The organism is Hyphomicrobium sp. CS1GBMeth3, assembly GCF_900117455.1.
In the GTDB taxonomy this organism is placed as follows: domain Bacteria; phylum Pseudomonadota; class Alphaproteobacteria; order Rhizobiales; family Hyphomicrobiaceae; genus Hyphomicrobium_C.
Genome location: NZ_FPHO01000003.1, coordinates 2034718 through 2257902, shown reverse-complemented (window position 1 = coordinate 2257902; position 223185 = coordinate 2034718). Strand labels below are relative to the sequence as shown.

Annotated in this window: 212 protein-coding genes, 2 tRNA genes and 3 other RNA genes (2 of these 217 cut by a window edge); 112 read left to right on the top strand and 105 right to left on the bottom strand. The window is 64.2% G+C overall.

Features of this window, described 5'->3' with window-relative positions:
* On the top strand, positions 1–49 hold the end of the coding sequence (locus tag CS1GBM3_RS18010; protein ID WP_072396983.1) for a hypothetical protein. Its footprint begins 296 nt before the window's first position; the window shows 49 of its 345 coding nt (coding positions 297–345); its start codon lies off the left edge, out of view; the stop codon is at positions 47–49.
* Between the two features lie 27 nt (positions 50–76).
* Here the strand turns inward: CS1GBM3_RS18010 and CS1GBM3_RS18005 are convergent, their stop codons facing one another.
* Entirely contained in the window at positions 77–751 is a 675-nt protein-coding gene (locus CS1GBM3_RS18005; protein WP_072396982.1) for an SspB family protein, read from the bottom strand.
* Positions 752–801: 50 nt separating this feature from the next.
* Positions 802–1173, bottom strand: a transfer-messenger RNA (tmRNA) gene (gene ssrA / locus CS1GBM3_RS18000).
* Positions 1174–1276: 103 nt separating this feature from the next.
* On the opposite strand from ssrA, the gene CS1GBM3_RS17995 reads away from it, so the two are divergent.
* Entirely contained in the window at positions 1277–2044 is a 768-nt protein-coding gene (locus tag CS1GBM3_RS17995; protein WP_072396981.1) for a CPBP family intramembrane glutamic endopeptidase, read from the top strand.
* 75 nt (positions 2045–2119) lie between these two features.
* Positions 2120–2914, top strand: coding sequence for a thymidylate synthase (locus CS1GBM3_RS17990; RefSeq protein WP_072396980.1), 795 nt, complete (start codon positions 2120–2122; stop codon positions 2912–2914).
* Between the two features lie 56 nt (positions 2915–2970).
* Here the strand turns inward: CS1GBM3_RS17990 and CS1GBM3_RS19635 are convergent, their stop codons facing one another.
* The gene (locus CS1GBM3_RS19635) at positions 2971–3426 is read right to left on the bottom strand and encodes a hypothetical protein (RefSeq protein WP_139247964.1); all 456 of its coding nucleotides are present in this window, start codon (positions 3424–3426) and stop codon (positions 2971–2973) included.
* 38 nt (positions 3427–3464) lie between these two features.
* On the opposite strand from CS1GBM3_RS19635, the gene CS1GBM3_RS17980 reads away from it, so the two are divergent.
* The 8 genes from CS1GBM3_RS17980 to CS1GBM3_RS17945 all read left to right on the top strand — a co-directional run bounded on the left by CS1GBM3_RS17980 (position 3465) and on the right by CS1GBM3_RS17945 (position 11843).
* Positions 3465–3971 (top strand): dihydrofolate reductase, encoded by a 507-nt coding sequence (locus CS1GBM3_RS17980; RefSeq protein WP_072396978.1) that lies wholly within the window; start codon positions 3465–3467, stop codon positions 3969–3971.
* Positions 3972–4175: 204 nt separating this feature from the next.
* Positions 4176–5303, top strand: coding sequence for an FtsH protease activity modulator HflK (hflK, locus tag CS1GBM3_RS17975; RefSeq protein ID WP_072396976.1), 1128 nt, complete (start codon positions 4176–4178; stop codon positions 5301–5303).
* A 2-nt stretch (positions 5304–5305) separates the two neighbouring features.
* Positions 5306–6193 (top strand): protease modulator HflC, encoded by an 888-nt coding sequence (gene hflC, locus CS1GBM3_RS17970; RefSeq protein WP_072396975.1) that lies wholly within the window; start codon positions 5306–5308, stop codon positions 6191–6193.
* Positions 6190–6375 carry a DUF2065 domain-containing protein gene (locus CS1GBM3_RS17965; RefSeq protein ID WP_072396974.1) on the top strand — a complete coding sequence of 62 codons (186 nt, stop codon included), beginning with the start codon at positions 6190–6192 and terminating at the stop codon, positions 6373–6375. Before hflC ends, CS1GBM3_RS17965 begins: the two co-directional genes overlap by 4 nt.
* Before the next feature lie 212 nt (positions 6376–6587).
* On the top strand, positions 6588–8075 hold the full coding sequence (locus tag CS1GBM3_RS17960) for a Do family serine endopeptidase (protein WP_072396973.1): 1488 nt from the start codon (positions 6588–6590) through the stop codon (positions 8073–8075).
* Between the two features lie 78 nt (positions 8076–8153).
* A complete protein-coding gene (locus tag CS1GBM3_RS17955) occupies positions 8154–8867 on the top strand; it encodes a phosphatidylserine decarboxylase (protein WP_072396972.1) in 714 nt (237 codons plus the stop codon).
* Between the two features lie 131 nt (positions 8868–8998).
* Positions 8999–9931 (top strand): CDP-alcohol phosphatidyltransferase family protein, encoded by a 933-nt coding sequence (locus CS1GBM3_RS17950; protein ID WP_072396971.1) that lies wholly within the window; start codon positions 8999–9001, stop codon positions 9929–9931.
* Between the two features lie 136 nt (positions 9932–10067).
* Positions 10068–11843 (top strand): hypothetical protein, encoded by a 1776-nt coding sequence (locus CS1GBM3_RS17945; protein WP_072396970.1) that lies wholly within the window; start codon positions 10068–10070, stop codon positions 11841–11843.
* A gap of 14 nt (positions 11844–11857) precedes the next feature.
* On the opposite strand, the gene CS1GBM3_RS17940 is transcribed toward CS1GBM3_RS17945, so the two are convergent.
* Both CS1GBM3_RS17940 and CS1GBM3_RS17935 read right to left on the bottom strand, forming a co-directional pair.
* Entirely contained in the window at positions 11858–14068 is a 2211-nt protein-coding gene (locus tag CS1GBM3_RS17940; RefSeq protein WP_072396969.1) for an ATP-binding protein, read from the bottom strand.
* Between the two features lie 14 nt (positions 14069–14082).
* The gene (locus CS1GBM3_RS17935) at positions 14083–14967 is read right to left on the bottom strand and encodes a sensor histidine kinase (protein ID WP_072396968.1); all 885 of its coding nucleotides are present in this window, start codon (positions 14965–14967) and stop codon (positions 14083–14085) included.
* Positions 14968–15163: 196 nt separating this feature from the next.
* Between CS1GBM3_RS17935 and CS1GBM3_RS17930 the strand changes: the two genes are divergently transcribed.
* On the top strand, positions 15164–16213 hold the full coding sequence (locus tag CS1GBM3_RS17930) for a type 2 periplasmic-binding domain-containing protein (RefSeq protein ID WP_072396967.1): 1050 nt from the start codon (positions 15164–15166) through the stop codon (positions 16211–16213).
* A 54-nt stretch (positions 16214–16267) separates the two neighbouring features.
* Here the strand turns inward: CS1GBM3_RS17930 and mscL are convergent, their stop codons facing one another.
* Positions 16268–16666 (bottom strand): large-conductance mechanosensitive channel protein MscL, encoded by a 399-nt coding sequence (mscL, locus tag CS1GBM3_RS17925; protein ID WP_348533612.1) that lies wholly within the window; start codon positions 16664–16666, stop codon positions 16268–16270.
* Positions 16667–16857: 191 nt separating this feature from the next.
* Here mscL and CS1GBM3_RS17920 point away from each other — a divergent pair, with 191 nt between their 5' ends.
* From CS1GBM3_RS17920 to CS1GBM3_RS17880, 9 genes are all read left to right on the top strand, one after another.
* Positions 16858–17118 (top strand): DUF4212 domain-containing protein, encoded by a 261-nt coding sequence (locus tag CS1GBM3_RS17920; RefSeq protein ID WP_072396964.1) that lies wholly within the window; start codon positions 16858–16860, stop codon positions 17116–17118.
* A gap of 58 nt (positions 17119–17176) precedes the next feature.
* A complete protein-coding gene (locus tag CS1GBM3_RS17915; protein ID WP_072396962.1) occupies positions 17177–19003 on the top strand; it encodes a solute symporter family protein in 1827 nt (608 codons plus the stop codon).
* A 54-nt stretch (positions 19004–19057) separates the two neighbouring features.
* On the top strand, positions 19058–20038 hold the full coding sequence (gene pip / locus CS1GBM3_RS17910; protein ID WP_072396961.1) for a prolyl aminopeptidase: 981 nt from the start codon (positions 19058–19060) through the stop codon (positions 20036–20038).
* Between the two features lie 128 nt (positions 20039–20166).
* A complete protein-coding gene (locus CS1GBM3_RS17905) occupies positions 20167–20802 on the top strand; it encodes a response regulator transcription factor (protein WP_072397654.1) in 636 nt (211 codons plus the stop codon).
* A 354-nt stretch (positions 20803–21156) separates the two neighbouring features.
* The gene (locus tag CS1GBM3_RS17900; RefSeq protein WP_072396960.1) at positions 21157–22362 is read left to right on the top strand and encodes an aminotransferase class V-fold PLP-dependent enzyme; all 1206 of its coding nucleotides are present in this window, start codon (positions 21157–21159) and stop codon (positions 22360–22362) included.
* A 135-nt stretch (positions 22363–22497) separates the two neighbouring features.
* A complete protein-coding gene (locus tag CS1GBM3_RS17895; RefSeq protein WP_072396959.1) occupies positions 22498–23454 on the top strand; it encodes an HpcH/HpaI aldolase/citrate lyase family protein in 957 nt (318 codons plus the stop codon).
* 41 nt (positions 23455–23495) lie between these two features.
* Positions 23496–24665 carry a malate--CoA ligase subunit beta gene (locus CS1GBM3_RS17890; RefSeq protein ID WP_072396958.1) on the top strand — a complete coding sequence of 390 codons (1170 nt, stop codon included), beginning with the start codon at positions 23496–23498 and terminating at the stop codon, positions 24663–24665.
* A gap of 11 nt (positions 24666–24676) precedes the next feature.
* On the top strand, positions 24677–25573 hold the full coding sequence (sucD, locus tag CS1GBM3_RS17885; protein WP_072396957.1) for a succinate--CoA ligase subunit alpha: 897 nt from the start codon (positions 24677–24679) through the stop codon (positions 25571–25573).
* 186 nt (positions 25574–25759) lie between these two features.
* The gene (locus CS1GBM3_RS17880) at positions 25760–28612 is read left to right on the top strand and encodes a phosphoenolpyruvate carboxylase (protein ID WP_139247963.1); all 2853 of its coding nucleotides are present in this window, start codon (positions 25760–25762) and stop codon (positions 28610–28612) included.
* Between the two features lie 88 nt (positions 28613–28700).
* On the opposite strand, the gene CS1GBM3_RS17875 is transcribed toward CS1GBM3_RS17880, so the two are convergent.
* Both CS1GBM3_RS17875 and CS1GBM3_RS17870 read right to left on the bottom strand, forming a co-directional pair.
* Positions 28701–30026 (bottom strand): TRAP transporter large permease, encoded by a 1326-nt coding sequence (locus tag CS1GBM3_RS17875; RefSeq protein ID WP_072396955.1) that lies wholly within the window; start codon positions 30024–30026, stop codon positions 28701–28703.
* Entirely contained in the window at positions 30023–30664 is a 642-nt protein-coding gene (locus CS1GBM3_RS17870) for a TRAP transporter small permease (protein ID WP_072396954.1), read from the bottom strand. The genes CS1GBM3_RS17875 and CS1GBM3_RS17870 overlap by 4 nt, the downstream gene beginning before the upstream one ends.
* Before the next feature lie 197 nt (positions 30665–30861).
* Here CS1GBM3_RS17870 and CS1GBM3_RS17865 point away from each other — a divergent pair, with 197 nt between their 5' ends.
* Positions 30862–31218 (top strand): DUF1428 domain-containing protein, encoded by a 357-nt coding sequence (locus CS1GBM3_RS17865; RefSeq protein ID WP_072396953.1) that lies wholly within the window; start codon positions 30862–30864, stop codon positions 31216–31218.
* A gap of 38 nt (positions 31219–31256) precedes the next feature.
* Here CS1GBM3_RS17865 and CS1GBM3_RS17860 read toward each other — a convergent pair whose 3' ends face one another.
* The 4 genes from CS1GBM3_RS17860 to CS1GBM3_RS17845 all read right to left on the bottom strand — a co-directional run bounded on the left by CS1GBM3_RS17860 (position 31257) and on the right by CS1GBM3_RS17845 (position 33949).
* Positions 31257–31574 (bottom strand): 2TM domain-containing protein, encoded by a 318-nt coding sequence (locus CS1GBM3_RS17860; RefSeq protein ID WP_072396952.1) that lies wholly within the window; start codon positions 31572–31574, stop codon positions 31257–31259.
* A 97-nt stretch (positions 31575–31671) separates the two neighbouring features.
* The gene (locus CS1GBM3_RS17855) at positions 31672–32679 is read right to left on the bottom strand and encodes a hypothetical protein (protein ID WP_072396951.1); all 1008 of its coding nucleotides are present in this window, start codon (positions 32677–32679) and stop codon (positions 31672–31674) included.
* 109 nt (positions 32680–32788) lie between these two features.
* Positions 32789–32998 (bottom strand): PspC domain-containing protein, encoded by a 210-nt coding sequence (locus CS1GBM3_RS17850; RefSeq protein ID WP_072396950.1) that lies wholly within the window; start codon positions 32996–32998, stop codon positions 32789–32791.
* A 135-nt stretch (positions 32999–33133) separates the two neighbouring features.
* The gene (locus tag CS1GBM3_RS17845; RefSeq protein WP_072396949.1) at positions 33134–33949 is read right to left on the bottom strand and encodes an extensin-like domain-containing protein; all 816 of its coding nucleotides are present in this window, start codon (positions 33947–33949) and stop codon (positions 33134–33136) included.
* 574 nt (positions 33950–34523) lie between these two features.
* On the opposite strand from CS1GBM3_RS17845, the gene rplU reads away from it, so the two are divergent.
* The 5 genes from rplU (at position 34524) to CS1GBM3_RS17820 (ending at position 39021) form a co-directional block, all read left to right on the top strand.
* Entirely contained in the window at positions 34524–34835 is a 312-nt protein-coding gene (rplU, locus tag CS1GBM3_RS17840) for a 50S ribosomal protein L21 (RefSeq protein ID WP_072396948.1), read from the top strand.
* Between the two features lie 49 nt (positions 34836–34884).
* Complete coding sequence (rpmA, locus tag CS1GBM3_RS17835; RefSeq protein WP_072396947.1) at positions 34885–35157, top strand: 50S ribosomal protein L27; 273 nt, start codon at positions 34885–34887, stop codon at positions 35155–35157.
* A gap of 103 nt (positions 35158–35260) precedes the next feature.
* The gene (locus CS1GBM3_RS17830; protein WP_072397652.1) at positions 35261–35794 is read left to right on the top strand and encodes a GNAT family N-acetyltransferase; all 534 of its coding nucleotides are present in this window, start codon (positions 35261–35263) and stop codon (positions 35792–35794) included.
* Positions 35791–36831 (top strand): GTPase ObgE, encoded by a 1041-nt coding sequence (obgE, locus tag CS1GBM3_RS17825; protein WP_072396946.1) that lies wholly within the window; start codon positions 35791–35793, stop codon positions 36829–36831. The genes CS1GBM3_RS17830 and obgE overlap by 4 nt, the downstream gene beginning before the upstream one ends.
* A 354-nt stretch (positions 36832–37185) precedes the next feature.
* Positions 37186–39021 (top strand): L,D-transpeptidase family protein, encoded by a 1836-nt coding sequence (locus CS1GBM3_RS17820; protein WP_072396945.1) that lies wholly within the window; start codon positions 37186–37188, stop codon positions 39019–39021.
* A 99-nt stretch (positions 39022–39120) separates the two neighbouring features.
* On the opposite strand, the gene CS1GBM3_RS17815 is transcribed toward CS1GBM3_RS17820, so the two are convergent.
* From CS1GBM3_RS17815 to dnaE, 4 genes are all read right to left on the bottom strand, one after another.
* On the bottom strand, positions 39121–39531 hold the full coding sequence (locus CS1GBM3_RS17815) for a hypothetical protein (RefSeq protein ID WP_072396944.1): 411 nt from the start codon (positions 39529–39531) through the stop codon (positions 39121–39123).
* 242 nt (positions 39532–39773) lie between these two features.
* Entirely contained in the window at positions 39774–40430 is a 657-nt protein-coding gene (locus CS1GBM3_RS17810) for a rhomboid family intramembrane serine protease (RefSeq protein WP_072396943.1), read from the bottom strand.
* 145 nt (positions 40431–40575) lie between these two features.
* The gene (locus CS1GBM3_RS17805) at positions 40576–41331 is read right to left on the bottom strand and encodes an alpha/beta fold hydrolase (RefSeq protein WP_072396942.1); all 756 of its coding nucleotides are present in this window, start codon (positions 41329–41331) and stop codon (positions 40576–40578) included.
* Positions 41332–41370: 39 nt separating this feature from the next.
* Positions 41371–44913, bottom strand: a complete 3543-nt coding sequence (gene dnaE, locus CS1GBM3_RS17800) for a DNA polymerase III subunit alpha (RefSeq protein ID WP_072396941.1) — start codon at positions 44911–44913, stop codon at positions 41371–41373.
* A 356-nt stretch (positions 44914–45269) separates the two neighbouring features.
* Here dnaE and ubiB point away from each other — a divergent pair, with 356 nt between their 5' ends.
* Both ubiB and CS1GBM3_RS17790 read left to right on the top strand, forming a co-directional pair.
* On the top strand, positions 45270–46871 hold the full coding sequence (gene ubiB, locus CS1GBM3_RS17795) for a 2-polyprenylphenol 6-hydroxylase (protein ID WP_072396939.1): 1602 nt from the start codon (positions 45270–45272) through the stop codon (positions 46869–46871).
* Positions 46872–46940: 69 nt separating this feature from the next.
* On the top strand, positions 46941–47753 hold the full coding sequence (locus tag CS1GBM3_RS17790) for an ORF6N domain-containing protein (RefSeq protein ID WP_072396937.1): 813 nt from the start codon (positions 46941–46943) through the stop codon (positions 47751–47753).
* A gap of 57 nt (positions 47754–47810) precedes the next feature.
* On the opposite strand, the gene CS1GBM3_RS17785 is transcribed toward CS1GBM3_RS17790, so the two are convergent.
* The 4 genes from CS1GBM3_RS17785 to proS all read right to left on the bottom strand — a co-directional run bounded on the left by CS1GBM3_RS17785 (position 47811) and on the right by proS (position 52037).
* A complete protein-coding gene (locus CS1GBM3_RS17785) occupies positions 47811–48482 on the bottom strand; it encodes a DUF2147 domain-containing protein (RefSeq protein WP_072396935.1) in 672 nt (223 codons plus the stop codon).
* Positions 48483–48670: 188 nt separating this feature from the next.
* On the bottom strand, positions 48671–49375 hold the full coding sequence (locus CS1GBM3_RS17780) for an ABC transporter ATP-binding protein (protein WP_072396933.1): 705 nt from the start codon (positions 49373–49375) through the stop codon (positions 48671–48673).
* 20 nt (positions 49376–49395) lie between these two features.
* Complete coding sequence (locus CS1GBM3_RS17775; RefSeq protein ID WP_072396931.1) at positions 49396–50664, bottom strand: lipoprotein-releasing ABC transporter permease subunit; 1269 nt, start codon at positions 50662–50664, stop codon at positions 49396–49398.
* Positions 50665–50690: 26 nt separating this feature from the next.
* Positions 50691–52037, bottom strand: coding sequence for a proline--tRNA ligase (gene proS / locus CS1GBM3_RS17770; protein ID WP_072396929.1), 1347 nt, complete (start codon positions 52035–52037; stop codon positions 50691–50693).
* A 755-nt stretch (positions 52038–52792) separates the two neighbouring features.
* Between proS and CS1GBM3_RS17765 the strand changes: the two genes are divergently transcribed.
* The 7 genes from CS1GBM3_RS17765 to CS1GBM3_RS17735 all read left to right on the top strand — a co-directional run bounded on the left by CS1GBM3_RS17765 (position 52793) and on the right by CS1GBM3_RS17735 (position 61914).
* Positions 52793–53809, top strand: coding sequence for a formylglycine-generating enzyme family protein (locus CS1GBM3_RS17765; RefSeq protein WP_171946521.1), 1017 nt, complete (start codon positions 52793–52795; stop codon positions 53807–53809).
* Between the two features lie 17 nt (positions 53810–53826).
* Positions 53827–55254, top strand: coding sequence for an ATP-binding protein (locus CS1GBM3_RS17760; protein ID WP_083567733.1), 1428 nt, complete (start codon positions 53827–53829; stop codon positions 55252–55254).
* Entirely contained in the window at positions 55251–55868 is a 618-nt protein-coding gene (locus CS1GBM3_RS17755; RefSeq protein WP_072396926.1) for a response regulator transcription factor, read from the top strand. Before CS1GBM3_RS17760 ends, CS1GBM3_RS17755 begins: the two co-directional genes overlap by 4 nt.
* Positions 55869–56328: 460 nt before the next feature.
* Positions 56329–58218: a PQQ-dependent dehydrogenase, methanol/ethanol family gene (locus tag CS1GBM3_RS17750; RefSeq protein ID WP_072396924.1), complete on the top strand. Its 1890-nt coding sequence runs from the start codon at positions 56329–56331 to the stop codon at positions 58216–58218.
* A 177-nt stretch (positions 58219–58395) separates the two neighbouring features.
* The gene (locus tag CS1GBM3_RS17745; protein ID WP_072396922.1) at positions 58396–60216 is read left to right on the top strand and encodes a quinoprotein dehydrogenase-associated putative ABC transporter substrate-binding protein; all 1821 of its coding nucleotides are present in this window, start codon (positions 58396–58398) and stop codon (positions 60214–60216) included.
* Between the two features lie 32 nt (positions 60217–60248).
* The gene (locus tag CS1GBM3_RS17740) at positions 60249–61214 is read left to right on the top strand and encodes a PQQ-dependent catabolism-associated beta-propeller protein (RefSeq protein ID WP_072396920.1); all 966 of its coding nucleotides are present in this window, start codon (positions 60249–60251) and stop codon (positions 61212–61214) included.
* Between the two features lie 82 nt (positions 61215–61296).
* Positions 61297–61914: a response regulator gene (locus CS1GBM3_RS17735; RefSeq protein ID WP_072396919.1), complete on the top strand. Its 618-nt coding sequence runs from the start codon at positions 61297–61299 to the stop codon at positions 61912–61914.
* Between the two features lie 11 nt (positions 61915–61925).
* Here CS1GBM3_RS17735 and CS1GBM3_RS17730 read toward each other — a convergent pair whose 3' ends face one another.
* From CS1GBM3_RS17730 to CS1GBM3_RS17695, 8 genes are all read right to left on the bottom strand, one after another.
* Entirely contained in the window at positions 61926–63305 is a 1380-nt protein-coding gene (locus CS1GBM3_RS17730; RefSeq protein ID WP_244534688.1) for a glucose-6-phosphate isomerase, read from the bottom strand.
* Positions 63306–63408: 103 nt separating this feature from the next.
* The gene (locus CS1GBM3_RS17725) at positions 63409–64776 is read right to left on the bottom strand and encodes a M16 family metallopeptidase (RefSeq protein ID WP_244534687.1); all 1368 of its coding nucleotides are present in this window, start codon (positions 64774–64776) and stop codon (positions 63409–63411) included.
* Between the two features lie 72 nt (positions 64777–64848).
* Positions 64849–66243, bottom strand: coding sequence for a M16 family metallopeptidase (locus CS1GBM3_RS17720; RefSeq protein ID WP_072396918.1), 1395 nt, complete (start codon positions 66241–66243; stop codon positions 64849–64851).
* Positions 66244–66462: 219 nt separating this feature from the next.
* Entirely contained in the window at positions 66463–66939 is a 477-nt protein-coding gene (locus tag CS1GBM3_RS17715; protein ID WP_244534686.1) for a hypothetical protein, read from the bottom strand.
* Between the two features lie 50 nt (positions 66940–66989).
* Positions 66990–67520, bottom strand: coding sequence for a signal peptidase II (lspA, locus tag CS1GBM3_RS17710; protein WP_072396916.1), 531 nt, complete (start codon positions 67518–67520; stop codon positions 66990–66992).
* The gene (gene ileS, locus CS1GBM3_RS17705) at positions 67517–70546 is read right to left on the bottom strand and encodes an isoleucine--tRNA ligase (RefSeq protein ID WP_072396915.1); all 3030 of its coding nucleotides are present in this window, start codon (positions 70544–70546) and stop codon (positions 67517–67519) included. The genes lspA and ileS overlap by 4 nt, the downstream gene beginning before the upstream one ends.
* Positions 70547–70710: 164 nt before the next feature.
* A complete protein-coding gene (locus CS1GBM3_RS17700; protein ID WP_072396914.1) occupies positions 70711–71316 on the bottom strand; it encodes a glutathione S-transferase family protein in 606 nt (201 codons plus the stop codon).
* 32 nt (positions 71317–71348) lie between these two features.
* Positions 71349–72089 (bottom strand): 16S rRNA (uracil(1498)-N(3))-methyltransferase, encoded by a 741-nt coding sequence (locus CS1GBM3_RS17695; protein ID WP_072396913.1) that lies wholly within the window; start codon positions 72087–72089, stop codon positions 71349–71351.
* A gap of 198 nt (positions 72090–72287) precedes the next feature.
* Between CS1GBM3_RS17695 and CS1GBM3_RS17690 the strand changes: the two genes are divergently transcribed.
* Positions 72288–73940: an ankyrin repeat domain-containing protein gene (locus tag CS1GBM3_RS17690; protein ID WP_072396912.1), complete on the top strand. Its 1653-nt coding sequence runs from the start codon at positions 72288–72290 to the stop codon at positions 73938–73940.
* 66 nt (positions 73941–74006) lie between these two features.
* Entirely contained in the window at positions 74007–74993 is a 987-nt protein-coding gene (ubiA, locus tag CS1GBM3_RS17685) for a 4-hydroxybenzoate octaprenyltransferase (RefSeq protein WP_072396911.1), read from the top strand.
* 40 nt (positions 74994–75033) lie between these two features.
* On the opposite strand, the gene CS1GBM3_RS17680 is transcribed toward ubiA, so the two are convergent.
* Complete coding sequence (locus CS1GBM3_RS17680; protein WP_072396909.1) at positions 75034–75885, bottom strand: DUF1013 domain-containing protein; 852 nt, start codon at positions 75883–75885, stop codon at positions 75034–75036.
* Positions 75886–76082: 197 nt separating this feature from the next.
* On the opposite strand from CS1GBM3_RS17680, the gene CS1GBM3_RS17675 reads away from it, so the two are divergent.
* Both CS1GBM3_RS17675 and CS1GBM3_RS17670 read left to right on the top strand, forming a co-directional pair.
* Entirely contained in the window at positions 76083–76514 is a 432-nt protein-coding gene (locus CS1GBM3_RS17675) for a MaoC family dehydratase (protein WP_072396907.1), read from the top strand.
* Positions 76515–76553: 39 nt separating this feature from the next.
* Positions 76554–77501, top strand: a complete 948-nt coding sequence (locus CS1GBM3_RS17670) for a bifunctional riboflavin kinase/FAD synthetase (protein ID WP_072396906.1) — start codon at positions 76554–76556, stop codon at positions 77499–77501.
* 14 nt (positions 77502–77515) lie between these two features.
* On the opposite strand, the gene CS1GBM3_RS17665 is transcribed toward CS1GBM3_RS17670, so the two are convergent.
* The gene (locus tag CS1GBM3_RS17665; protein WP_072396904.1) at positions 77516–77842 is read right to left on the bottom strand and encodes a hypothetical protein; all 327 of its coding nucleotides are present in this window, start codon (positions 77840–77842) and stop codon (positions 77516–77518) included.
* A 156-nt stretch (positions 77843–77998) separates the two neighbouring features.
* Here CS1GBM3_RS17665 and CS1GBM3_RS17660 point away from each other — a divergent pair, with 156 nt between their 5' ends.
* Positions 77999–78346, top strand: coding sequence for a hypothetical protein (locus CS1GBM3_RS17660; protein WP_139247962.1), 348 nt, complete (start codon positions 77999–78001; stop codon positions 78344–78346).
* A gap of 135 nt (positions 78347–78481) precedes the next feature.
* A complete protein-coding gene (locus tag CS1GBM3_RS17655; protein ID WP_072396900.1) occupies positions 78482–79864 on the top strand; it encodes a glutamate--cysteine ligase in 1383 nt (460 codons plus the stop codon).
* A gap of 470 nt (positions 79865–80334) precedes the next feature.
* Here CS1GBM3_RS17655 and CS1GBM3_RS17650 read toward each other — a convergent pair whose 3' ends face one another.
* The 10 genes from CS1GBM3_RS17650 to ffs all read right to left on the bottom strand — a co-directional run bounded on the left by CS1GBM3_RS17650 (position 80335) and on the right by ffs (position 88996).
* Entirely contained in the window at positions 80335–81483 is a 1149-nt protein-coding gene (locus CS1GBM3_RS17650) for a carboxynorspermidine decarboxylase (protein ID WP_072396898.1), read from the bottom strand.
* A gap of 76 nt (positions 81484–81559) precedes the next feature.
* The gene (locus tag CS1GBM3_RS17645) at positions 81560–82015 is read right to left on the bottom strand and encodes a hypothetical protein (protein WP_244534685.1); all 456 of its coding nucleotides are present in this window, start codon (positions 82013–82015) and stop codon (positions 81560–81562) included.
* Between the two features lie 70 nt (positions 82016–82085).
* Entirely contained in the window at positions 82086–82520 is a 435-nt protein-coding gene (locus CS1GBM3_RS17640) for a hypothetical protein (RefSeq protein WP_072396896.1), read from the bottom strand.
* 167 nt (positions 82521–82687) lie between these two features.
* Positions 82688–84031, bottom strand: coding sequence for a lipase family protein (locus CS1GBM3_RS17635; RefSeq protein WP_072396895.1), 1344 nt, complete (start codon positions 84029–84031; stop codon positions 82688–82690).
* A gap of 123 nt (positions 84032–84154) precedes the next feature.
* On the bottom strand, positions 84155–85369 hold the full coding sequence (locus CS1GBM3_RS17630; protein ID WP_072396893.1) for a saccharopine dehydrogenase family protein: 1215 nt from the start codon (positions 85367–85369) through the stop codon (positions 84155–84157).
* A 262-nt stretch (positions 85370–85631) separates the two neighbouring features.
* Complete coding sequence (locus tag CS1GBM3_RS17625; RefSeq protein ID WP_072396891.1) at positions 85632–85952, bottom strand: YbaB/EbfC family nucleoid-associated protein; 321 nt, start codon at positions 85950–85952, stop codon at positions 85632–85634.
* Positions 85953–86016: 64 nt separating this feature from the next.
* Positions 86017–86382, bottom strand: coding sequence for a DUF1810 domain-containing protein (locus CS1GBM3_RS17620; RefSeq protein ID WP_072396889.1), 366 nt, complete (start codon positions 86380–86382; stop codon positions 86017–86019).
* Positions 86383–86499: 117 nt separating this feature from the next.
* On the bottom strand, positions 86500–86745 hold the full coding sequence (locus CS1GBM3_RS17615) for a hypothetical protein (RefSeq protein WP_072396887.1): 246 nt from the start codon (positions 86743–86745) through the stop codon (positions 86500–86502).
* Positions 86746–86892: 147 nt separating this feature from the next.
* Positions 86893–88731: a DNA polymerase III subunit gamma/tau gene (locus tag CS1GBM3_RS17610; protein WP_072396886.1), complete on the bottom strand. Its 1839-nt coding sequence runs from the start codon at positions 88729–88731 to the stop codon at positions 86893–86895.
* Positions 88732–88900: 169 nt separating this feature from the next.
* Positions 88901–88996: signal recognition particle sRNA small type (ffs, locus tag CS1GBM3_RS17605), an RNA gene on the bottom strand.
* A 126-nt stretch (positions 88997–89122) separates the two neighbouring features.
* On the opposite strand from ffs, the gene CS1GBM3_RS17600 reads away from it, so the two are divergent.
* The 15 genes from CS1GBM3_RS17600 (at position 89123) to CS1GBM3_RS17525 (ending at position 105210) form a co-directional block, all read left to right on the top strand.
* Positions 89123–89467, top strand: coding sequence for a hypothetical protein (locus CS1GBM3_RS17600; protein ID WP_072396884.1), 345 nt, complete (start codon positions 89123–89125; stop codon positions 89465–89467).
* Positions 89468–89739: 272 nt separating this feature from the next.
* Positions 89740–90438, top strand: a complete 699-nt coding sequence (gene nuoE / locus CS1GBM3_RS17595) for an NADH-quinone oxidoreductase subunit NuoE (protein ID WP_072396882.1) — start codon at positions 89740–89742, stop codon at positions 90436–90438.
* Between the two features lie 12 nt (positions 90439–90450).
* A complete protein-coding gene (gene nuoF, locus CS1GBM3_RS17590; RefSeq protein ID WP_072397642.1) occupies positions 90451–91734 on the top strand; it encodes an NADH-quinone oxidoreductase subunit NuoF in 1284 nt (427 codons plus the stop codon).
* 9 nt (positions 91735–91743) lie between these two features.
* A complete protein-coding gene (gene nuoG, locus CS1GBM3_RS17585) occupies positions 91744–93858 on the top strand; it encodes an NADH-quinone oxidoreductase subunit NuoG (protein WP_072396880.1) in 2115 nt (704 codons plus the stop codon).
* Positions 93859–93873: 15 nt separating this feature from the next.
* Complete coding sequence (gene nuoH, locus CS1GBM3_RS17580) at positions 93874–94941, top strand: NADH-quinone oxidoreductase subunit NuoH (protein WP_072396878.1); 1068 nt, start codon at positions 93874–93876, stop codon at positions 94939–94941.
* Between the two features lie 9 nt (positions 94942–94950).
* Positions 94951–95439 (top strand): NADH-quinone oxidoreductase subunit NuoI, encoded by a 489-nt coding sequence (nuoI, locus tag CS1GBM3_RS17575; protein WP_072396876.1) that lies wholly within the window; start codon positions 94951–94953, stop codon positions 95437–95439.
* A 131-nt stretch (positions 95440–95570) separates the two neighbouring features.
* Positions 95571–96221 (top strand): NADH-quinone oxidoreductase subunit J, encoded by a 651-nt coding sequence (locus CS1GBM3_RS17570; protein ID WP_072396874.1) that lies wholly within the window; start codon positions 95571–95573, stop codon positions 96219–96221.
* Positions 96222–96236: 15 nt separating this feature from the next.
* Positions 96237–96545 carry an NADH-quinone oxidoreductase subunit NuoK gene (gene nuoK, locus CS1GBM3_RS17565; protein WP_072396872.1) on the top strand — a complete coding sequence of 103 codons (309 nt, stop codon included), beginning with the start codon at positions 96237–96239 and terminating at the stop codon, positions 96543–96545.
* 151 nt (positions 96546–96696) lie between these two features.
* Positions 96697–98646, top strand: coding sequence for an NADH-quinone oxidoreductase subunit L (gene nuoL / locus CS1GBM3_RS17560; RefSeq protein WP_072397640.1), 1950 nt, complete (start codon positions 96697–96699; stop codon positions 98644–98646).
* Positions 98647–98648: 2 nt separating this feature from the next.
* Entirely contained in the window at positions 98649–100136 is a 1488-nt protein-coding gene (locus CS1GBM3_RS17555) for an NADH-quinone oxidoreductase subunit M (protein ID WP_139248016.1), read from the top strand.
* 12 nt (positions 100137–100148) lie between these two features.
* On the top strand, positions 100149–101594 hold the full coding sequence (gene nuoN, locus CS1GBM3_RS17550; RefSeq protein ID WP_072396869.1) for an NADH-quinone oxidoreductase subunit NuoN: 1446 nt from the start codon (positions 100149–100151) through the stop codon (positions 101592–101594).
* A gap of 387 nt (positions 101595–101981) precedes the next feature.
* Positions 101982–102713, top strand: coding sequence for a biotin--[acetyl-CoA-carboxylase] ligase (locus tag CS1GBM3_RS17540; RefSeq protein WP_072396867.1), 732 nt, complete (start codon positions 101982–101984; stop codon positions 102711–102713).
* 41 nt (positions 102714–102754) lie between these two features.
* A complete protein-coding gene (locus CS1GBM3_RS17535) occupies positions 102755–104467 on the top strand; it encodes a ribonuclease J (RefSeq protein ID WP_072396866.1) in 1713 nt (570 codons plus the stop codon).
* 40 nt (positions 104468–104507) lie between these two features.
* Positions 104508–104912 carry a methylmalonyl-CoA epimerase gene (gene mce / locus CS1GBM3_RS17530; protein WP_072396865.1) on the top strand — a complete coding sequence of 135 codons (405 nt, stop codon included), beginning with the start codon at positions 104508–104510 and terminating at the stop codon, positions 104910–104912.
* Positions 104913–104931: 19 nt separating this feature from the next.
* Positions 104932–105210 (top strand): DUF1467 family protein, encoded by a 279-nt coding sequence (locus CS1GBM3_RS17525; protein WP_072396864.1) that lies wholly within the window; start codon positions 104932–104934, stop codon positions 105208–105210.
* 14 nt (positions 105211–105224) lie between these two features.
* Here the strand turns inward: CS1GBM3_RS17525 and CS1GBM3_RS17520 are convergent, their stop codons facing one another.
* The 3 genes from CS1GBM3_RS17520 to CS1GBM3_RS17510 form a co-directional block, all read right to left on the bottom strand.
* Positions 105225–106367: a serine hydrolase domain-containing protein gene (locus CS1GBM3_RS17520; protein WP_072396863.1), complete on the bottom strand. Its 1143-nt coding sequence runs from the start codon at positions 106365–106367 to the stop codon at positions 105225–105227.
* Positions 106368–106618: 251 nt separating this feature from the next.
* Positions 106619–106960 (bottom strand): hypothetical protein, encoded by a 342-nt coding sequence (locus CS1GBM3_RS17515; RefSeq protein ID WP_072396862.1) that lies wholly within the window; start codon positions 106958–106960, stop codon positions 106619–106621.
* 83 nt (positions 106961–107043) lie between these two features.
* Complete coding sequence (locus tag CS1GBM3_RS17510) at positions 107044–107229, bottom strand: hypothetical protein (RefSeq protein ID WP_072396861.1); 186 nt, start codon at positions 107227–107229, stop codon at positions 107044–107046.
* Positions 107230–107352: 123 nt separating this feature from the next.
* On the opposite strand from CS1GBM3_RS17510, the gene CS1GBM3_RS17505 reads away from it, so the two are divergent.
* The 3 genes from CS1GBM3_RS17505 to CS1GBM3_RS17495 all read left to right on the top strand — a co-directional run bounded on the left by CS1GBM3_RS17505 (position 107353) and on the right by CS1GBM3_RS17495 (position 109260).
* Positions 107353–107583 carry a hypothetical protein gene (locus CS1GBM3_RS17505; protein WP_072396859.1) on the top strand — a complete coding sequence of 77 codons (231 nt, stop codon included), beginning with the start codon at positions 107353–107355 and terminating at the stop codon, positions 107581–107583.
* Positions 107584–107705: 122 nt separating this feature from the next.
* Positions 107706–108071, top strand: a complete 366-nt coding sequence (locus CS1GBM3_RS17500) for a PRC-barrel domain-containing protein (protein WP_072396857.1) — start codon at positions 107706–107708, stop codon at positions 108069–108071.
* 139 nt (positions 108072–108210) lie between these two features.
* A complete protein-coding gene (locus CS1GBM3_RS17495; protein WP_072396855.1) occupies positions 108211–109260 on the top strand; it encodes an AI-2E family transporter in 1050 nt (349 codons plus the stop codon).
* Positions 109261–109265: 5 nt separating this feature from the next.
* On the opposite strand, the gene CS1GBM3_RS17490 is transcribed toward CS1GBM3_RS17495, so the two are convergent.
* The gene (locus tag CS1GBM3_RS17490) at positions 109266–109778 is read right to left on the bottom strand and encodes an inorganic diphosphatase (RefSeq protein ID WP_072396853.1); all 513 of its coding nucleotides are present in this window, start codon (positions 109776–109778) and stop codon (positions 109266–109268) included.
* A 91-nt stretch (positions 109779–109869) separates the two neighbouring features.
* On the opposite strand from CS1GBM3_RS17490, the gene CS1GBM3_RS17485 reads away from it, so the two are divergent.
* Positions 109870–110082: a hypothetical protein gene (locus CS1GBM3_RS17485; RefSeq protein WP_072396851.1), complete on the top strand. Its 213-nt coding sequence runs from the start codon at positions 109870–109872 to the stop codon at positions 110080–110082.
* A 14-nt stretch (positions 110083–110096) separates the two neighbouring features.
* On the opposite strand, the gene CS1GBM3_RS17480 is transcribed toward CS1GBM3_RS17485, so the two are convergent.
* From CS1GBM3_RS17480 to CS1GBM3_RS17470, 3 genes are all read right to left on the bottom strand, one after another.
* Complete coding sequence (locus CS1GBM3_RS17480) at positions 110097–112013, bottom strand: acyltransferase family protein (RefSeq protein ID WP_072396849.1); 1917 nt, start codon at positions 112011–112013, stop codon at positions 110097–110099.
* A gap of 254 nt (positions 112014–112267) precedes the next feature.
* Positions 112268–112648 (bottom strand): hypothetical protein, encoded by a 381-nt coding sequence (locus tag CS1GBM3_RS17475; protein ID WP_139247960.1) that lies wholly within the window; start codon positions 112646–112648, stop codon positions 112268–112270.
* Between the two features lie 53 nt (positions 112649–112701).
* The gene (locus CS1GBM3_RS17470) at positions 112702–114276 is read right to left on the bottom strand and encodes a GMC oxidoreductase (protein WP_072396845.1); all 1575 of its coding nucleotides are present in this window, start codon (positions 114274–114276) and stop codon (positions 112702–112704) included.
* 105 nt (positions 114277–114381) lie between these two features.
* On the opposite strand from CS1GBM3_RS17470, the gene CS1GBM3_RS17465 reads away from it, so the two are divergent.
* The gene (locus CS1GBM3_RS17465) at positions 114382–114825 is read left to right on the top strand and encodes a YbhB/YbcL family Raf kinase inhibitor-like protein (RefSeq protein WP_072396843.1); all 444 of its coding nucleotides are present in this window, start codon (positions 114382–114384) and stop codon (positions 114823–114825) included.
* Positions 114826–114950: 125 nt separating this feature from the next.
* Here the strand turns inward: CS1GBM3_RS17465 and CS1GBM3_RS17460 are convergent, their stop codons facing one another.
* Together CS1GBM3_RS17460 and CS1GBM3_RS17455 are read right to left on the bottom strand one after the other, a co-directional pair.
* A complete protein-coding gene (locus CS1GBM3_RS17460; protein ID WP_072396841.1) occupies positions 114951–115856 on the bottom strand; it encodes a metalloregulator ArsR/SmtB family transcription factor in 906 nt (301 codons plus the stop codon).
* 19 nt (positions 115857–115875) lie between these two features.
* Complete coding sequence (locus CS1GBM3_RS17455) at positions 115876–116391, bottom strand: arsenate reductase ArsC (protein ID WP_072396839.1); 516 nt, start codon at positions 116389–116391, stop codon at positions 115876–115878.
* A 171-nt stretch (positions 116392–116562) separates the two neighbouring features.
* On the opposite strand from CS1GBM3_RS17455, the gene CS1GBM3_RS17450 reads away from it, so the two are divergent.
* The 5 genes from CS1GBM3_RS17450 to nhaA all read left to right on the top strand — a co-directional run bounded on the left by CS1GBM3_RS17450 (position 116563) and on the right by nhaA (position 120960).
* Complete coding sequence (locus CS1GBM3_RS17450) at positions 116563–116916, top strand: ArsR/SmtB family transcription factor (RefSeq protein WP_072396837.1); 354 nt, start codon at positions 116563–116565, stop codon at positions 116914–116916.
* A gap of 35 nt (positions 116917–116951) precedes the next feature.
* Positions 116952–118016, top strand: coding sequence for an ACR3 family arsenite efflux transporter (arsB, locus tag CS1GBM3_RS17445; protein ID WP_072397638.1), 1065 nt, complete (start codon positions 116952–116954; stop codon positions 118014–118016).
* Positions 118013–118429 (top strand): arsenate reductase (glutaredoxin), encoded by a 417-nt coding sequence (arsC, locus tag CS1GBM3_RS17440; protein WP_072396835.1) that lies wholly within the window; start codon positions 118013–118015, stop codon positions 118427–118429. Before arsB ends, arsC begins: the two co-directional genes overlap by 4 nt.
* Positions 118430–118433: 4 nt before the next feature.
* Positions 118434–119168: an arsenical resistance protein ArsH gene (gene arsH / locus CS1GBM3_RS17435; RefSeq protein ID WP_072396833.1), complete on the top strand. Its 735-nt coding sequence runs from the start codon at positions 118434–118436 to the stop codon at positions 119166–119168.
* Positions 119169–119595: 427 nt separating this feature from the next.
* Positions 119596–120960 (top strand): Na+/H+ antiporter NhaA, encoded by a 1365-nt coding sequence (gene nhaA / locus CS1GBM3_RS17430; RefSeq protein ID WP_072396831.1) that lies wholly within the window; start codon positions 119596–119598, stop codon positions 120958–120960.
* A 127-nt stretch (positions 120961–121087) separates the two neighbouring features.
* Here nhaA and CS1GBM3_RS20275 read toward each other — a convergent pair whose 3' ends face one another.
* The 4 genes from CS1GBM3_RS20275 to CS1GBM3_RS17415 form a co-directional block, all read right to left on the bottom strand.
* Positions 121088–121210, bottom strand: a complete 123-nt coding sequence (locus CS1GBM3_RS20275; RefSeq protein ID WP_280173506.1) for a site-specific integrase — start codon at positions 121208–121210, stop codon at positions 121088–121090.
* 24 nt (positions 121211–121234) lie between these two features.
* Positions 121235–121657: a hypothetical protein gene (locus tag CS1GBM3_RS17425; protein ID WP_072396829.1), complete on the bottom strand. Its 423-nt coding sequence runs from the start codon at positions 121655–121657 to the stop codon at positions 121235–121237.
* A gap of 88 nt (positions 121658–121745) precedes the next feature.
* Positions 121746–122204: a cysteine rich repeat-containing protein gene (locus tag CS1GBM3_RS17420; RefSeq protein WP_072396827.1), complete on the bottom strand. Its 459-nt coding sequence runs from the start codon at positions 122202–122204 to the stop codon at positions 121746–121748.
* A 394-nt stretch (positions 122205–122598) separates the two neighbouring features.
* On the bottom strand, positions 122599–122940 hold the full coding sequence (locus tag CS1GBM3_RS17415) for a hypothetical protein (protein WP_083567723.1): 342 nt from the start codon (positions 122938–122940) through the stop codon (positions 122599–122601).
* Positions 122941–123110: 170 nt separating this feature from the next.
* Here CS1GBM3_RS17415 and CS1GBM3_RS17410 point away from each other — a divergent pair, with 170 nt between their 5' ends.
* The 5 genes from CS1GBM3_RS17410 (at position 123111) to CS1GBM3_RS17390 (ending at position 127591) form a co-directional block, all read left to right on the top strand.
* Complete coding sequence (locus CS1GBM3_RS17410) at positions 123111–123833, top strand: response regulator (RefSeq protein ID WP_072396825.1); 723 nt, start codon at positions 123111–123113, stop codon at positions 123831–123833.
* Positions 123830–125227, top strand: a complete 1398-nt coding sequence (locus CS1GBM3_RS17405) for a sensor histidine kinase (RefSeq protein ID WP_072396823.1) — start codon at positions 123830–123832, stop codon at positions 125225–125227. Before CS1GBM3_RS17410 ends, CS1GBM3_RS17405 begins: the two co-directional genes overlap by 4 nt.
* 515 nt (positions 125228–125742) lie before the next feature.
* Entirely contained in the window at positions 125743–126216 is a 474-nt protein-coding gene (locus tag CS1GBM3_RS17400) for an aminoacyl-tRNA deacylase (RefSeq protein ID WP_072396821.1), read from the top strand.
* A 59-nt stretch (positions 126217–126275) separates the two neighbouring features.
* Positions 126276–127160, top strand: coding sequence for a cytidylate kinase family protein (locus CS1GBM3_RS17395; RefSeq protein ID WP_072396819.1), 885 nt, complete (start codon positions 126276–126278; stop codon positions 127158–127160).
* Entirely contained in the window at positions 127157–127591 is a 435-nt protein-coding gene (locus CS1GBM3_RS17390; RefSeq protein WP_072396817.1) for a CBS domain-containing protein, read from the top strand. The genes CS1GBM3_RS17395 and CS1GBM3_RS17390 overlap by 4 nt, the downstream gene beginning before the upstream one ends.
* A gap of 495 nt (positions 127592–128086) precedes the next feature.
* Here the strand turns inward: CS1GBM3_RS17390 and CS1GBM3_RS17385 are convergent.
* The 5 genes from CS1GBM3_RS17385 to CS1GBM3_RS17365 form a co-directional block, all read right to left on the bottom strand.
* Positions 128087–128161, bottom strand: a tRNA-Gly gene (locus tag CS1GBM3_RS17385).
* 171 nt (positions 128162–128332) lie between these two features.
* Positions 128333–130447 (bottom strand): TonB-dependent receptor domain-containing protein, encoded by a 2115-nt coding sequence (locus CS1GBM3_RS17380; RefSeq protein WP_083567721.1) that lies wholly within the window; start codon positions 130445–130447, stop codon positions 128333–128335.
* Between the two features lie 218 nt (positions 130448–130665).
* Positions 130666–131532, bottom strand: coding sequence for a MurR/RpiR family transcriptional regulator (locus tag CS1GBM3_RS17375; protein ID WP_072396815.1), 867 nt, complete (start codon positions 131530–131532; stop codon positions 130666–130668).
* A 170-nt stretch (positions 131533–131702) separates the two neighbouring features.
* Positions 131703–133430: an ABC transporter ATP-binding protein gene (locus tag CS1GBM3_RS17370; RefSeq protein WP_072397632.1), complete on the bottom strand. Its 1728-nt coding sequence runs from the start codon at positions 133428–133430 to the stop codon at positions 131703–131705.
* Positions 133431–133469: 39 nt separating this feature from the next.
* Positions 133470–133775: a DUF2218 domain-containing protein gene (locus CS1GBM3_RS17365; RefSeq protein WP_072396813.1), complete on the bottom strand. Its 306-nt coding sequence runs from the start codon at positions 133773–133775 to the stop codon at positions 133470–133472.
* 275 nt (positions 133776–134050) lie between these two features.
* Here CS1GBM3_RS17365 and CS1GBM3_RS17360 point away from each other — a divergent pair, with 275 nt between their 5' ends.
* The 7 genes from CS1GBM3_RS17360 (at position 134051) to aguB (ending at position 140391) form a co-directional block, all read left to right on the top strand.
* The gene (locus tag CS1GBM3_RS17360; RefSeq protein ID WP_072397630.1) at positions 134051–134974 is read left to right on the top strand and encodes a siderophore ABC transporter substrate-binding protein; all 924 of its coding nucleotides are present in this window, start codon (positions 134051–134053) and stop codon (positions 134972–134974) included.
* A 24-nt stretch (positions 134975–134998) separates the two neighbouring features.
* Positions 134999–135961, top strand: a complete 963-nt coding sequence (locus CS1GBM3_RS17355) for an ABC transporter permease (RefSeq protein WP_072396812.1) — start codon at positions 134999–135001, stop codon at positions 135959–135961.
* On the top strand, positions 135945–136919 hold the full coding sequence (locus tag CS1GBM3_RS17350; RefSeq protein WP_139247959.1) for an iron chelate uptake ABC transporter family permease subunit: 975 nt from the start codon (positions 135945–135947) through the stop codon (positions 136917–136919). Before CS1GBM3_RS17355 ends, CS1GBM3_RS17350 begins: the two co-directional genes overlap by 17 nt.
* Entirely contained in the window at positions 136916–137674 is a 759-nt protein-coding gene (locus CS1GBM3_RS17345) for an iron ABC transporter ATP-binding protein (RefSeq protein ID WP_072396811.1), read from the top strand. Before CS1GBM3_RS17350 ends, CS1GBM3_RS17345 begins: the two co-directional genes overlap by 4 nt.
* Before the next feature lie 196 nt (positions 137675–137870).
* Complete coding sequence (locus CS1GBM3_RS17340; protein ID WP_072396810.1) at positions 137871–138281, top strand: hypothetical protein; 411 nt, start codon at positions 137871–137873, stop codon at positions 138279–138281.
* 206 nt (positions 138282–138487) lie between these two features.
* Positions 138488–139519 (top strand): agmatine deiminase family protein, encoded by a 1032-nt coding sequence (locus CS1GBM3_RS17335; protein ID WP_072396809.1) that lies wholly within the window; start codon positions 138488–138490, stop codon positions 139517–139519.
* The gene (aguB, locus tag CS1GBM3_RS17330; RefSeq protein ID WP_072396808.1) at positions 139516–140391 is read left to right on the top strand and encodes an N-carbamoylputrescine amidase; all 876 of its coding nucleotides are present in this window, start codon (positions 139516–139518) and stop codon (positions 140389–140391) included. The genes CS1GBM3_RS17335 and aguB overlap by 4 nt, the downstream gene beginning before the upstream one ends.
* A gap of 142 nt (positions 140392–140533) precedes the next feature.
* Here the strand turns inward: aguB and CS1GBM3_RS17325 are convergent, their stop codons facing one another.
* Complete coding sequence (locus CS1GBM3_RS17325) at positions 140534–141247, bottom strand: hypothetical protein (RefSeq protein ID WP_139247958.1); 714 nt, start codon at positions 141245–141247, stop codon at positions 140534–140536.
* A 552-nt stretch (positions 141248–141799) separates the two neighbouring features.
* Between CS1GBM3_RS17325 and CS1GBM3_RS17320 the strand changes: the two genes are divergently transcribed.
* The 3 genes from CS1GBM3_RS17320 to CS1GBM3_RS17310 all read left to right on the top strand — a co-directional run bounded on the left by CS1GBM3_RS17320 (position 141800) and on the right by CS1GBM3_RS17310 (position 144967).
* Positions 141800–142303, top strand: coding sequence for a hypothetical protein (locus CS1GBM3_RS17320; RefSeq protein ID WP_072396806.1), 504 nt, complete (start codon positions 141800–141802; stop codon positions 142301–142303).
* A 160-nt stretch (positions 142304–142463) separates the two neighbouring features.
* Positions 142464–143627 carry a glutamate 5-kinase gene (gene proB, locus CS1GBM3_RS17315; RefSeq protein WP_072396805.1) on the top strand — a complete coding sequence of 388 codons (1164 nt, stop codon included), beginning with the start codon at positions 142464–142466 and terminating at the stop codon, positions 143625–143627.
* 56 nt (positions 143628–143683) lie between these two features.
* Positions 143684–144967: a glutamate-5-semialdehyde dehydrogenase gene (locus tag CS1GBM3_RS17310; RefSeq protein ID WP_072396803.1), complete on the top strand. Its 1284-nt coding sequence runs from the start codon at positions 143684–143686 to the stop codon at positions 144965–144967.
* A gap of 10 nt (positions 144968–144977) precedes the next feature.
* Here CS1GBM3_RS17310 and CS1GBM3_RS17305 read toward each other — a convergent pair whose 3' ends face one another.
* Together CS1GBM3_RS17305 and CS1GBM3_RS17300 are read right to left on the bottom strand one after the other, a co-directional pair.
* Positions 144978–145937 (bottom strand): Lnb N-terminal periplasmic domain-containing protein, encoded by a 960-nt coding sequence (locus tag CS1GBM3_RS17305; RefSeq protein ID WP_244534715.1) that lies wholly within the window; start codon positions 145935–145937, stop codon positions 144978–144980.
* Between the two features lie 289 nt (positions 145938–146226).
* Positions 146227–146640: a response regulator gene (locus CS1GBM3_RS17300; RefSeq protein ID WP_072396801.1), complete on the bottom strand. Its 414-nt coding sequence runs from the start codon at positions 146638–146640 to the stop codon at positions 146227–146229.
* A 188-nt stretch (positions 146641–146828) separates the two neighbouring features.
* Between CS1GBM3_RS17300 and CS1GBM3_RS17295 the strand changes: the two genes are divergently transcribed.
* From CS1GBM3_RS17295 to CS1GBM3_RS17255, 9 genes are all read left to right on the top strand, one after another.
* Entirely contained in the window at positions 146829–147296 is a 468-nt protein-coding gene (locus CS1GBM3_RS17295; RefSeq protein ID WP_083567719.1) for a GtrA family protein, read from the top strand.
* A gap of 33 nt (positions 147297–147329) precedes the next feature.
* A complete protein-coding gene (locus tag CS1GBM3_RS17290) occupies positions 147330–147989 on the top strand; it encodes a nicotinate-nucleotide adenylyltransferase (RefSeq protein WP_072396800.1) in 660 nt (219 codons plus the stop codon).
* A 224-nt stretch (positions 147990–148213) separates the two neighbouring features.
* The gene (gene rsfS / locus CS1GBM3_RS17285) at positions 148214–148624 is read left to right on the top strand and encodes a ribosome silencing factor (protein ID WP_072396799.1); all 411 of its coding nucleotides are present in this window, start codon (positions 148214–148216) and stop codon (positions 148622–148624) included.
* 126 nt (positions 148625–148750) lie between these two features.
* Positions 148751–149233: a 23S rRNA (pseudouridine(1915)-N(3))-methyltransferase RlmH gene (gene rlmH / locus CS1GBM3_RS17280; protein ID WP_072396798.1), complete on the top strand. Its 483-nt coding sequence runs from the start codon at positions 148751–148753 to the stop codon at positions 149231–149233.
* Positions 149234–149380: 147 nt separating this feature from the next.
* A complete protein-coding gene (locus tag CS1GBM3_RS17275) occupies positions 149381–150847 on the top strand; it encodes a TMEM143 family protein (RefSeq protein ID WP_083567717.1) in 1467 nt (488 codons plus the stop codon).
* Between the two features lie 88 nt (positions 150848–150935).
* The gene (locus CS1GBM3_RS17270; RefSeq protein WP_072396797.1) at positions 150936–151832 is read left to right on the top strand and encodes a 50S ribosomal protein L11 methyltransferase; all 897 of its coding nucleotides are present in this window, start codon (positions 150936–150938) and stop codon (positions 151830–151832) included.
* A 16-nt stretch (positions 151833–151848) separates the two neighbouring features.
* Positions 151849–153660: an aminopeptidase P family protein gene (locus CS1GBM3_RS17265; protein ID WP_072396796.1), complete on the top strand. Its 1812-nt coding sequence runs from the start codon at positions 151849–151851 to the stop codon at positions 153658–153660.
* A 262-nt stretch (positions 153661–153922) separates the two neighbouring features.
* On the top strand, positions 153923–155140 hold the full coding sequence (locus tag CS1GBM3_RS19990) for a VOC family protein (RefSeq protein ID WP_210186221.1): 1218 nt from the start codon (positions 153923–153925) through the stop codon (positions 155138–155140).
* Positions 155141–155361: 221 nt separating this feature from the next.
* On the top strand, positions 155362–155808 hold the full coding sequence (locus tag CS1GBM3_RS17255) for a hypothetical protein (RefSeq protein ID WP_072396794.1): 447 nt from the start codon (positions 155362–155364) through the stop codon (positions 155806–155808).
* A 10-nt stretch (positions 155809–155818) separates the two neighbouring features.
* Here CS1GBM3_RS17255 and ligA read toward each other — a convergent pair whose 3' ends face one another.
* The 20 genes from ligA to CS1GBM3_RS17155 all read right to left on the bottom strand — a co-directional run bounded on the left by ligA (position 155819) and on the right by CS1GBM3_RS17155 (position 179710).
* Positions 155819–157945, bottom strand: coding sequence for an NAD-dependent DNA ligase LigA (gene ligA, locus CS1GBM3_RS17250; RefSeq protein WP_072396793.1), 2127 nt, complete (start codon positions 157943–157945; stop codon positions 155819–155821).
* Between the two features lie 98 nt (positions 157946–158043).
* The gene (locus CS1GBM3_RS17245) at positions 158044–158901 is read right to left on the bottom strand and encodes an outer membrane protein assembly factor BamD (RefSeq protein WP_072397624.1); all 858 of its coding nucleotides are present in this window, start codon (positions 158899–158901) and stop codon (positions 158044–158046) included.
* Positions 158902–159173: 272 nt separating this feature from the next.
* Positions 159174–160121 (bottom strand): UDP-3-O-acyl-N-acetylglucosamine deacetylase, encoded by a 948-nt coding sequence (gene lpxC / locus CS1GBM3_RS17240; protein ID WP_072396790.1) that lies wholly within the window; start codon positions 160119–160121, stop codon positions 159174–159176.
* Positions 160122–160375: 254 nt separating this feature from the next.
* Positions 160376–162151, bottom strand: a complete 1776-nt coding sequence (gene ftsZ / locus CS1GBM3_RS17235; protein ID WP_072396788.1) for a cell division protein FtsZ — start codon at positions 162149–162151, stop codon at positions 160376–160378.
* A gap of 88 nt (positions 162152–162239) precedes the next feature.
* On the bottom strand, positions 162240–163502 hold the full coding sequence (gene ftsA, locus CS1GBM3_RS17230) for a cell division protein FtsA (RefSeq protein ID WP_072396786.1): 1263 nt from the start codon (positions 163500–163502) through the stop codon (positions 162240–162242).
* A gap of 14 nt (positions 163503–163516) precedes the next feature.
* Positions 163517–164416 carry a cell division protein FtsQ/DivIB gene (locus CS1GBM3_RS17225; RefSeq protein WP_083567715.1) on the bottom strand — a complete coding sequence of 300 codons (900 nt, stop codon included), beginning with the start codon at positions 164414–164416 and terminating at the stop codon, positions 163517–163519.
* A complete protein-coding gene (locus CS1GBM3_RS17220; RefSeq protein WP_072396782.1) occupies positions 164383–165345 on the bottom strand; it encodes a D-alanine--D-alanine ligase in 963 nt (320 codons plus the stop codon). Before CS1GBM3_RS17220 ends, CS1GBM3_RS17225 begins: the two co-directional genes overlap by 34 nt.
* Positions 165346–165427: 82 nt before the next feature.
* A complete protein-coding gene (gene murB / locus CS1GBM3_RS17215; protein WP_072396780.1) occupies positions 165428–166393 on the bottom strand; it encodes a UDP-N-acetylmuramate dehydrogenase in 966 nt (321 codons plus the stop codon).
* A gap of 10 nt (positions 166394–166403) precedes the next feature.
* Positions 166404–167849: a UDP-N-acetylmuramate--L-alanine ligase gene (gene murC / locus CS1GBM3_RS17210; protein ID WP_072396779.1), complete on the bottom strand. Its 1446-nt coding sequence runs from the start codon at positions 167847–167849 to the stop codon at positions 166404–166406.
* A gap of 75 nt (positions 167850–167924) precedes the next feature.
* Positions 167925–169040 (bottom strand): undecaprenyldiphospho-muramoylpentapeptide beta-N-acetylglucosaminyltransferase, encoded by a 1116-nt coding sequence (murG, locus tag CS1GBM3_RS17205; RefSeq protein WP_072396777.1) that lies wholly within the window; start codon positions 169038–169040, stop codon positions 167925–167927.
* Entirely contained in the window at positions 169037–170215 is a 1179-nt protein-coding gene (locus CS1GBM3_RS17200) for an FtsW/RodA/SpoVE family cell cycle protein (RefSeq protein WP_072396775.1), read from the bottom strand. Before CS1GBM3_RS17200 ends, murG begins: the two co-directional genes overlap by 4 nt.
* A complete protein-coding gene (gene murD / locus CS1GBM3_RS17195) occupies positions 170212–171606 on the bottom strand; it encodes a UDP-N-acetylmuramoyl-L-alanine--D-glutamate ligase (protein WP_072396774.1) in 1395 nt (464 codons plus the stop codon). Before murD ends, CS1GBM3_RS17200 begins: the two co-directional genes overlap by 4 nt.
* Positions 171607–171626: 20 nt before the next feature.
* Positions 171627–172709, bottom strand: coding sequence for a phospho-N-acetylmuramoyl-pentapeptide-transferase (mraY, locus tag CS1GBM3_RS17190; protein ID WP_072396773.1), 1083 nt, complete (start codon positions 172707–172709; stop codon positions 171627–171629).
* 59 nt (positions 172710–172768) lie between these two features.
* Positions 172769–174166 carry a UDP-N-acetylmuramoylalanyl-D-glutamyl-2,6-diaminopimelate--D-alanyl-D-alanine ligase gene (locus tag CS1GBM3_RS17185; RefSeq protein ID WP_072396772.1) on the bottom strand — a complete coding sequence of 466 codons (1398 nt, stop codon included), beginning with the start codon at positions 174164–174166 and terminating at the stop codon, positions 172769–172771.
* A gap of 49 nt (positions 174167–174215) precedes the next feature.
* Positions 174216–175670: a UDP-N-acetylmuramoyl-L-alanyl-D-glutamate--2,6-diaminopimelate ligase gene (locus tag CS1GBM3_RS17180; protein ID WP_072396771.1), complete on the bottom strand. Its 1455-nt coding sequence runs from the start codon at positions 175668–175670 to the stop codon at positions 174216–174218.
* 56 nt (positions 175671–175726) lie between these two features.
* The gene (locus CS1GBM3_RS17175) at positions 175727–176839 is read right to left on the bottom strand and encodes a DUF1513 domain-containing protein (RefSeq protein ID WP_072396770.1); all 1113 of its coding nucleotides are present in this window, start codon (positions 176837–176839) and stop codon (positions 175727–175729) included.
* On the bottom strand, positions 176829–177947 hold the full coding sequence (locus CS1GBM3_RS17170) for an imelysin family protein (protein ID WP_072396769.1): 1119 nt from the start codon (positions 177945–177947) through the stop codon (positions 176829–176831). Before CS1GBM3_RS17170 ends, CS1GBM3_RS17175 begins: the two co-directional genes overlap by 11 nt.
* Before the next feature lie 104 nt (positions 177948–178051).
* Positions 178052–178363: a (2Fe-2S)-binding protein gene (locus CS1GBM3_RS17165; RefSeq protein WP_072396768.1), complete on the bottom strand. Its 312-nt coding sequence runs from the start codon at positions 178361–178363 to the stop codon at positions 178052–178054.
* Positions 178364–178383: 20 nt separating this feature from the next.
* The gene (locus CS1GBM3_RS17160; RefSeq protein WP_072396766.1) at positions 178384–178908 is read right to left on the bottom strand and encodes a hypothetical protein; all 525 of its coding nucleotides are present in this window, start codon (positions 178906–178908) and stop codon (positions 178384–178386) included.
* 292 nt (positions 178909–179200) lie between these two features.
* On the bottom strand, positions 179201–179710 hold the full coding sequence (locus CS1GBM3_RS17155; RefSeq protein WP_072396764.1) for an RrF2 family transcriptional regulator: 510 nt from the start codon (positions 179708–179710) through the stop codon (positions 179201–179203).
* Between the two features lie 268 nt (positions 179711–179978).
* Here CS1GBM3_RS17155 and CS1GBM3_RS17150 point away from each other — a divergent pair, with 268 nt between their 5' ends.
* Both CS1GBM3_RS17150 and CS1GBM3_RS17145 read left to right on the top strand, forming a co-directional pair.
* On the top strand, positions 179979–181268 hold the full coding sequence (locus CS1GBM3_RS17150; RefSeq protein ID WP_244534683.1) for an imelysin family protein: 1290 nt from the start codon (positions 179979–179981) through the stop codon (positions 181266–181268).
* 119 nt (positions 181269–181387) lie between these two features.
* Positions 181388–182875 (top strand): di-heme oxidoreductase family protein, encoded by a 1488-nt coding sequence (locus tag CS1GBM3_RS17145; protein WP_072396762.1) that lies wholly within the window; start codon positions 181388–181390, stop codon positions 182873–182875.
* Here CS1GBM3_RS17145 and CS1GBM3_RS17140 read toward each other — a convergent pair.
* Positions 182867–184111 carry an FAD-dependent monooxygenase gene (locus CS1GBM3_RS17140; RefSeq protein WP_072396761.1) on the bottom strand — a complete coding sequence of 415 codons (1245 nt, stop codon included), beginning with the start codon at positions 184109–184111 and terminating at the stop codon, positions 182867–182869. The genes CS1GBM3_RS17145 and CS1GBM3_RS17140 overlap by 9 nt on opposite strands.
* Positions 184112–184129: 18 nt before the next feature.
* On the bottom strand, positions 184130–184381 hold the full coding sequence (locus CS1GBM3_RS17135) for a zinc-finger domain-containing protein (protein ID WP_072396760.1): 252 nt from the start codon (positions 184379–184381) through the stop codon (positions 184130–184132).
* Between the two features lie 170 nt (positions 184382–184551).
* Between CS1GBM3_RS17135 and CS1GBM3_RS17130 the strand changes: the two genes are divergently transcribed.
* Positions 184552–185346: an alpha/beta fold hydrolase gene (locus CS1GBM3_RS17130; protein ID WP_072396759.1), complete on the top strand. Its 795-nt coding sequence runs from the start codon at positions 184552–184554 to the stop codon at positions 185344–185346.
* A 449-nt stretch (positions 185347–185795) separates the two neighbouring features.
* The gene (locus CS1GBM3_RS17125) at positions 185796–186461 is read left to right on the top strand and encodes an extensin-like domain-containing protein (RefSeq protein WP_072396757.1); all 666 of its coding nucleotides are present in this window, start codon (positions 185796–185798) and stop codon (positions 186459–186461) included.
* 31 nt (positions 186462–186492) lie between these two features.
* Here the strand turns inward: CS1GBM3_RS17125 and CS1GBM3_RS17120 are convergent, their stop codons facing one another.
* The 9 genes from CS1GBM3_RS17120 to CS1GBM3_RS17080 form a co-directional block, all read right to left on the bottom strand.
* Positions 186493–188166: a sensor histidine kinase gene (locus CS1GBM3_RS17120; RefSeq protein WP_171946520.1), complete on the bottom strand. Its 1674-nt coding sequence runs from the start codon at positions 188164–188166 to the stop codon at positions 186493–186495.
* A 165-nt stretch (positions 188167–188331) separates the two neighbouring features.
* Positions 188332–189261, bottom strand: a complete 930-nt coding sequence (locus CS1GBM3_RS17115; protein ID WP_072396755.1) for a CysB family HTH-type transcriptional regulator — start codon at positions 189259–189261, stop codon at positions 188332–188334.
* Between the two features lie 244 nt (positions 189262–189505).
* A complete protein-coding gene (locus tag CS1GBM3_RS17110) occupies positions 189506–190579 on the bottom strand; it encodes a sulfate/molybdate ABC transporter ATP-binding protein (RefSeq protein ID WP_072396754.1) in 1074 nt (357 codons plus the stop codon).
* Complete coding sequence (gene cysW, locus CS1GBM3_RS17105; protein ID WP_072396753.1) at positions 190576–191475, bottom strand: sulfate ABC transporter permease subunit CysW; 900 nt, start codon at positions 191473–191475, stop codon at positions 190576–190578. Before cysW ends, CS1GBM3_RS17110 begins: the two co-directional genes overlap by 4 nt.
* Positions 191475–192311 (bottom strand): sulfate ABC transporter permease subunit CysT, encoded by an 837-nt coding sequence (gene cysT / locus CS1GBM3_RS17100; RefSeq protein WP_072396752.1) that lies wholly within the window; start codon positions 192309–192311, stop codon positions 191475–191477. The genes cysW and cysT overlap by 1 nt, the downstream gene beginning before the upstream one ends.
* A gap of 221 nt (positions 192312–192532) precedes the next feature.
* The gene (locus CS1GBM3_RS17095; protein ID WP_244534682.1) at positions 192533–193177 is read right to left on the bottom strand and encodes a helix-turn-helix domain-containing protein; all 645 of its coding nucleotides are present in this window, start codon (positions 193175–193177) and stop codon (positions 192533–192535) included.
* 154 nt (positions 193178–193331) lie between these two features.
* Positions 193332–194699 carry a porin gene (locus tag CS1GBM3_RS17090; RefSeq protein ID WP_072396750.1) on the bottom strand — a complete coding sequence of 456 codons (1368 nt, stop codon included), beginning with the start codon at positions 194697–194699 and terminating at the stop codon, positions 193332–193334.
* Positions 194700–194826: 127 nt separating this feature from the next.
* Positions 194827–195582 carry an RBBP9/YdeN family alpha/beta hydrolase gene (locus CS1GBM3_RS17085; RefSeq protein WP_244534681.1) on the bottom strand — a complete coding sequence of 252 codons (756 nt, stop codon included), beginning with the start codon at positions 195580–195582 and terminating at the stop codon, positions 194827–194829.
* Between the two features lie 263 nt (positions 195583–195845).
* A complete protein-coding gene (locus CS1GBM3_RS17080; RefSeq protein WP_072396749.1) occupies positions 195846–196868 on the bottom strand; it encodes a sulfate ABC transporter substrate-binding protein in 1023 nt (340 codons plus the stop codon).
* A 662-nt stretch (positions 196869–197530) separates the two neighbouring features.
* Between CS1GBM3_RS17080 and CS1GBM3_RS17075 the strand changes: the two genes are divergently transcribed.
* Together CS1GBM3_RS17075 and CS1GBM3_RS17070 are read left to right on the top strand one after the other, a co-directional pair.
* A complete protein-coding gene (locus CS1GBM3_RS17075) occupies positions 197531–197734 on the top strand; it encodes a hypothetical protein (protein WP_072396748.1) in 204 nt (67 codons plus the stop codon).
* Between the two features lie 170 nt (positions 197735–197904).
* A complete protein-coding gene (locus tag CS1GBM3_RS17070) occupies positions 197905–198903 on the top strand; it encodes a sulfate ABC transporter substrate-binding protein (protein WP_072396747.1) in 999 nt (332 codons plus the stop codon).
* Positions 198904–199089: 186 nt separating this feature from the next.
* On the opposite strand, the gene CS1GBM3_RS17065 is transcribed toward CS1GBM3_RS17070, so the two are convergent.
* The 3 genes from CS1GBM3_RS17065 to CS1GBM3_RS17055 all read right to left on the bottom strand — a co-directional run bounded on the left by CS1GBM3_RS17065 (position 199090) and on the right by CS1GBM3_RS17055 (position 201087).
* Complete coding sequence (locus CS1GBM3_RS17065) at positions 199090–199875, bottom strand: molybdopterin-dependent oxidoreductase (protein WP_072396746.1); 786 nt, start codon at positions 199873–199875, stop codon at positions 199090–199092.
* Positions 199872–200738 (bottom strand): cytochrome b/b6 domain-containing protein, encoded by an 867-nt coding sequence (locus tag CS1GBM3_RS17060; RefSeq protein ID WP_072396745.1) that lies wholly within the window; start codon positions 200736–200738, stop codon positions 199872–199874. Before CS1GBM3_RS17060 ends, CS1GBM3_RS17065 begins: the two co-directional genes overlap by 4 nt.
* A 70-nt stretch (positions 200739–200808) precedes the next feature.
* Positions 200809–201087: a pentapeptide MXKDX repeat protein gene (locus tag CS1GBM3_RS17055; RefSeq protein ID WP_072396744.1), complete on the bottom strand. Its 279-nt coding sequence runs from the start codon at positions 201085–201087 to the stop codon at positions 200809–200811.
* 165 nt (positions 201088–201252) lie between these two features.
* Here CS1GBM3_RS17055 and CS1GBM3_RS17050 point away from each other — a divergent pair, with 165 nt between their 5' ends.
* Together CS1GBM3_RS17050 and CS1GBM3_RS17045 are read left to right on the top strand one after the other, a co-directional pair.
* Positions 201253–201798, top strand: coding sequence for a sigma-70 family RNA polymerase sigma factor (locus CS1GBM3_RS17050; protein ID WP_072396743.1), 546 nt, complete (start codon positions 201253–201255; stop codon positions 201796–201798).
* Positions 201795–202433: an NrsF family protein gene (locus CS1GBM3_RS17045; RefSeq protein WP_072396742.1), complete on the top strand. Its 639-nt coding sequence runs from the start codon at positions 201795–201797 to the stop codon at positions 202431–202433. Before CS1GBM3_RS17050 ends, CS1GBM3_RS17045 begins: the two co-directional genes overlap by 4 nt.
* A 173-nt stretch (positions 202434–202606) precedes the next feature.
* Here CS1GBM3_RS17045 and CS1GBM3_RS17040 read toward each other — a convergent pair.
* The 3 genes from CS1GBM3_RS17040 to CS1GBM3_RS17030 all read right to left on the bottom strand — a co-directional run bounded on the left by CS1GBM3_RS17040 (position 202607) and on the right by CS1GBM3_RS17030 (position 204111).
* Positions 202607–202693 (bottom strand) — tRNA-Leu (locus CS1GBM3_RS17040).
* Between the two features lie 63 nt (positions 202694–202756).
* Positions 202757–203512 (bottom strand): ceramidase domain-containing protein, encoded by a 756-nt coding sequence (locus CS1GBM3_RS17035; protein ID WP_072396741.1) that lies wholly within the window; start codon positions 203510–203512, stop codon positions 202757–202759.
* Between the two features lie 47 nt (positions 203513–203559).
* Positions 203560–204111 carry a thioredoxin family protein gene (locus tag CS1GBM3_RS17030; protein ID WP_072396740.1) on the bottom strand — a complete coding sequence of 184 codons (552 nt, stop codon included), beginning with the start codon at positions 204109–204111 and terminating at the stop codon, positions 203560–203562.
* Between the two features lie 260 nt (positions 204112–204371).
* Here CS1GBM3_RS17030 and CS1GBM3_RS17025 point away from each other — a divergent pair, with 260 nt between their 5' ends.
* Positions 204372–206561, top strand: coding sequence for a putative bifunctional diguanylate cyclase/phosphodiesterase (locus CS1GBM3_RS17025; RefSeq protein ID WP_072397618.1), 2190 nt, complete (start codon positions 204372–204374; stop codon positions 206559–206561).
* Positions 206562–206606: 45 nt separating this feature from the next.
* Here the strand turns inward: CS1GBM3_RS17025 and CS1GBM3_RS17020 are convergent, their stop codons facing one another.
* A complete protein-coding gene (locus CS1GBM3_RS17020; protein ID WP_072396739.1) occupies positions 206607–207431 on the bottom strand; it encodes an alpha/beta fold hydrolase in 825 nt (274 codons plus the stop codon).
* Positions 207432–207623: 192 nt separating this feature from the next.
* On the opposite strand from CS1GBM3_RS17020, the gene CS1GBM3_RS17015 reads away from it, so the two are divergent.
* The 3 genes from CS1GBM3_RS17015 (at position 207624) to CS1GBM3_RS17005 (ending at position 209635) form a co-directional block, all read left to right on the top strand.
* Positions 207624–208085 carry a MarR family winged helix-turn-helix transcriptional regulator gene (locus CS1GBM3_RS17015; protein ID WP_072396737.1) on the top strand — a complete coding sequence of 154 codons (462 nt, stop codon included), beginning with the start codon at positions 207624–207626 and terminating at the stop codon, positions 208083–208085.
* A 128-nt stretch (positions 208086–208213) separates the two neighbouring features.
* The gene (locus CS1GBM3_RS17010) at positions 208214–208678 is read left to right on the top strand and encodes a DUF2852 domain-containing protein (protein WP_072396735.1); all 465 of its coding nucleotides are present in this window, start codon (positions 208214–208216) and stop codon (positions 208676–208678) included.
* Between the two features lie 162 nt (positions 208679–208840).
* Positions 208841–209635, top strand: a complete 795-nt coding sequence (locus CS1GBM3_RS17005; RefSeq protein WP_072396733.1) for an ATP-binding protein — start codon at positions 208841–208843, stop codon at positions 209633–209635.
* Here the strand turns inward: CS1GBM3_RS17005 and CS1GBM3_RS17000 are convergent.
* The gene (locus tag CS1GBM3_RS17000; protein WP_083567709.1) at positions 209632–210468 is read right to left on the bottom strand and encodes a pentapeptide repeat-containing protein; all 837 of its coding nucleotides are present in this window, start codon (positions 210466–210468) and stop codon (positions 209632–209634) included. The genes CS1GBM3_RS17005 and CS1GBM3_RS17000 overlap by 4 nt on opposite strands.
* Positions 210469–210707: 239 nt before the next feature.
* Between CS1GBM3_RS17000 and CS1GBM3_RS16995 the strand changes: the two genes are divergently transcribed.
* Positions 210708–211283 carry an SAM-dependent methyltransferase gene (locus CS1GBM3_RS16995; RefSeq protein WP_072396732.1) on the top strand — a complete coding sequence of 192 codons (576 nt, stop codon included), beginning with the start codon at positions 210708–210710 and terminating at the stop codon, positions 211281–211283.
* Between the two features lie 21 nt (positions 211284–211304).
* On the opposite strand, the gene CS1GBM3_RS16990 is transcribed toward CS1GBM3_RS16995, so the two are convergent.
* The 3 genes from CS1GBM3_RS16990 to CS1GBM3_RS16980 all read right to left on the bottom strand — a co-directional run bounded on the left by CS1GBM3_RS16990 (position 211305) and on the right by CS1GBM3_RS16980 (position 216193).
* Positions 211305–212018 (bottom strand): protein-L-isoaspartate(D-aspartate) O-methyltransferase, encoded by a 714-nt coding sequence (locus CS1GBM3_RS16990; protein WP_139247957.1) that lies wholly within the window; start codon positions 212016–212018, stop codon positions 211305–211307.
* A 90-nt stretch (positions 212019–212108) separates the two neighbouring features.
* Positions 212109–212417 (bottom strand): hypothetical protein, encoded by a 309-nt coding sequence (locus CS1GBM3_RS16985; protein ID WP_072396730.1) that lies wholly within the window; start codon positions 212415–212417, stop codon positions 212109–212111.
* 128 nt (positions 212418–212545) lie between these two features.
* Positions 212546–216193 carry a hydantoinase B/oxoprolinase family protein gene (locus tag CS1GBM3_RS16980; RefSeq protein ID WP_072396728.1) on the bottom strand — a complete coding sequence of 1216 codons (3648 nt, stop codon included), beginning with the start codon at positions 216191–216193 and terminating at the stop codon, positions 212546–212548.
* A 113-nt stretch (positions 216194–216306) separates the two neighbouring features.
* Between CS1GBM3_RS16980 and CS1GBM3_RS16975 the strand changes: the two genes are divergently transcribed.
* The 6 genes from CS1GBM3_RS16975 (at position 216307) to CS1GBM3_RS16950 (ending at position 220652) form a co-directional block, all read left to right on the top strand.
* Positions 216307–217038, top strand: coding sequence for a molecular chaperone DjiA (locus CS1GBM3_RS16975; protein ID WP_072396726.1), 732 nt, complete (start codon positions 216307–216309; stop codon positions 217036–217038).
* Positions 217035–217820, top strand: coding sequence for an N-acetylmuramoyl-L-alanine amidase (locus tag CS1GBM3_RS16970; RefSeq protein WP_083567704.1), 786 nt, complete (start codon positions 217035–217037; stop codon positions 217818–217820). The genes CS1GBM3_RS16975 and CS1GBM3_RS16970 overlap by 4 nt, the downstream gene beginning before the upstream one ends.
* 187 nt (positions 217821–218007) lie before the next feature.
* Positions 218008–219372: a glycerate kinase gene (locus CS1GBM3_RS16965; protein WP_072396722.1), complete on the top strand. Its 1365-nt coding sequence runs from the start codon at positions 218008–218010 to the stop codon at positions 219370–219372.
* Between the two features lie 60 nt (positions 219373–219432).
* An RNA gene (gene rnpB / locus CS1GBM3_RS16960) (RNase P RNA component class A) lies at positions 219433–219814 on the top strand.
* A gap of 156 nt (positions 219815–219970) precedes the next feature.
* Positions 219971–220231, top strand: coding sequence for a hypothetical protein (locus CS1GBM3_RS16955; RefSeq protein ID WP_072396720.1), 261 nt, complete (start codon positions 219971–219973; stop codon positions 220229–220231).
* 139 nt (positions 220232–220370) lie between these two features.
* The gene (locus tag CS1GBM3_RS16950) at positions 220371–220652 is read left to right on the top strand and encodes a hypothetical protein (RefSeq protein ID WP_072396718.1); all 282 of its coding nucleotides are present in this window, start codon (positions 220371–220373) and stop codon (positions 220650–220652) included.
* A gap of 131 nt (positions 220653–220783) precedes the next feature.
* Here CS1GBM3_RS16950 and CS1GBM3_RS16945 read toward each other — a convergent pair whose 3' ends face one another.
* On the bottom strand, positions 220784–221194 hold the full coding sequence (locus tag CS1GBM3_RS16945) for a dihydrofolate reductase (RefSeq protein WP_072396717.1): 411 nt from the start codon (positions 221192–221194) through the stop codon (positions 220784–220786).
* A 107-nt stretch (positions 221195–221301) separates the two neighbouring features.
* The gene (locus CS1GBM3_RS16940) at positions 221302–222183 is read right to left on the bottom strand and encodes an alpha/beta fold hydrolase (RefSeq protein WP_171946519.1); all 882 of its coding nucleotides are present in this window, start codon (positions 222181–222183) and stop codon (positions 221302–221304) included.
* 453 nt (positions 222184–222636) lie between these two features.
* On the opposite strand from CS1GBM3_RS16940, the gene CS1GBM3_RS16935 reads away from it, so the two are divergent.
* On the top strand, positions 222637–223128 hold the full coding sequence (locus CS1GBM3_RS16935) for a division/cell wall cluster transcriptional repressor MraZ (RefSeq protein ID WP_072396713.1): 492 nt from the start codon (positions 222637–222639) through the stop codon (positions 223126–223128).
* Positions 223125–223185, top strand: partial view of a 16S rRNA (cytosine(1402)-N(4))-methyltransferase RsmH gene (gene rsmH, locus CS1GBM3_RS16930; RefSeq protein WP_072396711.1) — the 5' portion only. 932 nt of this gene lie beyond the right edge of the window; 61 of the gene's 993 nt are visible here — the first part of the coding sequence; its start codon is at positions 223125–223127; the stop codon falls past the right edge of the window. Before CS1GBM3_RS16935 ends, rsmH begins: the two co-directional genes overlap by 4 nt.

Genomic DNA, 223185 nt, shown 5'->3' with positions numbered 1-223185 from the left:
CCGGCGGTGGGTGCGCAAGCGCTTTGAGCATCCGCTCGGACGACGCTAAAGTTCGCCCGCTCTGGAAGCGGAGCGCTTATTTCTTGCGAAATTTATCGAGGCTGACGATCTCGGCGCCGCCGGTGCGGCCCGCGGCGTCGGCCTCATCTGTACCAGCCGCCTCATCGTCCGATGCCGCCGCCGACCGCTTTGTTGCGTTGGCCGCGAGCGGCGTCACCGGCGGTGTCTCATCCGCCGTTGCCGGCTCTTCGGACGCTGCGCCAGTGGACACGGGCTTGCCATCCTGAGACGGCGCTTTGCGCGGGCGAGATGTCTTGCGGGTTCTGGTCGCGCCGCGTGACGCAAGGCCGTCGAGGCCAGCCGAGCCCTGCGCCGCAGCGTCCGATCCGGCGTTCGGATCCTCGAACTGAAGCCCGAAGCGCACCGACGGATCGAAGAAAACCTTGATGGCATCGAATGGGACGACAAGACGCTCGGGGATGCCGTCGAACGTCAGCTTCACCTCGAAGCGCTCCTCCGTGACCGCCAAGTCCCAGAAGCGGTGCTGGAGCACGATCGTCATCTCGTTCGGATACTTCTCCTTCAGGCGCCGCGACAGCGATACGCCCGGCGCTTCGGTATCGAACGAGATGTAGAAATGATGATCACCGACTAGGCCCGATTTCGCCGTGCGGGCGAGAACCTTGCGAACGACCCCGCGCATCGCTTCCTGCGCCAGTCCCTCGTAGTCGATCGTCGACTCAACCGTCATGCCGTTTGTCGCTTCGTCCCCGATCGCGCCTTTCCCCGGCGACGCTAATGAGTGGGAGGCTTCTGTTGCCCGGTGCCTCCCGGACCGCGCCTTACTCGGCTAGGAGCAAGGACTTTCGTCTTCAGGCTTATCGCGCCGCATTACGCAGCGAGAGCAGCCTCAGCATAGTTGTCATTGGCAACTATTCTGAATGACCCGATGACGGCGGTATCATGCCGGGCAAAAGCTAAACCCTTTACACCCTCGTCGATCCTAGTTCGCCCCCATCAGCAGCTCACCCTCGGAACTTTACGATGGGCTGGTGGTGGAGGCGCCGGGTACTGCCCCCGGGTCCGAACGGCTTATTACGGTCGCGTTTATCGCCATAGCCGGACGAATCCAGCACCTGGAATATATGACGGGAGCCTCTGAAATAAAAGTGCCTGGGCTCAGAGCCTTTCTGCAGGCAAAGTGACGCTGTCTCTCAGCCTCGGAGCACCCGCTTCAGGTGTGCTTATCCTCCATCATCAAGGGCCCGCATAGTCAATGCCTGCCGTAGCCGACGACCGCCCACGCGCGGCTTATCGTGCCGAAACGCCTTGGGGACCGAGCGCTGCGATTGCCGTCGCCGTGCTGGCGAGCTTGGCGCCGATGGCCGTGGCGCTGCTCGCCATTCTTGCCGAGGATGCGAGCCTCGTGACCGGCGACGCGCGAACCACGCCGGGCGGCATTCCGTCGCTTGCCTCGCCATTCATGCTGGCGCAGATGATCGCGGGGCAGTTTCTCTCCCTCGCCATCGTGTGGGTTGCAGCCGGATGGAAGGGCGCGCGCATCCCGACGCTTCGCCTCGCCCCGCCTCAGACCGGCTGGCTCACGGCCGTGGGGTACGGCGCGCTCCTGATCGTTCTCATCGGGCCGATCGAAATCCTGCTCTATCGTCTTGCGGAAGTTCCCTTGTTCTCGGACGGACGCTGGATTCTCGACGGCCTCAAATCGCCTTACTGGTGGGCCGTGATCCTGGCGGCCGTCGTGCTGGCGCCGCTGTGGGAGGAGATCACGTTCCGTGGTTTCCTGCTGTCGGCGCTCGCCAAGAGCCGGCTCGGGTACTGGCCTGCCGCCATTCTCTCGTCGGGGTTGTGGACTGTTCTGCACGTGGGCTACTCGGGGCCGGGCCTCGCCAGCGTATTTCTGGCGGGCGTGGGCATGAGTTGGATCATGTGGCGCACCGGTTCGATGCGCGCCGTCGTGGTGGCGCACGCCGTTATCAACGCCTTCGCGCTGACGGTTATCTTCCTGTTCGCGCCCACTAATTAGAGCGGTGTTTCACGCTTCGGACTGATAGGGTGGTCGGAACGTGAAACAGACCCGGAATCGGCTTACATCAGGGCCATGCAGCAATATCTCGACCTCCTCCGCCGCGTGCGCACCGACGGCGTCGCCAAGTCCGACCGAACGGGCACGGGCACGCTGTCGGTCTTCGGCCACCAGATGCGGTTCGACCTCGCCGACGGCTTCCCGCTGGTGACGACGAAGAAGCTGCATGTGCGCTCGATCATCCACGAGCTGATCTGGTTTCTCGCGGGCGATACCAACATCGGTTATCTCAAGGCCAACGGCGTGCGCATCTGGGACGAGTGGGCGCGCGAGGACGGCAGCCTCGGACCTGTCTACGGCAAGCAGTGGCGGAGTTGGGCGGCGCCGGACGGGCGGACGATCGATCAGATCAGCGAGGTCGTCGAGACGCTCAAGACCAATCCGGACAGCCGGCGCATCATCGTCTCGGCCTGGAACCCCGCGGACATTCCGGACATGGCGCTGGCCCCCTGCCACTGCCTGTTCCAGTTCTACGTCGCAGACGGGCGGCTTTCGTGCCAGCTCTACCAACGGTCGGCGGACGTGTTCCTCGGCGTTCCGTTCAACATCGCGAGCTATGCGCTGCTTACGATGATGATGGCGCAGGTTACTGGGCTCAAGCCAGGCGAGTTCGTGCACACCTTCGGCGATGCGCACCTTTACACCAATCACCTGGAGCAGGCGGACCTGCAGCTCTCGCGCACGCCACGGGCGCTGCCGACGATGACCATCAATCCGGATGTCCGCTCGATCTTCGCCTTCCGCTACGAGGACTTCGCTCTCGAGGGCTACGATCCGCATCCTCACATTGCGGCGCCGGTCGCTGTCTGAGCAGCAACGGCTCAGCAACTGCCTCTGGACAACCCCCAAAACCGTACGCCTGCTGACTAGACAATATCCGTCTTCGTCTCTACGGGTACTTTCTGTTGCTCACATTTCAGCAGATCGCGCAGTACCCGGGGGGAGTTCATGCGTGTCTTATCGTTTGCGGCTGCCGCATGCGCAGCTTTCTGCATTTCGGCCTGCGCAACGTTAACGAAAGGAACCACCCAGCAGGTCGTGATCAACACTCCTGGAGCTCCCGGCGCGCAGTGCACTCTGACATCCGGCGCGATCGGGACGAAGGTTGTCACGACTCCTGCTGCTATCGTTTTGGACAAGAGCCAGGACTCGATCGCGGTGACCTGTCGCAAGGAATGCTTCCAAGATGGCGTCGGCATCATCGCCTCGAATACCGAGGCGATGTCGGCGGGAAATATTGTTTTCGGCGGCGTAGTTGGGTTAGGGGTAGACGCGGCGAGTGGCGCGATGAACAGGTATAACGCCGACAACCAGATCGCCATGGTGCCTATCCAGGGATGCAGAGCCTGAGGTCGTCTCTTTGAGAATTTCACTTATCGTTGCCGTGGCCGGGAACGGCGTCATCGGCAAAAACGGCCAGCTGCCTTGGAAGCTTTCGGCCGACCTCAAGACGTTCCGGCGGCTCACCATGGGCAAGCCGCTGATCATGGGCCGCAAGACGTTTCAGTCGCTCAAGGGGCCGCTCGACGGGCGCGACAATATCGTGCTGACGACGGATCCCTTCTTCGAAGCGGATGGCGTCAGCGTCGTCCACAGCTTCGCCGATGCGCAGACGCTCGCCCGCACGCTGGCGCTGACGAGCGGCGCCGACGAGATCATGGTGATCGGCGGGGCGGACGTGTTCCGCGTCGCGCTCCCGCATGCCACCCGCCTCTACTGGACGGCCGTGGACGCCAAGCCCGAAGGCGACGTGTATTTCCCTGACGTGGATCTTTCGGACTGGCAGGAGGTCGAGCGTCAACCGCTGGCGGCGAGCGAAAAGGATGACGTTACGGCCACCTTAAGGGTGCTCGACCGTAAGGATTGAGAGTTGCAGGACGAATTACCTCTCGGGACGCCTTGATTCAGGGCCTTTGCCAACCAATTATCCGGCAATCGGTTTGCGTCCATCGGGGTCCTCCCCTATAAGCAAAGCGCAATTTCCATCCGGGACTTACGCGCGCCAGGGCCCAATCCTGGCACTCTCTCAGCGGCTCCCGACAATCACTTAAATTCAAGAGGCTCAGAACATATGCCTTGGAGTAATCAGAGCGGCGGCGGTGGAAACGGCGGCGGCTGGAAGGGTGGTGGAGGCGGTGGCGGTCCGTGGGGCCAGGGCCCGGGCAACCAGCCCCCCGATCTCGAGGAGATGCTGAAGCGCAGCCAGGACCGCATGAAACAGGTCATGCATGGCGGCGGTATTCCGGGGCCCCTGGCGCTGCTCGCGGCCGTCGTGGCAGCAGCTGTCGTCGGCTGGTATGCGTTCCTGTTCCGCGTCGATCCCGACGAACTCGGCGTCGTGCTCCGCTTCGGTGAGTTCGTGCGCCAGGAGCCGCCGGGCTTGCACTTCCGCTATCCGTATCCGATCGAGGAAGTGCTGCGCCCCAAAGTCACGCGCCAGAACATTATCGAGGTCGGCATGCGCTCGGCCGCCTTCGAGCGCGGCTTCGGCACTGGCGGCGTGCAGGACGTCAAGGAAGAGAGCCTGATGCTGACCGGCGACGAGAACATCGTCGACATCGACTTCGTCGTCTATTGGCGCATCAAGAACGCCGAAGAGTATCTGTTCAATATCCAGAACCCTGACAACACGGTGAAGGAAGTCGCCGAAAGCGCCATGCGTGAAGTCGTAGGGCAATCGAACATTCAGCCGATCCTGACCGAGGCCCGCCAGAAGACGGAAGCCGACGTGCAGGCGCTGATCCAGCAGACGCTCGACGGCTACAAAGCCGGTATTCAGGTCGACCAGGTGACGCTGCAGAAGGTCGACCCGCCGACGGAGGTTATCGACGCCTTCCGCGACGTGCAGGCGGCGCGCGCCGACAAGGAGCGTCTGCAGAACGAGGCCTTCGCCTACGCCAACAAAGTGGTGCCGGAGGCGCGCGGCGAGGCCGAGCGCATCCTACAGGGCGCCGAGGGCTTCAAGCAGGGGACGGTCGCGGAAGCACAAGGCCAGACGGCCCGCTTCCTCAAAGTCTATGACGAATACAGGAAAGCACCTGACGTGACGCGCAAGCGCATCTTCCTCGAGACCATGGAGCGTGTCTTTGGAGGCACCGACAAGGTAATCATCGACAGCAAGAGCGGACAGGGCGTGGTGCCCTACCTGCCCCTGGATCAGCTCCAGCAGCGCCGGACCACTGGCGAGGGAGTAAACTGAAGATGCGTGCCTTCCTCGCTTTCATCGTCGTTCTTCTCGGCGCCGCCGCGGTCGCCGTCTATGCCTCGGCGTTCATCGTGCACCAGAACGAGCAGGCGCTCGTGCTCGAGTTCGGTAAGCCGAAGCGCGTCGTGCAGCAGCCCGGCCTGCACTGGAAGCTGCCGCTCGTCGAGACTGTCGACATCTTCGACAAGCGCATTCTGGATCTCGATACGCAGGCGCAGGAGGTCACGGCCTCCGACCAGAAGCGTCTCATCGTCGATGCCTTTGCGCGCTACAAGATCGTCGACCCGCTGAAGTTCTATCAGACGCTGCGCCATGAGGGCGCAGTGCGCTCGCGCCTCGGCCCGATCGTCGAGTCGGCGCTCAGGCGCGCGCTCGGCGCATCCACGTTCCAAGACGTGGTGAAGGACAAGCGCGAGGCGCTGATGAAGCGTATTGCCACGAACGTCAACGAGGAGGGCAACGACTTCGGCCTCGAGGTCGTCGACGTGCGCATCAAGCGCGCCGACCTTCCGGACCAGAACCAGAAGAGCGTGTTCGAGCGCATGCGCGCCGAACGCCAGCGTGAGGCCGCAGAGTTCCGCGCTCAGGGCGTGGGCGAAGCTAATCGCATTACCGCGACCGCCGACCGCGAGGTCACGATCATCAAGGCGGAAGCGACGCGGAAGGGCGAGGAGTTGCGCGGTGAAGGCGAAGCCGAGCGCAACCGGATCTTCGCCGAGGCGTTCAACCGCGATGCCGGCTTCTTCGAGTTCTATCGCTCCATGCAGGCGTACGAGCAGGGCCTGAAGCCCGGCGACACGCGTCTCGTGATCTCGCCGGACTCAGACTTCTTCAAGTATTTCAGCGACCCCACGGGAACCGGAACCGCCGCGCCTAGACAATGAGCGATCTTTTCGTCGCCTTAGGACTGGTGCTCGTCATCGAAGGGCTGCTGTGGGCTCTGTCCCCGGCGCTCGGGCGCCGTCTCCTGGCGACGGCAGCGGCGACGCCCGACGACAGTCTGCGCAAAGCGGGCTGGGTGGCAGTCGCCGTCGGCGCGCTCGTGGTCTGGCTGGTGCGCGGGTGACAGACGGTTGGCGATCATTGGGCGGTGCGCGTCCCTTCGAACCGCCACGCGCCGGCCACGTTGACAGCCTACGGGCGATCTCACACTTTGGACGCGACTGGCGGGACTGCGCCCAGCTTTTGGCATGCAAACCACGGCCTCCCCGCGGAGGCCGGGGTTTGCGTGCCAGATCGACAGCATCCGACACGCGCATGGTCGGGAAGGAGCATCAGATGATCACGACACTCGGGCACCGCGCAACGGCCGGCACAGGCCGAGCGCTGGCTGCCGCTCTCGCAGCTCTCGTTCTTTCCGGACCAGGCATGGCAGACCGGGCCGCGGCGCAGGAGAACGGTCCGAAGTCGGTGGCGCCAATAGCCGAGAAGCTCATCGATGCCGTTGTCAACATCTCGACCAGCCAGATCGCCAAGGGCCCCGAAGGCGTACCGCTGCCGCAGGTTCCGAAGGGCTCGCCATTCGAGGATTTCTTCGAGGACTTCTTCAACAAGCGGGGCGGGCGCGTGCCGCCGGCGGACCGCAAGGTGTCCTCTCTCGGCTCCGGTTTCGTAATCGACGGCGTCGAGGGCCTTGTCGTCACCAACAACCACGTCATCGACGGCGCGGACGAGATTGTCGTCAACTTCCACGACGGCTCGAAGCTCAAGGTCGACAAAGTGCTCGGCCGTGACACCAAGACCGACCTCGCGTTGCTCAAGGTGACGCCGAAGAAGCCGCTCGTGTCGGTGGGCTTCGGCTCCTCCTCCAACCTCAAAGTGGGCGACTGGGTGATGGCCATCGGCAACCCGTTCGGTCTTGGAGGCTCGCTCACGGTCGGAATCATCTCGGCCAAGCAGCGCGACATCAACGCCGGGCCCTACGACGACTTCCTGCAGACGGACGCTGCGATCAACAAGGGCAACTCCGGCGGCCCGCTGTTCAACATGGAGGGCCAGGTCGTCGGCGTGAACACGGCGATCATCTCGCCGACCGGCGGCTCCATCGGCATCGGATTTGCCGTGCCCGCCGATACGGTCACGACGGTCATTGCGCAGCTTAAGGAGTTCGGTCAGGTCAAACGCGGCTGGCTCGGCGTCAAGATCCAGTCGATCAGCGAGGATATCGGCGAAAGCCTCGGCGTGCCGGAGAACACGGGCGCGCTCGTGGCCGGCGTGACGCCGGATTCGCCGGCGGCCAAAGGCGGCGTCGAGCCGGGCGACGTCATCCTCAAGTTCGACGGCAAGGCCGTCACGACCATGCGCGGGCTGCCGAAGCTCGTGGCACAGGCGCAGATCGGCAAACCGGTCGACGTCGAGGTGCTGAGGCAGGGGCAGAAGAAGATGCTTTCCATTACCGTCGGCATGCTGGAGGACGAGGAAGGTAAGCCTGAGCCGGCGCAGTCCGGCAAGGAGGAGCCATCGCAGCCGTCGACCACGCTGCTCGGCCTCGTGCTGGCACCGCTCACCGACGACTTGCGCGGTCGCTATGGGTTCGACGCCAAGGTGACCGGGGTGGTCGTCAACGAGATCGATCCTTCGAGCCCGGCCGCGTCCCGGAACATTCGTCCGGGAGATGTCATCACGGAGGCGCAGCAAGTGCCGGTGACGGACATCAAGGACATCGAGGCGGCGATCGAGAAGGTGAAGCGGGCCGGCGGCAAGAGCGTGCTGCTTCTGGTCGAGGATGCCAAAGGCGACACGCGGTTCGTGGCCATCCCGCTCTGAGAGGTCGCAGCGCGCAAAGCGTGCTATGATTGCCGCCGACCGAACTGCCCGCGCAAGGCATGCGCATAGGAGGACTGTTTGTCCGATCGTCATTCCCTGCTCGACACCATCGCCGACAGCCTGGCGCCCGTGCATCGCGACGGGCACAAGTTCGTTGCCATCGGCCTCGTCGTTACGTTGCTCCTGTTCCTGCTCTGGGCACCGCTCGGCTGGATCGCGGCGCTGATCACGGCGTGGATCATCTACTTCTTCCGCGATCCCGACCGGGTGACGCCGCTGCGCGAGGGGCTCATCCTGGCTCCGGCGGACGGCAAGATCTCGCTCATCGAGAAAGTGCGGCCGCCGGCGGAGCTCGGGCTCGGCGACGAGGAGCGCACGCGCATCTCGATCTTCCTGTCGGTATTCGATGTGCATATCCAGCGGGCGCCGTTGGCCGGACGAATCATCCGCTCGCTTTATATCCCCGGCGCTTTCCTCAACGCGGCGCTCGACAAGGCGTCGGAGGAGAACGAGCGGCGCTCGATCGTCATCGAGACGCCGACCGGAGTCAAAGTCGGAGTGGTACAGATCGCGGGCCTTGTCGCGCGGCGCATCGTGACGCTTGCGGCGGAGGGCGACAGCCTCGGCGTGGGCGAGCGGTTCGGCTTGATCCGCTTCGGCTCGCGCGTCGATACCTATCTGCCGGTCGGTGCTTTTCCGGCGGTCGCCGTCGGCCAGCGCGCCATCGGCGGCGAGACCGTGCTGTCGGACCTAAGGTCGACGGAACCGGAGCGCGAGGCGCGGCGGCATTAGTTTGGGCCAATGATTCACGCTTGGGACGATAGGGTCCGAAGCGATCATGGGCACTGATATTGACGGCCAATGATTCACGCTTCGGACGATAGGGTCCGAAGCGATCATGGCCGGGAACACGGAGGGCTCTCATGGACCCTGTCGTACCGGAACTCGAAGAGCACACGCGGCGACGCAGGCGGCGGCGCATGTTCAGCCACGCGCGCATCCCGGTGCGCATGATGGTGCCAAACTTCTTTACGCTTCTAGGCCTTTGCGCGGGATTGACCTCGATCCGCATGTCGATCGAAGGGCGCTACGATTTTGCGCTGGCTGCGATCGTGTTCGCGGCGCTGCTCGACGGCATCGACGGGCGAATCGCGCGGCTGCTCAAGGCCTCTTCACGCTTCGGCGCGGAGCTCGACAGCCTTGCAGACTTCGTCAATTTCGGCGTCGCGCCCGCGATCATGATCTTCACCTGGGGGCTGGGGGAGCACCGCAGCCTGGGCTGGATCGCGGTGATGCTGTTCGCGCTCGCCTCCGCACTGCGCCTCGCGCGCTTCAACACCCTGATCGACGATGAGCGGCCGCGATGGCAGTCGGACTTCTTCATGGGTGTGCCGACGCCGGCGGCGGCGATCATCGTGCTCTTGCCGATCTATCTGGCCAACCTCGGGCTCGATCTGCGCGCCTCACCGATCCTGCTCAATCTCGTGCTGGCTTACGTGATGGTGATCGGTCTAACGATGGTCTCCATGCTGCCGACGTACTCCGGCAAGCTGCTCGGCGAGCGCATCGGGCGCGATTGGGTTCTGCCGCTGTTCATCCTCTCCATGCTGGCGGTGGCGTGTCTCCTGACCTATCCCTATCCGACGCTGGCCATCGGCTCGATCGCCTACCTCGCGGCTCTGCCGTGGACCTGGCGGCGGTTCCGGGAGCTCGAGCGGCTGCACGGCGCCGCCGGTGCTCCCGCAGCGGCCGCGCCCGAGCCTGCGCCGGAGAGCGAGGCCACGCCGGACGACGCAGAGCGGACACCTGCCGGCCCTCGCCTGGTCGAGATCCGCCCCAACGACCAGAACCGATAAGATTTCCACGCTGAGCGTGGCGTAGCTGCTACGCTTCGACGCTCGCGCGCGGCTCATCTGAGCCCGTGGCAGGACAGCCTCTTCCTTTTCCCTTACATTTCCGGCCGCCGGGAGCATCGACTGGGGGTATCGCGTCATGGCCGAAGCCGCATCGAAGCCGTCCAAAGCATGGCGGCGCCGTCTCGACTATTTGCTGGGGCGCAACATGCTGATCGGCGTTGCCTCGCTGATGTTGCTGTTCATCTCCGGCTACGCCACCTGGCACGGCATGCGCGACTTCATCATCGGCGTGTCGGAGACGCCGACCGATCCCGGGTCCATGTCGATCCCCAACGACGTGCTCGTCGTTACAGTCGTCTTCGCGCTGACCTTCCTGATGTGGCTCTGCCTGCGCGAGACGTTCGGCGCAGGCCGCGACTTCGGCGACCGCGTCATCACCTTCATCCTCTATGCCTTCCTCGCGCTCTGGTCGATCGGCTTCGGCTACGGCTTCTGGTGGAGCCTGATCTCTGGTCAGGAAGCGACGCGCACGGGCCTCTCGGGGCTGCAGGAGGACGCACGCGACGCGAGCGCGGTGGTGGCGGCGCGGCTCGATGCGGTGCGCTCGCAGCTCGATAACGTCGTCTCGTGGTCCGAGAGCCAGATGGCACGCGAGGAGACGAGCGGCGGTAGCTGCGGTACGCCTTCAGGCGCGGGACGCGGCCCGCTCTACAATGCGCGGCGCGGCGTGCGGGACTCTGTTGCGACGCTGCGCGACGGCATGGTGCGGAGCTGGCTCGAGCCGGTGCAGGCGGAGGTCGAACAGCTTCGCCAAAGCGCACGGTCACTCGCAGGCTCGAGCGTCGAGGAGCGGCAGCGCAATTTCGAGACGATGGCCTCGCAGATCCGCGGCTCGGCGCGCAACATCGCAGCGCGCTCGAACGAGCTTGGAAAGTCGACCGCGGCGGAGATGCGTGCGCTCGCCGAGTCGGTCTCGGTGCCGCCGGGGCAGGCCGGGTTCTCGTGCTACGATCCGACGCTGGCGCAACGCCTTAATCAGGCGGCCGACCAAGCCGACCAACCGGCCGAGGTGACGCTGCGCGACGCGGCCTTCAGCGAAGGACCGGCGGGCGTCGCCAATGCGGTCAAGAACCTGTGGCGCAACATCGGCGCCTACGGCGGCGGGCTGATTTCCTACGTGTTCAGCGGCGGCGCAGAGCCCGCAGCACACACGGAGGCGGGCGATCCGATCACGGGCCGCGATCTGATCGCTCTGCTCGCTTCAATCGGCATCGATTTCGGGCTGCTCGTGCTCGCCATTCTCAACCCTCCGGCGCGGCGTCCCGAGATGGCCGGCGACAAGAAACGGCAAATTCAGGATGCGATTGCGACGGCCATTGCACGCGCACCGGACACCGACATCGAGTGGGTGCGCCGCCACTTCATTTACCACCGCACGCGCTCCTATCTCGTCATCCCGAACCTCTACAGTTGCGACACCGAGAAGGAGGGTGCGAAGGCGCTGGCCATGAACCAGCTCGCTGGCGTGCTCGACGATCTCGATCTCGTCGAGTGGCCGAAGCCGGGCTGGTTGAAGCTGACCAAGAGCGAGTTGCAGAGGCTCAAGGACGAAGAGGCGCTGCCGAGCGATACCGACCTGACAAAGATCCGGCAGGCTTGGCTGGAGGAGCACGGCAAGACCAGCGGGCCGGATGCCGAAACCCGCGACGCCGCCGTGCGCGATGCAGCGCCGTTGCGCAACCACGGTCTGTTCTCGAAGGCCGAGCGGGCACTGACCATCGCCGGGTGGAGCGAAGGAGCGCGTCGCGACATCGAGGTCTATCGTCTGGCCAACACCGAAGGACTGACGCCGATCCTCGACGTGCTCAACGGATGGAGCGACAGCGGCAAGCCGCGCACTGACGACGCCTAAGGTGAGCGTCCGGGTCAGCGCCTGACGGACGGCCTCAGCAATCGCTCGCGTAAGGCGAGGCGCGAATTAGACGACTCGGCAGCTTGCTGCGGCGGAGGTGGCTGTTCGCCCTCCGGTGCCGGCGGAGGAGCCGGGCGTGCCTCTGCGGCTGGCGCCGCGCGCGGGATCGGAGGCGGCGCGGCGGGATACGCCTCGGCAGAAGCAGCGTTGCGCGGTATCGGTGGTTGCATCGCGGGACGATGCAGTGGCGGCGGCGCGGGGCGCTGCGTGACAACAGGCTGCGGCTCATCGACCGGCTCAGGCGGCAGCGCGTTCCGCGACAGCGGCTGGGGCGTGCGGCGGCTCACGAACTCGCCCACCTCGCGCTCGATCGCGGCGCGGTCGATCGGTGCGCGCTCGAATGCGGGGGGTTCCGGCAGGGGTGGCACTTGCTCGGCCGTGGGCTTAGGCGCGGCGCGCTCGTCGATCTCCGGTTGCTCCGCGCGACGCGGCGTGCCCGCAGACGATGGCAGGTTGACGGCTTCGGCGAGCAACTGGGCCTGCGTTGCGGCATCGATCTGGCCGCAGACGCCGGCCGCGCGCCAGCGCTCCACCACGGACTCGAGGAAGCTCTCGTCGCCGAGCGACTCCTGCCAGCGCTCGGAGAATACTGCTGTCGTCGAACGCGGCAAGGCGTCGGCCGGCAGCTCGTCGAAACGGATGCGAACCGGGATCGGCACGCCGTCACCGAAGGCAATGGCCTCGCGGGCGCCAAGCGCCGGCAAGAACTCGACGAGGCCAGAGCCAGTGTCGGAGACGGCGGAGGCGACGATGGCCTGGTCACGGTCGTTCGACATGCGCAGCGCGAACACGGTGTTGCACTGGGAGAGGATCGTGGGATCGATCTCCGCGGGGCGTTGCGTGACGATGCAGAGCGAGGCACCGTATTTACGCCCTTCCTTTGCGATGCGCGCGATCGCACGCTTGCAGGGCTCGAAGCCCGTCTGCGGGTTCAGCGGCACGTAGCGGTGCGCTTCCTCGCACACAACAGTGATCGGGATCTTGCCCTCGCCCCACAGCGCGAAATCGAAGGCCATGCGGCAGAGCACGGAGACGACGACGTTGACGACCTCAGGCGGCAGGCCCGTCAGCTCGAGGATGGTGATCGGCTTGCCGTTGACGGGCACGCGGAAGATGCGCGACAGCACCTGCGTCATGCCGTCGTAAACTGTGACGGAACCGAACATGAAGGCGTAGCGGCTGTCCTGCGCAAACGTCTCGATGCGGGTTTTCAGCGCACGGTAGGGTGCGAGGTCCTTGCGGTTCTCGAGCCTGCCCATGCGCTCGTCGATCAGGCTCGTGAGGTCCGAGATGCGGTAAGGGACGGGCGTGTCGACCGTGAACTTACTGGCGTCGAGGCCGGGCTTGCGCAGCTTCTGCTGATCCTGGGCGGCGCGGCCGACGCTGTAGCGCGCCTTGGCCAGCGGGATCAGCTCCTGCAGGATCTCGATCTCCGCCTTGCGCTCGGGATCGCCGACCAGGACCTCGACCGCTTCCTCGAAGTTCAACAGCCAGAGCGGGAGCTGCAGGGTGCGCGGCGAGATCACCTCGGCGCGGGCGCCGAAGGCGGTCGCGTATTCATTGTGGGGATCGAGCAGCACGATATGCGCGTTGGGCGTCCGCTCGAGGATGGCGCGGAAGATCAGCGCCGTGGTGCAGGACTTGCCGGTGCCCGTGGTGCCGAGGATGGCGAAATGCTTGCCGAGCAACTCGTCGACCCGGATCATGGCCGGGATCGAAGACTCCTGGTGAATGGAGCCGATGCGTACCGTGTCCTGCTCGTTGCCCGTGTAAGTAAGCTGCAGCTCGTACTTGGTGGCGAAACGGACGCGGTCGCCGAGCGCGGGGTAGACGCTCGTGCCGCGATGGAAGCGGATCGGCTTGCCGTCGGGGCTCTTGCTCAGCTCTCCGACGAGACCGAGTTCGGCGATACGGATCTCCTGCTCGTTGCCGTGCGCGGGCAGCGGGACGCTCAAAGCAGAAACGGTGGCGAGCACCGTGGCATTGCCGGTGTCGATGGCGAGCAGCGTGCCCATCTCGGGACGGTCCGCCTTGTTGCGCGGATCGTTCTCGTGCGTGACGTCGAGCAACAGGATGGCCTTCGACCCAGTGACGGATGCGATGCGCCCGATCGAGCGCGGCAGGACATGGTATTGCGGCTCTTTCGGTGAAACGCCGGGCTGCATTTTCAAATCCAGTGTTAAAGTGGGACGCCTGTTCCGAACACCGCATCCCTCGCCTCGATGGGCGAGATCTGGTGCGCGGGCGGCAGTTTGACGGTAACGTCGGTTCCTTTGCCTTTGACGCTCGTGATCAAGAGCTCGCCGCCGTGCAACTCGACGAGCGACTTGGCGATGGTGAGCCCGAGCCCTGCGCCCTCTCGCCATCGCGAGCGGGCACGGTCGACCTGGCCGAACGGCGCCAGCGCGACGGCGATCTCCTCCTCAGTCATGCCGACGCCATTGTCGCGCACGGACACCATCACGCCGCCGTTGCCCTGCTCGAGCACCTCGACGATGACGGTGCCGCCCTTGGGCGTGAACTTCACGGCGTTGGAGATCAGGTTGTTGAAGATCTGGCTCAGCTTGGTGTCGTCGCCGCGCACGAGGGGCAGCGAGAAGGCGATGCGCGGAGACAGCTCGACCCCGGCTTCCGCCGCCGCTGGCGCGGCAGCCTCGAGGCAGTCGCGCAGCACGACGGCGATATCGACCTCGTAGGCGTCGATGGCGTAGGTGCCGCTCTGGATTTTCGAGATGTCGAGGATGTCGTTGACGACGGCCAGCAGGTGCTCGGCGGAGTCGTTGATCAGGCTCGCGTACTGGACGATCTCCTCGTCCGAGAGGCGGCGGCCGGCGTGCTCGCGCAGAAGCTTCGAGAAACCAAGAATGGTGTTGAGCGGCGTGCGCAGCTCATGGCTCATGTTGGCGATGAATTCGGATTTCACCCGGTTGGCGAGGTCCGCCTCGACGCGAGCCTGGCGCTCGGCCAAGCGCGTGCGCTGGCGCAGGACGGCATCTCCGATCAACGCGGAGTACTCCTGCAACAACTGGTTGGCCTTACCCTTGCTCTGTCCGCCTTTGCGCATGCCGATGGAACGCTGAAACTCACACTTCGCCCCCCGACCCTAGAGCCCATTGGATAAGACGTGGTTAATCTGCAACTTGCGCCTAATTGGGCACGGCGGGGCCCGGATTTGCTCAGGGGGCCGTTGTTTTCAGCACGGGGTTGGGCTTTGATGCGGCCTCGCTGGGGTGGGACATGAGGCGTGGGGAGAGCGCTCGATGGATCGTCGCGATTTCCTGATTACGGGCGGTGCGGCCGCAGTGGCGGCGGCGACGCCGGCGGCAGCCCAGGCTGCCGAGGCTCCGCCGCCCCGCATAAGACCCGACGCCGAGCGGCTGACGCTCGCCATGGCCTGGGCCGACGCGCCGAACGGGCCTGCCGACCGTGCGCACCGCCTTGCCCGCCGCTTCGAGGCGATGACGAACGGCCGCTACAGGATCGAGTTCGCGACGGCCGAACATGGGCCTGAAAGCGGCGCGGACCTCCTTCACGGGCCGGTGCACGATTTCGTGCCTCAGCATCCCGCCTTCAGCTATTTCGGGGGTCTGCCAGGGTCGGCTGCCCTCGTGGGGCAGGACCTCGCCCACTGGATCGCCATCGGCGGCGGCCAGATGCTGTGGGACGATCTGGCCGCAAGCCATGGGTGGAAGCCGCTACTCGCCGGCCATTCCGGAGACGTCCCGCCCCTCTGGTCGCGCGAGCCGATCATGGGCCTCGGGGATCTGGCTGGCCGGCGCCTTTCGGCGCCTGGGCTTGGCGCCGATGTCGCGCGCGGGCTTGGTGCAGAGGTCCATCCGGCGCTCGCGCCGCATGCGGCTGCCGCGGCGCTCCGTGACGGGTCCGTGGATGCCGTCGAGGCTGGCGACCTTACGAATAGCCTCGCTGCAGGCTTTGCGGACGCTGCCCGATATGCAACCGGGCAGGGCCTCAACAGCCGCGGCACGGCCTATGCCTTGAGCGTGCGGGCCTCGATCTGGGATCGTCTTCCCGACGCGGATAAGGCCATCCTGGCCGCCGCCGCCGCCGAGGAATATCAGCTCACCCTGGCCGCGGCGCGTGCGCACGCCGGCTTGGCCCGGCAAGTGCTGGAGGCACGCGGCGTTGTCTTTGCGCCTTGGCCGGCGGACATCGCAGAGGCGCTGGAGCGCGTGGCGGAGGCCACGATCGCGCACGTGGCCGCCCGGGACGCCACCGCCGCGCGGATCAACCAGAGCTACATGGCGTTCCGTGGCCTGATCTCCGGAAGTCTAGCATCGGCAGCCGTTTAGCGTGCCAGCACGGAAGCAATCCCGATTTGATCGCTTCCGCCCGCTGACCAATCGTTAGACCGCACCCGAGGGCTTGTCCTTCACTAGCGCGTCGCGGATCTCGCGCAGATAAACTTCGCTCGGCGAGGGTGCGGACGCCTCGGCAGGCTTCGGCTTGTGCAGCTTGTTGATGAGGCGGATCAGCAGGAAAATGGCGAGCGCGGTGATGAAGAACTTGAAAACTGCGTTGAGAAAGAGGCCGTATTTGATCTCCACTCCGTCGTCGGTGGGCGTCGGCAGCGTGATGGCCAGATCGCTGAAGTCGATGCCTGCGAGGATGTAGCCGATCGGCGGCATGATAATGTTCTCGACGAGGGTCGCGACAATCGGCGAGAACGCGGCGCCGATGATCACGCCCACGGCGAGGTCAATCACATTGCCCCGCATTGCAAATTCCTTGAATTCGGACACTATCGACATCGCAGGCCCCTTTCTTCGTTCCGACTCGCTCCGAGCCGTGAACGGAATGCTAGGGGACCCCTGGTCCGGTCGTAAACCGGCAATTGGCCGGCCGCGCAGGGCTCCGCCTCACTGGGACCACAACTGGACCGCACCACAACTCGACCGCACCTCTGGGCGGCCCAATCGGGGAGACAGACACCTTCATGATCGAACGGCGCGAGCGAAAGCCCTATTGGCGGCATACCAAGTGGCAGATGCTGGCAAGCCTGGTGCCGCTGCTCGCCGTCATCATCATCCTGCCGCTCTATGCGGATCAGCTCAACTCGAGCAGATTCATGGGTTTCCCGCTGGGCTACTTCCTGTGCCTGCACGGACTAGTGCTGATCTCCGTGATCACGGTGGCGAGCTTCGTCAATCGGCAGGATGCCATCGATCACTGGCATGGCGCGCATGAGGATGCTTGAGGGATCGGATGTCCGGCTATGCGCCGGACGTGGCGCGGGCGGCACGGAGAGCTGAGCCATGTCGTTCTCGCACCGAACGGGCTACGTCAATCCGCGGCTCGGCACCTATTTCGGAATCTTCATGAGCGCGTTTGCAGCGCTCGCGATGATGACGCTGATCTTCGAGGGGCTCGGCGTCAGCGACGATACGCTGCGGCTCACCATGTTCGCGGGCCCCATCGGGCTCTACGCTGCCATCGGCATTGCTTCATTCACCAACGAGCCGCTCGACTATTTCGCCTCCGGGCGGCGCGTGCCGGCGTTCTACACCGGTCTCGTGCTGGCGCAGACCGCCATCGGCGCAACCGGACTCGTGGCGCTCACGGGCGCCTTCTTCCTGATCGGCTTCGATGCACTTTGCATCGTGATCGGCGGGCTTGCGGGCTTCGTCGTGATGGCGGTGCTGCTGGCGCCTTTCTTCCGCAAGTTCGGGGCTTTCACTGTGCCGAGCTATCTCGGCAAGCGTTTTGACAGCCGCGCGCTGCGGCTCACGGCGGCGGGCATTCTCGCGGTGCCAATGCTGCTCGTCCTGGCTGCCGAGCTTCGCATTGGCGCCCACGCCATCGCGTGGTTCTATCCGATTTCGCAGTCGCTCGCGGTCATGATGCTGGTTGCGGTGGTCGTGCTCACGCTGGCAGCCGGCGGCATGCGCTCGCTCGCGTGGTCGTCGTCGGCGCAGAGCATCGCGGCGCTGCTGGCGCTGCTCGTGCCGGTCGCGATCGTGGCCGTGATCGTCACCAACCTGCCGCTGCCGCAGCTCTCGGCCGGGCCGGTTCTGCGCACCGTCGGACGTGCCGAGGCGGCGCAGGGCCTGCCCATCATCCTGCCGCCGATGCTCGCGTTCGACATGCCGGGTGAAGGGCTGTCGCCGATCGCCAAACGCTATTCCGACGCGTTCGGCAGCGTCGGGCCGCTGGCGTTCATCATCGTGACGCTCTCTCTGCTTGCGGGCGTCGCGAGCGCGCCTTGGCTGCTGCCGCGCGTCGCCGGCACGCCCGGCGTCTACGAAGCGCGCAAGTCGCTCGGCTGGGCAACGCTGCTGTTCGGCATCGCCATGCTGACCATCGGATCGGTCGCGATCTTCATGCGCGACTACCTGACCGACATCGTGACGGTCGCGGGAACAGTGCGCTTTCCGCAGTGGTTCGAGACGCTGCAGACGCAGGGCATCCTAGCGGTGAACGCGGACGGCGGGCGACCGACACTCTCGAGCTTCAGCGTCAGCCGCGACGACGTTCTACTCAGCCTGCCGGTGGTGGCGGAGATGCCGGCGGCGGTCGTCTATCTCGCGGCCGGCGGCGTCGTGGCCGCCGCGCTGGCGACAGCGGGCGCAGTGGCCATCGCGCTCGGCAACATCCTTTCCGAAGACATCGTCAACGGCCTGACGTGGCTGCCGACAAAATCCACGTCCCGCTTGATCGTCGCACGCCTCGCGCTCGGCGCCGCGGCGGCGCTGGCCGGTTTTCTCGCCATTGTGGCTCCCACCGATCCGCTCGAGCTGCTTCTGTGGGCCATTGCGCTCACCGGCGCCTCGACGTTCCCGGTCCTCGTGCTGTCGATCTGGTGGAAGCGGCTCAACGAGTTCGGCGCCACTGCCGGAATCCTGACCGGCTTCTGCGTCACCGTGCTCGCCATCATCGCGGGTGAAGCGGGGCTCACGGGAACCGACGGCGCATTGGCCGCGGCGATCGGGTTGCCGGCCGGCGCCGTGGCGGCGATCGCGGTCGCGCTGGCCACGCCTGCCCCGCCGCGCAACCTTCTCGAGCTCGTGCGCGATATCCGCGTACCCGGCGGCGAAATTCTCTACGATCGCGAAATGCGCCAGCTGCGGAGGCGCAAGATCTAACAGCCTGCCGCTGCACGCCAAGCCCGCGCGAACGCGAAACCCTTCTGGAAGCCCATGTCGTCACGAGATCGTCTCACTGCCTATCCAGCGCGCGAACCTTACAACGAGGGCTTCCTCGATACGGGCGACGGGCATTCCCTCTATTACGCGGAGTGCGGCAATCCGGCGGGTGCACCAGCGCTCGTCGTGCACGGCGGGCCAGGCGGCGGCTGCAACCCCGCCATGCGGCGCTTCCACGATCCCCGCCACTACCGCATCGTGCTTTTCGACCAGCGCGGGTGCGGCCGCTCTCTGCCCAATGCCGCGATCGAGAACAACACGACCTGGCACCTCGTCGCGGATATGGAGCGACTGCGCCATCACCTCGGCATCGAAAGCTGGCAGCTGTTCGGCGGGTCGTGGGGCTCGACGCTCTCGCTGGCCTACGCGGTGACGCACCCGGAGCGGGTCAGCTCGATGGTGCTGCGCGGCATATTCCTCCTACGCCGGAGCGAACTCGCCTGGTTCTACCAGGGCGGGGCGAGCGCACTCTTTCCGGAAGCATGGGAGGCATTCGAGCGCGTGATCCCGCCAGAGGAGCGCGGCGACATGATCGGCGCCTACTACAAGCGCCTCATCGATCCCGATCCTAAGGTGCATATGCCAGCCGCCGAGGCCTGGAGCGTGTGGGAGGGCACAACGCTGTCGCTGATCGAGGATCCGGTGCGCGTGCGCTCGTTCGCCAATCCGGGCTATGCGCTGGCGTTCGCGCGCATCGAAAGCCACTATTTCGTCAACCATGGCTTCTTCAACGCCGACGGGGCGCTGCTGCGCGAAGCACACCGCCTGGCCGATATTCCCGGCGTCATCGTGCATGGGCGCTATGACGTCGTGACGCCGGTGCGCAATGCCTGGGACCTCAAGAAGGTGTGGCCATCCGCCGAGTTGCGCATCGTCCCCGACGCAGGGCATGCCATGACAGAGCCTGGCATCATCCACGAGCTGGTGCGCGCTTCGTCGTATTTTCGCGATCAGGGAACGGCGCGGGCCAGCTAGCTCCTGTTCGCCATCTCATGCGATCGGACTGGCTTGGCAGGCTTCCGGGACGCATAACGTTGCTATCGGAGCGGTGGCTGCCCGCCCCGAGCCGTCGCCGTTTTTCGTTGGACATACATATCGGTTTTATGACGAGAGAGACCCACCGCACGATTGCAATTGCCGACAAGAACCCCGTGGTACGCACGGGGCTCGTCGACATCATCGCGCGCGACGGACGCTTCCTCGTCACCGCCGCCGTCCCGACCGGTGCGGCGTTCCTGGAACTGATCGAAGCGAATGCGGTCGATATCGCAGTCATCGGCTGGGCAATGCCGGACATGACGGGTGGCGATATTCTTGCCGAGCTCAAGAAGCGGCGAAGCCAAGTGCGCACCATCGTCTACACGGGCGAGCCCGGTGTCGACGTCGTGCGGCGCAGCATCAAGGCCGGCGCCTGGGGTTTCATGTCGAAGAGCGACGAGCCGGAGGTGCTGCTCGAGACGATCTCCTCCGTGTCGCACGGGCGCGTGTCGTTTCCCTATGTGGACATCGAGGCGGCGAGCAAGGATCCGCTCGATGTCCTCACCGTGCGCGAGCGGGAGCTTCTGGCGGCGCTGGCCGCAGGCTGGTCGAACCTGCAAATTGCAGCGCGCATCGGCATATCCCGCAACACGGTCAAATATCACCTCAAGAACCTCTATGATAAGCTCCAGGTGAACAATCGGGCCATGGCCGTGGCGCTGTTCATGAGCCAACATCAGGCCCAGCGGGATCAGCGCTGACCCGCACCATTTTCTCTCGAATTTGCCGCAGGGTGGGTAGGGCGAAACTACCCAACTGGGCAATTCCCACCGCAAGCGCCAGCGCCCATAAGGCTACCCAGGAGATTTCTGCCGTTGCCCTTCGGGGTGTTGTGCACGGTTAAGGGCCCTGTTTAGGTGTTGGCCGCCGATTGGCGTTCAATTCCGCATCCCATGATCGTGTCCGGGGGGACCTTCAAAGGTGACAGGCAAGTTTCAGGCTCTCGTGGACGAGCGCCTTTTGCGAGCAGTCACGGCAGTTTCGGCTGACGCTGCGTGGTCGAGACGCTAAGGTCGAGGCAAGAAACTCAAAATGTTGCACTGGAGGAGACGCACATGACCAATATGGTGAAGCCGCACCTGTTTATCCCCGGCCCGACCAATATTCCCGAGGCCGTTCGCATGGCCATGAATCTCCCCATGGAGGACATGCGCAGTCCTGAGTTTCCGAAGTTCACGCTGCCGATCTTCGAGGACCTGAAGAAGGTCTTCAAGATGAAGGACGGGCGCGTGTTCATCTTCCCGTCTTCGGGCACGGGGGCCTGGGAATCGGCGATCACCAACACGCTCGCCGTCGGCGATAAGGTTCTGATGAGCCGCTTCGGTCAGTTCTCGCTGCTCTGGGTCGACATGGCCGAGCGTCTCGGCCTCAAGGTCGAGCTTTGCGACGAGGAGTGGGGCACGGGCGTGCCGCTTGAGAAGTACGCCGACATCCTCGCCAAGGACACGAACCACGAGATTAAGGCCGTGTTCGCCACGCACAACGAGACGGCGACTGGCGTTTCCTCCGACATTGCAGGCGTGCGCAAGGCTCTCGATGCCGCCAAGCATCCGGCGCTCTTGTTCGTCGACGGCGTGTCGTCGGTCGGCTCGCTCGACATGCGCATGGGTGAGTGGGGTGTTGACGCTTGCGTGTCCGGCTCGCAGAAGGGCTTCATGCTGCCGACCGGCCTTGGCATCCTCGCCGTCAGCCAGAAGGCTCTCGACGCCAACAAGAGCCTCAACGGCCGCATGAACCGTTGTTTCTTCTCCTGGGAAGATATGATCAAGACCAACGATCTTGGTTTCTTCCCCTATACGCCCGCGACCCAGCTCATCCGCGGCCTGCGCGCTTCGCTCGACCTCATCTTCGCCGAGGGTCTCGACAACGTCATCGCCCGCCACACGCGCCTCGCCTCGGGCGTGCGCGCTGCCGTCGATGCCTGGGGCCTCAAGCTCTGCGCGAAGGAGCCGAAGTGGCATTCCGACACGGTGTCGGCGATCCTCGTGCCTGAGGGCTTCGATGCCAACGACGTCCTGAAGACGGCCTACTATCGCTACAACACCTCGCTCGGCACCGGCCTCAACAAGGTCGCCGGCAAGGTGTTCCGCATCGGCCATCTCGGCGCACTCGACGAGGGCATGATCGGCGGCGTTCTGTTCAACGTCGAGATGGCGCTCAAGGATGTCGGCGTGCCGATCAAGTTCGGCTCGGGCACGGGCGCGGCTGCCGAGTATTTCAGCAAGACGGCGACGAAGCCTGCGCTGTCGAAGGCTGCTTAACTTTCAGGGCGGTGTCTCAAACAGGCGCCGCCCTATCTCATTTCCCTAGGATTCGCTCGGGTGCCCGCGGCCGACCGGTTACGGACAAAGCCCGAAATGTCTCAAGAAACGCATTAGAGCTGAGGAAACGTACCGATGAGCTTCACCCTCTATCCGACCCGGAAGCAGCGTCTGCAGCGCTCGTATCTCGCCGTTCCGGGCTCGAATCCGACAATGATCGACCGCGCTCACAAGAGCGCCGCCGACTACGTGTTCCTCGACTGCGAGGACGCGGTTGCGCCGCCGGAGAAGGAGCAAGCCCGTAAGAACATCATCCAGGCGCTGAACGATCTTGACTGGAAGGGCGCCGGCAAGAGCGTATCGGTCCGCATCAACGGCCTCGACACGCACTACATGTACCGCGACGTCGTCGACATCGTGGAGCAGGCTGGCGCAAAGCTCGACACGATCCTGATCCCGAAGGTCGGCGTGCCTGCCGACGTCTACGCCGTCGAGACCATCGTCAGCCAGATCGAGGTCGCCAAGAACCTGCCGCACCAGATCGGCACGGAAGCTCTCATCGAGACGCCGCTCGGCATGGCGAACGTCGAGGCCATCGCCTCCGCCAACAGCCGCCTCGAGTCGATGCACTTCGGCGTTGCCGACTACTCGGCCTTTAACAAGGCGCGCACGGTTGTCATCGGCGGCCTCAACCCCGACTATCCGGGCGACCAGTGGCACTTCCCGCTGTCGCGCATGACGGTTGCCTGCCGCGCCTTCGGCTTGCGTCCGATCGACGGTCCGTTCGGCGGCATCGACGATCCGGAGGGCTACAAGGCCGCTGCTCGCCGTGGCGCTGCGCTCGGCATGGAGGGCAAGTGGGCCATCCATCCGTCGCAGATCGAGCTTGCCAACGAGATCTACTCCCCGACGGCGAAGGAAGTGGAGCGCGCCGAGCGCATTCTCGTTGCGCTCAAGGAAGCCGAAGCCCAGGGCAAGGGTGCTGCCTCGCTCGATGGAAAGATGATCGACGCGGCTTCCGAGAAGATGGCGAAGAACCTCATTGCCACGGCGGCTGCCATCAAGGCCGCTGAGGCTGCACGGGCCAAATAAGAAGAAAGACGAGGAAACAGCGTTCCCCCAAGGAGGTCCACATGGACATTCACGAGTACCAGGCCAAGGAGCTTCTCGCGAAGTTCGGCGTGCCCGTCCCACGTGGCGGGCTCGCCTACAGCCCCGAGCAGGCGGTCTACCGTGCGCACGAGCTCGGCGGCCAGAAGTGGGTGGTCAAGGCGCAGGTCCATTCGGGCGCGCGCGGCAAGGCGGGCGGCATCAAGGTGTGCAGCTCGGAGAATGAGGTCGAAACCGCATCGGAAGGCTTGCTCGGCAAGAAGCTCGTCACCATCCAGACGGGCCCTGCCGGTAAGCTCGTGTCGCGCCTGTATGTCGAGGAAGCGACCGACATCGACAAGGAGATCTACCTCTCCTTCGTCATGGATCGCGCGGCCGAGCGCATCGTTGTCGTGTCGTCGGCTGCCGGCGGCATGGACATCGAGGAGATCTCGCACAGCCAGCCCGATACCATCATCAAGGTCGAGGTCGACCCCGCCGTCGGCATGCAGGCGTTCCAAGCACGCGAGGTCGCGTTCGGGCTCGGCGTCGATCCGGACCTGATCGGCAAGCTCGAGCGCGTGATCCTCGGCTCCTACCGCGCCTTCCGCGACCTCGATGCGGCGATGCTCGAGATCAATCCGCTCGTCATCACCAAGCAGAAGACCATCCTGGCGCTCGACGCCAAGATGAGCTTCGACGAGAACGCGCTGTTCCGCCGCCCGCAGATCGCGGAGCTCCGCGACAAGAGCCAGGAAGACCCGCGTGAGACCTACGCCAACGACCGCGGCCTCTCCTACGTGGGCCTCGATGGCGACATCGGCTGCATCGTGAACGGCGCGGGCCTCGCCATGGCCACGCTCGACATGATCAAGCTCGCCGGCGGCGAACCTGCGAACTTCCTCGACATCGGCGGCGGCGCAAGCCCCGAGCGCGTGACGAAGTCGTTCAAAGCGGTGCTGCGCGACAAGAACGTCAAGGCGATCCTCGTCAACGTGTTCGCCGGCATCAACCGCTGTGACTGGGTGGCGAAGGGTGTCGTCGACGCCATCAAAGAGCTCGAGATCAAGGTTCCGATTATCGTGCGCCTTGCCGGCACCAACGTCGAGGAAGGCCGTAAGATCATCGACCAGAGCGGCCTCACAATGATCAGCGCCGAAACGCTGGCGGATGCGGCCAACAAGGCCGTAGCGGCAGCCAAAAAAGCCGCGTAAGGAGGAAACCAATGGCCATTTTCATCAATGAGAACACGCCGATCCTCGTACAGGGCTTCACGGGCCGCATCGGCACGTTCCACGCGCAGGAGATGATCGACTACGGTACCAATGTGGTCGGCGGCGTGACCCCCGGCAAGGGCGGCACCACGCATCTCGGCCGCCCGGTGTTCAACACCATGAAGGGCGCCGTGGACGAAACCAAAGCCGAGGCTTCCATCGTGTTCGTGCCGCCGCCGTTCGCGGCGGACGCGATCATGGAGGCCGCGGATGCGGGCATCAAATACTGCGTCTGCATCACCGACGGCATCCCCACGCAGGACATGATCCGCGTCAAGCGCTACATGCGGCGCTACAAGAAAGAGAACCGCATGATCCTGACCGGGCCGAACTGCGCCGGCACGATCTCGCCCGGCAAGGCCATGCTCGGTATCATGCCCGGGCACATCTACTCGCCGGGCCGCGTCGGCATCGTCGGCCGTTCCGGCACGCTGGGCTACGAGGCTGCCTCGCAGCTCAAGGCGCTCGGCATCGGCGTATCAACCTCGGTCGGCATCGGCGGTGACCCGATCAACGGTTCGTCGTTCAAGGATGTGCTCGAGCACTTCGCCGAGGATCCGGAGACCGACGCCGTGATGATGATCGGCGAGATCGGCGGACCGCAGGAGGCGGAAGCCGGTCATTACATCCGCGACCACTTCAAGAAGCCGGTCGTCGCCTACATCGCGGGCCTCTCGGCGCCCAAGGGGCGGCGCATGGGGCATGCCGGTGCCATCGTGTCGGCGTTCGGCGAGTCGGCCTCTGAGAAGGTCGACATCCTCAAGGACTGCGGTGTCGCGATCGCGCCCACGCCGTCCGAGATGGGTGCCACCGTTCAGAAGGTCCTCGCCGCCCGCAAGGCGGCCTAGAGGCCCTTCCCTCTTACGCGCGGCCGGGGCCGAAAGGCCCCATCGCAGCGCAAAGGTTCGGACCGGCTCTGCGCCCGATGGCAGGGGCGGTCCGACGACCCGGCGGCCTCGCGGCCGCCGGGCCCCTTTTGGGACAGGGGCTTTTCTGCGATGAGCCCGTGACGAGAGGCCATTGAGGAGACAAGAATGTCGAAGAAGTCGGCGCCCGTCAGCAAACGGCTAGACGAGACCGAGCTCCGCGCCGAGCTCAGGGCCCTTCGTGCGCAGATCCCTGATCAACCGACGCTGAACCCGATTGCTCATGTTGCGTTCAATCTGTCGCGCCGCCTTGAATCCGGCGAGATCACCTTCGAGGACGTGAAGGAGCTGGCGACGCAGCTCATGGACAGCGCGTGTGTGCATCGCGCGCTGCTGCTCAAGGAGCAGATCGGCGTCGAGAGCGAGGAAGCGACGCGGCAGGAGTTCTCGGAGTTCATTGCGCGGCAGATCGCCGGAATTAACCCCGATGATTTTGAGGCCTTCAAGGCGCGGTTCTCTCGCGCGCGCAACGGCATCGTTTTCACCGCGCATCCGACGTTCGGGCTCTCGGAAGCCCTTTCGGACCGCATGGCCGAGATTGCGATTGCCGGCACCGCCAAAGGGCGGAGCATCGGCCTTCCGCACCGCCCCGATCCAGACCTGACGCTCGACTACGAGCACCGGCGCGTGCAGAGCGCCATCCACAATCTGCGAGATGCGTATTCGGACCTGCTCGCCGATTTCTTCGCCGCCGCGCACTCAACGTTCGGCGACCGCGTCTTCAAGGCGGATCCACAATTGACCACGTTCGCCTCGTGGGTCGGCTACGATCTCGATGGGCGTACGGACATCAAGTGGACGTTCTCGTTCCTGGTGCGCCTCAAAGAGAAGCAGGCGGCGCTCGCCGACATCCGAGAGCGGTTCCTGGCGATCAAGGACGGGCTCGGAGAGGACTCCGAGATGGTGCGCCTGGTGCGTCAGGTCACGGGCAAGCTGGACCTCGCGATTGCCGCCGCGGACTCGCACATCGAGGCGTTACAGAAGGTGGGCAAGGACGGCTTCACGCTGGCGCATGCGGCGAACATCATCACGCGGGCCGACGGACACAATCTGACCAGTGCGGAGCCCATTCTGTCGCTGCTCGATCAGGTGCTCGAGGCAACCGACAGCAAGACGTCGAAGATCGCGGTCGCGTCCCTCGCCGGTCTTCTGCGCGCCACGGGATTGGGCACGAGCCATATCCACGTGCGCGTCAACGCCGTGCAGATCAACAACGCCTTCCGCGCCTTCGTGCACGAGAGTTGGACGCGCGACCTTACCGAGCGTCAGGCGCTGTCGCGCATCGTCGAAATGATCCATTCGGTGAAGCCCGAGACGGTCAATTTCGAGACGCTCGACCTCGAGAATGCGACGGCCATCCGCCAGTTCGCGCTCGCCGCGCAGATCGTCAAGCATATCGATAGCGAGGCGCCGATCCGTTACCTGATCGCCGAGTGCGAGAGCCCGGCGACGATGCTGATCGCGCTCTACTTCGCCAAGCTGTTCGGCGTCTCCGAGGTCGTCGACATTTCGCCGTTGTTCGAGACGCCGGAAGCGCTCGAGACGGGACCGCGCCTCATCGAGCGGCTCTTGGCAGAGAAGGCTTATCGCGAGTACGTGACGAAGCGCGGCCGTATCGCCGTGCAGACGGGCTATTCGGACGCCGGGCGTTTCATCGGCCAGATCGCGGCAGGGCTCGCGCACGAGCGCCTGCATCACGGGCTGGCTGAGGTCGTACGCAAGGCGAAGCTCAAGAACGTTGAGACGCTGATCTTCTCGACGCACGGCGAGAGCATGGGACGCGGTGCGCATCCGGGTCCTTTGCGTCGGCGGCTACGCTACGTATTTCCCGGTGAATCTCGCTGGCGCTTCTTCCGCGCGGGGCTGCCGGTCAAGCACGAGACGAGCTTCCAGGGTGGCGACGGGTACCTGTTCTTCGCGAACCGTGCGTTCTCGCAACGCGCGCTCGCGACGATCATCATGAGCGGCAAGGACCCCGGCGAGGGCGAGGATCCATTCTACACGGATCACAACCTCGTGCTCGACTTCCAGCTCAGGCTGCGCGAATACCAGCAGCATCTCTTCGCGCACCCTGGTTATCGGGCGCTGCTCGGCGCATTCGGCACCAATCTTCTGTTCAAGACCGGCTCGCGGCCGGCCAAGCGACAGGGCGATCACTACTCGGATCGTGGCGACCCCGCGCGCATGCGCGCTATCCCGAACAACGCCATTTTGCAACAGTTCGGCTACGTGGCCAACGTCGTTGCAGGGCTCGGCGCGGCCGTCGGCAGCGAACGCGAGCGCTTCATCGAGATGGCCAAGCAGTCGCAACGACTGAGGCCGCTGATCGAGATGATCGCGCGAGCAAAGCAACTTTCGAGCCTCAACGCCGTTGGGGCCAACGCCATCATCTTCGATGCCGGGTTCTGGGCACAGCGCGCGTCGTGGGGACGCGAGCCGCATCTCGACGGCGCGTTCAAGTTCCTCGCCGAGCATCTGCTCGACGACGACCGGGCCGGAAAGATCATCGGGCTTGCGCATTTCCTGCGCCTCGATGCCATCGAGTTGCACGGCATTCTGGAAGAGATCGGTGTCGAGGGCGGCAAGATTCCGGACGACCACCGGCTGGAGCTCGACCTCCTGCAGGCGATCCGCACGGCGCTCATCATGCGCATCTTCATCCTCACGGCGCAGCTTCCGCGCTTCACGCCGACCAACGAGGTGACGCATGCAGAGATCATCGGACGCGCGCTCGGGCTCGAGATCCCCGATGTGATCAAGGTCGTACGGCAGGCCTTCCCGCGCCGCGTCGACGATCCGCACGACGACGACTCCTTCCAGGAGGAGGCGAGCTATCTGCCCAAGGGGATCGACGATTACGGCCGCATCGAGACCGAGATCCTCGATCCGATGGAGCAGGCTTACGAGCTCGTGCGCGAGATCGGAACCGGCATCTCGCACCATTGGGGGGCGTTCGGCTGAGGCTCGGTCGGAGCTAGCCCTACGAAACCAGGCGCCCGGCTTCCCGAGTCGGGCGCTTTTCATATCAGGGCGCCCTGACCTGCGTCTTTCACATCATGCCGAGCCAGCGTGGCAGGCCAAGCGAGAGACCCGGCCAGTAGGTCACGACCATCAAGAAGCCGAGCATGGTGAGCAGCCACGGCATCACGGCGACCGCGAGGCTCGTGAGGCCCATCCGCGAGACCCCACTTGCGACGTATAGGTTCAGGCCGACCGGAGGCGTGATCATGCCGACCTCCATGTTCACGACCATGATGATGCCGAAGTGAACCGGGTCGATGCCGAGCTTGACTGCGACGGGGAACAGGATCGGCGCCAGGATCAGCGTCACCGAGGCGGGCTCCATCACGCTGCCCGCCACCAGGAGCACGACGTTGACGACGATGAGGAACGTGATCGGTCCAAAGCCTTGAGCGATGAGCCAATCGGCCATGGCTTGCGGAATCTGCTCGTGCGTTAGCAGGAACGTGAATAGCACGGCGTTGGTGATGATGTAGAGCAGCATGGCGCTCATGCTGGCTGCAGAGAGCAGCACGCGCGGCACGTCCGTCAACTTCAGATCCTTGTAGATGAAGACAGCGACGATAAAGGCGTAGACGGCGCTGACTGCTGCTGCTTCCGTCGGCGTGAAGACGCCGCCGTAGATGCCGCCCATGACGATCACGATCAGCGCCAAACCCCAGAAGCAATCGAAAAAGGCCGCGAAGGCCTCGCTCCATGGCTGGCGCTCGTTTTTGGGATAGTTGCGGCGACGTGCGACCCACACCGTGGTCAGTGCAAGCAGCGCCCCCAGAATGATGCCCGGCACGACACCGGCCATGAAGAGGTCACCGACGGACGCAGAATGAACGCGCTCCCCGGCCGGGCCTTCTGCCATCATTCCGGCCGTCGCGACCGAATAGAGGACCATGACGATCGACGGCGGGATCAGGATGCCGAGGACGCCGCCAGAAGCAACAACGCCCGCTGAGAAGCTCTTCGGATAGCCCTGCGCGACCATGGCCGGAATCATGATCGAGCCGATGGCGACGACGGTGGCTGGCGAGGAGCCTGAAACCGCCGCAAAGATCGCGCACGCGACCGCTGCCGCGAGCGCGAGCCCACCAGGCCAGTGACCGCTCATGGCGGTGGCGAGGCGGATCATGCGCTTGGCGACGCCGCCGTGCGTGAGGAATGTGCCGGCAAGAACGAAGAACGGCACGCACATCAGCTCGAAGCTTTCGATGCCGGTGAAGAGTTTCAGGGCAACAGCATCGAGCGGCACGTCCGTCAGAACGAATAGTACGAACAGGACCGTGAGCCCCAGCGCGATCGAGACCGGCATGCCGACGAGCAGCAGGGCCACCAGAACGAGGAAGATAAAAAGGGCGGTCATCGCTCGCCTCCCGCCGGAGGCGGCGTTTCGATGCCCTCAACCGCGCCTGGGTCGTGATGGGGACGCTCGCCGGTCTGCCAGAAGTGCCAGGCAACCTCAAGGAATCGGAAGCACATCAGATAGGAGCCGAGCGGGACCGCGAGGTACACGATCCACATCGGCACCTCGAGCACTGCGGACGTTTGACCGGTCGAGGCGATGTGCCAAACGAGGTGGGCGCCGAGCGTACCGACAATGACGGTGAACAGAGCTCCTGCGAGGAGCCCGGCGACGATCATGGCTCGCTTCCATTCGCCGGTTAGCCGCTCGACCAAGATGTCGACGCCGACGTGAATGCCGGTGCGCACGCCGTAGGCGGCGCCGAACTTCGCCATCCAGACGATCATGAAGATGCACAGCTCCTGCGCCCAGGTGAGCCGCACGTAGGCGATGGCGAAGAACAGGCTGCGGGTGAAGCTGGTCAGCCAGGGGATATCTTCGGCGCGTGACCAACGATAGACGGATGCGACACCCGACAGGCCGTAACGCTGCACGATGGCAACGAAAATCACCAACGTCGCTGCGGCGAGCAGCGTCGCGATGATGATTTCCTCGAGCGAATCCAGAATGCGCGCGGCCTTCGAGCGCGATGCCTCCATCGGTCCTTCCCCGCCGCCGCAGGCTCCAAGGCCTGGCGCTTCATGGTTCTTTTCTTGGCTATCGCACGGAGCGCGCTCGCCGTCACGTATCTCTGCGCACTGCGGATGCCCTTAGGTAGTCAATCTTGTTTGCTGACCCTGTCGGATATCGCTGCTTACGTTCGTCCTCTGCGAGAAACGCGAAAGGAGCAAATCCAATGGCCTATGTGGACGGTTTCCTGCTGGTGGTGCCCACCGATAAAATCGACGAGTACAAGAAGATCGCGAAGAAGGCCGGCAAGATCTGGCTGGAGTACGGCGCGCTAGAGTACCGCGAATGCGTGGGCGAACATCTCGACATGCCGTTCGGGCGTCCTTTCCCGAAGCTTCTGAAGCTCAAGCCCGACGAAACGGCCGTGTTCTCGTGGATCGTCTACAAATCACGCGCGCATCGTGATCAGGTCAACGCCAAGGTGATGCAGGACAAGCGGCTTGCCGGCATGGATCCGAAGACCATGCCGTTCGACATGAAAAAGATGTCGATGGGCGGGTTTGACGTGCTGGTGTCGCTATAAGGGGGCTTGCCGCAATGGCACGCGGTGGGCCGCACGCGCTACTGCCCACTCGTGGGGTCGGATGCTCCCGGCGATCCCGCGGCAGAGGCCCCTGTCCTGCGCTCCAGCTCCGCGCGCCGGCGCTCGCGCGCTTCGTGCTCACGCCGGGGCCGAAGCACGAATATCGTGTAGGCGTGAAATGCGACGCCGATACCCCAACCAAGCACGACCCACTGAATCCAGAACGCGCCGCCGCTGATCAGATTCACGACGGCGAGCGCGGCGATCACGGACAGGAAGACGATGAAATGCGTGTAGAAGCCGTTGATGGCCTTGTCGCGCTCGCTCTCCATGAGATGCTCGAAGAGATCGTCCATGGCCAAGCCTCCAGTTCGTTCTGTGCGGGCGGCGATCCTACACCGGCTGGTGTGCGGAACGTGCTTCCTACGGAACAGTCACATCCCGCGAGCTGTGTCAGGCGGCGAGGTCGAGCGGCTCTGTCGCCGGACGCATCGCCTCGAAGCCTTGTGCCACGAGACGACCCTCCGCCGCATCTGAGATCATGGCGAGGCGCGTCGTCGGATTCAACACCGGCGGTGCGAGCCACGAAAAATCGGTTACGAGATCAGGAATGATGCGGTGCATCATGGCGGCGCGCTCAGCGCTCTGCTTGCCGCGTGACCGCCCGCGCCAGCCGGGCGCCTCCCAGTGGTTGGCGGCAACGGTGGGCCCCGTGTGCACGCGCGCTTCCGTCTCCGTACGCTCGATCACGACCGTCTCGCTCGCCCTGACGCCGGCCAGCGAAAAGATGGCAGGTGTCGATATCGGCTCGCGCGTCAGCCGCTCGCGGGCTTCGGCAAAGTCGGCTGCGCTTTCGAAGACCGAGCGCAGCAGGTGGGCGGGTGTCGGGTGCGGCATGGTCCAAACGCGGCGGCGGCTCACGGCCCAGTCGAGCACGTAGAACCCCACGGCCTTGCGCATCGGTGCCTGGTTGAGGGCGGCGGAGAAGCGCCCGGGGGCCATGGCGGTCAGCACGCCTGTGTAGCCCGGCCAAGTCAGCGTGACGAAGCGGCCGCGCGGGCTCGGGACGCGGGCGGCGATGATGTGACGGCCGAGCCCGGGCGTGCGCCAGTCGAGCACGCGCACGAGGCGGGCGCTCTTGCGGCCAGGGCCCGGCGCGACGCGGCAGGTGCAGGCCCATTCGTAATTCACGGATAGAAAATAAGCGCCGGGGCGTTTCAGCCGCGCGGCGATTGCGTCGATCTCACCGAGATGGGCGTTCTTCCATTTGGCCAGCCAACGGCGCGAGACCTTGTCGAGCTGGCGCAGCGCCGCCGACGGCAGTGGACCGGTTGCGAGATCGAGCAGATCGTGAGCACGCGCCTCGTGTGCCACGAGCGTTTCCATGGCGAACGATGGACCCGTGTCGAGCACCGGAATCGGCTCAAGCCTGTCGGCAGGGGCAAGCGCGGCAGACGTCATGGGCGCGACGGCCTCCCGCCGTCTCGAGACGCGTGTTGTGACAAAGGTAAAGGAAGGTGAGTTCACCTCTGCGTCAAGCCGAGGAATTACCAAGGGATCTGGGCAGCGCTCAGTCGCGCGGCATGATGATCCACAAGAGGAGGTAGGTCAGAATGCCCGGGAAGCCAATCGAGACGATTGTGGCGACGACATAGAGGAACCGCACAAGCGTCGGGTCCCAGCCGAGCCACCGCGCGATGCCTCCGCAAACACCGGCGATAATCGCGCCTTGGCTCACCCGGCGCAGTCCTGGGGAGGTGTAGAGAGTAGGATCCGACATCGTTCTCAAATCTCAGCGTCAGACGACAGCTGACAGCTGACGTTGAGCATAATTCGCCCGCGCGACGATCTGTTCCGCGACGAAGGCTATGGGATCGTTTGCGCGGCGTTTTCAGGAGAGATCCCGAGCGTGCGCTCAGCGGCAATAGCCGCGACCGCGGCGCGGGATCAGATCGAGGTGGAAGTGATCCCGGTGCGGATCGTTGGCTTCGGGGCCAAGCACGGTGCCGAACTCGTCGCACGCGCCACCATGGATGGCGCGCAGGAATAGGGCCTCCTTGGTGGGCTTGGCCGACTTGGCATCCGGCGCGGGATCGGCCTTTTTCGACGCCGTGTCTCCTGTACCCGCCTTTTCCTCGGACACCGCGAGGGACGCCTGCGTCACCAGACGATCCTGTTTGCCGCCGCGCATCGCATCTTTCTTGCTCGTGGCCGCCTTGCTCTCGGCGACGGCCTCATTGGCAGAGGCCGCTTTGCTTTTGGCCTTCTCCTTGGCTTCCGCCTTGGCGCGCGCTTCCGCCTGAGCCTTGATATCGCGCGCCGTCAGCCCCCAGCCCCGCAACACGCGGATGGTGCGGCCGTTGGCCAGCGAGAAGGCACCGATGTCGATGGCATTGGCGAGCGCGTGCTGGCTCAGGCGCCCGTTCGGGCGGTGATAGATATTGCGGCAAACGTAGCCGGACGCGCCGAGGATGCCTGTGACGTCGGATTTGAACCTGGCACGGGCCTCAGGCTGAAGCGTGGACTTCGTCCAACCTGCCAGCGCCGCAACCATGCGGCAATTGACCTGCACGGGCGGGCTGAACTTCACACGCGTCGCACCGGAGCCGACGCTCTTGAGCCGCACGGGTGCGGGCAGACCGCATTGGCCCTTCTTGACGGGCTCGAGATAGTCGAACTCGGCGGGCACGCCGGCAAGCAAGTGCATGCACTGCTCGCGCGCGAGCGTCACTTCTTGCTCCGGCCATACGTCGGGCGGTGGCTCGGCAATTGCCGGTGCGGCCGGCGATTGGTGGGCCGGGACCGCAGGGGCCTGGGCGGACGGCGTGGTGGGCGCAGGGGCTTTTTGGGTGGCTGCGGCGGGTTTATCCGGTTCGGGTTGTAGAGGACGCGGAGGAGCTGGGAGCGCAAAGGCCAGCAGTAAGCCCGTCAGCACCACGTGCGACAGGCCAGACGACAATGCTGGTATCGGTTCCTCTCTCCGCCCCATGGCCATCCATCTGCCATCGCTGAAAAAGCTGCCTCCCCCGCTACCTGTAAACTATACATGCTCAGCGGCTAAGGATCCCTTAGAGAGAACGAAAAAGTCTTAGGTATGTCTCGGCCCCCCAACAGATTGACTTTCAAAGGGATCTCGATCATAAGGGCGCCAGCGCAGGGGGCTTTTCGGCTCTCGGTGCAAAGAGCGCTGCCCGAGGCTCCGGTTGCATTTCCAAGCAACTTATTGAAAAGCGTGCATTAATTTGCACCGCCACAGGGCGCGGACCAGAACCCAGAGCGCGAACTCGCGCGGAAAGAGGCCATTCATGTACGCAGTCATCAAGACGGGCGGCAAGCAATATCGCGTCGCCAAGGACGACGTCCTGACTGTCGAGAAGCTCGACGGGGACGCCGGAGCCAAGATCGAATTCACCGAGGTTCTGCTCGTCGGCGCGGGCGACGACGTCAAGGTCGGCAAGTCGCTGCCGGACGGCGCCAAGGTTACCGCCGAGCTCGTCGAGCAGACGCGCGGCCCCAAGGTCATCGCCTTCAAGAAGCGCCGCCGCAAGAACTCGCGTCGTAAGCGCGGGCATCGTCAGGATCTGACGACCATCCGCATCACGGGCATCTCGGCCTAAGGACCACACGAGCGCGCAAGCCGCTGCTCGATCAGAAGGACCCCACGTCATGGCACAAAAGAAAGCCGGCGGCTCAACCAAGAACGGCCGCGACTCACATTCGAAGCGCCTCGGCATCAAGAAGTTCGGTGGCGAGCGCGTGATCCCGGGCAACATCCTCTGCCGCCAGCGCGGCACGCAGTGGCATCCGGGCTCGGGCGTCGGCATCGGCACCGATCACACCATCTTCGCTGTCACCGAGGGCACGGTCTCGTTCGAGACCAAGCGCAACGGACGCATCTACATTTCCGTGCTGCCCGAAAAGGCCGTCGCCGCAGAGTAGCGCCGGGCCTCTACCAACCGCCGAGGGGGAGATGGGCGCCATCTCCCCCTTTTTGCTTTTCTCCAACCCTCATATGCTCGGTCTCCCAAACGTCCGGACCTCCATGCAAAAGCCGATCAAGACCCGACGGCTCGTGCTGCGCGCACTCAAGGACAGCGACGTGCCGCAACTGACGCGGCTCGCCGGCGATTGGGACGTGGCACGCATGACGGCGCGGATCCCCTACCCCTATTCGGAGGCGATGGCGCGCGAGTGGCTGGCGTCGCTGGCACCCGGCGAGTTCGTGCGCGCGGTGACGTTCGGAGGAACGCTCGTCGGCGCCGTGGGCTATGTGCCAAACGATGACGGATCGGCCGAGATCGGCTACTGGATCGGGCGGCCATGGTGGGGACGCGGCTTTGCCAGCGAGGCGGCGCGGGCGCTCGTGCGCTACTGTTTCACCACCGCCGGGTTCAAGCGGCTCACCTGCTGCCATTTCGAGGACAACCTCGCCTCCGCGCGCGTGGTCCGGAAGCTCGGCTTTCGGGCAAAGGGCGTGGTGGAGACTTGGTCCGACGCGCGCCAGGGCGAATATCCGGCCCGCACCTATGAGCGCGCGCGTCCGCTCAGGGCGGTTTTGTGGAGGATCACGGCATGAAGTTCCTCGACCTCGCCAAGATCTACATCAAGGCCGGTGACGGCGGCGATGGCTGCATCGGTTTCCGGCGCGAGAAGTTCATCGAGTTCGGCGGACCGGACGGCGGCGACGGCGGACGCGGCGGCGACGTCGTGATCGAATGCGTGGCCAATCTCAACACGCTGATCGACTACCGCTACCAGCAGCACTTCAAGGCGCAGCGCGGCATCAACGGCATGGGCCGCAACCGGGCTGGCGCCAACGGCAATGACTGCATCGTCAAGGTGCCTCCGGGCACGGTCGTGCTGGCGGAGGACCAGGAGACGGTGCTCGTCGAGATGACCGAGCCCGGGCAGCGCTTCGTCGTGGCGCATGGCGGCAATGGCGGCTTCGGCAACGCACATTTCAAGAGCGCGACCAATCAGGCGCCGCGGCACGCCAATCCCGGGCTGCCGGGCGAGGAAATGACGATCTGGCTCAGGCTCAAGCTGATCGCGGACGCTGGGCTCGTGGGTCTGCCGAACGCCGGCAAATCCACGTTTCTCGCTGCCGTCTCGGCAGCAAAACCCAAGATCGCCGATTACCCCTTCACGACGCTTCACCCCAACCTCGGCGTGGTCCGCGCCGGCGAAAGCGACTTCGTGTTGGCTGACATCCCCGGCCTGATCGAGGGCGCCCACGAAGGCGCCGGACTTGGCACGCGCTTCCTCGGCCACGTGGAGCGGACTCAGGTGCTGCTGCACCTCGTCGACGCGACCCAGGAGGACGTGGCTGAGGCGTACCGGACGGTCCGGCGCGAGCTCAAGGCCTATGGCGGCGAACTCACCAAGAAAAAAGAGATCGTGGCGCTCTCGAAATGCGACGCTGTCGACGAGGAGACGCTGGCCGAGCGCCTCGCCGCGTTGCAGAAGGCGGCGCGCAAAAAACCGCTCGCACTGTCGGCCGTCTCGGGCCTTGGCGTGAAGGACGCGCTCTTTGCACTCTCGCGCGAGATAAGGCGTGCCAAGGCCGACGAGAGCGCGGCCAACGAAGCAGACATCACGCCCTGGCGTCCCTAAGCTCGCCTCCGCTCGTCACGTTTGCAGTTACGGGGCTTCCCATAGGCAGCCCCCCGGGTTGCAGCGGCCTTAAGGCGTTCCCATTCTGATGATAAGTTCGCCATCCTGCGGTGGAACTACGCGACCGAAGTTCCAGTTGGATCTACGAGTCGACGAAGCACGCAAAATTCGGAACAAGCGGAGATAATTCGATAACTCCTGCCAGGTAACCTGTTGAAGTCGAACCCGTCATGATCCACAAATTGCACCGTTGGAAAGGGCACGAACATGGCCCCAAGACGGTCATTCAAAGAGAAGCTTAGGGGGTTTACGGTGCTTTTTACCTCGTCCCAATACGCCCGGGCGAAAGCAAACATGTTGCGTCTCAGTGGCGCTGCGTTGGCCATTGCCCTGCTCAGCCCGGTGGTTGCACCGGAGCCCGCGGAAGCGCAGTCCGAGCGCAGAAGCAAGCAGCAGGTCTCACGTCCCGCGCAGCCAATCTCGGCAGAAGCCCCCCTGCTCTCGCTGGTCTCACTCAACCAGCAGCGCATGTTCGTGTACGATGCCAACGGCTTCGTCGTGCAGACGCGTGTCTCCTCCGGCCGCACGGGCCACGAGACGCCCAAGGGCATCTACAGCATTCTCGAGAAGAAGGTCGACCACACGTCGAACATCTACCTCGACGCCAAGATGCCCCATATGCAGCGCCTGACGATGACCGGCATCGCGCTGCACGGCGGCGTTATCCCAGGCTACGCGGCCTCGGGGGGCTGCGTGCGGTTGCCGTTCGATTTCGCGCGCCGTTTCTTCAGCATGACCGACCTCGGCCAGCGCGTTGTCATTGCGCCTGACGTTCACGCCCCGGTTCAGTTGGAGCACAGCCTGCTGTTCGCGGCCTTGCCGTCGGCGGCGGCATCGGCGCCGGAGCGGCGGGCTGAGAGTACGGGCGACAAGGCGAGGCGGATCGGCTCGGATGTGGCTGAAACGCTGCTTGGCGTGACGTCCGCGCATGCAGCAACGGAACCGCAGGCCGGCGCCGTTCGCACGCAAGAGAGCGCCGCCGAGGCGCGCCGAGCCGAGCGCACTAGGCTCGCCGACGCCGTCGCTGCGGCGGAGGATCGGGTGAGCAAGGGTGGCGAAAAGCAGAAGGCTGCTCAGGCGACGCTTTCCGAGGCCCGGACGGCCGCCCAATCGACCGCCACCGCTTCGTCCCGCGCAGCGCGCGCTGCATCCAAGGCGGAGGCGACGCTCAAGACCGCGGAACGCACGCTGAAGCGTGCCAGCTCGCGCATTCCCAAGGATACGTCGAAGATGCGCTCCGACAGGCTCGACGCGCTGCGCCAGCAGGAAGCGGCCGAGCGCGAACGGGTCGCCAAGGCAGCAGAAGAGGTGCGGGTCACGGGCGAAGCGGCAAAGTCTGCGGCGGATGCTGCCGAGGCCGCCAAGCAGGCCGTTGCCGAGGCGCAGGAGGCTGTGAAGGCTGCCCGGGACGAGATCAAGGACGCTGGCGTTGCCGAGAAGGACACCAAGAAGGCGCTCGCGGCTTTCGATCGGCAAGAACAGAACCGTGCACTTCCCGTGTCCGTGTTCGTCAGCTCCGCAACCGGTACCGTGTCCGTGCGGCAGGGCAACGAGGAAGTTCTGACGGTCGAGGCGACGATCGAGAACCCCGACGTCCCGCTCGAAACCTTCATGTTCACGGCCGTCAAGTGGAAGGATGAAAGCGCCCAGACAGAGCTGGTATGGCACGCGACAGAAGTGACCGATGACGAAAACGCGATGTTTGCGTCCGTCAGCGACGAGGGAAGCTCACGGCGCAACAGGCAGGCTCAATCTGCCCCGCTTCCGCCGGAGACCGACGCGGACAAGGCGGCGCGTACGCTCGACCGCATCAAGATCCCGCGGGAGGTTTCTGACCGCATCGCAGAAGTCGTGAAGCCGGGCTCGGTGCTGATCGTCTCGAGCTATGACGTGTCGCGCAGCGAGATGAAGTATCCGGGCACGGACTTCATCGTGCAGATGCCGGAGGTCGTGGCCAAGATCACCAAGCCGACGCCCCGGCCTTCCCCCCGGGAGGAATACTACGCGGATGAGGGCGGCTTCTTTTTCTTCAACGGTCCCAGCTATTCGAACTCGTACTACCGGGATAGGGATCGTGATCGTGACCGCCGGAAGCGGCGTACAGGCGGCTCCAAGTCGTTCTTCTGGTAAGAAGCCCGAACTGCAGAAATCAAAAGACCCCGCGGCTCAGAGGCCGCGGGGTCTTTGCTTTGAAACCGTTGATCCGTCCGGGCGCTGAACGCGTGGTGCCTAGATGTCCTGATCGCGGTGCGTGATTTGGAGCGAGCCGAGAACCGTACCGCTCCAGCGCTCCACCTTTTCGGGCAGAAACGTGAAGCTCTGCAGCTTGTAGACCAAGCCCTGCTCCATGACCGTCACTTCTTTGCCTGGAACAGCCATGGCCGGCAGGTAGGGCGCGCAAGATGCCTTGGCGATCCGCTTGTTGACGGCGTTGGCGGCCATGACCTCGGTCTCGCCGCGCGCTTTGAAGTTCAGAAATGCGATCTGATCGGCCTTGGCGTCGCAGAAATAGCCTCGGACCCGCTCGGCTGCCTTGTCGCTGCCGGCGGAAGCGCCATGCGCCAGGATCGCCGCGCCGAGCGCAGCCAGAACCACAGTCTTCTTCAGGGAAAAAGCACCGGAGACGAAGCCATCAGGCATTTTTGACCTCCAAGGGTTCGAGACGGATCACGGCGCGCCGGCCGTATGCCCTTCCTCGACGTATCCGTCCCTTTTGCAGGTCGTTTCTTATTTTTCCCGATATGCTAAGTGAAACTTTGCAACGTCACAAGTGATATGTTTGCATACGCACCACTGGAATGCCCTCACTTTGAGGGCTGCTCTTGCTGCAATGCAGCATACTATGCTGCTCCGCGGTATGCTATGCGACGCGGACGCTGACGTCACGCGATACGGTCAGGCCGGCGGAGACCGCCGAACAGAACCCCCAACACCAAGCCCGCCACGAAGCCCCCAACGTGGGCCATATAGGCGACGCCGCCCGTGTCGGTCTGGGCGGTACTCGCGATGGAGCCGACGCCGCTCACAACCTGCAAGACGACCCAGAACCCGAGAACAATGATGGCTGGCATGGCCACCACCTGCCGGCCGAGCAGGACATCAACACGAGCTTTCGGAAACATCAGGAGATAGGCGCCGAGGACGCCTGCTATGGCGCCCGATGCGCCGACGTTGGGAATGCTCGACTCCGGGTTGACGGTGTACTGAGCGAATGTCGCCGCCAAGCCAGCGGCGAGATAGAAGAGGAGATAGCGAACCGGACCGAAACGATCCTCGACATTGTCTCCAAAGATCCAGAGGTAGAGCATATTGCCACCGAGATGCAGCCAACCGCCGTGCATGAACATGGCGGAAAGGATGGTCACGGAATCGGCGGCAGGATCGTCCGAGAAACGAGCAGGGATGAATGCCCATTCGGTGATGAGAGCGGTGCCGCGCTGCAGCTCGAGCAGGAAGACCGCGACGTTGATGGCGATCAGCGCGTAAGTCACGACCGGCGTGGATCGCCGCGCGCTGTTGTCATCTCCGATCGGGAACATGGATGCTCCTCGATATCGATTCGCCGCTGACACCCTTCGCAGGGTACCTGCTTGTCAGTGCATCATGATTCAGCCGCGCGTTTAAGTGCGCACGTGCACGTGCGCTGCAATTTTGCCGCGTGCTTGATGCGAATGGGGTACAGGCCTAAGCGCGCAACGCGCGCGCGACGTCAAGCTCGGCCGGCTCGCAGAAGCCGCGGCGAATGGCTTCGCTCATCGTTCCGAAGTGGCCGGAGTCGACGTACGTGATCTCGGCTGCCGGGAGCTCGCGGCGCACGGCTGCGATGAGACCTTCGCGGCGGGCTTCCGGGATCAGCTCGTCCTTGAGGCCGATTACAAAGCGGCTGTCCGGGGCGAGATTGCTCAGGTTCTCGACCGTGTGAAGGCCATGCATGACCTGTGTGAAATCCGAGAGCCGATAGCCCTTCGACTGCGCGAGTTCTTTGACTTGCCGCGAGGCGGGGCTAGCCCACAATGTCAGATCTCCGCGATCTGCGGACACGATGGAGCAGAGGCGCGCGCCGATGCGGTTGGCGAGAACGGTCGCAACAGCGTTGCCGATGCTCAGTCCGACGACCAGCAGTCGCGCCGGATCGATGCTTTTGCGGGCGATGATGCGCTCCGCGTCGTTCACGACCGCATGCACGGCCTCGACGCAAAGCTCCGGCTCGGAGCTAACGATGGCGCGCGGCATCTCATAACAAGCAAGAAAGCTCGGCGGCACGATGCGCGAGGCTTGCGCCAGCCGATACGGCATGCGCCACGGCAAAAAACACATCAACGTTGCGTTCGGATCGCCATCGACACGGAGAAAGGCCGTTGACGTGTCGTCACCGACGGAACGCGGACGAAAGAGATCTTGACCCAACGAATAGAGCATGGCCCTCAGAACGCTGTACATAAGCCAATTGTTCCGGGAGCAACCTAGCGCTCAAATTCGTCAGCTTTCGATCACCTCCAACACGCCGGGCACAGTTGTGATGCGGCCAATTGTCTTCGCGGAGAGATCGTAGCGGCCCTTCGGTGCGATCGGCACGGGCTGCTCGTAATCCGCGAGCTGCAGCTCGATCATGGCTTCGCCCTTTCCCGGACGCAGCAGAGACTTCAATTGCTCGAGACCAGCGGGATTACGGCTTAGTGCGTCGCCATCGACGAGAATGCGTACGGAGCGCGGGATCTGCTCCACAGCCTCGTCGAGCGATTTCACGTTCTGAACGCGCATTTTCAACGCATCGCCATCGCGCTCAGCTTCAACGTCGAGCAGCACGGCAGTTCCGGACTCCAGAAGTTGGCGGGAAGCGGCCAGCGTATCGGAGAAGATCACCGCCTCGAACTGGCCGCTCGTGTCGGAGAACATCGCAAACGCGAATTTGTTGCCTTTTTGCGAGCGGCGTTCACGTGCGGAAATGACTATCCCTGCGAGACGTCCCGCTGAGACACCGCGCGCGCTTGCGGCCTCGAAATCCACGTATCGATAGACGTTCAGCTTCGCGAGCGCCTTCTCGTACTGATCGAGCGGGTGGCCAGAGAGGAAGAAGCCGATCGCGTCGAACTCCTTTTGCAGTTTTTCCATCGGCGTCCAGGATTCGGCGGGCTTGAGCTTCAGGACGACGGAGGCGGTGTTGGATTCCATGCCACCCAGAAGGCTGATCTGGCCGGTGTGCTCCTCGTCGGCCTTCTTGCCCGCCTCCGCCATCATCGCGTCCGCGTTTCCATAGACGAGCGCGCGATTTCTCTCGAGCGCATCGAACGCGCCGCCGGCTGCCAGCGTTTCCAGAGCGCGCTTGTTGACGGCCTTGGTGTTGATGCGGGACGCGAAATCCGCGAGTGACGCGAATGCGCCCTTGGCGTTGCGGCTTTCAACGATGGTCTCGACAGCAGAGGCGCCGATGTTCTTCAAGGCGGCGAGCGCATACCGAATGGCACCCGGCTTGTCGCCGCTCTTCGGCGGCTCGGCAAGGAACTCGACCTCCGAGGCATTGACGCATGGCGGCAGCACGCGGATGCCGCTCTTCTTGGCTTCCGCTGCGAACATCGCGAGCTTGTCGGTGTTGCCGGCGTCGAGCGTCATGGAGGCGGCCAGAAACTCCTCGCGGAAGTTCGCCTTCATGTACGCCGTGTGATAGCTGACCAGCGCGTAAGCGGCTGCGTGGGACTTGTTGAAGCCGTAGCCCGCGAACTTGTCGACCAGCTCGAAGATGTAGATGGCGTCGTCCTTCTTGACGCTGTTCTTCAGCGCACCTTCGACAAAGCGTGCCTGCTGACGCGCCATCTCGTCCTTGTCCTTCTTGCCCATGGCGCGGCGCAGAAGGTCTGCGTCGCCGAGCGAGTAGCCGGCCATGACCTGCGCGATCTGCATCACCTGCTCCTGGTAGATGATGACGCCGTAGGTCTCCTTCAGAATGCCTTCCAGCATCGGATGCAGGTAGTCGACCGGCTCCTCGCCGTGCTTGCGGTTGATGTAAGTCGGGATGTTGTCCATCGGGCCGGGGCGATAGAGCGCCACCATGGCGATGATGTCTTCGAACCGGTCAGGCTTCAGCCGCTTCAAGCTTTCGCGCATGCCCGTGCTTTCGAGCTGGAACACGCCCGCCGTGTCGGCTTTCGCGAGGAGTTCGTAGGATTTTCGGTCGTCGAGCGGCAGACCCAGGAGATCGACGTCGATGCCGCGCCCGCGCTTCACGAGTTCGACGGCCTTGGTCAGAACCGTCAACGTCTTGAGACCGAGGAAGTCGAACTTCACGAGGCCCGCCGCCTCGACCATCTTCCAGTTGAACTGGGTGACGGGCATGTTCGACTTCGGATCGCGATAGAGCGGAACCAGCTCGTCGAGCGGGCGATCGCCGATCACCATGCCTGCTGCGTGGGTCGACGCGTGGCGATAGAGACCCTCGAGCTTCTGCGCCATCTCGAGCAGGCGCGCGACCAGCGGATCGGCGTCACGCTCCTCCTGCAGCTTCGGCTCGCCGTCGATGGCCTCCTGCAGCGTCACCGGATTTGCCGGGTTGTTCGGCACGAGCTTGCAGAGGCGATCGACCTGACCATAGGGCATCTGGAGCACGCGGCCGACGTCGCGCAGGACGGCGCGTGCCTGCAGCTTGCCGTGCGTGATGATCTGCGCCACGCGGTCTTCGCCGTACTTCTGCTGCACGTAGCGGATCGTTCGATCGCGCCGTTCCTGGCAGAAGTCGATGTCGAAGTCCGGCATCGAGATACGTTCGGGGTTGAGGAAGCGCTCGAACAGGAGGCCGAAGCGCAACGGATCGAGGTCGGTGATCGTGAGCGACCAGGCAACCAGCGAGCCCGCGCCGGAGCCGCGGCCCGGGCCGACCGGCACACCGTTTGACTTCGACCATTTGATGAAGTCGGCCACGATCAGGAAGTATCCCGGGAACTTCATGCGGGCGATGATGTCGAGCTCGTAGGCGAGCCGCTTGTCGTAGTCCTCGCGCGTGAAGCCCGGCGCCAGCTCGTTCACGGCGAGGCGCGCGCGTAACCCCTCCTCGGCCTGGCGATCGAGCTCGGCGGCCTCGGCGGCCAGCATCTCCTCGTCGCTCATACCGTCGGTCGCGGGCACGAAGCGCGGCAGGATAGGCTTGCGCTTCAGCGGGCGGTAGGCGCAGCGCTGTGCGATCTCAATCGTGCTTTCGAGCGCTTCGGGGAGATCGGCGAACAGCGTCGCCATTTCCTCGGCGCTTTTGAAATAGTGCTCGCGCGTGACGCGGCGGCGATTGTCCTCGGTCACCATGCGGCCGTCGGCGATGCAAATCAGCGCGTCGTGGGCCTCGTAATCGTCAGGCGTCGCGAAGTAGACCTCGTTGGTCGCCACCAAGGGGATGCCGAACTCGTAAGCGAGCGCGATCAGCTGCGGCTCGATCTCCTCCTCGGATTTGAGGCCGTGGCGCTGCAGCTCGACGTAGAGGCTGCCGTTGAAGATGCGGTGCAGGCGCGTGAGCCGCTCGCGGGCGAGATCGGCCTGGCCCTCCGACAGCGCGCTGCCGATGGGCCCGAGCGGGCCGCCGGTCAGAACGATCAACCCGTCGCGGTGTGCTTCGAGTGCTTCGAGCTTGATGTGCGTCGGATCGGCGGGATCGGGCAGCAGGAAGGCCTGGCTTCCGAGCTTGATCAGATTGGCGTAGCCCTTCTCGTTCGATGCAAGGAGCGCAAGCGGACCGGCAGGGCGCACGGGCGGCTCGTTCTGTCCGGCGCGCATCAGGGCGGCAGGGCCGCTCGCCGGCGCGCCGTCGCCAAAGTCGGTATCGTAGGTGCCGCCGACGATGGGCTGGATGCCGGCGCCCGCGAGCTTGTCCGAGAACTCGAGCGCGCCGAAGAGATTGTTGGTGTCCGTCAGGCCGATGGCCGGCATGCCGTTAGCTTCGGCGAGCTTGGCGATCTTGCCGATTGGCAGCGCCCCCTCGAGCAGGGAGTAGGCGCTATGGGTCTTGAGGTGGACGTATTTCGGAAGCGTCTGCTGCGCTGTCATTCGTGTCCCTACTGATCGTCAAAACCCCTCACCCGGAAGCCATCGGCCATGCGGAGCATGGCTTCGCCATGACCGATGACTTCCGACCTCTCCCTCAGGGAGAGGTGACGTACGTCGGCGCCCTTCATACCTTTCCCCGTCTGGGAGAGGTCGGCCGCGTAGGCGGCCGGGTGAGGGGTCACCGACGGTGAATAAAATTCACGCTTGGTCAGTTTTTGTAACCCGATTCGAAGGAGCCCTTGGGGGATGGCTCGGGCAGAGTTGTATGCTCCCCACGATCCACAGTCGATAGATGGCAACTCTGTCTGACGACGCGGCTTGCCAGGGACGGCCCGGGCCGGTACCGCTCTCGGGCAATGGCCAATGCAATCACCAACATCTGGCGGCTTTCGCGTGCGGGCATCGTGCTCGCGCAGCACGGGGTGCGCTTCGTGCCGAAAGGCCAGCCGGTGCCGCTGGCGCTCAAGCTCGCCAGGCTCGCGACGCTGCCGATCACGCTCATCGCGGCGCCGTTCAATGCCGGCAAGCCGAAGACGCGGCGGATATCGTCAGCTCTGGCGGCGCTCGGACCGTCCTATATCAAGCTCGGGCAGTTCCTGGCGACGCGCGCCGACGTGATCGGGCCGGAGCTGGCGAGCGACCTCAGCCACCTGCAGGACCGCATGCCGCCGTTCAGCATGGCGGAGGCGCGGCGGGCTGTCGAGGAGGCGCTCGGCGGCACGCTCGAAGACCATTTCGTCGAGTTCGGGCCGCCGGTGGCGGCGGCCTCCATCGCGCAGGTGCACAAGGCAATGACCGTTGGCCGCGACGGGCAGCGCCGTGAGGTGGCGGTCAAGATCCTGCGGCCCGGCGTCGAGAAGCGCTTCAAGCGCGACCTCGACAGCTATTTCTTCGCCGCGCAGCTCATCGAACGCGTGCACGCGCCGTCGCGGCGCTTGAAGCCGGTGGCCGTGGTCGAGAACCTCGCGCGCACGACCGAGCTCGAGATGGATCTCAGGCTCGAGGGCGCGGCGATCTCGGAGATGGCCGAGAACATCGGCAGCGCGGACACCACATTCCGCGTGCCTGTCGTCGACTGGACGCGCACCGCCAAGCGCGTGCTGACCACGGACTGGATCGACGGCATTCCGATCTCGGATCACGAGCGGCTACGCGCGCAGGGGTACGACCTCAAGGCGCTCGGGCTCGTCGTCCTCCGGAGCTTTCTCACGCACGCCATGCGTGACGGCTTCTTCCATGCCGACATGCACCAGGGCAACCTGTTCGTCGACCGGCAGGGGCGCGTCACCGCTGTCGACTTCGGTATCATGGGGCGGCTGGGGCACAAGGAGCGACGCTTCCTGGCCGAGATCCTGCACGGCCTGATCACGCGTGATTACAAACGCGCGGCGGAGGTGCACTTCTGGGCCGGATACGTGCCGCCTCATCATCCCGTCGAAGTGTTCGCGCAGGCGCTGCGCGCCATCGGCGAGCCGATCCATGGGCGGACGGCGGACGAGATCTCGATGGCCGATCTCCTCGGCCAGCTCTTCGCCTACACGGAAGTCTTCGACATGCAAACGCGGCCCGAGCTGATCCTGCTGCAGAAGAGCATGGTCATCGTCGAGGGCGTGGCGCGCGGCCTCGATCCGTCGCTCAACATGTGGACGGCGGCCGAGCCCGTCGCGAAAGAGTGGGTCGAAGCCAATTATGGCGCGCGGGGCGCGGTGAAGAAGGCGGGCGAGGGCGCGTCGACGCTGGCGCGCGTACTGGCGGACGTGCCGGATATGCTCGCGGAAGCCGAGCGGGCATTTGTGGGCCTTTCGCAGATGGCGCGCGAGGGGATCAGGCTGGATCCAGAAACCGTCGAGCGCCTTTCGAGCGCGTCGAGCCGGCGCGAGAGATTGACACGCATCGCAACCTGGATCGGCGCCCTGAGCCTCGCGGCGCTGGCTGCGAAGTATGTGGGCCTCATCTGAATCCTGGATTTTCCGACGCGTGTATTCCAATCTTGAGGTCGCAGTTTGCGACCTCAAGAACGGCACCCAATGGCGAAGAAGCCCCTCCCCCCTGCTAAGTCATCTCCCTCCAGCTCCGGAAAGCTTGAGATCTATGAGTTCCGGGGGCAACAGGTTGTGCTCGATCACGAAGTCGCCAAGCTTTTCGGTGTCGCGACCAAGCGATTGAACGAGCAAGTCGCGAGGAACCAGGACAAGTTTCTCGATGATTTTGCGTTCCGCCTGACGAGCGAGGAATTCGACGACCTGAAATCACGATCGGTGGCCGCAAGCGATCAGTGGGGCGGCACGCGCTATCCGCCGCGCGTTTTCACGGAACATGGGGTCGTTATGGTGGCTACCGTGCTCAAGTCGCCGCGAGCAATCCAGGCGACGCGCTTCGTCGTGAAAACATTCGTCGAAGCCAGGCACCAGCGTCTCCTGAGCAAGCGGTCCAAGGCGGGCGCAGCCCAGCGTCCACCACCGCTCGGCCTCCGCAGCGACCTGATGAGCAAGATTAACTCCGCCCTCGGCCACGTCCTCGATGCGATCGTTGGCTCGCGCAGCGCAGTCAGCGCCAGGGGCGAGGCAAAGGCAATCGCGGCCGAGGGGCTCAAATCGATCAAGGACTATCTGAAGACGGCCAGCATTCAGAACGAAAAGACCCTCGTCGAAATCCGGAAGATCGTGGCTGAGGCGGAGAGCATCGAAGTTGCTACGGCGGGCAAGCGCGCCGAGAACCGGCACAGGGAGCTTGCTCTGCTCGCAAAAAAACTGCGCCTGGTCTTGCAAGCGCAGCACCATACCGAGACGGGCAGCGTCGAGGGCCTGCTGCAAGTCCTCAAGGATCTCGAGAAGCCATGAAAAAAGGCGGCAAGCCGGGAGGCTGCCGCCTTGTCCGCGTATCGTGGCGGTTTCCGCCTACTCCTCGCCCTTGCAATCGAAGTCGAGCTTCACCCACGGCGTATCGACTTTGCACTTGCCGTCCTTGCGGGTGAAGACGTCGCCGGCAATGCCCTCGATATCGACGCTCTTCTTGCCATTCTCGGCAACGTTGGTCTCGCTGTCCTTCGGCGTGTCCTGAGCGGCTTTCGGTTCGCTGGGCTCAGCGCCTGCACCAGGAGCCGGTGTCGGGCTGTCCGGCGCAGAGCCAGGCGTGGTCGCGGCTTCCTGCGTCGAGCAGCGTGTGAGATCGTCCGGTGCCTTGGTCCAGATCATGGTCTTGGACAGGAAGCTGATGCCGGCATAGCCCTTGACCTTCAAGGTGCCGTCTTCGAGCGGCGTCACCTCGACGTTGTACTTCTTTTTCTTCTCGGGGCTGTAGATCCAGGCGTTGTCGCCGCCCCAGACGCCGCCACCGGACGAAGCCAGGTCGCCGATGATCTGGCGGCCGCAGCCACTGGCATCGCTCGTATCCTTGACCCAGACGACGTGGCCGCAGAGCTTGCCGTCGCAGTCCTTGATCTCGATGGCGCCGCGGCCAGTGTCGTTCACCCACACGCCGGTCGGATCGCCGGCGGCAAATGCCGGTCCCGACGCCAGAAGCGCAGCTGCCAGTGCGGCGCTACGAAGACCTTGTCTCTCGAACGGCATCGCTGCCTCCTTTCGCTGTCGCGTTTCGTCTATACGGTTGCTGAAACGCGTTCTTGTCATGTTCAAGGCGCGTATCAATGACAAATCCGATCCAGCCGGACCTCTGCGCCATTGTTCTCATACGCCGTGCGCGCGCTGTTCCCCGGGAAACATGGTTCACCGGGACATAGGGTGTTGGGGCGGGATTTTTACACCGCCTGCGGCGAAATTTCGACCAACTGGCCGCTATCGAGCACAACCACGCGGTCCATTCGCCGCGCCAACTCGAGGTTGTGGGTTGCGATCAGGGCTGCGACGCCCTCGCTGCGGAACAGACCGATCAGCTCCTGAAACACCAGCTCCGACGTTCTCGGGTCGAGGTTTCCGGTCGGCTCGTCGGCAAGAATGAGACGCGGGCGGTTTGCGAGCGCGCGGCAGATTGCGGTGCGCTGCTGCTCGCCGCCCGACAACTCCGCAGGGCGATGCTCGACCCGGTCCGCGAGCCCGAGCGAGCTCAGGAGCTTGCGCGCACGATCCTCGCCCTCGCTGCGCGAGCGGCCGAGGATCATCTGCGGAATGGCAACGTTCTCCAGCGCCGAGAACTCCGGCAGGAGCTGATGGAACTGGTAGATGAAGCCCATCTCTGCGCGGCGGACGCGCGTGCGTTCCTGATCGTCCAGCGCCGTGCAGTCACGTCCGGCGATGATGACGTGGCCGGCATCGGGTGTCTCGAGCAGCCCCGCGATGTGCAGCAGCGTCGACTTGCCGGCGCCCGAGGGGCCGACGAGTGCCACGCACTGGCCCGCCCAGACGTCGACGGCGGCACCCGCGAGCACGTGGATTTCGCGCGCGCCCTGGCGGAACACGCGCTCTAGCCCCACGAGGCTCAAAACGGGAATATGCTGGACATCCATATCTTGCACCGGCTCTGCCCTCACTCGTAGCGCAGGGCTTCGACGGGATCGAGGCGGGAGGCGCGCCAAGACGGATAAAGCGTCGCCAATATCGAGAGCACCAGCGCCATGACCACGATCGAGCCGGTCTCCACCGGGTTTATGTCAGCGGGGAGCCGGGTCAGGTAATAGACGTTCGGATCGAATACCGTGGTGCCCGCCATCCAGGCGACGAACTGGCGGATCTCCTCGATGTAGGCGCAGAACACGACGCCGATGATCAGGCCGGCCAAGGTGCCGAGCACGCCGATGGATGCGCCGGTTATGAGGAAGATGCGCATCACCGAGCCTTTCGAGGCTCCCATGGTGCGCAGGACGGCGATATCGCGCCCCTTGTCCTTCACGAGCATCATGAGGCCGGAGATGATGTTCAGGGCCGCGACCAGCACGATCAGCGACAGGATGATGAACATCACGTTGCGCTCGACCTCGAGTACGGTGAAGAAGGTCTCGTTTCGTTGTCGCCAATCGGTGACGTTTATGGTCGGTCCGGTCTCGCCGCGTATTCGCGCCGAGACCGCCTCCACAGCCTCTGGGTTGGCTATGATGACCTCCAGGATGTCGACCTCGCCGTTCTTCGAGAAGTAGCGCTGCGCCTCCGCGAGCGGCATGAAGATCATCGTCTTGTCGTACTCGGCCATGCCAAGCTCGAAGATGGTCGTCACCGGATAAGTTTTTGATCGCGGCGCAGTGCCGAACGGCGTCGTGGCGCCGCGCGGGGAGATGATCGTCAGCGAGTCGCCGACGTTGATGCGCAGCATGTTGGCGAGCCGCATGCCGATGGCGAGGCCGCCGGCTTCGTCGAAGCCGTCGAGCGTGCCGTAGCGGATATTGTTAGCCACCAGCGGCAAGGCCTTGAGGTCGGCCTCGCGGATACCACGCACGGCCGCCCCCAGCGCCTGCACGGCGGAGGAGACCATGACCTGGCCCTCGATCAGCGGGATGGCGCGGACGACGCCTTCGGCGCGCAAGGCGGCCGCGACCATGTTGTCGTAATCCTCGAACGGCTCGCCGATCTTGTAGATGACGACATGCCCGTTGAGGCCGAGGATCTTTGAGAACAGCTCCTTGCGGAAGCCGTTCATCACGGCCATGACAATGATCAGCGTCGCGACACCAAGCATGATGCCGAGAAACGAGACGGCGGCGATGACGGAGACGAAACCCTCCTTGCGCCGCGCTCGGAGGTAGCGCGAGGCCAGGAGCCATTCAAACGGCGCGAACGGCTTGGTATCAGTGCCTGCTGCCATCGGCCTCCCCTCCACTTTCCGAGTACTCAGGCCAGCACGCGCTGATCGACGACCTGATAAATTATGCGCTCAATCCCCGCTTCCGTCGGCAGCGTTTCGCGCGCGCCCGTCTTGCGGTCCTTGGTCTCGATTTCGCCTGCCTTGACGCCCTTGGGGCCGACGATGATCTGGTAGGGTATGCCGATCAGATCCATGGTCGCAAACTTGGCGCCTGCGCGATCATCAGTGTCGTCGTATAGCACCTCGATGCCGGCGCCCTCGAGACGCGTCTTGATATCGAGGGCCGCCTTGTCGGTCGCCGCATCGCCAGTCTTGAGATTTACCACCGCGACCTCGAACGGCGCCACCGGCACCGGCCAAACGATGCCGGCGTCGTCATGGCTCGCCTCGATGATGGCGCCGACGAGCCGCGATACGCCTATACCGTAAGACCCCATCTCGAGCGTGACCTGCTGACCGTCCGGGCCCTGGACCCGGCATCCCATAGGCTCCGAATATTTGGTGCCGAAGTAGAAAATGTGGCCGACCTCTATGCCGCGCGCGGAAACGCGCTTGTCCTCCGGCACCTCGCTCTCGAAGCGCGCCGGGTCGTGCTTCTCTTCGGTCGCGGCGTAGAGCGACGTCCAGGTGTCGAAGATCGGGGTCAGATCGCCCCAGAAATCGGTATGCGGGCTCGGAATCTCTCCTTCGATCAGGTCCTTGTGGCAGAAGACCTGGCTCTCGCCGGTCTCGGCCAGGATGATGAATTCGTGTGAGAGATCGCCGCCAATGGGGCCGGTATCGGCGCGCATGGGCACGGAGCGCAGTCCGAGGCGCGCGAAGGTGCGCAGGTAAGCGACGAACATGCGCCGGTAGGCGGCGCGGGCGTCGTCCTTCGTGAGGTCGAAGGAATAGGCGTCCTTCATCAGGAACTCGCGTCCGCGCATGACGCCGAAGCGGGGGCGGATCTCGTCGCGGAACTTCCACTGGATGTTGTAGAGGTTCTTCGGCAGCTCCTTGTAGCTCTTGATGCTGTCGCGGACGATGGTGGTGATGACCTCCTCGGCGGTCGGCCCGTACAGCACGTCGCGTTCGTGGCGATCCTGGATGCGCAGCATCTCCTTGCCGTAGGCCTCGTAGCGGCCGCTTTCGCGCCAGAGGTCGGCGGACTGGATGGTCGGCATCAGGAGCTCGACGGCACCGGCCCGGTTCTGCTCATCGCGGACAATGCCCTCGATCTTCTTCAAGACCCTCAAACCGAGCGGCAGCCAAGAGTAGATGCCCGCCGCTGACTGGCGGATCATGCCGGCGCGCAGCATCAGCTGGTGCGAGACGATCTCGGCTTCCTTGGGCGTCTCGCGCAGGACCGGCAGAAAAAAGCGGGAAAGATGCATTTGGCGATATTCTTATGTTGCAGCGCCGAAATATTCATGGGCAGACGGACGCCCCTCTCGCCCGCGGCTCGGGGAATGCGCCGCAGGCGTGAATAGCCAGGATTGCAGGCCAGAGCAATCAAGCATCGCGGTTGGCGCACTGCGAAACGATCCGTCGTCGAAACGTCATAGTGCCGACCCGAGAGCCGGCGGTTGCATCGGTATTGGGCACCTGCGTTTTTTTCTCTCAGGCCCCGTGACATAGCGCCGCCGTTCGGCTATGGTGCGCTCGTTCACGTGACAGGGACGAAGCCAATGACATCCAAGTGGCTCGGGGCCCAGGTCTAGGGAGAAAATGGCCGTAGAACCGGGGCTCTGTTCCGGAATCTTCGAGCCGCAATAGAGCAGACGGCGCGACAAGCGTCGCCATCACGAGCCAAGTGGAAAGAGCAAGGCACCTCTGCCTTGCTCTTTGCATTTTCAGGATACCGATGATTGCGCGTGCCTCTGTCGTGATCAACTTCGCGCCATCGCGCTTCTGACGATCGAAGCGCTCCGGCGACGCAAGCTCCATACCCGCACCTTCACGCATCCTTCAAAGCGAGATCGCACGCGCATTAACGCGCGCAGCGACTTCCGCTTGCGCTCTGCGACATTTTGGACCATTAGGACAATGTAACCTTGTTACATTGAAACTTTCCATGATGCGCAGACACAAACTCACCCCTCTTTTCTGGGCACTTAGCCTTTCCCTCGCGGTCCCCCCGGCGACCGAGGTGTCTGCAAATCCGAGCGCGGCGGACGCCGCGACGGATGGCCCGCAGCTGCAGGCGCTCCTCGATCGCGATCCGCTTGCCAAGGACGCCGTGGCCGAGCGTGCGGCCAGGTTGGGGTTGGCTCTCGTGACGCTGCGCGTCGGTGGGGACGTTGACTCTCGCATCACCGGCGGCGGGAAGCCTTTTGCAGATTGCGCCCCGGCAGATGGATGTCCGCTGTTGGTCGTAGTGCCGGCGTCGCCCACGGGATTTGCCATCGGATCACCCGAGACCGAAGCCGACCGCGGCGGCGATGAGATACTGACCGAGGTTACCCTGCGCCCGTTCGCGATCGGAACGCGGCCGGTGACGGTCGCCGAGTACAAAGCGTGTGTCGCGACAGGCGGATGCAAGCCGCCCGAGTGGCTCGAACCCGACGGTCGCCACCACATCGAGACCGGATCCAGCCGCTATTATCGCAACCTGGGCGATGCGGTGACCGGCGCCGATCAGCCGATCGTCGGCGTGAGCCATGTCGATGCCACCGCATATGCGCGCTGGCTCGCAGAAAAAACCGGGCACGGCTATCGCCTGCCCTCGGAAGCCGAATGGGAGTTCGCCGCGCGCGCCGGCAGCAAAACCGCCTTCTGGTGGGGCGACACGCTGCCGGACGACGGCGTCGTACGTGCGGCCTGCACGGGATGCGGCAGCCAATGGGACAACAAGTCTCCGGCGCCGGCCGGCGCGTTTCCCGCCAATCGCTGGGGTCTTCACAACGTGCACGGCAACGTGTGGGAGTGGGTCGCGGACTTCTATTGCGAAGACTATGCATCGGGCCCGAAAGACGGCTCGCCACGCTTCGCGGACGATTGCCCTGCCGTCGGCGATCGCCCGCCGGCGCGCGGTGTGCGGAGCCTGCGCGGGGGCTCGTCGTTCTTCCCGCCGAAAGCCATGCGGTCAGCCATGCGCGTGCGCAACGTTCCGGATTTCCGCAACTTTAGCGTCGGATTCCGCGTTGCCCGCGATCTCGGGCTTTGAGCCGGATCGGGATCACCATGCCTCTCGTGCGCACCCTCACTGACTTCGCCAACCCATTCGGACCGAGAAAATCCGAATCCTTGAGCGCGACCATCATCCGCAACATAGCCATCGTACTGCTGCTCAGCCTGCTGCTGAGCGCGCTTCTCACGTACTGGCAGGCGGCAACGAAGGTCGAGACAGAGGTCGGGGCGGCGCTGTCGCTCGCGGAAAAGACCGTCCGCAAGGTGGTGCAGGAGGTGGCGCACGACGACGATCCGCGCCTCGCGCTCGTGCGCCTCGTGCGCGTGTTCGATGGCAACCGCCACGTCAGGGCGTCACTGGTGGAGCCGGAACCGATCGGGGCGCGCATCTCGAGCTTTTCGGCACCGGGCGAGGATCTGCCCGAGTGGTTCTATAATCTCATCGCGCGTCCGCCGACGGTGATCCGCATCCCGCTGCCGGAGGGCATCAAATCCTACGGCCTGATCGAGCTCGAAGCCGAACAGCGCGGAGAGGTCGGCGAGGTGTGGGACGACTTCGTGCGCAGCATGGTGACGCTCGCCATCTTCTTCGCGCTGGTCTCGACGCTGATTTACATCACCGTGCGCCGGGCCCTCGCGCCGCTGCCGACGCTCTCGGCGGCCTTCGAGCGTCTCGGCGGCGGCGACTACTCGGTGCGCGTCACGGAAAGCGGACCGACAGAGCTTGCCAAGCTTTGCACCGGCTTCAACGAGATGGCCGGGCGCCTCGGGCAACTGGAGCGGCGCAACCGCGAGCTCAACGAGCAACTCGCGACCGTGCAGGAAGAAGAGCGCGCAGACCTCGCGCGCGACCTGCACGATGAGGTGAGCCCGTTCCTGTTCGCCGTCGATGTGGACGCGACGAGCATCCGCCAAATGGCGGACGGCACGGCTCTGGAGCCGGCCGTGGTCGCGACGCGCGCCGACGCGATCCGCGAAGCCGTGGCGCACATGAAAAAGCACGTGAAGTCGATCCTCGGGCGCTTGCGTCCCGCCGTGCACCTCGAGCTCGGGCTTGCCAACGCCATCGAGACGCTGGTCGCATCCTGGCAGCTGCGCAATCCCGACGTCAGCTTCGACGTGGATGTCACGGATCGCAGTTGCGGCCAGAAGCTCGACGCCGTGATCCACGGCATCGTGCGGGAAGCGATCAGCAACGCCTTCAAGCATGGAAACCCAACCGAGATCGACGTCGCGGTGACGCGTGACGAGGACGACGACGTGCGCGTCGTCGTGCGCGACGACGGCGGCGGCCTCGAGCCTGCGAGCCTGTCCAGCGGCTTCGGCCTCGTCGCCATGCGCGAGCGCGTGACGGCGCTCGGCGGGACGGTTGATATTACCAATCGGGATGATAAGGCAGGAGTGTCTGTGGACGTGCGGCTGCCGATACGGGAAAGTTATGCGGCATTCGACGGATCCGCCGATGCGGGGGACAGCGCATGAAGGTTCTTGTCATCGACGATCACGCCGTCGTTCGCCAGGGCGTCCAGCGTCTCCTGTCGACGCTGCCGAACGCCACCTTGCTCGAAGCGGCCACCGCACACGAGGCGCTGGCGCTGGCGCGCAAGGAAACCCCCGACGTCGTCATCCTGGATATCAACCTCGAGGGGGCGAGCGGGCTCGAGCTTCTGAGACGCCTGCGCATCGAGAGTCCCTCGATCCGGATCTTGATGTTCAGCATGCATTCCGAGCCGATCTACGCCAACCGGGCGCTCAAGGCCGGCGCTTACGGCTATGTCTGCAAGAGTGCGGGCAGCGAGGAGCTGCTGACAGCCGTGCAGCGCGTCGCCGAAGGGCAGCGCTACCTCGACAGCAGCATGGCGGGCGAGCTCGTCATGAGCAGCGTGCGTTCCGAGGATCCCCTGCGCAAGCTCACCAACCGCGAGATAGAGATCCTGCGCATGCTCGGCGAAGGCAAAAGCCTGCAGGGGATCGCGGAGGCCATCGGCATCGCCTACAAGACAGTTGCGAACTCCTGCGGGCGCATCAAGGAAAAGCTGGATTTGCCACGCACGTCGGATCTCATCCGCTTTTCCATAGAAAACCGCCGCAATTAGTTTTGGGCTGTTTTCTCCGCATTCGCATTTTCTCATCAAGCCTTGAAATCCCAGGTATTATTCCCGTCAATCCGGGAGGGGATCACGACTGCGTGATCGGGAATGTTGGCAATCCACATCGGGAGGTAATCCCATAGTGGAAGTCATTCGTGTTGCCTAAGGTCCCGCTGCTTGCAGGATGGCTGGGGCGCCGTGAAAGCCGCTCTCCTCCTTGGGTTCTCCCGGCGCCCAGCTCTCTCTGAAAAGCGTCCATCGCTCCATACTGATGGAGGTCAGCACAGCCTAGTTGACAGTTTGAATGCGCAAAAACGATCGCGGCTTTTTCAGCTGCTGATGCGGTTTTGCGCAGCGAGAGATCTCGTTTTTGGGCAAGCCCGACAAATGAGATGACGTGGGTTTCAAAAAGGCGCCGTGTGGAGAGTCGCCCTCGAAACCCGCACAAGCCAGGAGAGGAAACGCGATGAAACAGAGGTTAGCCTTTGTAGCGGGCGGCGTAATGGCCGCCCTGATCGGCATGAGCGGGCCCGTGCTCGCCAATGCCGAGATCGAGAAAAACGCCAAAAACGAAAATCTGTGGCCCGCGCCGGGCCGCGACAACAAGTTGACGCGCCATTCGACGCTCAAGGACATCAATACCGAGAACGTCTCGAAGCTGGGCTTCGTCTGGTCGCAGTCGACCGGTGCGCTGCGCGGCCACGAGGGTCAGCCGGTTGTCGTCGAGCATGACGGCAAGCCGATGATGTACTTCTCATCGGGCTGCCCCAACATGGCCCAGTGCAACATCCTGCAAGCCCTGGATCTCTCGGATCCCGACAACCCGGTGCAGGTTTGGAACTACGTCAAGAAAACCGACCGTGACGAGTCGGCCGTGCCGCGCGCCTGCTGCGACACCGTTCACCGCGGCGTCAACTACGCTGCCGGCAAGGTGATCTACCATACGCTCGACGGCTTCGTGATCGCTCTCGACGCTACCACTGGCGCCGAGAAGTGGGTCGTCAAGCACGCCTATCCGGAGCATGGCGAGACCATCACCGGTCCGACGCTGGTTGCCGAGAACCTCGTCATTGCCGGCTTCGGCGGCGACGAGTTCGCAGCTCGCGGACGCCTCACTGCGTACGACATCGAAACCGGCAAGGAAGTGTGGAAGTGCCACTCGACCGGTTCCGACAAGGACGTCTGCCTAACGCCCGATACCAACAAAGCGAACCCGCACTACGGCACGGCGGGCACCGACATCGGTATCACCTCGTACCCGGACACCAACGGCGGCGAGTGGAAGATCGGCGGCGGCGCCTATTGGGCCTGGGGCAGCTATGACCCCGAACTCAAGCTCGTCTATTGGTCAACCGGTAACCCCGGTCACTGGAGCCCCAGCTATCGTTGCGGCGACAAGACTCACGACGAGTGCAACACCGGCAAGTGGGATAATAAGTGGTCGATGACCATCTTCGCCCGCAAAGTGGACACTGGCGAGACGGTCTGGGCTTACCAGATGACGCCCTTCGACCAGTGGGACTATGATGGCGTGAACGAGAACATCCTCGTCGACAACCTCGACGTCGATGGCAAGAAGCACAAAGCGCTCGTCCACTTCGACCGCAACGGCTTCGCCTACGTTCTCGATCGCGTCGACGGCACGCTTCTGCGCGCCAACAAGTTCGTGACCGTCGACTGGGCCGAGAAGGTCGATCTCAAGACCGGCCGTCCGATCAAGGTTTACGAGCACTCGCCCTTCGAGGTCGGCCGTAACGTCGCTGCTTGCCCCTCCGCCATGGGTGGCAAGGACCAGCAGCCCTGCTCGGTCGATCCCAAGGAGCCGAACAAGTTCTACTGCCCCACCAACAACTGGTGCATGGAAGACGAGCCTCAGGAGCGCACCCACACGCAGCAGGGCACGGTTTACGTGTTCGCCAACGTGTACATGTATCCCGAGAAGCCTGGCATCTCCGGCAAGATCAAGAAGTTCGACGTCGTGACAGGCAAGGCCGATTGGGAGATCCCCGATCCCTACCCGAACTGGTCGGGCACCATGGTCACCGACGGCGGCCTGATGTTCTACGGCTCGAAGAGCGGACACTTCCGCGCCGTCGACCGCAACACGGGCAAGGTGCTGTGGCAGAAGAAGCTGGGCTCCGGCATCATCGGCAACCCGATCACCTACAAGATCAAGGGCAAACAATATGTCTCGATCTTCTCGGGTCTGGGTGGCTGGATCGGCATCCCCGTCACCGCTGGTCTCGACATGAACGATAAGTTCGGCGCGATCGGTGCCACCGCGATGGCGAAGGCCACCGGGCTCGACAAGATCCCGCAGGGCGGCGAGCTCTACACCTTCGCACTCGGGGAGTGATCGTAACGTGACTGGTGGACGCCCGGTGTCTTGCGACACCGGGCGTCTTGCTGTCGTACGAGCCTGGATTTGCGCGCGAAACTGTGATCGCCCCGTGATCGTCCCGAGGGACGTCACGGACTTGCGGGGACGACGCGCCGCATATAAAAGCAACATTATAACGTAAATAGGTGAAGCGTGAGGAAGCTGTCGCACACCCTGCTGTTCGCTTTGCTCGTCACGGCGCCTTCCGAAGGCCTCGTCGCAGCGGACAACCTGCGCTCCTATACGAAGAACAAGACCTTCGACGAGCTGACCGCAACAGAGCACACGAAAGCGCGCCAGGATGCGCGCAACATGAAGCTCAACAGCCCTCTACGCGTCTGCGCCGATCCCGGCAACATGCCGCTCTCGTCCAACACGCAAGAAGGCTATCAGAACAAGATCGCGAAGATCCTCGCCGAGGATCTCGGCACGCACGCAAGCTTCTTCTGGCGCCCCTATCACGAGCGCGGGTTGACGCGCGAGACATTCCAGAACGACGAGTGCGATATCCTGATGGACATGCCGGTCGCATTGCAGGACCTGCTGACGACGGATCCGCTTTACAGCACGACCTACGTTTTCGCCTATCGCGCGGACAAGAACCCCAAGATCGAGAGCCTCGACGATCCCGTTCTCAAGGATCTTCGCATCGGCGTCTTCCAGCATTCCGGACTGCGCGAAGCGCTCGAGCGGCGCGGCCACAAGAACCTCGACCTCCACATCATCGCCTACGACACGGACCTACAGCCGAAGCATCAGCCCTGGCAGCAGGTGCAGAAGGTCATCGACGGCGATCTCGACGTAGCCGGCGTCTGGGGTCCGTTCGCCGGCTGGCTCAAGACGCAACGCAACGAACCGATCGTGATCCAACCCGTGAACCTCTGGGAGAACGAGGTTCCGATGGAATTCGAGCTGGCGATCGGCATGCAGCGCAACCAGGTGATGCTGAAATACATGCTCGACTGGTCGCTGACCCGCACCAGGGACAAGATCGCCGCGGTGCTGAAAGAGTACGGCGTGCCGCTGGTCAAATGCTCAAAATGCGCGGTGGATGGCGAGCTGCCGGCGCACGGCTCCTACTACGACCGCATCCGCAAGGTCTCGCAGGATCGGTTCCTGAAAGAGGCCCCGCGCATCCTACCGACCGACAAAGCGGCGCCCGACCAGATCGTCACCGAGGATCGCCTCAACCAGTGGCTTTCGGACGGTGCCAACGTCAACCAGGAGCTTGCCAACGCCGTGCTTGCCAAGGATGCCGAGCGCGTCCGCTTCCTCATTTCGAAGGGCGCGGACGTCAACACGCGCGACAGCGTCGGCTTTTCGCCGCTCGATACGGCGGCGCGCAATCGCGTCGCGAGCCTCGTCGAGATCCTGATCGACGCTGGCGCGGACCCTGATGCGGCCGACGCCGACGGGTTCTTCCCGCTGCTGCACGCCATCAATCGCAACCACGTTCCGACCGTCGAGGCGCTGGCGAAGAAGGGCGCGGATCTCAACAAGAAGAACAAGCAAGGAATCACGCCGCTGTCGTGGGCCATCGGCGACGGAAAGTTCTTTGCCGCGAAGGCCCTGATCGATGCCGGCGCAGACGTCAACGCGCGGTCCGGCTACGAGGACGTGACGCCGCTCATGGTGGTCGCCACGCAGATCGCCGCGAAAACGCGTTCGGGCAACCTCGCGCAGGGCCCGCAGCCGCTCGACCTTGCGCGCGCGCTGATCGACAAAGGTGCGGATGTCAACGCGCTTTCGAAAGACGGCGTCAACGCGTTGATGATCGCGGCCGGCCATAACAACGCGGCCATCATCGGACTGCTCGTTGGCGCGGGCGCCGATCCACATGCCAAATCCAAGCAGGGCAAGACAGCGCTCGAGATCGCCGACAGCGCCGGCTTCGACGCCGCGGTCGGCGCCTTGCGGTTCATGTCTAAGCCGGCCGGCAGCGCGAAGAAGTCAGACGTTCCAGCACAAAACTGAGCGCAGACGATCCTGAGAAACGAAGGACCGCAATGCCGATCAAAGCCATCGCCACTGCCGCCGCTCTGCTACTCGCGGCTCCGCTCCCCGCGCACGCACTCTTGATCTTCGTCACCAACGAGAAGGACAATACGGTTACGGTGCTCGACGATAGCCTCAAGGTCGTAAAGACGATCGAAACCGGCTTGCGCCCGCGCGGCATCCGCATCACGCCGGATTTCAAGGAGGTTCTCGTCTGCATCGGCGACGACAACCGCCTGGATGTCATCGACACAGAGACGCTTGAGATCTCGCGCACGCTCGACTCGGGGCCGGACCCGGAGCTGCTCGACGTCTCGCCCGACGGCAAGCGGATTTACATCGCCAACGAGGACGAGGGCTATGTCACGGTCATGGAGGCGGCCGACGGCCGCGTGCTGGCAGAGATCATGATCGGCGTCGAGCCGGAAGGGATGGCAGTGGCGCCCGACAACAAGATTACCGTCGCCACGTCCGAGCAGACGAGCATGGCGCACATCATCGACAACGAGACGCTGGAGGTGCTTCAGAACATTCTTGTCGATACGCGCCCGCGCGAGGCGCAATTCACCAATGACGGGCGCTTCGTCTGGGTGTCGGCGGAGATCGGCGGCACGGTGTCAGTGATCGACGCCAAGACCTACAAGCAGGTGCACAAGTTCGGATTCGAGATTCCGGGCGTCAATCCGGAGCTGATCCAGCCTGTCGGCATCGAGATGTCGACGGACGGAAAGCTCGCTTTCGTGGCGCTGTCGCACGCCAACCGCGTGGCTGTGGTGGACACTGAAACCTACGAAATCAAGACCTATATCCTGGTCGGGCAGCGCCCCTGGCATATGGCCGTGCATCCCGACGGATCGCAGCTTTTCGTGGCCAACGGCCTCACCAACGACATGACCGTGGTGGACGTCGCGACCCTGAAGGCGCTTCGCTCAGTCCCGGTCGGGCGGCTGCCCTGGGGCGTCGCGATCAAACCTTAACGACACGCGGCGAAACCGCGTTTGAAACTACATGAGGCCCGCAATGCATGTTAGCCTCGGGGCACGCGAGGAGGCTCGTAGCATGAAGATCCTAGTCGTCGATGATCATGCCGTGGTGCGGGAAGGTATTCGCCGCCTGCTCTCGACGATTTCCGGCGCGGAGATCCATGAGGCAGCGACCGCCCAGGACGCGATGGCGCTGTCGCGCTCCGTCAGCCCCGACGTTGTCGTGCTCGACATCAACCTCGATGGCTCGAGCGGGCTCGAGCTGCTGCGCCGGCTCAAAGCTGAGAATGTGGGGGCGCGCATCGTGATGTTCACCATGCACTCGGAGCCGAGCTATGCCATGCGTGCGCTCAAGGCCGGTGCCGCGGGCTATGTCAGCAAGAGCGCGGAAGCGGGCGAGCTAGTTACTGCGGTCAAGAAGATCGCATCCGGCGATCGCTATCTCGACCGCTCGATGGCGAGCGAGCTGGTGTTCAGCCAAGCCTTCACCGAAGATCCGCTGCACAAGCTCTCGAACCGCGAGGTGGAGATCCTGCGCCTGCTCGGCGAGGGCAAGAGCCTTGCCGAGATCGCGGCCACGTTCGGCATTGCCTACAAGACGGTCGCGAACTCCTGCAGCCGCCTCAAGGAGAAGCTCGGTGTCGAGCGCACGGCTGACCTCATTCGGCTGTCGGTCGAGCGGCGGATCCGCTAGCGGCGCGCAGATCAGCGCGCGAGGCGCTCGCGCGTCAGCGTCTTGGCAAGCTCGACGGCCGGCTGATCAAAAGGATCGAGTTCGAGAAGACGTCCCGCCAGGATCGTCTCGATCATGAAGTGCATCAGCAGCGCGCCCATCGAGCGCTCGTCCAGCACCTCGACATCGAACGTGCGTACGGGACGGCCGGCCTGGATCAGCGCCTCGGCGATAGCGTGCGCCTGGGCGTCCACCACGTCGCCGATGGTCTTACCGCCGAGGAACGCCTGTCCGGCGAGTTCGGCCCACCCAGCGTCGAGCAGCGGGCCTTGACCGGCGCTTGCGACGCGTACGACGGTGACCGCGATCTCACGCGGGCCATCCATGAAAAGCTGAAGCTGGCTGTGCTGGTCGACAGGGCCGAGCGCTGGAACCGGCGTTGTCCCCTCGCCGCCCTTGCCGAGGCTCTCGGCCCAGAGCTGCACGTACCAGTCCGAAAAACGGCCGAGACGGTCGTTGTAGGGCATCATCACCAGCGTGCGGATACCGCGCTCCTTCGAGAGGCCGACGGCGGTGGCGGCGCCGATGGCAGGCGCGAAGGCGGCTGGGAAGGAGGCGTTGACGAGCGCGTCGATGACCTCTCGGGCGCCAGCGCGGATCTTGCGCGCATCGAGCCCGCGCGCGATCGCCGGGAGGAGGCCGACGTTCGTCAGGCAGGAGAAGCGCCCGCCGATGCCGGTGTGGTGCTCCAGCATGGGCACGCCAAGGCTCGCGAGCAGTGCCCGCAGACCGTTTTTCTTGCCGCCCGGCTTATTATCCGGCTCGGTGATGCCGAGGAACAGCTGCGGGATGCGATCCTCAAGGCCAGCGTCCTTGATAACCGCGAGGGTCGCGAGAAGCTGTGCCAGCGTCTCGGTCGTGCCACCCGACTTCGACGTCACGATGAAGCGCGTCTTTTCGAGATCAAGACGGGCAAGGCCGGCGGCGAGCGTCAGCGGGTCCAGATTGTCGTAGAAGCGCGTGCGCGGCCTCGTGCGGCGGCGCTCGGAGCAGCAGGACACGCCCGGCAGATTCCAACCGCCAAGCTGGGCCAGAGTCTGCCCGCCCAGCCCCGAGCCGCCCGTGCCGAAGAAGACGATGGCCTCGGCGCCCTCGGCAAGCCTGTCGAAGGCGGCCTCGGCGGCGTCGAGATCGGCCGTCTCGTCGGCGACCTTGAGCAGCGGCAACCGGCCGGAGGCGTGGTCCGCCTTGAGGTCGTGCAGCGCGGGCGCGAGCTTCTCAAGCCAGCGGCCGAGCTCTGCCTCCGTCAGCCCGTGCTCGCCGATGGCCCCCGAAAGGGATCCTGCGATGGACTGTCTGTAAGGGGCGGAGGAGACGGAGGTGGCAGCGTTGGGCATTGTCATGGCTGTCATGGCATCCCGCATAACCGTTTGGAAGGACATGGGTTCCGCGCAGGGCGTAACCGTTTTCCGGTGTCATGCCAAGTGCGGCCGCCGTCGCAACGGCCCCCAAAGGTCAGCCCTTGGTGTCGGCCGGTGCGGTCGCGGGCTGGCCGACGACGGTGATGATCAGGCCGTCGGTGTCGAGCAGGCGCTTGGCGACGCGCTTGGCATCCTCAATTGTCAGCGCCTCGATCATCTTGTTGCGGTTTTCGATGTACTCGGGGCCGAAGTCGTCCTCGAGCAGGCCAAGCAGCTGGCTTGCGATCTTGGCGTTGGTATCGAAGCGCAGCGGGTAGGAGCCGATCAGGTATTTCTTAGCGTTCTCCCACTCGTCCGCGGTGGGACCTTCGTCGGCAACGTGCTTCAGCTCCTTGCGGATAACCTCGAGCGACTGGTGGATGGCATCGGCACGGGTGGCGACGCCGCCCGACATAATGGAGGCGTGCCGGAAGGGTTGCAGGTAGCTGTAGACCGAGTAGGCGAGGCCGCGCTTCTCGCGCACCTCCTCCATCAAACGCGAGGCGAAGCCACCGCCGCCGATCAGCTGGTTCAGCACGAACGCGGCCATGAAGTCCGGATCCTTGCGCGGCATGGCGGGAAGCCCGAACACCGCGACCGACTGCGGCACCTTCATCTCGACCCACTTCTCGGTGCCCTTGGCCAGCGTGGCGGCGGGCACGGACGTGAGCTCAGCCGTCTTGGGCAGATCGCCGAACACTTCGTCGAGCAGCTTGCCGAGGTCCTCGGCGGTGATGTCGCCAACCGCCACGACCCTAAGGTTATTCTGTGCGAACGTGCGCTTGCGGAACGCCTCGAGATCGTCGCGCGTGACGGCCTTGACGGTTTCAGCGGTGCCTTGCGCCGGGCGCCCATACGGATGGCCCGCAAACGCCACCGCATACCATTCCTTGGCGGCGACGCGCTCGGGGTCGCGATCGGAATAGACGAGATTGGCGAGAAGCTGGCCGCGGATGCGCTCCACGGCATCGGGGTCGAAACGCGGCTTCGTCAGCGCGAGCTTGAGCAGCTTGACGGACTCGGCGCGGTTCTCGGTCAGCGTCTGGAAGTTGCCGTAGAATGCGTCCTTGCCATCCTCGTAGCGCATCCGCATGGCGAGCGTTTCCATCTGCTCCTGGAAATCGCTCGAAGTGATGTCGCCTGCGCCCTCGTCGAGCATCGCGGACAGGAAATTGGCGACGCCATCCTTGCCCTCGGGATCCTGCGCGCTGCCGCCCTCGAACGAGAAACGAAGCGCGAGAAGCGGGTTCTCATGGGCTTCGACAAGCCACGCCTTGATGCCGCCGGGGCTGGTGATTTCCTGGATCTTCATAGCGTGAGCGGGCCTGGCAAAAGAAAGACTGAGGGCGAGTACAAGAATGGAAAGCGCGATCGCGAAGTCGATACGGGCGAAGCGCACGAGCGGGCGACGGAGCATATCCATTGAACGGTCCTTAGAGGGCATCCGGCAAGGTGTGAAGCTGTTCCCGATCGAAAAGCGGCGGACGCGTCGGTGCTACGACCGGCTCTTGGACGCCGGCCGCTCGGCGCGCGCCGGCTCGGGAGACGGAGTCAGGTAGCCGGTCACGGAGCGCTTGAGGTCCAAATAAGTGCCAGCGACGCGCTTGATGTCGTCGACGGTCACCTTGGCCAGCTCATCGGGCCAGCCTTCGATCTGCGCCACCGTGCGCCCGAGCGCCATGCCCCAGCCATAGCGGCGGGCAAGCGAGGCCTGGTCATCGTTCTCGTAGACGTAGTCGGCGACGTAGCTCGAGCGGGCGCGCTTCAACTCGGCTTCCGTGACGCCCTTGTCGCGCACTTCCGCCAGAACCTCATCGATCACCGCCTCGATCTTCGGCAACAGCTCAGCGCCATCGGCAGAGACGGCGTAGAGGCTGATCGAGCCGCTATCGAGGCCCGAGCCGGAATAGCGGCCGCCGGCGGAGGAGGCGATCTTCTCGTCGACGACGAGACGCTTGTAGAGGCGGCTGGTGGCGCCGTCGCCCACGATCTTCATCATGAGATCCATCGCCTCTGCCTCTCCGGGCTTCGCCGTGACGTAGCTCGGCACGAGATAGTCGCGATGGAAGGACGCGTTGCCGGCGCGCGGATCCGAATATTCGACGCGGCGCGCAGCGCGCGGCGGCGGCGCGTCGGGACGCTTGCGCGCCTTCTCGACGGCGGGGTTCGCCGGGATCTGGCCATAGGTCTTCTCGGCAAGCGCCCGCACCTCGTCTGCCGTCACGTCGCCAGCGACGACGAGGATGGCGTTGTTCGGCGCGTAGAAGTGCTTGTAGAAGCCCAGCGCGTCCTCGCGCGAGAGCTGGGCCATCTCATGCTCCCAGCCGATGACCGGGATGCCATAGGGGTGCGAGTAGTACAGCGTCGCGCTCATCTGCTCGTCGAGGATGGCGGCCGGGTTATTCTCGATGCGGCTGCGACGCTCCTCGAGAATCACGTCGCGCTCGGTCAGCACCTCTTTCTCGGTGAGGCGCAGGTTGACCATGCGGTCCGCCTCCATCTCCATGACGGTCGGAAGACGCTCCTTGGCGATACGCTGGAAGTAGCTCGTGATGTCGTGGCCGGTGAAGGCGTTGTCATTGCCGCCGAGGCGGGCCACGATCTTCGAGAACTCGCCGAGCGGGATCTTGTCCGTCGACTTGAACATCAGGTGCTCGAGGAAGTGAGCGATGCCGGAGACGCCCTTCGGCTCGTCGGCGGCGCCGACCTTGTACCAGATCATGTGCGTCACCACCGGTGCGCGGTGATCGGGGATCACGACGACCTGAAGCCCATTGGCGAGGGTGAACTCGCTGGTGCGGGGTTTGGCATGGGCTTCAGCGGGGGCGATGGCGAGCATGATGGTGGCGATCCAAATGAAAAGGCGCAAAACGCCCTGTGATTGCATCATCGTGATCCTCGGTTGCGAGAGATCGCTAGGCAGCGGCGGCAGCCCGGCGCCGACCGGACGAGCAGAGAAAATAGCTGCACGAGATCTCGGCATTCGGTCCGTTTTTGTCAAATGACAAGGCGTTCATGTCGGGTTGAACAGCGCCCACAAGCGCCGGAGTAACCCGCTGTAATCATGATGTATTTTGCAGCACCGCGGACACGAAGCGGGCAGGACGGATCACTCGTCCTCTTCCTCGTCGGAATTCCACTTCTGGATGGCGGTGAGCACCGAGCCACGGCACGGCCCCAGCGGGCCTGTCGCGCTATCGGCATCGTTGTCACCACGGGCTTTCGCCTGCTCGTAGTTGACCTTGCAGTACTCGGCCTGCTGGCGCTCAAGCTCGGCGCGGGACGTCTTGGCCACGACGTCAGGATCGGCGAGCGCGGCAACCTCAGCCGCCTGCCCTTCCGGTGGCAGGCCCGGCTCTGGGATCCGATCCGGGCTCGGCGGCATGACGAGGGGCGCGCGGGCTGCCATCTTGGGCTCGGCAGATTTGGACTTGCCGCTGTTGAGGCCGACGACGTCGAAGATCTTACCGTTGAGCTCGAGGTCGTCTGCCGCGCAGCCCGAGAGCACCAGCGCGCACAGCATCGCTGCGGCAGGCGCCAAGCGCATACCGAACCGTCTGCCGGTCGATGTCGTCTTAACCGTCAACTCGCCCGCCCCCTTTTTGCCGATAGAGTCCCGAGCCTTATGAGCCTGAACTACATCGGGTTTGCGGCGTCATTGCGACTCCCCGTGAACGAGTCATACAGGAGGGCCGCCACGCCAGCAACAATGGCCACATCGGCGATGTTGAAGACGTACCAGTAGAAGCCGAAGGCGTGGAACGAGAAAAAGTCCGCCACCCCCCCGATCAGGACACGATCGAGGCCGTTTCCGAGCGCGCCGCCGATGATCAGGCCGAGCGCCCAGGCCATCAGGCGGCCGGTTCCGGCCGCCGCCAGCCACGCCCAAAGGGCGACCGACACGACCACCGAGAACAGAGCGAGAACCAGCTGCCAGCTATAGCTCGATTGATCGAGCAGCGAATAGCTGATGCCGGTGTTCTTCACGAACACCAGATCGAGGAACGGCGTGATGGTGACGCGGCCCTTCTCCGCAATCCGGTACACAAGCAGCATCCACCACTTGTGCGCCTGATCGATCACGAAGACGGCGGCGGCGACTTTCAGCGCCAGCTGCGAGTATGGCCCCCAAAGCCAGCGGGAGAGACGGCTTCCTTCTGCGCTCATGCACCAGCCCGCTCTTCGAGCTCGCGCACGGCGGCGGCGTCACGGGCCGAGAGATCGGGATAGCCGGGGTCGGAGCCGACATCCTGGGTGATGCGCCACGAGCGCGCGCACTTGCGGCCCTCGGCGCGCTGCACGACGACGCCGACGCCCGGTACATCGGGTAGCGTGAAGGCGTTCTCCGGCGGCAGCTTGTGGGTCAGCGTGGCGGCGCTCGTGATGGCGATCTCGGCCAGGTCGACATCCTGTACCGCCTCGTGCAGGGCGGCGTCGGTGACGAAGATCTCGGGCGCGGCCTCTAGGCTTGAACCGATACGCTTGGCCGCGCGCTCGATCTCGAGGGCGCCGGTCACGACGCGGCGCACGGCGCGCACGCGCTCCCACTTCTCGGCCAGCGCATCGTCGCGCCAAGCCTCGGGCACGGCCGGGAACGTCTCGAGATGCACGCTCCGCTCGGAGCCGTAGCGATGCGTCCAGGCCTCCTCGGCCGTGAAGGCCAGGATCGGGGCCAGCCACGTTGTGACGCAGCCGAAGATCTGGTCGATGACCGTCAGCGCGGCGCGGCGCTTCAGGCTCGAATAGGGCTCGCAGTAGAGCGCGTCCTTGCGGATGTCGAAATAGAACGCCGAGAGGTCGGTATTCATGAACGGCGACAAGGCCGCGACGACGCCGCGATAGTCGTAAGCGGCGTAAGCGGCGCGAACCTCCGCGTCGAGCTCGGCCAGCCTGTGCAGCATCTGGCGCTCGAGCTCTGGCAGCTCCGCGCGCGGCACCTCAAGCTCCGGTTTGTAGTAATGCAACGCGCCGAGCATCCAGCGTAGCGTGTTCCTGAGCTTGCGGTAGGCTTCGGCAGCCGACTGCACGATCGCCGGGCCGAAGCGGATGTCGTTCGTCGTGTCGGCGGAAGCAACCCACAGGCGCAGAATATCGGCGCCAGCCGTTTTCATCACGTCCTGCGGCGACAGCGCGTTGCCCTTCGACTTCGACATCTTCTCATCCCCCTTCTCGTCGAGGATGAAGCCGTGCGTGAGCACAACGTCGAAGGGCGCGCGGCCGCGCGTGCCGCAGCTCTCGAGCAGCGAGGAATGGAACCAGCCGCGGTGCTGGTCCGAGCCTTCGAGGTACATCACGCGGTCCGGTCCCCCGTCGCGCACGCGCTTGATGCCGGCGAGGCCAGGAAACTCAGCCGGATCTTCGAGCGTGAAGGCGTGGGTCGATCCGGAATCGAACCAGACGTCGAGCACGTCGCGCACCTGCTCCCACATCTCGGGATCGTATTTCGGCGCGAGGAAGCGCTCGGCCGCGCCGGCCGCGAACCAGGCGTCGGCGCCTTCCTTGGCGAAAGCTTCGGCGATGGCGGCGTTGACCTCTTCGTCGCGCAGGATCTCGCCTTCCTTGAAGGCGTCATGATCGCGCTTGGCGACGAACACCGTAATCGGCACGCCCCAGGCGCGCTGGCGCGAGACGACCCAGTCGGGACGATTGGCGATCATGCCGGTGATGCGGTTCTCGCCGGCCTCGGGCACCCATTCCGTCGCCTTGATCTCGGAGAGTGCGATCTCGCGCAGCGTGCGGTTGTTGCCGCTCGCGAAGCCCTTATCCATGGCGATGAACCACTGGGGCGTGTTGCGGAAGATGATGGGCTTCTTCGAGCGCCACGAGTGCGGATACTGATGCTTGAGCCGCCCGCGCGCGATGATATTGCCGGCCTCCTGAAGTGCCTTGATAACGGCGTCGTTGGCGTTGCCCTTGTCACCGTTCTCTTTCAGAACGCGCTTGTCGCTGAAGCCGGGGGCCTCTTTCGTGAACACGCCGTCGGCGTCGACGGTGAACGGGATCGTGGTGTCGATGCCGCGGTCGCGCAGCGCCTTCTGGTTGGCGATCCAGATGTTGTAGTCGTCGGCGCCATGGCTCGGCGCCGTGTGCACGAAGCCGGTGCCGGTGTCGTCGGTGACGTGATCGCCGTCGAGCAGCGGGACGTCGAAATCGTAGCCGAGCGCGGCGAGGGGATGGGTGCACAAATAGTTTCGTAGATCATTGGCTGAAACAGATTCCCGGCGTTCGAATGCCTCGACCTTGGCTGCCTTCATCACGTCGGCCGCGAGCTTATCGGCGAGGATGTATTTATCGCCGACTTTTGCCCAATTGCCTTCGGGTGTGGCCGTGACTTCATACAGCCCATAGTCGATCTTTGATGAGAAGCTGATGGCTCGGTTGCCTGGGAGCGTCCAGGGCGTGGTCGTCCAGATCACGACGCTCGCGCCAGCGAGCCCCAGCGTTTCGCTGCCTCGCTTGGTGGCGGTATCGCGCCTGTCGACCGGAAACTTCACCCAGACCATGTCAGACTGGTAGTCCTGGTACTCGACCTCGGCTTCGGCGAGCGCCGTCTTCTCGACCACGCTCCACATCACCGGCTTCGAGCCGCGATAGAGAAGCCCGTTGGCGGCGAACTTCATCAGCTCGCGCGCGATGGTCGCTTCCGCCGCGTAGCTCATCGTCAGGTACGGATGATCCCAGTCGCCGACGACGCCCAGGCGCTTGAACTCCTCGCGCTGCACGTCGACCCACTTCTCGGCGAACTTGCGGCATTCGTCGCGGAAGGCGTTGATGGCCTCGGGGTCCGAGAAGTTCGGCTTCTCGCGGCCCTTGGCGCGGTACTGCTCCTCGATCTTCCACTCGATCGGCAGGCCGTGGCAGTCCCAGCCCGGCACGTAGTTGGAATCGAATCCCAACATCTGCTGGCTCTTGACCACCAGATCCTTCAGGATCTTGTTCAGTGCGTGGCCGATGTGGATGTGGCCGTTTGCGTAAGGCGGGCCATCGTGCAGCACGAATTTCGGCCGCCCGCGGGACGCCTCGCGCAACTCGCGGTAGAGATCGCGCTCCTGCCACTTCTCAAGGATCTTCGGCTCGAGCTGCGGAAGGCCGGCGCGCATCGGAAAGTCCGTCTGCGGCAAAAAAAGCGTCTGGCTCCAGTCTCGCGCCGCCTCCTTGTCTGCCGTTTCCACGCCACTCGTGCCCTTCGTCATCGTCGGCCTGTCTTTCCGTCTTCGGTCCTGGCTTGATTTGCAGGCGTTCTAGACGGTTTCGGCGGTCGATTGAAGCCTTACGGGCTCGAGCCGTTCCTGTTTTGGTGGAATCGCGGAATGGCTCTAGCTTCTACTTGGCCGTGCTTCCTATCAGAAAACCAGTGTCAGCCGGCCAAGGTCGCCGCGTCCGCCGCCTTGGCGGCCTTATGGGCCGGCCGGGCTTGGATTCGCTCCCAATACGCCACGTATTCCGGCCGTTCGGGAAGCACATTGAAGCCCAGCATGTAGCCGATGCCGGAGCCGATCAGGACGTCGGCCGCCGAGAAGCTGTCGCCTAGCAGCCAGGGGCCGGGAATCAGGGCGGCGGAAAGCGTATCCAGGACGTCCGCGGGCTTGCCCCAGCCGGCCATCGAGGGCGGCGTATCGCGCTTGAGCGAGATGTCGACCATGGCGGGCTCGAAGCAGCTTCCATAGAAGAACATCCACTTCAGGTAGCGGGCGCGATCGGGCGCATCGATTGCGGGGGCGAGTCCCCCTTTCGAATACTTGTCGGCGAGGTAGGTCAGGATGGCCGGCGCTTCGGTCACGATGACGTCGTCGTCGCGCAGCACCGGGATCTTGCCCATGGGATTCAGGGACAGAAAGTCCGGCTTCTTTTGATCGCCTGCCTTGAGGTCGATCGGCTCGATCTCGAACGGCTCGCCAAGCTCGTGCAGCATGTAGTGCACGATCATCGAGCGCGAGTGCGGGTTGTGATACAGCGTCAGCACGCGCAGGCCTCCCTGTCTTTTGTCCTTGCACTCTAGCGCCAGTCGCCAAGCACGGCGTTGACAATAGCAAGCGCGGCGACCGCGGCCGTGTCCGCGCGCATGATACGCGGGCCGAGCGAGATTGCCGTTGCCTGCGGCAGTGCGCGGATCATGGCGCGCTCGTCGGGTGAAAATCCGCCCTCGGGGCCGATCAATACGGCCAGAGGCCCGGGCGAAAGCGCGGTGAGCGCGCTGACCGGGTTCGCCTGCTCCGCGCCTTCGTCGCAGAAGATCAGGGTGCGGGACGCATCCCATCGCTCTATCAGGTGCGGTAGCTTGATCGGCTCCGCTACGTCCGGCAGACGCAAAATGCCGCACTGCTCGGCGGCCTCGATGGCGTTGGCGCGCATGCGCTCGAGGTTCACGCGCTCGGCAACCGTGTGGCGCGTGATGACTGGCACGAGGCGCGAGGCGCCCATCTCAGTCGCCTTCTGCACCATGTAGTCGAGGCGGGCGCGCTTCAGCGGCGCGAAGATGTAGTGCAGGTCGGGGCCGCCGGACTGCGGCCGTACGAGCGCGACGGCTTCGAGCGCGGCGCCGCGCTTGCCAGCCTCCTCGAGGCGCGCGCGCCATTCGCCGTCGCGGCCGTTGAAGATCAGGATCTCGTCTCCGCTCCCAAGCCGCAGCACGCCGCGCAGATAGCTCGCCTGCTCGGGCGTGCAGACGATGCGTGCACCCGCCGCAAGGGGATGATCGACGAACAGCCGTTGTGCGGTGAAATCGTGGATGGCCATGGCGTCTCAATATCCGAACCCGTGACGCGATCCAACATGCGTTGACCGGCGGGTGGCAGTTGCCTAGCATCCGGACCGCGGTGCAAGCCGCACCCGGACCCGCGGGAAGGGCTGAGCCCACTTGCATTTGCACGCTGTCCTTTAACCTTTGTGCAGCCGGATTTGCGGGTCATCGGCGCTTCATGCACGGAGGTTTCCATGACCCGCCTTCCCGAGCGGCCGAATCTCGACCAATTGAAAAAGCAGGCGAAGGATCTGCTCGCCGCCTACAGGCGCGGCGAGCCAGAAGCATTTGCCCGCTTCCGCAACAGCCTTCCCGCGGCATCGGCAAAAGACGACGCGGCAATGGCGGCGGCGCTTGGCTTGCGCCTTCACGATGCTCAGTCGTGCGTGGCGCGCGAATATGGGTTCGCCTCGTGGGCGGATCTCGCGAGCTTCGTGCTTGCGCGCCAAGCGCACGCGCGCGATCCGGCGACCGCGATCCTCAATCTCCTGCGACTCATCTATGCCGGCGATATTGCAGGCGGGACGAACCGCGCCCGGCCGGAAGTTGCGGTGCGTATTCTTAACGAGCGGCCGGATCTCATCGGCGGCGACCCGTATCTGGCGTGCGCCGTGGGCGATGACGCGGTGGTTGAACGGGTGACCCGACGCGATCCGGATTGGGTCAACCGGCCGGGCGGTCCGCTTGCGCTGCCGCCGCTTGTGGCGGTGGCGCATTCAAGCCTGCTGCGGCTCCCTGCTTATCGTGGGCGTTTGCACGCTACCGCGACGTTTCTGCTTGATGCGGGCGCCGATCCGAACCAAAGCGTGCCGAACCGCTGGGCGGCATCGCCGCATGAAGCCAACCCAGAACAACCGCTCTCGGCTTTGTATGGCGCAGCCGGGCAGAACCACGATCCCGACCTGACGCGTCTGTTGCTCGATCGTGGCGCGAACCCGGACGACGGGGAGTCTCTCTACCATTCGCTCGATAATCCGGCCTGCACGCGCTTGCTTCTGGAGGCCGGTGCGCGCATCGCCGGAACGAACGCGCTCTATCGCTCGCTCGATCTTTCTGACGTCGAGCCTCTCAAGCTGTTGCTGGCGTACGGAGGCGATGCGAACGAGCCGGCTCCCGGCTCACCAACCTCCGATTGGGGCACGCCGCTGTTGTGGGCCATCCGACGGCGACGATCGGCCGAGCACATCGCGGCATTGCTCGCCTACGGCGCAAATCCCTCAGCCAAGACACCGCGCGGTGAAAGCGCCTATGTGCTCGCATTGCAATTCGGGCTTCCGGATGTCGCCGATCTATTGCGGCAGGCCGGCGCTCACGGGGCCGAGCTTTCTTCCGAGACCGAATTTGTGGCGGCGTGTGCGCGCGGCAACGAAGCAGCGGCTCGCCGCCTCCTGTCCGCGCGGCCGGATATGATCGCCGCCTTGTCAGACGACCATATCCGGCTTCTGCCGGAGCTGGCGGCTCAAGGTAGCAACGATGCCGTGCGTGTCATGGTGCGCTTGGGTTGGCCGATCTCGGCGCGTGGCGGGGACTGGGACGCGTCGGCATTGAATCATGCCGTGTTCCGAGGTGACGCCGAGCTTGCCCGCTTCCTGCTGGAGTACGGCGCGAGCTGGACCGAGCCGCACGGATTCGGCGACAACGTGTGCGGCACACTGTCCTGGGCCTCCTGTAATGAGCCAGTGAACGGTGGTGATTGGCTCGCATGCGCCGAAGTCCTGCGTGCACATGGCCTTCCTTCCGCGCGCCGCGACCCCGGCGGCTCGGACGCCGTGATGATCGATGGCGTGTGCCGGCGCTTTTCCAAAGAGGTTAGCGAGTTCCTTCTTGAGGACACGGCAGGCGTGTGAGTTGCTGGATGGGGCCGTGGCGGTTAACGTCGGCCGCAAAACGAAGACGCAAGGATCAGAGCGGACATGACGGCACACGCGGCCAATCCGGAGGAAGGCCCGTCCGGCGGGAGCGGCGCGAAGGCGGTCTCGGACGCGGAGGCCGGCAACTGGGTGGACCGCTACGCCCCCGAGGCCTGGCGGCCCTATCTGCGGCTCGCGCGGCTGGATCGTCCGATCGGCACTTGGCTGTTGCTCTTTCCGTGCTGGTGGGCGGTGACGCTCGCTGAGGTGTCGAACGGCCGGCCCTATCCAGACATCACGATGCTGGCGCTGTTCGCAGTCGGCGCGATTGTCATGCGCGGCGCCGGCTGCGCCTATAACGACTACGTGGACCGCGAGTATGATGCGCGCGTCGCACGGACCGCGAGCCGGCCGATCCCGTCCGGGCAGGTCTCGCCGGAAGCGGCGCTCGTGTTCGTGGTGGCGCTACTCGGCATCGGCTTCCTGGTGCTGATCTGGTTCAACCTGTTCACCATCGTGCTCGGCGCGGCGTCGCTGGTTCTGGTTGCCATCTACCCGTTCATGAAGCGGCTGACGTACTGGCCGCAGGCCGTGCTGGGGCTGGCGTTCAACTGGGGCGCGTTGATGGGCTGGGCCGCCGTCAAGGGCTCGCTCGATGCGCCGGCCATCCTGCTCTACGCGGGGTCGGTGCTGTGGACGATCGGCTACGACACGATCTATGCGCACCAGGACGCCGAGGACGACCTGATGCTCGGCCTCAAGTCGACGGCGCTGACCTTCGGCGAGGATACGCCGTTCTGGGTCGGCGGCTTCTACGTCGGCGCGCTCTTGCTCTGGATCGCGGCCGGCTTCCTGGCCGGCACGCACCTCGTGTTCTTCTTCGGCGTGGCGCTCGTCGGGTTGCAGATGGCGTGGCAGGTCTCGACGCTCGATACGTCAGATCCCCAGAACTGCCTGCGCCGGTTCCGCGCCAATCGCGACGTGGGCGCCGCGATCTTCCTGGCGCTTCTGGCCGATACGCTGATCTCGTGGTGGGCGGGGCTCAGCTGACCGGCGCCGCCGCACCACAAGACTGCGCGATAAGGGAGCGTCAGGTGTCGCTGCGCTCGCGGTCCTTATCCTCGGCCTCGCCCTTCTCAGCATCGCCTTCAGATTCAGGTTCAGCTTCGCCATCATCGTCGTCCTCGGCCGCGGGGTCGGACTTCAGCTCCTTCAGCTTGGCCAGCATGCGCGCTTCTTCCTCGGCCGGTGTCTCCTCGTGATGCTCTTCGGCACCGCGCGGCTGCACGATCTCGGCCGTCGGGCGGAAGCCCTCCTCGGACGAAGCGGCCGGAGCGGTTGTCTCCTCCGTCGGCAGCAGCGTGCCGGCCTTGATCGCTTCCTTCTCGGCCTCCTTGCGCTCGCGCTCGAGACGGCGGGCGGCCTTCTTCACCTCGTTGTCGAGGTCGGTCTGCGAGCACAGTCCCAGCGTCACCGGATCCTGCGGCACGAGGTTCGGCGAGTTCCAGTGCGTGCGGTCCTTGATCTGGGCGATGGTCGGCTTCGTCGTGCCGACGAGGCGCATGATCTGGCTGGTCTTCAGCTCCGGATGGTTGCGCAAGAGCCAGAGCACCGCGTTTGGGCGGTCGTGGCGGCGCGAGACCGGCGTGTAGCGGGGGCCGCGCTTGGTGACGCTCGGCTCCGGAATCACGACCTTCGGCTCGGCAAGCTTGAGCTTGCGCGAGGAATCCTTCTCGGCCGCTTCGATCTCCTCGCGCGTGAGCTGGTTCGAGGTGACGGGGTCGAGGCCTTTGATGCCTTGGGCCACGTCGCCGTCGGCGATGCCTTTGACCTCCAGCACATGGAGGCCGCAGAACTCGGCGATCTGCTCGAAGGACAGCGAGGTGTTCTCGACCAGCCAGACGGCGGTGGCCTTCGGCATCAGGGGTTTACGATCGCTCATAATGTTCTTCTCCGGGCTCCCGCGGGGGTCTCCGCGAAAGCCATTAGGGGATTTGGTAATTTGGGGATCATTGCCTTATAGCGCCATCCCAGGCCGTGCTGCAACACTTCAGTGCCCGCTTCTCGCGCGAGTTGCACATCGGCGAGGCGGTCGTTAGGGTCCGTCCCCGCAATCGAGGCCACCGGCGGGACGCAGACATGACCACCAATAAAATCACGTACTTCGAGGATCTGGCGGTGGGCCAGGAGGCCTCGCTCTCGAACACCGTGACCGAGGACGTCATCAACGCTTTCGCCGAGGTGTCCGGAGATCGCAATCCCGTGCATCTCGACGAGGCCTACGCGGCGTCAACCATGTTCAAGGGGCGGATCGCCCACGGCATGCTGTCTGCCGCCTACATCTCCGCCGTATTCGGCATGAAGCTGCCCGGGCCGGGCGCCATCTATCTCTCGCAGACGCTGTCCTTCAAAGCACCGGTCAAGATCGGCGACACGGTGGTGACTACCGTTAAGCTCGTGGAGCTTCTACCCGAGAAGAAGCGGGCCCGCTTCGAGACCGTGTGCACCGTGAACGACAAACCGGTGCTCACGGGTGAGGCGCTGCTGATGGTTCCGGCACGCCCGGCCTAATCTCCGCCGAACGGCTGCGTGCCTCAACGAGAAGGCGTCATGCGCGTCATCCACGGCTCCGACGAGATTCCGCTTGAGGCGCGCGGCGCCGTGCTGGCGCTCGGCAATTTCGACGGCGTGCATCGCGGGCATCAGGTGCTCATCCGCCAGGCGATCGACGCGGCGCGCCGTGATGGCCGGCCAGCGGGTGTGCTTCTGTTCGAGCCGCATCCGCGCGAGTTTTTCAATCCGGATGCACCGCACTTTCGGCTCACGCCGCTCGAAGAGAAGCTTGCCGTTCTGGAGGAACTGGGCGTCGATCTCGCGATCGTGCTGCCGTTCAACGCGGAGCTTGCGGCGCTCGACGCGGAGCGTTTCATCGGCGACGTTCTCGTCAATGCACTTGGAGTGAAGCACGTTTTCGTGGGGTACCACTTCTTCTTCGGCCGCAACCGTTCGGGCTCGACAGAGACGCTACGCGCGGCCGGCGCAGCGCACGGCTTCGACGTGACGGTCGTGGAGCCCGTATCTGAGCGCGGCGAGCCGTTCTCGTCGACTGCCGTCCGGCTTGCTTTGGCGGAAGGCGACGTGAAGCACGCCGCGGAGTTGCTCGGGCGGCACTGGCGCATCAGCGGTCCGGTGGTGGGCGGAGCGAAGCGCGGCACCGGACTTGGCTTTCCAACGGCCAACGTCGCGATGCCCAAGGGCACCGCGCTCGGGCATGGCATCTTCGCAGTCCGCGTCACGCTCGACGGGCGCCAGCTCGACGGGGCGGCCTATCTCGGCACGCGGCCAACCTTCGACAACGGCATGCCGGTGCTCGAGGTTTTCCTGTTCGATTTCGACGAAGCGATCTACGGGCGGACGATCGAGGTGAGCTTCATCGACAAGGTGCGCGACGATCGTAAATTCTCGGACGCGGATGAGCTCGTGCGCCAGATGCAGATCGACTGCGAGGCCGCGCGCAGGATCCTGGCGCAAGACGCGGCAGCCGGCAGCAAAGCTTAACGTTCACCTCAAGATCAGAACGTTGTGATGCTCGGGGGGCCGCGCTCGCCGGGCTTACGGCCGGCCGGGCCGAGCTTCATCACCTGGCGCGTGCCATCCGGGAGCGCCAGCGTCACGTACTCGCATTTCTTGTCGAGCGCGAGGATGGCACGCAGGATGCGCTGGCCAGCCTCCTTGCCCTGGTCGATCATCTCGGCGTCCATCGGACCCGCGTGGTAGGTGCACGCCGCGGTTCCACCGGGCAGCTTCCTGTTCGGCACCTCGTTTCCGTCGAGTGTCAGCGAGGCGGCGACGATTGCCGCGACGATGATCCCGCCCGCGAGCAGAGCCTCATGCTTCATGGCGCGACCTCCATCCCGAACGCCGCGGCAGCCCATATCTGGTGGCACAGGCGCGGGAAGTGATTCGTTTACGGTCGAATTTTATCATCGTGGGCTGGTGCGGGGCCTGCCGGCCGCATCGGCGGATGGTTGCAGATGCTTAAGCAGATCAGACCCATGATACTTGTGACCGCGCTGCTGGCTGGCTCGGCAGGGCCGCTAGCCGCCGAAGAGCGCGGGCGCGATCGCCCCGGCGACATGGGCCGGCACGGGCGCCCGCAGATCTCCATCGAGCCCTATATCGACCTGTCGCGGCCAGAGCGACCCAACCTCGACGCACCGGACACGGTCATGGCCGAGCTCGGCCAATGCGCGCGGGCCGGCGTGCGCTCGTTCGTAGACTGCCTGCGGCCGAACCACGGCCCAGTCATGATCCGCCGCCTCGAGGCCTGCGTACAGTCCGAGACCATTCCGGACGATCCGAGGCGGGTGGAAGCCTGCCTGCCCCCGGCACGCCTGCGCTGAGGACCGCGGCTTCGGGCCACGCCCCATCCGGGCGCCCGAAAAGAAGGCATCGTCCGGCAACCCCTTGTTTCGCCCCCCGCCTGTCGCCATAACTCCAGCCCATTCGCGCCCCGGATCCGCCAGAGGCCCTAGAGAATGTCTACCCGCCAGGATGGGGCTCAGAGCCCGCTCGCGCGCAGCCAGGACGACCTCGTCGCCTGGATCGCAGCGGGCGAGAAGCCGAAGGAAGATTGGCGGATCGGCACCGAGCACGAGAAGTTCGTGTTCTACACCGAGACGCTGAAGCCGGTGCCCTATGGGGGCGGGCGCGGCATCCGAGCCCTCATGGAACAGCTGGTGGCCCGCTACGACTGGGAGCCGATTTTCGAGGGCGAAAACATCATCGCGCTCAAGCGGCCCAACGGACAGCCGGGCGGCACCATCAGCCTCGAGCCCGGCGGGCAGTTCGAGCTCTCCGGCGCGCCGCTCAAGACGCTGCACGAGACAGCCGAGGAGACCGACGAGCACCTGAAGCAGGTGCTGAGCGTCGGCGAGGGCCTTGGCATCGGCTTCCTCGGCGTCGGCTTCTCGCCGAAGTGGACGCTCGATGAAACTCCGCACATGCCGAAGGAGCGCTACGCGGTCATGACGCGCTACATGCCGACAGTCGGCACGCGCGGCCTCGACATGATGTATCGCACGGCAACAATCCAGGTGAACCTCGACTTCGCGAACGAAGCCGACATGGTGAAGAAGCTGCGCGTCAGCCTGGCGCTGCAGCCCATCGCAACGGCGCTGTTCGCCTCGTCGCCGTTCACTGAGGGGCGCCTCAACGGCTTCAAATCGCTCAGAAGCGAAGTGTGGCGCGACACGGATCCGCGCCGCACGGGTATGCTGCCGTTCGTGTTCGAGAACGGCATGGGATACGAGCGCTACGTCGACTATGCGCTCAATGTGCCGATGTACTTCGTCTACCGCGACGGGCGTTATATCGACGTTGCGGGTGCCTCGTTCCGCGACTTCATGGCTGGCCGACTTGCGGCGCTGCCCAGCGAGTACCCGACGCTCGACGACTGGTCCGACCACCTGACCACCCTGTTTCCCGAGGTGCGGCTCAAGCGCTTCCTAGAGATGCGCGGCGCGGACGGCGGGCGGTGGCCGCGCATTTGCGCGCTGTCGGCTTTCTGGGTCGGACTGCTCTACGATGAGACGGCGCTCGACGCGGCGTGGGATCTCGTCAAATCGTGGACCGTGGCCGAGCGCGACGAGCTCCGAGCGGCCGTTCCGCGCGCCGCGCTTGCCGCACCCTTCCGCGACACCACGGTGCGGGACATCGCGCTTTTGGCGCTGCGGATCTCGCAGCTCGGCCTTCGCAACCGGCGCCAGATCAACCCCAACAGCCAGGACGAGACGATCTATTTGGCGCTCATCGAGCAGCTGGCGCGTGCCGGGCGCACGGTCGCCGACGATCTCATCGAGCGCTTCGAGGGCCGCTGGCGCGGGCGCATCGACCACATCTTCGAGGAATGCGCTTTCTAAACCCCGTTCGGTTGCTGCTACCCATAAGGGACTACGTGCAGCTTCTGTGCATCCCGCACAAAATATCTGCACTCGAACAATCATCCACAGATTCGGGAGCGCGTGTTCGCGCTACGGGGCGTCGGAAACCTCAATTCTGGTCCGCGCTTGACGGCCGGTTCAGGTGACGTTCATCGTGCGCTCTGTAAACAGTGCAGCGCATCGTCGTTCAGGTAGGGATCCAGACAGAGGAGGTCGATTTCGTGAGCCGTGTCGCGCGATACGCTGCCGCCGCCCTGTGTCTCGGCGCACTCTCGGCAGCTCTGCCGACGCTCGCGGTTGCGGACAATTGCGCGCAGCGTTGCTACTCACAGGAGAACTCCTGCCGCCGCGCGACCAAGGATAGCCCCCGTTGCGGCGCCGAGCTCACCCGCTGTCTGCAGTCCTGTCGCGCGAAGCGTTAGTGCCGCTTGCTTCCTACGGGATTCCTCCTAACCAAGACGGCGGCGGAACTCGTCGTAGCCGAAGGTGCGTACGACCTCGTAACGGCCGTCCTCGTGCAGCATCGCGATGTCGGGCAGCGGCGTTCCGTTGAAGGTCGTGTTCTTCACGAACGAATACTGCATCATGTCGCCGAAGACGACGCGAGAACCCGGGACCAGCGGCTCGGCGAACGAGTACTCACCGATGATGTCGCCGGTCATGCAGGTCTTGCCGCCGAGGATGTAGGAATGCGGCAACACACCTGGCTTCTCGGCGTCGAGCACCGGCGGCGTGTACGGGACCTCCAGCACGTCCGGCATGTGCGTCGAAGCGGACGCGTCGAGGATCGCGATCTCCTTCTCGTTGCGATGAATGCCGATGACCGTCGACACGAGGTAGCCGGTGTCGACGACGAGGCCGGCGCCCGGCTCGAGGTAGACCTCAAGATCGAATTCGGAGCGGAACGCGCGCAGCGTCGCGATCAGCTTGTCGACGTCGTAGCCGGGCTTGTTCATGAAATGCCCACCACCGAAGTTCACGGCCTTCACCCGTTTTAGATAAGGCGCGAAGTTGCGCGCGACGTGCTCGATGAGCCCGACCGTTCCATCGGCCAGCGACTCGCACAGCGCGTGTACGTGAAAGATGTCGATGTCGTCCCACGGCAGCCGATCGATTTCCGCGACAGTCGTGCCGAAGCGCGAGTTCGGCGCGCACGGATCGTACAGCGCACCGCCAAGGGTGGCGTTGGAGTAGCCCGGATTGATACGAGCACCGATCTCGATGCCGGCGCGGCCCGAGCCCTGCACCACGTCGCGCACGTGCACGGCCTGCTCGGGCGAGTTGGCATAGATGTGATCGGCGATCTCCGTCAGGCGCGCGACCTCGCCCGGCGCGTAGGCCGGCGCGTAGACGTGCACCTCCCGGCCGAACTCTTCGCGCCCCATGCGCGCCTCGTACTCGCCCGACGCGGTGGTGCCGTCGAGCACATCCTGCATCAGCGGGAAGGCCGCCGGCATTGCCCACGCCTTAGTGGCGAGCAGCACCTTCACACCCGCCTCGCGCTTGACGCGAGTGGCGGTGGCAAGGTTCCGCTTCAATGCCGCTACGTCGAGGACGTAGGCAGGCGTGCGGATGTCGTCAGGAAGCTTCGAAGTCATGCGCGCGCAATCCCGGATATGAAGACGTGAGCGCGCTATATGGCATCGCCGGATGACAAGTTCCAGACCGCCTCTTTTAGCGGTGCCCGGACCAGCGGTAGAAGAAGGTGAAGAAGAACAGTGCCACCCAGATCGCGGCGAACGCGATGCAGCCGAGCGCGGCGGAGGCCTCGTAGAGCGAGAACCCGTGCAGATACTCCGGCCGCTCGCCGCCGAAGCTCACGATCTCGGTGCTGGGGGTCGCGAGCTTGCTCCAGGCCCGCTCCGTACCCAGCATCAGGCCATGGAGTCCGCCCGTCATAACGCCCATGAAGGCCAAGCCAAACGAAAGCAGGAGGAGGGCCAACACGCGCAGCCCTAACGGGGCGTCTTTTAGAAAGAGCCACAGGCCGACAATGTAGGCCGAGATCATGCCGAAACTCACCGAGACAACGGACACGATCAGCGCGGTCAGCTCGTTGCGGATGGAAAGAATCTCGGCTTCGGTCATTGATCCCCCGACCTCGCGATAAAATAGCCCGGCGTTCAGCATACGCCGGGCTTGTGACGGGAAGAACGGCGACTTCGAGCAGCGGCCCCAACCGACCGGCGTGGGCCCGGCGTCAGTGGCTGGACGCCGGCGGATCGGTATAGAAGTCGAGATCGTCCTGGATGTTCTGGGCGGCGATGCGCCAGTTTCCGGGCGCGTGGGTCGTGCCGTTGGTGTGACCATTGGAATGGCCGTTGGTGTGACCATTGCCGTTGCCGTTCGAGTGCCCGTTGATCGCCTTCGGATGCACGTCACTCTCGATGGCGGTCAGCGGCTCGCTGGCGGCCACCGGAATTGCGCACAGGCGGCCGGCGAGCGACTGCAGCTCGCCCAGGATGGCGGCGCGGCGCACCTCATGGTGCTGGGTCACCTGCCGAATCTCGGCGAGCAGCTTCTCGTCTACGTGGCTGAGCGCGGCGTCGAGCGCGCGGATGAGCGCCTGCTCCTCCTGCGTCGCCTCGGCGAGGCGGCGATGCATTTCCGCGAGCTTTTGAGATAGATGAGCCATCTGGTTCCCCCGTGAAGTCGAATCACATTCGTTAACGCTCCGTGAATTTTGTGATTCAATTGAGGACGGGCAACGCCGCAATTGTCTCAGCGCGCAAAGATCGGGGCGCGAAATTATTCCGCCTCTGGATAACTTTTCTTCGGCTCGGCGCGAGAAAAAGCGGGGTTTCAGCTTCGCGTTGCCCGCCAAATGCCAGCCAAATGCTCGGCAACCGCCGTGACCACGCCGTCGTCGCGCATGTAGGCATTGTGGTAGAGCGCGTCGGACAAGCGCTTCCACATCGCATCGGGGTTGGCGATGCCACCTTCAGGGCCGTCGTTGGCGATGACACTGTTGTAGAGGCTCTGGGCAGCGACGAAGAGCGCCGCGTCATCTATGCCGCCGAGGTCGATGGCCTCGATGCGCTCCTCGCGCGCCTCAACCAGATAGGGCGGCAACCGCGTGATCCCCGTCAGCTTGAAGGCGCCATCGCCGCCGAACGCCGCGCCGATGACGCCGCCGTGGATGGCGGATGTCAGAAGCTTTGCGTAAGCCCAGGCGCCGCCTGCACGCGCCGCGAGCCAGATGGCGAAGAACACGATGCCGTAAACGAGCGGCACGATCAGCAGGAACGTGAGATCGGCGCCGAGCGCCAAGCCGTAAGTCCCCGCCCTCAGCTTCTCGATGACGGGCGCCATGAAGTAGCTGCCGGTCCAGACGAAGAACGCGATCGTGGCGACCACGCCCGCGAGTGACGCGAAGGCTGTGAGCGAGCGCATGGCGGCGCTGGTGGTCACATACTCCGGCGAGATCGCGGCGGCCGTCTCGAGAAGCTGCATGGCCTCGTCGCGCGGGCTGTGCACGACGAGCCACTGGGACGGCTTCAAGGCGCGGGCAAAGAGCTGGGTCGCGAGATGGCGCCTGGCCAGCTTGCGCACGCCGGCCACGAGGCTCCAAGCGCCGAGCGCGAACAGGCCGCCGAACAGCACCACGGATTCGATCTTCTTGTTCGAGTCCGACGGTAAGATCTCGATCAAGTACCAGAGCATGATCGGCGGGATGACCAGGCCGAGCACGGTCTGGAACAGCGCGATCAGCGCCGGCACGGTTTTCAAGCGCCGTTTAAAGAATGGGGTACCGAAGCTGACGATGCCGCCGCGGTGGGCGGAACGGCCAGCGCGCGTCAGCCCTTCCACCGTGACGTTGCCGCCGTGGCTGTGAGCGATGACGGCGTGCGGGCGGCCGGCGCGGTTGAGCTCGCGCAGCAGGCGCGCGAGGCCCTCCGAGCCTTTCAGGCGGTCATAGTCGGAATTCTTGCCGGACCAGTGCAGCGGCACGATCTCGGCGTTCGGTATGCCGCGCTCCGACAGGCGATGGATGAGATGCTGAGTGAAGTTGGAGCCGCGCTGCCACCAGCGCTCGCCGTCGTCGGCGGGGTCGGCGTCGTTGGTGCCGTGGACGGTAACGATCACGAGCTCAGCAGGTGTCTCGGCGTTCCGGCGCGCAAGGTCGGTCTCGGCTCTCTCCTGCATGCGAAGTCCCCCCCTGCGGCAGACACACTGCCGTGATCGCATCTCAGCGGGAAAGATCAGCAAAAGGGAACAAAAAAATGGGCGGCCGGAGCCGCCCATCGGAGATGTGAGCAAAATTGTCTGTCAGGTTTTGACGGCAAAGAGGTCGGCCTGCTCGGCGGGCGTGATCTCCTTGACGTGCCAGGGCAAGCCTTGCTTCGCGAGCTCGTCGAGGAACGGCTTCGAGGGGAACTGCTCGACGTTGAGCACACCTTTGCCGGTCCAGGCGCCTTTGAACATCTGTATCGCGCCGACAACCGGCGGCACGCCCGTGGTGTAGCTCACGGCCTGCGCGCCCGTCTCCTTGAAGCTCTCGGCGTGGTCGCAGACGTTGTAGATCAGCATCGTTTTGCGCTTGCCATCCTTGGTGCCGTCGACGATGACGCCGATCGACGTCTTGCCGGTGTAGTTCTCACCGAGCGACGACGGCGGCGGCAGCAGCTCCTTCAAGAACTCCATCGGGATCACCGGCGTGCCCTTGTACATGACCGGATCGATGCGGGTCATGCCGACACTCTGCAGCACGTCGAGGTGCTTGATGTAGTTCTCGGAGAACGTCATCCAGAAGCGGATCTGCTTCAGGCCCTTGATGTTGCGGACGAGGCTCTCCTCCTCCTCGTGATAGATGAGGTAGCTCTTGCGCGGGCCGACTTCCGGATAGTCGATCATGGTCGCGATCGACAGCGGATCGATGTCGATCCACTCGCCGTTCTTCCAGTACTTGCCGCGCTGCGTCACCTCGCGGAGGTTGATCTCCGGATTGAAGTTGGTGGCAAACGACTTGCCGTGGCTGCCGTCGTTGCAGTCGATGATGTCGATGGTGTCGATGGTGTCGAACAGATGCTCCTGCGCGTAGGCGCAGAAGATGTTCGAGACGCCCGGATCGAAGCCGCAGCCGAGCACGGCCAGGACGCCCTTGGCGGCGTACTTGTCATGGTATGGCCACTGCCACTCGTAGGTGAACTTGGCCTCGTCGCGCGGCTCGTAGTTGGCCGTGTCCATGTAGTGGACGCCCGTCTTAAGGCACGCGTCCATGATCGGCAGATCCTGGTACGGGAGCGCCATGTTGATGACGAGGTCGGGCTTGACCCTCTCGATCAACGCCACCGTCTCGTCGACGTTGTCGGCATCCACCTGCGAGATCTCGATCGGCGTTACGCAGCGCGCAGCGACCTTCTCGCAGCTTTCGAGGCGCCGCGACGCGAGGTGCACCTTCTTGAAAACATCGCGGTTCTTGGCGGCTTTCTGCGCCGTCACCGAACCTGCCGCACCTGCCCCGATGATGAGAACGCTGTCCAAGGCAAAGCTCCCTTAACGATGATTGGCGCGTCAGATGGTTCGACCGGACGCGATCACGGTCTGGGTTTTCATTGCGACCGATGATTCACGTTTCGGACTGATCGGGTCCAAAACGATCATAGCCGGAGGTTCGCTCTTGTGCGCTGTGCCGCACTTCGAGCAAGCGTGCGCAAATAGGGCACAAGCCCCCCGGAATCAACAGGTGTTCGGGGTTTCGGAGCCTTGCAAAGCAAGTTTTTTTGCGGGCCGAAGCGGCGCTTCGTCAAAAAAGCTTCATGCCGGGCGGCAACGGCAAGCCGCCCGTCACCTCGGCCATCTTCTCCTGCAGGCTTGCCTCGACTTTGGCCTTAGCGTCGGCGTTGGCGGCGACGATCAGATCCTCGACGATCTCGGCGTCCTCCGGTTTCAGGAGCGACGGGTCGATCTTGACGCCCTTCATGTCGCCCTTGCCGGTGAGCGTGACGGAGACAAGCCCGCCACCTGCGGAGCCCGTGACCTCGAGCGCGGCCAGCTCTTCCTGCAGGCGCTGCATGCGCTGCTGCATGTCCTTGACCTTGTTCATCATGCCCATGAGGTCTTTCATCGGTCCTCCTGCCGTTCGCGTTTCACGCCCGAAAGTAGAGCATTTTGATCCGGACTGCACCGCATCATCGCCGCACCGGTCCCGGATCGAAGCCAGCCGCGCGGAAGAGCTGCATCGAGGAGCGGAACTTCATCGCGTCGAGATCTCCGAAGATATCCTCCAAGGGCACGTCTCTTTGCGACTGCACCAGCCCGGTGCATTCGGCGAGGCGCGGGCCGAGCACGGGATGGGCGAGATAGGCGCGCGCCTCATCGAGCGAAGCGATCCCATAGCGCAGCGACATGGCGCTGCGACCGAGGCCCTTGGCCTGCGGGAAGATGAACCAGATCCAGTGGCTCGCCTTGCGGCCGGCGCGGAGCTCCTTCAGCACCGTCTCGTAGACGGGCGCCTGGGCATCGACGAAGCGCTGAAGATCGAAGGGGTCGTCCATGGCGATCGCTCGCTCTTTCTCCGACTGCTGCCGAATCGGATGACGAGATCGCCCATAAAAAAGGCCGGGGCACGGCCCCGGCCAAGCGCGTCCTAATGTGGGAGAAGGCGCGCGCGTCTACTTCTTCTTGTCGGTGATCTTGAAGTCGGTATCGACGGTGACGTCGTATTTGCCGTCGGCGCAATCGGCGCCCGCGATCGTATAGAAGCCACTGCCGGAATGGATCTCGCCCAGCTTGCACCCGTCCGCCGCGAGCGATTTGGTGATGCCGTTGACGGTGGCTTGCGAGAACTTGCCTTCAGAAGCGGCGAAGGCAGAGCCTGCCGCGAACACGAGGGCGGCGGTAAGTGTCAAACAACGCATGCGTTTTCTCCCTGTGAGCGACCCTGGCCGGCGCGACTCGGCTGGATCTAAAAAACGCTATAACATTGCTTTCATTGCCCCGGGAGATGCTGCAAGCCTCAGCGCCGAAAATCGGGAGGAGTTCCCGAGGGGGAGAGATTATGGGGATCAGCCGGTGGCGGAATCGTCGTCGCGCTCGCGCGGCTTCAGCGGCACGGGCGTGACCTCGGCATCCGGGAAGGCTTCGAGCACCGCCGCGACGGCCGGATGTCGCTTCAAAGCGGCGATCTCCTGGGCGGCGCGCTCGCGGCGCACTTCGCCGATAGGGCGCTCACCCGGCGTTTTGGAGAGCGCCACGATCCAGCGGCGCCCGGTCCATTTGTTGAGCTTCTCGCGCAAATCGTTGGCGAGATCCGGAGCGGCGCCCGGCAGCAAAAATAGGTCGATGGCGCCGGCCGCACCGTCGTAGCGCACGAGGCTCACCTGCTCCTCAAGCGCGATTTTGAGCTTCGCATCGCGCCGGTCGCCCACCAGCGCCACGACCTCGGCGAAGGTCGTCAGGGGGCGCAACGAGACGCCGGCGGCGGCTGCGGGGCGTACGTCGTCCTCGTCCGCGGCCTCGTCGTCCGAAGGGTCGGCCGTGAAGTCGAAATCAGCGGGGTTCTCGGATTGGAAACGCGCAGGCGCTTCATTGTCGGAGGCTGTCGCTTCGGCCGTTACGTCCGCGCCGGTGCGTTCCGGCGCTCTTTGTGCCGGTACCCCGTCGCGCCGCGTGGCCGGGGCGCCGCCGAGCATGCGAATGACCTCGTCCGGCGGCGGCAAATCGGCGGTGTGAGCGATGCGGATCAGCACCATCTCGGCGGCGGCGAGCGGATTTGGCGCCTTGCCGGCTTCCTCGAGGCCCTTCAGCAGCATCTGCCAGAGGCGAGCCAGCAACGGCATCGACAGGCGATCGCCCAGCGCGCTTGCGCGGCGTTTCTCGTCGAGCGCCAGGCCCTCGCCGGCGGCATCCGGGCCAACGGCTTTGACGCGCGCTGTGACGTGCACGGCCTCGGCCAGATCGGCAAGGATCTGCGTCGCATCGGCTCCATCGTGGTGCAGGGCATCCAGCGCGGCGAGCGCCTTGGCGATCTCGCCCGTCACCAGCAGCTCCAACAGGTCGAAGATGCGGCCGCGATCCGCGAGGCCCAGCAGGGCGCGCACGGACGCTGCCGTGACCGTGCCGCCGCCCGCTCCGCCGAATGACGTCGAGATCGCCTGGTCGAGAATGGAGAGCGCGTCGCGCACCGAACCCTCGGCGGCGCGTGCGATCAGCACCAGCGCATCGTCGTCGGCGGAAGCTCCTTCGTTCGCGACGATCGACTTCAGGTGCTCGGCCAAGCGCGGAACGTCGACGCGGCGCAGATCGAAGCGCTGGCAGCGCGACAGCACCGTCACCGGCACCTTGCGGACCTCGGTGGTCGCAAAGATGAACTTCACGTGGCCCGGCGGCTCCTCAAGCGTCTTCAGGAGCGCGTTGAACGCGCCCTTCGACAGCATGTGGACCTCGTCGATGATGAATACCTTGGTGCGCGCCGACAGCGGGCGGTAGCGGGCGCTCTCGATGATCTCGCGGATATTGTCAACGCCGGTATTCGAGGCGGCGTCCATCTCGATCACGTCAGGATGGCGGCTCTCCATGATCTCGATGCAATGGCGCCCCGGCGCCGGCATGTCGATCGTGGGCTGATTGATGGTGTCGGTCTCGTAGTTCAAGGCGCGGGCCAGGATGCGCGCGGTCGTCGTCTTGCCGACGCCGCGCACGCCGGTGAGCATGAAGCCGTGTGCGATGCGCCCCGACGCGAACGCGTTGCGCAGCGTCTGCACCATGGTTTCCTGACCGATCAGGTCGTCGAACGTCTGCGGACGATACTTGCGCGCCAGCACGACATAGGGCTTGGCCGGCGCATCGCCCGCACCACCGCCCGCCGTTACCGACACATCGCTCTCTGATTTCTTCTTGGCCATCCGCCCCGCCCGAACTGCTCAACGATGGGTGGCACCACTTCGGCCCGGAGGCCGGGAGCGCCTTGGCCGAGCCGAGCGTTCGGATGCGACCCGGCGGTCATGGCGAAGCCATGCCCCGGCATGGACCGCGCCGCCCCCGCGGAGCCCGCTGCGCGGGCGTGAGCGAGAATAAAGAGGCTGACGAACGACCCGTGCACCTGTCGTTAGGGCTGCTTCCTTCCGGACCTGACCCGGTTGGCGACGTACTCGTCCGCCGCCAGCCTCCGGGGCGAATATGGCGCCTCGCCGAGGGTGAAGCAAGGCTTGTGCGGACGCACCCTGCCGCGCCTCCACAGATGCTGGTGAAGGCGCAGAATTGCTGGCACAATCCCTTCACCTAGGGAGAGCCACCATGATCGACAACCTGTTCCTGCTTGCGGTCGCGGCCTTGGGCTGGGGCCTCTCGCTCGCCACCTACCGGATGTTCGCGCTACGCCAGTCCTGGCCCATGGGGGCGCTGCAGATCGATTTTCCCGTTCTACCCGCGCTGATCGGAGCGATTTCCGCCTTCGTCGCCATCCTCTTTGCCGCGATACGCGGCGCGGAAGCCGGCGGCGGCGTCATTTTGCTGTTCGGCATCCTGCTCGCGATCTTCTGGACCGGCTTCTTGCGCGTCGGATCGCAGGTCTCGCTGTTCCTTGCGCCGATCGCCACCGTGCTTCTGATCCTGGGCTGGCTTGCACAGCCTGGTGCGTGAGCGCACACGCCCGTTCGCATCATTCAAGCCTGACGCGTGGAATCGACTTTTCTGCGCACGCTCGTCGTTGCGCGTTCGCGAATTGACGTTCGTTCACGTGTGATGATGCTTGGCACCTTGTATACTTGCTTTCGCGCTGCAATAGACGTAGTTGAACGACATGACTCAAGCGGGGGAGTACATGGAGAGGTCGCGGACGATCAGGGCTTAGCGGCCCGGATCTTCTGCGTGCTGCTCCGAACCCCGCGGGTGTTCCGCTTTGGGGAGCCAGTATGGCCGTCCGCCGCCTCAGTCCCGACCAGCCGCGCGACTTCGCCTTCACGCCCGAGAACCTTGCTTGGGCGCGAGAGACAATCGCCAAATATCCGCAAGGCAAAGAGGCTTCCGCCATCATCCCGTTGCTCTGGCGCGCGCAAGAGCAATCGGGCGGATGGCTGCCGGAGCCGGCGCTCCGCTACGTGGCAGACATGCTCGGCGTCGCCTATATACGGGCGTACGAGGTGGCGACGTTCTACACGATGTTCCAGCTCTCGCCGGTCGGCAAAACAGCTCACGTGCAGGTGTGCGGCACGACGCCGTGCATGCTGCGGGGCGCGGAAGGTCTGATCGACGTCTGCAAGCGGCGCATCGCCGAGCACCCGCACGAGTTGTCCGAGGACGGAGCCTTCTCGTGGGAAGAGGTCGAATGCCTCGGCTGTTGTGCCAATGCGCCGGTGGTCCAGATCTGGAAGGATACCTATGAGGATCTGACGCCCGAAGCGCTCGACAAGATCCTGGCCGCCTTCGAGCGCGGCAACACTCCGAAGTCCGGTTCGCAGATCGGCCGCAAGACCTCGGCGCCGGAGGGCCCGCCGACGGCCCTGACCGATCCCACGCTCTACGATGGATCGACGATCGGCGCCTGGCGGGCGCGCTTTCCCGAACTTGCCGAGGGCGGTGGTACGCCTCACGACGAGAAACCCAAAGGGTGAGCCTTTATTATGCTGCTCGAGGACAAGGACCGCATCTTCCGTAACATCTACGGGTTCCACGACTCGGGGCTCAAGGGTGCAATGGCGCGCGGCGCCTGGGACGGTACCAAGTTCTTCATCGAAAAGGGGCACGACTGGATCATCTCCGAGGTGAAGACCTCGGGTCTTCGCGGGCGTGGCGGCGCGGGATTCCCAACGGGGCTCAAGTGGAGCTTCATGCCGAAGGCGGATGCGCGCCCCTCGTACCTCGTGATCAACGCGGACGAGAGCGAGCCGGGGTCCTGTAAGGACCGCGAGATCATGCGCAACGATCCGCATCTGTTGATCGAGGGCGCGCTGCTCGCCTCTTTCGCGATGCGCGCGCATACGAGCTACATCTACATCCGCGGCGAGTTCATCCGCGAGCGGGAGCGGCTGCAGCGCGCGATCGATGAAGCCTATGACGCCAAGCTCATCGGCAAGAACAACGTCCACGACTGGGATTTCGACCTCTATATCGCGCACGGCGCGGGCGCCTATATCTGCGGCGAGGAGACGGCGCTGCTCGAGAGCCTTGAGGGGCGCAAGGGCCAGCCGCGGCTCAAGCCGCCGTTTCCGGCCAATGTCGGCCTCTACGGTGCGCCGACGACGATCAACAACGTCGAGAGCATCGCCGTGGTGCCGGACATCCTGCGCCGCGGCGGGCATTGGTTCGCGGCGCTCGGGCTGCCGAACAACACGGGCACTAAGCTGTTCCAGATCTCGGGCCACGTAAACCGGCCCTGCGTCGTCGAGGAGGAGATGGGCATTCCGCTGCGCCAGCTCATCGATGAGCATTGCGGCGGCGTGCGCGGCGGCTGGGACAACCTGCTCGCGGTCATTCCGGGAGGATCATCGATGCCGCTGATCCCGGCGCATCTCTGCCAAGACCTGGCGATGGATTTCGACAGCCTGACGAAACTCAAGTCGGGTCTCGGCACGGCAGCGGTCATCGTACTCGACAAGTCGGCGGACGTGGTCAAGGCGATCACGCGCATTGCCTATTTCTACAAGCACGAGAGCTGCGGACAGTGCACGCCCTGCCGCGAGGGCACGGGCTGGATGTGGCGCGTGCTCGAGCGCATGTCGCGCGGCGAAGCGGAAAAGAGCGAGATCGACAAGCTGTTCGATGTCTCGAAGCAGATCGAGGGTCACACGATCTGTGCGCTCGGCGACGCGGCTGCGTGGCCTGTGCAGGGGCTGATCCGTCATTTCCGTCCGGAGATCGAGGCGCGCATCGACGCCTATCACGCGGCGCACAGACAGGCGGCGGAGTAAGCTCGAACCATGCCGAAACAGCTCATCATCGACGGCCAACTGATCGAGGTCGAGGACGGAATCACGCTTCTTCAGGCGTGCGAGCAAGCCGGCGCCGAGATCCCGCGCTTCTGCTATCATGAGCGCCTGTCGATCGCCGGCAACTGCCGCATGTGTCTCGTCGAGGTGCAGGGCAGCCCGAAGCCGATCGCGTCGTGCGCCATGGGCGTCAACGACCTGCCGCCGAACAAGGACAACTCGCCCAAGGTCATCTCCACGCAGAGCGCCACCGTGAAGAAGGCGCGCGAAGGCGTGATGGAGTTCCTGCTGATCAACCATCCGCTCGATTGTCCCATCTGCGACCAGGGCGGCGAGTGCGATCTGCAGGACCAGGCCATCGCTTACGGCTCGGGCGGCTCGCGCTTCGTCGAGAACAAGCGCGCCGTCGAGGAGAAGTATCTCGGACCGCTGATCAAGACCTCCATGAACAGGTGCATCCATTGCACCCGCTGCGTACGCTTCATGACGGAAGTCGCGGGTGTCGAGGAACTCGGCGCCATCGGACGCGGCGAGGACATGGAGATCACCACGTATCTCGAGCGCGGCATTCTCTCCGAGATGAGCGCCAACGTGAACGATCTCTGCCCCGTGGGGGCGCTGACGCACCGGCCATGGGCGCACAACGCGCGGCCGTGGGAAATGCGCAAGACCGAGAGCATCGACGTCATGGACGCGGTCGGCTCGGCGATCCGCATCGACACGCGCGGCCGTGAGGTCATGCGCATCCTGCCGCGCAACAACGACGCCGTGAACGAGGAGTGGATTTCGGATAAGACGCGTCACGTGGCCGACGGCCTCAGAACTCAGCGGCTCGACCAGCCGTATATTCGCAAGAACGGGCGGCTCGAGCCGGCGACGTGGCCGGAAGCGCTCGATGTAGTCGCAGAGAAGCTCAAGGCCGCCCTCCCGGAGCGGATCGCTGCCATCGCCGGGCCGCTCGCGGGCGCCGAAGAGATGTATGCGCTCAAGGATCTGTTCCACAAGCTCGGCTCGACCAATGTCGACTGCCGCGAGGATGGAGCGAAGCTCGATCCGGCGCTCGGCCGCGCGAGCTATGTGTTCAACACGACCATCGAGAGTATCGAGCGCGCCGGCGCGATCCTTCTGATCGGCACCAACCCGCGGCTCGAGGCGGCGGTGCTCAACGCGCGCATCCGCAAGCGCTGGCGCCAGGGTGGGCTCGCGGTCGGTCTCATCGGCGAGCCGGCCAATCTTGCCTATCCTTACGAGTATCTCGGTGCCGGCGGCCAGACGCTCGCCGAGGTCGCGGACGGCACGCATTCGTTCGCCAAGGTGCTCAACGAGTCCAAGGCGCCACTGATCATCGTCGGCGCGGGCGCGATCGCGCGGGCTGACGGACGCGCCGTGCTGACGGCTGCGGCGCGCATCGCAAGCGCCGCGACGGCCGGCAAGGATGCCGACTGGCGCGCCTTCAACGTGCTGCATACGGCGGCTTCGCGCGTCGCGGGCCTCGACCTCGGCTTCGTGCCCGAAAGGCCGGCTTCGACGGATGTTGCGAGCTTCGTCGCGGCGGCCGAAAAGGGCGATCTGGATCTCCTCTTCCTGCTCGGGGCGGACGATATCGATATGAACCGGCTCGGCTCGACGTTCGTCGTCTACCAGGGCAGCCACGGTGATGCCGGCGCACACCGGGCCGACGTGATCTTCCCGGCTGCGGCGTACGCAGAAAAGAGCGCCACCTACGTCAATACCGAGGGCCGCGCACAGATGACGGCGCGGGCCGCCTTCCCGCCCGGCGACGCTCGCGAGGACTGGACCATCATCCGGGCGCTATCGCCGCTCGTCGGGCACACGCTGCCGTATGATTCAATCAATGTGCTGCGCGCTGCCATGTACAGCCATGCGCCGGCGCTCGCCGCGCTCGATCGGGTGACGCCGGCTCCGGGCGACGTCATCGCCGCGCTGGCCAGCGGCAAGGGCACCGTCAAGGATGAGCCGTTCCGCAGCGCCGTCCGAGACTTCTACCTGACGAACCCGATTGCGCGTGCCTCCGCCGTCATGGCCGAGATGAGCGCGCTCAAGAAGGCCGCCGGCAAACAGGCCGGCTTGGCCGCGGCCGAATAGGAGCCCACGCCCCCGATGTCGAGCGAGACCCTTACGTTGCTCTGGGAGTATGGGCTGTGGCTGGCCATCACGGTCGGGCTATCGCTGCTTCTGCTCGTCGGGCTGCTGATCGCGATCGCCTTCCTCCTGCTCATGGACCGCAAGGTGTGGGCGGCCGTACAGATGCGCCGCGGCCCCAACGTCGTGGGGCCATTCGGGCTCTTGCAGTCGTTCGCGGATCTTCTGAAGTTCGTCTTCAAGGAGCCGATCATTCCGGCAGGTTCCGACAAGGGCTTGTTTCTTCTGGCGCCGCTGGTGATGGCTACGTGCGCGCTCGCCGCTTGGGCCGTGATCCCGATTGCGCAGAATAGCTGGGGCACTTGGGTCATCGCCGATCTCAACGTCGGCGTACTCTATCTGCTGGCGATCAGCTCGCTCGGCGTCTACGGCATCATCATAGGCGGCTGGGCCTCGAATTCGAAATATCCGTTCATGTCCAGCCTGCGCTCGGCGGCGCAGATGATCTCGTACGAAGTCTCGCTCGGCTTCGTCGTCATCACGGTGCTGCTGCTCGTCGGCTCGCTTAATCTCGGCACCATCGTCACCGCGCAGACGACTGGGCTCGGCACCTGGGCCGGCTTGCCCGCTTCCGCGCTCGACTGGCACTGGGTGCCGCTATTCCCCATGTTCGTCATGTTCTTCATCTCGGCGCTCGCCGAGACGAACAGGCCGCCGTTCGATCTCGTCGAAGCCGAGAGCGAGCTCGTCGCGGGCTTCATGGTCGAATATTCGTCGACGCCGTACCTGCTCTTCATGCTCGGTGAGTACGTGGCCATCGTCACCATGTGCGCGCTGTCGGCGATCCTGTTCATGGGCGGCTGGCTGCCGCCGCTCGATATCTGGCCGTTGAACGCAGTTCCAGGGATCTTCTGGTTCGCGGCCAAGGTTGTGTTCATGTTCTTCCTGTTCGCGATGGCCAAGGCCATGGTGCCGCGCTATCGCTACGACCAGCTCATGCGGCTGGGATGGAAGGTGTTTCTGCCGCTGTCGCTGGTGATGGTGATTGCCGTTGCCAGCGTGCTGCAGATGCTCAAACCGGCATAGGAGCAGGCCATGCGGGTGGCCCAAGGTCTGAAATCGCTGTTTCTTGCGGAGTTCGTCTCGGCGTTCTTCCTCACCATGCGCTATTTCTTCGCGCCCAAGAAGACGCTGAACTATCCGTTCGAGAAGGGCCCGCTGTCGCCACGCTTTCGCGGTGAGCATGCGCTGCGCCGTTATCCGAACGGCGAGGAGCGCTGCATCGCCTGCAAGCTCTGCGAGGCCATCTGTCCGGCGCAGGCCATCACCATCGAAGCAGGCCCGCGCCGCAACGACGGCACGCGGCGCACGACGCGTTATGACATCGACATGGTGAAGTGCATCTACTGCGGGCTGTGCCAGGAGGCATGCCCGGTGGATGCCATCGTGGAAGGCCCGAACTTCGAATTTGCGACCGAGACACGCGAGGAGCTCTACTACAACAAGGAGCGCCTGCTTTCGAACGGCGACCGTTGGGAACGCGAGATCGCGAAGAACCTCGCGTCCGACGCGCCGTACCGGTAGGGAATTTCCTCTTCCCGTCGGATTCGACAGGGAGAGGGTCGAGGTGAGGGGCAGCGACAGGCCGTGCGCCGATTTCTGCCCCTCACCTTAGCCTTCACTCCGCAAGCGGGGCGAAGGACTGAGGAGGGGAAATGGCACTGACGGCGGTTTTCTTCTATCTGTTCGCGACCCTGGCGCTCGCCGCCGGGGCGATGGTGATCGTCGCCAAAAACCCGGTTCACGCCGTGCTGTTCCTGATCCTCACCTTCTTCAACGCGGCAGGTCTCTTCATTCTGCTCGGCGCCGAATTTCTCGCCATGCTGCTCGTCATCGTCTACGTCGGCGCGGTAGCGGTGCTGTTCCTGTTCGTGGTCATGATGCTCGACGTCGATTTCGCCGAGCTGCGCGCAGGCTTCATCAAGAATGCGCCGGTCGGCCTCCTGGTCGGCGGCGTCGTGCTCGCCGAGCTGGTGGCGCTGTTCCTGGCCCGCGGCGTGGCGCCGTCGGCGCCTGGCACCGCCGCTACGCCGATGCCGCAGGGCGTCACCAACACGGAAGCGCTCGGGCAGGTTCTCTATACGAAATACGTCTACTTCTTCCAGGGGGCGGGCCTCGTGCTTCTGGTGGCGATGATCGGCGCCATCGTGCTGACGCTCCGGCATAAGCCAGGCGTCAAGCGCCAGTCGATATCGGAGCAGGTCGCGCGCGGGCCGGCAACGGCCGTCGAGATGGTAAAAGTCGCGCCGGGCGGCAGCGCCATTCCGGACGCGCCTACAAATACGCCCGAACGGCAGCGCGTTTAAGAGGACGGGGGCACCATGGAGATCGGGCTCGGACACTACCTGACGGTCGCGGCGTGCCTGTTCACGCTTGGCATGTTCGGCATCTTCCTCAACCGGAAGAACGTCATCATCATCCTGATGTCGGTCGAGCTGATGCTGCTCGCCGTCAACATAAACCTCGTCGCCTTCTCGCATTTTCACGCCGATCTCGTGGGGCAGGTGTTCGCCCTGTTCGTGCTCACGGTCGCGGCCGCCGAGTCAGCGATCGGGCTTGCGATCATCGTCGTCTACTTCCGCAACCGCGGCTCGATCGCGGTTGAGGATATCAACATGATGAAGGGATGAGCGGGATGGCTGAGCGCGTTGAAGAACTAGAGCGCTTCCCCCTCCCCCTTGTGGGGAGGGCCGGGGTGGGGGGAATACCTTCCGCCGCCGATGTCATGTGCTCCCCCCCTCCTAACCTCCCCCACCAGGGGGGAGGGAAAGTTCCGTCATGATCTACTCCCTCATCGTTTTCCTACCGCTCGTCGGCGCGCTGATCGCTGGCCTGTTCGGCCGCATCATCGGGCCACGCCCGTCCGAGATCGTCACGACGTCGCTCTTGATGACGGCGGCGCTGCTGTCGTGGGTCGTATTCGTGCAAGTCGGCTTCTCCGGCGAGACGGCGCGCGTGCCGATCCTGCGCTGGATCACATCCGGCGAGCTCGACACGGCGTGGGCGCTGCGCATCGATACGCTGACGGCCGTGATGCTGGTCGTGGTGACCACCGTGTCCGCGCTCGTGCACCTTTACTCCATCGGCTACATGCACGAGGACGACAGCCGGCCGCGCTTCTTTGCCTATCTGTCGCTCTTCACCTTCGCCATGCTGGCGCTCGTCACCAGCGACAACCTGGTGCAGATGTTCTTCGGCTGGGAGGGCGTGGGCCTCGCCTCCTATCTGCTGATCGGCTTCTGGTACAAGAAGCCCGAGGCCAATGCGGCCGCCATCAAGGCCTTCGTCGTCAACCGCGTCGGCGATTTCGGGTTCTCGCTCGGTATCTTCGCGCTGTTCTTAATGACGGACTCGATCAACCTCGATGCCGTCTTCACGGCTGCACCGGATCTCGTCGGCAAGACGATCTCGTTCCTCGGCTACGAGGTCGATGCACTGACGCTGATCGCGCTTTTGCTCTTCATGGGCGCCATGGGCAAGTCGGCGCAGTTCCTGCTGCACACCTGGCTGCCCGACGCCATGGAAGGCCCGACCCCGGTCTCGGCGCTGATCCATGCCGCGACGATGGTCACGGCCGGCGTGTTCATGGTGGCGCGTATGTCGCCCGTCTTCGAGCTGGCCCCGACGGCGCTCGAGGTCGTGGTCGTCATCGGCACCATCACGGCGTTCTTCGCGGCGACCGTCGGCCTCGTGCAGAACGACATCAAGCGTGTCATCGCCTACTCGACGTGCTCGCAGCTCGGCTACATGTTCGTCGCTTGCGGCGTGGGCGCCTACTCCGTCGGCATCTTCCACCTGTTCACGCACGCCTTCTTCAAGGCGCTTCTGTTCCTCGGTGCGGGCTCAGTGATTCATGGCATGCACCACGAGCAGGACATGCGCCGCATGGGTGGGCTTGCGAAGAAGATGCCGATCACCTGGGCCATGATGCTGATCGGCACGCTGGCGCTGACGGGCGTCGGCATTCCGCACCTCGCCGGCTTCGCGGGCTTCCATTCCAAGGACGCAATCATCGAGGCCGCCTACGCCGCCCACACGCCGAACAACTTCGCGTTCTGGGGGCTCGTGATCGCCGCCTTCATGACCTCGTTCTACTCGTGGCGCCTCATGTTTCTGACGTTCCACGGCCAAACGCGCGCCGACCATCATACCTACGACCATGCCCACGAAAGCCCGCAGGTCATGCTGATCCCGCTGTTCGCGCTGGCGGCAGGCGCCGTGCTCGCGGGCATCACCTTCTCCTACTTCTTCATCGGCGGAGGCTACGCGGACTTCTGGCGCACGGCGCTTTACGAGGCGCCGGGCAAGGACATCCGCCATCACATGCACGAGGTGCCGGAGTGGGTGCTTTGGGCGCCGACGCTGGCCATGGTTTCTGGCCTGGGCCTCGCCGTCGTCTACTACGTGCTCGCGCCGTGGCTGCCGGCAGTCACCGCTCGTGTCTTCCGGCCGATCTACCTGTTCTTCCTGAACAAGTGGTACTTCGACGAGCTCTATGACCGCATCTTCGTGCGGCCGGCCTTCGCCATCGGTCGCTTCCTCTGGAAGGGCGTGGACGGCTCCGTGATCGATGGCACCATCGACGGCACGGCCAAGGGCGTGCTGTGGAGCACGGGTCGCATCATCAAGCTGCAGACCGGCTATGTGTACCACTACGCCTTCGCCATGCTGATCGGCGTTGCAGCACTACTCACCTACTTCATTGTGGCAGGCGGCGGGGGCGCGCCATGAACATCCAAGACGCGCCGATCCTGTCGCTGGTAACGTTCCTGCCGCTGGCGGGCGCGCTGTTTATCGCGCTGCTTCCGCGCGAGGCTGGCCAGAATATCCGCTATACGGCGCTGTGGACGACGCTGATCACGTTCGTCATCTCGCTTTTGATCTGGTTCAACTTCGATCCCACGACGGCGAATTTCCAGTTCGTCGAAGAGCACAACTGGCTCGGGCCCATCAAGTACAAGATGGGCGTCGACGGCATCTCGATGCTGTTCGTGATCCTGACCACGTTCCTGATGCCGCTTTGCATCCTCGCCTCCTGGGAAGCGATCGAGGATCGCGTCAAGGAGTACATGATCGCGTTCCTCGTGCTCGAGACGCTGATGATCGGCGTTTTCTGCGCGCTGGATCTGGTGCTCTTCTATCTGTTCTTCGAGGGCGGCCTCATCCCGATGTTCCTCATCATCGGCGTCTGGGGCGGACCGCGGCGCGTCTACGCGAGCTTCAAGTTCTTCCTCTACACGTTCCTCGGTTCGGTGCTGATGCTGCTTGCCATGATGGCCATGTACTGGCAGGCGGGCACCACCGACATCCCGACGCTGATGACGACCAAGTTCCCGAGCGACATGCAGTTCTGGCTGTGGCTTGCGTTCTTCGCCTCGTTCGCGGTCAAGATGCCGATGTGGCCTGTGCACACGTGGCTGCCGGATGCGCACGTCGAGGCGCCGACGGCCGGCTCGGTCATTCTTGCCGGCATCCTGCTCAAGATGGGCGGCTACGGCTTCCTGCGTTTCTCGCTGCCGATGTTCCCGGAGGCGAGCGCTAGCTTGGCGCCGCTCGTGTTCGCGCTGTCGGTCGTAGCTATCGTCGCGACGTCGCTGATCGCGCTCGTGCAGGAGGACATGAAAAAGCTCATCGCCTATTCGTCGGTCGCCCACATGGGCTTCGTGACCATGGGCATCTTCACCTTCACGCAGCAGGGTATCGACGGCGCGATCTTCCAGATGCTGTCGCACGGGCTGATCTCGTCGGCGCTGTTCCTCTGCGTCGGCGTCGTTTACGACCGGTTGCACACGCGCGAGATCAAGGCCTACGGCGGGATCGTCGAACGGATGCCAATTTACGCCGCGATCTTCATGGTGTTCACCATGGGCAACGTGGGCCTGCCGGGCACGTCGGGCTTCGTCGGCGAGTTCCTGACGCTGCTCGCCTCGTTCAAGGTCAACACCTACGTCGCGTTCTTCGCAACCAGCGGCGTTATCCTCTCGGCCGCCTACGCGCTCTATCTCTACCGGCGCGTCGTGTTCGGCTCGCTTGAGAAACCGTCGCTCAAGAGCATCACAGACGTCAGCCCGCGTGAGATCGCGATCCTGGTGCCGCTCGTGCTCCTCACCATCCTGTTCGGCTTCTATCCAGCCCCCATTCTCGACGTGACGGCCGTGTCGGTTAAAGCGCTGGTCAGCTCGCTCGAAGCGGCGAGCCAGACCGCCGCCGTTGCGCAGTAAAGGATCCGGTTCATGTTCGACGCCGCGAACGCCATCGTTGCTCTTCCCGAAATCGTCCTCGCGCTCGGCGCTATCGCCATCCTGATGATCGGTGCCTTCGGCGGCGAGGAGATCGAGCGCAAGGAGACGATCGGCTGGCTCTCCATCCTGGCCCTGGCCGTGACCGCGTTTCTCGTCGTTTCTCAATCCGGCACCGAGCGTGCGTTCAACGGTGCCCTCGTCTCGGATGCCTTCGCCCGCTTCGTGAAGCTTTTGGTGCTCGCGGGCTCGGCTGTCTCGATCCTATTGTCGTTCGACTACTTCCGCCGGGCGCACGCGTCACGTTTCGAGATCCCAGTGCTGATCCTGCTGGCGACCCTCGGCATGATGATGATGATCTCGGCCGGAGATCTGTTGGCCCTCTATCTTGGCCTCGAGTTGCAGAGCCTTGCGCTCTATGTGCTCGCCGCCATTCGACGCGACGACGTGCGCTCCAGCGAGGCGGGGCTCAAGTATTTCGTGCTGGGCGCGCTGTCGTCCGGCATGCTTCTATACGGTGCTTCCCTGCTTTACGGCTTCGCCGGTACGATCTCGTTCGAGGGGTTGGCGACGGCTGCCTCCGCGCCCGGGGCTGCGACCAACCTCGGCCTCATCGCCGGCCTCGTGTTCCTGCTCGTCGGCCTCGCGTTCAAGATCTCGGCGGTGCCGTTCCACATGTGGACGCCGGACGTCTACGAGGGTGCGCCAACGCCGATTACGGCCTTCTTCGCCGCCGCGCCCAAGCTTGCCGCGCTGGCGTTGGTCGCGCGCGTGCTGTTCGACGGCTTCGGCGGGCTCTTCGTGCAGTGGCAGAAGATCGTGATCTTCCTCTCGATCGCCTCGATGCTGCTCGGCGCTTTCGCGGCCATCGGGCAGACCAACATCAAGCGGCTGATGGCCTATTCGTCGATAGGCCACGTTGGATATGCGCTCGTCGGCTTGGCGGCAGGCGGCGCGGGAGGTGTCGAGGCGCTCCTGATCTATCTCGCCATCTACCTCGTCACGACGCTCGGCGCGTTCGCCTGCATCCTCGCCATGCGCCGCGATGAGGGCCCTGTGGAGGACATCTACGAGCTTGCGGGCCTCGCGCAGACGAACCTGCCGATGGCCTTCATCCTCGCCATGCTGTTTTTCTCGCTGGCTGGCGTGCCGCCGCTCGCCGGCTTCTTCGCCAAATTCTACGTGTTCGCAGCGGCTGTAAAAGCCGAGCTTTACGGGCTCGCCATCCTCGGCGTGCTGACCAGCGTTGTCGGCGCATTCTACTATCTGCGCATCGTCAAGGTGATGTTCTTCGACGAGGCGAAGCCCGGCTTCAGCCCGGCGGCGCCTTACGTGCGTTTCGTGATGATCGCGGCCGGACTGTTCGTCGTGCTTTACGCCGTCTATCCGTCACCGCTGATCGATGCTGCTGCAGCGGCTGCGGAATCGCTCAAGCTCTAGGGCGGGCTATTCGAATTTCAATCCGAGATCGTTTCCGCGCCGCCAGACGACCTTGCAAACGGTGTTGATTTTTTCCATCGCGGAAACAAGCGTCACGCGGGTGGGAACGTCGCAAGGAACAACCAAGCGGACTCGCGCGCCCGTCGGAGAGGCGTCGCGCAGTAGCACCGCGAACTCCTTTCCGTCGGTTCGCAGGAGGCCGGCGTTGTTGGTTCGGCGTCGTTTGGCTTCCCGTGCGTCTCCGCTCGCCATGGGATATTCCGGTGTGCTAACATTCAAGAATAATTGATGTAATTCTTATGCTGTATGTCCTAATGGCAGCTTATCGCACCGCAAAAAAGATCGGCAGCCTATGCCGCGCACTGACTAACGGGCTGACCTAGCTTGATGACCCTCGATCGCGTTGTTGCCCTCTCTGCCGTGGATTCCACCAACGCCGAAGCCGCGCGACGTGCGCAGGCGGGTGAGCGCGGACCGCTTTGGATCCTGGCGGAGGTGCAGACGGCTGGCCGGGGCCGCAGTGGTCGTGGCTGGTCCTCGGAGCCCGGAAATCTCCACGCGAGCCTGCTCGTCACCCTAGCCCTGCCCCAACCCAAAGCCTATCAGCTGGCCCTGGTGACGGGCGTCGCCGTCTTCGACGCCTTGCAGGCGATCATGAGCCCCGTTCCTCCGGAGCTGCGGCTCAAATGGCCGAACGACATCCTGATCGGCGGCGAGAAGACGGGCGGCATCCTCATCGAAAGCAGCACAAACGCCGCAGGCCTCGCCGCGGTCATCGGCATCGGCGTTAATATCGCCTCGCACCCCGCGGGGCTGGATCGCCCCGCCACGCACCTTGCAGCGCACGGCGCGCACCTCGAGCCGCGGGAGCTCCTCAATTCCATTTCCGGCACACTCGCCGCCTGGCTCGCCGTCTGGGACGAGGGACGTGGCTTTGCCGCGGTCAGGGAGGCTTGGCTAACGCGCGCCCATCCTTTAGGGGAACGCATGGGCATCAATACCGGCACTGAGCACGTCGTCGGCACCTTCCAGGGTCTCGATCCGGACGGGTCCCTTCTCATCGCGGTGGACGGCTCAGTCCGCCGGTTCACCTTTGGAGACGTATCGCTTCAGCGCTGAGGCACGGTCGCGGTTAACAACAAAAGGAAACGAAACGGCGCATGCCTGAGCAACAGACGCAACGTGGCCGCTCCCGCGAGCAGGACGAACTGGTGTTCCTGGCCCTCGGCGGCCTCGGCGAGATCGGCATGAATGCCTACCTTTATGGTCTCGGCCCCCCCGACGCGCGCAAATGGCTGATGGTCGACCTCGGCATCACGTTTCCCGAGGGCGAGGACGACCCGGGCGTCGACGTCATTTTCCCCGATTTGCGCTTCATCGAGGAAGAGCGCAACGCGCTCGCGGGTCTCGTCATCACGCACGCGCACGAGGACCACATCGGCGCCGTCGTCGAGATGTGGCCGCGGCTCGGCGTGCCGGTCTACGCCACGCCCTTCACTGCGGGCATGCTCAAAGCCAAGCTCGCTGAATTCGGCAACCGGCTCGCTATCCCGATCCACGAAGTGCCGCTCAATGGGCGTTTCAGCGTCGGTCCGTTCGACGTCGAGCTGATCGAGATGGCGCACTCGATCCCGGAGAGCAGCGCGCTCGCCATCCGCACGTCGCTTGGAACCGTGCTGCATACGAGCGACTGGAAGCTCGATGCCACGCCTGTGATCGGCTCTGCGCCCGATACGGGCCGCCTTGCCGCGCTCGGAGAGGAGGGCGTGCTTGCCGTCATCGGCGATTCCACGAACGCCATGCGCGACGGGCGCTCGCCGTCCGAGCGTGACGTCGCGAAATCGCTGGCTGAGATCATCCGTAATGCGCCGCACCGCGTTGCCGTGACCACGTTCGCATCCAACGTCGGGCGCATCAAAGCCGTGGCGGATGCGGCCCGGGCTGCAGGGCGCGAGCTGGTGATCGCGGGGCGTGCCCTGCATCGCGCCATCGAGGTCGCGGTGGACACCGGCTATCTGCCGCAAGGGTTCCGCTACGTGGATCAGCAGCAGTTTAAGGAGCTCAAGCGTTCGCACATCGTGTGCCTCTGCACGGGCAGCCAGGGCGAGCCGCGGGCGGCCATGGCGCGCATCGCTGAGAACGAGCATCCGGACGTCTCCCTCGACAAGGGCGATCTCGCGATCTTCTCGTCACGCACGATCCCAGGGAATGAAAAGGCCGTCGGGTGGATTCAGAACGCGCTGGCGCGGATGGGTGTTGAGATCCTGACAGACAGCGACGCGCTCGTGCACGTAACGGGACACCCCCGTCGTGAGGAGCTGCGCGAGCTCTATGCCTGGACGCGGCCCAAGATTCTCGTGCCCATGCATGGCGAGGTACGGCACCTCAAGGCGCATGCCGAGCTCGCGCGTGCGTGCGGAGTGCCCGAGGTGCAGGTGGCCTACAATGGCGAGGTCGTGCGGCTGGCGCCGGGACCGGCGCGCATCGTCGACGATGCACCCGTCGGGCGGCTGTTCCGCGACGGGCGGCTGATTGTTCCAGCGGGAGACGGGCCTGTGCGCGAGCGGCGCAAGCTGGCCGCCGTCGGGATCATCGTGGTGGCGCTGGCGCTCACGCGACGCGGCGAGCTCGTGAGCGATCCCCAAGTGGCTCTCGATGGCGTGCCGGGCGAGGACGGGGACGGCGAGCCGATGGACGAGATTGCGCTCACCGCGGTCGAGGGGACGCTGCGCAGCATTCCCCGCGAGCGCCGCCGGGACATCGAGATGGTTGCCGAGGCCGTGCGCCGGAGCGTCCGCGGGGCCGTGGCGGCGGCCTGGGGCAAGAAGCCCATTGTCAAGGTGCTCTTGAGCGTGGTCGAAGGAAAAGGCTGAGCACTCTCAGCCCGTGGCGTTTACTCGAATGAGGATGAATATGATCGGACGCTTGAATCACGTGGCCATTGCCGTCAGGGACTTGTCTGCCGCAACTGCCACGTACCGGGACGCGCTCGGCGCCGTCGTTTCAGACCCGCTGCCGCAGCCGGAGCATGGCGTCACCGTCGTATTTATCACGCTGCCCAACACCAAGATCGAGCTGCTCGAGCCCCTGGGCGAAGGCTCGCCGATTGCAAAGTTCTTGGAGAAGAATCCGGACGGCGGCATCCATCACGTCTGCTACGAGGTGGACGACATTCTCGCTGCGCGCGACCAGCTCAAGGAGCAAGGCGCCCGGGTGCTTGGCGACGGCACACCCAAGATCGGTGCCCACGGCAAGGCTGTGCTGTTCCTGCATCCCAAGGACTTCTGTGGCACGTTGACGGAGCTTGAGCAGGCCTGACAAGGAAAGAAGCCAGAGCATGAGCCTTTCACTCGGTATCGCGCTTTACATCATGATCTGGTGGATGACGCTGTTCGCCGTGCTGCCGTTCGGCGTCAAGACGCAGGGGGAGGCCGGCGAGATCGTCGAGGGCACGCCTGAGAGCGCACCGGTCAAGCCGCGCCTGCTGCGCGTCGTGATCATCAACACGATCGTTGCTACGTTGGCGTTTCTCTTCGTGTGGACGGCACTCGAGCGGGATTGGCTCGGGCTTTACATTCCGCCCGAGAACAGCCCTCCGGCCGCCGTGACGCGGTAAAGAATGCGATAGGGTCACTCGCTGGCGAGGTAGAGAAGCTCCTCGGCAAGCGTCTCGAGCCCTTCCACGACATCCGTGTTGACGAGCAGCGTCACCGACGTCCATGCGGGGGCGCCTGCCTTCGCCGAGGCGGCCGAGATAAGGCTGTAGGACGTGTAGCCCGGCACATGCCCGGAATGAGTGTAGATCTCCGCCTTCCGCCTGTGCTCTACGAACCAGCCCATGCCGTAGTAGAGATCGGGCGTCACGCGCGCGCCGTCCGAGACCATCAGCGCGACCAAGTCGGACGGCAGCACGCGCCCGTTCATCAGTGCCGCGTTCCAGGCATAGATGTCCGTTGCCGAGCTCGCGATGTCGGCGCTGCCCTTGAGCCAATCCGGCTGGTCGAAGACCGGCTTCCTGCGATAGATCGCGGGCGCCACGACGGTGTTCGGCATGTAATCGCCGACGAAGCCCGTTTCCCGCAGCCCAGCGCGTGCAAACAGCGTTCGCCGCAAGCGGTCACGGTGCGCGCGCGGCGCCTGCTCGCCCGGGGCCACTGCTTCCTCGATCGCCTCCGCCAGCAGGAAGTAGCTCGTATTCGAGTACTCGAACGTATTCGGCCAGCCGGACGGCTTCAGCTTCTTCAACTCCGATAACAGCTCAGGCGCGGCGATGCGGCCCCACGGATCGGTCGCTGACGGCGGCAGGCGCGTGAAGTTGGGGAGGTTGGACGTCATGGTCAGAAGCGTGCGCAGTGTGACCGGTTGCTTGCCCGTCTCGGCGTCGCTGCGCGGCCAATGCTCGACGCCCTCGAAGATCTGAGCCAATGCAAGATCGAGCGTAAGCGGCGTGCCATCGCGGAGACGGGCTTTGCGGCCAATCAGATCCAACACGGCCGCCGCCGTGAATTGTTTGGCGAGAGAGCCCACATGATAGACCGTGTGCTCCGTCACAGGCACGCCCGGCGCGCAGTCACCGTAGCCCTTTGCCAGAAGCAGTGTGCGCTCGTTGCCGATAGCGAGCGAGAGGGCGGCCTTCGGCGCGCCGGGGAGCAGCGCAGGCGACGCGTCGACGCGCGATAGAAAGCGCGCAACCAACGCGTCGGCCGCCGCGCGCTTCTCGGCGGTGAGCGATGACGCGTCGGCAGGGGCTATAGCCAAAAACGAAGCGAGCAAGACCCGCGCGCTTCTGCCGAGGTCGCGGTTGCAACCCCGTCTCAAAGCGGAGAAGAAGGTCCTAATCCGCCACATGGCATTGGCGCCGCTATCGCGTTCCGAGCACTGATACGGGTCGATCTTGGGTGGGCGGCCGAGCCCAGTCAAGCAGCGTATCGCGCATTACATTGCTGTTACGGCAAAGAAAAAGCTCCGGGCGCGCGGCCCAGAGCTTTCCGTCGCGATGTGGACGCGATCCTGCAGGTAAACCTTTAGTAGCGGTCGCTCGGCGTACCGGCTGCCGGGTTCTGATCGGACGGAGCCTTCGTGCCTGGGGTCAACTGCTCGCTGGCTGGAGCATCGGCGCCGGCTTCGCCGGTGCCCATCCCCTCCGTTGCAGGTGCGCTCTCGCCGGTACCCGGCGGCGAAGTCGGAACGCGCGCGGCAGGATCCGAGCCTGTGGCGGGATCAGCGGGATTGTCGGCGCTCGGTCCGGGCTGCTGATTCTGGTTCGTGCTCGGGTCAGCCGGGCTGCCCGCCGGATTTTGCGCCAGCGCCGTTGCCGAACCGAAGGCGACGGCAAGGACCGCGAGGAGAGATGTGGTCTTGGTCATGATGCATCCTTTTCTGATTTCTTGATCATGGTCCTCCCAAGACAGCAACTCACCCTTGCTTGTCAGGTTCCTGTTGAGCGGCGTTAGCGTGTTGCGGAAGAGGATGAGCCCCGACCGTCGCCTTCGTTTGCGTTGCGCTGCTCGGCCCGCTTCAACCGTTCCAGGCATGCAACCATCTGCGGCGGCAATCCCTCGACTTCCGGGGCATAGAGACGCTTCAGCCGCGCGCTGAACGTCGTCGCTATCTCAGTCCCCAGCTTTCTTTCCATGCCTAGGTCTCCTGATGTGCATAACTCCTCCTTTCAACGAACTCACTTTTCCCAATCGGTTCGGGGGCTAGGCAGTTCCTTCGGGAACGGTAAACGTTGTTGATTTCCTCTTGAGCGGCGTCGATGCGTGCTCCGCCTGAAGGAACTCCGCAAGCGATCGCGGATTTCCGCTACATGAGCGCACACCCTGATCCTAAACCGCCGCGCAAGCCCGTGCTGCCGAGCCAGCCGGACGAGCCACAGCGTCCGAACCGCCCCGTCGAACCGGCCGGTGACAGCGACGACCACTCGATCGAGACTCCACCGGAGGAGGCGGAGCGCGATCCGGATCCTCGCTCGCGCGATACGCTCTAGCTGCTCAGCGCTGGCTTCGCACCGGCCGCGGAAACAAAAGCCCCATGTCTGCGGTTATTTAAACATCGGAGTGGTCTTTCAGGCCGCTCCTCAAGCACAACAAAATACCGTTGGAGGAAACAATGGCACGCGCAACAGCCCATCCCGATCACCGGCTGATCTCGAGCGAAGACGTGCACGGCACCGATGTTATCGGTGCCAATGAAGAGGTTATCGGTGAGATCGACCACCTTCTGATCGACAAGGCCAGCGGCCGCGTCGCCTACGCAGTGATGAGCTTCGGCGGCATCCTTGGCCTCGCCCATAGCCACTATCCGATCCCGTGGGGCGCGCTGAAATACGATAAGAGCGTTGCGGGATTCAGAACCGGCATCACCGAGAGTCAACTGCGCAACGCGCCGGAATTCAGCGACGATTCCTGGAGCGATCGCGGTTGGGAAACGCAGACTCATCAGCACTATGGCGCACCGACGTACTGGGGCTCATAGTTGTTCTCCCAGCGTGAATGCCACCAATCCCCGCGCCGCCCGGGCGCGAATTGGACCTTAGACCGGGCTTGCGCCGCCGGACGCGGCGCAAGCTTTTTTCTGCCGTGCATCTTCCGTAGCGCCGCGTGAGGCTGATGTCGTGTCCGAATGGATTTTCGTCCGTCGCGTCCTGATCGTCTTTGCTCTTGGTGCGCTTGCGCTCGCGCTCTGGACCCTTTCGGACCTTCTGCTTCTCGTCTTCGCCGCGATCCTCTCAGCCGTGGCATTGCGCGCGCTGATGGCGCCGCTTGTGCAAGCGACCGGTATGCGCGAGCCGTTGGCGCTGTTCGTGGTCGTGCTGCTCATCGTGGCGTTTATCGCGACGATAGTGCTGCAGTTCGGCTCTCGTCTCGCTGAGCAAACCGCGTACGTTCTCCAGAATGCGCCAGCGGCGCTGCAGTCGATCCTGCAGGCGCTCAATCTCGAGGACATCTCGAAGGATCTCGGCGGCACGGCGCTTGGTGAGATCGCCTCGCGCATGGTGTCGATCGGATCGAGCATTGTCGAAGGAGCGGCGGCTTTCGTACTAATCGTTGTGGGCGGAATCTATCTGGCGGCTGCGCCTCAGTCGTACCGTCGCGGCCTGATCTCCGTGTTTCCGGAGCGGTGGCGCGGCTCCATTACCTCGACCGTCGACGACAGCGCGTTTGCGCTTGGGCGCTGGCTCTATGCGCAGTTGATTGCGATGGTGATCGTCGGCGCCTTGACAGGAATCGGCATGTGGATGGTCGGCGTTCCCTCGCCCTTGGCGCTCGGATTGATCGCGGGCCTGACGGAGTTCATTCCGATCCTCGGCCCCATCGTTGGTGCTATTCCGGCGCTTCTGCTCGCATCCGGCCAGGGTTTCGATGTGATGCTCGCGGCGCTGGCGGTGGCGATCGTCGTGCAGCAGCTCGAGAACAACGTCATCATGCCGTTTGTGGTCGGCCGTGTTGTGGAGCTGCCGGCCGCGGTCGGGCTCTTCGCGACGGTTGCCATGGGCGTTCTGTTCGGACCGCTGGGCCTGCTTCTCGGCTATCCGCTCGCGATCGTTGCAGATGTTGCGATCCGCCGGCTCTACGTGCGCGAAGCGCTCGGCAAGAGCGTAGATATCCCCGCCGAGCGCGAACGCCATGCCGAGGCGAGCAAGAACAAAACCGTCGAAGTGTGAGGCTTTCAGCGCGTGGATTTGCGTAGGTAGCTCTCGGCCGCTTCGGCGCCATGCCATCCAAGAATGCGCGCATCCTTGTCCGTGAAAAGGGTGGCGTTCAAGAAGAAGCGCTCCAGCTCCGACTTCGCGCGATCGCTGAGCTCGCTTTCCACGTTGAGCGATTGGGTGCCCTGCCAGTCCGGCGCCAGGATGAGCCGCGGGTTCGCAACACGCCCGCGGGAACTCATTTGATCGACGGAAACCAGCGCCAGGCAGCGGCACGGCAGGACCACGCCAGGATAGGTGGCCTCGCGGTGGAGGCACAGCGCATCGACGGCGTCGCCATCCTCACTCAGGGTTCCGGGGATGAACCCCCAATCGAATGGGTACGCGATGCCGGCGGCCAGGTTGCGGGATATCGTAAACACGCCCTTCGCCTCGTCGTACTTGAACTTGATGGTGGATCCGCGCGGGGTTTCGACCACCATCTGGACGCGGCCCTTGTCGTCAAAAGGCTCGAGCTCGGAAACGGGCGGCATAGATACTCCCCGGATCGTGAGATTTAGCACTCTTATCAAGGAACACGGCCGAGCGTACCGGCGTTCTTATACTCCAAAATGGAGGCGTGCCATGGTTCGGCTCCCGAAAAACGGCGGTGCGTATATTAGAAGGCGCCGCACCTCTCACTCGCATTTGCCAAACGACGGTGAAAGCTGGGCGTACACGGCCCTGCTCGTCGTTGCCGCCATTGTCATCATGGTGTTCCTGCTCAAAGGCCCTCACCTGATGGTCGGCTCCGGGTTGCCACCGTCGGCGCCGGGCGTTGGCGATAGCGTTCGTTGATCCTGGCGGCCGGTCTAGTCGCGCGATGAGCTCACCTTCAGAATCGCCGCAAAGTCATCCGTGAAGCGCGTCGCGAAGCTGCTCGTCAGATGGTGCTTGTCGAAAAACGTCACCGAGCGCCCGACGACAGCTTTGCACACGCCGCCCTCGCAGATCCTTTCGTTCAAATCCAAAACGCGCACGTTGGGTTGCAGATCGGCGGCGGGCGTGGCGGGGAACGATTGCTTGCGCTGCGGGACAGGCCACAGACATCTGAGCGCGTCGCTCGTGCGCTTCAGGCAAGCGGCAGGCGTTTCGGGCAGATACGGCGTATCGCGCATCAGCACCACCTCTGACGCGGCCGCCGCCAGCCTAGCTATGACTCGCGCCTCGCCATCGACTGGGAGTTTGCTGCTCATGCTGCCGACGACGACGAGCTCCGGCTTCAGGCTTTCGATTTCGGCCAGCACCGCGTCGCGCCATTCCTGGCACGCGGGATAAGGATTGCCATTGGTCAGACGCTGCGGCACGTCCGAAGGCTTGCATGCTGCCTTCACGCGCACGAGCAGCCGCCACCCTTCGCGCTCGGCCGCGGCATTGACCGGCGTGAACCAGTTGGCTGCATGTGAATCGCCGAACAGCACCACCGTCTTGGACGATACCCGATCGCCGAACGCACAGTCGCCATAAGCCGTATCGGTTATGCGCAACAGGCAGCGGTCGCCGTAGATTGCGGGCCGATCCTGCTTGATCGCGTCGGCGCTGATGAACGTGCCGTCGCCGAGCGGAACCTGGTCGGGGCCAAAATACCGGACGAGCAACGCGCACGAGACGGTGAGCGCAACGAGGGCGGCACCGAGGGCCAGCGTTCGTTCAGGCGAGGCAGCGAGCCACCTGTTTCTTCGGATGGGGTTCTCATAGAGATGGTACGTCGCGGCGGCGAGGCCGACGGACACTGCCATCATGGCCAACAGCTCCGGCAACGCGCGTCCGAAGAGGAGCGCGCCGAATACCAACACCGGCCAGTGCCACAGATAGAGCGAGAAAGAGATGCGGCCCAGATACCGCAGGACCGGACCCGACAGAATCGCCGATGAGACCAGCCTGCGATCGGCACCGACATGGATGGCAAAGGCCGCCGCGAGCGTGGGGATCAGGGCCCACGCGCCCGGATATCCCTCGCGATCCAAGGCAAAGAATGATGCAAGGAGAAGCGCCAGCGCCGCAATGCCGGCGATGTGACTTGCGGCGCCCAAAGACCCGATCCGCCTCAGATCCAGCATCGCGACGCCTCCGCCGACCAGCAGCTGCCAGATGCGCGCATGCGTTCCGAAGAACGCCATGACCGGGTCGTTGACCGACAGATAGAGGCACGTCGCGAGCGAGCCGAGCAGCAGCGCCACCGTCAGCATCCCAAGCGTCGCCGCAGAAGTACGTCCTCGAAAGGCGAGCGCAGCCGCGACGAGCAATGGCCATGCCGCGTAAAACTGCTCCTCGACGCCGAGAGACCAGTAATGCAGCACCGGGTCGTACTCATCGTCCGCTGCGAGGTACTCGGCTCGGTCCGCGGCGCGTTGCAGGTTGAAGACGAAGAGCGAGGCGGCCAGCAAACTGCGGCCGATATCTCGCGCGTCGGCGTCCGGGATCATCCAGGCTCCGACCGTTATCGCGACGATCACCAGCGAGGCGACGGGAAGAATGCGGCGGATGCGCCGACACCAGAACGCGAGGAGGTTGACGCGGCCTTGCTTCGCCGCCTCCTCGAGCATAAGCCGCGTGATCAGGAAACCCGACAGGACGAAGAAGACGTCGACACCGACAAAGCCGCCCGGCACGGCGTCGGGAAAAGCGTGAAAAAGTACAACGGCGGCAACGCAGACTCCGCGCAAGCCCTCAAGATCTTCGCGGAAGCCGCGGGTCGTTCCCTGGAGCGCCCCCGTCTGGATATTCATACGCCACGACCGCTAAAAGGTGCCTACCCCAGCTAGCGGCACATGTGCCCCGCCGGTCCTCCCCCCCTTGGGATGGGATCATCAAATGGAGCTGAGAATCGGGCGTGCTGCAACCGTGCAGTTATTTATTCAAAGCGAACTGAGTGTGCAGCGCGTGTTTGCCAATCTGGAGGGGATCTCCGCATTCCTAAGCAATATTAGGAGTGTTGCCGTTTCCTCGCTTCTCCCAAACGGGAGGCGAGACGCGCTCCGGTTCAGCTTTGAACTACGCTCCATGCGTAAAGGGCGCTTACATCTGCTTCGGTCTGGGCCACGACCCATCTGGCGATGGTGGTCTGGCGGCCGCAGGCAAGATCCGTCTCTATCATGTGCTTGAGCGCCTGCTCGAGCTGCGGCTGCGTAGCACGCATGCTGTCGACGCCGAGGGCCGCGAACCGCCGGGCAAGCCTAACCTCGGTTTCGTCGGCCGCGAACGCGGTTGCCTGCTCCGCAAGATACGTTCGACCGATAGCCGTGACGCTCGGCAGCGGTCCGAGCGCCCGCGCGATCCGCTCGATGGGCCCCGGTTCAGAAATACCTATTTGTGCCGTTGCAGGCCCCAGCCACGACAATGGTGCAAAACAAGCGCCGAGCATCGCAAGAACGTGTCGGCGGCTAAGGCTTACAAATCGAGAGGTGCGCTCCGCGGTCATAGCACCTCACTCTCGATATGATCGGCCAGTCGTAGCGCCAGTGCGACGATCGTGAGGGTTGGGTTCACCCACCCACTGGTCGCGAAAACCGAACCGCCCGCCACATACAGATTCCTGATGCCGTGAACCCGGCAATTGCGGTCGACGACACCCGTCTTTGGATCGTCCGACATTCTTGTCGTTCCCATATGATGCCAATGCCCGACCACCTGGATCGAGTGCTCACTTTCGGGTTCGAGTAAGAGCTGTGCGGCTGCCAGATTCGTGCGACGGAGCTCCGCTCCGAGTTCCTCTATTCCCCGGCGTACATCGGCCACATCCTCGGGGCGAATGCGCCAATCGAGCACGATCCTTTGCTGGCCCAGGGCGTCTCTTTCGTCGGTCAGCATGACCCGGCTCTGCCATATCGGGGTCTGTTCAGCGATGACGTGAACCATAAGAGGTCGCGGAGGATGCGGTATGCGTTTGGCCACGCGCTCCCCGCCGGGCAAAGCTTCTAAAACGGCGCGCATCCCTTCGCGGCGCTGTTCCATCAGAGTGAGCAGGTGATGAGGAAGGTCCGACGGCGCTTGGCCTCGCCGGAGGCTTTCAAGCACCGTTTGCACTGTGGCCCTCGAGACGGCGGGCTCAAACTCCTCGCCCTCAAACCCCATCGCGATGCCGCCCCGTTGGCGCAGGCGGTGCTGAGAAAGGGCTAAGCTGCGGAAGTTGCGCTCATCATCCCCGGCCACAAGCGGCAACGTGCTGCCGAGCGCCGTTGGGACGATACGCAATGCGTTCGGATAGCCTGGATGCTCCATGAAGAAGCGCCCGACGAGATCGGCGTCATTGCCAAGTCCGCGGGGCGTCTTGCTGCGACTGTTCAGTAGCACGCGTGCATTTTCTATGGCGCCGCATGCAAGAACGTAAACGGCTGCCGAAACGAAGAAGCGCTTTCCACTCAATGTCGCAACGGCTGCAGTGGTTATCCTGCCCGCCTCGTCAGGTATGATCTCGATGACGTTGGCCCACAGGAAGCAGCGAATATCCTCCGTTTTCTCGATGTCTGTCCGGTATCTAGTGCCAAACCGCGTCGGTGGGCTTCTTTGGAATAACACCGTGCTTAGTAGCGTCTCATCTAATGCGGCGAGTGCCGGGCTCGGTGCAACAGGCCAAGTCTCTCTTTCATCGAGCTGCACCTGGTCGAGTTCGCACACGGCCTGCGCGGGCGTATAGAATGGTTTCAGATCTTCGAGGCTTATGGGCCAGCCGCTATTTGGAACACCGCTGCGCACCTCGAAGTCGGTCGGTTGCATTGCTGCGCAGAAGCCAGCCCAGTGATTTGTCGTTCCGCCGAAGTATCGGAGGCGCGAGGTGCCGACATCGTGATACTGGCGTCCAACGTTTCGCGCACTATTGAGGGATTGCGTATCGGCATCAAATTCGAGTCCGCCCGACTCTAGCAGGCAGATCTGCCGCCCGCTGATTGCGAGCCGCCGCGCCAATGCTATTCCGGCAGCACCGGCGCCAATGATACAAATTTCACTTTGGACTAAGCTTCCGTCGTCGATCTGACGTGCGTCAATGAACATTTTGCATTGTCTTTTTATTCTTTTATTTTATCTATTCAGCACATGAGACAAGTCCAATAAAAGAATACTATAGTCGTATAAATGAATATGGTAAAAGCAGTAGGCATGTTTGGCATCAAGGCCTTTCTGGTGCTGGCATTCGGAGCGCTATGCGCGCTCGGTGGCGCAGGTCTGGCGTATCTGTATGCCAATAAGCAGCGCTATGCGCTTGCCCCCTCGGTCACCTCAATGCGGGCCGAGATCGGACTCGAGAAGGCGCACACGTGCTCGAGCCTTTCTCCGCCGATCCGGGTTCAGGGCGTCCCTCCCGATACCGCGCGCATCGCGGTCGAGGTGACAGACCTCAACCTTGCGTACTCTCACGGCGGCGGCGTGGTGGTTCCGCCTCCGGGTGGTGTGATCAGCGAGGGGTCGCTATCTGAATACATGGGACCTTGTCCGGGCGTCGAGGAGCACGCTTACCGGTTCCGGCTCAATGCGCTCAGTGCCACGAACAAAATCATTGGGATCGCCGAAGTCGTGAAGGAGTGCTGCGGGCAGGTCAAATAGGGCCGCTTAGCCTTTTCGTCTCCTAGCGTAGGCGGCGTGGCTCGTGATCATCTCATGGCCGGTTACGCCGAGATTGCTGACATGGCAGCGATGCATCACTTCGTCGACCAAACGTACTGGCGAGGTCACGCCGCTCGCCCTGTAAGGGTCATTTCCGTGGCCCCTTCCATGCGCCCGATCTCAGCGAGACGCACCTTAAGATCTCTGAGGCTCAAATCATCCAGCGGTAGGTTGATGAAGGCGGTAAGCCTGTTCATCAACTGACGATAGGTTTCCTGGAATGCAGCTCGCTTTTCATCGGTAGAGCCAGCGACTGCTACTGGATCGGCGATGCCCCAATGCGTAACGAGCGGATGACCGGGCCAGTGAGGACAGACCTCGCCGGCGGCCCTGTCGCAGACCGTGATGATAAAATCCATCTTGGGCGCGCCAGGTTCGGAGAATTCCATCCACGACTTTGAGCGCAGCCCGGACGTGTCGTAGCCCAAGCTGGCCAGAAGCTCCAATCCGAGACGGTGAGGTTTGCTCTTTGGATTGCTGCCGGCCGAATAGGCGTGGAAGCGACCATGACCCTCCCGATTGAGCACAGCCTCCGCAATGATGGAGCGGGCGGTGTTACCGGTGCAGAGAACCAAAACATTGTAGCGCTTCTTGCTCAGATCCTCTTCAGAGCGCTTGCGCGGGAAACATGACCGTTCGCCCTGTCCAACGGCCGACGCCTTTCCCGGTTGCGGCGCTGCCCGCCCCTGATCCAGAAAGGCCTCGGCGACGGCAAGTTGGACGGGATTAGCCGCGAAGATGATCGATCGGCCTTCGCGCCGAGAACGCACAAGACCCGCGTTCTGGAGCAAAGCCATATGCGTCGACAGCGTATTGTGAGGGACCGCCAGCAGGCGGGAGATATCGCCGGCAGCAAGCCCAAACGGCTGGTAGCGGAGAAGCAGACGATAGGCCTCGAGGCGAGTCTCTTGTGACAGTGCTGCGAAGATAGCGGCAACTTCTGATGCCGAGAGACGGTCAAGCTCGTTCATGTCTGCTAGTCGATCCTCATCATTCTGTCGTAGCCGCTCCCGCGGGGGCGCTCCCGATATCATCCAACCGATTCTGCAACGTCAATCTGTCCAGGCTTGCAATAGGCAGATTGACAAAAATGGAGATGCGCTGATTGAGCATGCGGTACGTATCGGAGAACGAGAACCGCCGCTCCGCGTCGCTGCCAACAGCTGCGGCAGGATCGGGAACGCCCCAATGCGCCGTCATGGGTTGGCCAGGCCAAAGCGGACAGACTTCGTTGGCCGCGTTGTCACAAACGGTAAACACGAAGTCGAGCTCGGGAGCGCCCGGTGCGGAAAACTCCTCCCAGCTCTTCGAGCGATAGCGGCTCGTGTCAAAATTGAGGTTCTTCAAAAGATCCAGCGTGAAGGGATGAACGGAGCCCTTGGGCATCGATCCGGCGCTGTAACCTACGAACTTGCCATTGCCCAACCGATTGATGATCGCCTCCGCGATGATGCTGCGCGCGGAGTTGCCAGTGCAAAGGAAGAGGACATTGAAGGGGCGGGTCATTGGAAACCTCACAATACCGAGATGTTAGGGGTCAGCGAACCACACCAACGACATGTCGTGAGATATAGACATATCTGTTAGGCACTTAGCAGGCATATTTAGATCTGTCCAGAATTATCGACATAATAAGCAGGCTGTTGCACGATTCAATAATCGTTGTATTGTTGCTGTATGGATATTGACACAGCAGCGACCGCATTGGCCGCCCTTGCGCACGAACAGCGATTGAGAATCTTTCGCCTACTCGTCCGGACGGGACCAAACGGCCTCCCTGCGGGAGAGATCGCCGAGCAGGTCGGCGCGACACCGACCGGCGCATCCTTCCACCTTAAAGAGCTCGACAGGGCTGGCTTGATCCATGCGACGCGGCAGGGGCGCTACATTCGCTATGCCGTTCACGTCGAAGGCATGCGGAAGCTCTTGGATTTTTTGACCGAAGATTGTTGCCAGGGACAACCGGAGCTCTGTGGGGCTCCAGTTCGCAAGGCAAAGGCACTGACCGCGACTAGAGGAAGCGCGAAATGATGGCTATCAAAGAGCCCGCTCCAACCCAACCCTCGATGCCGTTCTTCGAGCGCTACCTCACGCTGTGGGTCGTGCTGTGCATGATCGTTGGCATTGCGCTTGGCCATTTTTTGCCCGGCGTATTCCAGGCGATCGGTTCAGCCGAGATTGCCCAGGTCAATCTCCCTGTCGCGGTGTTGATCTGGCTCATGATCATCCCGATGCTGGTCAAGATCGATTTTTCTGCGCTTCACCAAGTGAAGTCCTACTGGCGCGGCATCGGCGTCACGCTATTCATCAACTGGGCGGTGAAACCGTTTACGATGGCCGCACTGGGTTGGCTCTTCATCGGCTATCTATTCCGCCCCTACCTCCCGGCTGATCAGATCGAGTCCTACTTGGCGGGCTTGATTCTTCTGGCCGCCGCGCCGTGCACAGCCATGGTCTTCGTATGGAGCAATCTGACGAGGGGCGAGCCACACTTCACGCTATCGCAAGTTGCCCTGAACGACACCATCATGGTGTTTGCGTTTGCGCCGATTGTCGGGCTCCTACTCGGGCTCTCGGCGATTACCGTGCCGTGGGCAACGCTGATCCTTAGCGTCGTTCTCTATATCGTCATCCCGGTCCTGATGGCGCAGGTGATCCGTAAGGTCATTCTTCCGCGCGGTGGCCAGCAAGCCCTGTCGAAGCTTCTCGGAGTCTTGCAGCCGATCTCCCTCCTGGCGCTTCTGACGACGCTGGTCCTGCTGTTCGGGTTCCAGGGACGGCAAATCATCGAGCAGCCCTTGATCATCGGCCTCCTGGCGGTGCCGATCCTGATTCAGGTCTACTTCAATTCCGGTCTGGCCTATCTGCTCAATCGGGTTGCCGGCGAACAGCATTGCGTGGCCGGCCCGTCTGCGCTGATCGGTGCCAGCAACTTCTTTGAACTCGCCGTGGCGGCGGCTATCAGCCTCTTCGGCATCAACTCCGGTGCGGCACTCGCGACGGTGGTGGGCGTGCTCATCGAGGTCCCGGTCATGCTGTCGGTCGTCTACATCGTGAACGCCTCGAAGGACTGGTACGAAGCCGGGATCAAGAAGGCATCCAACAAGCAGCCCTTGGAGCAAGTACTGTGAGCGCGTCGCCCGAGATTGACATCTATCACAATCCGGCGTGCGGAACGTCGCGCAACACGCTGGCCATGATCCGCAAGAGCGGCGTTGAACCGCACGTAATCGAATACCTAAAAACACCCCCGAGCCGGGCTCAGCTTGTCGAGCTCATCGCGAGGATGGGCATCACAGTACGCGATCTGTTACGGCGCAAAGGAACGCCCTACGATGAGCTTGGTCTGGACGATCCGGCCCTCAGCGATGAGGCACTGATCGACGCTATGATAGCGAACCCGATCCTCATCAACCGTCCAATCGTAGTGACACCACTCGGCGTCAAGCTATGCCGTCCGTCCGAGGTCGTACTCGACATCCTGCCCAATCCTTCGATCGGTGACTTCGCTAAGGAGGACGGGGAATTGGTGCCCGGAAGGTAAGGGAATGAACGAAATCACCGTATCCCCAGTTGACAGCCTGCCCAACCTCGATGCCGGTTCCTTGCGCCTTCCGCGCGCTACGGATGTCGAGGAGAAGACTGCCCTGCCGCACAAGCCGCGGATCCTGTTGCTCTATGGATCACTCCGAGAGAAATCCTACAGCCGCTTTCTGGCCCTAGAGGCCCAGCGCCTCCTCGAGCTGTTCGGTTGCGAAACGCGGATATTCGACCCACACGGACTGCCGTTACCCGATGGCGCGCCTGAGATTGACCCAAAGGTGCGCGAGCTGCGAGAACTCGCCGCTTGGTCCGAAGGTCAAGTTTGGTGCTCACCGGAGCGACATGGAGCCATGTCCGGCATCATGAAGGCTCAAATCGACTGGATTCCGCTCTCGGTGGGCGCTCTCCGTCCGACCCAGGGCAAGACGCTCGCGGTCATGCAGGTCTGTGGAGGCTCGCAGTCGTTCAACGCAGTGAACCAAATGCGCGTCCTTGGACGCTGGATGCGGATGTTTACAATACCGAACCAGTCATCCGTCGCCAAAGCCTTCAACGAGTTCGATGAAGCTGGTCGGATGAAGCCCTCATCGTATTACGACCGCGTTGTGGACGTGATGGAAGAGCTGACCAAATTCACGCTGCTGCTGCGGGGCCGCGCTCCCTATCTCGTGGATCGGTACAGTGAACGCAAAGAAAGCGCTGAGGAGCTGTCGCAGCGGGTCAACCAGCGGTCGATCTAACTGATGGAGCCCAAAAAAGGTGGCCTAGAATCGCCCTGGGGTCTGCCTTACCCGCCCTCGTGCGTGGCATCTGTCGGAGGACCGACCTTCATCGCGTCCGGCATCATCAGGATCTGAGCGCGAGTCGATCGCCGCAAATCTCTCCCCAAGACGGAGGCACGGCCGAGTGCGCGACATCGAAATCGAAGAGCTTGATCGCAAGGCCCGGTTCGCCACTCTTGCCCCCCGCAAACGGAAGTTGTGACGCTTAGCTGACGCCAGGAGGCGGGTGTGCGCCGGACTGACCGGAGCGGCGCGTTGCCACGCATCGTGCCAAAGGTTGATTCGGTCGGGTCGAAGTGCAAAAAAAGACAGACGGGTGCTCACCGCATTTGGCGGTGAGACAGGGAAAGCGATGGTCGGGCCGCCACGCGGATAACGTGTGCCTATGGACCCGAGATTGCCACGTCGCATAGTTCCGCGATCGCAGATTTTAGCTGAGCGGGCCTACCTCACACTCGAGCGCTTTCTGCATATAGAAGCGGCAAGCGGTGTCGTCCTGCTGATTGCGGCAGCCATCGCACTTGTCTGGGCAAACTCCCCTTTTTCTGACAGTTATCATGCCCTTTGGCACCTGCCGCTGTCGATAGGACTTGGTGAGATCGTATTCTCGAAGGCACTTCATTTTTGGATCAACGACGCGTTGATGACGATTTTCTTCCTCGTCGTGGGAATGGAGATCCGTCGAGAGATCCACGAAGGTGCCCTCAGCCGCCTCGACCAAGCGATGCTGCCGATCGCCGCTGCCGCTGGCGGCGTCATTGTGCCAGCTCTGATTTACCTTAGTTTGAACACTGATTCCGTTCGCGCTCAGGGTTGGGCTGTGCCGATCGCGACCGATATCGCCTTTGCCGTGGGCGTCCTTGCTTTATTGGGTCGCTCTATCCCGAGCAACGTCAGGGTTTTTCTTCTGGCGCTCGCGATTATCGATGATGTGATTGCTGTTCTCATCATCGCATTCTTCTATTCGGGCGGCCTCGACTTCAGTGGTTTCCTCGTTGCATCCGTCGGCATCATGATGACCCTCGCTCTGCAGCGGATCGGAGTCGGTTCCGCCTACGCCTACATCGTACCAGGGGCGGTGGTTTGGATTGGCTTGCTCACGACTGGCGCGCATCCAACACTCGCCGGTGTCGTGCTCGGCCTGATGACACCTGTACTGCCCGTGCCTATGCGAGAGACGCCTCTCGAGGCGCTTTCGCGAATCGCGGAGGAGCTGCGAAGTGGTGACGCGGTTGCGGCTAAGGATGTGCACCGCTTGGCACGACCACTTCGCACGCTGCGCTTGGCACGCCGCGAGCTGCTGCCTCCCGTCGTGCGTGTACAGACGGCGCTGCACCCATGGGTAGCTTTCTGCATCATGCCGCTTTTCGCGCTCGCAAATGCTGGCGTCTCGCTTGAAGGTGTCGAACTTTCTGCCGGCGGCGCAAACTACATTATACTCGGCGTCAGTTTAGGTCTTGTGCTCGGCAAACCGATCGGTGTCGTGGCGACGACCTGGTTGATGGTCCGTCTCAAATGGAGCCAGCTTCCGCCGGGTGTGACATGGCTGGGCGTCTGGCTCATTGGTATGCTGGCCGGTATTGGCTTCACCATGTCGATATTCATTGCGATGCTGGCGTTTGAAGGTGAGAGCCTGCTCGGTGCAGCAAAACTTGGCGTGCTGCTTGGCTCGCTGATCGCCGCCGCACTCGGCCTTGCCCTGGGCGCCATTTACATTCGGCAATTGCGCGGCCTCACCCGAGCGCAGTGACCGCTTCCAGGCGACAGACGGGGACTGCGCCGCTCAATCCCAGACTCCCGCCCCGCCGTGGTCGGCGCCCCTTTTTTAGGTGCCGACCAGGTCTGCTCATGGGGTAATGCTGCCGTTAAATATCGATCTACTCAGCGATCGCGATCGCATCGTCCACCTCGATTCCGAGGTAGCGGACAGTGTTCTGGATCTTGGAATGTCCACGCAGGAGCTGGACAGTGGGAAGATTGCCGGTGCGACGGTAGATCATAACCGCCTTCGTGCGACGCAGCGCTCACCGTCCGCCGTCCGGGCCGCGGGGCTCGTCGTCGAACAACGGCTGCTTGTCCAGCAGATTACGGCACGTCGGGCTCACCTTGTCGAGGTTGTCGACTAGGCAGGCAAGACCGCGCCCCCAACCCGGCACGGTGCCGCGGCAGAGCCTGTTGTAGTCCGCCGTGCACGCGCGCAAAGCGCCGGCTGATGACAAGCCGCGCAGCGCGAGCGTCTGAAAGCAGGTCTGGCTGAGACGCTCTGCGTTGGCGTTGAGGCAATCGATGATGCGTCCGCCGCCCGGCAGAACGCCGCGGCAGAACCGCATGTAGTCTTGCGCGCAGGCCTGCCTCATCGGGAGCGCCTGCGCCGTCCGCATCTCCTGAGCCGCGACAGGTGACGCCACGCACAGAATGCCAAGCAGCACAGCAAGGAAGCGAGGCATCGATTTGGTCGGTCTTTCCAAAACGAGGAGGGTTGGTTGAGGCACACTCTAGTGGGTCTGCGGGGACCGGTCGAGCGGCGCCCCCCGGCTACTTCAAGGGACCCTTCAGGGCCTCGATCTCGCTGCCGAACCCTCCCGGCAGAGGCACCGTAGCGGGTTGCGGTAACCAGCCCACATGCAGGACACGCGCGCAGTCCCCGCTGACACGATCCGCATTCGAGCGTAGGCAGGCGGCGATCCTCCCGGCGCCGGGAACGATGGCGCCGCAAAGGCGATACATGTCCGTACGACACGCATCGATGGCGTTGACGACAATGAGTGTGCGTGCGCACGGCGGGCTGAGCTCGACGCGATGATGCATGAGACAGCGCAGCCCGTTTTCGATGGGTGCGTTGGAGCAACGGTACCTATAGTCCCAGTGGCACGCGGCCGCGATGGCCCGCTGACGCGTGAGGCCCATATCCGAGGCGGATGCCGATATCACAAGCGCAACCATGAGCATGGCGGCGAGCGAAAGGGCCAGTGCAAGGTGAAATTTCATCGTCATGGCGGTCTGGCTCCAGGAAGATAGGCGCTCCGCCTAGCCGGCGAGACGGCCAGACGGAGCGTCACGCGAGGGCTACCAGCGGCAGCGACGGACGCCGAACCCGTCGACCCAGCAGCGTCCCGGGAAGGCAGCGCGCGGCACGCATTTGATGGGCCGGCATAGGGCGCCCACATGCCGGTGCCATCCGCGTACGCTTCCCCACTCGCACGACCGATGACAGCCGTGGACTTTGACGATGAGTGATTGGTTCGGTGCAGCTCCGGCGACACCACCACTGGGCATCGCCCCTGTAGGTGCGGCGTATGCGATGCTCGCCATGAGAGCGAGCGCGCCGAGACAAACGAGGCGTTTCATGATGAATCTCCCTACGGCCTTCATTCGATGTCAAAAAAAATCACGGCGCTCGCCTCGCGGAGCGGCTGCGCGTCACCGAGCCACCGTTCGAGCCGGCGATCGTGCGCTGGCCTTCCCAACCGTTCTCGGTGCGCGAGATACTGCCCTCGCGCGTCCAGGTACTGCCCGCCCGGCCCGTGTAGGAACCTTCGCGGCTGCAGGTGCCGCCCTCGCAGTGGCCTGACCGCTGCCAGGCTGCGGTGCGGCCATTGGGCCCCGAGACCCAGCCGCCGCGGCTCCAAGAGCGGCCGCCGGCCTCGGCCGGCGTGGTTAATACAGGAACGGAAAGAAGGAACGCGGCCGAGACCGCGCAAATCGCATGAACTGCTGTGCTCCGCTGCATGGCTGTCTCCCAGCGTGGGTGTCGATCACCCGCGAAGCTAGCCGCCCTCGTTTGCGCGCCGTTGTCCTCGCCGAAACGGCCGATAGCGTTTGTTCTCTGCAATGTAACAGTGCGTAACGGCAGTCCTGACGCCTTGCTTTCGGCCGCTTTGGTTGGCTAGCGTACCGCGCATGTTGGGCGCTTCTGATGCAGTTATTGCCGTCGTCGAGGACGACGAGGAGATCCATCGCCTCGTGCGTGATCTCCTCGTCCGCGAGGGATTTGCCGTTGAGGTTGCCGATAGCGGCGCAGCGCTCGATCAGCTTCTCGCACGCTGCCGTCCCGATCTCGTGATCCTCGATCTCATGCTGCCTGGAGAGGACGGGCTGTCGATCTGCCGCCGGCTTCGCAGCAGCGGCAATCTGCCGATCCTGATGCTCACTGCGAAATCGGATCCGGTGGATCGCATCGTCGGCCTCGAGATGGGCGCCGACGACTATCTCGGCAAACCCTTCAATCCGCGCGAGCTTCTTGCTCGGGTTCGCGCGCTCTTGCGCCGCGCACGCGGCGTTGCCGAGGCGGAGCGCACGCGGCGCTACGGCTTCTCGGGGTTCATTATCGATCTCGATGCGCGCCAGCTCGCGACGGAGGGCGGAAGCCCGATCATGCTCACCTCGGCGGAGTTCGAGCTCCTGGCCTGTTTCGTTCAGCGCCCCCGTCGCGTCCTGTCGCGCGATCAGCTCCTGGACTGGACACGGGGCCGCAACTCCGATCCCTACGATCGCGCCATCGACATGACCATCTCGCGTCTGCGAAAGAAGATTGGCTCGGTTGCGCCCGAGATCGAGTTCATCACGACCGTGCGCAACAACGGGTATCTGTTCGTCCCGCACGTGAAACAGCTCGGGCCATGATCAGGGTAGGCTTCGGCGCGCGCCTCTTTCTCATCGTCGCAACGGCGCTCGTCGCGCTGCAACTGCTGCTCGTTGCCGGCTACTTCCTGCAGCGCAGCCGCGACACGGAAACGGGCTTCCGGCTGCCGTTTCCCGATCAGGCAGCCGCGCTCGTCGAGCTTCTCGAGACGACACCGAGCGACCAGTGGCCGGCATTGCTGCGCGCTGTCAACAGCCCCGACCTGCGGGTCAGGCTCGATGACGGTCCGCCGCAAGGCACGGAGGCGGCATGGTTCGAGGCGCCTGTGGCTGCGCTCATTACACGCAGATACCTTGCGGCGCTTGGCGACAGGCCTGTGCGAGTCACGGTCGAGGCATCCTCGGAGTTATTCGAAGGCCCCATGCGGGCATTGGCGTGGGCGTCTCCCGGCTCGGTCGAGATCCAGGTCGGTCTCAGGTCAGGAAAATCACTCGTAATCGGCACGGGCGGGGTCCTCAGCCTGTCGATGCTCGGATTTCCACCGGGGTTCTGGGCCGGTCTCATCGGATTCGGGATTGCGGCCGTCACCATTGTCATGCTGGGCCGGGAAGCCCGTCCACTGCGCGAGCTGGCCGACGCCGTCGACAGGTTCAACCTGCCGGACACGTCGGAGCCGATTGCGGATGCGCCGCGCAGCGCTCCGGAGATCCGGGCGCTGATATCCGCCTTCAACCGCCTCACCGAGCGCGTGGCCAACCTGCTCAGGACGCGCATGATGATTGTGGGCGGCATCTCGCACGATCTCAGGACCTATGCGGCGCGCCTGCGCCTCAGGGCGGAGCTGATACCGGATGCGGACGAGCGCGCCAAGGCCGTGCGCGATCTCGACGACATGAGCCGCCTGTTGAGCGACTCGCTGACGGCGCTCGAAGCCGACGCGAAGGAGCGCGCGGAGGAGCTCTTCGACGTTGCCCCGCTCCTCGAGCGCGAGGTGGACGATCGGCGCCGCGCGGGCGCGACCGTGTCGCTCAGCGTGTCGCCAGAGGCTGGCGCGGCTCAGGTGCTGGGCGATCCGCTGGCATTCCGGAGGCTTCTTGCCAACGTAACCGACAACGCCGTCGCATACGGCGGGTCGGCCGAGATATCCGCGCATGTTAACGCCGGCACGCTGACCATCTCCGTCGACGATCAGGGTCCCGGCATCTCACCCGAGATGCGTCAACGCGTAATGGAGCCTTTCGTCCGCCTTGAGGCATCCCGCAATCGCCGCACAGGCGGAGCTGGCCTGGGTCTCGCGATCGCACAGAAGGCGGCGCGGCTCAATGGCGGCACGCTCGAGCTTCGCGACGCGCCGCGCTGCGGCTTGCGCGCGCTGATCCGACTGCCTGTATTCGGGACTGCGGCGGTGGGGTTCGGTACAAATGAATCGAGTTGAATGGGCTTTCTGAAGTTCCCGTTGCCTAGGGGAGTTTGATGTTGGGCCGACTAAGCTCCGGACGGATTGTATCCAACCCCTGCTACCCTTTGCAGGCGACTGGCCTCTTCTCGTCAGTCGATCCCAGGCGACGTTGCCTCTCTGTCCCTGCTATTCGAAATCGGCGTGGATAGCTGAAGCGCTGATCGTATCCGCCCCGTCGATCGGCAGGCGGCTTACGATCCTGCTGGGATGGCCCGTCGATCAATCAAAAGGCATATTCTTGCTGCGGCGCGGTAGGAGGCGGTCGTTGCGGCCCGATAGCTTCCCCCTTACATTTCTTATATATTGAAGGCTTCGGTGATGAGCGGCGCGAGTGCGTGCAAGCCTTTCACGCCCTTCCCCCGCGGCGATGATCGGGCGGTGTCTCTGGGCCTCAGCCGGGCACAAGCCTTTCCGGTCTATAATGCCACGGTCCCATGCTCGCTCCGTCGCCCGAGACCCTGCTCTCAGATGACCGGAGGAGGACACGCGCCATGGGCATCTCACTTTCACTCCAGCAGTTTCTCGACAACCGCGGCGTCAACTACGACGTCATGAGCCACGCGCCTACGAAGCATTCTCTCGCGACAGCGCAGGTGTGTCACATCCCCGAGGACAACCTGGCGAAGGGCATCCTGCTCCGGCGCCGCGATGGCTACCTGCTTGCCATTGTGCCCGCGTCTCGCAAGGTCGGCCTCAGCGAGCTCGGCGAGTGGCTCGATCAGCCAATTGGGCTCGCCACCGAGGAGGAGGTCACAAGCGTGTTTGCTGACTGCGAGCCGGGCTCGGTTCCGCCAGTGGCGAGCGCATATGGGCTCCAGGCAGTCATGGACGACAGCCTCGAAGGCTTCGAGCACATTTACTTCGAGGGCGGAGATCACTGCACGCTGGTGCACGTCACGGGGCGCGAGTTCCACCGGCTGATGTCGAGCGTGCCACACGCCCGGTTCAGCGCGCCACTTCACTGACGCACTAGGCCTGGGCGGGCGCTCTCAGCAGAGACGCGCCATTCGAAGGGAGGCTACCGATGGCCGTTATCGCCATGACACGGGAAATGGGGACGCGCGGTGGCGACGTGGCCGCGGGCGTCGCCGAGCGGCTTGGATTGACCGTTATCCACCATGAGCTGGTCGAACACGACATCGCGGAACGTGCTGGCCTTTCGGAAAGCGACGTCCATCGCCTGCTCGAGGGGGAGGCATCGCTGTGGGAGCGGTGGAAACTCGATAGAACGAGCGTCTCGCGCTGCACCGCGCAGGAGATCATCGAACTCGCAGCAAGAGGAAACATCTTGATTCGGGGTTGGGGCGCCACGCACCTCCTCAAGGACATCCCACACGTGATCTGCGTGCGTATCACGGCGCCGATGGTCTTCCGCGAACAAGTGGTGATGAACCGCTTGGGCTTCGTGGACGCGATGCGTGCCCGGCGCGAGATCGAGCGTAGCGATGCGGCGCACAACGGTACGATGCAACAGCTGTTTGGGATCGATCACTGGAGCGAGGCCGAAAACTATGCCTTGGTCCTCAACACAGCGCGGGTGCCGGTCGCTGCGTGCGTCGCACATATCGCCGAACTCGCGGAGGAGGAAGCGTTCTGCGAGACGGAGCTTTCCCGCAGTGCCCTCATTGACCAGCTGATCCTTGCCCGGGCTAGGCAGGCCATGGATCAACGGTTCGGGTCGAAATCGCTCCAGAACGGCTTCGAGGTGAACGTCTGCAATGGGAAGGTTCTGCTTTCCGGCGGCTCGACGGACGAGAAAATGATCGTCGACGCGATCCGTCTGCTACAGGGCGTGAAGGGCGTTACGGGCGTCGAGAGCAAGGTCGCCTATGTCGCCTTCGTCCCGCACGCGGCCACGCAGGACCAATCCATCAGCCGCGCGGCACCCCAAGGACAAGGGCCGACATGATCACCGTTCAGCACGTACTCAACGAGAAAGGGCGCAAGGTGCACCACGTTGCGCCTGGAAGCCGCGTGCTCGATGCGCTGAGATTGATGGCGGAGCAAAATGTCGGTGCGCTCGTCGTCTCAAACGAGGGGCATCTCTCAGGCATCTTCACGGAGCGGGACTATGCCCGCAAGATCGTTCTCATGGGGCGAACGTCGCTCGACACACCGGTCAGCGAGGTCATGTCGAAGCGCGTGATATGCGCGCGGCCGGACCAGACTGTTGAGGAGTGTCTCGCGATCATGACGGCCCGCACCGTGCGCCATCTTCCGGTGCTGGATCGCAAGACAGTTGTCGGAATTGTCTCCATTGGAGATCTGGTCAAGGCCATCATCGCCGACAAAGAGTTCATCATCGAGCAACTCGAACACTTCATCCAGGGCGACCGCTAGGAGTCTTCCCGTTTTCGTCAAATGTGGAAGAATCTAGATTTCTGGTTTGTCGTGCTTCTTGTCGAAAAGTCATGATTGCTTTCTCGGGCTCGATGCCCGAGATGCGCATGCTGGCCCCCGTGGCCGCATTGCCGTTGGCCTCGTGGAGAGTGTAACGACGAATGTCTGCGCTTGAGCGACTTAGGGACATGATCCCGCGGATGCGAACAGCCCCCCGGCCCTGCAAGCCGACGACCGCTTTTCTCGGCTAACGGACGTTCTATCTGAGCTATCGGACCGATTTGCATCCACTGTGGCGAGGTTCGCAGTCTCGACCTCGCGAACGTCGTGGCGGTTTGATTTTCCATGAGTCGCGCCGCAGCCGGAGTGCGAGCAGAGAGTGACATTTCAACAATATTGATCGCCACGGTGCTCAGCTAGAGCAGACCGGAACGTGAACCGAGAGCAAGCCTTGGAACCCGCTTGGAAACCGCAGGACCGACTGGAGCTAAGTCCTGGAGCGGGCGATGGGAATCGAACCCACGACATACAGCTTGGGAAGCTGTCGTTCTACCACTGAACTACGCCCGCGATCTCAAGAAGTGAGGTTTTTTAGCCTATCTCCGGCGCCAGTCAAACAGACAAAATAGCGGGTGACGTGGGCAAGTCCGTCCGGGCGGACTCTTGCGGTTCTGGCTGGTGCCGTAGCCAATCGATGCCCCGGCGATGCTTGCGGAGTAAGCAGTCGCCGGGGACGATCGATCAGAACTTCGCCGTCGTGCTCAGCAGGAACGAGCGACCAGGCTCATAGAGCGGCGTGACTTCGCCGACGAACTCATGTCCGTAGGAGGCGCGGTCCGAGTATGTCTCGTCGAAGATGTTCTTCACGTCGAGGCGGAATGTTAGATCATAGAAGAACTCGGGCTTGTACTCGATGAACGCGTTGTAGATCTGATACGCCTTGTACGAGGGGTATCCTGGTGCCGTGCGGTTGTACTCCGGCGCGAGTTCGATATCGCCGCCGACCGTCACGCCGGTGCCGACAAACGTATGCACGCCCGTGATCGTGATGATCTCACCAGCCGGCGCCGCGAGATAGTTGCCGGTGTAGGAGTCGGCGGGCACTCCGTTGATCGTCACATCGATGTTGGCATACTTCACGCGCAGGAAGCCGTTACCCCAGTCGTAGCCAACGCCCACCTCGAAGCCCTCGCTTTCGAGATCGAATGCTCGCAGCGGATTGCCCCAAAGAGCGACGCGGGCGTTGTCGATCTCCGTGCGAAAGACCGTGCCTTCCACCGTCCAGCCCTGGTACCTGGCGACGAGCCCTGCCGAGTAATTGTCCGCGGTTACGCTTTCCGGCCCATTCCCGTAATCCCAGTCGGGATTGATGATGAAGTTTTCCGCGAGTGGAATTCCGGCCCACACGTGAGAGTAGCCGGCCTTTGCCGTCAGGAAGCTGCCGAGAAGATCCTGCTCGCCGGAGATATTGCCGCTGAGACCGCTGTCGTCGCGGTCTATGCCATCCTGCCCCGTGAACTGCTGATGATCGCTGCGCCCGCCAAACGAAAGGCGGGTTCCGCGCACGGGTTCGATGCGAGCCTGGGCATAGGCGCCGGCGACGAAGCTCTCTTCGTCAGCCTTTTCCAGGTACGTGTCGTGAAGCACCGCGCGGGATTTGTTGAAGTCCGCGCCCGCCACCAGCGTACCGATGCCGAAGGTAAACGTGTTCTCGATCTTGCCGTTGAAGCTGTCGGTCTCGCCGGACGTGATCCATGTGTCCGTGATGGCAGGCGGAGGCCCATTCGTTCCCGAGAAGGACGGAACTGTGACATCGGTCTTGCTATAGGCCAAGACGACCTTGGGGTTCCAAAGGTTCGTTGGCGTAGCGTCGCTATAGTTGAAGACTGTGGTCTGCCTGTTCAGCTCGTAGTCACGAACGCGTGGCTCCCAGAGCCGGGGCGTCACGATGTGGCCCGCGTTGGCGCGATACGGGCGCAGCGCGTCGTCCTTGAAGCGCTCGTGGCTGATCTCAATACGGTCCCCGCTCGGCGCTTCGTAGGCCAACTTACCCAGGCCGCTGAGAAAATCAGTCTCGGTTCCCTCGACGGTCTGTCCGTTGCCGGCCTCGAACTCATCACCATCGCCAAAGCTGAAGTAGCCCAGTACCTCGAAACCTCGCGACATACCGTAACCGGCAAGATTGTTCGTAAATACGTTGCCGTTGGTGTTGAAGGACGACTTTACGAAGCCTCCTACGCCGTCGCGGTCGAGCAGATCGCGGACGTCCTTGGTCTCGTAGGCAATGGAGCCCGCGAGCGCGCCGAAGCCGGCATCTGCGGGCGCCACGCCCGCGTCGACGCGCACCGCCTTGAGCAGACCCGGATCGATCAGATTGGTGCCGTTGTGGTGGAACACCTTGTTATTCTGTGCCGCGCCGTCGACGGTAACGGCGAGATTGGTTTCCTCGATGCCGTTGACGTAAACCTTCTGCGACATCGGGATCGAGCTGCCGACCAGGATGCCGGGCTGGCCCGAGAACACGTCCTTGATGTCGGTGGGATTGAGGCGTTCAAGATCCTGCGACGTGATGTCGGTCGTATTGGTGCCGATGCTCGGCTCGCCCGAGACCGTCACGGGAGCCTGCTTGGTGTCGGGCGCCGCTGCTTCAACCGGCGCACTCTGCGGCGCAGGCTGAGCGGCCTTGGCGGGCACGGCCTTTTTCTTTTTCGCAGGTTGTTTCGCCGTGACTTCGAGCGGCGGGAGCTCTGCGGACTCCTGAGCCACCGCGTCAGACCCATACGTGAGCCCGCATGAAACCGCTGCGCTGATGATGATTGCCGCGGATCGAGATCCGTTGCCGCTGACATGACGCATAAGTCATCCCCCAAAATTCAACAGTGAGATGAAGCCGTCCACAGATGCAGCTGCGGCGGCTTCAACTTCGAAATGCAAGCTGGCTGGCTAGTGACGCTCTGGGCGATGGCTGGCTTGCTGATGCGAGGGCCAGACTTTGATTGCTGACTGTAGTAGTAAATATTTTGATCGGACCGGCCGGAGAAAAGCAGCCGGTGATGCAAAATTGACACGTCCCGTCACTTGTGGACGGATCTGCGAAGCTCGCTCAGTCTTTCGAGTGTCGAGATCGCTCTCGGCGGATCCTCTGCCGTCACGGCGAAAGTGATCGCTTCGAGGCACACGAAGGTTGCACCGTGCATGGAGATGTGCCCGGCATAACCACGCAAAACCGGGACGATCACGTTTGCCTGACGAGCCATGACCGTTTCCGTCGAGTCCGTGATCAAGACGATCGGCACTCTCAAACGCCGCGCCTCGGCAATGGTCGACATGGCCTCCTTGTACGGCTTCCCGTAGGCCAGCATAAGAAGCACATCGACGCCACGCATCTCGAGCAACTGCTCGGGAAGCGGAGCCATGCACCCGTCGAAAAGCGCCGTCGGGCGCCCCGTGCGGTTCAGCGACAGGGCGAAATAACGGGCGAGAAACGCGGTCGACGCGATCCCGAATATGCCAATTCTCTTTGCCGACGAGAGTCGCTCGACAGCCGCCAGAATGCTCGCCCGCGTCTCGTCCGACGATAAGGCTGCGAACGTTTCCTGATGATCGGCGAAGACCTGATCGACGGCAGTGGCCGAGTGTTCCTTGATCGAGGCAACGGTCCGCGTAATCGTGTCGACCGGCGTCTGTCCCGATCCAGACGCCGTCGCTAATACCTGCTTCAGCTCCTTCAAGCCATCGAAGCCAACGGCCTGCACGGCACGGATCACGGTTGCGTCGGAGGTCCCGATGGCCGCGGCAAGCTCCATGGCCGACTTGGTCATGGCCTCATGTCTATTGGCGTCGATAAACTCGAGGACGCGCAGGAGTGACGGCGACAATCCCCGCGCGCGTGTACGTAATCGGTCGCCCAGCTTGTCGTTTGCCTTGGTTACGGCAGACATCCCTACACTCCGACAACGACACTACTACATTGTTGACTATTCCTGTAGTGAATTGTACGCGGATTGATCAAGGAAAAATCGCTCCTCCCCCGCGCGGCTTTTTGATCTGGCGCCTGCAGCGGTCGTTGTGTGACCCGACTCTCCCTATTTCGCTCTCCGAAGATTGGCATTTACGTCTTCGCCACTGTTGGAAACTGCGCGCGATGCAGACGGGCATAGATACTATCCCGCTCGAGCAGAGCACGATGGCTGCCCTGCTCGACGATGCCCGCGTCATCGACGACCACAATCCGGTCCGCGTGTTGAATGGTGGCGAGCCGGTGGGCGATGACCAGCGTGGTGCGGCCTTTCGCTAGCGCCGTCAGCGACTGCTGAATCGCAAGCTCGGTTGCCGTATCGAGCGCCGACGTCGCCTCATCGAGGATCAGGATCGGAGGGTTCTTCAGGAAGATGCGCGCGATCGCGACGCGCTGCTTTTGCCCGCCTGAGAGCTTGATCCCGCGCTCGCCGACAATCGTATCGAGGCCATCCGGAAGCACGGAAACGAGATCATCGAGCTTGGCGCGCCGCACGGCCTCCATGATCTCCGCTTCCGATGCGTGCAGGTTTCCATAGGCGATGTTCTCGCGGATCGTGCCGCCAAACAAAAACACGTCCTGCTGGACGATGCCGATCTGAGCCCTCAGGGAGGCCTGCGTGATGTCGCGAATATCGATGCCGTCGATCGTGATGCTGCCTTCGTCGATCTCGTAAAAGCGCGGCAGCAACGAGCAGATCGTCGTCTTTCCCGCCCCGGACGGCCCGACCAGGGCAACGGTCTCTCCGGCGGCGATTGCCAGGTTCAGCCCGATCAGAATCTTGCGGTCGCCGGAATAGCTGAAGCCCACGTCCTTGAAGAGGATGTCGCCTTTGAGCCGGGGAACCGTGATTGCATTCGGCCTGTCTGCAATGTCCGGAGCGGTGTCCAAGAGGCGCGTATAACGCCTGAACCCCGCTATGCCCTTCGGATAGCTCTCCAGCACCGACGTGATCTTGTCGATCGGACGCATGAACACGTCGATGAGAAGAATGAAGCTGATCAGGCCGCCGTAGGTCAGCTCGCCGGCGATGACGAACCACGCTCCCGCCAGCATGACGATCAGCTGCACAAGGCGCGTGCTGAGATAGCTCAGCGTGATGCTGGCCGTCATGTAGGCGTAGGCGTTCAGCTTGGTTTTCCGGTAGTTCTCGTTGTCGCGTGCGAAGAGGCTGCGCTCATGGTCCTCGTTGGTGAAGGCCTTGACCACGGGGATCCCGCCGACGCTTTCCTCGATGCGGGTGTTGAAATTTCCGACCTGCCTGAACAGGCGTTCCCAGTTCTGCGTCATGCGCGAGCCGTAGCGCGCGATGAGCCAGGTCATAAACGGAACGATGACGGCGCTGATCAGCGCCAGCTTCCCGTGCACGACGAACATCAGCGCGAACGCCCCGATGAAGGTCATCACCGCGATGAAGACATCCTCGGGCCCGTGGTGGGCGACCTCGCCAACCTCCTCGAGGTCCTTGGTGACGTGGGTGATCAGGTGCCCGGTCTGCGTGTTGTCGAAGAAGCGGAACGACAGCTTCTGCAGGTGCTCGAACGCCTTGGCCCGCATATCGGTCTCTATGCCGACGCCGAGCGCATGGCCCCAGTAGTTGACGATCGCCATAAGCAGGGCGTTCGAAATGTAGATGCCGAGCAGGGCCGCGGCGCAGGCCAGGATCAGGCCCCAGTCCTGCCCCGGCAGCAGCTCATCGACGAAATATTTCACCGCCAGCGGGAAGCCCAACTGAAGCAAACCCGACAGGACCGCACAGCCGAAGTCGAGAACGAAAAGCCTCTTGTACGGGCGGTAGTACGAGAAGAAGCGACGCAGCAGGGATCCGGATTCCGCCATGAACTCGTCTCGGGGGACCTTTCAAATACTTGGCGCCGCTGGCCTGCCATCGGTCCAGGTTACGGCGATCTCCTCGCCTCTCGCGAAGCGCACGAGATGAATCTCGACGACGTCCTTGACGCGGTGAAGTGCCGGCTCGCTGTCAGCCTCGCATCTCAGGCTCAACTGATCGCCGACCGCGTGCATAATACATAAGCCCGGCTGGAAGTCGACACGGCCCGTGCTGGCATCATAATCCGTGGGCACCTTATGGGCGAAATGCTTGCAAAGCTGCACGAGGTAGCGGCTCGCTTTCTCGGATTTCACCTGGGCTTCGGCGACGTGCATTCTGCCTCCCGTATTTCCTTGCGCGTCATCTTTTGTCCTTGGACGTACCTGCCACGGAAGCCCCCTGTCGTCTGTCGAGAATTGGCAAACGTGCACTACTACATCGGCGCTCCGTAGATCCGCCACAACCTTGACTGCGTCATTCAAGTTTATAAGTTGCCGACGCAGGACCGTGCCAGTCGCTTTTCGGCGCATGCGTCGCCAGCATGGATCCGTGCCGCAACCGGCCGAGAGGAGCCTCGCGCGTGATTGACCAGAACAAAGCCGTTGGGAGCATGGCGTCTCGTCGGGCGATCGCCGCCGCGCTCGCGTTCCTGCTCCCGTCGATCGCAGTGGCCGTGCCGTCGCGCGCCGAGCCGCTTACCGTCTCTCACGCGCAAGGTGAAACGGTATTTCCGGCGAGACCCAAGACCGTGCTGACACTCGATCTTGCCAGCCTTGAGACCCTCGATGCGATCGGTGTCGAGGTCACGGGCGTCGTCGGCTCTCACATTCCGGCGCACCTGTCGAAGTATCAGGACAGCAAGTATCTCAAGATCGGCACGCTATTCGAGCCGGACTACGAGACGATCAATGCCGCTAGTCCCGACCTCATTATCGTCGCTGGTCGGTCCTCGCCGAAATACAAGGAGCTGTCGCGGATCGCTCCCACCATCGATCTTACGACCGACGACAGCGCATTCTTCGCGAGCGCGTTTCGCAATGCCAGAACGCTCGGACGGATCTTCGGCAAGGAGAGCGAGATCGAGGCGCGTATCGCGCGGACCGAAGCAGCCGTTCGAACGGTGCGCGAAAAATCACGGGCAGCTGGCCGCGGTCTCATTCTCCTCGCGACGGGCGGCCGCTTGAGCGCCTACGGACCCCGGTCCCGCTTCGGAGCGCTGCATACCGATTTTGGAATCGCGCCGGCCGTCGACAATCTCGACCGCGCCATCCATGGGCAGGGCGTATCGTTCGAGCTCATTCTGAAGGCCAATCCGGAGTGGCTTTTCGTCATAGATCGCGACACGGCCATCGGACAGGCGGGGCAACCTGCGGCCCGTCTCCTCGACAACCCCCTCGTTGCGCGCACGAACGCTTGGCAAAAAGGGCATGTCGCGTATCTCGATCCCGTCCGCTGGTATCTGGTGGGAGGCGGGCTCGTATCACTTGAAGCCAATGCCGATCAGATCGCACGCGCTCTTGACCTCTCGCACTAGACATCGTCCAACCGCGAGCCCCACATGCCTTTCTTTGCGCTCGGCGTTGCGACCGTTCTTGGACTGGCCGTCTGGAGCATGTTTGTTGGCGTGAGCGACGTCTCGCTCTCGTCGCTTTGGCAATCCGGCTGGAACGACGAACAGATCCAGATCCTCCTCGAGAGCCGCGTACCGCGCACGCTTGCGCTGATCCTGGCCGGCTCCGCCATGGCTGTCTCCGGCACCATCCTGCAAATGCTGGTTCGCAACCGCTTCGCCGAGCCCTCGACGGTCGGGACGGCCGAAGCGGCCAAGTTTGGGTTTCTGATCACGCTCATTCTCATTCCCGACGCCGCCATCTCCGTGCGCCTCGCCGCAGCGACGGCGTTTGCCCTGCTCGTCACCGCCCTGTTCCTGCGCATCTTGAGACAACTCTCGCTGCAGTCTGCCTTGGTCGTGCCGCTGGTCGGCATCCTGCTCGGCGGTGTCATCAACGCGGCGGCGACGTTTCTCGCGTATCGTTTCGACCTGATGCAGTCCCTCGCCGCGTGGAGCAGCGGGGATTTCTCCATGATCCTGCGCGGACGCTACGAGCTGCTCTGGCTTGCCTTCGCGCTCACCGCGATCGCCTACGCCTTCGCCGATCGTTTCACGGTCGCCGGGCTCGGCGAGGATTTCACGACCAATCTCGGCCTCAACTATCGCGGCGTCGTTACGCTTGGCCTCGTCATCGTCTCCATTGTGACGGCCGTCGTCATTGTCACGGTCGGCATGATCCCGTTCCTCGGGCTTGTCGTGCCGAACCTCGTCAGCCTGATGCTTGGCGACAATGTTCGTCGTGCTCTGCCATGGGTGGCGCTGCTCGGCGCCGGTCTCGTGCTCAGTTGCGACATCGCGGGGCGCATTTTGAACGCGCCCTATGAGGTGCCGGTCGGGACCACGCTCGGAATCATCGCGAGTGCTCTTTTCCTCTATCTTCTCCTGCGCAAACATGCTCGCCTTGCCTGACACAATCCGACAGCGTCCGGTCGCCCTTCTCCTTGCGCTGTTCGTGCTGGGTCTGCTCGCATGTCTTGCCTTCATGACCGTTGGCGCCAAGGGTTCTTGGAGCTTCGTGCTGCCGTTTCGCGGGATGAAGCTCGCCACCATGGTTCTCGTGGCCTATGCGATCGCCGTTTCGACCATCCTATTCCAGACCGTGACGGCGAACCGCATCCTGACGCCGGCCATCATGGGTCTCGATACACTCTATGTTTTGATCCAGACGAGCTTGGTGTTCCTGATCGGCAGCGGTGGCACCGTCGCGCTTTCTTCCTCGGCGCTGTTTCTGGCTCAGGTCGCGGTCATGATCGGTTTTTCCGGGATAATTTACGTCTGGCTGTTCTCGGGTCGAGCGCAAAGCCTGCACCTCGTCGTGCTCGTCGGTCTCGTGCTTGGCGTTCTGTTTCGCAGCCTTTCGATCCTCATGCAGCGGATCATGGCGCCGAACGAGTTCGTCATCCTGCAGGATCGCCTGTTCGCGAATTTCAATACCGTCGACACCGATGTCCTTGCCGTCGCCGCGCTTGCGGTTCTGGCCGTCTCACTCTACGGCTGGCGCAAGATCCGAGCCTTCGATGTGCTGCTCTTGGGACGCGATACGGCAATCGCGCTCGGCGTCGACTACAAGGCCGTCGTCTCGCAAATCCTGATCATCGTCGCGGTTCTCGTTTCGGTGTCCACGGCGCTCGTCGGTCCAACCACCTTCTTCGGTCTGCTCGTCGCAAGCCTCGCCTATCGCCTCAGCGGCTCCGAGAGGCATGCGCTACTGCTTCCCATGGCCGTGCTGATCGCGATCCTTCTGCTTGTCGGCGGACAGCTCATTCTCGAGCGGGTTTTCGCTTTCGATAGCGCCCTCAGCATCATCATCGAGTTCGCCGGCGGCATTGCCTTCATTCTTCTGATCCTGCGGAGTGCATCGCGATGATCGTCGCGCACAACCTCACAAAAGCCTATGCGGATGCGCTCGTCGTTCGCGACGTGTCGCTCAGGATTCCGCGCGGTGGCGTCACATCCATCATCGGCCCGAACGGAGCCGGAAAATCGACGCTGCTGGGTCTCTTGAGCCGCCTGCTTCCCGCAACCGCGGGCTCGGTCTTCGTCGACGAGCTCGATGTGGCGAACGCGCCGAGCGACCTCCTGGCCCAGCGCCTCTCGATCCTGCGTCAGGACAACCACATCACCGCACGGCTGACCGTCCGCGACCTCGTGACCTTCGGCCGCTTCCCACATTCGAAGGGGCGCCTCACGGACAATGACTGGCGACGGATCGGTGACGCGATCTCGTACCTTGGCCTTGATGATCTGGCCGACCGGTTTCTCGACGAGATGTCCGGCGGGCAACGGCAACGCGCGTTCGTCGCCATGGTGCTCTGCCAGGATACCGACTACGTGCTGATGGACGAGCCGCTGAACAACCTCGACATGCGCCATGCCGCGGGCATGATGAAACTCATTCGCAGGATCAGCGATGACCTGGGCAAGACGTTCGTGCTCGTGCTCCACGACATCAACTTCGCCTCGATCTATTCCGATCACATCGTAGCCATGCGTGACGGCGCTGTGATCAAGCAGGGTTCGCCGTCCGAGATTCTGCAGAGCCACGTGCTACACGAGATCTTCGACATCGACATTCCCGTTCACGAGATCGACGGACAGCGCATCGGCTTGTTCTACGCCTAGGCGCGCCCACGAGCGTCGGCGCTGAGCGATGTCCCAACGGCCTCCTCACGGCATTGTGCGGGGCCGTGAGGCCCATGATTGCGGGCAGAAACGACCCGCCGCGACATCGCGCGACGGGAACCTCGGTCCTTACTTGGGAATTGTTCCTGCGACCCGCCAAGAAAAATGGCGGCAAGAAAGATAAGGAGGAAAGCTTATGTTACTCTCCAAAAAGGTTCTTTTGAGCGGCCTCGCAGCTGCCGTGCTGGCGGCGCCCGCGTTCGCGGAAGACCGCTCAACCGAGAAGCAGAAAGAACAGTACCTCTATCAGCAGGGCCAGGAGCAGGGTCTCGGCAAGCCGGCAGGTGAGGGCGCCATCGGTGCCACAAAGCCAAGCTCGGGCCCGGGTGTCCAGGGCGCGCCTGACACGCGCACCGGTCCTGCGACGCGCGCCCCCGGCGACGCTGCCGAAACCGGCTCCGATGCCGGCGCTACGACGGGCGCTTCGCCTGGCGAATCCGGCATGGACGACGGCACGCAGCCGAGCCAGGACTCGACCGGCGTTCAGGGTTACCCCGACACCCGTACCGGTCCGTCAACCCAGGAGCCGAAGGACTCGGCTCAGTAACCGAGCTCCGACCCAACTCGGCAGCAGACAAGCCGAGACAGCACGCCACCTGGGCGCCGGCACGCTGCCGGTGCCCTTTTTTATGTGCCTGATCCGCCCGCCGTTCATCGGCGTATTGCATTCCCTTGCTCCAAAGGGCATCACCCCGTTGCCCAGCGGGCTTATCGGCGCTTCCGCCGCGAGACAGGGAAAGGACACTCCGCCTCATGATCAGCACGGCCACAGTGGTGCCCGCGGAATGGGCGCCGCAGACCGCGATCTGGACCGCCTGGCCAGCCGATGCCAGCGAATGGAACGGCGACCTCGCGACGCCGCGCCAAGACGTGGTGGCGCTCGTCAAAGCGCTCGCTGACGAGGGCAATCGCGTGCGCGTGCTTGCCAATGGACGTGAAGCCGAGGAGACGGCGCGGGCAGCGCTCGACCGGGCCGCCGAGATCGTTCCGGCAAAGTACGGCGACATCTGGCTGCGCGACACCGGTCCGATTTTCGCCTTCCGCGACGGCCAGCGCGTGGCGCTTCGGTTCCGCACCAACAGCTGGGGCGGCAAGTACGACCTTCCGGACGACGCAACCGTCGGCGACCGGGTGGCGGAGCTTTCCGGAACGGAGATCGAGCGCTTCGACTTCGTGCTCGAGGGCGGCGCCGTGGACCATGACGGCGAGGGCACCGTGCTCGCCACCAAGCAGACCCTGCTCAACCCGAACCGAAACGGCTGGACGCAGGCGCAGGCGGAGGCGGAGCTTCGGCGCGCGTTCGGCACCAAAAAGGTGATCTGGGTGGACGAAGGCCTTCTCGCCGACCACACGGATGGCCATATCGACAACATCGCCCGCTTCGTGGCGCCGGGTCGCGTCGTGTGCCAAGCGGCGGGCGGCGACGACGATCCGAATGCCGCTATTCTCGATGCCATCGCGGCGCGGCTTGCCGAGGCAACGGATGCGGAAGGGCGCAAGCTGGACGTGGTGTGCATCCCCGGCGTCGGGCTCTACCGCAACGCGCTCGGCGAGATCTCGCCGGCCTCGCACATGAACTTCATCATCGCGAATGGCGTGGTGGTGGTGCCGGTGTACGGAACACCGGGCGAGGCGGCGGCGCTGGCGGCTCTCGGCGAGGTGTTTCCGGGGCGCAAGGTAGTCGGCGTGCCGTCGCGCGGTCTGCTCGGTTGCGGCGAAGCGGGCGGCGGCTCGTTTCATTGTATCACGCAGCAAGAGCCGGTCGCACAGGGAAGCGGGACATGAAGGAGCGTGGAGTGAAGCATCGCAGCATCACCGTCGCCGCCATCCAGACGGCGTATGGGCCGGACATGGATGCCAACATCGAGAAGACCGAAGCGTTCGTGCGCGAAGCCGCCGAGCGCGGCGCCGATGTCGCGCTGCCGTCCGAGCTGTTCCAGGGACTTTACTTCTGCTCGCGGCAGGATCCGAAGTGGTTCGAGACGGCATTCTCCGTCGACGAGCACCCGTGCGTGCGCAAGCTTGCGAAACTCGCCAAGAAGCTCGAGGTCGTGATCCCGATCTCGTTCTTCGAGAAGGACGGGCCGCGCTATTACAACAGCGTCGCGATCGCGGATACGGACGGCGACATCCTCGGCGTCTATCGCAAGAGCCACATTCCCGACGGCCCCGGCTATCAGGAGAAGTACTACTTCCGCCCGGGCGACACTGGCTTCAAGACCTGGAAGACGAAGCGCGGGCACATCGGCGTCGGCATCTGCTGGGACCAGTGGTATCCGGAGACGGCGCGGGCCATGGCAGTCGCGGGCGCGGAGGTGCTGTTCTATCCGACGGCCATCGGCTCAGAGCCTTACGACGCGAGCCTCGACACGCACCTGCAGTGGCAGCGCGCGATGCAGGGGCATGCGGTGTCGAACGCTGTGCCGATCGTCGCGGCGAACCGCATCGGTCTCGAGGACAACGACGGCGTCCAGCAGCAGTTCTATGGACACTCGTTCATCGCCGACCATCGCGGTGAGCTGGTCGAGAGCTTCGGGCGCGACGACGAGGGCGTGCTCGTGCACACGTTCGACCTGTCGCTGATCGAGAGCTATCGGGCGGATTGGGGCTTCTTCCGCGACCGTCGCACGGACCTCTACGCGAAAAGCATCATCTGATTTCGGAGCACGGACGGGCGCGGGCTCGTGGCTTTCGGTCTTTGAGCGAACTGGCTGATGGCCTCACAGCCAGCCCGCCCTCCTCTCTACCTTCCTCTCACCGTCCGTGCGCGGGGGCGGCGCGAGGCAACGCGTTTCCTCTTTAGGCTTGGGCCGTCGATGCCGGTGCCGGCTCTGCGGCGCCGTTCACGGCCGCGATCGCCTCAGGGGCGAGTTCGACCGGCGTTTCTTCTTCAGTTTCTGTCGCGACCTCGTCGTCGTGGGAGTCCGCTGCTTCTGCGGCAACTTCTGCTGCTGGTTCGGTCGCGGCCGCTTCAGGCTCCGCTGCCGCTTCGGCTTCGACAGGCGCTTCGGTTGCCTCGGCGACGGCTTCCTCGACAGCTGCCTCTGCCTCGGCAGGTGCCTCGGCGACCTCAACCGCTTCTGCCGCCTCTTCGGCGGCCGCTGCTTCCGCCGCTTCAGCCTCCGGTTCGGCCTCGGCTGACGCTTCTGCTGCAGGTGCTTCGTCCGCAGCGTCTGCGACCGCTTCCTCCTCGGCAGCAGCAACGGCTACCGTCTCACCCTCTGCCTCGGTTGCCGCTTCGACCTCCACTGGCGTCGCTTCCTCGACGACGTCTGCCTCCGCCGCAGCTTCCGGCTCAGCGGCCGCAACGTCTACTACTACGTCGGCTTCGGACGCTTCTGGTTCCGCAGCAGCCTCCTCCGCAACATGCTCGGCGGCGGCTTCGCCCGGCGCTTCCTCGGCTTCGGCTGGTGACGCTTCGGCAAGCGCAATTTCGGTGTCGGCGACGGCATCGAGATCTTCCGCATCGGCAACGGCCGGCGCGAAAGGCGGTCCTTCTATGAACTCACTCATTTGTCTTGCGAGGACGAGGACCGACTCGGCTTTAGGGCCGAGCTCCATCGCCATCCGCAAGCAGGCAAATCTCTGCTCTTGGAGGTTCATGAGAACTCCATTTTCGGGGTTTGGGATGTCAGTGGCGTTGCTGGCGCGATGCAAACAACGCACACATCATACTGCTTCGTTTATCTTGCGGCTACCCGAGAACGACTGAAAAGCACCAATATTTCCAAGTATTATCATTGATTTAATGCAGCACGCATTTCAGGCGCGACGCGCACAGGTTACGCGGTTTGCATAAACTCGTATGTGAACTTCCGACTCCTTTTCGCCGCCTTTCGGGCATGGGGCGCGACGCAGCATAACGGCCGCCTTTTCCCGTCAGGATGGCCAGCTGTTTGCGGCCGCCGTGACAAGCTTTTCCCGTTCTCATTGCCAATTATTCCCGGATCTCACGCCAGCTCACAAAAGTGTCAGACGCGACTAGCTTTTGCAGCCTTCTCCGTACCCATCCGCTCGTGCAGAAGAGGCGTTCGTTCGATGCCACGCTCTGCCGGAGATGCTGACATGACCAGCCGGATTCTCGTTCTCGTCGCTGCCCTTGCCGTTGGAGCCTCGCCGCTCGCGGCCAAGTCGCTCGCCTACGAGGACAACAAGATCAACTTCAAGAACTGCCAGGGAGAGGATGTGACCGCGCGCTGGAAGAGCGGCGGCATCACGCTGAGCCAGGCCGGCAAATCACCCGGCGAGCCGGGGCCCTCCGTCGAGTTCCAGACCTGGGATGGCTCCTGCGCGGCCTTCGGCTGGGACGACAAGGCCGGGCAGTTCCAGGTCAAGCAGGGCGATCAGGCCGCGAGCAGCATCGCCGTTCGCTTCGTCGCCTGGGACGGCTCGCTGTGGGCCGCGGCTCGGACCGGCAGCGGGTTCTACATGGCCAAGATCGCCGAAAAGGGCGATCCCGACCCCAAGCGCCACTTCAAGGCGGCAGCCGAGCGTGTGCTGAAGAGCAATGTGATGGGCGTACCGGCGGCGGATATCCTGGCTGAGGAATTGGCCAAAACCGGCGGCTGACGACCCGTCCCGAGGGGCGCGGCTCTATTCACGGCCCTTGCCTTGCCGCCAACGGCGCGGGAGGGGTTGGTAAACCGCGCCAATCGGTATCTCGCCTCGCTGCGTACGCCTGTGGTAGGAAGCGCCTCACTTTCCCTTGGCCCCGACCACAAGCGCTCCGATGCCCCAGACTGCCACAGCCGCCGAAGCCAGCCGCGTCCGTCCCGAATGGGGCGAGGCCCGCCGCATCGTGGTCAAGATCGGCTCGGCGCTGCTGACCGACCGCGAGACCGGCACGCTGAAGCGGGACTGGCTCGCCTCCCTCGTCGCAGACGTGGCCGAACTCGTGCGCGAGGGCCGCGAGGTGGTGCTGGTCTCCTCGGGCTCGATCGCGCTCGGGCGGCACACGCTCGGGCTGCCCACGGGTCCGCTCGAGCTCGAACAGTCGCAAGCGGCCGCCGCCGTCGGGCAGATCAGTCTGGCGCACGCCTACCAGGAGCTTGCGGCGCAGTCCGGGCTTACCGTGGCGCAGATCCTGCTGACGCTCGGCGACACCGAGCAGCGCCGCCGCTATCTCAATGCGCGCCATACCATCGAGACCCTGCTCGAGCTCAAGGCCATTCCGGTCGTCAACGAGAACGACACCGTGGCGACGGCCGAGATCAAGTACGGCGACAACGACCGGCTTTCGGCGCGTGTCGCTGGCATGGTGTCGGCCGACTGCCTCGTATTGCTTTCCGACGTCGACGGGCTCTACACCGCGCCGCCGGGAACGGATCCGAATGTGACGCACATCCCGCTCGTCACTGAGATCACGTCCCAGATCGAGGCCATGGCGGGGGATGCCGGCACCGAGCTGTCGAAGGGCGGTATGAAGACCAAGATCGAAGCCGGGCGTATCGCGCTCGGCGCCGGAACCAACATGGTCATCACGACGGGCAAGGTCATGCATCCGCTGCGTGCCATCTCGGAAGGCTCGCGGGTGACCTGGTTCCTCGCCAAGCAGGATCCGGTCACGGCGCGCAAGCGTTGGATCTCCGGGCAGCTCACGCCACGCGGCACCGTTTTTGTCGACGCGGGCGCGGAAAAGGCGCTGGCGCAAGGCAAGAGCCTGCTCGTTGCGGGCGTGACCCGCGTCGAGGGCACCTTCGAGCGCGGCGACGCAGTGATCATCCGCTCCGCCGATGGGCGCGAGCTGGGGCGAGGCCTTTCGGCGTACGCGAAGGGCGATGCGGTCAACATTCTCGGCCGCAAGTCGTCCGAGATCGCCGAAATCCTGGGCTTCGAGGGCGGGCCGGAGCTCATTCACCGCAACGACATGGCGCTGCCGCGGAAATCGATGTAGTCCAAGGGCGGCGCGTGCGCCGTATAAGCGCGAAACCACCACTCCGAGCGCGAGCGATGCAGAAAGCGACCGACGCGACCCAAACAGCTGCCCTGATGCGCGGAACCGGCGTTGCCGCGCGTGAGGCGTCGCACGTGCTGGCGCTTGCGTCGCGCGAGGCTAAGGACAAGGCGCTGATGGCCGCCGCCGAAGCCATCCGCCGCGAGACGCCGGCCATTCTCGCGGCCAATGCCAAGGATGTGGAGGCGGCAAAGGCCGCCGGCCGTATCGCCTCCTACATCGACCGGCTCGTGCTCAACGAGACGCGCGTGGCGGCGATCGCACAAGGGCTCGAGGAGGTCGCAGCGCTCGCCGACCCGGTCGGCACGGTTCTCGCTGACTGGATGCGGCCCAACGGGCTCAACATCCAGCGCGTGCGCGTACCCATCGGCGTGATCGGAATCATCTACGAAAGCCGGCCCAACGTGACGGCGGACGCCGGCGCGCTGAGCCTCAAATCCGGCAACGCGGCGATCCTGCGCGGTGGGTCCGACAGCCATCATTCAAGCCTCGCCATTCACGCCTCTCTCGTCGAGGGTTTGCGCGCGGCCGGGCTCCCCGCGACGGCCATCCAGTACGTCGAAACGACGGACCGCGACGCCGTCGGCCACATGCTGGCCGGTCTGGATGGCGCCATCGACGTGATCGTGCCGCGCGGCGGCAAAGGCCTCGTGCAGCGCGTGCAGGACGAAGCGCGCGTGCCGGTGTTCGCGCACCTCGAAGGCATCTGCCACACCTACGTCGACGCCGCGGCCGATCTCGACATGGCGCAGAGCATCGTCGTCAACGCCAAGATGCGGCGCACGGGCGTGTGCGGTGCGACCGAGTGCCTGCTGGTCGACCGGAGCGCACCCGCGACCTATCTGCCGACGCTGGTCGCAGCCCTGCTCGACGCGGGCGCGGAAGTGCGCGGCGATGCGGCGGCGCAAGCTGCCGATGCGCGCGTCAAGGCGGCGACGGCCAACGACTACGGGCACGAGTTCCTCGATGCGATCATCGCCGTCAAAGCCGTGGACGGCGTGGGCGAAGCCATCGCGCACATCGCGCGCTACGGATCGCAGCATACGGACGCCATCATCACCGCAGACGAGGCGGTGGCGCAGCGCTTCCTCAGCGAGGTCGATAGCGCCATCGTGCTGTGGAACGCCTCGACGCAGTTCGCGGATGGCGGCGAGTTCGGCTTCGGCGCCGAGATCGGCATCGCGACGGGCAAGCTGCACGCGCGCGGGCCGGTCGGCGTCGAGCAGCTGACAAGCTTCAAGTACGTCGTGCGGGGCAACGGCCAGACGCGGCCGGTTTAGCGGCGAAGCCTCAAGGCTCTGCCTTTGAGCTCCGTGTCGTCGGCAAAGATGCGCGAATCCGTACTGGGAAATCTGGCGCGTCTCCGGCTTCTTGCGCAGCCTGATTGATCAACGATTGTCGACGCAGCTCCTCAAACGGCAACGTCGTGTCGACGCGACCCGAGTGGTAGAGATAACTGTCGATCAAGCCATTGAGGAGATGCCGGATGTCGAAACGGCCCTTTCGGCCGGCGGCATTCGCATAGCGAATAATGTTGATTGTGCAGCTATTGCTCAGCAGGTGATAGAATTCCGGCCGATCAGCAAGCTCGTTGATGCGTTCTACATAGACATCGAAAAGACGTCGCGCGTCGGCGGCGGTGGTATTCAGTCGGTAGAGATAGACCGCTTCGCTGCGATGATTGGTTCGCACGCCGACCACGTCGCGCTCTTCACCCACGACGTAGATCAGCTCGAACTGCTTGAACAGCGATGCGACCGGGGCAAAGCTCTCGCCTACCTCAGGGCGTGTTTCGATGGACACGGCCAGGGGCGGGGCATTGTCGAAAACAAAGCTCAGGAACGTGTGGCCCACGGGTCCCTCTGCCCAGTAAGAGACGTAGAAGTCGATTGCGGCCAAGTGCGACCGCTCGACCTCCCGCTCCTCGTAGCGCACCGTGAAATCATCGCGGCTGCGGTAGTCGAAGTTGCGCACGCCCGTGAAGCGCACGCGGTCTCCCTCGATAAGGGCGCGCGGCATCACCGCGACTTCCGGCCGCCATTCGCGGTCATGCGAGGGAGGAATCAATATCCACCACGTCACAACGGCGATAAATGTACCGCCGAAAGCGAAGCGCGCGCGCCGGTTGGGAGAAATCCAAAGCGCCCAGATCGCAAACGCTGCAAACGCCGCAGCGGACGCGAGGCGCAGGGCAGACCACGGCAGATTCGAATAGTAGATGGCGAGCGTGGCCCACGTGACGACAAGCACCAGGAGCAAGGTGCGGACGCTCGCTGCCAGCCAACTGAAAAGCGCTCTAAAAATTCGACGTTTGGGAGCTGACTGCATTTTTCACGCGTCGGGCTATCGGGGCCGAGACTTTTTAGGTGCTGGTTTGTGGCCGTCAGAGTCCAATGCAGCGGGCTCGCGCTCAAGCGAATAACCACTGCTGGGTAAAGACGGCAGCACTTATCGGTTCAACGTTTGTGTTCCTCGGGGCGGACGCGGGCGCCGGCGTGCAACCCGACGACTAGGAGAGAGCCGTGGCTGCAGAAGGCGTCTAGGCGACGGCGAGATTGACGAAGTCGCCCTTGGCGGCGAGCACGCCGTCCAGCGTCTTCTCGAAAACGTCCAGCTTGAATGGTTTCAAGAGATAGCCCGAAGCGCCCGCAGACTGCGCCGCCAGGATATTCTCGCGCTTGGCCTCGGCCGTCACCAGGATGAACGGCGTGGCCTTGGTGGTCTCATCGGCACGCACGGCCTTCAGAAGATCGAAACCGCTCATGCCGTCCATATTCCAGTCGGAGAGGATCAGGTCGTAGCGCTTGCGGCCAAGGCGCTCGAGCGCCTGGAGGCCATTTGAGGCCTCGTCCACGCGCGTGTAGCCGAGCTCAAGCAGCAGCCGGCGCAGGATCTTGAGCATGACCTGCCGGTCCTCGACGATCAGCAGCTCGAGATCTTTGCGTTTGTCCATGCGGCCCCCCGCGCGGCCGGGCGCTACAGCCCGTCGCCGCATGTTGTCGATCCATTCATTGCCGACAGCGATTACCAAATCGTATGTGGTGTTGCATCGCGCCAGGTTGCATCACCTTTCGGGCGCCAATGCCGCAGCAGCGAACGGGGCTTTCGGGCTAGAACGCTCGTCTGATATCAAGGTGGCGCGTGACGAGACATCCCGACAGCCCTGACCTATCGATTGCGCCCGAGGCTCAGCCGCAGCCGCGCCAGCCGCACACGCGCGCCGAGCGGATCCTGCGGCTCGTGCGCTATACGGGCGTCAACCTGGTCAGCCTGGTCATCGATTACGGCGTGTTCCTCGGGCTCCTGAACTTCACCGGTTTGCCGGTGCTGGCCAGCGTCGCCGGCTATGCGGTGGCCTTCTCCGTCAACTACAAGCTCTCGCGCTGGCTGGTGTTCGTGGGCGACGGCGCGCACAAGAGCGATAGGCGCCTGTTTACCGAGTTCATGGCGACGGGACTGCTCGGCATTGCGCTCACGGCTATGGTGACGGCGGCGGGTATCCACCTCCTCGGGATCGCGCCGACTATCGCTAAGGGCGCAGCCATGCTCATCTGCTTCGTCACGCTCTATTTCATCCGCAGCCGGTTCGTGTTCACGCGGCTGGATTAGAGCTCTTCGCCCCCTTTCGCTTCGATCGGTTTGATGTCCGCCCGCCTTCTCTCCAAAGCCTTCGGTTCGCTGTCCGTGCGCACACCCCACGCCGCGCCGGGCCAGCGCATCGGGCTGCTCGGCGGCTCGTTCAACCCGCCGCATCGCGCGCACGTGGCGATCTCGGAAGCAGTGCTGACGCGGCTCGGGCTCGACGCCGTGTGGTGGATCGTGACGCCGGGAAACCCGCTCAAAAGCCACGACGAGCTGGCCCCCCTGGAGGAACGGCTCGCGGCCTGCCAGAAGCTTGTGACCAACCCCAAAATCCGCATCACGGCGCTTGAAGCGGACCTCGACAGCACGGCAACCGTGGTCACGCTGTCGTTCCTCAAGCAGCGGTTCCCGGGTGTGCACTTCGTCTGGGTCATGGGCGGTGACAATCTCGCCGGATTTCACCGCTGGGCGGCCTGGCAGCGCATCGCCCGCCTGATGCCGTTCGTGGTCGCGGACCGACCGCAGTGGCGGCTCCGGGCGTTGGCCGCGCCCGCCGCGCGGGCGCTCGCCCGCTTTCGCGTCGCCGACAGCGCGGCCGGCACTCTGGCCCTCCGGACGCCGCCCGCCTGGTTGTATCTGACGCTGCCCCTCTCCCCCGAATCGTCGACCGAGATCCGGCAGGGCCGCCGGGCCGCCTCCCGCACCGCAAAAAAACCCTAAGACCGGCCCATGATATCGGGGGGTGCGACAATCCGGACTCCCCCCTATTGCTGGGGACCCTGGGGGCCGCTATCTTGGTGGTGTCGGCGGCGCGCTGAGGCGTCGCGGCGGTGGGGACCAACCGGCCAAAAGTGCGGGTCGCCGGACACTTCCTCGCCTGATGCCAGCGGCCAGACAAGCGAAGGCCCACTTGGTGCACGAACGGAAAGGATATTCAGCTCAAGATGCGAACCGCCATTGAGGGTGCCCGCAAGGGTGCGCCTCCCGCCGAGATCGTGCGCGAGCACGCAGGCTCGGAGCCGTTGCTCAAAAAGGTGGTGTACTGGCTCGATGAAGCCAAAGCTGAGCAGATCGTCACCATCGACCTTAAGGGGAAGTCGTCGATCGGCGATTTCATGGTGATCGCCACGGGGCGCTCGGACCGTCACGTGGGCGCAATCGCGGAGCAGATCCGCAAGCATCTCAAGGACAATGGCGCCGGAAACGTCCGGGTCGAGGGTCTCGACACCTGCGACTGGGTGCTGATCGACGCCGGCGACATCCTGGTGCATGTCTTCCGGGCCGAGGTTCGGGATTTCTACAATCTCGAGAAGATGTGGTCGGCTGCCCGCCCCGGCGAGCAGACGTCGCACTAGGCGTTGGATTTCGTGACGCGGCGGCCCAGACAACGCCGCCGCGATCGTGTTGGCCGCCGCGGCTCGTCCGCGTGTTAGATGGTTGCGTCCGTCGGGGCGCCCGTTGGGTTCGCGAAGCGGGGCGGGATGCGTTTAACCATTGCCGCCGTCGGGCGTCTCAAGGATGGTCCGGAGCGCGAGCTTTTTCTCAAGTACGCCAAGCGGATCGATGATGCCGGACGCGCCGTCGCGTTCGGGCCGTTGGTGCTGTCCGAGATCGTTGAAGCGCGCCAGGCCGCTGCCGGCCAGCGGAAGGCGGACGAAGCAGAACGCCTCCTCGTGGCCGCAGGCGCCGCGGACTTCATCATCGTGCTCGACGAATCCGGCAAAGTATTCTCCAGCACGGCATTCGCCAACTTCCTGGCCGCTCGCCGCGACGAGGGCCGGCGCACAACAGCCTTTCTGATTGGGGGCCCGGATGGGCACGGGGACGCTGTTCGCGCCAAGGCCCAACTCACGCTCTCTCTCGGGCCAATGACGCTTCCACACGGTCTCGCGCGCATCGTGCTTGCCGAGCAGCTCTATCGGGCGGCGACCATTCTGGCAGGTCATCCTTATCACCGTAGCTAGTCCTCCGCAGGGCCGCTTCGTCAAATTGCTGAACCACAGTCGATTTAGGGTTCAGCACGCCACGCCGGTTAACCTTCGGGCTCCGGCTCTGGACCCTCGCCGCTCCGCGTCGTAACACTTCAATAAACCACTGGGGGAGAACTGGGGATGGCACCTCAAGATGCTGTAGTACCCGCTGATCCCGCCCATCAAACCGTCCTTGCCGTGGGCACGAACGATATCGTGGCGCCGGATGCGGTCCGGCCGCGCGAGCGATTCATCCCGGTCACAACGCAATCGCTCATCGATCGTCTGACGACGGCACACACATGGCCGACCGGTCGCGCGCGCGCCGCCCGGCGTTTCTTCCGCTACCTCGAATACTGGCGGCGACAGCAGCACAGCGTCGGGCTCAGCAGTCTTATGCAGGCCTATGAAGGCTTCAGCCCGGACAGCGACCTTCTCATCACGCGAACCTTCACTCCGGAGGAGCGCGCGACGCTACAATCGCGCGTCGTGCGGGACGTCGAGGCTATTCTGAATCAGGCGAATTACGTCCGCATCGATCCGGCCGACGTCGAGGTGATCCTGACCGAGGACTCTCACTACGGGCTCGACTTCCACGTCGACTTCACGGCTTTCGAGGAGATCCTGATCTATTATCGCGGTGCCTCGAACAGGCGCGACCAGCGCCGCCGCCTGCGCAAATTCATGCGCAAGGAAGAGTTCGACGTTCCGATCTTCCAGCGGCTTTTCCTGCTCTTCAAGCTCAAGCCGTTTGAGAAGCGTGTCGTCGAGGTGATGCAGCAGAACCGCATCTCGCGGCGCGAGGCGGAAAAGCTCGTCCGCAATCTGCGCTCGATGATCCCGTCCGAGGTCAACGAGAACAACATCTATCTTAAGCTATTCAAGAACATCCCGCGCAGCGACATCGAGATGGTGTTTCCGAACACCAAGGTGAAGTTCCGCCTGCTCGACAAGCTGCGGCTCGGACTCACGGCGAGTGGCGGGCTCGGCATGGGTATTGTCGGCTCGGCCGGCAAGCTGGCGGCGGTGGCCTCCAACCCGCTGATGGCGGCGGGCGCTGCGCTCGGGCTTGGCGGCGTCGCGTTCCGGCAGGCGATGAACTTCCTCAATCAACGCCAGCGCTACATGGTGGTGATGGCGCAGAACCTGTATTTCCATGCCATGGCCGACAATCGCGGCGTGCTCGTCAAGCTCGCAGACCGCGCGGCAGAGGAGGACGTCAAGGAGGAGATGTTGCTCTACAGCGTGCTTGCCAAGGAAAAGGCCAAGCATTCGGACCTGCCGGCCATCGACGCAGCCATCGAGCAGTACCTGACGTCGAGCTTCGGTTTGCACGTCGATTTCGACCTCGAGGATGCGTTGAGCCGCCTGGTCGCCGACGGGATCGTCACCGAGGAGGCGGATGGCACGCTGACCACGCTCGGGCCGGAGGAGGCCGCGCTGCATCTCGACGCCAAGTGGGACGTGTTCCTGGACCATCTGCCGGATTGCACGCCCGACGAAGGCCGCGAGGTGGAGCGGACGGTTGCAACCGACCCGGAACCGGACGAAAAGCCAGCCAGCGAGCCCGTAACCGTTCCGGCATCGGCCATTCCGCAGCCCACCTGACGCGGGGCCTGTCCTCGGCTATTGTGCAGCCGATTTGCGAGGCGGCGCCTTATGGCAAGCCGCCTCCTTCCATTTCAGAACGGATCTTATGACCCCTCACAAACTCATCGCCGAGGTGGACGACCGCGGGCGTGCCATGCGAGTGGCGAACGCGCTGCAGGACCTCATCGAGCCGGCCCCGGACGCGCTGACCATCTTCGAGGATAAGCAGGACGGCGAGCCCGCCGCGACGCTGTGGCGGATCGAAGCCTATTTCTCGGATGCGCGTGAGGCAGAGGACCTCGAAGCGGAGCTTGGCACGTTGCTCGGAGAGGACGCCCCGCGCTTCCAGGCGGCCGACATCCCTGACCTCAACTGGGTCGCGCTTTCGCAGGCCGCGCTGCCGCCCGTCAGGGCGGCGCGGTTCACGGTGCACGGCGGGCATGACCGCGCCCGCGTCCCGCAGGGGCCGAACGCCATCTTGATCGAAGCGGGCGAAGCTTTCGGCACCGCGCATCACGCGACGACCTTCGGCTGCCTTATCGCACTGGGGAAGCTCGCCGCCACGCGGCACTTCCGGCGCATCCTCGATCTCGGGTGCGGATCGGGCATCCTTGCCATCGCGGCGGCGCGGACGTGGCCACGCGCGGTCGTGCACGGCGTCGACATCGACGCGCAGTCGGTCGTTGTGGCGCGTGAGAACGCGGCCGTGAACCGGGTAGGCTCGCGCATCCGATTCGTCTGCGGACCCGGCGTCTCCGCGCCGACCATTCGCGGTGCCGCGCCTTTCGACCTGATCGTCGCCAACATCCTGGCCGAGCCGCTCGTCACGCTGGCGCCGGATATCCGTGAAGTTGCGGAGCGCGGTGCGGTTGTCGTTCTCTCGGGCATTCTCGTGCGCGAGGCGGCACGCGTGCTCGCCGCCTATCACGCACAGGGCTTCGCGCTTCTCGACCACCGCCGCTACGATGGCTGGTCGGCGCTCACGCTCGTCAAGCGCACTTGATCTTCAAGGACCGCTCATGTTCCAGACCTTCGATGCCCCTTCCGATGCCCCCGCGATCCCCGAGCGGATCAAGCGGCTGCGCGCCCTCATCGCCGACGAAGGGCTCGCGGCGCTCATCGTGCCGCGCAACGACGAGCACCAGGGCGAGTACGTTGCGCCGGGCTCGGAGCGGCTGCGCTGGCTCACGGGCTTCTCGGGTAGCGCGGGTGTCGCGGTCATCACGCGGCGCCAGGCCGGGCTCTTTGTCGATGGGCGCTACACGGTGCAGGCGCGCGCCGAATGCGGCGGCGGGACGTTCGACTTTCCCGGGCTTGCCTCGACGGCACTGCCGGGCTGGCTCAAGGCGAAGCTCAAAGCAGGCGACGTCGTCGGGTTCGACCCGTGGCTGATGACGGCAAGCGCGATCCAGTGGCTGACCGGACAGCTCGCCGGCAGCGGCATCACGCTGAAACCCACCCGGCGCAATCTCGTCGATGTGATCTGGGGCAAGGAGCGTCCCGGCGCGCCGGATGGCCCCGTGGTGCCGCATCCGCTCAAGTATGCCGGACAGTCCGCCGAGCAGAAGATCGCAGCCGTGCAGAAAGGTCTCAAGGCCGCAGGGCAAGACGCGGTGATCCTGACGGCACCGGATTCCATCTGCTGGCTTCTCAACATTCGCGGCCGGGACGTGGCGCACAACCCGGTCGTGCTGGCTTTTGCCATCGTACCGGTGACGGGCAAGGCAGAGCTGTTCGTCGCGGCCGAGAAGGTCACGCGCGAGGCGCGCGCGCATCTCGACGGTGTCGTGAAGATCTCGCCGCCGGCGGCGCTCAAGACGCGCGTGCAAGCGCTGCGGAAAGCAAAAAAACGCGTACGTTTCGATCCCGACCGAGGGGCATGGTGGTTTTCGCGCGCACTCGGCAAGAGCGCCGTGCGGGGAGGTGACCCTTGCGTTCCGCTAAAGGCGGTCAAGAACGCGACCGAGATCAAGGGCGCCCGCATTGCCCACGTGCGCGATGGCGCCGCGGTGGTGCGCTTCCTCGTCTGGCTCGACCGGGCCCTCGCGGATGGCGAAACGATCGACGAGATCGGGGCCGTGCGCGCGCTCGAGGAGCAGCGCGCAGGGAGTCAGGCGCTCAAGGAGATCTCGTTTGATACCATCTCGGGCAGCGGTCCGAACGGCGCCATCGTGCACTATCGCGTGACAGAGGCAACCAACCGGCGCCTGAAGCCTGGCGAGTTGCTCCTGCTCGATTCCGGCGCGCAGTACCTCGAAGGCACGACGGATATCACGCGCACCGTTGCGATCGGCACGCCGACGCAAGAGATGCGCGAGCGGTTCACGCTGGTGCTCAAGGGGCATATCGCCATCGCCACGGCGCGCTTTCCGAAGGGCACGCGCGGCGTCGACCTCGATCCGTTCGCGCGCCGCGCGCTCTGGCAGCATGGCCTCGACTACGAGCACGGTACCGGCCACGGCGTCGGGAGCTATCTCTCTGTGCATGAAGGGCCGCAGTCGATCTCGCGCGCGGGCATGGCCGTCATCGAGCCGGGCATGATCATCTCCAACGAGCCTGGCTACTACAAGGAAGGCGCCTACGGCATCCGCATCGAGAACCTGGTGCTCGCAACCGAGCCCGACGTTCCGGACAGCGGCGAGCGCGAGATGCTCGGCTTCGAGACCTTGACGCTGGTGCCGCTCGACCGCCGCCTGATCGACACGGCGCTGCTCACGGCGGACGAGATCAGTTGGATCAACATCTATCACGCCCATGTGCGCGAGGTGATTGGCCCGGAATTGGATTCGCCCGCCCGGAAGTGGCTCGAAGCGGCGACAAAACCGCTCTGAAACTTTTCTCCATTCAGCGCAAAAACCCTGTCGAAAATCCTGTTTTTTCGGGATGTTGGCGCGCGCCTGCACGTGGCCCGTCGTGGCTACAATTCGATTTCTTCATTTTCTTCAACGCGTCAGGCGATTTTTCTATTATCATTTATCATCTCTTGATTCGGGCGTGTTGCGGCCCAGCGCGGCATTGCCCCTGACGACTTCCCGATCGTGCGCCTGGCGTGCGGCGCCCTTTGGGGCTGCAATTTAGAATTTGGAGCGTTTCATGACCGCGAGCAGCACTCTGCCCGCTCCAAACCTCATGCCCTTAATGCGCTACCGCGATCTCGCGGAAGCAATGGGCTGGCTCGAGGGGGCATTCGGTTTCGAAAAGCAGATTGCCGTCTCGGACAGCGACGGCTCGGTCATCTATGGCCAGATGACCTATCGCGGCAGCCTCATGATGATGGGCGCCGTTCGCGATACCGATCTCGACAAGCTCATGCGCCAGCCCGACGAGGTGGGCGGGATCGAGACGCAGAGCTGCTATCTCGTCGTCGACGACGCGGACGCGCATTACGCGCGCGCCCAGGACGCCGGTGCGGAGATCGTGCTCGAGCTCAAGAGTGACGGGCTCGGCCGGCGTGGTTATTCCTGCCGCGATCCGGAAGGACACATCTGGAATTTCGGCACGTACAATCCCGGTAAAGGGCTGACCATGACGGTCGCCGCTCCGCTCGCCGCGGCGGAGGAGGAGGAGCCCGAAGACGACATCGAGCCGGCGCCACGCCGTGGGCATCGCATGCTCATGGGTATCGTTGGATTGATCGCCGCGATCGGTGTTGCGGGCTGGTGGATGACACCTGCCGGAGAGGGCAGCCTCACCCAGCGTATCGCCACGATCGCCGGCCATCAGTCCGCGATCGAAGCCGAGCGCGCCTATGCGGAGCTTGCCAAGGTACGGGCCGAGAAGCGCAAGGCAGAAGAGGCGGCGGAAGCATCCAGCGCGGCGCTCGAGACCGAGCGGGCGCGCCGGCTCGCTCTCGAGACGAACTCGGGCAGCGCCGTGGACAAGCTCGCCGAGCAGGAGCACGCACGGAAGACCGCGGAGAAGGCCATCGCGACGCTGAGGGACGAACTCGAGCGTACGCAGGACGAGCTCGAGCGGGCTGTCGAGGCCAAGCGGATCGCCGAGGAGAAGCTCGCGGTCAAATCGGCAGCCCAGCCCGCTGCTCCGGCACCCGATGCGCAAAGCACGGCCGCGGCTTCTCAGCAGAGCATGCCGGCGCCGAGCAATATCGAGACCTCGGCTACGCGCCCGGCAGCCGAGGAGATATCCGATCGCGATGAGGACGACGAGGCCGAGGCGCGGATCCCAAACCAAAAGGCAGACCGGCCCCGCGCGCGCGTCGTCCAAAAGCGCAGATATGTCGCGCGGAAAAAACTTCCGAACTACGTGCTCGATATGCGCGGCGTCTGGCCCTACGAGAGCTGGTCGAACTGAACCGCGGCGGGCGGATGCTTGCCGCTTGAGCCAGCTCAATTTCGAGTCTGCTTTTCCTGTTCCTGTCGGAACAGCGCCGCTTCCTTTTCTTCCGCACCTTTCGTGACGCATGTGTTGCAGGTGCCGCAAACGCGGCGCCGCAGCCTTGTTCGACCGTGTGGCCTCGCCTGATGCGCGGCACCGGCTCGGAGCCTTGCGAAACGACAGAAAGGAACGCGGCCATGTCCTCGAAATCCTCAACGCTCTTCCTCAGCGTGCTGATCGGCGCAATCGGCCTACCAGCGAGTTTCGCCGCGGCGAACCCTTATGGAAGCGGGCACGGAACCGCGGCCGTGCAGCAGGCTTCGGACGCCACGGCTGCGCAGAAAAAGAGGGCCGCCGCTCTCGCCCTGAAGAAGAAAAAGCAGCAGCAGCGATCTGCGACGGCGGCAGCGGTTCGGGCCAAGAAGGCCAAGGAGCTTGCAGCGAACAAGCCGCAGCAGGCGAGCAAAAAGAAGAAATGGTACGAAGACGACCGCGACCGCGGGCTCGACGTGGCGGCCAAGTATGCGCCCGACACCATCGCGCGCGTGCGGGAGCGCAAGCACATCGCCAAGGGCGACACAGTGCGCACCGGCAATGGCAAGACCGGCTGGCAGCATTATCTGGACAAGTACTATTCGCGCTGAGCCGACAAGCTCAGCCCTTGATGAGGGCGAGCCATTCGTCCTCGGTCAGGATCGTGACGCCGAGCTTTTGCGCATTGGTGAGCTTGGAGCCGGCGTCGGCCCCGGCAATCACGTAATCGGTCTTGGATGACACCGAGCCCGACACCTTTGCGCCGAGCCGCTCGGCCTGCGCCTTGGCCTCGCTGCGCCCCACGCGTTCGAGCTTGCCCGTGAAGACGACCGTCTTGCCCGTGACTGGCGAGGAAACGGCCGCCGGGCGCTCGTAGGGGCTGGGGCTGACATACTGCAGCAGATCGTCGAGGGCCGCGACGTTGTGCGGCTCGGAGAAGAAGTCGACGAGCGCGTCGACAACGGTCTCTCCGATACCCTCGATATCGTCGATATCGCGGTAGGCCTCGCTGTCCTTGCCATCCCGCGCCGCGGCCTCGGCGGCGGAGCGGAACGCCTCGAAGGTGCGAAACGCCCTGGCGAGATCCTTGGCCGTCGTTTCACCGACGTAGCGGATGCCGAGCGCGAAGATGAAGCGGTTGAGCGCGATCGCGCGGCGGGCCTCGATGGCGCGAAACAGCTTCTCGACCGACTTCTTGCCGAAGCCCTTACGCTCGGCGAGCGGTGCCGCGCTCGCCTGGTCGCGCGCTTCAAGAGTGAAGATATCGGCCGGCTGGCGGATCAGGCCCTCCTCGAAGAACAGTTCGATCTTCTCCTCGCCGAGGCCCTCGATGTCGAAGGCAAGGCGCGAGACGAAGTGCTTGAGGCGTTCCTTGGCCTGGGCCGGACAAATGAGGCCGCCCGTACAGCGGCGCACGACGCCACCGGCGCCGGGACTTTCGTCCGCTTCGCGCACGGCGTGGCTGCCGCATACGGGGCAGACTTTCGGGAAAACGAAACTCTTGGCGCCAGCGGGCCGCTTCTCGACGAGCACGCGCACGATCTGCGGGATGACGTCGCCGGCGCGCTGGACCACGACGGTATCGCCGATGCGGATGTCCTTGCGCGCGATCTCGTCCTCGTTGTGCAGGGTCGCGTTCGAGACCACGACACCGCCCACGGTCACGGGCTCGAGCTTCGCGACGGGCGTCAGCGATCCCGTGCGGCCGACCTGGATTTCGATGTCGCGCAACACCGTCACGGCCTGCTCGGCCGGGAACTTGTGGGCGATGGCCCAGCGCGGCGAGCGCGATACGAAGCCAAGGCGATCCTGGTAGTCGAGGCGGTTCACCTTGTAGACGACACCGTCTATGTCATAGCCGAGGGACGCACGTCGCTCCCCGATCTCGCGATAGAAGGCCAGCATTCCGTCAGCGCTCTCGCAAACCCGCATCAACGGATTGACGGGCAGGCCCCAGTTCGCGAACGCCTCGACCATACCCTTCTGCGTGTCGGCCGGCATCTCCGACATCTCACCCCAGGCATAGGCGAAGAAGCGCAGCGGCCGCGACGCCGTAATTGCTGAATCGAGTTGGCGCAGCGAACCGGCCGCCGCATTACGCGGATTCGCGAATACCTTACCGCCGCTCTTAGACTGGGCGGTATTCAACTGGGCGAAGTCGGCGTGGCTCATGTAGATCTCGCCGCGGATCTCGGCGACGGACGGCACCTTCCTGCCGGCGAGCTCCGCCGGGATCTCGAGGATGGTCCGTACGTTGGCGGTGACGTTCTCGCCCTCGGTGCCGTCGCCGCGCGTTGCGGCCTCGACGAAGTGCCCGTCCTGGTAGCGGATCGAGATCGACAGACCGTCGATCTTTGGCTCGGCCGTGATCGCCAGCGAGTCGTCAGCCTTGAGCGACAGGAAGCGGCGAACACGCGCTGCGAACTCGGCCACCTCCTCGTCTTCAAAGGCGTTGCCGAGGGACAGCATCGGCACACGATGGCGTACCTTGGCGAAGGTCTCGGCGGCGGGCGCACCAACGCGGTGCGAGGGGCTATCGGCGCGCGCGAGCTTCGGGAAACACGCCTCAATGGCGTCATTGCGACGGCGCAGCTCATCGTAGTCTGCGTCGGAGATCTCCGGCGCGTCGGACTGATAGTAGAGCTGGTCGTGATGTTTGATCTCGGCGGCCAAGCGCTCGAGCTCGGCGGCAGCCTCGCGCTCGCTCAGCTCGGAGACGGGGGGGAGTTTTGCCTGCTTCCTGGCCATGACGGCTACATAGCGGATAAGCGATGCGGACGCACGCTCAAGCAATCGGTCGCGAAATGGAGGTTAGTAAGAAGAAACCCAGGATTTCTGTTTGAGCCTCAGCCCGGGCCGCCGAGGGAGAACTTCGGCACCGCCTTCCAGGCCTTCGTGATCCAGGAATCGTTGCTCTGCGACGGTGCCAAGCCGTCGCTCTGCAGGAGCGCGTAGGCGTCCCTGTACCACTTCGACTGCGGGAAGTTGTGGCCCAGCACGGCCACGGCCGTCTGCGCCTCGTTGGTGACGCCGAGCGCCATGTAGCACTCGGTGAGGCGCATCAACGCCTCCTCGACGTGAGCCGTCGTCTGGTAGTCCGTCACCACCGTCTTGAAGCGGTTGATGGCCGCGACGTAGTTCTTTTCGTTCATGTAGTAACGGCCGACCTCCATCTCGGAGGCCGCGAGCGTATCCTCGGCGATGCGGATGCGGTTGTCCGCGTCGCGCGCGTAGCTGCTGTCGGGATAGCGCTCCTTCAGAATGCGGAGCTGGTCGAGCGCCTTGCGCGTGGCTTGCTGGTCGCGGTTGGCGGTCTTGATGTCGTCGAAGTACGAGGACGCGATGATGTGGTGCGCGAGGGGCGCGTCCTTGGTGCCGGGGTGCATGACAGTGTAGCGCTCGGCGGACGCAATCGCCTCCGGCGTCTTGCCGGCCTTGTAGTATGCGTAGGCCGCGAGCACGATGGCGCGGCGCGCTTCCGCCGAATAGGGATGCGAGCGATCGAGATCCTCGAACTTCTTCGCCGCTGCGTCAAAGCTTCCCTTGTTCATCAGGGCATCGGCGTCGGCGTACATCTTCTCGGGCGGGTCGGAATTGAGGATGCTGGTGGCATCCGACGAGGATGCGCAGCCGCCGAGCGCCAGCGCGGCGCCGCCCATGGCACAGCAAAGAAAGGCCGTGGCCCAACCCGGCGTCTTGCGCATCAAATTGGCGTACTCCCCAGTCGACAAGCCGACCACGCCGGCTGCGGCGCTCGATCAGGCTCTAGCATACTCCAGAGCGGGTCTGAAGCCGCCTCGCCCCGCAACACGAGCCCTTCCACCGTAAGTTCACAATGTGGTTGATGTGAGGCCCGAGCGCTGTCTCCAGCACAGAAGCACACGGAAAGCGGCTGGATAAACAAGCGCTTGCCTCGACCTGTTGATGGTCGAGGCTCAGCCTACTGACGACGCAGCGCGTGAAGAAGATGTTGCCGTTACTCGGCGGCGACGGCGACGGCGACCGGCGTGTGCACGAAGGGAACCGTGCGGGGCTCGCGGACGCGCGGAGCCTGCACGATGGACCAAGCCGAGCTGTCCTCGAGCAGCTTCTGCAGCACCAGCGAGTTGAGGCGATGGCCGCCCTTGACCGAGCGGTAGGCGCCCAGAATGGGGTGGCCCGAGAGGCTGAGGTCGCCGACGGCGTCCAGCATCTTGTGGCGTACGAACTCGAGCGGGTCGCGCAGGCCTTCGCGGTTCATCACGCGATCATCGCCGATGGCGACGGTGTTGGTCAGGTTGGCGCCGAGGGCGAGGCCGGCCTTCCAAAGGCGCTCCACGTCGCTCATGAAACCGAATGTGCGGGCGTTGGCCAGCTCGTTACGGAAAACGCCGGGGCTCATCTCAAGAGCCAGACGCTGCTGACCAATGATCGGCGACGGGAAATCGATCTCAACGTCCAGGTGGAAACCGGAGTGCGGAGACAGCTCGCCCCAGCAGCCACCTTCCTCGACGCGGATGGTTTTCAAAACCTTGAGGAAACGGCGCGGAGCGGGAAGCTCGCGGATACCGACCCGGTCGATCGCCTCAACGAACGGCGCCGAGCTGCCGTCCATGATCGGCACTTCCTTGCTGTCGATCTCGATGAGGCAGTTGTCGATCTGGAGGCCGCGGAGGGCGGCGAGAAGATGCTCGACGGTGGAGACGGTCGTGCCGTCCTCGTTACCAATGACCGTGCAGAGCGTGAGATTCTTGACGTTGCAGACTTTAGCGGGGATCTCGGCAGTCACGCGACCGCGTTTCATAACCACAAAGCGGAGGCCAGTATCAGCCCCTGCCGGATGCAGGGTGACCGAAACTGGCGCTCCGCTGTGCACCCCCGTGCCGTGGACTTGGATCCCCTGAGCGATCGTCGTCTGTCGCGCGCCAATGAATCGATTCGACATGCTGCGCCGTCCCTCGATATCTTTTTGGCGACCCACCCTTACGGGTAGTCTGCCACCCCACCCCGATCGTTCGCCCCGCTCACCTCAATCCCCGTGACGACTGCCGTTTGGGCAGTCAGGTGAAGCGGTTGTCTGTGCGAAACCGTCGTTGTTAAGAAACGATAGCCCCCGTCCCTTCGTGGTACAAATCACGCTTTCTTACGTTGTGTTACGTGCAAAGCGCGCCCGGGAAGAGGCGAGGGCGGGTGGCCGCCCTACTTGCGTCTTTCCTTGAAAAATACAGGAATTTCAGAGGCTTGGTTTTCACGCGCATGCGGATCAACTGCATGCGGATAGTCGGGGTTATGGTGACGCTCGCCGCCGGCCGCTGAAGCTGCACGCCTTTGATCCGCGTAGGGATCGTGAGACTCACGTTGGCGCGGCACCGAATCATTGGCCCCACGGACGCGGCCGGTGATGCGCTCGAACAGCCCCAGGCGCCGCCTGGGCTCGGCCTGCCGCGGCAGGTACTGGCCGTGGGTCGGATGATACGCCTGCTGAGGCTGCGCGTAGGCAGCCTCGTGCCCGTCGTCCTGGTGGTGGTACGGCTCGGCCTCGTGCGGATAAGCGGCGGGATCCGGCATGCGCTGCGACGGCGCCATCCCGCGGCGAACCTCCGAGGGCGGCTGCGGCGTAAACGCGCCATCTTGGTCGTGAGCCTGGGGAACGGTCTTGGGCAGCGGCGGCGGCGTCGCGGGAAGCTGCGGCGGGCCTTCCTCGATCATGACGTTGCCCGGTCCTCTCCACGGCCCGCCCTGGCTGCGATGGGCATCCTGCGGCGGGGCTCCGCGGCCACGCGGCGCAGCCTGCGGCACGGGCGGCGGACCGCCGGCCGAGCTGCCGTGCTGGAGGGCCTCGCTCAGGCGCTGCTGCAGATCGTGGACGCCGCTGCGATGGTCGCGCGTGTCGGGGATGAAGCTTCCCTGCGAGCGCGCCTGCTGCTCTGCGGCGTGCACAGCTTCGGCGGCCTTCATGCCGCGCGACCAGTCCTCGGCAGGCGCAGGCGGCGCACGCTCAATCTCGCCAGGGCGTGTCATACCGGAAGCCACGATGGAGACGCGAATGCGATCCCCAAGCGCGGCGTCGTAGGTGGCGCCGACGATGATGTTGGCTTCGGGATCCACTTCCATGCGGACGCGGCTTGCAGCCTCGTCGACGTCGTAGAGTGTCAGATCCGGGCCGCCCGTGATCGAAAGCAGAAGCCCCTTGGCGCCGCGCAGCGACACCTCGTCGAGCAACGGATTGGAGATCGCCTCCTCGGCAGCAATCGTGGCGCGGCGCTCACCCGCAGCTTCGCCGGTACCCATCATGGCCGTGCCCATGCCCGTCATGACGGTGCGCACGTCGGCGAAATCGAGATTGATCAGACCTTCCTTGAGGATCAGATCGACGATGCAGGCGACGCCCGAATAGAGCACCTGATCGGCCATCACGAAGGCTTCCGAGAACGTCGTCTTCTCGCTCGCGATGCGAAACAGGTTCTGGTTCGGGATAACGATCAGCGTGTCGACAAAGTTGCGCAGCTCGGCAACGCCCGCCTCGGCGATGCGCATGCGGCGCGCGCCCTCGAACAGGAACGGCTTCGTCACGACGCCAACGGTCAAAATACCGAGCTCGCGCGCCACGCGCGCGATGACGGAGGCTGCGCCGGTCCCCGTGCCGCCGCCCATACCGGCGGCGATAAAGACCATGTGCGAGCCTTTGATGTGGTTACGAATATCCTCGATGGCTTCTTCGGCCGCGGCCTCGCCGATCTCGGGGCGGGAGCCGGCCCCGAGGCCTTCGGTCAGCTCGGCGCCGAGCTGAATTCTATACTCGGTGCTCGCAGCAGCGAGTGCCTGGGCATCCGTGTTCGCGACGATGAAATCGACCCCGGAGAGGCCGGTCGCGATCATGTTGTTGACGGCATTGCAGCCGGCTCCGCCAACACCGACGACGGTGAGCTTTGGCCTCAGGTCCGTGATCGGCTGGTGCTGACCTGTGATGCTCAATTTCGCCCCCGTTCACGCGAGGGAGGTGCCTTTGCAGCGCGGCTCCCCGGCATCTCGCACCAACCCGGCCCTTCGCCGAGCGCTTCGCTCAAAATCCTTCTCGCAACCACGAGCCCACCCGCTTCAGATAGCTCTCCGGCTCAGCATCGCGGTTGCGGTAAACCCGCCGACCGGCTTCCCCCTGCGTTTCCGCAACGAGCAACCCGACGACGGTCGAGAACGCGGCACTCGAAAGCGCAGGTGGCAATCCGGGGATCGCCTGCGGTCCTGCTACGCGCACCGGCCGCCCCAACTCAGCGGCCAACAAATCACCCAAACCAGTCAACTGGCTGGCGCCGCCCGTCAGCACGAGGCTGCGGCCGGCATAGGACGTCATCTCGCTCTCGTCCAAGCGTTGCCGGATGTAATGGCCAATGGCCGTCACACGCGGCCGGATGACCTCGGCAAGCTCGGCCTTCGTCATGTGGAACAAGATGCCGTCATCGTCGCCGGCGGACGGATACGTGAAGGCATCGTGCTCATCAGACGGAGCGCAGACCACTGTGCCATAAAGCGCTTTGATTCGCTCGGCTTCCGCAAGGGGCGTATGCAACGCGCGAGCGATGTCGAACGTGATCTGGGTGCTGCCCATCGGGGCAGCGCAGGCATGAACGAAGCGGTCCTCGGCGAACATGGCGAGGCTCGTCGTGCCGGCGCCGATATCGACGACCGTGACACCGAGGCGGCGCTCATCCTCGCTGGCCACCGCCAGGGCGCTGGCGTACGGGGCCGGCACATGGCTCGCGACCTCAAGGTAGCAGCGCCCGACCACCATCATCAAATTACGCAGCGGCGCCTCGTCGGCGGTGACGGCGTGCAGGTCGAACGCCAGCTCACGAGCCGCCATGCCGCGGGGGTCGCGGAAGCCCGGCGTGCCATCGAGGCGCAGGGCGACCTCGTTCATGTGCACCAGCGCGCGGCCGCCTTGCTCGACGTAAGCCTGACCGGCGGTCATCAACCGGCGGACGTCGGCCTCGCCGACGACACCATTCGGAACATCGACCCGGGCGGTGAAGTTGTGCGACTTGAGGCGCCCGCAGGACACCGCGACGTGGACCTCGGACAGCTCTATGCCGGCCATGCGCTCGGCTTCCGCGATGGCCGAGCGAGCGGCTCCTTCGGCGCGGTCGAGGTCAATGATGACGCCGCCCTTGACGCCCTCGGCACGCTGCTGGCCGGCGCCGATCACGCGCAAACCTGCAGCAGGCCCCACCTCGGCGATCAGGCAGGCAATCTTGCTCGTGCCGATGTCGAGGACACCCGTTACGCGCCTCGACCCGCCAGTCCGCCGCTTTGACTTTTCCCGCGCCATGCTGCCCCTCTGCTCTATGAGCCGGTCTCGGTGGGCGTACCTGACGGCGCATTTGCGTCAGGCTCTGGGCGGATGGCGACGCGGCCGGGGCCGCGGAAATCGAGCGTCGTACGGCCTGAAGACACCAGATTGGCAAGGCCTGCGTCACGCGTGAGTTCTTCGAGGGCGCCAACCTCGTCGTCGGCGGGGAGTTCGAGCGTGGTGGCGTTATCGAGCTTGAGCCGCCAACGGCGCTCCGAGACGCGTTCAGCTTCGGTGAGGCGGGATGCAACTTCGGGATAGCGAGCAATTGTATCCAGCAGAGATGCCGCTTCCGAAGCTGCTCCTTCTCCGGCGAAGCGCGGCAGATCCGGCAGCGCGTCGCGATTGACTGCGCCGAGAACACGGCCCGTCTTGTCGATCAGGTAGAAGCTGCCCGTGCGCGACCAGAGCGCATACGGCTTGCGTTCGGTAACGCGGATATCGAGGCCTCCGGGATAGACGCGCGTGATCTCTGCGGTGTCGATCCAGGGCAGGCGCTCGATGCGCGCTTTGACGGCGGCGGTATCGAGCGCGCCGAACGTGCGCACGTTGCCGAGGTCAAGCGCGTCGAACACATCGCGGTCGTAGCTGAAACGATGGCCGACGAGGGTGACCTGGTCGATGCTGAAACCGAGCGTGCGCGCGATACGCTCCTTATCCGGCACGTAGCCTGTCTTGCGGAGCGTTTCCTCTGCGGCGCCAAGGGCGAGACCGATCGCGAGCGCGCCGATCAACAGGCGGGCTCGGCTCGGGCGCAGGCCGAGGAAAGCCGCCGCCTTGCGCGGCGCGGGCTTCAAGTCGTGACTGGGTGCATGCCGGGCTGCGCTCTGTGCCCCGCGTCGTGTCGTCCGGTTCTGGCCTACCTCGAACAACTCGCGTCCTCGACGATCCATCGCGCGAGCTCGCCAAACGACCAGCCCGCATATGCCGCCAGCTCGGGAACCAGCGAGGTCCCGGTCATGCCCGGCTGCGTATTCACCTCAAGGCAGATCAGCTCGCCGGTCCCCCCTGCCGTGTCGTCGAAGCGGAAGTCCGCACGCGACACACCACGACAGCCGAGCGACGCATGGGCCGCCAACGTGTATTTCCGGATCGATTGGTAAACATTCGGTAAAAGTTGTGCCGGCAGCTCGTGGCGCGAGCCGCCCGGGGCGTACTTGGCCTCGAAGTCGTAGAAGGCCAGCCCCTTCTCGGGCACGATCTCGATCACCTCGGTGACGAAGTCGCCGATGACGGCGCAGGTGAGCTCGCGCCCCGGGATGAAGCGCTCGACCATTACGGTCTGCTCGGCCGGGCCACCGTCGCGGATCAGCCGCGCCCAATCGTTGGTGCCGTTGCGAACAATAACGACGCCGACGCTCGAGCCTTCGTCGACGGGCTTCACGACATACGGCGGCGGCAAAGCGTGCGCGGTTGCAGCCTCTTCGCGCGTGACGAGCCTCGCGTCGGCGACGGGAACGCCGGCGGCGCGCATCACCGTCTTGGCGTTCTCTTTGTGCATGGCGAGCGCCGACGAAAGGACGCCCGAATGCGTATAGGGAATCGCCATCGTCTCCAGGATGCCCTGGATGCAGCCGTCCTCGCCGAAGCGGCCGTGCAGCGCGTTGAAGCAGACATCCGGGCGGACTTCCCCAAGGCGGGCAGCAACGTCGCGTTCGGCGTCAATGCGCGTCACGCGATAGCCCTCGCCTTCGAGCGCGGCTGCGACGGCCTCGCCGGAGCGCAGGCTGACGCTGCGCTCCGCAGATAGGCCGCCCATCAGCACCGCCACGTGTTCGAACGTGCGCTTCGGCGCCTCGCCGAGGGTGTTTCCGCTCTTCATGCTCCAACACCCTCGGCCTTTTTTTGATCGTGCTTCCGGTCGGAAAACCAGTGACCACTTTTCCGGAAGCACTCACTATTCGTCATGAGTCCACGGCCTCCGCCAGCGCCTCACCCACCGGGCGGCCTTCCTTGGGTAACCCAAGACGGATGATTTCCCATTCGAGCGTCACGCCCGCGTTCGCCTTGACGCGCGCACGCACTGTCTCGCCGAGGCGCTCGATGTCCTCGCCGGTGGCGCTCTGGTTGTTGATCAGGAAGTTGCAGTGCTTCTCCGAGACCTGCGCGCCCCCGACGCGGAAGCCGCGACAGCCGGCGTCATCGATCAGCTTCCAGGCGCTGTTGCCGGGCGGGTTCTTGAACGTCGAGCCGCCGGTGCGCTCCTTGATCGGCTGGTTCTGCTCGCGATAGTCGGCGACCTCTTCCATGGCGCGCAGGATGTCGGCCGGCTCGCCGGGCGTTCCCTGGTACAGCGCCTCGGTGAAGATCCAGTTGGCCGGTACGCCACTGTGACGATAGGTGAAGCCCATACCCTCGAGCGTCAGCATGTGGATGTTGCCATCGGGGTCAACGGCACGTGCCTCGACTAGCACGTCCTTGGTCTCGGAGCCGTGGGCGCCGGCATTCATGCGCAACGCGCCGCCGATGGAGCCGGGGATGCCGCGATAGAACGCGAGCCCCGCGATGCCGGCGTCAGCCGCGGCGCGCGCCACCTTCACATCGGGCACGGCGGTGCCGGCGCGTAGCCTGTGATTTGGCTCGACCTTGATCTCGGAAAACCCGCGGCCCAGGCGAATGACGACACCAGGCACGCCGCCGTCGCGCACGAGTAGGTTCGAGCCCAGGCCGATGACGAAAGCGGGCAGGTCCTTCGGCTTGTGCTTCAGGAAGTAGGCAAGGTCGGCCTCGTCGGCCGGCGTGAAGAGCACTTGGGCCGGGCCGCCGGCGCGGAACCACGTGATGTCTGCCAGCACGACGTTGGCCGCGAGCCGGCCGCGCAGCTCCGGCATGCGCTCGCGCAAATCTGCAGTGATGTCGGGAAAGCTCATGGCGAACCGATCACAGTGCGCTGCCGGCGCCGGCGCGGCGGGGCTCTGCCGCCTCCAGCCAGGCGGGAAGCGCGTGCGCCCATTCGGTCGAGTTGCCCGCGCCGAGCACGATCACGGTATCGCCCGGTCGGCAATGACGGTGGATCAGAGGCACCAGCTCGTGCGGGTCGTTGACGGTGGCGACGGCCCCGTGCCCCGCGGCGCGAATGCCGTCCGCAAGCGATCGCGCGTCGATGCCGTCGATCGGCGCCTCGCCTGCGCTGTAGAGTGGCGTCACGACCACGCTGTCAGCGGCGCGGAAACACGCCGAAAATTCGCGGAAGAGGTCGCGCACGCGAGTATAGCGATGCGGCTCGACCACGGCCATGATGCGGCCGCGGGCGCCGGCGCGCGCCGCTTCGAGAACGGCTGCGATCTCGGCGGGGGGATGGCCGTAGTCGTCGTAGACGTCGACGCCGTTCCAGGTGCCCGTGAGCTGGAAACGGCGCTTCACGCCCGAGAAGGCGGCGAGACCCGAGCGGATCACGTCGTCGGGGATGCCTGCTTCGGCCGCGACGGCGATGGCGGCGAGCGCATTCAGCGCGTTGTGGTGGCCCGGCATCGGCAGTGCCCAGCCGCGAATGGCGCGCGCGCCGCCCGCGACGCGCGCCGACAGGTCGGCGTCGATCAGAATGGCGTGGCCGTCGCTCACGACGTTGCGCAGCACGAGGTCGGCTTCCTCGCTCTTGCCGTAGGTCAGAACCGGGCGGCCATCGCGGCGCAGCCCAAGGCGGCTCACCATCTCGCGAGCGACGGGATGATCGATGCAGGTGACGACGAGCCCGTAGAACGGGATGTTGCGGAAGAAAGCCTCATACTCGCGGTGCATAACCTCGACCGAGCCGAAATAGTCGAGATGCTCGGGATCGATGTTGGTCACGACGCCGATCTCTGTCGGCAAGCGCGTGAAGGTGCCGTCACTCTCGTCGGCCTCGACGATCATCCAGCGGCCCTGGCCGAGGCGCGCATTCGAGCCCCAGGCGTTTATGATCCCGCCGGTGATGACAGTGGGATCGAGACGAGCGGTCTCGAAGATGGTGCTGATCAGCGACGTGGTCGTCGTCTTGCCGTGGGTGCCGGTGACGGAGACCGTCGCGTAAAGGCGCATCAGCTCGGCCAGCATCTCGGCGCGGCGGATGATGGGCAGGCCCTTGGCGCGAGCTGCTTCCAGCTCCGGATTGTTCGGCTTCACCGCCGTCGAGATGACGACCTGGCGGGCGCCCACGAGATTGATGGCATCGTGACCGACGAACACACGCACGCCCTTGGCGCGCAGGCGACGCACGTTGGCGCTCTCCTTCTGGTCGCTGCCTTGGACATCATAGCCCTTCGCGAGCAGGATCTCGGCGATGGCGCTCATGCCGATGCCGCCAATGCCGATGATGTGAAACGGCCCGATTTCGCGGGGCATCTGCATGCGTTTACGTCCTATGTCTGCCAAGTCGCGCTTGCACGTCGCGGCGATTGGCCTGGTCCTTCCTGAGCGCGGTGCTCATGCACGATCCTTGCCGACCACGTCCTCGACGAGATCGGCGAGCAACGCCACGGCGCCCGCTTGGCCCTGGGCCTTCGCTTTGGACGCCGCCACCCCCAACAGCTCCGGTTGCTCGAACAGACGTGCGAGCTCCGTAGCCAGGCGCTGCGGAGACAAGTCCTTCTGCTCGATACACCAACTGCCCCCCGATTCGGCAAGATTGGTCGCGTTCTCAAGCTGATCACTGTCGAGAGAATGCGGCAAAGGTACGAGGATCGACGGGCGGCCGATGACAGCCAGCTCGGCCACGGACGAGGCGCCTGCGCGCGCAATGACCAGGTGGGCTTCTGCGAGCTTCTGCGGCAAGTCTTTGAAAAACGGTGCGATCTCGGCGTCGATGCCGGCTGCGGCGGTCTGCTCCGTGACGGCTGCGACGTCTTCCGGCCGCGCCTGCTGCACGAGCTTCAGGCGCTTGCGAAGAGGCTCCGGCAGGCTCGCGAGCGCGGGCGGTACGGCCTCCGAGAAAAAGCGGGCGCCCTGGCTGCCGCCGAACACGAGGAGCCTTAGCGGGTCTTCGGGCCCGAGTGGCGGGTATGGAATTTTGGCCGCCTCGATGACGACATCGCGCACCGGGTTGCCGGTGAAGCGGGCTTTGTCCGCGAGCTCACCGTCCAGCTTTTTCGTCTTGCGGAACGAGGTCGCGACGGCGGCGGTACGGGACGCAAGCGCGCGGTTGGCGCGCCCCAGCACGGCATTCTGCTCGTGGATGATCGCCGGGATGCCCAGGAGACGGGCAGTCAGCAGCGGCGGGATGGTCGGATAGCCACCGAATCCGATGACCGCGCCCGGCTTCAGCTCGCGGAGCAGCGTCCGGGCTTTCAGGACGCCGCGCAGCAACGTGAAGCCAGCACGCGCGAGCGCGATCGGGTTCTTCTTGCTGCCGGGCGTGGCGGACGGGAGCTGATAAACCGCGCGCGCCGGGAAGCCCGTGCCGTAGCGATCGCCGCGCATATCGGTCACGAGGTCGACGGCGTGGCCGCGGCGGCCTAGCTCCTCGGCCAGCGCGAAGGCCGGAAACAGATGCCCGCCGGTACCGCCGGCTGCGAGAAGGATCGGGGGCGGCTCACGCGTCACGTTCTGGTCTCACCGGTGGCTCCGAGGCTTGGCAGGCTCGGCATCAATGGGGGCTTTTTGAGGCGGTCGGCGTCGGCGCGGCGCCGTGTCAGGGCGAGCAGCATGCCGAGCGTCAGCGACACGGCGAGCATGGAGGAACCGCCCGCCGAGAGAAACGGCAGCGTCATGCCCTTGGCCGGCAGCAGGCCGACGTTGACGCCCATGTTGATCAGAGCCTGGAAGCCGAACATCAGCGCGAGGCCGACGACGGCAAGGCGGGTCGGCAGCTCCGGCTCGCTTTCGGCGTGGCGCAGCGCGCGCAGCACGATGAATGCAAAGAGCGCAAGCAGCGCGAGGCAGGCGAGCGCGCCGTACTCCTCCGCGACGACGGCGAAGATGTAGTCGGTGTGGGCATCGGGCAGCGCGGTCTTGATGGTGCCTTCGCCGGGACCGCGGCCGAGGAAGCCGCCTTCGACGAACGAGCGGATGGCGCGGTCGCCCTGGCTGAAGTCTCCGGTCTGCGGATTGAAGAAGCGATCGATGCGCTGCGTCACGTGCGGAAAATAGAGGTACGCGCCGTAGAGGCCGACGCCGCCGAGCAGCACGGCAACCGCCGTCCCGCGCAGCATGACGCCCGAGACGAACAGCATGACGATCCAAACGCCCGTGACCAGCAAGGTCTGGCCGACGTCGGGCTGCACGACGAGCAGCCCCGCCATCAGCAGGAACAGGAGGAAGGCGAACGTCAGCGCCGGCATGTCCGGCCTGCGGCGCGACTCGGCCAGAAGCCAGGCCGCAACGACGACGAAAGCGGGCTTCGCGAACTCCGACGGCTGGATCGAGTGGCCCTCGATCGTCAGCCAGCGGCGGGCCCCGTTGATCTCCTCTCCGGTGACGTAGACGGCGATCAGCCCCGCCATTGCGACGGCGAGCACGAGCAGGGACAGGCGGCGTACGTGGGCCGGATCGAGCAGAGAGACCGCGAGCATCAGCATGACGCCCGCCACTGAGAACACGACGTGGCGCTCGACGAAATAGTAGGCGTGGAAGCCCTTCTTGACGGCCACGGCGGGGCTCGCCGCGAGCGACAGCACGATGCCGACGGCGACGACGATCATGACTGCGGAGAGCAGCACGTGATCGACGGTGAACCACCATTCGGACAAGCGGCTGCGGTCGGCGCGAGAGAACTTCATGAGCCCACCTCTTCGGGCGCCAAAGCGGCCACGAGCGCCTTGAAGGCGTCGCCGCGCACCTCGAAGTTGCGGTATTGGTCGTAAGAGGCGCAGGCGGGGGACAGCAGGACGACGGCCTCGGCTCCGGCTGCGCGTGCAGCGGCGGCGGCGCGGCGCACAGCCACGTCCAGCGTGCCGCAACGCTCATGCGCGACCGCGTCGCCGAAGGTCGCGGCGAATTCCTCCGACGCTTCGCCGATCAGATAGGCTTTGGCGACGCGCGGGAAATATGGGGCAAGCGTCGTGATGCCGCCCGCTTTCGGCTTGCCGCCTGCGATCCAGTAGATATTTTCGGGGAACGAGAGCAGCGCTTTTTCCGTCGAGTCTGCGTTCGTTGCCTTGCTGTCGTTGATGAAGTCAACCGAACCGATGCGGCGCACGACCTCGAGGCGATGTGCGAGACCAGGGAAGCTTCTCAGTGCGGCCTGGATATCGCCGTTCTCGCGAAAGCGCGCGGGCAGCGCTTCGACTGCCGCCAACGCGGCAGCGGCGTTCTGCCAGTTGTGGCTCCCGCGCAGGGTCGCAATGCCCTTGAGGTCGGCGCGCAGGGTTTCGCCGTCGTAGAGTTTCGCGTCCCGCGCGTAGATGCCGTTTGCGACAGGGCCTTGCACCGAGATGCGCCGCACGGTCGGTTTACCGCGCGCCTCCAGCGCCGTGGCGATCGCGGCGCACCAAGCATCGTCCACGCCGACGACGGCCGTTTCCCGTGCCTCTTCGACGAGGCACCGCTTGACCTCGGCGTAGTGCTCGACGGTGCCGTGGCGGTCGATGTGGTCGGGCGTGATGTTGAGCAGAATGGCGACGGTCGGGTTGGCGCCGGGCGCGAGATCGATCTGGAAGCTCGACAGCTCGAGCACGTGAATGCGGTTCGCGACCGGCGGCTCGAGCGTCAGCACGGCGCGGCCGATGTTGCCGCCCATCTGCACATCGTTGCCGAACTCGCGCAGGATGTGAGCGACGAGGGCCGTCGTGGTCGACTTGCCGTTGGTGCCGGTGATGGCGATGACCGGCGCGTCCGGGCAAACGGCGGCACGCTCGCGGAAGAAAAGCTCGACATCGCCGATCACCTCGACGCCGGCCGCTCTCGCCTTCTGAACTGTCCAATGCGGCTCGGGGTGCGTTAGCGGCACTCCGGGCGCCAGGACCAGGGCGGCAAAGTTCGACCAGTCGGCGGTTGCGAGATCGACCAGGGTCGCGCCAGCATCCCCGGCGCCCTTGCGCCCCGCCTCGCTGTCGTCCCACGCGGCCACGCGCGCGCCGCCCTCTTCCAGCGCGCGAATGGTGGCGAGACCGGAGGCGCCGAGCCCGAAGACGGCGACCGTCCTCTCGTTGAAGGTCGTCACGCGAATCATGGGCGCAAGCGTAGCTCAGTTCAGCGGAGCTTCAGAGTGGCGAGGCCGATCAGGGCCAGGATCACGGCGATGATCCAGAAGCGCACGACGACCGTGCTCTCCTGCCAGCCCTTCTGCTCGTAGTGGTGGTGCAGTGGGGCCATGCGGAAGACGCGCTTGCCCGTCAGCTTGTAGGAAGTGACCTGGATGATGACCGATAGAGTCTCGAGCACGAACAGGCCGCCGACGATGGCGAGCACGATCTCGTGCTTGGTCGCGACCGCGATCGCGCCAAGCGCGCCGCCCAAGGCCAGCGAGCCGGTGTCGCCCATGAAGATCATGGCGGGCGGCGCGTTGAACCACAGGAAGCCCAAGCCAGCGCCGATCAGGGCGCCGCAGATCACCGCCAGCTCGCCGGTGCCGGCGACGTGGTGGATCTGCAGGTAGCCCGCGAATTTCGCGTTGCCGATCAGGTAGGCGATGAGGCCGAAGGTTGCAGCGGCGATCATCACCGGCACGATGGCGAGGCCGTCGAGGCCGTCGGTCAGGTTGACGGCGTTGCCGGCGCCCACGATCACGAACATGCCGACGACCACATAGAGCGCGCCGAGGTCGATCAGGAACGTCTTGAAGAACGGCAATGCGAGCTTGCCGGCCAAGTCCGGCGTCGAAAGATCGACGATGAGGTAGACGGCGATAGCCGCAACCAGCATCTCGAGGCCAAGCCGCGCTTTGCCGCCGAAGCCGCTCGACTTCTGCTTCGTGACCTTGAGGTAGTCGTCATAGAAGCCGATGCCGCCGTATGCCAACGTGACCAGGAGCACGACCCAGACATAGGCATTGGAGAGGTCCGACCAGAGCAGCGTCGCGACGGTGACGCTCGCAAGGATCATGAGGCCGCCCATCGTGGGAGTGCCCTTTTTCGCGAAGTGAGACTGCGGACCGTCCTCGCGGATCGGCTGGCCCTTGCCCTGCTTCAGGCGCAACACGTCGATGATGCCAGGGCCGAACAACAGAACGAAGAGGAGCGCGGTGAATATGGCGCCGCCGGTGCGGAAGGTGATGTAGCGGAAGACGTTCAGGATACCGATCTGATCGCTGAAGCTCACGAGTTCGTAAAGCATGTCATCCCTTCCCCCCGCTCTGCGACGCTCCCCGCTCCGCGCGTCTCACCTTGCCGCACTCATGTTCCCCTCAAGGCCTCGGCGAGCGGTCCCATGCGGCTCCCGTTCGACCCCTTGATCATCACCACGTCACCCGGCGCCAGCGCCGCGAACAGCGGGTCGCGGAGCTCCTGCGACGACGGCGCCCAAGCACCCTGCCGGCTCGGCTCGAGGGCAGAGAAAAGATGCGCCATGTTCGGCCCACAGGCAAAGACCAGATCAGTACCCGCAGCGTCAACAGCTTCCTTGAGGGCGACGTGGTGGGTTTTCTCGTATTCTCCAAGCTCCAGCATATCGCCAAGCACGGCAATCCGGCGCCTGAAAGCGTCCCGCGGCACGGTGCCAAGCACGGCGAGGGCCGCCCGCATGGAGGCCGGATTGGCGTTGTAGCTCTCGTCGATCAGGAGAATCCGGCCGCCCTGGAAGGAAAGCTCGGTCCGCGTGCCGCGGCCGGGCGGCGGTGCGAGCGCCGCAAGCGCGGGCAGTGCTTCGTCGAGATCGCCGCCTGCGGCGTCGATTGCGGCAGCAACGGCCAGTGCGTTGCGGGCGATGTGGATGCCCGGCACAGCGACGCGCATGTGGACCTGGCGGCCGCCGACATCGACTTCCATGACCGTCCCCTCGGATGAGAGCTCGGCCACCTTGGGACGCACGTCGGCGCGCCCATCCTGGCCGAAGGCGACGACGCGGGCGCCTCTCGCCTCGGCACGTCGGCGCAGCAGCTCGAAATGCGGATTGTCGCGGTTGATGATGGCGGTGCCTCCCGGCTCGAGGCCGGTGAAGATCTCGGCCTTGGCCTCGGCGATGGCCTCGACACTTGGGAACTGCGCGAGGTGCACGGGCTCGACCGTCGTTATGATGGCCACGTGCGGGCGCACCAGGGCGACGAGCGGCGTGATCTCGCCGGCGTGGTTCATGCCGATCTCGAAAACGCCGAAGCGGGTCGTTGCGGGCATGCGAGCCAGTGTCAGCGGTACGCCCCAGTGGTTGTTGAACGACTTGTCGGCGCCGTGCGTCGGACCGAGGCGCGATAACGCGGCGCGCAGCATATCCTTGGTGCCGGTCTTGCCGGCGCTGCCGGTGACTGCAATGACACGCGCCTCGGGCGCGAGACGCGCGCGCGCCGCGCGGCCGATGTTCTCCAATGCCGACAGCGTGTCGCGCACGCGAATCAGGGGGCCGTCGTTCGGGCCGGGCTCGTAGGCTTCCGACACGAGCGCCGCCGCGGCGCCCGCTTTGAATGCCGCGCCGACGAACGCGTGGCCATCGCGCTGATCCTTCAGAGCGACGAACAGATCGCCCGGAGCGAGCGTACGCGTGTCGATCGAGATCCCCGCAATCGGCCGGCCATTGGCGCGCTCGGCGCGTCCTTTGGCGGCAGCAACGAGGTCCTCAGACGTCCACAAGTTTTCAGGCATCGGCCGGGTCACATGCGCCTCGCACGAGACGCCCTCTTTTTCTTTATGCTCAGGGGGTTAGTAAAGCTTTGTGCACACAGTCGTGGTCCGAGAAGGGTCTCACCGTCTGACCGACGATCTGGCCCGTTTCGTGACCTTTGCCTGCGACCAGCACGACATCCCCAGGCTGCATCAAGCGAACGGCGGCGGCGATGGCCTCGGCACGATCTCCGATCTCTTGAGCGCCCGGCGCGGCGGCTAAAATTTCGGCACGGATCGACGGCGGGTCCTCGGTGCGCGGGTTGTCGTCGGTGACGATGACGACGTCGGCCCGCTGTGCCGCGATGGCCCCCATGATCGGGCGCTTGCCGCGGTCGCGGTCGCCGCCGCAGCCGAATACGCAGATCAATTTGCCGGTTGCGAACGAACGTACCCCGTCGAGAGCTGCTTCCAGCGCCTCGGGCTTGTGCGCGTAGTCGACGACGGCGAGACCGCCGTTCCTTTCGCCGATGATCTCGAGGCGCCCTTTGACGCCGGTCAGCTCTGCGAGGGCAGGAATCACGACCCCTGCGTTCTCTCCCACTGCGAGCGCAAGTCCGATGGCGACGAGCGCGTTGGCAACCTGGTAGGTGCCGATCAGCGGCAGGCGCACTTCGTAAGTCAGCCCGCCGTGCTCGATGGTGAGGCTTTGCGCGAAGCCGTCGCGTGCGAGGCGTGCAAGCCGCACCGTCTCGCCAGCGGCGCCAACGGTGATGACGGGCAGGCCGCGTTTCTTTGCGACGCTCACGACGTCGGCCGCGCGGGGGCCGTCCACGTTGACGACGGCTGGGGCGCCATCGGGCAGCAGCTCCTCGAAGAGGCGCAGCTTGGCAGCCAGATAGGCTTCCGTGGTCGGATGGTAGTCGAGGTGGTCGCGACCGAGGTTGGTGAAAGCCGCCGCCGCGATGCGGACGCCGTCGAGCCGATACTGGTCGAGGCCATGCGAGGACGCTTCGAAGGCGAGGTGCGTAATGCGTTCGGCGGCCAGCGCAGCGAGCGTCTCGTGCAGCGTCACCGGATCGGGCGTGGTCAGCGAGCCGTAGACGGCACCGTCCGGCTTCACGACACCGATGGTGCCGAGGGATGCGGCGCGGTGCCCGGCGGCGGCGAAAAGCTGACGCGTGAACTCGGCGACCGAGGTCTTGCCGCTGGTACCGGTTACAGCGACGGCGATCTCGGGCTGGGCACCGTAGAAGCGCGCAGCCATCAGCGCCAGCGCGCGGCGCGGCTCCGGTACACGCAGCACTGGGACAGAGAGACCGCTCGGGATGTCTGCCGATTCGGCGGCCAGCACGACGACGGCACCTTTCGCGACCGCGTCGGCGATGAACTTCGTGCCATCCGCCTTGGTGCCAGCAAGCGCCACGAACAGCGCGCCCGGTACGGCGGCCCGGCTGTCGGCGGTGATGCGCGTGATGTCGACAGCTTCGACGTCCGCAGGCGCGGCGGCGATGCTGATATTCGTAGTGAGAGAGGAAAGGCGCATGTCGTCTCGGCCGGAGCGGAAGACTTTGTTGCTTCTAGATGCCGAACGGCCGAGCGTCAAACGCGACGCAGGTGGTTGTCGAATTCAGCGTCGGAGAACTTGAGATCGTGCGGGGCGGCGCCCTCGCCTTCGAAGCGCACGATGCCCTGGCCGGTGCTCATGGCGAAGTCCGACGAGCCATTCCCGGGTGTGACGCCGGAGCTGTCCTTTATGCTCACTTCGCGTACGATGCCGCCGTTCGCAGCGTCGAGATAGAGCACCTTGCCCGTGAGCGGGGCCGATGCGGCGAGCAGGCGGCCGTCTCCGTTGACGGCGACCGCGCCGATGTAGCCCTTGAGCGCGATGCCGAGCGCGTCGGCCGCCTCCGGCAACGCGATCGGGCGGTCGAGACCGACGCGGCCGACAAGCGCCGGGCACTCCTCGAGGCTGCCCTGCCATTGGGTGCCGAACCAGATGTCGCCCGTTGGGGTCTCGACCAGGTGGCGCAGCGAAAGCAAGTTGATCGCGGACGGTACGCCGTGACAAGCGCGCAGCGCGCCCGTCGCGGTGTCGATGAAGGCCACGTTCGGCTCCATCATCGCGACACCGATGCTCTCGCGGCCCGTTGCCGGATCATTGCCGAAGCCGCCATTGGCGACGGCGAGCGTGCGGCCGTCCGACAGCATGATCGCTTCGTGCGGGCCGACGCCGTAAGACGGAAACTCGCCAACTCGCTGCCAGCCACCGGTCGCGTCGTAGATGCCGATCATCCCGTCACCGGTATCGACGTTATGCTCCGTCGCGTAGACGAGGCGTCCATCGGGTGCGAAGGCGCCGTGCCCGTAGAAATGCCGGTCGGCGGGTGGCGCGAACACCTCTGGTTCGCCGCGGCCGTCGACATCGAAAGCGAGCGCGAAGAAACCCGGGCGACGGGCGAAGATCACGGCGCGGCGGCGGACGTGGTCGGCGGCGATGTCGTGGCCGCGGGCCGACATCGGGATCTCACGCAGGATGCGCCCATCCTCTGCGATGACGAGCACGGCGAAAGAGCCATCCGGTAGCCGCGCTCCCGAGGCGTAGAGCGCCAGACGCGCGACCTCGTCGGCCAGCCCTTCGGATGCGATCGCGTGGCGGGCGGCGCCGAGCGTCACCAAGGACCCGATCAGGAATTGCCGCCGGTCAATCGCCATCCAGCTCGTTAAACCCCATCACAATATCGGCGTTGGGCGCCAACTCCTTGACGATGATATTGCGAATGCCGCCGAGATCGAAGCGCATCTTGCGCAGCGCCCGCAGGTGCGCTTCCGACCCGCGCTCGTTGGCGCGCAGCTTGTCGAGGCGGGCGGCGTCGGCGATCAGGCTCTTCCACGCGTTCGGCAGGAAGCTCACCATCCAGGGCTTGTCGGCCGGAACGTAGGCGTCGAAGCCGATCGAATCGTAGAGCTCGTGCAAGGCTGCGAGCGAGGAGCGCAGATAGTCGTCGGTCGCGCCTGATGCCTCGAACGCCAGGCGCACGCGGCGTGGCGGGTTCGCCGTGACCGCCGTCAGCTCCGGAAGGATGAAGCGATCGCGGCAAAGCTCGAGACCCGTCGCGAGCGCCTTCGCGACCTCGCGCACGGTCTCCGTGGAATCCTTGTAGAGCAGGTTATCCGAACCTGGCCTCAGCATCTTGTTGCGGAAGCCGTCGCCGCCTTGCCAGCCGTCGCGAATCTCGCCGGCGACTGCGTGAAGGTTTGCTGCGATGGCCGACGCGAGCGCGCAGCGATAGCGGGCCGCCTCGTCGTCTCCCGCGCCGAGCGGCGTCTTCTCGTCGAACAGCAGGATCTCGAGCGCGGTCAGGCCCTGCACGGCGACGCTCTGGCGAGCGAGCGCGCCCGGCTCCAGCAGCTCCGGCTTCTTTGCCGCGAGCAGTGCTCTCAGCTGGCGCGAAGCAAAACCTCGCGGATCGGGCCAGAAGAAGATCCGCTCCAAGCGATGCTCGCGCGTTGCGGGGCCGAAGCGAACGAAGTCGAGACCGCCCCAGCTTTTCACCGTCTCGCGGAATGCGGTTGCGGCGGCCTTGCGCGCGGTCTCGTCTCCGTTCGTGGTGCAGACCGCGGCGACGGCGGAGGCGAGCGTGCCCGTGCTTTGCGCAAAACCTTCGACACGCGGCACGATGAAGGAATCGATTGTGTCACGCACCATCGTGCCGTGGGTTTTGCGGATCGGAAGCGCGTGTAGCGGTCCGGCGATGGCGAATGTCGCGGCCACCACGGAGGCGGCCGCCAGGATCTGGCTCGAGAACCGGGGGAACGTCACGCGAAGCTCCTCGGGGATGCGGTCAACGCCCCGGTGTTTATGCCTTGTGCTTGTGAAGCGAAAGAAGGAACCGTCGCGGCGCGGTGTCTCGCGCCCGCCCCGGCCTAGTCGACGAACTCGAAATCGGCGGCGGACGCGGTCCCGCGCTTCTGGCGCTGCTTCTGCATGTGCATCAGGCGCTCACGCGTCGAGAAGCTGCGGTAGGGGCATATCAGCCCCCGCGCCTCGAGATCCTCGAGTTTGGCGTAGATGATGTCGACCGCGAGCGGCGCGCATCCGCAGCATTGCATGCGCTTTTGCATGTAGCGGTAGACGACGCCCGGGGTCGGGATCGGGGCCTCGGGCTCGTTCAGGATGTCCAACAGCGCGAGCTCGATGTCGAAATCGGAGACTTGCTGGCAGGAACAAACGATCATGGGACTGCTTTCCTGCCGCCTTACTGCCTCAGCGCCATTTCGCGCGGCGCGGATGCGTAGGCCGCGGCGTTGACGATCAGGGCCGGCGGCAGCACCTGGTCGAGCCCGCGCATGGTGACGGCAAAGGTCTCGGCGTGGTGCACGACCTCGTCGATCAGCGAGCTCTCGATCAGCGCGAAGGCGCAAGCGCGCATGGCCGGGCAGGTGTTGTGCTGGCAGGCGGCGATCATCGACAGCGCCAGGCTCTCGTCGCGGCAGAAGCCGTCGCAATCGCCGTGCCGGACCTCGATCTCGCGCCGGGCCGCCGCGCTCACGGCGCGCACCCAGGCGGATAGCTCGGAGACGGCGGTACGGGCGGCGTTGGGGCCGAGCGCGTGCGAATAGATGCGCCAGGCGTCCTCCCAGCGGTCGATGTCGCCTGACTTGTAGCCGGCGACCCAATACCGGAAGCCCAGACCGATGAGGCGCTCGGCGCCCTGGGTTTTGGGTGCGACGTCCGACGAGATCTCAAGCGGCCGGAGCGCGTGGAGAGTTGCTCTACGCATGGCCAGCCTCCCGCCGCGAGGTGCCATATGCCGAATTGTAGGAGAAGCGCGTGTGAGCACGACAAGCGTGCACGACCCTCAAGGGGCGTAATTCGACAACCATCGTCCGACCTTCCTATTGTCGGGGTTCAAGGCCCCGAAAAGGAGATATGGGTACGGCGGCTCACAGCGAGCAGCCTTGCTCTTAAGCAAACGTTTTCGGAGCCCGGAGTCAAGTGTGCCAATGGCGCACTAGATCATTGGAATCATTCAAAAGATTGTTTTGAAGAGTTCCAAAGTAAAGAAGCTTTGATCAGCCGTGTCCAATCGGCTGACGGCGTGCACCGCTGCTGGCCACCGCCAACGGCTTCGCACGACGCGTTGTTTTGGCCTTGGGTCGCGCGCCGGTGGTGCCCTTGCGCTGAGCCTTGATCATCTGCTCCAGCGTGTGCTCGTCGAGCACGCTGATGAAGGCGCCGAGCGCGTCGTCGAACAGCTGATCGAGCGCCGCGAGCTGGCTGCCCTGGACGCCGGCCCGCTGGCTCTCCTCGCGCTCGACCTCGAGGTTCAGGATCTCCATGGCGCGTACGACGTCGCCGATGCGGATCTCCGACGCTGGGCGCGCCAGGCGCACGCCGCCGTGGCGACCGCGGACGGCGCGGATGAAGCCTGCGCGAGACAGCAGATGCACGATCTTGAACGTGTTCTGCAGCGTGATATCGCGGCGCTCGGAAATCTCGGCCACCTTGACCAGATTGGGGTCGGCGACCGCGCAATCGAGCAAAATGCGAATGGCGTAATTGGTGGTTTTGCTTAGGCGCATGGTTTGTCCAGCTCTCCGTCCCTGACCCGGCCCACACGGGTACGGGAATTTCTCTCGTTTGCCAGCCGCCGCATTCTAGACTTTATCTAGATTAATTCCAAACTGGAGCCAACTTCAAGGGATAGTCCGTTCACCAGCACAAGGTTGACACAGGGCCGGGCCACCGTGACCACCAGCGCCGCAACCCGTTAAGCATTCTTGACTGGCTGCGTCAATAAGCCTAGACGCTTTGGCGCCGCTTGCCAACCGAAGGAGACGTTTTTTGTCAATGGCCTACACTGCCGGACTGCGGCCTCTCATGGGGGCGGTCGCGATCGCTCTGACGCTCGTTCCCGGCCTCTCAGCGCACGCCGAGCCGCCGCCGATCAAGGACGTGCTCGCCGCCTACGCCGATATCGCGGAGGCCACCTACGGCGACAGCCTCAAGGACGCCCAGGAGCTCAAGGACGCGATCGACGCCCTGATCAAGTCGCCCAGCGACGCGACGCTCGATGCGGCGCGCAAGGCATGGATCGCGGCACGCGTGCCTTACATGCAGACCGAGGCCTACCGGTTCGGCAACCCGATCGTCGATGCCTGGGAAGGCCGCGTAAACGCATGGCCGCTGGACGAAGGGCTCATCGACTACGTCTCTGAGGCGTACGGCGGCGACAATCCCGAGAATGAATTCTACGCGGCCAACGTCATCGCCAACACGTCGCTCAAGGTGGCCGGAAAGACGGTCGACGCCAGTAAGATCACGCCGGAATTGATCCGTGGCCTGCACGAAGCGGGCGGCGTCGAGGCCAACGTCGCGTCTGGGTATCACGCCATCGAGTTTCTTCTCTGGGGGCAGGATCTCAACGGCACGGAGCCGGGCGCAGGCAATCGTCCCGCCACGGATTACGACCTCAAAGCCTGCACAGGCGGCAACTGCGACCGGCGCGCGGCGTATCTCGCGACCGTGACCGACATGCTGATCGAGGACCTCACCTGGATGACGAAGCAGTGGGGCAAGGACGGGGATGCGCGCAAGTTCGTACAGCGCGGCGAAGCTGACGGCCTAACCACGATTTTTACCGGTCTCGGGAGTCTTTCGTACGGCGAATTGGCCGGCGAGCGCATGAAGCTGGGACTCATCATTCACGATCCGGAAGAGGAGCACGACTGCTTCTCCGACAACACGCACAACGCGCACTATGGCGACGTGCTAGGGATCCAGAACGTCTATCTCGGGCGCTATAAGCGGACGGACGGAAGCGTAGTCGCGGGTCCGAGCATCTCGGATCTCGTCAAGGCCAAGTCACCGGAGACGGACGCACAGGTGCGGGCGGCGATCGAAAACAGCCTCGCCAAGGTGCAGGCGCTCGTCGACCGCGCCAAGACCGTCGAGGCCTATGATCAGATGCTGGCGCTCGGCAACGACGAAGGTAACGCCGCGATCCAGGGTGGTATCGACGCGCTTATCGCCCAGGCCAAAGAGCTCGAGCGGGCCATCGCGGCGCTCGATCTCAAGGGCATCAAGTTCGAGGGCTCCGACAGCCTCGACGCGCCGGACAAGGTGGATGGCGGCGGCTGAGGCCGTCGCTCCCCGCTGTTCCACGTCAGCAGGCGACGCGGCGAAGCGTCCACGGGCGGAGCTTTGATCTTGCGAGCGGTGCCTCGCCGTGCTGACTGGCGTCGCATCGGGGAGACCTCATGGGCCGCGCATTCGGACACACGTTTTGGGCCATCGCCTTCGCGGCGCTGCTGCCGCTGGCTGCCGGCACGGTTGCCCTCGTCGCTGCCCCGTCTGTCGACGTTGCCCCTACGCTCGAGCCCGGTGAGGAGCTGCCAGGCGGCAGCGCTACCTCGCGCGGGCGGCCGCTCGACCGCGATGCCTTCTCCTATCATTCGCACGGCATCGGCTTCGAGGGCGAGGCGCGGTTCCGAGTCGGCAACGCCATATTCCGCAGGCTCTGGGTTGCGGCACCCTCTTCGACGAAGGCATCGGATGGTCTTGGCCCGCTTTACAACGCGCGGGGCTGCCAGAACTGCCACCTCAAGGATGGACGCGGGCGGCCGCCGCTCGCCAACTGGCCCGACGAGACTGCGGTCTCGCTGTTCCTGAGGCTCTCGATCCCTCCGGAGACGGATGCGCAGAAACAGCTTTTCGCCGAGCGGCGCGTCAACAGCATCCCGGATCCCGTCTACGGCGAGCAGCTGCAGAACATTGCCATCCAGGGCCACGACGGCGAAGGACACATGCACATCACGTATGAAGATGTGCCGGTGACGCTCAAGGACGGGTATATGGTGACGCTGCGCAAGCCCACCTATTCCGCCGTCGAGCTGAAGTATGGCCCGCTGCATCCCAAGGTCATGCTGTCGCCACGCATCTCCCCGCCGATGATCGGCCTCGGCCTCGTCGAGGCGATCCCGGAAACGGACATCCGCGCAATTGCCGATCCAGACGATGCCGACGGCGACGGCATATCGGGCCGCGCCAACGAGGTGTGGTCGCTGTCGCAGAAGCGCGTGATGCTGGGACGCTTCGGGTGGAAAGCCGGCGCTCCGACCATCATCGACCAGAGCGCGTCGGCGGCGGCTGGCGACATCGGGCTTTCCAACCCGCTCGTTCCAAAGCCATCGGGCGATTGCACGGCGGCGCAGGCGGCGTGCCTCTCGGCGCCGAACGGAGACACGGACCGCCTGGGCGGTTTCGAACTTGGTCAGGAGCTGCTCGACCTCGTGGTTTTCTATTCGCAGAATCTCGCCGTGCCGGAGCGGCGGGGCCCCGCTGACGACACCGTACTCAAGGGTAAGGTTCTGTTTCACAAATCTGGATGCGCAGCGTGCCACAACCCGTCATTCAAGACGGGTCATGTGCTGGACCAGCCGCACCTCAGTGGGCAGCAGATCTGGCCCTATAGCGATTTCCTGCTGCACGACATGGGCGAGGGTCTCGCCGACGGACGGCCCGAAGGCGTGGCCGATGGGCGCGAGTGGCGCACGGCGCCGTTGTGGGGCATCGGGCTCACGGAGGTCGTAAGCGGCCATACGTTCCTTCTGCACGACGGGCGCGCACGCAACGTCGAGGAAGCGATCCTATGGCACGGCGGCGAGGCGCAAGCGGCGCGCGATGCCTATGCCGGCCTCAGCCGCGAAGAGCGCGAAGCGCTGCTTGCCTTTGTCAATTCACTCTGACGATGCGCTAGGCGTAACGGGCTGGTGCGAGGCCGTTTGCGGGGCAGTCCAGCCGTAGAGCCAATCGAACCGACGCATGAAGCGATCGGCCGACATGCGCGTGAACGCGAAGTTGCGCGCGTCTGCCGGCAAGCCGCCCAGATGATAGATGCGTCCGTTCAAACGCGAGGCGCGCGCGACGCGTTGCACGCGCGAACGGCGGGCGCGCTCATAAGCCTTCAAGGCGCGCGGAGGATCGGCTCGATCAGCGGCGAGCGTATCCGCGACGACGACGGCATCCTCGAGCGCCATCACGCCGCCCTGCGCAAGGAAGGGCATCACGGGATGCGCCGCATCGCCGAGCAGAGCCAGACGGCCCACCGCGAGGCGCGGACTGTGGCGCAGCGTCATTAGCGACCAGCGCCGCCACTCGTCGGGCCGTGCGAGCAATTCGCGCAACAGCGGCGCAAACCCGGTCGTGCGGCCCGATACCCAGGCCGTGTCGCAGGACGTGCTCCAATCTGTCGTGACGTGACGATCGTCGAACACGACCACGAGAGCCACGGCGTGGCCCGCCTGCACGGGATAGTGCACGACGTGCACATCGCGCCCGAGCCACAGGTGGACCTCCGTGCGGTTCAGCGCTTCCGGCACATCCTCGATCGGAAGCACGACACGCACGGCGCACTTGCCAGTGTATGCCGGCGCCGCGCCTCCAAAGGCGCGGCTGCGCAGGGCCGACCACGCTCCGTCGGCTGCGATGAGAACGTCGCCGCGGCAATCGTCGGCGTTGGCGGAGGTGGCCGTCACGCCGTCACCCTCGTCGCTGACGGAGGTCACGTCGAAGCCCATTCTAATCTTGATCAGGGACTCGCGCTCGGCGGCGGACAACAGCGCGTTGTGAAGATCCCGCCGGTGCGCGGTCCAGTATGGCGCGCCGTGGCGCTCGGCAATCCAGCGGCCCAGAGGAAACGCGGCGAGCGGACGCGCCGTCGTCGCGTCGAGAACGCGCAAGCCATCCGGTACCGTTACGCGCGATCTCAGAAAAGCTGCGGCGCCGAGTTCTCCCAGGATGCGGGTACCGTTGGGGCCGATCTGAATGCCGGCTCCGTCCTCGCCGAAGATCAGCCGGCGCTCAAGCACCGTGGAGGCGATGCCGCGCTTGGCGAGGGCGAGGGCCGTGGCAATGCCGCCGATGCCGCCGCCAGCGATCAACACTCGCTCAAGCTGACCCTTGGAGGGCGGAGTTGAGGTCATGATCCGCCCATCGAGTGCCTATGCCGCTTCGCTCGTCAGCGACACGAGGCAATCCTTAGGATCGCTCTCGTTTTCCGCAAGGCGCGGATCGTGAACGTAGAGCGTGGAGCAATACGGGCAGAGGATCTGGCTGTCGGCGCCCATGTCCAGAAACACATGCGGATGATCGAAAGGCGGACGGGCACCCATGCACTGCAGCTCACGCACGCCGACGAAGATCTTTTCGGCGCCGACGTCGTTGGCAAAATGTGGCGTCCCGACCTTGGCCATCGATCGTGTCATCCCTCGAAACTGACGAGCGCCTCACCATAGCCGCCGAAACGGTGAAATGATAGATCGCTGCGACTACTTAATAAGGAGACGGCGAGCCTGCAAGCGTTGCAAATCGATGAAATTCTCTGCCACTTTGCCCGCGTTGCGGCGCGAGGAGCCTTTCAACCATGTTCCCGAGACCCCAGACGAAATCGTTCAGCTCGGACGGCGTTACGCTTTCCTATTTCGATCAGCCGGGCCCGGCGGCGGACGCCGAGCCAGTGCTGCTCATCCATGGTTTTGCATCCAATGCAGCGACCAACTGGGTCGATACGGGATGGGTTTCGGCGCTGTCCTCCGCCGGCTATCGGGTCATCGGGTTCGACAACCGCGGGCATGGGGCGAGTGAGAAACTCTATAAGATAGAGGACTATGGCGCGCCGGTGATGGCCGAGGACGCGCGGCGGCTGCTCGATCATCTGTCCATCCCGCGCGCGCACGTCATCGGCTACTCGATGGGCGCGCGCATCGCCGCGTTTCTGGCGCTGGCCCATCCGGAGCGCGTGCAGAGCCTGGTGTTCGGCGGGCTCGGGATTAACATGGTGCGCGGGATGGCGGGCACGGGTCCGATCGCGCACGCGCTTGAAGCGCCAAGCGTCGACGACGTGAAAAGCCAGGCGGCCCGCACCTTTCGCGTCTTCGCCGAGCAGACCAGGAGCGACCTCAAAGCGTTGGCGACGTGCATCCGCTCGGCGCGCGCACCAATCACGGCTGAGACAGTGGCGACGCTCAAGCCGCCGGTGCTCGTGGCGGTGGGCGATCGGGACGTGGTCGGCGGCTCAGCGGAGGAGCTGGCCGCGCTCATCCCAGGAGCAGAAGCGTTCGTGATCAACGGCCGCGAGCACATGAGGGCGGTGGGCGATGCGTCCTTCAAGGACACCGCGCGTGCCTTCCTGGCGCGCCATCGGCTCGGAGGCGGTTGATCGCGCTCCCTACGACTCGTAAGGCCCCGGTCGGACAGGCGGAGCTCGTCGAGGGAACATCGTGGGGGATGTCGAGCGAGCAGCTCTGTCTTCGGCCGGGGCCTCGACGCACGAAAGAGCTCGACGCCGTAAGCCTACAGTGTCCGCATCGGTGGGCCAGCGCAGCCCCTGAGAGGGTAGGCTGCTCTTTGCCAGCCGTCGCTCGGCGTCTCCGACCGCGGACGCTCGAATTGTAGCAGACACCCAAATCGTTCGACTGCGGATTCACCCTGCCTCACTCGGATCGTTGTGGATAAGAGTGTAAGGCTTTGCCGGAAAAGGGTCGCGCGTCGGCCCGACAAGCGCCCCAGTGGCGGCCGCAATCGGCCTTGAATGCCTGCGATAGGACGTATGGGGAGGATGGGACATTCACCGTTCCTTAGCCTTAACGGCCGTAGTGTCCCTTCGTCATGCGTTTCAGTCGCGTTCTCATCCTGCCGGCGCTTGTCCCGGCCCTGATCTCCGGATGCAGCTCCGGACCGAACTTCGTCGCCAAGCTCGAACCTTGGCGCGCGGAAGAAGAAAGCGCGTGCATCACCTCGGGCGTGCTTGCGCACACCAGCTTCGCCGCCAGCCGGTCGGCACTCGGCGGCCCCAGCGTGTGCGGGACCGAGCGTCCTTACGAGCTGACCGCGGTCGACGACGGCCGCGTGCAATTGAAGCCAGCCGCCCTGCTCCGCTGTCCTATGATTCCGCAGGTCGAGCGCTGGATCCGCGAAAGCGTCCAGCCGGCGGCGCGCTACTATTTCGGAGCCGAACTAGTGGAAGTGTCGGTGGCAGGGTCCTACTCGTGCCGTCCGATGAACCACGTGTCGGGCGCGAGGCTCTCCGAGCATGGGTACGCCAACGCCCTCGACGTGTCGGGCTTCACGCTGGCGGACGGGCGCAAGATCTCCATCAAGCGCGACTGGAACGGCGACGTCGCTAAGCAAACCTTCCTCAGGACCGTGCATCGCGGCGCCTGCGAGCGGTTCACGACCGTGCTCGGCCCCAATCACGACCGGGCGCATCACGATCATTTCCACGTCGATCTCGCGCGGCACGGCCGCAACGGGCTCAAGCGCATCTGCAAATAAGGCGCGGCGCTCAGGCTGAGGTGGGGCGCTGTCAGGCGCTCTTGCGCTTGGCGGGACCACCCGCCGTCTCGGGGCCTTCATAGGTGCAGCGGGCCGGCGCGCGCACCGTCCATTTGAGGCCGCTTTCCGCATAATCGACCGTCACCGTCGCATCGAGCGACTTCTCCACCATGGCGACCATGATGGTATAGCCGAAGCCGCGGCGCTCCGGAGGCTTCACGGGCGGGCCATCCTCCTCCACCCAGGCGAGCACGAACTCGCGGTTCTCGCCGTTCCCTTCCAGGTGCCACTTTATGCGGAGCTTGCCGTTCTCGTCGGATAGCGCGCCGTACTTGCTGGCGTTGGTGGCGAGCTCGTGCAGCGCCATGCCAATGGCCTGGGCGGCCGGCGGCTGCAGGCGGACGGGTGGTCCCGAGATGTCGATGCGCGTGCCGATCAACTCTCGGAAAAGCGCGAGCTGGGAGCGCACGAGGTCGGCGACGCGCACGCCCTGCCAGTTGCTTTCGATCAGAAGATCCTGGCTCGCGGCGAGCCCGACGATGCGGTCCGAGAATTGGCGCACGAAAAGTTTCGGATCGTTCGACGGCATCTGGCGGGCGATGGCCTGCACCACCGCCAGCATGTTCTTCGAGCGATGGTTGACCTCGCGCATCAGGAGCATGATCTGCTGCTCGGCCTGCTCGCGCAGCTCCGCTGCCTCGACGAGCGCCGCGCCGATGGCATTGGCCTCGGCGACGAGCGTGGGTTTAAATTCCACGGCGCGCCCTTCGCCGAGCGCCTTAGCCGCCCTTTCCGCCGCGTCCAGTGGCTGCGTGATCACGCGCGCCATGCCGACCGCACCCGCGATCCCCACGCAGGTGAAGGCCGCGACAATGAGCACGTAGTTGAGGAGCGCGTCGCGTGCGGCCGCGTCGACAAGCTCCGACAGGACCGACACGTAGACCGTCCAGCCCGAGACGCGCGAGGGCGCTATACCCCATTTGACGACGCGACCCTCGAGGTCCAATCCCTCCATCTCGTCACCATCGGTGCGCGCGAGGTCCGACAACGGCTTGCCGACGAACTCGTCATGCAGGCGGGTGCGCGCAATAACGACGCCCTTGCGATCGACGATCGTTGCGCGCCATTCCGGCGGCATCTTCTGGCGGTCAAGCAGCTCCTTCATCAGTGAAGGCTCAAGCGACAGCGACAGCACGAAGCGCAGGTCGCCGCCCTGGTAAACGGGGACGCTAACGGCCATTACGGGGCGCTTGGCGACCTCGCCGATGACGACATCCGAGATGACGGCGCGGTTGCCGCTGATGACCTGCCCATCGAAGCCCGTGGTTGTGGGGAGTGCCGCCCCATAAGGCAGGCGCGTATTGAAGAGCATCTGGCCATTCGAATCGCGGAGAAAGGCATAGAGGCCTCGCGGCCTGAGCGCAGCCTCCGCCTGCCGATAGACCGTCGCAAGGTCTCCTTCGGCCAGAGCGGGGGTCGTCGCCAGCGATTCGAGGATGGCGATGTAGCCGTTCATCGTCTGATCGAGATCAGCGGCAATGCGCTCGGCATTCAAGCGGGCTTCATTGAATAGCCGATTACGCTCGGACGACGTGAGTCTTGCCGCCTCCATGCCGAGAAGCGCCAGCAAGGGGATCGCGAGCGCAATGATAGAAAGGGCCAGCAGAAACGAGACCGGCCACGGCGGGCGGAGGGAAAAAGGCAATTGCATTCCGTGCGGGGCCATCCAATCGGGGGAGATGCCCAGTCTTACATCAATACGCGTGGCGCTTGTAAGACCCCACCGGCCTTAGATTTTTTGAGCATCTGCAAGCGGCGCGCGCCAACCTCCTCTAAAAACAGGAGAATGAGCCGTGCGCCGCTAAACGTCTCACTCGGCCGGCGTCTCCATCCCCGACCGAACGACCTGCTCGGAAAGCTCGGGCGAGCAATATTCGATGAAGCGGAATGCGTATCCCCGCAAGTAGGTTCCGCGGCGAACGGCCACGCGGGAAACGTTGACCTCGAAAAGGTGGTCGGCATCGATCAGGCGAAGCTGCGGGTCGCGCGCCGCGTCGAAGGCTCTAGAGGCGACGATGCCGATACCGAGGCCCAGCTCGACGTAGGCCTTGATGACATCTGCATCGAGCGCCGAGAGCACGATGTCTGGGGCTATACCCGCCTGGTGGAATGCCTTGTCGATCTTGGAGCGGCCGGTGAAGCCCTCGCTGTAGGTGATCAGCGGCCACTCGGCGAGTGCCTCGAGCGTCAGCTTGGCGTCCGTGTCGAGCGCGTGTCCCTTCGGAACCACAACGCCGTGATGCCAGCGGTAATAGGGGAAGGCGGCGAGATCCGGCGCATCCTGTAGCCCCTCCGTAGCGACGCCGATGTCGGCCTGCCCACCGCGAAGCATGGACACGATTTCGCCGGGGCTCGCCTCGTGCAGCACGAGATTGACCTTGGGGAACTGCTTCTTGAATTCGGTCACAACGGGCGGCAGCGCATAACGTGCCTGAGTGTGCGTCGTGGCGACAATAAGCTGGCCCCTGTCCTTCATCGAGAACTGTTCGCCGAGCTTCTTGATATTCTGCGCGTCGAGCAGAATGCGCTCGACGATTCCGATCAGCTCCTGGCCCGGCTCCGTCAGGCCGAGCAGTCGCTTGCCGCGACGCACGAACAGCTCGACGCCAAGCTCATCCTCGAGGTCCTTGATGTGCTTGGAGACTCCTGACTGAGACGTGTGCAATGCGCCGGCGACATCGGTCAGGTTGAAATTGCGCTTCACCGTCTCGCGAACGATGCGCAACTGCTGGAAGTTCATTTGCTTACCTATCACAAGGAACGGCAGTGGCAGCCGCAGAACGAAGCGATCGTGCCATCACGCCGAACGGCGTAGCCGAAGCTACAAGGGGGAGAAACGGCGAACAAGGCGCAGCTAGCGCCGACGAAAGCAGAGGCAGCGTCAACAGAACCGGCGCGCCAATATCTGAGCAGTGGTGCTACACCGCTCAGGCCGTGCGTTACGTATGAAGTGTGCCGCCTTCAGATGCACGACTCGCCGCCAATCACTGGTCGCCGAAAAGGCTCAGGCGCCGGCTCTTGATGCGCACACGCTCGCCCGTCGAGAGACCGAGCGTGGCAAGCTCTTCCGGCGCGACCTCGACTTCGAAGTATTCCTTCTTGCCGTCGCGCGCAGCTCCGTTCGCGAGCAGCTCGACGCGGGTGATGGCGCCGTTAGAAAGGATGCGATTGACCTTGGCAGCGACGCCCACGCCGTCGCCATCCTTCACGATCTCAGTCTCGTGCGGGCGGGCGTAGGCGATGACCGATGCCCCATCGCTCAGATCGGTGCGCCCATGCGGAAGAAGGTCGTCGCCGACACGCACGTAGCCGCCTTCGACGCGTCCGCGGAATTCGTTCACCGTGCCAATGAAACCGTACGCAAAAGCGGTAGCCGGCTGGTTGTAGATGTCACGCGGCGAGCCGATCTGCTCGATCCGACCCTTGTTCATGAGCACGATGCTATCGGCGACCTCGAGTGCCTCCTCCTGATCGTGTGTGACGAATACCGACGAGATGTGCAGATCGTCGTGCAGACGACGCAGCCAGCGGCGCAACTCCTTACGGACCTTTGCATCAAGAGCACCGAACGGCTCGTCGAGCAGAAGGACCTGCGGCTCGACCGCGAGCGCGCGGGCGAGCGCGATTCGCTGACGCTGTCCGCCGGAGAGCTGCGAAGGCAAGCGGTCGGCGACCCAGCCGAGCTGCACGAGATCGAGCAGGCGATGGACGCGCTCGCGGATCTCCTTCTCCGAAGGCCGCTCGGCCTTCGGCTTCACGCGCAGGCCGAAGGCCACGTTCTCGAACACCGACATATGACGGAACAGCGCGTAGTGCTGGAAGACGAAACCGACGTGACGTTCGCGCACGTCCTTACCGGAGGCATCCTCGCCCGACAGGATGATGGAACCCTCGTCGGCGAACTCAAGACCCGCGATGATGCGCAAAAGTGTAGTCTTGCCACAGCCCGAGGGACCGAGCAGCGCGATCAGCTGGCCGTCCGGCAAATTCAGGCTGACATTGTCCAGCGCTTTGAAGCTGCCGAACGATTTCGAGATGTTGCGGACCTCGATGCTCATGAAGTCGTCTCCTCGGAGTTCGAGAGGCTCGCGTGCCATTCAATATAAGTCTTGATCACAAGCGTGACGAGTGCCAGCAGCGCCAGCAGGGACGCGACAGCGAACGCGGCCGCGAACTGGTACTCGTTGTAAAGGATCTCTACGTGCAGCGGCATGGTGTTGGTCTCGCCGCGGATGTGGCCCGACACGACCGACACGGCGCCGAACTCGCCCATGGCGCGCGCATTACAAAGAATGACGCCATAAAGCAGCGCCCACTTGATGTTGGGCAGCGTGACACGGCGGAACATCTGCCAGCCGCTGGCGCCGAGTGAGACAGCCGCCTCCTCCTCGTCGCGACCCTGTGACTGCATGAGCGGGATCAGCTCGCGGGCGACGAAGGGAAAGGTGACAAACACGGTCGCCAGCACGATACCCGGCACCGCAAATATGATGCGGATGTCGTGTTCGGCGAGCCATGGGCCGAACCAGCCCTGGGCGCCGAACAGCAGCACATAAATCAAGCCAGCGACCACCGGCGAGACCGAGAACGGCAGGTCGATGAGACTGATCAGGAACTGCTTGCCCGGGAAATCAAACTTGGTGACGGCCCAGGCAGCCGCAATGCCAAACGTCAGGTTCAGTGGCACCGAGATGGCGGCCGCAATCAGCGTCAGCTTGATGGCCGAGACAGCATCCGGCTCCGTCAACGCGGCAATATAAGCCTCCCACCCCTTGCGGAAGGCTTCGATGAACACCGCGATCAACGGCAGCAGAAGAAACAGCGCAAAATAGGTGAGCCCCACGACCAGAAGCGTGTATTTCACCCATGCCTTGTCGCGCGTTGCGACATTGGACTCGAACCGGGTTGCGACGCGTGCTTGGGCCCCCGAACGTGCAGCACCTCCACCAGCCATCAGATGCTCCTTCCCGCGCGGCGCGTCGTCCAAGCCTGCAAGCCGTTGATGATGAGGAGAAGGATGAAAGAGAAGAGCAGCATCACGGTCGCGACGGCACCGGCACCCTCATAGTCGTACTGCTCGAGCTTTGTGATGATCATCAGAGGGGTAATCTCGGAAACGAACGGAATGTTACCGGCGATGAAGATCACGGAGCCGTACTCGCCGACGGCGCGGGCGAAGGCGAGCGCGAAACCGGTTAGGAGCGCCGGAAGGAGTGCCGGGAAGATCACGCGCCGGAACGTCTGCAGTCGCGATGCACCGAGGCTTGCCGCAGCTTCCTCGAACTCGGCGTCGAGGTCTTCGATGATCGGCTGCACCGTGCGCACGATGAACGGCAGGCCAATGAACACGAGCGCAATCAGGATCCCGATGGGTGTGAACGCGATCTGGATCCCCAAAGGCTCGAAGAACTGCCCGACCCAACCGTTCTTTGCGTAGATGGCGGTCAATGCGATGCCGGCCACGGCCGTGGGGAGCGCGAATGGCAGGTCGATCAAAGCGTCGACCAGCTTTTTGCCTGGGAACGTGTAACGGACAAGCGACCAGGCCAAGATCAGGCCAAAGACGACGTTGATGCCTGCCGCGAGAAGTGAGGCGCCGAAGCTCAACTTGTACGATGCGACGACGCGGGGCGAGGTTGCCGCGTCCACAAACCTCTCCCAGCCCATGCCTGCTGACAGCACGAAAACTGATGACAGCGGGATCAGAACGATCAGCGAAAGGTAGATAAGCGTGTAGCCGAGAGACAGCCCGAATCCCGGCAGGACCCTGCGCGTACTTGAACTTGCCATGGAAGTCTGTCCTGCTCAGTGCGTGACTGTAAGAGCGACGATCACAGAGACAGAACACAGGAGTGCCGTCCAGGAGACCAGCTTCTGCAGGTATGTCTGCTTCGATGACAAGGTGGCCCCCCAGGGAACTTCTGAGCCCCGACCCTATAAAAGGCCCTTTAGAACCAAAACTAAGAATAACTTCGATACTTATTCCAAATCGTGCAAAGCAGACCGCGCATTCAACCGGTCGACGAGATCACGACGAGGAATGCGGAAACCAGAGAAGCACTAATGTTTTCAATTGCATGCGGGCGCGACGCTTCAAAGGCAATGGAATCACCCTCTTCGAGGGTGACCGGCGGCTCGTCGCCCACCGTGATCAATAGGCGCCCGCGGGCAATCGCCAGATTGTGGTGTGTCCCGATCGCGGACGCCTGAAACCGCTCGCGGTGTCCCGGTGCGAACGTGACTTCGAAGAAGCCCGTGGAGCGCGCCCGGTTTACCGGCGCCAGGCTACGGGTCGCGTATTGTCCGTCGCTTGCGACGAGGACGCTGGCGTTGTCGCGCCTGATCACGACAACACTCGGCTCACGCTCCGTGGCCATGAGGCTTGCGACCGGTACGCCCAGCGCGTCCGCTACGCGCCAAAGCAGGCTTACCGTGGGGACGCTCTTGGCAGTCTCGATCTGTCCCAGCATGGCGCGGCTCACTCCGGAGAGCTCGGCCAACTTCTCCAGCGAGAACCCTTGCCCCTTGCGCAGCCGGCGCAGGTTGGCGCCGACGATGGCGGGAACATCCCGCACGCTTGCCTCTGAAGAACGGGAAATGCCGTCCTCCACTTCCTCGGGTTCTGCTCTCGTCATTGAGATCGGAATTGCTGCCATCGTTTTCACGACAGCCAATGTAGCGGCGACCCTTGGACGACCGAACCAAGAAGAAATGATGATCTTATGAACACGCTGACATTGCGCGAAGGCATGAAAAAAGGGCCATCTTTCGGATGGCCCTTTTCGTTTTCAGATCCGGGAGAAAGTGGGATCAGAACTTGATGATGGCGCCCGCCTGCACGAGGTCGAGGTCATCGATCGAGACCTTAGCAAGGTCGCCGGTTCCATCCTCGCTGAGGGTCAGACCGCCCTCCACGTGGCGATAGGAAAGGTAAAGCACCATCGCAGCGGCATCGATGCCCTGGGCAAGACCGAAGCCGTAGACCTCGACATTGCTGTTCCAGACGGAGGCCGAACCGGCGAACGGATTAAGTGCATCCGTACCACTGATGCTGCGGGCAATCGCACCGCCGTCATAGTCGTAGTATTCGCCGTAGATGGTCGTCTTACCGAGGGAGAAAAACTTCTTCTCGACGCCAGCCTGGATGGCCCAAAAGCTCGATTTGTCGTCCGGGTTCAGGCCGACGAAGTTCGGCGTGGTGCCGATCACGTCGTCGTTCACCTGTCCGGCGCCCAAATTCACGAAGATGCCGGTTGCTTCGTGCAAAACGCTGATCGATCCGCCGAAGTGGTGGCAATCCTCGTCCTTCGTCGCACCCTTGCCGATGGCTGGGCACTCGTACTTTGTCTCTGGCCCGTCGGTGATCTGAAGGTATCCGATCCCGGCCGCCAACTTGAAGCCTGCGAATTCGCCAGCATAGCGCAGCGCAATATCCCAGAAGTCATCGCCGCCCCACGAAGCTGAAGCGGAGAAGCCTGCAATTTCCGGTGTCTCATAGCGCACTGAATTCACGCGGCGATCGCCGTCGCCGGGCTGATCGCCCGAATCCATGAGAAGTCGGCGCCAGGACAATGATGACAGATCGCCAGTCGCCGATGAGCGCAGGAAGAGGCCAAGGCCCGTATCCTCCACATCGGAGTACTTCGCGAAATCCTTTGTCTGCGTGAGGTTGGACTCGGTGATACCGTCGGTCGAGGTCGCCTGCTGTCCAAGGGCAAATGAGCCATAGCTCTTGTTCTTCACGTACCAGTAGCTGTCGCGCAGATCGAGCCCAACGTCAGACCCCAGGGGGTTGTCTTGGGTAAAGCGCTTCGAGTTGGCCGTGCGAACGCCAATCTCCAGGCGGTACCCAGCTTCCCAGTCTGAGTTGATCTTTGCCTTGCCACGAAAACCGAAACGCGTACGTGAGTTGTCGTTGGTGACGAGGTAGGCGTTGTCCTCGACGCCATCGTCCCAGAAAATGATCGACTGATTTATCTGACCGTAGACCTCGAGGGAGACCTTGCGATTGCCCTTGCGGGCCGTCGTCGCCTCGAGCTCGGCGATACGTTCCTCGAGGTCCGCGCAGCAGCTGCCACCCAGATCCGCCGCCTGAGCAGGCGCCACAGAGATAAGCGCCACAGACGCGGCCCCTACCGCGGCCGCCTTGGCGGCCGTCCCGAACAATCCCCCAACCATCCCAACTTTCTCCGCTATGGTTCGCTGATACTCTAACAAATTGGCATCTTGTATACCTAGCCTGTATACACTCGCAATTTCCCGGACGCGGCTCAAGGAATCAGACCACGTGCAGGTCATGTTTCCGTCACGTTGTGACAACGGGGTCACGCTCATCGACGGCAACAGTACTAAGGCTCTCCGTGAGATTACGGATTCCCTTTTCCGGATCGCTCGGCTGCCGCGGGTAAACGCCCCCTGCAAAGCGAATCAAACCGTTGTTCAGTGCAACATGAGGCCAATTTGGCTCTGCGTCCCCGGTGCCGCTGAGTTGTCTCAGCAGCGCGAGCCCGAATGGCCACGGGCCGTAGCCGGATTCCGCATTAACGTGCCCAGCTTGACCGAGGTCGACCAGGTTGGCCCCCCAGCGGATAGCCAGTGCCAGCGCGCGGTCGAGACTCAGCCACGGATCGTTGGAAGATGCGACGAGTGTCGCCGGGAAGTTGAGCCGACCTGGCGGCAGCGCATCGGAGATGCCGAACTTGTTAGGATCTGCGGGCGCCACGAGCAGCGCGCCGGCGATCCGCTCGCTGTAGTCCTCCGCCGCTTGCACCGCGGCCAACGCTCCGAAGCTGTGCGCGGCGATCAGGATCGGCCCCGAGCGGCGCGAGATCTCGCGCCGAACCCGACCCGACCATTCGGGGAGATTGGCGCGTTTCCAATCGCCCTGGATAACGCGGACGGCATCGGGAATCTGGGCTTCGAACCAGGTCTGCCAATGGGCAGAGCCGCTCGAGTTCAATCCGGGGATAATAAGTGTCGTGGCCATGGGTGGCATGTCCTGCAAAGCGTTGATGGTGTCGAATGTCGGGCCGGGCTCGGCTTTTTCGGAAGCGAGCTTCAACAGCGGCTCGATGAACGCCTTGAACAGCGGCAGGCTGCGCGGTGCGCCGGGCGAAGCTGCGCTTTTGCGATCAGCCCAGAAAATGCCGCAAGAAACATTGCGGAGAGTGCCGCGGCGGCAAAACCTGTCTCAAGCAGTGCGCGGGCCATGGCACAGGGTTCCAATTCAACAAAGGAAAGTTGCTGCGGTTCGTTGCTCGGGCGGGAGCCGCCTCTGCTCCCCAGGAGACTTGGGAGCCGGAGGCGGCGAGCCCTGAGCGGACGTCAGCTCTTCTTGTCGTAGATCTGATCGAAGATGCCACCATCGCTGAAGTGGACCTCAGTGGCTTTCGTCCAGCCGCCGAACACGTCGTCGATCGTGAACAGCTCGACCGGCGTGAACTGATCCTTGTACTTCTCAGCAAACTTCGGATTGCGCGGACGATAGTAATGCTTGCCCGCAATATCCTGGGCCTCGTCGGTGTAGAGATAGGCCAAATAGGCCTCGGCAAGTTTGCGCGTCCCTTTCTTGTCGACAACCTTGTCAACAACCGACACAGACGGCTCGGCGAGAATGGAGACCGATGGCGTCACAATGTCGAATTTGTCGGGACCGAGCTCCTTAGTGGCCAGGAACGCCTCGTTCTCCCAGGAAATAAAAACGTCGCCGATGCCCCGCTCCGTGAAGGTCGTGGTTGACCCGCGGGCGCCAGAGTCGAGGACCTTGGTGTTCTTGTAGATCTTGCTCACCAGCTCCTTCGCGGTCTCCTCGCTGCCGCCAGGCTGCTTCAGCGCATAACCCCAAGCGGCGAGATAATTCCAACGCGCACCGCCCGAGGTCTTCGGGTTCGGTGTCACCACCTCGACCCCGTCCTTGGCCAGATCGTTCCAATCCTTGATACGTTTGGGATTGCCCTTGCGAACGAGGAAAACAATCGTCGACGTGTAAGGAGCCGCGTTGTCCGGCAGGCGCTTCTGCCAATCGGCCGGGATCAGGTTGCCCTTGATGGCAAGCTGATTGACATCGCCCGCGAGCGCGAGCGTCACGACGTCGGCCGCGAGGCCGTCGATAACCGCGCGGGCCTGCTTGCCCGAGCCACCGTGCGATTGCTTAATGGTCAGCTCCTCGCCGCCCTGCGCCTTCCAGTGTTTGATGAAGGCCGCGTTGTACTCCTGGTAGAATTCGCGGGTGGGATCATACGAAACGTTTAGAAGCTCGGCGGCGTTGGTCGCCCCGGAAATACCGGCGAAACCGGCGGAAAGGCCGATCGCGAGCGCGGTTCGGCGCGTGATATGAGCAAACGACATGGAAAGTTCCTCTTTAGGATCGAACTGATGTCGATAGCTAAGCGGGCTATTCGACTACGCTGAACCAAGAAGAACTGCTGAGCTTATGAGCGGTCCTGCCGGAGATATCAGCCGGCCGCCGTCCACGGCATCAGTTCCTTCCGTGGTCGACATCTGCAGTGCGCAATTGCGCGTTCCGCTTCAAACGCGAAAAAATACTCCGCTGCGAAAATTCCGCGTCGCAATGCCCTCACACGAGCCTGCAGCAGACGCTGAGTTTGGTCAGTCGTCTCCTCTCGCACGCGGGCCCGAAATCACAGAGAACCGCCTCTCATATATTGGCGCTAATGCAGCTTTGGTTGAATGCTTCGCATATCTTGTTATTTGCCCCTGCTGCCCAATCCAGCGTTTGATGCACGCGCGGGTCTCCTGTTCCCGCCGCGGTGATTTCGATGTCGACTTGCGCCGCGTCATCAAACGCTAAGGAGCTACCAATGACGTTCACCTATTTTGGGCCGAGAGCCTTCGATCGAGCCGCTCCAATGACTGTGTCCGCCTCGTCCATCTCGCTTCGGTGTTGTTGCTGATCGGACTGATCGCACCAGGGCATTGAATGCCCGTCACTGAAACCCAAATCACCCTCTGCGAGTTGAGCCCGCCGGAAAGGCGGAAAAGGACACATCATGTCAGACGCATACATCATCGAAGTCGCGGACGAGACCGCGGGTATCGTGGTTCGGCAGAACAGCGAGAAGAGCTATCGTTTCCACGCCTCCCTGCCCCGCTATTATCCTCTCGACGGCAAGATCTTCGACGCACCGCGAGATGCCGAGCGCGCGGCCCTGGCGCAATTCGGGCGTGGGCGGCAGAAGGCCAAGGCTGCCTAGCACATAAGACGAGTCTTCATCTCTTATAGGTCACGACCGCGCATTGCACTTGCTTCACTCCCTGGACCACGGCAGTTACCGGCCGGCGGTTCCGCCTTCGGCCGGCTCGCCACCCGCGAGCCGGCCTCTTTTCCGACCAACAGCGTCGACCGCACAAGAAGGGAACCTCTATGTCGACTTTTGGCAAATTCGCTTTCGCTCTGGGGCTCGCCGCCTTCGCGCCGATGACAGCGCACGCCGCCGAGACCTCTATCCTCAACGCCTCCTATGACGTCTCGCGCGAGCTCTATAAGGAGATCAATCCGGCCTTCGTCGCGCATTGGAAGAAAGAGAAAGGCGCGGATGTCACGGTCAACCAGTCACACGGGGCTTCCACCAAGCAGGCGCAGGCGGTGGTCAACGGCCTCGCAGCGGATGTCGTAACGCTCAACCAAGCCACCGACCTCGACTACCTCGCCAGCAAGAACGTCGTTGACAAGGACTGGAAGTCCAAGTTCCCGCATGACTCGGCGCCCTACACGACGACCAGCGTGTTCATCGTGCGCCAGGGCAACCCCAAGGGCATCAAGGACTGGAGCGACCTCGTAAAGTCGGGCGTCTCCGTCGTCATTCCCAATCCGAAGACCTCCGGTAATGGCCGCTACACGTATCTCGCCGCCTGGGGCTATGCGCTCGAGACCGAGAAGAACGAAGAGAAAGCGCGCGAGTTCGTCACCAAGCTGTTCGCCAACGTGCCGGTGTTCGATGGTGGCGGCCGCGGCGCGACCACAACGTTCACGCAGCGTGACGTCGGCGACGTGCTGGTGACGTTCGAGAACGAAGTTGCCCTGCTCAACACCGAGTTCGGCGATAAGTTCGACGTCGTCTATCCGACGCTCAGCATAGAGGCCGCGCCGCCGGTCGGCCTCAACAATATCGTCACCGCAAAGCGCGGCACGGCCGAGATCGCAAAGGGATATCTGGATTTTCTGTTCTCGCCGGAAGCGCAGCGCATCATCGCCAAGCATGGCTTCCGTCCGCGCGACGAAGTCGTGTTCGCCGAGGCGAAGCTTCCGGCCATCAAGACCTTCAAGGTCGAGGAGCTGATCGGTCCGTGGGCCGACACGCAGAAGAAGCATTTCGCGGATGGCGGCGTCTACGATCAAATTTCCGCAACGAAGAGCAACTGAGATTAATCGTTGCCTCCGCTGATGACCCGGCCCCCATCCCGTGGGGCCGGGCTCGGCGGACGAACCGACGTGGCGATCCAACAAAGAAGAACCGCGTTGCTTGTTCGGTGGATGTTGTGACCCATCGGACCTGTCTAAATCAGAGCGCTTTGCGTCGCACTGCGGATCTTTTCGCCGCTCAAGCCCTTAGATGCCGGCGAACCAGTCGTAGCCCCGATCCTCCCAGAAGCCGCCCTTGCCGCGCCCGAAGTGGGAGAAACTTTCCACGAGTTCGATGGTGTGAACGTACTTGGGTTGCTTGTAGCCGAGCGCCCGCTCGATGCGCACGCGGATCGGTGCGCCGTTGGCGACCGGAAGGGGCCCGTCGTTAAGCCCGTAGGCCAGAATCGTCTGGGGATGGCGCGCGTCGATGAGATCGCAGCTCTCATAGTAGAGATCGCCGTCCGGGCTGCCGTAGCGGTCGTAGCAATGGAAAACCACGAAGCGGGCGGCTGGCTTCATGCCGGCTTCATCGAGAAGGTGCGATAGCGGCGCACCAGTCCATTTGGCTATGCAGCTCCAGCCTTCCACGCAGTCGTGCCGCGTGATCTGCGTACGCGACGGCATATTGTGCAGCTCGCCAAGCCGATACTCGCGTTGGCGCTCTACGAGCCCGGTGACGCGAAGTCGGTACTCGGCAAAGTCGTTAGCCCGAAGCGCAGCGTACTCTTTCGACTGCGGGTCGCGCGAGCCGTTCGGCCGTTGCCCTTGGCGGATATCGCTTTCCTCGTATTCGGGTGCCAAGGCGCCGTCTCGGATCAGAAGTCTCTGTGCGTGATAGGTAAGGTCATTGGCCTTCGCCAGGACTGACCGCACAGTGCTGTCGTTCCGACCCAGGAAATCAAACTGATCGCAACCCGCCACGACCAGCGAGGAAGCTCCGACGGTTCCGAGCCGGAGCAGCTTGCGGCGGCTCATGAGAAGCTCGCTCATGACGCTTCTCCTTCCGCACCTTTTGCGCTTTCGTCGATTGTGTCGGGGCTGGTGCGGTACCAGCCGGTTATCATGGAGCGCAACTCGTTGAAGGGACCGGCGAGAAGCACCATCGCGATGTGCACGATGAGGAAGAGAACCATCAGCGCCACGGCTACGAAGTGTAGCGTGCGCGCGGTCTGCCGCCCGCCGAAGACATCTAGCAGCCATGGGAACCCAGCGTTCATTCCCGGACTCATCGAAAGACCGGTCAAAACGACGAGCGGAAAGAGACCAAAGAGCACCGCTCCGTAGCTGAGTTTCTGCAGCGCGCCGTAACTACTGCGGTGGTTCAGACGCAGGCGCAGGTGATCAACGATGTCGCCGGGGAGGTCGGCGAGGTCCTTGCGGGTCGGAACAATATCGCGCCGCAGATGGCCATTGATGGCGCTCGCTATCAACCACACAAGCAGCGTCGCAACGAATATCCATGCAAAAAAGAAATGCACAACGCGACCGGTCGCGAGATCGCGATACGATGGGATGGTCACGGCTGAGGGAAAGCCGCGATACTGCGGCGCGTCGGCGCTTCCGCTCACCCCAAGCACGCCTGTCGTGTTGAAGTCGCGACCAAAAATGCGCGTGCGCCCTTCCGGACCATTGGGTGTTTCCACGGCACCGATCCGCAGCACAGCGTTGTCATACGCAAATCCACTCTCGTTGCCGATGTAGAGCGTCGGATGCGCGTTGAAGATCTGCAGACCCGAGAAAAGCAGAAACAGCCAGCAGGCTGCCCACGTCCAATGCGCGAGGCGCGTCACGGCATTCTGTCTATAGACGAGCGGTCCCGGGTGACGTTGTGCGCCGTGGTTTGACCGTGTCATGGCAGCCTCGCTGAACGTCGGCGCCCCGCGGGCTGTCCGGGAGGGAATGCAGCGCCGCGGGGCGGCGCTATTACTTCTTGTCCGTTGCCATTGAATCCGTGGACATGCTGTCGGAGCCCATGGTGTCCTTGGACATCTCGTCCTTCGACATCGTGCCCTCCTCCGTGGTGTCGGACTTCATGGTGTCCTTATCCATGCTATCGGTCTTCATGGCATCGGATCCCATGCTGTCCTGTTTCATGGTGTCGTCAGACTTGCCCATGCTGTCCTCGGCATGGGCCGTGCCAGCCGTGGCGAGAGCGCTGGAGACGGCAAAGGCGAGAAAGATCTTGCGGATCGAGGGGGTCATGACTTACCTGCGAGTTGGACGTGACCACCCGGACCTCATGGCCGGCGCGCACGCCATGACCCGTAGTTCGCAGCCGGCTCACCCCGGGTTACATGCGGACAGAAATATCGGGCCGCTGGCGCCGCAGCCCCGTAACCTTTTCTGCCGGAGAGCGAATATCCTCTCATGAGCGATTTGCCGGCATTGGAAGACAGGCTCCGTTCGCTCATGCTGGCCTCGTTGGCCGGCGACGCGGCCGCCTACCGCGATCTGCTCGGCCAACTCTCGGAGCACCTCGGCCGCTACTACCGCAGGCGCCTTCGGGACGACCTGTCGCCTCACGTCGACGATCTGGTGCAGGAGACGCTCTTGGCCGTGCATACGCGCCGCATGACCTACGACCCCAAACGGGCCTTCACCGCATGGGCGTATGCGATTGCGCGCTATAAGCTGATCGACCTGATGCGTCGGTCGCGGAGAATGAGCCACGTGCCGATCGACGACGTCGCAGACTTCATCGCTGACGATAGCCTGGCCGCGCCTGCCGCAGATCTCGCGGCTGCATTGGACACTCTGCCGGAAAGGACCAGAGGGCTGATCCGGCGCGTCAAGATCGAAGGACGGTCGGTCGCCGAGGTCGCCGCATCGACGGGCATGTCGGAATCGGCAGTCAAGGTCGCGGTGCATCGCGGGCTGAAGTCATTGCTCGGCCGCTTCGGAGGAAAGCAATGACGAACGATTTGATCGCACGCTTGGCAGACGATCTGCACCCCGTTCCGACGAACGCGGTGCAAAGGCGGCTCGGGCTCACCGCCCTGTCGGGCCTTGCACTCACAACGATCATGATGATTTCGTGGCTCGGCATTCGACCCGACTTGGCCGCAGCAGTTACGACGGCAAACTTCTGGGTCAAGTTTGGCTACACGCTGGCGTTGGGGATCCTTGGCGCCTGGGCGGTGTCACGGGTGGCGCGGCCCGGCGAGACCGGACGCACGGCGCTTGGTCTGGTGCCTCCAGTCCTGCTGGCGCTAATGATTGCTGCCGGCATCAATTACGCAACGGCACCGCTTGAAGAGCGACGGGCACTCGTCATGGGCTCGTCTGCGCTCGTATGTCCGTTCTATATCCTGGCTCTATCGGTTCCGCTGCTCGTAGGGTGCCTCGCCTTCCTGCGTCGCATGGCGCCGACCAACTTGCCGCTAGCTGGCCTCGCGGGCGGTCTCATGGCCGGCGCACTCGGCGCGTGGATCTACTCGTTTCACTGTACGGAGTCCGGACTGCCATTCCTCACGCTTTGGTACAGCCTAGGGATTTTCACGGCGGCTGCCACCGGCGCGTTGGCCGGACGCTGGGCTTTGCGCTGGTGATTATCTGAGGGTCAGGATCTCCGGCGCGGACGTTTGGGAACGATAACGACGCACCGTGCAGCAGCCGGTGTCGAGTTTAGCGCTCAACAAGGATCTGAAGCGCCATCTCAACGCTCGCTCGACGCGACCGGGCTCGCACCTGCCCGAGGTTGCGGATCAATTGTTCATGCCGGTGGTGCGGACGGTGGGACTCGAACCCACACGACGTTGCCGTCTCAGGATTTTAAGTCCTGTGTGTCTACCAATTCCACCACGTCCGCAAGATCGAGGCTGTCGGGCTGCCGAACTGCCGGGCGCCTTTATGCGCTGCGGCGGGCGCCGGCTCAAGATGCGCTTGGCTCAGGCGCGCCGCTCTCCCCGGTTAATTGCCGCGGCGCACCATGGCGGATCGCCGCCCGAAGCAGGATGTAGAGCGTCAGCCCGTTCAGGATGTGCCACAGGAAATGCGTGCCGCAAACGCGGTGCGCGATGCGGGTCAGGTCACACCATTCAATGTCAAGCGTACGGAACGTCATCGAGACCAGGAACACGCCGGAAGCCAGCACCAGAAGGCGACCGGCCGGATGCCGCAAGGCGACCAGCGCGAAACCGGTGCCGATCAGCGCGACAAATGCCGGCGCATAGGCGACGGTGCCGTTCATGCAGCGGGCGCCCCTCAGCGCCGTGATCGGAAGCAGCTTACCGTAATCGCACTGCACCGAGCCGGCATAGCGGAACGATACAAAGAAGGCCGCTAAGCCAATTGCGACCAGAACCCAGTTGAAACCGAGGAAGCGACGCAGGGCGAAGGCGACGTATGCCAGCATGAACAGCGCGATCGGGATGGTGTCGGCCAGGGAGGCCCACCGCGTTGCGTAAGTGTGAAACAGGAAACTGCCGATGCCGATCACGAACGTCAGCGCGATCAAAAACGCCGCTGCAATGGAACGACGACCGGCTGGCTCTGCCAGGTAGAGCGCGGCGGCGACCAGTGCGGCGATCAGAAACGCTGCATTGCTCACCGCATTCAGGGGCTCTGCCCAGAAGGCGGGATCCTGGCCACGCTCGCAATAGAAAAACAGTTTTTCGCTGAGATTCATGAGGCGGGCTGTCGGTCCGAAAGGCGTAGAGGTCCAGCAGACGGAACTCAGTTCTCGGCGCGGCGATGGGGCTCTGGCGCCCGGGTCGCTGCTTGGCTGGCCGCCTTCTGCATCAACGTGCGCAGCTCGGTCGGATCGTCGAGGTCGATGGTGTGCGGGTATTGCGTGTCCTTGCCCACGGCGTCTTTCATCACGTCGCCCTCGGCCGTGTAGAAGATCGTGCGTGGCACGTACGTGCCGTCGGGCGAGAAGGCGCCGTTGGCATCCGGATGCTTGTCCACATCGACCAGGATCATGACGAAGTTTTTTGACGCAGCGACAACGCCGGGATCCTTCCAAACCGCGCGGTAGCGGCGACACGATCCGCACCATGAGGCGTGAAAGAGCATGACGACAGGCTGGCCGGTGCGGCTCGCCTCCTGGATTCCGGGGCCGACGTCGCGCCAGGCGATCTCGCCTCCGTTCCATTGCTCGGCCATGTTCGGCTGCTGAGCCGCCACGGAGCGCTGGCCCGCAGCGACAGAGACAAGGAGCGAGAGGGTCGCCGCCACAAGAGTAAAGTGTGCTCGCGGGTTACGAAAAACGGACGGGGTCGGCATCAGCTTTGCTCCTCGATTGCGGGGATCTTTTCCCGCGTTCCGTTAAGCGGCGCAAGCCGGGAATCCGCAGTCCGAAGCACGGAGCTGTGCCAACGCCGGCCGCTCGTTAGCTCCGAATTTACCTCAGACGGCACGGCTTTCTTAACAATAGAGCCCGTATGTTCAATCCCGTGTTTCAATTTCCGGACAAATCCGCCGTGCCTGCGTCTCAAGCGTCCGATTCAGCCGCGGCCGTTGGTGCGGCCGCTACCAATTATCCCATGCGCACGCTTGCAATCGGCAGCGTGCTCACGGTGGTGTCGGCTGCCGTGCTCGTGCTGGGGGTCGCGCTCTGGTCTGCGATAGAGGCCGACAACGTCGCCAAGAACCGGCTTTTCCAGATCGTCGGCTATGCCGTCAAGACGAGTGCGGAGAAGATTTCCTACGATCAGGAGAGCGTCGCCTACTGGGATGACGCGGTCACGAATACGCGGGATCCCATTAACGAGGAGTGGGTGGACGTCAATCTCGGCGTGTGGATGCACGACTACTTCAAGCACGATCGTGTCGCGCTGCTCGACGCGGTGAACCGGCCTCGTTACGCTATGGTCGATGGTAAAAAGGGACCTCTTGATACCTGGACTTCCTCCGAGGTCATCACCCGGCTGGCCACGCAAGTCAGAGATCGCATCGCTACCGGCGCGCTCACCGCCTACGAAGCGGGCAAGATGCGCATCCCACGCGCTCAGGATACGGGCTTCGTCGAAGGACGGCCTGCCGTCGTCAGCGTCATGGTGCTCGTTCCTCACTCTGACGCAGTTGTCCAGGAACGCGGAACCGAGCGCCTGATCGCGAGCGTCCGCTTTCTCGACAGCAGCTTCCTTCAAGATCTCGCCCAGGCCTATCTTCTCGATGGCGTGCGATTCTCGCGCTCTGGAAAAATCACGACGCTGGAGCAATCCTATCCGCTCAAGACCGAGGCTGGCGAAATTCTAGGCAGCTTCGTTTGGGTTCCCGACCTACCGGGCCGAGGCATTCTTGCAAAAGTGCTGCCGGTGATGGCAGCAGGCCTCGCCGGCATCGGGCTGGCCATTTGGTTCCTGATCCGACGCTTGGGCCGCGCCTACACCGAACTCATGTCGAGCGAGGCGCAGGCCAAGCATCTCGCGTTCCATGACACGCTGACAGGACTCGCGAACCGCGCCTATTTCAACGAGCGTCTCGAAATGGCGCTCGCCGAGATTCGCAATGGCGGCGGACAGCTGGCGCTGATGTTCCTCGATCTCGATCGGTTCAAGCAGGTCAACGATTCTCTCGGGCATGCGGCTGGCGATGCCCTCATCCGCGACTTGGCGGCAAAGCTCAAGAGCAACCTGCGCCCCGGCGACACGTTGGCGCGCATCGGCGGCGATGAGTTCGCCATCGTGATGCGCGACATGCACGGGCGACACGAGGTAGAAGCGCTGTGCCGCAACATTGTCGCCGCCGCGACGGCACCGTTCGATGTGCTCGGTGGACAGGCGCGCGTCGGCATCAGCATCGGCGTCGCCGTGGCGCCGGGCGCCGGGCTCGACCGCAGCGAGCTTGCGCGCAAAGCCGACATCGCGCTTTACCAGGCGAAGCGGAATGGCGGCCTCGGTTTCGAATTCTTCTCCGATGACATGAGCCACGCCGTGCAACAGCGCCGCGAGCTCGAGACGGCCCTTGGCCGGGCCCTCGCTTCTGGCTCCGAGCTCGACGTGGTGTTCCAACCGCTTTTCTGCGCAGACCGCCTCACGGTGACCGGAGTCGAGGCTCTGCTTCGCTGGTATCATCCGCGGATGGGCTCGATCTCGCCTTATACTTTCATCAGCATCGCCGAGGACTGCGGCCTGATCAATCCACTCGGAGACTTCGTGCTCAGACGCGCGTGCACCGCCGCTCGCGCGTGGGAGCTCGACAGGGTCTCCGTCAATGTGTCGCCCATCCAGCTCCGGCAAGCTGATTTCGCCGAGCGCGTTCTCCTCGTTCTCGACGACGTCGGCATGCCGCCGGATCAGCTCGAAATCGAGATCACGGAAAGCTCGCTGATCGGCTGCTCGGACATCTCGACGCGCAACCTTACTACGCTCCGGAACGCGGGCGTGAAGCTCGCGCTCGACGACTTCGGAACCGGCTATTCCTCGTTAAGCTACCTGATGCGGCTCGAAGTGGATCGGATCAAGATCGATCGATCGTTCGTGCACGCGATCGGCGAGTCGGCGCAGTCCAACTCGATTATCCAGGCCATCGTGACGATGGCGCATGCCGTCGGCGTTTCGGTCACTGCCGAGGGCGTTGAAACACGGCAACAGCAGGAGTTCCTGATTGCCGTCGGATGCGACGACCTGCAGGGCCACCTCTTGTCTCATCCGGTATCGGCGCTCAGAATGGTCGAGCTGCTCGCCACCAAGAGAAACGCTCAGAAATCTTCTGATATAGAAGCGGCCTAACACGCCGCCGGCCGCTTTTCGCGACCGGCGGACGATCGTGCGTGGTTAGCTCCTGGCAAACGCGAGAAGATCGGCGTTGAGCTGATCTTTATGCGTATCGGTGATGCCGTGCGGCGCGCCAGGATACACTTTGAGCTCGGCATGCTTCACGATCTTGGCCGACGCGAGGCCCGCGGCGCCGATTGGCACGATCTGGTCGTCGTCGCCGTGCACGATCAGCGTCGGCACGTCGAACTTCTTGAGATCCCCCCGGAAGTCGGTCTCCGAGAATGCCTTGATGCTGTCGTAGGTGCTCTTGTGACCGCCCTGCATGCCCTGACGCCAGAAGCTGTCGATCGAACCCTGAGAGACCTTCGCGCCCGGCCGGTTGAAGCCAAAGAACGGGCCGGAGGCGATGTCTTTGTAGAGCTGCGATCGATCGGCGATCGAGCCGGCGCGGATGCCGTCGAACACCTCGATTGGCAGACCGTCGGAATTGTCAGCGGTTTTCACCATGAGCGGCGGAACGGCGGATACGAGCGCCACCTTGGCTACGCGCGACGTTCCATGGCGCGCGATGTAGCGCGTCACCTCGCCGCCGCCGGTCGAGAAGCCGATAAGAATGACATCGCGCAGGTCGAGCTTCTCTATCAGCTGCGCCAGGTCGTCGGCGTAGTGATCCATGTCGTTGCCGTCCCAGGGCTGGCTCGAGCGACCGTGGCCGCGCCGGTCATGGGCGATGGTGCGGAAGCCGTTGCTCGCGAGATGGAGCATCTGGCTTTCCCAGCTGTCCGAGTTCAACGGCCAACCATGGCTGAACACGACGGGCTGCCCCTTGCCCCAGTCCTTGTAATAGATCTCGACGCCATCTCGGGTGGTGAACGTAGCCATGACCGGTCTCCTTACGCTGCTTCTGCGGACCGGCTGGTCCGCTTTGTTCCAAGCCGCGAGGCCCTGTTGGGACATCGCTATTCGATTTAATTTCTGCTCGATTTAATCGCGCACGATCTAATTACGCACTGAGGCTTCCATTGTCAAGCGCTTGCGATTAAATCGCGCGCGATTTATATATGGGGACAATGAATGGAGGAGGCCCGAACCATGCCCGCGGACACCCTAAAGCTCAACAACGCCTTGTGTTTTTCGATCTACTCGGCGAACCATGCCATCACGCGCGCCTACAAGCCGCTGTTGGACAAACATGGCCTCACCTACCCACAGTACCTCGTGATGATCGTGCTTTGGGATCGCGACGGGCGCACAGTGGGCAGCATCGGCGACGAGTTGTTCCTCGAATCCAGCACGCTCACCCCGCTGCTCAAGCGGCTGGAGGCGGCTGGTTATGTGCGGCGCGCCCGCGACCCGGACGACGAGCGGCAAGTTTGCGTTTTTCTGACCAAGAAAGGCGAGGAGTTGCGTGCCAAGCTCGCGGATGTTCCCCGGCACATGCTGAAGGCGTTCGGTTGCGGTCGGGACGACGTCGAGCGGCTCAACGCCGAGATCAACGCCGTGCGCAATAACGTGATGGCGGTAGAAAAAGCGTAGGCGCGGGGCGCCGAGGCCGTCGGCACCCTTGTCTACTTCACAAAACCAGCCATCTCCCCTCTTGACGAAAGATCTGTTCTGTCCCACCTATGTTAATGTGATAAACATTCACATGAGGACCAAGGCGCATGCATGACATGGTTCTGAAGCTCGACGAGTTGGGCCGGCCGGCATGGCTCGGCCTCATGGTGCTCAGCTTCATCGTCTTTTGGCCGCTGGGACTGGCCGTCCTGGCATTTTTGCTCTGGAGTGGACGTATGGGACATGGATGGGGACGCGGTTGGAGTTGCAGCTCGCACGGTGAGCGTGGCCGCTGGCAGCGACGCTTCGCCGAAAAGTGGGAACAGCGCGGTGGCGATGCCTGGCGCGGCAGTTTTCCGCCTTCCGGCAACCGGGCTTTTGACGAATATCGCGAGGCGACTCTGAAGCGCCTCGAGGATGAGCAGCGTGAGTTTCGCGAGTTTCTGGAGCGGCTTCGCCTTGCCAAGGATCGTGAGGAGTTCGACCAGTTCATGGCTGACCGGAAGACCCGGCCCGAAGGCCCCACGCCCGATGGCCCGCAGGACGGTCCTGCGCCGCAACCGCAGACCTGAGTCTGACCTTCATCCTATATATGACAGAGCCGGCCCCCGCGGGGCCGGCTTTTTGTTGCGTGCGCATGGCCGCGCGCCGGCAGTGCGCAAGTAACGATTTCTCATTCCGCTCGCGCTAGACATTGAGCATTGGCGGATTTTTCCCGTCACGGAGATTCACCGATGCCCGCCCGCTACGGGGTTGCAGGCTGCATCCTCGTTGTTCTCGGCTTGGTTTCTCTCGCCCTCCTCGCGGGCGAGGGTGCCTTCGACGTCGCCCGCACCATCGGTCCCTATGTACTGCTGGCTCTGGTTGCGGGCATCTATCTGGCAGGCGAATCGCGCAGCGCGCTTCGTGCGATCTCTTTTCTGTTTCGTCGCGCTATCGTCGGATCAGTCGAAGCCAAAAAGCAGAGCGGTGCAGATGGTCCGGCAGGAGGCCTCGACGACCAGATCGTGAGGCTCGGCAACGTGCTGAAGTTCGCGCGCGCCATTCCTGTCGTCGATCGGTTCGAGACCGTCGACATTCCCGCCCTCGTCACCGACGTGATTGCGGGCAAGACCTACGCCCGCCTGTGCCTGAGCAGCTCGCCGACGCGTCCGATCTTCACGCTTGCAAGCCGCGAGGCGTTGACGCGTGCGCTCGAAATTCTGATCGAGAATGCGCTCATGAGCGGCGCGGCGCGCGCGGTTCTTTCTTGCGATTCCGGCACGTCGGCGCTCGTCGTGCACGTGGACGACGACGGTCCCGGCGTTCCCAAATCTGTGCGCGCGGAGGTGCTCGAGTGGCGCTACCACATGGCGACGCCACCTGCGTGCCACGCCCCATGCTTGGCCGATGTCGTCATTGCCAGGCAGATCGCACGGGCGCATAGGGGAGACGTGGTCATAGGATGCTCGCCGCTCGGCGGGGCACGCTTCACGCTACGTCTGCCGCTGGTCGCCGACAACACGCTCGAGCTGGCCAAAGCGTCCTAGTGTTTAAAGGCTTTGTCGAAATTCACAGCGCGGTCGAGGCCACTGACGCTCGCGAGCCCTTTTACGCCGGCCAAGTTGGCGCCATCGAAATCAGCGCCGGCGACATCGGCTCCTGTCAGATCGGCACCGGAAAAGTCCACCTTCGACAGATCGGCTTCGATCAGACGCGCGCCCCTGAGATCCGCGCCTACCATGCTCGAGAACATAAGCACGCTGCGCGTCAGGTCGGCGTCGCGCAGGATCGCTCCCGAGAAGTCGCACGACTTCAGCACGTTGCGCGGCAGCGTGACAAGAGTGCCCTGGCCGGGACGGGCCTCGAGCGGACTGAAATCCGCACGCGTCAAGTTGGCACCGCGAAAGTCGGCGCCAGAAAGGTCTGCCTGCACGCGGATGCCCGTCAAATTTGCGCCCGCAAAGCGCGGCGCATCAGCGTAGCTGTTGTGCATGTCTGAATAGACCGTGGGGCGGAAGATCGTGGCGCCACTGAGATCTGCCCCCGAGAGATCTGCCTTGATCAGAACCGCGCGGTCCAGCCGCGCTTGCGACAGGTCGGCGCCCTTGAGATCGGCCGCCGTAAAATCGACGCCGTAGAGGTCGGAGCGGGCCATCCGTGCCTGCTTGAAATCGAGACCCGACAGGTCGAGGTAGGTCAAGTCGCGCCCGGCGTAATTCAACCGCTCTCCCGGTTTGGCGTTGAAGAGCTGCTGCGTGATCTCGCGAGCCGTGAAGTCGGCCTCGGGCGAGACGTTCTCGTCGGCGGCCAACGCCATCGTCGCTGCCGCAACGAGCGCCAGCGCGCACGCCATCATCCGCCTCAGGAGACAAGCCGCCATGATCTGCATTCTCCGCCGCGACCCGCCAGCCGCAGCTTCAATTAACAAATAATTCCCGGTTCGAGCGGTTCCGGCAAGTCGGCTATTGGAACGACGCTCGGTTTCGGCGCGCTTAGGGACAGAAAGCCGTCTCATGCCCTTCCGGAAGGCCTCTTAGGGGGTTGCCCGATACACAGCTCCGCCGGAGCATGGGAAAGGCACCGGATAAACGAAAAAGAATAGTCACGGGAGATGCCCCCATGCGCATTTCTGCGCCCGCGTCGCAGGGGACGCGCGGCTGGATTCCTTTTGCGGCCCTGGTCCTCGCCTGCCTTACGACGACCGCCAGAGCTCAGGATCTCGACGTGCCCTACTTTCCGACGCCGCAGCCGGCCGTCGAGAAGATGCTCGAGATGGCCGGGCTCACGGGTGATGACATCCTGATCGACCTCGGATCCGGCGATGGACGCATTCCGATCACGGCCGCCAAGCTCTACGGTGCCCGCGCCCTTGGCGTCGACCTCGATGCGGCGCGTGTGCAGCAGGCCAACGAAAATGCCAAACAGGAACGCCTCACCAACAAAGTGACGTTTCGCGAGCAAGACCTGTTCGAGACCGATCTCGGCGAGGCGACCGTGATCACGATGTTCCTGCTCGGCTCGGTCAACCTGAAACTCAAGCCGCGGCTGCAGGCGCTCAAGCCCGGCACGCGCATCCTTTCGTACGGCTGGAGCATGGGCGACTGGGAGCCGGTGCGCAGCGAGTTGGTCGACGGCAAGCCGATCTATATGTGGGTCGTGGGGGTGACCGCCAAACGCGCGACGCCTGCGCCATAAATGCGAGGAGCCCTGCGGGTACTACTTCTCGCGTGTCAACGGCACGAAGCGCACGGGCACGACAGCCGTGCTCGTCGTGGTGCCGTCCCGCTTCTTCTCGACGACCATCAAGTCCTGCACGAGATCACCGACCGGGATCACGAGGCGCCCGCCGGGCTTCAGCTGGTCGATCAGCTCAGGTGGGATGTGGTCCGGGGCCGCGGTCACCATGATGCCATCGAACGGCGCGTACTCCGGCCACCCCTGATAGCCGTCTCCGATCTTCGTCGTCACGTTGTCGAAGCCTTCGCGTTTCAACGCCGCGGCGGCCGTCTCGCCGAGCGCGCGAACGATCTCGATCGAATAGACGTCACGTGCGAGCTTGGCGAGAACCGCGGCCTGGTACCCCGAGCCGGTGCCGACCTCTAGAATCCTATCCGACGGCCTGACGCGCAGAAGCTCGGTCATCATGGCGACGATGAAGGGCTGTGAGATCGTCTGCCCATGGCCGACAGGGAGAGGGCGGTTTCTATAGGCAGCGTCGCGCTGATCGGCGGGCACGAATGCGTGACGCGGCACGGTCTCCATGGCCGCGAGCACCTCCGGGCTGAACTGCGCGACGCCGGTCTCGCGCGCCACCGTCGCCGCCATGGTCTTGATTTCCTCGACCATCTGGCGTCGCGCATCGACGAACTCGGACGACAGCGCGGACACCGAGAGGCCGAGCAAAGCTATGGCCGAGATTAGCGCTCGCATGGTGGTTGCGCCCCACTGCCTGCGTCAGGGGGAACATAGGACGCTCGAACGCGGAAATCGATACGCGTCGCCGCCTGCGCGGCTTGAAGCTCAGGACTTCTCGTCGTCAGTCTCGGCGAGACCGATGGAAATCGCCTTTTCTTTCGCGTCCCGAAGCGCGGCCGACAGCATCGCATGATCCCTGGCGAGGCGCGCGGACGCCTCGGGGTCCGGGATCGAGTCGATCAGGACGCGTATGCGCCGGTGGCTGGTTTCCAGCGTCTGGATCAATTGCGCGACCGTTTCGATGAGGCGCTGCGTGGCCTGTTCGATCGAGTCAGCATCCGATGCCCGCTCATCGGGTTTGCCGTGCCCCGAGGTAAAGGGGTCGCGCGGCTGCAGCTTGATGATCTTGCCCATGACATGACATCCGCGGCGCGCTTCCCGCATGAAGCGCTCATCAAGCTAACGTCCCCGGATGCGATTTATTCAGCCTGATCTCCGCGCTTGCTAAACAAAATGCTGACGCGTGATCCAGGCCGCCTGTGTCAGGCTATGCCGACACCGCCGCCGGTGGGTGTTGCAATGAGAATTGCATCGCCCGCTTGGAGCGCGGCGCTCGCGGCCCCTGGCAGCTCCTCGATGGTGCCGTTGCAGCGCAGGATGGCGTTGCGGCCCGCCTCGCCCGGCGCGCCGCCTGCAAGGCCGAATGGTCGTACCTTGCGGAAGCCCGACAGGATCGAACACCGCATTGGCTCCAGGAACCGGATGACGCGCAGCGTGCCGTCGCCGCTGGTCCAGCGCCCTTTGCCGCCCGAGCTGCGACGGATCGCGAAACGCTCAAGGCGGACAGGATAGCGCGCTTCGAGGATCTCCGGGTCGGTCAGGCGCGTGTTGGTCATGTGGACGTGCACGGCGGCGGTGCCATCAAAACCCGTACCGTCACTTTCGAACCCGGCCGGGGCGCCTGAGCAGATCGTCTCGTAGTACTGAACGCGGTCGTTGCCGAAGGTCAGGTTATTCATCGTGCCCTGCGCCGAGCCCAGCACGTCGAGCGCTGCAAACAGCGCGTTGACGATGACCTGGCTGGTCTCGACATTGCCAGCCACGACAGCGGCGGGATATGCGGGTTTCAGCATCGATCCGTCGGGCACAATGATCTCGATGGGGCGTAGACACCCGGCATTGAGCGGGATCGGCGCGTCGAGCAGAACGCGGATGACATAGAGCACAGCGGCGCGCACGACAGGCTCTGGCGCGTTGACGTTGGTCGGCTGCTGCGGCGAGGTGCCGGTGAAGTCGATCGTCGCCGCGCGGCGCGCGCGATCAACCGTGACACGCACCTCGATGGCCCAACCGCCGTCGGTCTCGACGCGGAAGTGCCCGTCGTTCAAGCGACCTATCAGGGCGCACACGGCTTCCTCGGCGTTGGCCTGCACGTGGTCCATGTAGCTCGTCACCACGTCGACGCCGAACTCGGAAACGAGGCGCAGGAGCTCGCCGCGACCGCGCGAGTTGGCGGCGACCTGTGCCTTTAGGTCGGCGATGTTCTGCGCCGGGTTGCGGGCCGGATAGCGCGCGCCCGTGAGCAAAGCCAGCGTCTCCGCTTCGAGAAAGCGGTTCTCGCTGACGAGCGGCTCGCAATCGATGTAGACGCCTTCTTCCTCGATGGTCGTCGCGTCGGGACTCATGGATCCTGGCGCGGTGCCGCCGATGTCGGCGTGGTGGCCGCGGCTCGCGACATAGAAGACGGGCGCTGGCGTGGCCTCGAGGAACACCGGGGTGACGACGGTGATATCCGGCAAGTGCGTGCCGCCCGCGTAGGGCGCATTCAACATGTACACGTCGCCCGGCCTCAGGGCGTCGCCGCGCCTGCGGATGACCGTCTCGACAGCGCTCTCCATGCTGCCGAGGTGCACGGGCACGTGCGGTGCGTTGGCAACGAGGCGGCCGGCACGATCGAACACGGCGCAGGAGAAGTCGAGACGCTCCTTGATGTTGACGGACTGCGCGGTGGCCCGCAGCGCCTCGCCCATCTCCTCGGCGATGCCCATGAACAAGTTACCGAAGACTTCGAGCAGGACGGGATCCGCCTCGCGGCCGATTTTCTGGCGTGACTTATCAACGCTCACGCGCGTCAGCACGAGATCACCACGCTCTGTCCTCTCAGCCGACCAGGCGGGCTCGATGACGACGGTCTGGTTGGCTTCTATCACGATCGCGGGGCCAGCGATGGTCTGTCCCACGGCGAGCGCATCCCGACTCCAGACGTCCGCGTCATGCCAAGCGCCCTGCGAATAAAAGCGCGTGTGCGAGAGCGGCGCAGCAGATGGCCGTTCGCCCTCGCCGTTCGCTAGGATCGGCTCGTCGCTTCGTGCCTCCGCTTCGGCCTCGACGAGTGCGATTACGACACGCTTCTCCGGCGAAACGAAACCGAAGCGCTGTGCGTGGAGGGCCTCGAACGCACGCCGGAGATCCGCAATGATCTCGGCGTCATGCCCCTCCCCCTTGGGGGGAGGGGTTAGGGGTATCGGCAGTGCCACGTCCGTTGCTTCGTAACGAAGATGGAGGCGCAGCGTGGTGCAAATGGTTTCGCCTGCGGCGCCTTGCGCTCTGACCTCGTCGGCTGCTTCTGTCGCCATGGACACGGCAAGCGCACGGGCCGCAGCGAGACCCGCGTGGTCGAGCGGTGCTTCGAGCGAACGTTCCCGACTGGCACGCACCGACGACAGGCCGATGCCATAGGCGGAAAGCAGGCCCGACAGCGGATGGATCAGGATCTGGCGCATGCCGAGCGTGTCGGCCATCAGGCAGACGTGCTGGCCGGCGGCCGAGCCAAAGCCGTTCAGCACGTAGTTCGAAACGTCGTAGCCGCGCGCCACGGAGATGCGCTTCACGGCCTTGGCCATGTTCTCCACCGCGATGCGAATGGCCCCGTCGGCGACGTCCTCGGCCGAACGATCACCGCCCATCACGCGGGCCAGCCCCGCAAACGCTGTGCGCGGGGCTTCGGCGTCGATCGGCGCGTCTCCCGATGGGCCGAAGACCTTCGGCAGGAACGCGGGATCGAGCTTGCCGAGCACGACGTTGGCGTCGGTCACTGTCAACGGGCCACCGCGCCGATAGCACATGGGACCGGGGTCTGCGCCGGCGCTTTCAGGTCCGACACGCAATCGGCCACCGTCGAAAGACAGGATCGAGCCACCGCCTGCAGCCACCGTGTGGATGCGCAGCATTGGTACGCAGAGGCGCACGCCTGCGACCTCGGTCTCGAACGTACGCTCGTAGTCGCCCGCGAAATGCGCGACGTCCGTCGAGGTGCCCCCCATATCGAAGCCGATGACGCGGGTGAAGCCCGCGAGCCTCGCCGTCTCCGCCATGCCAACGACGCCACCTGCGGGGCCGGATAAAATCGCGTCGCGGCCGTGAAAATGCGCGCGCGTCTTCAAGCCTCCGGACGACGCCATGAACATCAACCGCGTCTCAAGGCCGTCGCTGAAGGCGCGGGCCACACCATCCGTGTAGCGGCGCAGCACCGGAGACAGGTACGCATCGGCCACGGTCGTATCACCGCGCGGCACGATCTTGATCAGCGGCGCCACCTCGTGGCTGACGGAGATTTGTGAGAACCCCGCCTCGCGGGCCAATGCCGCGGCCTGCCGCTCGTGCTCCGGGAACGCATAGGCGTGCATGAAAACGATGGCGACGCTTTCGATGCCGTCACGGCGCGCAGCGGCGAGATCGCGCGCGAGCGCGTCTGTGTCGAGCGGCGTCTCGACCGTGCCGTCAGCGCCGACGCGCTCGGTGGCGCCGATCACGCGCCGGTACAGCATGTCGGGTTTTACGATGCGCCGCGCGAAGATGTCGGGACGGGCCTGCGTGCCGATCTCGAGTTGATCTTCCAAACCAGCGGTGATGACGAGCGCGGCCGGTGCGCCCTTGCGCTCGAGCAGCGCGTTGGTGGCAACGGTGGTGCCGATCTTTACCGTGCGCAGGCGCTCGGAGGGGATCGGCGCATCCGGCGCGAGGCCCAGAATACGGCGTATCCCGGCGATGGCGGCGTCATCGTAAAGGCCGGGCGCTTCGGAAAGCAGCTTCAGGGCCGAGACGTGTCCTGATGGTGCCACGGCGACGACGTCGGTGAAGGTGCCGCCGCGATCGACCCAGAACTGCCAGCCACCCTCGCCCAGTGCCATCGTATCCTCCCGCTGGTCGCTGGCTATCGGCGGGGCCGCGCTGCGTCAATCGTGGATCATGAAATTTAGTCCACGTCCTTCTGCCGGCGCACGGAACCGGGTATGAAATCAGCATGCCTCTCGACTGCCTTACCAGCTACCTCGAGCCCGCCCCGAGCCAGGGCCTTCGGACACGCCTTGCGAACCTTGTCGCCCCCTGGTGGCCGGGGCTCGCGCGCCTCGTGCGGCCCAAGCCCGCTCATCAGACGGCTGCTTTCTCTGCCGCGATCATCGCGCTTGCGGCCAAGATGGCGAAGGCTGACGGCGTGGCGGTCGTTGTCGAATGCCAGACCTTCGAGCGCTTCCTCGAGCCCACACCCGACGAGGTGCCGCGCATCCGCAGGCTCTATCAACAGGCCAGCCAGGATACGGCCGGTTTCGAGATCTATGCCGCGAGCATCGCGCGCATGCTGAAGGACGAGCCGGACCTCAAGATCAATGTGCTGGAATGCCTGCTGATGGTCGCCTGCGCGGACGGCATCCTGCATCCCGCGGAGGAAGCGTTCCTCAGAACGGTGGGCCATGCTTTCGGCGTCTCGTGCGACGAGTTCAAGCGCATTCGCGCGCCGTTCGTGCGTGACATGACCGATCCCTACTACGACATCCTGGGTGTGGAGCGGTCGGCATCGCAGCAGGAGATCCGCTCGCGCTACCTCGTGCTCGTGCAGCGCTTCCATCCTGACCGGCTCACGGCGCGCGATGCGCAGGCCGCCCTCGTCAAAGCCGCGACCGTCAAGCTCGCGGCGATCAACGCGGCCTACGAGGCGATCGCATCGGCGCAAAGACTCGAGGGAGAGCGGGCGTGAGCGTCGGCGTCATCGCGCGGCCAGACAGCTTCCTGGTCGCGGATCTTTATCCCTCTCCCAACATCGAGCCGCGCAAGCCCGGCTATGCGCCGTCGATCCTGGTCCTGCACTACACGGGTCTGCCGACGGTGGACCGCGCGCTCGACGTGCTGTCGCGGCCCGACTGCAAGGTGTCCTGCCATTATGTGGTCGACGAGGACGGGCGCATCATCCAGATGGTCGCCGAGGAGGCGCGCGCCTGGCACGCCGGCGTATCCTCCTGGGCCGGCGAAACGGACATCAACTCGGCCTCGGTCGGCATCGAAATCCAGAACCCTGGACACATGCTCGGCTATCCGGATTTCCCGGAGGCGCAGATGGAAGCCGTGGCAGCGCTGTCGCGCGACATCATCGGGCGCCACGGTATTCTCCCACAGCGCGTGCTCGCCCACTCCGATATTGCGCCCGGGCGGAAGATCGATCCCGGCGAGAAGTTCGACTGGGCCTGGCTCGCCCAGCAGGGCGTGGGCCACTGGGTTGCGCCGACCCCTCTCGGCGGCGACGACGCGGGCGTGCCGCTCGGGAGCCGCGGCCAGGTAGTCGAGCGGGCGCGGGCGCTCCTTTCCGGCTATGGCTATAAGGTCGAACGGGACGGCATTTTCGACCCCGAGTTGCAGACCGTGCTGCGCGCCTTCCAGCTTCATTTCCGTCCATGCTGCTGCGACGGCCGGCTCGACCACTCCACCCTGGACACCCTGTCGCGGCTGGAGGCGGCCGGTCTCAAAGATGACCGGATCGCGTGATTAATCGTGACAATTAAATTCGCGTTGTAAACGGCTTAGACTTGGATTCCTCATACACTCGTGCGAGGGGACGGCAGGGCCGCGAAGGGCACGGCTTGCCGCGTCTGTTTGTTGCATTGTGGGACGATGGCCGGCGAAAAATAAATCCGATTGGCCGGTTAAAATAAAATCAAGGGGAAACGCCTTCATGAAAATCGTCATCGCCCCGGACTCCTTCAAGGAGAACCTGACCTCTCTCGAGGTGGCGAGCGAGCTCGAGGCGGGGTTGCGCCGCGTGTGGCCCGATGCGGACTACATCAAAGTCCCGATGGCGGACGGCGGCGAAGGAACGGTTCAATCCCTGGTCGACGCCACGGGCGGGCGCATCGTCAAATGCGCCGTGACGGGGCCACTCGGCCAGAAGGTTCTTGCATCCTACGGACTGCTCGGCGACGGACGCACGGCGGTGATCGAGATGGCCGAGGCCTCCGGTCTACCACTGGTGCCGAAGGCGGAGCGCGACCCGCTGCGCGCCACCACGTTCGGGACGGGCGAGCTGGTTGCGGACGCCATCAACCGCGGCGTCGAAGAAATCATCATTGGGCTTGGCGGATCGGCCACCAACGACGGCGGCGTCGGCTTCGCGCAGGCGCTTGGCGTGCGCTTCATTGATCAGAACGGCGCGCCGTTCACCGAGCCTCTCGGCGGCGGCCAGCTCGACGAGATCTATGCCATCGACAGCCGCTGGATCAATCCGGGGCTGGCGCGTGTCGCGATCAGCGTCGCCTGCGACGTCACCAATCCGCTCACCGGCGAAAAGGGCGCCTCTGCCGTCTATGGACCGCAGAAGGGCGCGACGCCGGAGATGGTGCAAAAGCTCGACCGCAATCTCGGGCACCTTGCTGCGCTGATGAAGCGCGACCTGCATGCCGACGTCGCGGAGCGGCCGGGCGCCGGTGCCGGCGGCGGCATGGGTGCCGGACTTCTGGCGTTTGCAAACGCGACGATGAAGCGTGGAGTCGAGCTCGTAGTCGAGGCGACGAAGCTCGACGAGCACATGCGCGGCGCTTCGCTCGCCATCACGGGCGAGGGACGCGTCGACTTCCAGACCGCCTTCGGCAAGACCCCTTCGGGCGTGGCGGCTTCGGCGCGCCGGCATGGTGTGCCGGTGATCGCCATCGGCGGCGGCCTCGCGGACGACGCCAACGGCGTGTTCCAGCACGGCATCGATGCCATCGAGAGCGCGACGCCGAATGCGATGCCGCTCGATGTCGCGATCCAGAAGTCGCAGCAATATCTGCGGGATGCGGCCGAGCGTGTGGCTCGCCTGATCCTTGTCGGCCGGCAGGTGGCGGCAGCCGGGGTCTCGGCCAACGCCGAGGCGGCGGCTCCTCAAGGCGCCGCGGACAGCAGCAAGCTCAACGGGGCACAGGCTCCGGCGTTCGTGCAGCCTGTGCTGCAGCGGAACAAGCCGGTGCGGCCGCTTCTGCGCGCCAAACGCGTCAAGGGGCTCACCCGGGAGGCTGTCGCGCTTGCGCAGCGCCGCCGTCAGCGCCTGCACCCAAGCAGCTAAATGCGGCGCCAGGGCCTCATGCCCTTGACGTTGGCGCCGTAAAACGCCTTATCTCCCTCGTCAGCCGGCCGGACGGCCGCTGCCGCCCCGTGGGGCGGTGGAGGAAAGTCCGGGCTCCATGGAGACAGGGTGGCGGCTAACGGCCGCCGGGGGCGACCCCAGGGAAAGTGCCACAGAAAACAGACCGCCCGGCGGGCTTCGGCCCGGCGTGGTAAGGGTGAAACGGTGCGGTAAGAGCGCACCGCGCGACTGGTAACAGGAGCGGCACGGCAAACCCCACCCGGAGCAAGACCAAATAGGGGTGGCCACGTGCGGGGAAACCCGGCACGAAGGCGCGTCTTCACGCCCGTCACCCGGGTTGGTTGCTCGAGGCGTCCAGCAATGGGCGTCCCAGATGAATGGCCGTTCCCGACAGAACCCGGCTTACAGGCCGGCTGACAATTCTTTCCCCGCCTCTTTTTGCCTCACCTCGCGTGCGATGCACAATCGCCATAGTCTTGTTTTAGCTCTCCAATCTTTCAATTCGTGCGCAGCGGCTCAACTATCCGCCGCGGCGTGCGTTAACCCCCCGTTCTGTCACTACAAGAAGGAAAAACGGATGATGAAAGCGATCCTGCCTCTGGCTGCCGCTCTCATGCTCGGTGCGGCCCCGGCCCTCGCCGAACATGACAGCTACAAGGAGCCGGCGCCGGTCGGCCCTGGCCCGAGCCTCTACGAGCGGATCAGCGCCCATTACGGCCCGATGGGCCGTGACGTGAAGGAGCGTTACCGCGATGGGCCGTGCAAGATCTATCGCCGCTGGGAGAAAGACGGCGATTACGAAGAATCGATCAAGTGCCGCGCCCCGCGCCGCGACTGATGAACCAAACGGCGGCCCCAAAGGCCGCCGTTTTCATTTTGTTTCGCCGTGCTTGCCGTCGAAACTCCAAGGTGCTCCAGGCGGACCTTCCTGCTTCCCCGCGCGTTTAGGGGGGCAGTCAACCGAGGAGCATCGTCCCATGTCTCGCATTGCGACTGCCCTTGTTCTGATCGCCGCGTCCGCGTTGCCCGCCTCCGCCGGTGGCGATTGGTATGACGACGGCACCTACGAGATCCAGCACTGGCGCGGCGAGTATCGCGCGCATTACGGTCGGCCGTACCGGGCGCCGGTCGACGAGGTCTACATTCCCTATGGTGCGTACTTCGTCGACGAGCCCGCCTATTACGGCGGCTCTTGCGAGGTCGAACGGGAATGGCGGCGCGGACGCTACAGAGAGACGATCGAGTGCGACGACGATTGATTTGCGCTCACGCCCGCGCGGCGGGCTCCGCGGGGGCGGCGCTCAGCGTCCGAGCGAAGCTCGGCTCCGCCGAGACGGGTCGCCTTGCTCCCGAGCCCTCCGGGCTCAATAGTTTGTATCTCACGCCCGCGCTAGAGCGGGCGGCCTTTGCCGGTCAGCAGCCACTTGGGGTCGAACCAACGATCGGCGGGGCCGTCGTACGGCAGCCGCGTGATGTCCCAATGCATGATGTAAGGCGCGTAGACGTCCCACACAGGCGGGCCGCCGCCTATGAAGACGACGCGGTCCTTGTATTCGGCGAGGACGTCGTCCGGCTTCTCATGCGAGCGTATCGCGCGAATGGTGCGCTCCGCATAGGCGAACTCCGGCACTGAAGCGATGGTCTTCGGTCCGGCGAGCAGCACGTGGCCGCGCGTGATCTCAAAAAAGCGCTCCACATCGGCCCGAAACTCGGGACGCGGGTCGCCTTCCCAGGGCAACTGCCCGCCAAGTCCCAATTGTCCGCTCAGTCCGATCGCGCAGATGCAGCGCACGTCAGCCATTCATGCTCTCGCGGCTTGCCCGCGTCCTCGGTTCGCTTGGTTCACAACGTGCGAGACTGGTAGTTGATCCGCGACGCGCGCTCAAGGGCACGCAGACGCTCACCTTCTCACCTGCCTAGAAAACGTGTCAGCGTGCGGACGAGCTGGCGCGGGCGCTCGTGCTGAGGCAGGTGATGACAGCCTTCGAGAATGGCCAGGCGGTCGCGGGGCAGCGCCGCCGCAAGGCGTTTCCCCGAGCGCAGCGGCACGATGGGGTCCTCGCGGCACCAGACGATAAGCACCGGCTGCCGGACCGCGCGGTAGCGTGCGGCTACGGCATCGGCATCCCGCTCGCCCACGATCGAGCGCGCGGTGGCGAGGAAGGCGCGCATGGCGCCCTCGTCGCGATATGGCGCGGCGTAACCTTCCACGAGGCGCTCGCTCGGCTCGCGCCCGCCCATGGCCTCCCGGAGCAGCAGGCGCGCCATTGCTTTTGCCGGCAGGATTCCCGTCATTGCATCCGGGACGACCGGCGTCATGACGAGATCGAGGTGGCTCGCGGCCGTGTGCGGCAAGGCCGGGGCACCGATCACCGCGATGCGGCGGATACGCGCCGTGCCGGCGATGCCATCAGTCAGCGCCGTGCGCAGCGCGACGGTGCCGCCGAAGGAATGGCCCACGAGCGTCAGGTCTCTCAGGTCCTGTTTGACGATGAACTGCGCGACGAGGGCCGCCTGATCGTCGGCCGAGTAAGCTCTATCGTCGGGCTTATCCGAGCGGCCGAATCCCTTGAGGTCGAGCGCGATGACGCGATGGCTGGCGGTCAGCGCCGGCAAGATCTCGCGCCACGTGAAAATACTCTCGCCGAGCCCATGTAATAGGAGCAGTGGCGGCCCGGCACCCTGCTCCTCGTAATAGAGGGTCACGGGCTCGTGGCCGGGCGCCTGGATCGAGATGCGGTTGCCCTTGTCCGGGGGCACCTGGGGTGCCGCCAAGTTGGAAGTCGGCACTGCGGTCCCCATGAGAGCGACCAGGGCAGCGACGACCGCCACGCGACCGACCCCCGTCGTTCCCACCCGAGGCTGCCGCTTCCGCACCCGCTGCTCCATCCGAACCGCCTGGATCGCGATCGTACACCGATTTGGCCTCGGTTGACCCGCCTGGGTCCGACCCCTGGCGGGTCGTCGAGACCCCCAAAAAATGGGGCTTTGGCCCTGTTAACTCCTTAAGGATCCATTGACGCCCATAGCGAACCATGTCATCCCATATAAGCCCGACCGCACCGGGCACGGGCTCGTGGTCGTGGCGCCTGCTTCGAGAGAGGGCCGAAGCACCGAGCGACCGCCACGGCCCAGCCCGGGGCGCGGGCACTAAGCGAGGCCCATCAGGCCTCGCGTGAGATTTTGGACAGTCCTGCGAAGCGTTCCTGAAGTTTGCGTGATTGAGCGAGGCTCGAAGAAGGGATGGACCGCTTTGTCTCGACATTCACAAACAAGATCGACGCCAAGGGACGCGTCTCCATTCCTGCGCCTTTCCGAGCCGTGCTCGAGCGCGACGGATATCCCGGCGGCATCTATTGCTACCCCGCGATCGACTCTCCGGCCCTTGATGCAGGCGGCGAGAGACTTGCGAAAAAGATCGACGGGCTTCTCTCGGGCTTGCCGGACTATTCGGACGAGCGGGACGAGCTCTCTGTCGCCCTCTACGGCGACGTCCAGGTTCTCGGCATCGATGGCGACGGGCGCATCGTCCTTCCTGAAACGCTTCGCCGCCACGCCGATCTTCAGGATCACGTCACATTTGTCGGCCTTGGCGACAAGTTTCAGATGTGGGCCCCTCACGCGTTCGAAGAACGCCGCACGCGGGCCCGCGAAAAAGCTCAAGAGCACAGAAAACTTTTCGGCGCGGGGAGCGGTCACCGCAGGGGCGGTGGCACTGAAGGAGCACGGGAATGACGCCCTCGAACACCGGGAAGGGACCGGTGGGGCAGGACGTGCGGGCACACATTCCCG

Excerpts from the sequence above, each read along its gene's own strand:
- CS1GBM3_RS18005 (WP_072396982.1), bottom strand. The coding sequence starts at position 751 with ATGACGGTTGAGTCGACGATCGACTACGAGGGACTGGCGCAGGAAGCG.
- CS1GBM3_RS17995 (WP_072396981.1), top strand. The coding sequence starts at position 1,277 with ATGCCTGCCGTAGCCGACGACCGCCCACGCGCGGCTTATCGTGCCGAA.
- CS1GBM3_RS17990 (WP_072396980.1), top strand. The coding sequence starts at position 2,120 with ATGCAGCAATATCTCGACCTCCTCCGCCGCGTGCGCACCGACGGCGTC.
- CS1GBM3_RS19635 (WP_139247964.1), bottom strand. The coding sequence starts at position 3,426 with ATGGCGATCTGGTTGTCGGCGTTATACCTGTTCATCGCGCCACTCGCC.
- hflK (WP_072396976.1), top strand. The coding sequence starts at position 4,176 with ATGCCTTGGAGTAATCAGAGCGGCGGCGGTGGAAACGGCGGCGGCTGG.
- hflC (WP_072396975.1), top strand. The coding sequence starts at position 5,306 with ATGCGTGCCTTCCTCGCTTTCATCGTCGTTCTTCTCGGCGCCGCCGCG.
- CS1GBM3_RS17965 (WP_072396974.1), top strand. The coding sequence starts at position 6,190 with ATGAGCGATCTTTTCGTCGCCTTAGGACTGGTGCTCGTCATCGAAGGG.
- CS1GBM3_RS17960 (WP_072396973.1), top strand. The coding sequence starts at position 6,588 with ATGATCACGACACTCGGGCACCGCGCAACGGCCGGCACAGGCCGAGCG.
- CS1GBM3_RS17950 (WP_072396971.1), top strand. The coding sequence starts at position 8,999 with ATGGACCCTGTCGTACCGGAACTCGAAGAGCACACGCGGCGACGCAGG.
- CS1GBM3_RS17945 (WP_072396970.1), top strand. The coding sequence starts at position 10,068 with ATGGCCGAAGCCGCATCGAAGCCGTCCAAAGCATGGCGGCGCCGTCTC.
- CS1GBM3_RS17940 (WP_072396969.1), bottom strand. The coding sequence starts at position 14,068 with ATGCAGCCCGGCGTTTCACCGAAAGAGCCGCAATACCATGTCCTGCCG.
- CS1GBM3_RS17935 (WP_072396968.1), bottom strand. The coding sequence starts at position 14,967 with ATGCGCAAAGGCGGACAGAGCAAGGGTAAGGCCAACCAGTTGTTGCAG.
- CS1GBM3_RS17930 (WP_072396967.1), top strand. The coding sequence starts at position 15,164 with ATGGATCGTCGCGATTTCCTGATTACGGGCGGTGCGGCCGCAGTGGCG.
- CS1GBM3_RS17920 (WP_072396964.1), top strand. The coding sequence starts at position 16,858 with ATGATCGAACGGCGCGAGCGAAAGCCCTATTGGCGGCATACCAAGTGG.
- CS1GBM3_RS17915 (WP_072396962.1), top strand. The coding sequence starts at position 17,177 with ATGTCGTTCTCGCACCGAACGGGCTACGTCAATCCGCGGCTCGGCACC.
- pip (WP_072396961.1), top strand. The coding sequence starts at position 19,058 with ATGTCGTCACGAGATCGTCTCACTGCCTATCCAGCGCGCGAACCTTAC.
- CS1GBM3_RS17905 (WP_072397654.1), top strand. The coding sequence starts at position 20,167 with ATGACGAGAGAGACCCACCGCACGATTGCAATTGCCGACAAGAACCCC.
- CS1GBM3_RS17900 (WP_072396960.1), top strand. The coding sequence starts at position 21,157 with ATGACCAATATGGTGAAGCCGCACCTGTTTATCCCCGGCCCGACCAAT.
- CS1GBM3_RS17895 (WP_072396959.1), top strand. The coding sequence starts at position 22,498 with ATGAGCTTCACCCTCTATCCGACCCGGAAGCAGCGTCTGCAGCGCTCG.
- CS1GBM3_RS17890 (WP_072396958.1), top strand. The coding sequence starts at position 23,496 with ATGGACATTCACGAGTACCAGGCCAAGGAGCTTCTCGCGAAGTTCGGC.
- sucD (WP_072396957.1), top strand. The coding sequence starts at position 24,677 with ATGGCCATTTTCATCAATGAGAACACGCCGATCCTCGTACAGGGCTTC.
- CS1GBM3_RS17880 (WP_139247963.1), top strand. The coding sequence starts at position 25,760 with ATGTCGAAGAAGTCGGCGCCCGTCAGCAAACGGCTAGACGAGACCGAG.
- CS1GBM3_RS17875 (WP_072396955.1), bottom strand. The coding sequence starts at position 30,026 with ATGACCGCCCTTTTTATCTTCCTCGTTCTGGTGGCCCTGCTGCTCGTC.
- CS1GBM3_RS17870 (WP_072396954.1), bottom strand. The coding sequence starts at position 30,664 with ATGGAGGCATCGCGCTCGAAGGCCGCGCGCATTCTGGATTCGCTCGAG.
- CS1GBM3_RS17865 (WP_072396953.1), top strand. The coding sequence starts at position 30,862 with ATGGCCTATGTGGACGGTTTCCTGCTGGTGGTGCCCACCGATAAAATC.
- CS1GBM3_RS17860 (WP_072396952.1), bottom strand. The coding sequence starts at position 31,574 with ATGGACGATCTCTTCGAGCATCTCATGGAGAGCGAGCGCGACAAGGCC.
- CS1GBM3_RS17855 (WP_072396951.1), bottom strand. The coding sequence starts at position 32,679 with ATGACGTCTGCCGCGCTTGCCCCTGCCGACAGGCTTGAGCCGATTCCG.
- CS1GBM3_RS17850 (WP_072396950.1), bottom strand. The coding sequence starts at position 32,998 with ATGTCGGATCCTACTCTCTACACCTCCCCAGGACTGCGCCGGGTGAGC.
- rplU (WP_072396948.1), top strand. The coding sequence starts at position 34,524 with ATGTACGCAGTCATCAAGACGGGCGGCAAGCAATATCGCGTCGCCAAG.
- rpmA (WP_072396947.1), top strand. The coding sequence starts at position 34,885 with ATGGCACAAAAGAAAGCCGGCGGCTCAACCAAGAACGGCCGCGACTCA.
- CS1GBM3_RS17830 (WP_072397652.1), top strand. The coding sequence starts at position 35,261 with ATGCAAAAGCCGATCAAGACCCGACGGCTCGTGCTGCGCGCACTCAAG.
- obgE (WP_072396946.1), top strand. The coding sequence starts at position 35,791 with ATGAAGTTCCTCGACCTCGCCAAGATCTACATCAAGGCCGGTGACGGC.
- CS1GBM3_RS17820 (WP_072396945.1), top strand. The coding sequence starts at position 37,186 with ATGTTGCGTCTCAGTGGCGCTGCGTTGGCCATTGCCCTGCTCAGCCCG.
- CS1GBM3_RS17815 (WP_072396944.1), bottom strand. The coding sequence starts at position 39,531 with ATGCCTGATGGCTTCGTCTCCGGTGCTTTTTCCCTGAAGAAGACTGTG.
- CS1GBM3_RS17810 (WP_072396943.1), bottom strand. The coding sequence starts at position 40,430 with ATGTTCCCGATCGGAGATGACAACAGCGCGCGGCGATCCACGCCGGTC.
- CS1GBM3_RS17805 (WP_072396942.1), bottom strand. The coding sequence starts at position 41,331 with ATGTACAGCGTTCTGAGGGCCATGCTCTATTCGTTGGGTCAAGATCTC.
- dnaE (WP_072396941.1), bottom strand. The coding sequence starts at position 44,913 with ATGACAGCGCAGCAGACGCTTCCGAAATACGTCCACCTCAAGACCCAT.
- ubiB (WP_072396939.1), top strand. The coding sequence starts at position 45,270 with ATGGCCAATGCAATCACCAACATCTGGCGGCTTTCGCGTGCGGGCATC.
- CS1GBM3_RS17790 (WP_072396937.1), top strand. The coding sequence starts at position 46,941 with ATGGCGAAGAAGCCCCTCCCCCCTGCTAAGTCATCTCCCTCCAGCTCC.
- CS1GBM3_RS17785 (WP_072396935.1), bottom strand. The coding sequence starts at position 48,482 with ATGCCGTTCGAGAGACAAGGTCTTCGTAGCGCCGCACTGGCAGCTGCG.
- CS1GBM3_RS17780 (WP_072396933.1), bottom strand. The coding sequence starts at position 49,375 with ATGGATGTCCAGCATATTCCCGTTTTGAGCCTCGTGGGGCTAGAGCGC.
- CS1GBM3_RS17775 (WP_072396931.1), bottom strand. The coding sequence starts at position 50,664 with ATGGCAGCAGGCACTGATACCAAGCCGTTCGCGCCGTTTGAATGGCTC.
- proS (WP_072396929.1), bottom strand. The coding sequence starts at position 52,037 with ATGCATCTTTCCCGCTTTTTTCTGCCGGTCCTGCGCGAGACGCCCAAG.
- CS1GBM3_RS17760 (WP_083567733.1), top strand. The coding sequence starts at position 53,827 with ATGCCTCTCGTGCGCACCCTCACTGACTTCGCCAACCCATTCGGACCG.
- CS1GBM3_RS17755 (WP_072396926.1), top strand. The coding sequence starts at position 55,251 with ATGAAGGTTCTTGTCATCGACGATCACGCCGTCGTTCGCCAGGGCGTC.
- CS1GBM3_RS17750 (WP_072396924.1), top strand. The coding sequence starts at position 56,329 with ATGAAACAGAGGTTAGCCTTTGTAGCGGGCGGCGTAATGGCCGCCCTG.
- CS1GBM3_RS17740 (WP_072396920.1), top strand. The coding sequence starts at position 60,249 with ATGCCGATCAAAGCCATCGCCACTGCCGCCGCTCTGCTACTCGCGGCT.
- CS1GBM3_RS17735 (WP_072396919.1), top strand. The coding sequence starts at position 61,297 with ATGAAGATCCTAGTCGTCGATGATCATGCCGTGGTGCGGGAAGGTATT.
- CS1GBM3_RS17730 (WP_244534688.1), bottom strand. The coding sequence starts at position 63,305 with ATGACAGCCATGACAATGCCCAACGCTGCCACCTCCGTCTCCTCCGCC.
- CS1GBM3_RS17725 (WP_244534687.1), bottom strand. The coding sequence starts at position 64,776 with ATGGATATGCTCCGTCGCCCGCTCGTGCGCTTCGCCCGTATCGACTTC.
- CS1GBM3_RS17720 (WP_072396918.1), bottom strand. The coding sequence starts at position 66,243 with ATGATGCAATCACAGGGCGTTTTGCGCCTTTTCATTTGGATCGCCACC.
- lspA (WP_072396916.1), bottom strand. The coding sequence starts at position 67,520 with ATGAGCGCAGAAGGAAGCCGTCTCTCCCGCTGGCTTTGGGGGCCATAC.
- ileS (WP_072396915.1), bottom strand. The coding sequence starts at position 70,546 with ATGACGAAGGGCACGAGTGGCGTGGAAACGGCAGACAAGGAGGCGGCG.
- CS1GBM3_RS17695 (WP_072396913.1), bottom strand. The coding sequence starts at position 72,089 with ATGGCCATCCACGATTTCACCGCACAACGGCTGTTCGTCGATCATCCC.
- CS1GBM3_RS17690 (WP_072396912.1), top strand. The coding sequence starts at position 72,288 with ATGACCCGCCTTCCCGAGCGGCCGAATCTCGACCAATTGAAAAAGCAG.
- ubiA (WP_072396911.1), top strand. The coding sequence starts at position 74,007 with ATGACGGCACACGCGGCCAATCCGGAGGAAGGCCCGTCCGGCGGGAGC.
- CS1GBM3_RS17680 (WP_072396909.1), bottom strand. The coding sequence starts at position 75,885 with ATGAGCGATCGTAAACCCCTGATGCCGAAGGCCACCGCCGTCTGGCTG.
- CS1GBM3_RS17675 (WP_072396907.1), top strand. The coding sequence starts at position 76,083 with ATGACCACCAATAAAATCACGTACTTCGAGGATCTGGCGGTGGGCCAG.
- CS1GBM3_RS17670 (WP_072396906.1), top strand. The coding sequence starts at position 76,554 with ATGCGCGTCATCCACGGCTCCGACGAGATTCCGCTTGAGGCGCGCGGC.
- CS1GBM3_RS17665 (WP_072396904.1), bottom strand. The coding sequence starts at position 77,842 with ATGAAGCATGAGGCTCTGCTCGCGGGCGGGATCATCGTCGCGGCAATC.
- CS1GBM3_RS17660 (WP_139247962.1), top strand. The coding sequence starts at position 77,999 with ATGATACTTGTGACCGCGCTGCTGGCTGGCTCGGCAGGGCCGCTAGCC.
- CS1GBM3_RS17655 (WP_072396900.1), top strand. The coding sequence starts at position 78,482 with ATGTCTACCCGCCAGGATGGGGCTCAGAGCCCGCTCGCGCGCAGCCAG.
- CS1GBM3_RS17650 (WP_072396898.1), bottom strand. The coding sequence starts at position 81,483 with ATGACTTCGAAGCTTCCTGACGACATCCGCACGCCTGCCTACGTCCTC.
- CS1GBM3_RS17645 (WP_244534685.1), bottom strand. The coding sequence starts at position 82,015 with ATGCTGAACGCCGGGCTATTTTATCGCGAGGTCGGGGGATCAATGACC.
- CS1GBM3_RS17640 (WP_072396896.1), bottom strand. The coding sequence starts at position 82,520 with ATGGCTCATCTATCTCAAAAGCTCGCGGAAATGCATCGCCGCCTCGCC.
- CS1GBM3_RS17635 (WP_072396895.1), bottom strand. The coding sequence starts at position 84,031 with ATGCAGGAGAGAGCCGAGACCGACCTTGCGCGCCGGAACGCCGAGACA.
- CS1GBM3_RS17625 (WP_072396891.1), bottom strand. The coding sequence starts at position 85,952 with ATGAAAGACCTCATGGGCATGATGAACAAGGTCAAGGACATGCAGCAG.
- CS1GBM3_RS17620 (WP_072396889.1), bottom strand. The coding sequence starts at position 86,382 with ATGGACGACCCCTTCGATCTTCAGCGCTTCGTCGATGCCCAGGCGCCC.
- CS1GBM3_RS17615 (WP_072396887.1), bottom strand. The coding sequence starts at position 86,745 with ATGCGTTGTTTGACACTTACCGCCGCCCTCGTGTTCGCGGCAGGCTCT.
- CS1GBM3_RS17610 (WP_072396886.1), bottom strand. The coding sequence starts at position 88,731 with ATGGCCAAGAAGAAATCAGAGAGCGATGTGTCGGTAACGGCGGGCGGT.
- CS1GBM3_RS17600 (WP_072396884.1), top strand. The coding sequence starts at position 89,123 with ATGATCGACAACCTGTTCCTGCTTGCGGTCGCGGCCTTGGGCTGGGGC.
- nuoE (WP_072396882.1), top strand. The coding sequence starts at position 89,740 with ATGGCCGTCCGCCGCCTCAGTCCCGACCAGCCGCGCGACTTCGCCTTC.
- nuoG (WP_072396880.1), top strand. The coding sequence starts at position 91,744 with ATGCCGAAACAGCTCATCATCGACGGCCAACTGATCGAGGTCGAGGAC.
- nuoH (WP_072396878.1), top strand. The coding sequence starts at position 93,874 with ATGTCGAGCGAGACCCTTACGTTGCTCTGGGAGTATGGGCTGTGGCTG.
- nuoI (WP_072396876.1), top strand. The coding sequence starts at position 94,951 with ATGCGGGTGGCCCAAGGTCTGAAATCGCTGTTTCTTGCGGAGTTCGTC.
- CS1GBM3_RS17570 (WP_072396874.1), top strand. The coding sequence starts at position 95,571 with ATGGCACTGACGGCGGTTTTCTTCTATCTGTTCGCGACCCTGGCGCTC.
- nuoK (WP_072396872.1), top strand. The coding sequence starts at position 96,237 with ATGGAGATCGGGCTCGGACACTACCTGACGGTCGCGGCGTGCCTGTTC.
- nuoN (WP_072396869.1), top strand. The coding sequence starts at position 100,149 with ATGTTCGACGCCGCGAACGCCATCGTTGCTCTTCCCGAAATCGTCCTC.
- CS1GBM3_RS17540 (WP_072396867.1), top strand. The coding sequence starts at position 101,982 with ATGACCCTCGATCGCGTTGTTGCCCTCTCTGCCGTGGATTCCACCAAC.
- CS1GBM3_RS17535 (WP_072396866.1), top strand. The coding sequence starts at position 102,755 with ATGCCTGAGCAACAGACGCAACGTGGCCGCTCCCGCGAGCAGGACGAA.
- mce (WP_072396865.1), top strand. The coding sequence starts at position 104,508 with ATGATCGGACGCTTGAATCACGTGGCCATTGCCGTCAGGGACTTGTCT.
- CS1GBM3_RS17525 (WP_072396864.1), top strand. The coding sequence starts at position 104,932 with ATGAGCCTTTCACTCGGTATCGCGCTTTACATCATGATCTGGTGGATG.
- CS1GBM3_RS17515 (WP_072396862.1), bottom strand. The coding sequence starts at position 106,960 with ATGACCAAGACCACATCTCTCCTCGCGGTCCTTGCCGTCGCCTTCGGT.
- CS1GBM3_RS17510 (WP_072396861.1), bottom strand. The coding sequence starts at position 107,229 with ATGGAAAGAAAGCTGGGGACTGAGATAGCGACGACGTTCAGCGCGCGG.
- CS1GBM3_RS17505 (WP_072396859.1), top strand. The coding sequence starts at position 107,353 with ATGCGTGCTCCGCCTGAAGGAACTCCGCAAGCGATCGCGGATTTCCGC.
- CS1GBM3_RS17500 (WP_072396857.1), top strand. The coding sequence starts at position 107,706 with ATGGCACGCGCAACAGCCCATCCCGATCACCGGCTGATCTCGAGCGAA.
- CS1GBM3_RS17490 (WP_072396853.1), bottom strand. The coding sequence starts at position 109,778 with ATGCCGCCCGTTTCCGAGCTCGAGCCTTTTGACGACAAGGGCCGCGTC.
- CS1GBM3_RS17485 (WP_072396851.1), top strand. The coding sequence starts at position 109,870 with ATGGTTCGGCTCCCGAAAAACGGCGGTGCGTATATTAGAAGGCGCCGC.
- CS1GBM3_RS17480 (WP_072396849.1), bottom strand. The coding sequence starts at position 112,013 with ATGAATATCCAGACGGGGGCGCTCCAGGGAACGACCCGCGGCTTCCGC.
- CS1GBM3_RS17475 (WP_139247960.1), bottom strand. The coding sequence starts at position 112,648 with ATGCTCGGCGCTTGTTTTGCACCATTGTCGTGGCTGGGGCCTGCAACG.
- CS1GBM3_RS17470 (WP_072396845.1), bottom strand. The coding sequence starts at position 114,276 with ATGTTCATTGACGCACGTCAGATCGACGACGGAAGCTTAGTCCAAAGT.
- CS1GBM3_RS17465 (WP_072396843.1), top strand. The coding sequence starts at position 114,382 with ATGTTTGGCATCAAGGCCTTTCTGGTGCTGGCATTCGGAGCGCTATGC.
- CS1GBM3_RS17460 (WP_072396841.1), bottom strand. The coding sequence starts at position 115,856 with ATGAACGAGCTTGACCGTCTCTCGGCATCAGAAGTTGCCGCTATCTTC.
- CS1GBM3_RS17455 (WP_072396839.1), bottom strand. The coding sequence starts at position 116,391 with ATGACCCGCCCCTTCAATGTCCTCTTCCTTTGCACTGGCAACTCCGCG.
- CS1GBM3_RS17450 (WP_072396837.1), top strand. The coding sequence starts at position 116,563 with ATGGATATTGACACAGCAGCGACCGCATTGGCCGCCCTTGCGCACGAA.
- arsB (WP_072397638.1), top strand. The coding sequence starts at position 116,952 with ATGCCGTTCTTCGAGCGCTACCTCACGCTGTGGGTCGTGCTGTGCATG.
- arsH (WP_072396833.1), top strand. The coding sequence starts at position 118,434 with ATGAACGAAATCACCGTATCCCCAGTTGACAGCCTGCCCAACCTCGAT.
- nhaA (WP_072396831.1), top strand. The coding sequence starts at position 119,596 with ATGGACCCGAGATTGCCACGTCGCATAGTTCCGCGATCGCAGATTTTA.
- CS1GBM3_RS20275 (WP_280173506.1), bottom strand. The coding sequence starts at position 121,210 with ATGATCTACCGTCGCACCGGCAATCTTCCCACTGTCCAGCTCCTGCGT.
- CS1GBM3_RS17425 (WP_072396829.1), bottom strand. The coding sequence starts at position 121,657 with ATGCCTCGCTTCCTTGCTGTGCTGCTTGGCATTCTGTGCGTGGCGTCA.
- CS1GBM3_RS17420 (WP_072396827.1), bottom strand. The coding sequence starts at position 122,204 with ATGACGATGAAATTTCACCTTGCACTGGCCCTTTCGCTCGCCGCCATG.
- CS1GBM3_RS17415 (WP_083567723.1), bottom strand. The coding sequence starts at position 122,940 with ATGCAGCGGAGCACAGCAGTTCATGCGATTTGCGCGGTCTCGGCCGCG.
- CS1GBM3_RS17410 (WP_072396825.1), top strand. The coding sequence starts at position 123,111 with ATGTTGGGCGCTTCTGATGCAGTTATTGCCGTCGTCGAGGACGACGAG.
- CS1GBM3_RS17405 (WP_072396823.1), top strand. The coding sequence starts at position 123,830 with ATGATCAGGGTAGGCTTCGGCGCGCGCCTCTTTCTCATCGTCGCAACG.
- CS1GBM3_RS17400 (WP_072396821.1), top strand. The coding sequence starts at position 125,743 with ATGGGCATCTCACTTTCACTCCAGCAGTTTCTCGACAACCGCGGCGTC.
- CS1GBM3_RS17395 (WP_072396819.1), top strand. The coding sequence starts at position 126,276 with ATGGCCGTTATCGCCATGACACGGGAAATGGGGACGCGCGGTGGCGAC.
- CS1GBM3_RS17390 (WP_072396817.1), top strand. The coding sequence starts at position 127,157 with ATGATCACCGTTCAGCACGTACTCAACGAGAAAGGGCGCAAGGTGCAC.
- CS1GBM3_RS17380 (WP_083567721.1), bottom strand. The coding sequence starts at position 130,447 with ATGCGTCATGTCAGCGGCAACGGATCTCGATCCGCGGCAATCATCATC.
- CS1GBM3_RS17375 (WP_072396815.1), bottom strand. The coding sequence starts at position 131,532 with ATGTCTGCCGTAACCAAGGCAAACGACAAGCTGGGCGACCGATTACGT.
- CS1GBM3_RS17365 (WP_072396813.1), bottom strand. The coding sequence starts at position 133,775 with ATGCACGTCGCCGAAGCCCAGGTGAAATCCGAGAAAGCGAGCCGCTAC.
- CS1GBM3_RS17360 (WP_072397630.1), top strand. The coding sequence starts at position 134,051 with ATGGCGTCTCGTCGGGCGATCGCCGCCGCGCTCGCGTTCCTGCTCCCG.
- CS1GBM3_RS17355 (WP_072396812.1), top strand. The coding sequence starts at position 134,999 with ATGCCTTTCTTTGCGCTCGGCGTTGCGACCGTTCTTGGACTGGCCGTC.
- CS1GBM3_RS17350 (WP_139247959.1), top strand. The coding sequence starts at position 135,945 with ATGCTCGCCTTGCCTGACACAATCCGACAGCGTCCGGTCGCCCTTCTC.
- CS1GBM3_RS17345 (WP_072396811.1), top strand. The coding sequence starts at position 136,916 with ATGATCGTCGCGCACAACCTCACAAAAGCCTATGCGGATGCGCTCGTC.
- CS1GBM3_RS17340 (WP_072396810.1), top strand. The coding sequence starts at position 137,871 with ATGTTACTCTCCAAAAAGGTTCTTTTGAGCGGCCTCGCAGCTGCCGTG.
- CS1GBM3_RS17335 (WP_072396809.1), top strand. The coding sequence starts at position 138,488 with ATGATCAGCACGGCCACAGTGGTGCCCGCGGAATGGGCGCCGCAGACC.
- aguB (WP_072396808.1), top strand. The coding sequence starts at position 139,516 with ATGAAGGAGCGTGGAGTGAAGCATCGCAGCATCACCGTCGCCGCCATC.
- CS1GBM3_RS17325 (WP_139247958.1), bottom strand. The coding sequence starts at position 141,247 with ATGAGTGAGTTCATAGAAGGACCGCCTTTCGCGCCGGCCGTTGCCGAT.
- CS1GBM3_RS17320 (WP_072396806.1), top strand. The coding sequence starts at position 141,800 with ATGACCAGCCGGATTCTCGTTCTCGTCGCTGCCCTTGCCGTTGGAGCC.
- proB (WP_072396805.1), top strand. The coding sequence starts at position 142,464 with ATGCCCCAGACTGCCACAGCCGCCGAAGCCAGCCGCGTCCGTCCCGAA.
- CS1GBM3_RS17310 (WP_072396803.1), top strand. The coding sequence starts at position 143,684 with ATGCAGAAAGCGACCGACGCGACCCAAACAGCTGCCCTGATGCGCGGA.
- CS1GBM3_RS17300 (WP_072396801.1), bottom strand. The coding sequence starts at position 146,640 with ATGGACAAACGCAAAGATCTCGAGCTGCTGATCGTCGAGGACCGGCAG.
- CS1GBM3_RS17290 (WP_072396800.1), top strand. The coding sequence starts at position 147,330 with ATGTCCGCCCGCCTTCTCTCCAAAGCCTTCGGTTCGCTGTCCGTGCGC.
- rsfS (WP_072396799.1), top strand. The coding sequence starts at position 148,214 with ATGCGAACCGCCATTGAGGGTGCCCGCAAGGGTGCGCCTCCCGCCGAG.
- rlmH (WP_072396798.1), top strand. The coding sequence starts at position 148,751 with ATGCGTTTAACCATTGCCGCCGTCGGGCGTCTCAAGGATGGTCCGGAG.
- CS1GBM3_RS17275 (WP_083567717.1), top strand. The coding sequence starts at position 149,381 with ATGGCACCTCAAGATGCTGTAGTACCCGCTGATCCCGCCCATCAAACC.
- CS1GBM3_RS17270 (WP_072396797.1), top strand. The coding sequence starts at position 150,936 with ATGACCCCTCACAAACTCATCGCCGAGGTGGACGACCGCGGGCGTGCC.
- CS1GBM3_RS17265 (WP_072396796.1), top strand. The coding sequence starts at position 151,849 with ATGTTCCAGACCTTCGATGCCCCTTCCGATGCCCCCGCGATCCCCGAG.
- CS1GBM3_RS19990 (WP_210186221.1), top strand. The coding sequence starts at position 153,923 with ATGACCGCGAGCAGCACTCTGCCCGCTCCAAACCTCATGCCCTTAATG.
- CS1GBM3_RS17255 (WP_072396794.1), top strand. The coding sequence starts at position 155,362 with ATGTCCTCGAAATCCTCAACGCTCTTCCTCAGCGTGCTGATCGGCGCA.
- ligA (WP_072396793.1), bottom strand. The coding sequence starts at position 157,945 with ATGGCCAGGAAGCAGGCAAAACTCCCCCCCGTCTCCGAGCTGAGCGAG.
- CS1GBM3_RS17245 (WP_072397624.1), bottom strand. The coding sequence starts at position 158,901 with ATGCGCAAGACGCCGGGTTGGGCCACGGCCTTTCTTTGCTGTGCCATG.
- lpxC (WP_072396790.1), bottom strand. The coding sequence starts at position 160,121 with ATGTCGAATCGATTCATTGGCGCGCGACAGACGACGATCGCTCAGGGG.
- ftsA (WP_072396786.1), bottom strand. The coding sequence starts at position 163,502 with ATGGCGCGGGAAAAGTCAAAGCGGCGGACTGGCGGGTCGAGGCGCGTA.
- CS1GBM3_RS17225 (WP_083567715.1), bottom strand. The coding sequence starts at position 164,416 with ATGGATCGTCGAGGACGCGAGTTGTTCGAGGTAGGCCAGAACCGGACG.
- CS1GBM3_RS17220 (WP_072396782.1), bottom strand. The coding sequence starts at position 165,345 with ATGAAGAGCGGAAACACCCTCGGCGAGGCGCCGAAGCGCACGTTCGAA.
- murB (WP_072396780.1), bottom strand. The coding sequence starts at position 166,393 with ATGAGCTTTCCCGACATCACTGCAGATTTGCGCGAGCGCATGCCGGAG.
- murC (WP_072396779.1), bottom strand. The coding sequence starts at position 167,849 with ATGCAGATGCCCCGCGAAATCGGGCCGTTTCACATCATCGGCATTGGC.
- CS1GBM3_RS17200 (WP_072396775.1), bottom strand. The coding sequence starts at position 170,215 with ATGAAGTTCTCTCGCGCCGACCGCAGCCGCTTGTCCGAATGGTGGTTC.
- murD (WP_072396774.1), bottom strand. The coding sequence starts at position 171,606 with ATGATTCGCGTGACGACCTTCAACGAGAGGACGGTCGCCGTCTTCGGG.
- mraY (WP_072396773.1), bottom strand. The coding sequence starts at position 172,709 with ATGCTTTACGAACTCGTGAGCTTCAGCGATCAGATCGGTATCCTGAAC.
- CS1GBM3_RS17185 (WP_072396772.1), bottom strand. The coding sequence starts at position 174,166 with ATGCCTGAAAACTTGTGGACGTCTGAGGACCTCGTTGCTGCCGCCAAA.
- CS1GBM3_RS17180 (WP_072396771.1), bottom strand. The coding sequence starts at position 175,670 with ATGCGCCTTTCCTCTCTCACTACGAATATCAGCATCGCCGCCGCGCCT.
- CS1GBM3_RS17175 (WP_072396770.1), bottom strand. The coding sequence starts at position 176,839 with ATGGCGATTGACCGGCGGCAATTCCTGATCGGGTCCTTGGTGACGCTC.
- CS1GBM3_RS17165 (WP_072396768.1), bottom strand. The coding sequence starts at position 178,363 with ATGATCGTTTGTTCCTGCCAGCAAGTCTCCGATTTCGACATCGAGCTC.
- CS1GBM3_RS17160 (WP_072396766.1), bottom strand. The coding sequence starts at position 178,908 with ATGCGTAGAGCAACTCTCCACGCGCTCCGGCCGCTTGAGATCTCGTCG.
- CS1GBM3_RS17155 (WP_072396764.1), bottom strand. The coding sequence starts at position 179,710 with ATGCGCCTAAGCAAAACCACCAATTACGCCATTCGCATTTTGCTCGAT.
- CS1GBM3_RS17150 (WP_244534683.1), top strand. The coding sequence starts at position 179,979 with ATGGCCTACACTGCCGGACTGCGGCCTCTCATGGGGGCGGTCGCGATC.
- CS1GBM3_RS17145 (WP_072396762.1), top strand. The coding sequence starts at position 181,388 with ATGGGCCGCGCATTCGGACACACGTTTTGGGCCATCGCCTTCGCGGCG.
- CS1GBM3_RS17140 (WP_072396761.1), bottom strand. The coding sequence starts at position 184,111 with ATGACCTCAACTCCGCCCTCCAAGGGTCAGCTTGAGCGAGTGTTGATC.
- CS1GBM3_RS17135 (WP_072396760.1), bottom strand. The coding sequence starts at position 184,381 with ATGGCCAAGGTCGGGACGCCACATTTTGCCAACGACGTCGGCGCCGAA.
- CS1GBM3_RS17130 (WP_072396759.1), top strand. The coding sequence starts at position 184,552 with ATGTTCCCGAGACCCCAGACGAAATCGTTCAGCTCGGACGGCGTTACG.
- CS1GBM3_RS17125 (WP_072396757.1), top strand. The coding sequence starts at position 185,796 with ATGCGTTTCAGTCGCGTTCTCATCCTGCCGGCGCTTGTCCCGGCCCTG.
- CS1GBM3_RS17115 (WP_072396755.1), bottom strand. The coding sequence starts at position 189,261 with ATGAACTTCCAGCAGTTGCGCATCGTTCGCGAGACGGTGAAGCGCAAT.
- CS1GBM3_RS17110 (WP_072396754.1), bottom strand. The coding sequence starts at position 190,579 with ATGAGCATCGAGGTCCGCAACATCTCGAAATCGTTCGGCAGCTTCAAA.
- cysW (WP_072396753.1), bottom strand. The coding sequence starts at position 191,475 with ATGGCTGGTGGAGGTGCTGCACGTTCGGGGGCCCAAGCACGCGTCGCA.
- cysT (WP_072396752.1), bottom strand. The coding sequence starts at position 192,311 with ATGGCAAGTTCAAGTACGCGCAGGGTCCTGCCGGGATTCGGGCTGTCT.
- CS1GBM3_RS17095 (WP_244534682.1), bottom strand. The coding sequence starts at position 193,177 with ATGGCAGCAATTCCGATCTCAATGACGAGAGCAGAACCCGAGGAAGTG.
- CS1GBM3_RS17090 (WP_072396750.1), bottom strand. The coding sequence starts at position 194,699 with ATGGTTGGGGGATTGTTCGGGACGGCCGCCAAGGCGGCCGCGGTAGGG.
- CS1GBM3_RS17080 (WP_072396749.1), bottom strand. The coding sequence starts at position 196,868 with ATGTCGTTTGCTCATATCACGCGCCGAACCGCGCTCGCGATCGGCCTT.
- CS1GBM3_RS17075 (WP_072396748.1), top strand. The coding sequence starts at position 197,531 with ATGTCAGACGCATACATCATCGAAGTCGCGGACGAGACCGCGGGTATC.
- CS1GBM3_RS17070 (WP_072396747.1), top strand. The coding sequence starts at position 197,905 with ATGTCGACTTTTGGCAAATTCGCTTTCGCTCTGGGGCTCGCCGCCTTC.
- CS1GBM3_RS17065 (WP_072396746.1), bottom strand. The coding sequence starts at position 199,875 with ATGAGCGAGCTTCTCATGAGCCGCCGCAAGCTGCTCCGGCTCGGAACC.
- CS1GBM3_RS17060 (WP_072396745.1), bottom strand. The coding sequence starts at position 200,738 with ATGACACGGTCAAACCACGGCGCACAACGTCACCCGGGACCGCTCGTC.
- CS1GBM3_RS17055 (WP_072396744.1), bottom strand. The coding sequence starts at position 201,087 with ATGACCCCCTCGATCCGCAAGATCTTTCTCGCCTTTGCCGTCTCCAGC.
- CS1GBM3_RS17050 (WP_072396743.1), top strand. The coding sequence starts at position 201,253 with ATGAGCGATTTGCCGGCATTGGAAGACAGGCTCCGTTCGCTCATGCTG.
- CS1GBM3_RS17045 (WP_072396742.1), top strand. The coding sequence starts at position 201,795 with ATGACGAACGATTTGATCGCACGCTTGGCAGACGATCTGCACCCCGTT.
- CS1GBM3_RS17035 (WP_072396741.1), bottom strand. The coding sequence starts at position 203,512 with ATGAATCTCAGCGAAAAACTGTTTTTCTATTGCGAGCGTGGCCAGGAT.
- CS1GBM3_RS17030 (WP_072396740.1), bottom strand. The coding sequence starts at position 204,111 with ATGCCGACCCCGTCCGTTTTTCGTAACCCGCGAGCACACTTTACTCTT.
- CS1GBM3_RS17025 (WP_072397618.1), top strand. The coding sequence starts at position 204,372 with ATGCGCACGCTTGCAATCGGCAGCGTGCTCACGGTGGTGTCGGCTGCC.
- CS1GBM3_RS17020 (WP_072396739.1), bottom strand. The coding sequence starts at position 207,431 with ATGGCTACGTTCACCACCCGAGATGGCGTCGAGATCTATTACAAGGAC.
- CS1GBM3_RS17015 (WP_072396737.1), top strand. The coding sequence starts at position 207,624 with ATGGAGGAGGCCCGAACCATGCCCGCGGACACCCTAAAGCTCAACAAC.
- CS1GBM3_RS17010 (WP_072396735.1), top strand. The coding sequence starts at position 208,214 with ATGCATGACATGGTTCTGAAGCTCGACGAGTTGGGCCGGCCGGCATGG.
- CS1GBM3_RS17005 (WP_072396733.1), top strand. The coding sequence starts at position 208,841 with ATGCCCGCCCGCTACGGGGTTGCAGGCTGCATCCTCGTTGTTCTCGGC.
- CS1GBM3_RS17000 (WP_083567709.1), bottom strand. The coding sequence starts at position 210,468 with ATGGCGGCTTGTCTCCTGAGGCGGATGATGGCGTGCGCGCTGGCGCTC.
- CS1GBM3_RS16995 (WP_072396732.1), top strand. The coding sequence starts at position 210,708 with ATGCGCATTTCTGCGCCCGCGTCGCAGGGGACGCGCGGCTGGATTCCT.
- CS1GBM3_RS16990 (WP_139247957.1), bottom strand. The coding sequence starts at position 212,018 with ATGCGAGCGCTAATCTCGGCCATAGCTTTGCTCGGCCTCTCGGTGTCC.
- CS1GBM3_RS16985 (WP_072396730.1), bottom strand. The coding sequence starts at position 212,417 with ATGGGCAAGATCATCAAGCTGCAGCCGCGCGACCCCTTTACCTCGGGG.
- CS1GBM3_RS16980 (WP_072396728.1), bottom strand. The coding sequence starts at position 216,193 with ATGGCACTGGGCGAGGGTGGCTGGCAGTTCTGGGTCGATCGCGGCGGC.
- CS1GBM3_RS16975 (WP_072396726.1), top strand. The coding sequence starts at position 216,307 with ATGCCTCTCGACTGCCTTACCAGCTACCTCGAGCCCGCCCCGAGCCAG.
- CS1GBM3_RS16965 (WP_072396722.1), top strand. The coding sequence starts at position 218,008 with ATGAAAATCGTCATCGCCCCGGACTCCTTCAAGGAGAACCTGACCTCT.
- CS1GBM3_RS16955 (WP_072396720.1), top strand. The coding sequence starts at position 219,971 with ATGATGAAAGCGATCCTGCCTCTGGCTGCCGCTCTCATGCTCGGTGCG.
- CS1GBM3_RS16950 (WP_072396718.1), top strand. The coding sequence starts at position 220,371 with ATGTCTCGCATTGCGACTGCCCTTGTTCTGATCGCCGCGTCCGCGTTG.
- CS1GBM3_RS16945 (WP_072396717.1), bottom strand. The coding sequence starts at position 221,194 with ATGGCTGACGTGCGCTGCATCTGCGCGATCGGACTGAGCGGACAATTG.
- CS1GBM3_RS16935 (WP_072396713.1), top strand. The coding sequence starts at position 222,637 with ATGGACCGCTTTGTCTCGACATTCACAAACAAGATCGACGCCAAGGGA.